The sequence below is a fragment of the Providencia sp. R33 genome, assembly GCF_019343475.1.
Taxonomy (GTDB): Bacteria; Pseudomonadota; Gammaproteobacteria; order Enterobacterales; family Enterobacteriaceae; genus Providencia.
The window spans coordinates 345,015-575,700 of sequence record NZ_CP072453.1 but is presented as its reverse complement, the minus strand read 5'-3'; the positions used below and the strand labels follow the sequence as shown (position 1 = coordinate 575,700).

199 protein-coding genes, 1 pseudogene and 1 riboswitch (2 of these 201 only partly in view) are annotated in these 230,686 nt (G+C 41.8%); of the genes and pseudogenes, 87 read left to right on the top strand and 113 right to left on the bottom strand.

All coding sequences use genetic code 11. The annotated features are described in order from the left end of the window. The 4 genes from J6836_RS02615 to J6836_RS02600 form a co-directional block, all read right to left on the bottom strand. Positions 1–627 carry the 5' portion of an oxidative stress defense protein gene (locus tag J6836_RS02615; protein WP_219246575.1) on the bottom strand. 105 nt of this gene lie to the left of the window's left edge, so only the first 627 of its 732 coding nucleotides appear in the window; its start codon is at positions 625–627; its stop codon lies off the left edge, out of view. Positions 628–782: 155 nt separating this feature from the next. Then, positions 783–1,415 carry an arginine exporter ArgO gene (argO, locus tag J6836_RS02610; RefSeq protein ID WP_219246573.1) on the bottom strand — a complete coding sequence of 211 codons (633 nt, stop codon included), beginning with the start codon at positions 1,413–1,415 and terminating at the stop codon, positions 783–785. A gap of 178 nt (positions 1,416–1,593) precedes the next feature. Further along, positions 1,594–2,460: a small-conductance mechanosensitive channel MscS gene (gene mscS, locus J6836_RS02605; protein WP_219246571.1), complete on the bottom strand. Its 867-nt coding sequence runs from the start codon at positions 2,458–2,460 to the stop codon at positions 1,594–1,596. A 141-nt stretch (positions 2,461–2,601) separates the two neighbouring features. Beyond that, positions 2,602–2,967 carry a YacL family protein gene (locus J6836_RS02600; RefSeq protein ID WP_219246569.1) on the bottom strand — a complete coding sequence of 122 codons (366 nt, stop codon included), beginning with the start codon at positions 2,965–2,967 and terminating at the stop codon, positions 2,602–2,604. Between the two features lie 180 nt (positions 2,968–3,147). Here J6836_RS02600 and J6836_RS02595 point away from each other — a divergent pair, with 180 nt between their 5' ends. Then, complete coding sequence (locus tag J6836_RS02595; RefSeq protein WP_219246566.1) at positions 3,148–3,525, top strand: VOC family protein; 378 nt, start codon at positions 3,148–3,150, stop codon at positions 3,523–3,525. A 216-nt stretch (positions 3,526–3,741) separates the two neighbouring features. On the opposite strand, the gene acnB is transcribed toward J6836_RS02595, so the two are convergent. The 13 genes from acnB to nadC all read right to left on the bottom strand — a co-directional run bounded on the left by acnB (position 3,742) and on the right by nadC (position 20,276). After that, a complete protein-coding gene (gene acnB / locus J6836_RS02590; RefSeq protein ID WP_219246564.1) occupies positions 3,742–6,339 on the bottom strand; it encodes a bifunctional aconitate hydratase 2/2-methylisocitrate dehydratase in 2,598 nt (865 codons plus the stop codon). A gap of 441 nt (positions 6,340–6,780) precedes the next feature. Then, positions 6,781–7,134 carry a VOC family protein gene (locus J6836_RS02585; RefSeq protein ID WP_219246562.1) on the bottom strand — a complete coding sequence of 118 codons (354 nt, stop codon included), beginning with the start codon at positions 7,132–7,134 and terminating at the stop codon, positions 6,781–6,783. A gap of 260 nt (positions 7,135–7,394) precedes the next feature. Beyond that, a protein-coding gene (locus tag J6836_RS02580) for an IS3 family transposase (protein WP_442959470.1) occupies positions 7,395–8,473 on the bottom strand; the annotation gives its coding sequence in 2 pieces (ribosomal slippage) (positions 7,395–8,251 and positions 8,251–8,473; 1,080 coding nt in all). A gap of 379 nt (positions 8,474–8,852) precedes the next feature. Further along, on the bottom strand, positions 8,853–9,050 hold the full coding sequence (locus J6836_RS02575) for a hypothetical protein (RefSeq protein WP_255586310.1): 198 nt from the start codon (positions 9,048–9,050) through the stop codon (positions 8,853–8,855). 35 nt (positions 9,051–9,085) lie between these two features. Beyond that, a complete protein-coding gene (locus tag J6836_RS22680; RefSeq protein WP_255586309.1) occupies positions 9,086–9,517 on the bottom strand; it encodes a hypothetical protein in 432 nt (143 codons plus the stop codon). Positions 9,518–9,812: 295 nt separating this feature from the next. Further along, positions 9,813–10,049, bottom strand: coding sequence for a hypothetical protein (locus J6836_RS02565; protein WP_219246559.1), 237 nt, complete (start codon positions 10,047–10,049; stop codon positions 9,813–9,815). A 5-nt stretch (positions 10,050–10,054) separates the two neighbouring features. Beyond that, complete coding sequence (locus J6836_RS23050; RefSeq protein WP_255586308.1) at positions 10,055–10,240, bottom strand: hypothetical protein; 186 nt, start codon at positions 10,238–10,240, stop codon at positions 10,055–10,057. Then, positions 10,237–11,382 carry an adhesin gene (locus tag J6836_RS22670; protein ID WP_255586307.1) on the bottom strand — a complete coding sequence of 382 codons (1,146 nt, stop codon included), beginning with the start codon at positions 11,380–11,382 and terminating at the stop codon, positions 10,237–10,239. The genes J6836_RS23050 and J6836_RS22670 overlap by 4 nt, the downstream gene beginning before the upstream one ends. 271 nt (positions 11,383–11,653) lie before the next feature. Then, positions 11,654–13,081 (bottom strand): dihydrolipoyl dehydrogenase, encoded by a 1,428-nt coding sequence (gene lpdA / locus J6836_RS02555; RefSeq protein WP_219246557.1) that lies wholly within the window; start codon positions 13,079–13,081, stop codon positions 11,654–11,656. 204 nt (positions 13,082–13,285) lie between these two features. Continuing rightward, positions 13,286–15,151 carry a pyruvate dehydrogenase complex dihydrolipoyllysine-residue acetyltransferase gene (gene aceF / locus J6836_RS02550; RefSeq protein WP_219246554.1) on the bottom strand — a complete coding sequence of 622 codons (1,866 nt, stop codon included), beginning with the start codon at positions 15,149–15,151 and terminating at the stop codon, positions 13,286–13,288. A gap of 13 nt (positions 15,152–15,164) precedes the next feature. After that, positions 15,165–17,831, bottom strand: coding sequence for a pyruvate dehydrogenase (acetyl-transferring), homodimeric type (gene aceE, locus J6836_RS02545; protein ID WP_219246552.1), 2,667 nt, complete (start codon positions 17,829–17,831; stop codon positions 15,165–15,167). Between the two features lie 171 nt (positions 17,832–18,002). Further along, entirely contained in the window at positions 18,003–18,773 is a 771-nt protein-coding gene (gene pdhR / locus J6836_RS02540; RefSeq protein WP_219246550.1) for a pyruvate dehydrogenase complex transcriptional repressor PdhR, read from the bottom strand. 600 nt (positions 18,774–19,373) lie between these two features. Then, a complete protein-coding gene (nadC, locus tag J6836_RS02535) occupies positions 19,374–20,276 on the bottom strand; it encodes a carboxylating nicotinate-nucleotide diphosphorylase (RefSeq protein ID WP_219246549.1) in 903 nt (300 codons plus the stop codon). A gap of 105 nt (positions 20,277–20,381) precedes the next feature. Between nadC and ampD the strand changes: the two genes are divergently transcribed. From ampD to yacG, 7 genes are all read left to right on the top strand, one after another. Next, complete coding sequence (ampD, locus tag J6836_RS02530; protein ID WP_219246548.1) at positions 20,382–20,918, top strand: 1,6-anhydro-N-acetylmuramyl-L-alanine amidase AmpD; 537 nt, start codon at positions 20,382–20,384, stop codon at positions 20,916–20,918. Positions 20,919–21,204: 286 nt separating this feature from the next. Then, positions 21,205–21,630, top strand: a complete 426-nt coding sequence (ppdD, locus tag J6836_RS02525) for a prepilin peptidase-dependent pilin (protein ID WP_219246546.1) — start codon at positions 21,205–21,207, stop codon at positions 21,628–21,630. Positions 21,631–21,642: 12 nt separating this feature from the next. Then, a complete protein-coding gene (locus tag J6836_RS02520) occupies positions 21,643–23,037 on the top strand; it encodes an ATPase, T2SS/T4P/T4SS family (protein ID WP_219246544.1) in 1,395 nt (464 codons plus the stop codon). 1 nt (position 23,038) lies between these two features. Next, a complete protein-coding gene (locus tag J6836_RS02515; RefSeq protein ID WP_219246542.1) occupies positions 23,039–24,226 on the top strand; it encodes a type II secretion system F family protein in 1,188 nt (395 codons plus the stop codon). A gap of 163 nt (positions 24,227–24,389) precedes the next feature. Then, the gene (gene coaE, locus J6836_RS02510) at positions 24,390–24,986 is read left to right on the top strand and encodes a dephospho-CoA kinase (RefSeq protein WP_219246540.1); all 597 of its coding nucleotides are present in this window, start codon (positions 24,390–24,392) and stop codon (positions 24,984–24,986) included. Between the two features lie 16 nt (positions 24,987–25,002). Further along, positions 25,003–25,761: a cell division protein ZapD gene (gene zapD / locus J6836_RS02505; RefSeq protein ID WP_219246538.1), complete on the top strand. Its 759-nt coding sequence runs from the start codon at positions 25,003–25,005 to the stop codon at positions 25,759–25,761. Positions 25,762–25,777: 16 nt separating this feature from the next. Beyond that, positions 25,778–25,975 carry a DNA gyrase inhibitor YacG gene (gene yacG, locus J6836_RS02500; RefSeq protein ID WP_219246536.1) on the top strand — a complete coding sequence of 66 codons (198 nt, stop codon included), beginning with the start codon at positions 25,778–25,780 and terminating at the stop codon, positions 25,973–25,975. Positions 25,976–26,058: 83 nt separating this feature from the next. Here yacG and mutT read toward each other — a convergent pair whose 3' ends face one another. The 3 genes from mutT to secM form a co-directional block, all read right to left on the bottom strand. After that, positions 26,059–26,451, bottom strand: coding sequence for an 8-oxo-dGTP diphosphatase MutT (mutT, locus tag J6836_RS02495; protein ID WP_219246534.1), 393 nt, complete (start codon positions 26,449–26,451; stop codon positions 26,059–26,061). A 63-nt stretch (positions 26,452–26,514) separates the two neighbouring features. Continuing rightward, a complete protein-coding gene (gene secA, locus J6836_RS02490; protein WP_219246532.1) occupies positions 26,515–29,226 on the bottom strand; it encodes a preprotein translocase subunit SecA in 2,712 nt (903 codons plus the stop codon). Between the two features lie 93 nt (positions 29,227–29,319). Further along, positions 29,320–29,847, bottom strand: a complete 528-nt coding sequence (gene secM / locus J6836_RS02485; RefSeq protein WP_219246531.1) for a secA translation cis-regulator SecM — start codon at positions 29,845–29,847, stop codon at positions 29,320–29,322. A gap of 77 nt (positions 29,848–29,924) precedes the next feature. Here secM and J6836_RS02480 point away from each other — a divergent pair, with 77 nt between their 5' ends. After that, on the top strand, positions 29,925–30,446 hold the full coding sequence (locus tag J6836_RS02480) for a DUF721 domain-containing protein (protein ID WP_219246529.1): 522 nt from the start codon (positions 29,925–29,927) through the stop codon (positions 30,444–30,446). Between the two features lie 27 nt (positions 30,447–30,473). Here J6836_RS02480 and lpxC read toward each other — a convergent pair whose 3' ends face one another. The 21 genes from lpxC to leuO form a co-directional block, all read right to left on the bottom strand. Beyond that, positions 30,474–31,391 (bottom strand): UDP-3-O-acyl-N-acetylglucosamine deacetylase, encoded by a 918-nt coding sequence (gene lpxC / locus J6836_RS02475; RefSeq protein ID WP_219246527.1) that lies wholly within the window; start codon positions 31,389–31,391, stop codon positions 30,474–30,476. Between the two features lie 99 nt (positions 31,392–31,490). Next, positions 31,491–32,651, bottom strand: coding sequence for a cell division protein FtsZ (gene ftsZ / locus J6836_RS02470; RefSeq protein WP_206082694.1), 1,161 nt, complete (start codon positions 32,649–32,651; stop codon positions 31,491–31,493). A gap of 60 nt (positions 32,652–32,711) precedes the next feature. After that, complete coding sequence (gene ftsA / locus J6836_RS02465) at positions 32,712–33,968, bottom strand: cell division protein FtsA (RefSeq protein WP_219246525.1); 1,257 nt, start codon at positions 33,966–33,968, stop codon at positions 32,712–32,714. A gap of 35 nt (positions 33,969–34,003) precedes the next feature. Beyond that, positions 34,004–34,810: a cell division protein FtsQ gene (gene ftsQ / locus J6836_RS02460; RefSeq protein ID WP_219246523.1), complete on the bottom strand. Its 807-nt coding sequence runs from the start codon at positions 34,808–34,810 to the stop codon at positions 34,004–34,006. A 1-nt stretch (position 34,811) separates the two neighbouring features. Further along, the gene (locus J6836_RS02455; RefSeq protein ID WP_219246521.1) at positions 34,812–35,732 is read right to left on the bottom strand and encodes a D-alanine--D-alanine ligase; all 921 of its coding nucleotides are present in this window, start codon (positions 35,730–35,732) and stop codon (positions 34,812–34,814) included. A gap of 2 nt (positions 35,733–35,734) precedes the next feature. Beyond that, complete coding sequence (gene murC, locus J6836_RS02450; protein WP_219246520.1) at positions 35,735–37,198, bottom strand: UDP-N-acetylmuramate--L-alanine ligase; 1,464 nt, start codon at positions 37,196–37,198, stop codon at positions 35,735–35,737. A gap of 44 nt (positions 37,199–37,242) precedes the next feature. Next, positions 37,243–38,316 (bottom strand): undecaprenyldiphospho-muramoylpentapeptide beta-N-acetylglucosaminyltransferase, encoded by a 1,074-nt coding sequence (gene murG / locus J6836_RS02445; RefSeq protein ID WP_219246518.1) that lies wholly within the window; start codon positions 38,314–38,316, stop codon positions 37,243–37,245. Then, positions 38,313–39,506, bottom strand: coding sequence for a cell division protein FtsW (gene ftsW / locus J6836_RS02440; RefSeq protein ID WP_219246516.1), 1,194 nt, complete (start codon positions 39,504–39,506; stop codon positions 38,313–38,315). Before ftsW ends, murG begins: the two co-directional genes overlap by 4 nt. Further along, a complete protein-coding gene (murD, locus tag J6836_RS02435) occupies positions 39,506–40,816 on the bottom strand; it encodes a UDP-N-acetylmuramoyl-L-alanine--D-glutamate ligase (RefSeq protein ID WP_219246514.1) in 1,311 nt (436 codons plus the stop codon). The genes ftsW and murD overlap by 1 nt, the downstream gene beginning before the upstream one ends. Position 40,817: 1 nt before the next feature. Beyond that, positions 40,818–41,900, bottom strand: coding sequence for a phospho-N-acetylmuramoyl-pentapeptide-transferase (gene mraY / locus J6836_RS02430; RefSeq protein WP_219246512.1), 1,083 nt, complete (start codon positions 41,898–41,900; stop codon positions 40,818–40,820). Then, complete coding sequence (gene murF / locus J6836_RS02425) at positions 41,894–43,258, bottom strand: UDP-N-acetylmuramoyl-tripeptide--D-alanyl-D-alanine ligase (RefSeq protein WP_219246509.1); 1,365 nt, start codon at positions 43,256–43,258, stop codon at positions 41,894–41,896. Before murF ends, mraY begins: the two co-directional genes overlap by 7 nt. Beyond that, on the bottom strand, positions 43,255–44,742 hold the full coding sequence (gene murE / locus J6836_RS02420; protein ID WP_219246507.1) for a UDP-N-acetylmuramoyl-L-alanyl-D-glutamate--2,6-diaminopimelate ligase: 1,488 nt from the start codon (positions 44,740–44,742) through the stop codon (positions 43,255–43,257). The genes murF and murE overlap by 4 nt, the downstream gene beginning before the upstream one ends. After that, on the bottom strand, positions 44,729–46,495 hold the full coding sequence (ftsI, locus tag J6836_RS02415; RefSeq protein ID WP_219246506.1) for a peptidoglycan glycosyltransferase FtsI: 1,767 nt from the start codon (positions 46,493–46,495) through the stop codon (positions 44,729–44,731). The genes murE and ftsI overlap by 14 nt, the downstream gene beginning before the upstream one ends. An 11-nt stretch (positions 46,496–46,506) precedes the next feature. Further along, positions 46,507–46,827 carry a cell division protein FtsL gene (gene ftsL / locus J6836_RS02410; protein ID WP_219246504.1) on the bottom strand — a complete coding sequence of 107 codons (321 nt, stop codon included), beginning with the start codon at positions 46,825–46,827 and terminating at the stop codon, positions 46,507–46,509. Then, positions 46,827–47,780, bottom strand: coding sequence for a 16S rRNA (cytosine(1402)-N(4))-methyltransferase RsmH (rsmH, locus tag J6836_RS02405; protein ID WP_219246503.1), 954 nt, complete (start codon positions 47,778–47,780; stop codon positions 46,827–46,829). The genes ftsL and rsmH overlap by 1 nt, the downstream gene beginning before the upstream one ends. A gap of 2 nt (positions 47,781–47,782) precedes the next feature. Then, positions 47,783–48,241: a division/cell wall cluster transcriptional repressor MraZ gene (gene mraZ / locus J6836_RS02400; protein ID WP_206082708.1), complete on the bottom strand. Its 459-nt coding sequence runs from the start codon at positions 48,239–48,241 to the stop codon at positions 47,783–47,785. 697 nt (positions 48,242–48,938) lie between these two features. Beyond that, positions 48,939–49,949 (bottom strand): catabolite repressor/activator, encoded by a 1,011-nt coding sequence (gene cra / locus J6836_RS02395; RefSeq protein ID WP_219246501.1) that lies wholly within the window; start codon positions 49,947–49,949, stop codon positions 48,939–48,941. An 84-nt stretch (positions 49,950–50,033) separates the two neighbouring features. Beyond that, positions 50,034–50,525 (bottom strand): acetolactate synthase small subunit, encoded by a 492-nt coding sequence (gene ilvN / locus J6836_RS02390; RefSeq protein WP_206082710.1) that lies wholly within the window; start codon positions 50,523–50,525, stop codon positions 50,034–50,036. A 2-nt stretch (positions 50,526–50,527) separates the two neighbouring features. Further along, on the bottom strand, positions 50,528–52,255 hold the full coding sequence (ilvI, locus tag J6836_RS02385) for an acetolactate synthase 3 large subunit (protein WP_219246499.1): 1,728 nt from the start codon (positions 52,253–52,255) through the stop codon (positions 50,528–50,530). Between the two features lie 361 nt (positions 52,256–52,616). After that, positions 52,617–54,449, bottom strand: coding sequence for an AMP-dependent synthetase/ligase (locus J6836_RS02380; RefSeq protein ID WP_219246498.1), 1,833 nt, complete (start codon positions 54,447–54,449; stop codon positions 52,617–52,619). A gap of 255 nt (positions 54,450–54,704) precedes the next feature. After that, positions 54,705–55,673: a transcriptional regulator LeuO gene (gene leuO, locus J6836_RS02375; RefSeq protein ID WP_219246497.1), complete on the bottom strand. Its 969-nt coding sequence runs from the start codon at positions 55,671–55,673 to the stop codon at positions 54,705–54,707. Positions 55,674–56,583: 910 nt separating this feature from the next. Here leuO and leuA point away from each other — a divergent pair. The 7 genes from leuA (at position 56,584) to J6836_RS02340 (ending at position 65,669) form a co-directional block, all read left to right on the top strand. Continuing rightward, positions 56,584–58,161 carry a 2-isopropylmalate synthase gene (gene leuA / locus J6836_RS02370; protein WP_219246496.1) on the top strand — a complete coding sequence of 526 codons (1,578 nt, stop codon included), beginning with the start codon at positions 56,584–56,586 and terminating at the stop codon, positions 58,159–58,161. Between the two features lie 2 nt (positions 58,162–58,163). Further along, positions 58,164–59,252, top strand: coding sequence for a 3-isopropylmalate dehydrogenase (gene leuB / locus J6836_RS02365; RefSeq protein WP_219246495.1), 1,089 nt, complete (start codon positions 58,164–58,166; stop codon positions 59,250–59,252). Between the two features lie 2 nt (positions 59,253–59,254). Beyond that, positions 59,255–60,658, top strand: coding sequence for a 3-isopropylmalate dehydratase large subunit (gene leuC, locus J6836_RS02360; protein ID WP_219246494.1), 1,404 nt, complete (start codon positions 59,255–59,257; stop codon positions 60,656–60,658). A gap of 11 nt (positions 60,659–60,669) precedes the next feature. Then, positions 60,670–61,272, top strand: coding sequence for a 3-isopropylmalate dehydratase small subunit (gene leuD / locus J6836_RS02355; RefSeq protein WP_219246493.1), 603 nt, complete (start codon positions 60,670–60,672; stop codon positions 61,270–61,272). 667 nt (positions 61,273–61,939) lie between these two features. After that, complete coding sequence (gene sgrR / locus J6836_RS02350; RefSeq protein ID WP_219246491.1) at positions 61,940–63,619, top strand: HTH-type transcriptional regulator SgrR; 1,680 nt, start codon at positions 61,940–61,942, stop codon at positions 63,617–63,619. Between the two features lie 564 nt (positions 63,620–64,183). Then, positions 64,184–64,867 (top strand): DNA mismatch repair endonuclease MutH, encoded by a 684-nt coding sequence (gene mutH, locus J6836_RS02345; protein WP_219246489.1) that lies wholly within the window; start codon positions 64,184–64,186, stop codon positions 64,865–64,867. Between the two features lie 70 nt (positions 64,868–64,937). Beyond that, a complete protein-coding gene (locus J6836_RS02340) occupies positions 64,938–65,669 on the top strand; it encodes a TerC family protein (protein ID WP_219246487.1) in 732 nt (243 codons plus the stop codon). On the opposite strand, the gene J6836_RS02335 is transcribed toward J6836_RS02340, so the two are convergent. Continuing rightward, entirely contained in the window at positions 65,666–65,914 is a 249-nt protein-coding gene (locus J6836_RS02335) for a helix-hairpin-helix domain-containing protein (protein ID WP_219246486.1), read from the bottom strand. The genes J6836_RS02340 and J6836_RS02335 overlap by 4 nt on opposite strands. A gap of 147 nt (positions 65,915–66,061) precedes the next feature. Here J6836_RS02335 and J6836_RS02330 point away from each other — a divergent pair, with 147 nt between their 5' ends. After that, a complete protein-coding gene (locus J6836_RS02330) occupies positions 66,062–66,937 on the top strand; it encodes an alpha/beta fold hydrolase (RefSeq protein WP_219246484.1) in 876 nt (291 codons plus the stop codon). Positions 66,938–67,002: 65 nt separating this feature from the next. Here the strand turns inward: J6836_RS02330 and J6836_RS02325 are convergent, their stop codons facing one another. After that, positions 67,003–67,782 carry an acetoin reductase gene (locus J6836_RS02325; RefSeq protein ID WP_219246482.1) on the bottom strand — a complete coding sequence of 260 codons (780 nt, stop codon included), beginning with the start codon at positions 67,780–67,782 and terminating at the stop codon, positions 67,003–67,005. A gap of 671 nt (positions 67,783–68,453) precedes the next feature. Between J6836_RS02325 and J6836_RS02320 the strand changes: the two are divergent. The 8 genes and pseudogenes from J6836_RS02320 to J6836_RS23040 all read left to right on the top strand — a co-directional run bounded on the left by J6836_RS02320 (position 68,454) and on the right by J6836_RS23040 (position 80,045). Then, positions 68,454–70,966: pseudogene (locus J6836_RS02320) on the top strand (type VI secretion system Vgr family protein). A 13-nt stretch (positions 70,967–70,979) separates the two neighbouring features. Beyond that, a complete protein-coding gene (locus J6836_RS02315) occupies positions 70,980–73,241 on the top strand; it encodes a hypothetical protein (RefSeq protein WP_219246481.1) in 2,262 nt (753 codons plus the stop codon). Between the two features lie 24 nt (positions 73,242–73,265). After that, positions 73,266–73,931, top strand: coding sequence for a formylglycine-generating enzyme family protein (locus tag J6836_RS02310; protein WP_219246480.1), 666 nt, complete (start codon positions 73,266–73,268; stop codon positions 73,929–73,931). Then, complete coding sequence (locus tag J6836_RS23045; RefSeq protein WP_219246479.1) at positions 73,928–74,155, top strand: formylglycine-generating enzyme family protein; 228 nt, start codon at positions 73,928–73,930, stop codon at positions 74,153–74,155. The genes J6836_RS02310 and J6836_RS23045 overlap by 4 nt, the downstream gene beginning before the upstream one ends. 2 nt (positions 74,156–74,157) lie before the next feature. Beyond that, complete coding sequence (locus J6836_RS02300; protein ID WP_219246478.1) at positions 74,158–75,057, top strand: formylglycine-generating enzyme family protein; 900 nt, start codon at positions 74,158–74,160, stop codon at positions 75,055–75,057. A 238-nt stretch (positions 75,058–75,295) separates the two neighbouring features. After that, on the top strand, positions 75,296–75,562 hold the full coding sequence (locus tag J6836_RS02295; protein ID WP_219246477.1) for a PAAR domain-containing protein: 267 nt from the start codon (positions 75,296–75,298) through the stop codon (positions 75,560–75,562). A gap of 3 nt (positions 75,563–75,565) precedes the next feature. Then, complete coding sequence (locus J6836_RS02290) at positions 75,566–76,702, top strand: hypothetical protein (protein WP_219246476.1); 1,137 nt, start codon at positions 75,566–75,568, stop codon at positions 76,700–76,702. Next, entirely contained in the window at positions 76,692–80,045 is a 3,354-nt protein-coding gene (locus J6836_RS23040; RefSeq protein ID WP_219246474.1) for an ImcF-related family protein, read from the top strand. The genes J6836_RS02290 and J6836_RS23040 overlap by 11 nt, the downstream gene beginning before the upstream one ends. Positions 80,046–80,135: 90 nt before the next feature. Here the strand turns inward: J6836_RS23040 and speB are convergent, their stop codons facing one another. Both speB and speA read right to left on the bottom strand, forming a co-directional pair. Continuing rightward, positions 80,136–81,056: an agmatinase gene (gene speB, locus J6836_RS02280; protein ID WP_206082723.1), complete on the bottom strand. Its 921-nt coding sequence runs from the start codon at positions 81,054–81,056 to the stop codon at positions 80,136–80,138. Positions 81,057–81,446: 390 nt separating this feature from the next. Continuing rightward, positions 81,447–83,351, bottom strand: a complete 1,905-nt coding sequence (speA, locus tag J6836_RS02275; RefSeq protein ID WP_219246472.1) for a biosynthetic arginine decarboxylase — start codon at positions 83,349–83,351, stop codon at positions 81,447–81,449. Between the two features lie 895 nt (positions 83,352–84,246). Here speA and metK point away from each other — a divergent pair. After that, positions 84,247–85,398: a methionine adenosyltransferase gene (gene metK / locus J6836_RS02270; protein WP_219246470.1), complete on the top strand. Its 1,152-nt coding sequence runs from the start codon at positions 84,247–84,249 to the stop codon at positions 85,396–85,398. Between the two features lie 82 nt (positions 85,399–85,480). On the opposite strand, the gene J6836_RS02265 is transcribed toward metK, so the two are convergent. Genes J6836_RS02265 through J6836_RS02255 form a run of 3 tightly spaced genes read right to left on the bottom strand, consistent with a single transcriptional unit; the run spans position 85,481 to position 86,661 of the window. Further along, positions 85,481–85,891: a DUF6691 family protein gene (locus tag J6836_RS02265; RefSeq protein WP_219246468.1), complete on the bottom strand. Its 411-nt coding sequence runs from the start codon at positions 85,889–85,891 to the stop codon at positions 85,481–85,483. A 4-nt stretch (positions 85,892–85,895) separates the two neighbouring features. Continuing rightward, entirely contained in the window at positions 85,896–86,333 is a 438-nt protein-coding gene (locus J6836_RS02260) for a YeeE/YedE family protein (protein WP_219246467.1), read from the bottom strand. A 1-nt stretch (position 86,334) separates the two neighbouring features. Continuing rightward, the gene (locus J6836_RS02255; RefSeq protein WP_219246465.1) at positions 86,335–86,661 is read right to left on the bottom strand and encodes an ArsR/SmtB family transcription factor; all 327 of its coding nucleotides are present in this window, start codon (positions 86,659–86,661) and stop codon (positions 86,335–86,337) included. A 109-nt stretch (positions 86,662–86,770) separates the two neighbouring features. On the opposite strand from J6836_RS02255, the gene J6836_RS02250 reads away from it, so the two are divergent. Continuing rightward, positions 86,771–87,304 carry a SprT family zinc-dependent metalloprotease gene (locus J6836_RS02250; protein ID WP_219246462.1) on the top strand — a complete coding sequence of 178 codons (534 nt, stop codon included), beginning with the start codon at positions 86,771–86,773 and terminating at the stop codon, positions 87,302–87,304. Between the two features lie 32 nt (positions 87,305–87,336). Here the strand turns inward: J6836_RS02250 and J6836_RS02245 are convergent, their stop codons facing one another. Further along, positions 87,337–88,407 carry a magnesium transporter gene (locus J6836_RS02245; protein ID WP_219246459.1) on the bottom strand — a complete coding sequence of 357 codons (1,071 nt, stop codon included), beginning with the start codon at positions 88,405–88,407 and terminating at the stop codon, positions 87,337–87,339. 74 nt (positions 88,408–88,481) lie between these two features. Beyond that, positions 88,482–88,654: riboswitch (M-box (ykoK) riboswitch) on the bottom strand. Between the two features lie 586 nt (positions 88,655–89,240). Between J6836_RS02245 and J6836_RS02240 the strand changes: the two genes are divergently transcribed. Then, positions 89,241–89,477, top strand: coding sequence for a HEAT repeat domain-containing protein (locus J6836_RS02240; RefSeq protein WP_219246457.1), 237 nt, complete (start codon positions 89,241–89,243; stop codon positions 89,475–89,477). 101 nt (positions 89,478–89,578) lie between these two features. On the opposite strand, the gene hcr is transcribed toward J6836_RS02240, so the two are convergent. Then, positions 89,579–90,583 carry an NADH oxidoreductase gene (hcr, locus tag J6836_RS02235; protein WP_219246455.1) on the bottom strand — a complete coding sequence of 335 codons (1,005 nt, stop codon included), beginning with the start codon at positions 90,581–90,583 and terminating at the stop codon, positions 89,579–89,581. 76 nt (positions 90,584–90,659) lie between these two features. Continuing rightward, a complete protein-coding gene (gene hcp / locus J6836_RS02230; RefSeq protein ID WP_219246454.1) occupies positions 90,660–92,312 on the bottom strand; it encodes a hydroxylamine reductase in 1,653 nt (550 codons plus the stop codon). 309 nt (positions 92,313–92,621) lie between these two features. Here hcp and clcA point away from each other — a divergent pair, with 309 nt between their 5' ends. Then, a complete protein-coding gene (gene clcA / locus J6836_RS02225; protein ID WP_219246452.1) occupies positions 92,622–94,007 on the top strand; it encodes a H(+)/Cl(-) exchange transporter ClcA in 1,386 nt (461 codons plus the stop codon). 120 nt (positions 94,008–94,127) lie between these two features. Here the strand turns inward: clcA and tehB are convergent, their stop codons facing one another. The 5 genes from tehB to J6836_RS02200 all read right to left on the bottom strand — a co-directional run bounded on the left by tehB (position 94,128) and on the right by J6836_RS02200 (position 98,680). Then, entirely contained in the window at positions 94,128–95,015 is an 888-nt protein-coding gene (tehB, locus tag J6836_RS02220; protein ID WP_219246450.1) for an SAM-dependent methyltransferase TehB, read from the bottom strand. A gap of 124 nt (positions 95,016–95,139) precedes the next feature. After that, positions 95,140–96,219, bottom strand: a complete 1,080-nt coding sequence (locus J6836_RS02215) for a linear amide C-N hydrolase (RefSeq protein ID WP_219246448.1) — start codon at positions 96,217–96,219, stop codon at positions 95,140–95,142. 179 nt (positions 96,220–96,398) lie between these two features. Continuing rightward, positions 96,399–97,172 carry a topoisomerase IV gene (locus J6836_RS02210; protein ID WP_219246446.1) on the bottom strand — a complete coding sequence of 258 codons (774 nt, stop codon included), beginning with the start codon at positions 97,170–97,172 and terminating at the stop codon, positions 96,399–96,401. Between the two features lie 358 nt (positions 97,173–97,530). Next, positions 97,531–98,109 carry a YceI family protein gene (locus tag J6836_RS02205; protein WP_219246444.1) on the bottom strand — a complete coding sequence of 193 codons (579 nt, stop codon included), beginning with the start codon at positions 98,107–98,109 and terminating at the stop codon, positions 97,531–97,533. Positions 98,110–98,122: 13 nt separating this feature from the next. Then, complete coding sequence (locus tag J6836_RS02200; RefSeq protein WP_219246442.1) at positions 98,123–98,680, bottom strand: cytochrome b; 558 nt, start codon at positions 98,678–98,680, stop codon at positions 98,123–98,125. A 366-nt stretch (positions 98,681–99,046) separates the two neighbouring features. Here J6836_RS02200 and J6836_RS02195 point away from each other — a divergent pair, with 366 nt between their 5' ends. After that, on the top strand, positions 99,047–99,676 hold the full coding sequence (locus J6836_RS02195) for a glutathione S-transferase family protein (protein WP_219246440.1): 630 nt from the start codon (positions 99,047–99,049) through the stop codon (positions 99,674–99,676). A 146-nt stretch (positions 99,677–99,822) separates the two neighbouring features. Here J6836_RS02195 and J6836_RS02190 read toward each other — a convergent pair whose 3' ends face one another. Then, entirely contained in the window at positions 99,823–100,443 is a 621-nt protein-coding gene (locus J6836_RS02190; protein ID WP_219246438.1) for a malonate decarboxylase holo-ACP synthase, read from the bottom strand. Between the two features lie 208 nt (positions 100,444–100,651). On the opposite strand from J6836_RS02190, the gene J6836_RS02185 reads away from it, so the two are divergent. Then, entirely contained in the window at positions 100,652–101,647 is a 996-nt protein-coding gene (locus J6836_RS02185; protein ID WP_219246435.1) for an FUSC family protein, read from the top strand. 19 nt (positions 101,648–101,666) lie between these two features. Here J6836_RS02185 and J6836_RS02180 read toward each other — a convergent pair whose 3' ends face one another. Beyond that, the gene (locus tag J6836_RS02180) at positions 101,667–102,359 is read right to left on the bottom strand and encodes a DAPG hydrolase family protein (protein WP_219246433.1); all 693 of its coding nucleotides are present in this window, start codon (positions 102,357–102,359) and stop codon (positions 101,667–101,669) included. A gap of 92 nt (positions 102,360–102,451) precedes the next feature. Here J6836_RS02180 and J6836_RS02175 point away from each other — a divergent pair, with 92 nt between their 5' ends. Next, the gene (locus J6836_RS02175) at positions 102,452–103,093 is read left to right on the top strand and encodes a TetR/AcrR family transcriptional regulator (RefSeq protein WP_219246431.1); all 642 of its coding nucleotides are present in this window, start codon (positions 102,452–102,454) and stop codon (positions 103,091–103,093) included. 129 nt (positions 103,094–103,222) lie between these two features. Beyond that, positions 103,223–103,864, top strand: coding sequence for an NAD(P)-dependent oxidoreductase (locus J6836_RS02170; protein WP_219246429.1), 642 nt, complete (start codon positions 103,223–103,225; stop codon positions 103,862–103,864). Between the two features lie 100 nt (positions 103,865–103,964). Here the strand turns inward: J6836_RS02170 and iolB are convergent, their stop codons facing one another. The 4 genes from iolB to J6836_RS02150 all read right to left on the bottom strand — a co-directional run bounded on the left by iolB (position 103,965) and on the right by J6836_RS02150 (position 108,961). Further along, on the bottom strand, positions 103,965–104,795 hold the full coding sequence (gene iolB / locus J6836_RS02165; protein ID WP_219246428.1) for a 5-deoxy-glucuronate isomerase: 831 nt from the start codon (positions 104,793–104,795) through the stop codon (positions 103,965–103,967). 178 nt (positions 104,796–104,973) lie between these two features. Continuing rightward, positions 104,974–105,867 (bottom strand): myo-inosose-2 dehydratase, encoded by an 894-nt coding sequence (iolE, locus tag J6836_RS02160; RefSeq protein ID WP_219246425.1) that lies wholly within the window; start codon positions 105,865–105,867, stop codon positions 104,974–104,976. A 30-nt stretch (positions 105,868–105,897) separates the two neighbouring features. Beyond that, entirely contained in the window at positions 105,898–107,802 is a 1,905-nt protein-coding gene (locus J6836_RS02155) for a bifunctional 5-dehydro-2-deoxygluconokinase/5-dehydro-2-deoxyphosphogluconate aldolase (protein ID WP_219246423.1), read from the bottom strand. Positions 107,803–107,827: 25 nt separating this feature from the next. Beyond that, a complete protein-coding gene (locus tag J6836_RS02150; RefSeq protein WP_219246421.1) occupies positions 107,828–108,961 on the bottom strand; it encodes a Gfo/Idh/MocA family protein in 1,134 nt (377 codons plus the stop codon). 419 nt (positions 108,962–109,380) lie between these two features. On the opposite strand from J6836_RS02150, the gene J6836_RS02145 reads away from it, so the two are divergent. Continuing rightward, positions 109,381–109,638 (top strand): helix-turn-helix domain-containing protein, encoded by a 258-nt coding sequence (locus J6836_RS02145; RefSeq protein ID WP_255586305.1) that lies wholly within the window; start codon positions 109,381–109,383, stop codon positions 109,636–109,638. 90 nt (positions 109,639–109,728) lie between these two features. Here the strand turns inward: J6836_RS02145 and J6836_RS02140 are convergent, their stop codons facing one another. The 5 genes from J6836_RS02140 to J6836_RS02120 all read right to left on the bottom strand — a co-directional run bounded on the left by J6836_RS02140 (position 109,729) and on the right by J6836_RS02120 (position 116,988). After that, positions 109,729–110,157, bottom strand: coding sequence for a PTS sugar transporter subunit IIA (locus tag J6836_RS02140; RefSeq protein ID WP_206082750.1), 429 nt, complete (start codon positions 110,155–110,157; stop codon positions 109,729–109,731). A 54-nt stretch (positions 110,158–110,211) separates the two neighbouring features. Continuing rightward, complete coding sequence (locus tag J6836_RS02135; RefSeq protein ID WP_219246419.1) at positions 110,212–111,618, bottom strand: sugar porter family MFS transporter; 1,407 nt, start codon at positions 111,616–111,618, stop codon at positions 110,212–110,214. A 413-nt stretch (positions 111,619–112,031) separates the two neighbouring features. Continuing rightward, the gene (iolG, locus tag J6836_RS02130; protein WP_206082752.1) at positions 112,032–113,018 is read right to left on the bottom strand and encodes an inositol 2-dehydrogenase; all 987 of its coding nucleotides are present in this window, start codon (positions 113,016–113,018) and stop codon (positions 112,032–112,034) included. Between the two features lie 508 nt (positions 113,019–113,526). Then, on the bottom strand, positions 113,527–115,464 hold the full coding sequence (gene iolD / locus J6836_RS02125; RefSeq protein WP_219246417.1) for a 3D-(3,5/4)-trihydroxycyclohexane-1,2-dione acylhydrolase (decyclizing): 1,938 nt from the start codon (positions 115,462–115,464) through the stop codon (positions 113,527–113,529). A gap of 12 nt (positions 115,465–115,476) precedes the next feature. Continuing rightward, on the bottom strand, positions 115,477–116,988 hold the full coding sequence (locus tag J6836_RS02120) for a CoA-acylating methylmalonate-semialdehyde dehydrogenase (protein WP_219246415.1): 1,512 nt from the start codon (positions 116,986–116,988) through the stop codon (positions 115,477–115,479). 391 nt (positions 116,989–117,379) lie between these two features. Between J6836_RS02120 and J6836_RS02115 the strand changes: the two genes are divergently transcribed. Both J6836_RS02115 and J6836_RS02110 read left to right on the top strand, forming a co-directional pair. Beyond that, entirely contained in the window at positions 117,380–118,216 is an 837-nt protein-coding gene (locus tag J6836_RS02115) for a MurR/RpiR family transcriptional regulator (protein ID WP_219246413.1), read from the top strand. A 260-nt stretch (positions 118,217–118,476) separates the two neighbouring features. Continuing rightward, on the top strand, positions 118,477–119,472 hold the full coding sequence (locus tag J6836_RS02110) for a hypothetical protein (RefSeq protein WP_219246411.1): 996 nt from the start codon (positions 118,477–118,479) through the stop codon (positions 119,470–119,472). Between the two features lie 87 nt (positions 119,473–119,559). Here the strand turns inward: J6836_RS02110 and J6836_RS02105 are convergent, their stop codons facing one another. Continuing rightward, positions 119,560–119,814: a helix-turn-helix domain-containing protein gene (locus J6836_RS02105; protein ID WP_219246409.1), complete on the bottom strand. Its 255-nt coding sequence runs from the start codon at positions 119,812–119,814 to the stop codon at positions 119,560–119,562. A 914-nt stretch (positions 119,815–120,728) separates the two neighbouring features. Between J6836_RS02105 and J6836_RS02100 the strand changes: the two genes are divergently transcribed. Beyond that, on the top strand, positions 120,729–121,613 hold the full coding sequence (locus J6836_RS02100; RefSeq protein ID WP_219246406.1) for a helix-turn-helix domain-containing protein: 885 nt from the start codon (positions 120,729–120,731) through the stop codon (positions 121,611–121,613). 51 nt (positions 121,614–121,664) lie between these two features. On the opposite strand, the gene J6836_RS02095 is transcribed toward J6836_RS02100, so the two are convergent. The 19 genes from J6836_RS02095 to napF form a co-directional block, all read right to left on the bottom strand. Then, a complete protein-coding gene (locus J6836_RS02095; protein ID WP_219246404.1) occupies positions 121,665–123,701 on the bottom strand; it encodes a TonB-dependent copper receptor in 2,037 nt (678 codons plus the stop codon). Between the two features lie 174 nt (positions 123,702–123,875). Next, complete coding sequence (locus J6836_RS02090; protein WP_219246402.1) at positions 123,876–124,316, bottom strand: DUF2946 domain-containing protein; 441 nt, start codon at positions 124,314–124,316, stop codon at positions 123,876–123,878. A 281-nt stretch (positions 124,317–124,597) separates the two neighbouring features. Beyond that, positions 124,598–125,629 (bottom strand): phosphotriesterase family protein, encoded by a 1,032-nt coding sequence (locus J6836_RS02085; protein ID WP_219246400.1) that lies wholly within the window; start codon positions 125,627–125,629, stop codon positions 124,598–124,600. A 2-nt stretch (positions 125,630–125,631) separates the two neighbouring features. Continuing rightward, positions 125,632–126,597 (bottom strand): DMT family transporter, encoded by a 966-nt coding sequence (locus J6836_RS02080; RefSeq protein WP_219246398.1) that lies wholly within the window; start codon positions 126,595–126,597, stop codon positions 125,632–125,634. Between the two features lie 120 nt (positions 126,598–126,717). Further along, positions 126,718–127,455 (bottom strand): glutamine amidotransferase, encoded by a 738-nt coding sequence (locus J6836_RS02075; protein ID WP_219246396.1) that lies wholly within the window; start codon positions 127,453–127,455, stop codon positions 126,718–126,720. A gap of 26 nt (positions 127,456–127,481) precedes the next feature. Next, complete coding sequence (locus tag J6836_RS02070; protein ID WP_219246394.1) at positions 127,482–128,702, bottom strand: PfkB family carbohydrate kinase; 1,221 nt, start codon at positions 128,700–128,702, stop codon at positions 127,482–127,484. A gap of 613 nt (positions 128,703–129,315) precedes the next feature. Beyond that, entirely contained in the window at positions 129,316–130,386 is a 1,071-nt protein-coding gene (locus J6836_RS02065; RefSeq protein ID WP_219246371.1) for a cytochrome c-type biogenesis protein CcmH, read from the bottom strand. After that, a complete protein-coding gene (locus J6836_RS02060) occupies positions 130,383–130,940 on the bottom strand; it encodes a DsbE family thiol:disulfide interchange protein (RefSeq protein WP_219246344.1) in 558 nt (185 codons plus the stop codon). Before J6836_RS02060 ends, J6836_RS02065 begins: the two co-directional genes overlap by 4 nt. Then, positions 130,937–132,868 carry a heme lyase CcmF/NrfE family subunit gene (locus J6836_RS02055; RefSeq protein ID WP_219246343.1) on the bottom strand — a complete coding sequence of 644 codons (1,932 nt, stop codon included), beginning with the start codon at positions 132,866–132,868 and terminating at the stop codon, positions 130,937–130,939. Before J6836_RS02055 ends, J6836_RS02060 begins: the two co-directional genes overlap by 4 nt. Then, positions 132,865–133,350, bottom strand: a complete 486-nt coding sequence (gene ccmE, locus J6836_RS02050) for a cytochrome c maturation protein CcmE (protein ID WP_219246341.1) — start codon at positions 133,348–133,350, stop codon at positions 132,865–132,867. The genes J6836_RS02055 and ccmE overlap by 4 nt, the downstream gene beginning before the upstream one ends. Beyond that, complete coding sequence (ccmD, locus tag J6836_RS02045) at positions 133,347–133,559, bottom strand: heme exporter protein CcmD (protein WP_219246339.1); 213 nt, start codon at positions 133,557–133,559, stop codon at positions 133,347–133,349. Before ccmD ends, ccmE begins: the two co-directional genes overlap by 4 nt. After that, positions 133,556–134,296, bottom strand: coding sequence for a heme ABC transporter permease (locus tag J6836_RS02040; protein WP_219246337.1), 741 nt, complete (start codon positions 134,294–134,296; stop codon positions 133,556–133,558). The genes ccmD and J6836_RS02040 overlap by 4 nt, the downstream gene beginning before the upstream one ends. A gap of 197 nt (positions 134,297–134,493) precedes the next feature. Next, positions 134,494–135,132: a cytochrome c-type protein NapC gene (gene napC, locus J6836_RS02035; protein WP_219246335.1), complete on the bottom strand. Its 639-nt coding sequence runs from the start codon at positions 135,130–135,132 to the stop codon at positions 134,494–134,496. A gap of 9 nt (positions 135,133–135,141) precedes the next feature. After that, positions 135,142–135,591, bottom strand: a complete 450-nt coding sequence (napB, locus tag J6836_RS02030) for a nitrate reductase cytochrome c-type subunit (RefSeq protein ID WP_219246333.1) — start codon at positions 135,589–135,591, stop codon at positions 135,142–135,144. After that, positions 135,588–136,451 carry a quinol dehydrogenase ferredoxin subunit NapH gene (gene napH, locus J6836_RS02025; RefSeq protein ID WP_219246331.1) on the bottom strand — a complete coding sequence of 288 codons (864 nt, stop codon included), beginning with the start codon at positions 136,449–136,451 and terminating at the stop codon, positions 135,588–135,590. The genes napB and napH overlap by 4 nt, the downstream gene beginning before the upstream one ends. Further along, positions 136,438–137,148 (bottom strand): ferredoxin-type protein NapG, encoded by a 711-nt coding sequence (gene napG / locus J6836_RS02020; RefSeq protein WP_219246330.1) that lies wholly within the window; start codon positions 137,146–137,148, stop codon positions 136,438–136,440. The genes napH and napG overlap by 14 nt, the downstream gene beginning before the upstream one ends. A gap of 6 nt (positions 137,149–137,154) precedes the next feature. Beyond that, the gene (napA, locus tag J6836_RS02015; protein WP_219246328.1) at positions 137,155–139,641 is read right to left on the bottom strand and encodes a nitrate reductase catalytic subunit NapA; all 2,487 of its coding nucleotides are present in this window, start codon (positions 139,639–139,641) and stop codon (positions 137,155–137,157) included. Then, positions 139,622–139,900: a chaperone NapD gene (napD, locus tag J6836_RS02010; protein ID WP_219246326.1), complete on the bottom strand. Its 279-nt coding sequence runs from the start codon at positions 139,898–139,900 to the stop codon at positions 139,622–139,624. Before napD ends, napA begins: the two co-directional genes overlap by 20 nt. Beyond that, the gene (napF, locus tag J6836_RS02005; RefSeq protein WP_219246324.1) at positions 139,890–140,381 is read right to left on the bottom strand and encodes a ferredoxin-type protein NapF; all 492 of its coding nucleotides are present in this window, start codon (positions 140,379–140,381) and stop codon (positions 139,890–139,892) included. Before napF ends, napD begins: the two co-directional genes overlap by 11 nt. 811 nt (positions 140,382–141,192) lie before the next feature. Between napF and nrfA the strand changes: the two genes are divergently transcribed. From nrfA to J6836_RS01970, 7 genes are all read left to right on the top strand, one after another. Continuing rightward, on the top strand, positions 141,193–142,632 hold the full coding sequence (nrfA, locus tag J6836_RS02000; protein ID WP_219246322.1) for an ammonia-forming nitrite reductase cytochrome c552 subunit: 1,440 nt from the start codon (positions 141,193–141,195) through the stop codon (positions 142,630–142,632). Positions 142,633–142,679: 47 nt separating this feature from the next. Continuing rightward, on the top strand, positions 142,680–143,249 hold the full coding sequence (gene nrfB, locus J6836_RS01995) for a cytochrome c nitrite reductase pentaheme subunit (protein WP_219246320.1): 570 nt from the start codon (positions 142,680–142,682) through the stop codon (positions 143,247–143,249). After that, positions 143,246–143,917 carry a cytochrome c nitrite reductase Fe-S protein gene (gene nrfC, locus J6836_RS01990; RefSeq protein ID WP_219246318.1) on the top strand — a complete coding sequence of 224 codons (672 nt, stop codon included), beginning with the start codon at positions 143,246–143,248 and terminating at the stop codon, positions 143,915–143,917. Before nrfB ends, nrfC begins: the two co-directional genes overlap by 4 nt. Continuing rightward, complete coding sequence (gene nrfD / locus J6836_RS01985; protein ID WP_219246316.1) at positions 143,914–144,870, top strand: cytochrome c nitrite reductase subunit NrfD; 957 nt, start codon at positions 143,914–143,916, stop codon at positions 144,868–144,870. Before nrfC ends, nrfD begins: the two co-directional genes overlap by 4 nt. Positions 144,871–144,894: 24 nt before the next feature. Further along, complete coding sequence (locus tag J6836_RS01980) at positions 144,895–146,754, top strand: heme lyase CcmF/NrfE family subunit (RefSeq protein WP_219246314.1); 1,860 nt, start codon at positions 144,895–144,897, stop codon at positions 146,752–146,754. Beyond that, a complete protein-coding gene (gene nrfF, locus J6836_RS01975; protein ID WP_219246312.1) occupies positions 146,747–147,805 on the top strand; it encodes a heme lyase NrfEFG subunit NrfF in 1,059 nt (352 codons plus the stop codon). The genes J6836_RS01980 and nrfF overlap by 8 nt, the downstream gene beginning before the upstream one ends. Before the next feature lie 302 nt (positions 147,806–148,107). Continuing rightward, positions 148,108–148,506 carry a hypothetical protein gene (locus J6836_RS01970; RefSeq protein ID WP_219246310.1) on the top strand — a complete coding sequence of 133 codons (399 nt, stop codon included), beginning with the start codon at positions 148,108–148,110 and terminating at the stop codon, positions 148,504–148,506. 218 nt (positions 148,507–148,724) lie between these two features. On the opposite strand, the gene J6836_RS01965 is transcribed toward J6836_RS01970, so the two are convergent. Continuing rightward, positions 148,725–148,979, bottom strand: a complete 255-nt coding sequence (locus tag J6836_RS01965; protein WP_219246308.1) for a GDCCVxC domain-containing (seleno)protein — start codon at positions 148,977–148,979, stop codon at positions 148,725–148,727. A gap of 182 nt (positions 148,980–149,161) precedes the next feature. Here J6836_RS01965 and yegD point away from each other — a divergent pair, with 182 nt between their 5' ends. After that, the gene (gene yegD, locus J6836_RS01960; protein ID WP_219246306.1) at positions 149,162–150,514 is read left to right on the top strand and encodes a molecular chaperone; all 1,353 of its coding nucleotides are present in this window, start codon (positions 149,162–149,164) and stop codon (positions 150,512–150,514) included. Positions 150,515–150,571: 57 nt separating this feature from the next. Here the strand turns inward: yegD and J6836_RS01955 are convergent, their stop codons facing one another. Both J6836_RS01955 and J6836_RS01950 read right to left on the bottom strand, forming a co-directional pair. Further along, entirely contained in the window at positions 150,572–151,051 is a 480-nt protein-coding gene (locus tag J6836_RS01955) for a DUF4822 domain-containing protein (protein ID WP_206082785.1), read from the bottom strand. Positions 151,052–151,234: 183 nt separating this feature from the next. Then, positions 151,235–152,095, bottom strand: coding sequence for a LysR family transcriptional regulator (locus J6836_RS01950; protein ID WP_219246304.1), 861 nt, complete (start codon positions 152,093–152,095; stop codon positions 151,235–151,237). 110 nt (positions 152,096–152,205) lie between these two features. On the opposite strand from J6836_RS01950, the gene J6836_RS01945 reads away from it, so the two are divergent. The 5 genes from J6836_RS01945 to dmsD all read left to right on the top strand — a co-directional run bounded on the left by J6836_RS01945 (position 152,206) and on the right by dmsD (position 157,948). Continuing rightward, the gene (locus J6836_RS01945) at positions 152,206–152,676 is read left to right on the top strand and encodes a multidrug/biocide efflux PACE transporter (RefSeq protein WP_219246303.1); all 471 of its coding nucleotides are present in this window, start codon (positions 152,206–152,208) and stop codon (positions 152,674–152,676) included. Between the two features lie 543 nt (positions 152,677–153,219). Next, positions 153,220–155,646, top strand: a complete 2,427-nt coding sequence (gene ynfF / locus J6836_RS01940; RefSeq protein WP_219246300.1) for a selenate/tellurate reductase subunit YnfF — start codon at positions 153,220–153,222, stop codon at positions 155,644–155,646. Between the two features lie 10 nt (positions 155,647–155,656). After that, on the top strand, positions 155,657–156,274 hold the full coding sequence (locus J6836_RS01935; RefSeq protein WP_219246298.1) for a DMSO/selenate family reductase complex B subunit: 618 nt from the start codon (positions 155,657–155,659) through the stop codon (positions 156,272–156,274). A gap of 1 nt (position 156,275) precedes the next feature. Then, positions 156,276–157,133, top strand: coding sequence for a DmsC/YnfH family molybdoenzyme membrane anchor subunit (locus tag J6836_RS01930; RefSeq protein WP_219246296.1), 858 nt, complete (start codon positions 156,276–156,278; stop codon positions 157,131–157,133). A gap of 197 nt (positions 157,134–157,330) precedes the next feature. Then, positions 157,331–157,948 (top strand): Tat proofreading chaperone DmsD, encoded by a 618-nt coding sequence (dmsD, locus tag J6836_RS01925; RefSeq protein ID WP_219246294.1) that lies wholly within the window; start codon positions 157,331–157,333, stop codon positions 157,946–157,948. A gap of 64 nt (positions 157,949–158,012) precedes the next feature. Here the strand turns inward: dmsD and J6836_RS01920 are convergent, their stop codons facing one another. Genes J6836_RS01920 through J6836_RS01900 form a run of 5 tightly spaced genes read right to left on the bottom strand, consistent with a single transcriptional unit; the run spans position 158,013 to position 163,185 of the window. Further along, on the bottom strand, positions 158,013–158,357 hold the full coding sequence (locus J6836_RS01920) for a DUF3088 family protein (protein ID WP_219246292.1): 345 nt from the start codon (positions 158,355–158,357) through the stop codon (positions 158,013–158,015). A gap of 43 nt (positions 158,358–158,400) precedes the next feature. Next, positions 158,401–159,540 (bottom strand): trans-sulfuration enzyme family protein, encoded by a 1,140-nt coding sequence (locus J6836_RS01915; protein WP_219246290.1) that lies wholly within the window; start codon positions 159,538–159,540, stop codon positions 158,401–158,403. 26 nt (positions 159,541–159,566) lie between these two features. Then, positions 159,567–160,562, bottom strand: a complete 996-nt coding sequence (locus tag J6836_RS01910) for a D-cysteine desulfhydrase (RefSeq protein ID WP_219246288.1) — start codon at positions 160,560–160,562, stop codon at positions 159,567–159,569. A 16-nt stretch (positions 160,563–160,578) separates the two neighbouring features. Then, positions 160,579–162,003, bottom strand: a complete 1,425-nt coding sequence (locus tag J6836_RS01905) for a Na+/H+ antiporter NhaC family protein (protein ID WP_219246286.1) — start codon at positions 162,001–162,003, stop codon at positions 160,579–160,581. A 36-nt stretch (positions 162,004–162,039) separates the two neighbouring features. Beyond that, positions 162,040–163,185 carry a trans-sulfuration enzyme family protein gene (locus tag J6836_RS01900; RefSeq protein WP_219246284.1) on the bottom strand — a complete coding sequence of 382 codons (1,146 nt, stop codon included), beginning with the start codon at positions 163,183–163,185 and terminating at the stop codon, positions 162,040–162,042. Positions 163,186–164,236: 1,051 nt separating this feature from the next. Here J6836_RS01900 and ltnD point away from each other — a divergent pair. The 15 genes from ltnD (at position 164,237) to J6836_RS01825 (ending at position 180,445) form a co-directional block, all read left to right on the top strand. Next, positions 164,237–165,145: an L-threonate dehydrogenase gene (ltnD, locus tag J6836_RS01895; protein WP_219246282.1), complete on the top strand. Its 909-nt coding sequence runs from the start codon at positions 164,237–164,239 to the stop codon at positions 165,143–165,145. After that, complete coding sequence (gene otnK / locus J6836_RS01890; protein ID WP_219246280.1) at positions 165,142–166,416, top strand: 3-oxo-tetronate kinase; 1,275 nt, start codon at positions 165,142–165,144, stop codon at positions 166,414–166,416. Before ltnD ends, otnK begins: the two co-directional genes overlap by 4 nt. Then, on the top strand, positions 166,413–167,054 hold the full coding sequence (gene otnC / locus J6836_RS01885; protein ID WP_219246279.1) for a 3-oxo-tetronate 4-phosphate decarboxylase: 642 nt from the start codon (positions 166,413–166,415) through the stop codon (positions 167,052–167,054). The genes otnK and otnC overlap by 4 nt, the downstream gene beginning before the upstream one ends. Positions 167,055–167,075: 21 nt before the next feature. Further along, a complete protein-coding gene (otnI, locus tag J6836_RS01880) occupies positions 167,076–167,858 on the top strand; it encodes a 2-oxo-tetronate isomerase (RefSeq protein ID WP_219246277.1) in 783 nt (260 codons plus the stop codon). An 8-nt stretch (positions 167,859–167,866) separates the two neighbouring features. Then, positions 167,867–168,634: a DeoR/GlpR family DNA-binding transcription regulator gene (locus tag J6836_RS01875; protein WP_219246275.1), complete on the top strand. Its 768-nt coding sequence runs from the start codon at positions 167,867–167,869 to the stop codon at positions 168,632–168,634. A gap of 35 nt (positions 168,635–168,669) precedes the next feature. Continuing rightward, positions 168,670–170,037: a GntP family transporter gene (locus J6836_RS01870; protein WP_219246271.1), complete on the top strand. Its 1,368-nt coding sequence runs from the start codon at positions 168,670–168,672 to the stop codon at positions 170,035–170,037. A 163-nt stretch (positions 170,038–170,200) separates the two neighbouring features. Then, positions 170,201–171,574 (top strand): ATP-dependent RNA helicase DbpA, encoded by a 1,374-nt coding sequence (gene dbpA / locus J6836_RS01865; protein WP_219246269.1) that lies wholly within the window; start codon positions 170,201–170,203, stop codon positions 171,572–171,574. Positions 171,575–171,806: 232 nt separating this feature from the next. Next, complete coding sequence (locus tag J6836_RS01860; RefSeq protein WP_219246268.1) at positions 171,807–172,382, top strand: hypothetical protein; 576 nt, start codon at positions 171,807–171,809, stop codon at positions 172,380–172,382. Beyond that, positions 172,379–172,780, top strand: a complete 402-nt coding sequence (locus tag J6836_RS01855; protein ID WP_219246266.1) for a hypothetical protein — start codon at positions 172,379–172,381, stop codon at positions 172,778–172,780. Before J6836_RS01860 ends, J6836_RS01855 begins: the two co-directional genes overlap by 4 nt. 213 nt (positions 172,781–172,993) lie before the next feature. After that, entirely contained in the window at positions 172,994–174,241 is a 1,248-nt protein-coding gene (gene codB, locus J6836_RS01850; RefSeq protein ID WP_219246264.1) for a cytosine permease, read from the top strand. Further along, positions 174,234–175,526, top strand: coding sequence for a cytosine deaminase (locus J6836_RS01845; RefSeq protein ID WP_219246262.1), 1,293 nt, complete (start codon positions 174,234–174,236; stop codon positions 175,524–175,526). Before codB ends, J6836_RS01845 begins: the two co-directional genes overlap by 8 nt. 434 nt (positions 175,527–175,960) lie before the next feature. Then, entirely contained in the window at positions 175,961–176,944 is a 984-nt protein-coding gene (locus J6836_RS01840; protein ID WP_219246260.1) for an autoinducer 2 ABC transporter substrate-binding protein, read from the top strand. An 83-nt stretch (positions 176,945–177,027) separates the two neighbouring features. Continuing rightward, a complete protein-coding gene (locus J6836_RS01835) occupies positions 177,028–178,509 on the top strand; it encodes a sugar ABC transporter ATP-binding protein (RefSeq protein WP_219246258.1) in 1,482 nt (493 codons plus the stop codon). Continuing rightward, a complete protein-coding gene (locus J6836_RS01830) occupies positions 178,502–179,476 on the top strand; it encodes an ABC transporter permease (RefSeq protein WP_219246256.1) in 975 nt (324 codons plus the stop codon). The genes J6836_RS01835 and J6836_RS01830 overlap by 8 nt, the downstream gene beginning before the upstream one ends. 3 nt (positions 179,477–179,479) lie before the next feature. Beyond that, positions 179,480–180,445: an ABC transporter permease gene (locus tag J6836_RS01825; RefSeq protein ID WP_219246255.1), complete on the top strand. Its 966-nt coding sequence runs from the start codon at positions 179,480–179,482 to the stop codon at positions 180,443–180,445. Positions 180,446–180,484: 39 nt separating this feature from the next. Here J6836_RS01825 and araC read toward each other — a convergent pair whose 3' ends face one another. Next, a complete protein-coding gene (araC, locus tag J6836_RS01820; protein ID WP_219246253.1) occupies positions 180,485–181,378 on the bottom strand; it encodes an arabinose operon transcriptional regulator AraC in 894 nt (297 codons plus the stop codon). 280 nt (positions 181,379–181,658) lie between these two features. Here araC and J6836_RS01815 point away from each other — a divergent pair, with 280 nt between their 5' ends. Continuing rightward, the gene (locus J6836_RS01815; RefSeq protein ID WP_219246251.1) at positions 181,659–183,332 is read left to right on the top strand and encodes a ribulokinase; all 1,674 of its coding nucleotides are present in this window, start codon (positions 181,659–181,661) and stop codon (positions 183,330–183,332) included. A gap of 55 nt (positions 183,333–183,387) precedes the next feature. Next, the gene (gene araA / locus J6836_RS01810; protein ID WP_219246250.1) at positions 183,388–184,896 is read left to right on the top strand and encodes an L-arabinose isomerase; all 1,509 of its coding nucleotides are present in this window, start codon (positions 183,388–183,390) and stop codon (positions 184,894–184,896) included. A gap of 50 nt (positions 184,897–184,946) precedes the next feature. On the opposite strand, the gene J6836_RS01805 is transcribed toward araA, so the two are convergent. After that, positions 184,947–185,741: a DeoR family transcriptional regulator gene (locus J6836_RS01805; protein ID WP_219246248.1), complete on the bottom strand. Its 795-nt coding sequence runs from the start codon at positions 185,739–185,741 to the stop codon at positions 184,947–184,949. A gap of 298 nt (positions 185,742–186,039) precedes the next feature. Between J6836_RS01805 and J6836_RS01800 the strand changes: the two genes are divergently transcribed. From J6836_RS01800 to cfa, 8 genes are all read left to right on the top strand, one after another. After that, positions 186,040–187,326, top strand: a complete 1,287-nt coding sequence (locus tag J6836_RS01800; protein WP_219246246.1) for a D-tagatose-bisphosphate aldolase, class II, non-catalytic subunit — start codon at positions 186,040–186,042, stop codon at positions 187,324–187,326. A gap of 11 nt (positions 187,327–187,337) precedes the next feature. Beyond that, on the top strand, positions 187,338–188,486 hold the full coding sequence (locus J6836_RS01795; protein WP_219246244.1) for an SIS domain-containing protein: 1,149 nt from the start codon (positions 187,338–187,340) through the stop codon (positions 188,484–188,486). Positions 188,487–188,498: 12 nt separating this feature from the next. Then, positions 188,499–189,353: a tagatose bisphosphate family class II aldolase gene (locus tag J6836_RS01790; protein ID WP_219246242.1), complete on the top strand. Its 855-nt coding sequence runs from the start codon at positions 188,499–188,501 to the stop codon at positions 189,351–189,353. Between the two features lie 13 nt (positions 189,354–189,366). After that, positions 189,367–190,335 carry an N-acetylglucosamine kinase gene (locus J6836_RS01785; RefSeq protein WP_219246241.1) on the top strand — a complete coding sequence of 323 codons (969 nt, stop codon included), beginning with the start codon at positions 189,367–189,369 and terminating at the stop codon, positions 190,333–190,335. Between the two features lies 1 nt (position 190,336). Continuing rightward, on the top strand, positions 190,337–191,245 hold the full coding sequence (locus J6836_RS01780) for a DMT family transporter (protein WP_219246239.1): 909 nt from the start codon (positions 190,337–190,339) through the stop codon (positions 191,243–191,245). Positions 191,246–191,331: 86 nt separating this feature from the next. Then, positions 191,332–192,600 (top strand): glycoside hydrolase family 27 protein, encoded by a 1,269-nt coding sequence (locus J6836_RS01775; RefSeq protein WP_219246237.1) that lies wholly within the window; start codon positions 191,332–191,334, stop codon positions 192,598–192,600. Positions 192,601–192,678: 78 nt separating this feature from the next. Beyond that, positions 192,679–193,674, top strand: a complete 996-nt coding sequence (locus J6836_RS01770; RefSeq protein ID WP_219246235.1) for an OmpG family monomeric porin — start codon at positions 192,679–192,681, stop codon at positions 193,672–193,674. 408 nt (positions 193,675–194,082) lie between these two features. After that, positions 194,083–195,246, top strand: a complete 1,164-nt coding sequence (gene cfa, locus J6836_RS01765) for a cyclopropane fatty acyl phospholipid synthase (RefSeq protein WP_219246233.1) — start codon at positions 194,083–194,085, stop codon at positions 195,244–195,246. Between the two features lie 28 nt (positions 195,247–195,274). Here cfa and torS read toward each other — a convergent pair whose 3' ends face one another. Continuing rightward, positions 195,275–198,031, bottom strand: a complete 2,757-nt coding sequence (gene torS / locus J6836_RS01760) for a TMAO reductase system sensor histidine kinase/response regulator TorS (protein WP_219246231.1) — start codon at positions 198,029–198,031, stop codon at positions 195,275–195,277. A gap of 84 nt (positions 198,032–198,115) precedes the next feature. Here torS and torT point away from each other — a divergent pair, with 84 nt between their 5' ends. Further along, positions 198,116–199,147 carry a TMAO reductase system periplasmic protein TorT gene (gene torT, locus J6836_RS01755; protein WP_219249334.1) on the top strand — a complete coding sequence of 344 codons (1,032 nt, stop codon included), beginning with the start codon at positions 198,116–198,118 and terminating at the stop codon, positions 199,145–199,147. On the opposite strand, the gene torR is transcribed toward torT, so the two are convergent. Continuing rightward, positions 199,120–199,821 (bottom strand): two-component system response regulator TorR, encoded by a 702-nt coding sequence (torR, locus tag J6836_RS01750; RefSeq protein ID WP_219246230.1) that lies wholly within the window; start codon positions 199,819–199,821, stop codon positions 199,120–199,122. The two genes, torT and torR, sit on opposite strands and share 28 nt — an antisense overlap. A 136-nt stretch (positions 199,822–199,957) precedes the next feature. Between torR and torC the strand changes: the two genes are divergently transcribed. The 4 genes from torC to J6836_RS01730 all read left to right on the top strand — a co-directional run bounded on the left by torC (position 199,958) and on the right by J6836_RS01730 (position 204,990). Further along, on the top strand, positions 199,958–201,127 hold the full coding sequence (gene torC / locus J6836_RS01745; RefSeq protein WP_219246228.1) for a pentaheme c-type cytochrome TorC: 1,170 nt from the start codon (positions 199,958–199,960) through the stop codon (positions 201,125–201,127). Beyond that, positions 201,127–203,673: a trimethylamine-N-oxide reductase TorA gene (gene torA / locus J6836_RS01740; RefSeq protein ID WP_219246225.1), complete on the top strand. Its 2,547-nt coding sequence runs from the start codon at positions 201,127–201,129 to the stop codon at positions 203,671–203,673. Before torC ends, torA begins: the two co-directional genes overlap by 1 nt. After that, the gene (gene torD / locus J6836_RS01735; protein ID WP_219246208.1) at positions 203,670–204,287 is read left to right on the top strand and encodes a molecular chaperone TorD; all 618 of its coding nucleotides are present in this window, start codon (positions 203,670–203,672) and stop codon (positions 204,285–204,287) included. Before torA ends, torD begins: the two co-directional genes overlap by 4 nt. Before the next feature lie 166 nt (positions 204,288–204,453). Next, the gene (locus J6836_RS01730; RefSeq protein WP_219246207.1) at positions 204,454–204,990 is read left to right on the top strand and encodes a GNAT family N-acetyltransferase; all 537 of its coding nucleotides are present in this window, start codon (positions 204,454–204,456) and stop codon (positions 204,988–204,990) included. A 36-nt stretch (positions 204,991–205,026) separates the two neighbouring features. Here J6836_RS01730 and J6836_RS01725 read toward each other — a convergent pair whose 3' ends face one another. The 5 genes from J6836_RS01725 to J6836_RS01705 form a co-directional block, all read right to left on the bottom strand. Continuing rightward, on the bottom strand, positions 205,027–205,653 hold the full coding sequence (locus tag J6836_RS01725) for an NAD(P)H-binding protein (RefSeq protein ID WP_219246206.1): 627 nt from the start codon (positions 205,651–205,653) through the stop codon (positions 205,027–205,029). Between the two features lie 302 nt (positions 205,654–205,955). Next, positions 205,956–207,131 (bottom strand): ROK family protein, encoded by a 1,176-nt coding sequence (locus tag J6836_RS01720; RefSeq protein WP_219246205.1) that lies wholly within the window; start codon positions 207,129–207,131, stop codon positions 205,956–205,958. Positions 207,132–207,444: 313 nt separating this feature from the next. Beyond that, entirely contained in the window at positions 207,445–208,476 is a 1,032-nt protein-coding gene (locus J6836_RS01715; RefSeq protein ID WP_219246204.1) for an N-acetylglucosamine-6-phosphate deacetylase, read from the bottom strand. Between the two features lie 24 nt (positions 208,477–208,500). Continuing rightward, positions 208,501–209,244 carry a glucosamine-6-phosphate deaminase gene (locus J6836_RS01710; protein WP_219246203.1) on the bottom strand — a complete coding sequence of 248 codons (744 nt, stop codon included), beginning with the start codon at positions 209,242–209,244 and terminating at the stop codon, positions 208,501–208,503. Between the two features lie 40 nt (positions 209,245–209,284). After that, positions 209,285–210,622 carry an MFS transporter gene (locus tag J6836_RS01705; RefSeq protein WP_219246202.1) on the bottom strand — a complete coding sequence of 446 codons (1,338 nt, stop codon included), beginning with the start codon at positions 210,620–210,622 and terminating at the stop codon, positions 209,285–209,287. Positions 210,623–211,077: 455 nt separating this feature from the next. On the opposite strand from J6836_RS01705, the gene J6836_RS01700 reads away from it, so the two are divergent. The 5 genes from J6836_RS01700 to J6836_RS01680 all read left to right on the top strand — a co-directional run bounded on the left by J6836_RS01700 (position 211,078) and on the right by J6836_RS01680 (position 217,597). Next, positions 211,078–212,517, top strand: a complete 1,440-nt coding sequence (locus tag J6836_RS01700) for a mannitol dehydrogenase family protein (RefSeq protein WP_255586302.1) — start codon at positions 211,078–211,080, stop codon at positions 212,515–212,517. Between the two features lie 705 nt (positions 212,518–213,222). Further along, positions 213,223–214,011, top strand: coding sequence for a DUF3100 domain-containing protein (locus tag J6836_RS01695; RefSeq protein WP_219246200.1), 789 nt, complete (start codon positions 213,223–213,225; stop codon positions 214,009–214,011). Between the two features lie 12 nt (positions 214,012–214,023). Beyond that, the gene (locus J6836_RS01690) at positions 214,024–214,500 is read left to right on the top strand and encodes a hypothetical protein (protein ID WP_219246199.1); all 477 of its coding nucleotides are present in this window, start codon (positions 214,024–214,026) and stop codon (positions 214,498–214,500) included. A 19-nt stretch (positions 214,501–214,519) separates the two neighbouring features. After that, on the top strand, positions 214,520–215,845 hold the full coding sequence (locus J6836_RS01685) for an amidohydrolase (RefSeq protein WP_219246198.1): 1,326 nt from the start codon (positions 214,520–214,522) through the stop codon (positions 215,843–215,845). Positions 215,846–216,418: 573 nt separating this feature from the next. Beyond that, complete coding sequence (locus J6836_RS01680) at positions 216,419–217,597, top strand: M20 metallopeptidase family protein (RefSeq protein ID WP_219246197.1); 1,179 nt, start codon at positions 216,419–216,421, stop codon at positions 217,595–217,597. A 60-nt stretch (positions 217,598–217,657) separates the two neighbouring features. Here J6836_RS01680 and J6836_RS01675 read toward each other — a convergent pair whose 3' ends face one another. The 8 genes from J6836_RS01675 to J6836_RS01640 all read right to left on the bottom strand — a co-directional run bounded on the left by J6836_RS01675 (position 217,658) and on the right by J6836_RS01640 (position 226,846). Continuing rightward, entirely contained in the window at positions 217,658–218,635 is a 978-nt protein-coding gene (locus J6836_RS01675; RefSeq protein ID WP_219246196.1) for a LysR substrate-binding domain-containing protein, read from the bottom strand. Between the two features lie 318 nt (positions 218,636–218,953). Continuing rightward, a complete protein-coding gene (locus J6836_RS01670) occupies positions 218,954–219,838 on the bottom strand; it encodes a fimbrial protein (RefSeq protein WP_282560658.1) in 885 nt (294 codons plus the stop codon). 69 nt (positions 219,839–219,907) lie between these two features. Next, positions 219,908–220,399: a fimbrial protein gene (locus J6836_RS01665; RefSeq protein WP_255586393.1), complete on the bottom strand. Its 492-nt coding sequence runs from the start codon at positions 220,397–220,399 to the stop codon at positions 219,908–219,910. 33 nt (positions 220,400–220,432) lie between these two features. After that, entirely contained in the window at positions 220,433–220,957 is a 525-nt protein-coding gene (locus J6836_RS01660; protein WP_255586392.1) for a fimbrial protein, read from the bottom strand. Between the two features lie 22 nt (positions 220,958–220,979). Beyond that, on the bottom strand, positions 220,980–223,628 hold the full coding sequence (locus tag J6836_RS01655) for a fimbrial biogenesis usher protein (RefSeq protein ID WP_219246193.1): 2,649 nt from the start codon (positions 223,626–223,628) through the stop codon (positions 220,980–220,982). An 81-nt stretch (positions 223,629–223,709) separates the two neighbouring features. Continuing rightward, positions 223,710–224,408 carry a fimbria/pilus periplasmic chaperone gene (locus J6836_RS01650; RefSeq protein WP_219246192.1) on the bottom strand — a complete coding sequence of 233 codons (699 nt, stop codon included), beginning with the start codon at positions 224,406–224,408 and terminating at the stop codon, positions 223,710–223,712. A 245-nt stretch (positions 224,409–224,653) separates the two neighbouring features. Continuing rightward, entirely contained in the window at positions 224,654–225,205 is a 552-nt protein-coding gene (gene fimA / locus J6836_RS01645) for a type 1 fimbrial major subunit FimA (protein WP_219246191.1), read from the bottom strand. A 1,158-nt stretch (positions 225,206–226,363) separates the two neighbouring features. After that, positions 226,364–226,846: a tetratricopeptide repeat protein gene (locus tag J6836_RS01640; protein ID WP_219246190.1), complete on the bottom strand. Its 483-nt coding sequence runs from the start codon at positions 226,844–226,846 to the stop codon at positions 226,364–226,366. Positions 226,847–228,025: 1,179 nt separating this feature from the next. On the opposite strand from J6836_RS01640, the gene J6836_RS01635 reads away from it, so the two are divergent. Next, entirely contained in the window at positions 228,026–228,562 is a 537-nt protein-coding gene (locus J6836_RS01635) for a MarR family winged helix-turn-helix transcriptional regulator (RefSeq protein WP_219246189.1), read from the top strand. 77 nt (positions 228,563–228,639) lie between these two features. Here the strand turns inward: J6836_RS01635 and J6836_RS01630 are convergent, their stop codons facing one another. Beyond that, a complete protein-coding gene (locus tag J6836_RS01630; RefSeq protein ID WP_219246188.1) occupies positions 228,640–229,572 on the bottom strand; it encodes a DMT family transporter in 933 nt (310 codons plus the stop codon). Between the two features lie 220 nt (positions 229,573–229,792). Here J6836_RS01630 and dcuC point away from each other — a divergent pair, with 220 nt between their 5' ends. Next, positions 229,793–230,686, top strand: partial view of a C4-dicarboxylate transporter DcuC gene (dcuC, locus tag J6836_RS01625; protein ID WP_219246187.1) — the 5' portion only. Its footprint extends 471 nt past the window's final position; only the first 894 of its 1,365 coding nucleotides appear in the window; the start codon lies at positions 229,793–229,795; its stop codon lies beyond the right edge, outside the window.

Below are 230,686 nucleotides of genomic sequence, written 5' to 3'. Positions count from 1 at the left end.
TCCACCATAGGCTCTCGCCGCCATTGGGTAAGGCACTGCCGCAGGCGCATTGTAACTGATGCTATACACTGGGCCTAACTGTGCATTAAACCCTTTTGCAACTTCAGTCGCTTGCTCTGTTGCATTTTTGATGGCTTGTGCACGGGCTGCATCGCGATATTGCTCAGGTTTTAACACACCAAATTGCACTGAGTTAATATCATTTAAACCTGCCGCTAACGCACCGTCTAACAGGGTATTCAGTTGGTCCAGTTTAGTCACTTTCACTTCAACGGAACGGATTGCAGTATAACCTTCAATCGTCGATTTTTGTTTTACACTGCTGTAATCATATTTTGGCTGCGTACGCACATTGGCCGCGTTAATGTCCTGTTTTTCGATTCCATTTTTCTTTAAGAATTCGAAATACTCGGCAACGCGCTTGTCTACAGCAGCTTTTGCCGCAGCGGCGTCTTTTGCAGTCACTTCAACAACAATGTTCAACGTCGCCATATCTGGCGTTGCTTTCACAACGGAATTACCGGATGTGGTAATGTGCGGACCATTCGGTAACGCATCGGCCAAAGACAGGGTAGGAACCGCCATACCTGCCACCATGGCAGCGAGAACTAAAGATTTTAATTTCACAGAACCTCCCAATACAATAATTTGTCGCTAAAAAAAGGATAGTTCACCATAAACTATCCCGAGTACAAATTAACAGTAACACATCATAAAAAAAGTGCAGATCAGAATAATGAGAAATTCACAGTATTTATCATTCCGTTGAGGTTATGTTGCTATTAGGATATTAACCCTAATCCTTTAAGCCCTTGTATTGCCAATTGAAATGCAATAAACCACATCACGCTTCCCACAAAAACGTTGATAATTCGCTGTGAACGCGGCTTATTAAGCACAGGCGAAAACCATGCGGCTAAAATCGCTAAAGCAAAGAACCAAACAAATGATGCCGTCAGCGCCCCCGCCGTAAACCAAGGCCGTAACTGGCTTTCTAATTGCCCTCCCACACTACCAAGCACGACAAAAGTGTCTAAATACACATGCGGGTTTAACCATGTGACGGCAAATAGCGTCACAATCACTTTCCAGCGGGTAATCACTTTATTTTCAGCTTGTAAGACCACATCATCTGGGCTGAGTGCGGTGCGAAATGCGCCATAACCATAACATGCCAAAAAAATAACCCCTGCCCATGTAATTAACTGCATCAATATTTCAGATTGGCTTAATAGCGCGCTTCCACCAAATACCCCACCAATAATTAACACGGTATCACTTAAAGCGCATAGAAATGCACTCATCATATGAAACTGTTTGCGGCTGCCTTGTTGTAAAACAAAGGCGTTTTGTGGCCCTAGCGGTAAAATCATCGCTGCACCAAGAAGCGCCCCCTGAAAATACGTTATAAACATGCAAAAAATCCTAATAATTATTCAATTTGTATACGCAAATAGTAACGAGAAAAAATTATTAGTGGAAATGATTAACTCTAATAGGTCATAAGCTAGACTTATATAACCGCAGGGTAATGCAGAGACAAAAATAGCGCCATAAATAGCGCTATTTTATTAAATCTAATTAAAAATTCGTTTATTGAATTTTATGGGCTTCTGAACCTTGTTTATGTAGATGTACATCCATTTGTGGGAACGGAATACCAATATTGTGCTTGTCTAACGCACGTTTGAAGTTTTCCATAAGATCCCAATACACCGCCCAAGTATCGCCATTGGTTGTCCAGTAACGTACCAAATAGTTTAAAGTCGACGGGCCCATTTCATTAAGGCGGATAGTCACACCTTTATCATGTTGAATGCGCGGGTCAGCAGCAACAATGTCACCTAATACTTTCTTCACAACATCAATGTCAGAATCATAAGCAACACCAACGATAATATCACGACGGCGGTTTGGCTCACGCGAGACGTTAATAATGTTGTCTGCAATGATTTTACCATTTGGGATCACAATAATGCGGTCATCCCCAGTTCTTAGCGTCGTTGAGAAAATTTGCACGTTTTGTACGGTACCTTCAACAGCACCAATTGTCACATATTCCCCTGCTTTAAGTGGTCTAAATACCACCAGCAATACACCTGCGGCAAAGTTACCCAGTGAATTTTGTAATGCTAAACCAACCGCTAAACCTGCCGCACCCATCACCGCAATAACAGAAGCCGTTTGAACACCAATTTTGCCTAAAACGGCAATTAAGGTAAATGCAACAATGGTATAGCGCGCAATCGCCGATAAAAAGTCACTGACGGTTGTGTCAATACCTTTCATGGTCATTACACGGTGTAAACCGCGGCCAACCCATTTCGCAATCATCATACCGACAATCAGGATGACAATGGCAGAAACAATATTCACCACATACTGGACTAACAGATCTTGGTTTGCGACAAACCAATTCGTTGCATCATTCAACGCACCTGTAACATCATCAGTATTCATATGTGTGTTCCTTTCGCTTTTGTTATCAAAAATAAATTTCTGCTAGACCGTTTTAACTAGAACGTTAAATCGCTAGTTTCACACTGAAAATAATAGCGATAATTTGTTAAAACACAAAACTTATCACTAAAAAAAATGTATTTATCGGTTTTCGATAACAAAAACACGATAGTCTTTTAACATTAATAGGAAGTCATCAATACCACAAAAAGCAACACTTTCATTATCATAGTAGCTCATTCCTTCTTCGAGCCCCTCAGTTTCACACGATAATTGGTTAGCTTTAATCATCACTTCTTCATCATCAAGCAGTAGCGTATATTCGTGCCCAATCAGCTCCCACTGATTTTCGCTGCCTTTTAACTTTTCGTAGTTTTCTTCGATAGTATCGAGCAGACTAAGGTCGTTTTTAACCTCTTCATTTAGCCAATATCCAATCGCCTCATGATCCATCGAGAATTTTGCGGAGATAACTCCGGTAATATCTTGGAAAAATTGGTAGTCCATATGCAATACCTCTACTCTTTGCGTCATTATGCTCAGTATAACGCGAGATAATTAGGTTTGTTGAGAGGTATTAACGCCTATTCTGAGATATTTCAATAAAGGCATAAATTTCAACGCATACTCGATAAAACTTGCTTAAAATTAATGCAAATAATGTGAATGTACGAAATAGGAGTCTCGATGATCAATCGCTTAGACCATATTGTCCTCACGACAACACAATTAGACGCCTGCCTAGATTTTTACCAACGCGTTTTAAAAATGCAGGTCATAACCTTTGGCGAGCAGCGTTATGCTCTGCAATTTGGCCAGCAAAAAATCAATATTCATCAGTATGGCAAAGAATTTGAACCTAAAGCACATTTACCTGTACCCGGTGCGTTAGATTTGTGTTTTATCAGCGATATCCCTCTCGCTGAAGTTCAGTCGCATATTCAACAGCAAGGTGTAGAAATTATCGAAGGCCCCGTGAAACGAACAGGAGCAATGGGGCCAATCCTATCTATCTATTTACGTGATGTGGATTTAAACCTGATTGAGATTTCTGAATATCTTTAAAGCATAAAAAAGGCCTCTGTTTGTAGAGGCCTCAGACTACTGGCAAACCGATTAGGTTTGGCTGTAGGTTGGATAGGTTTTGAAAAAGACTAAGGAAAATCAATTCCTTGATTTTCGGCTGATAACACAAAGCAGGAAAAACCACGCTTTTATCCTGCTTTGTTAACAACCTAAGGCCTCTGTTTGTAGAGGCCTCATCATTACCAAAATAATGAATTAGACTGCGGTTTGGAAAATCACACCATCAGCTTTTTCAGTATATTGTGATAACTGGTCAAAGTTCAGATAGCGGTAAGTATCTGCCGCGGTTTCATCCACTTTGTCCATATATTGCAGGTATTCAGCAGGGGTTGGTAAACGACCTAACAGTGATGCAACAGCCGCTAACTCAGCGGATGCAAGGTACACATTCGCTCCAGTCCCTAAACGGTTCGGGAAGTTACGCGTTGAGGTCGAAACGACAGTAGCGCCATCTGCCACACGTGCTTGGTTACCCATACACAGTGAACAGCCTGGGACTTCAATACGTGCCCCGCTCTTACCAAATACGCTGTAATAACCTTCTTCCGTTAATTGTGCTGCGTCCATCTTCGTTGGCGGAGCAACCCATAAACGTGTTGGTAATTGGCCTTTATGCGAGTCTAATAACTTACCTGCGGCACGGAAGTGACCGATGTTAGTCATACAAGAACCGATAAACACTTCATCGATTTTCTCGTTTTGAACATCAGACAGTAAACGTGCATCATCTGGGTCATTTGGCGCACACAGAATTGGCTCTTTGATATCATTTAAATCGATTTCAATTACAGCTGCATATTCCGCATCTGCATCACCTTCAAGCAGTTGCGGGTCCGCTAACCAACTTTCCATGCCTTTAATACGACGTTCGATAGTACGACGGTCGCCGTAGCCTTCTGCGATCATCCATTTTAATAGGACGATGTTAGATTGCAGGTACTCTGTGATTGGCGCTTTATCCAGTTTGATCGTACAACCTGCGGCTGAACGCTCAGCAGAGGCATCCGCTAATTCAAACGCTTGTTCAACTTTCAGTTCTGGCAGACCTTCGATTTCTAAAATACGACCAGAGAAAATGTTTTTCTTCCCTTTTTTCTCAACCGTCAGAAGGCCATCTTTAATCGCATATAATGGGATAGCATGTACAAGATCACGTAACGTGATACCCGGCTGCATTTCACCTTTAAAGCGCACCAATACAGATTCTGGCATATCCAGTGGCATAACCCCTGTTGCCGCAGCAAACGCCACCAGACCAGAACCCGCAGGGAACGAAATACCGATTGGGAAACGAGTATGAGAGTCACCACCCGTACCAACGGTATCAGGTAACAACATACGGTTTAACCACGAGTGGATAATACCATCCCCCGGACGCAGAGAAACACCACCACGGTTCATGATGAAATCAGGTAATGTGTGGTGAGTTGTTACGTCAACAGGTTTTGGATATGCCGCAGTGTGGCAGAATGACTGCATCACTAAATCCGCAGAGAAGCCTAAGCACGCTAAGTCTTTTAACTCATCACGTGTCATTGGGCCCGTCGTATCTTGCGAACCGACAGAGGTCATTTTTGGCTCACAGTATTCACCTGGGCGAATACCTGGGCGTCCACAAGCGCGACCAACCATTTTCTGTGCTAATGAGAAACCACGATTGCTTTGTGCAACAGATTTCGCATGACGGAAGACGTCAGTTGCTTCTAAACCTAATGACTCACGCGCTTTGCTGGTTAAACCACGACCGATGATCAGTGGAATACGACCACCTGCACGCACTTCGTCAATCAGCACGTCAGTTTTTAATTCAAACGTTTCGAGTAATTCATTGGTTTCGTGGTTGCGAACTTCACCTTTAAATGGATAGATATCAATGACATCACCCATGTTCAGTTTAGATACATCCACTTCAATTGGCAGCGCACCCGCATCTTCCATTGTATTAAAGAAGATTGGCGCAATTTTGCCACCTAAAACCACACCACCGCCGCGTTTGTTCGGGACGAATGGGATATCATCGCCCATAAACCACAGTACGGAGTTGGTTGCAGATTTACGTGAAGAACCTGTACCAACAACATCACCGACATACGCCAGTGGGAAGCCTTTTTTGTTCAGTGCTTCGATTTGTTTGATTGGTCCAACGTTACCCGCATCATCTGGCTCAATACCTTCACGGGCATTTTTCAGCATCGCTAACGCATGCAGAGGAATGTCTGGGCGTGACCATGCATCTGGTGCAGGTGATAAGTCATCAGTATTGGTTTCGCCTGTCACTTTAAATACGGTGACGGTCATTTTTTCGGCTAATGCAGGGCGTTGTTTAAACCACTCGGCATCTGCCCATGATTCAATAACTTGTTTCGCGTGTGCATTCCCAGCTTTCGCTTTTTCTTCTACATCGTAGAAGTTATCGAACATTAATAAAGTGTGGGAAAGGGCTTTTGCCGCGATAGGGGCTAATTTAGCATCATCCAGCGCTTCAATCAGTGCATGGATATTATATCCACCCTGCATAGTACCAAGCAGTTCAATCGCTTTTTCAGGGGAGATCAGAGGGGAGGAAGTTTCGCCTTTTGCGATAGCGGCTAAAAATCCAGCTTTTACGTACGCTGCTTCGTCAACACCAGGGGGGACGCGGTTGGTCAGCAGGTCTAACAAGAAATCTTCTTCACCTTTGGGTGGGTTTTTCAGTAACTCTACCAGTGCAGCTACTTGTGACGCATCTAATGGCTTAGGGACAATCCCTTGAGCGGCACGCTCGGCTACGTGCTTACGGTATTCTTCTAGCACGACGTTCTCCTCGCTTCTTTGTTATTTATATACCCGGCTGTCTGCACCTTATTGACAAAATTATCATCCGGTGCCAGGTCAGAGGAATTTGCTCGCATAATCTCAATGGCGGTAAAATTATGTCCAGCTTCGGGCTCTCAGCATAGCAGAATTTAAACGTAATGTTAATTCATTCACAAGAAAGTAACATTTATCTACTAACTTCATGCCTTAACACTTAATTACGGGTTATTTTTTAGCTTAAGAGACTATAAATCATCATAAAAAGCTGAAAAAACCATACTTTTTATAATGCATTTTGCTGAGTAAAGCACCCTCTTTTGTGGCTTTTTCCTTCAGGTATCACAAATTATATTTATTATCGCAATTTTATTTACATTACTAATTGATAAGGTAAATCATTGCGATTGGTTTTAATCAACTTAAAGGATTTAATTGATTTTATTGGCCTTTTATTCCAAGCAGGTTTCCGAAGGGATCAACGAACTGACACATTTGCTTGTTACCATCTATTAACATCGGCCCACGATACAACTTAGCCCCTAACTGAGTAAAGTGCTCAAACGCCAAAGCAAAATTGTCTACCTGCCAATACAGCACAGTTCCTTTTTTACCTTCACTGACTTTTTCATCCGCTTGCACCACTTCTATCGTGAAGTCCCCCACATGCAATAAGGTAAAGTCAAATTCCGGTAAATATTCAGCAATAGCTTGAGGAAATGCCCGTTGATACCAAGCCAGCCCTGCTTGAACATCAGGTACGTGAATTAAAATTGCAGTCGGTTTTAGTTGCATGATGGTTTAGTTATTTAACTAGATGATAAACGATGGCCTGTATCATAAGAAGTTATCAAATCAGATCAAGTACGCTGTTAGCTTGATAAGTGTGAATGATTTAGGTACACCATGAATGTGCTGATTATGGAGTGCCTAAGCAAATAATCAATAATCTGACAAACGAGAAGATAACCCGTTAAATTACAGTTTCAAAGCTAATCTTTAACGACTTTAATTTCTTTCTCAACTATCCGCCCAAAGCTTTTGTCCACTCCCCATTAATTGAGACACACCAACTTAGAGTTTTCTAATTGTTGACGATAGGCCTCCGGTGGGAGGTGATTTAAACTTTCGTGAGTTCGATTTTGGTTATAATCTTGCTGCCAAAACCACGCTAACTCTCGCACTTGGCTTAACGATTCAAATAAATACGCATTTAAAAATTCACGACGGAACGAACCATTAAAGCGCTCGATAAACCCATTTTGTTGCGGTTTTCCCGGTTGAATATGGCACAGTAAAATTTGGTTATCTTCACAATAATTCAATACGTTAACTAAAATGAGTTCAGGACCATTATCGACTCGAAGTTGTTTTGGTAATCCTCTTTCGATTTTTAAACGGTCAAGCACCCTGATGACACGTTTAGCCGATAATGATGTATCAATCTCGATCGCTAAGCATTCACGCGTACCTTCATCAATAATATTGAGGGTTCTGAAGCGTTTGCCGCAATATAAACTGTCGTGCATAAAATCCAATGCCCATTGAATATTCGGGACTTTTTCTATTACTAATGGTCTTCTTTCACGCTTCGGAAGCACCTTTTTAATTCGGCGTTTCAGATTCAATCCTAATCGACAATAAACGAGATAAATTCGTTTATGATTAAAAGGATAACCTTGAAATCTCAGTCGGAAATAACATTTCCAGAATCCCGACTGTGGAGATTTCGTTAAAACGGATTGTATGGCATCGATGACGATTTTATCTTTCTCACACCAGTTTTGAGTCTTTCGATAGAACGAAGCGCGAGGTTGCGATGTGAGTTTACACGCTTTAATGACTGATAAACCCGCGGCCTTTAATAACTGAGCACAGGATTTCTTTTCAGCCACTACCAACCCTTTTTTGCGAAAAGCTCCTTCATTGCGTGATTCTCAAGGCTAACTTCCGCAAAGAGCTTTTTCAGTTTTGCGTTTTTATCTTCAAGCTCTTTTAATCGTTTAACATCATTAGCTTCCATACCACCATACTTTGATTTCCAATTATAATAAGTGGCGTTGCTGATCCCATTTTGGCGGCAAATATCTTCCACTTTCATGCCAGAATCAGCGAGTTTTAAAATATTAACGATTTGAGTTTCAGTAAAACGGGCTTTTTTTCATCATGACCTCTGCAAATTTTAGGGCAGAAAATCTAATTATAGCTGTCTTATTTTAGGGGAAGTGGACACTTTCATGTATTAACCTTTATTATTTCACTAATATTTCTTATTAAGATTCAACGACTTTAATTTTTCTACCAACCAGCCATCCGATATCTTCATTTTGTGAAATGATTGAGGTATTTCCTCAATACTCGCTTGAAGCCGTTGTGCAACTAAACATGTAATAGGCAGAGTCTGTACTCGATGCGCCAAGCTGGACTGTTGATTATCCAGCTGGCTGAGGAGTGAGTAAGACGACTAAGAAGATCCCAGTAAAATGGGATCTTTTACTTGCTAGGCTAGAGACTCACTGTTTCTTCAATGTATCTCTAGCTTCAATTAATATTGCAATTAGATCATCTAAAGGCATTTTAGCTATAAAGTTGCGAGATAGATCTGAACCAAATAGTTCGGCCTCTAAATTATCAACACCTTTATCTTGATTAATTTCTACAACCTTATCCCAATTTAATTGAACCTCTAACGTTAGACTCTCATATTCCATTGGACTTGAAAAAAATAATTCTAATTTATTATCTTTTATTTTTTTACCTTAGTTGGATCTAACACCGTATTAAACGAACCATCCGCATTATATCTGATACCTTTTCCGCTAGGTAAACGATATTCGAATGCACCGCCACTTAAATCTTTTCGGACTACTTTAGGGTCTTTAAGAATTTCTCGAATAAAATTTTCAGCAGCAGCATTTTTTTGCGCTGGATTACCTTTTAATGGTTCAAATACTCCATCAGGTCTAGCGGCATGCTTATCCCATGCACGAGCTGCCGTATTGAGTGGCGTTATGTACGTATTATCAATACATTCAGGGATTTGGTCGCCACCAGTATGGGGCTTAGCATCTATTCGGTCACCCCATGTTTGAGTCCCAAACATCTCCGGAGCTATGCCTTTTCCACTGATAATTTGTTCATCAATATAAGCAATTTGCAGTGGGGATAGCTCTTCCATTGTGACTGTATCACTTTTTCTTACGGCTATTCCTGCATTTATCGCTTCAGCGATTTGGTCTCGCGTTAAACCAAAATTAACACCTAACTTGGCGATTTCGTTCTGGCAGCTGCTACTTTTAACGCATTCGCTAGAACCTTTTTCTAACCCCCTCTAAGACGACCGTTTTGACTGCACTTAATGAATTGCTCTCAACTGAAATTATTTATAGTATTGCTTCTTCAGCTAATACCTATACTGGAATTATATTCCCTCAATAATTCAGCTATTGAGGGATCTTTGATAATTATAGATTTTATGCCAGTAATTCTAATTTTGTTGCGTTAAGTACGTTTATAAATACATCTAATGGAAACTTCATTTCCACCGATTCTTGTAAAACTCTACTATCTGCAAAAAACTCCACTTCAACTAAATCAGGACCTTTATCTACATTAATTTGACATAGTATCTGCCCTCTATAAGATATTTCTGCGGTTAACTCTTCATATTTAGAGTCACTAAAAAAATCCACACTAAAATCATTTTTCATACACACTACCTTTTGGGGTCTAAAAAACCCGAGAATGAGCCATCTGAGTTATAACGGATCCCCTTACCATTAGGTAAGCGGTACTCGACACCACCACGGGAGAGGTCTGTTCTAACAGTTCCTTTATTATTCAAAACTTCATTGACAAAATTACTTGCCGCTTCATTTTTCTGAGCAGTATTCCCTTTCAAAGGTTCAAATACTCCTCCTTGTCTTCCTGCATGCTTTCCCATGCGCGAGCTGCTGCCGATAACCCTTGATTATTTATAGGTTTTTTGGCAGAGGATGCTAACTCATCTTTTTTGAATGTATTATCAAAATTTTGAGATTGGGTATATTGATTACGATCATTTTCTTCATCATCAGGCTCCCAGCCTCCTAGAGTACCAGAACCTGCACCACCTAATTCCACTTTTTCTGAATTAGATAAATCCTTCCCAACATTTGGATTTTTTGCTGCTTTATCTAAATCATTTGAGCAGCTCATGCCAAAAGAGCAATCAAACGTTTCCGTTAGACCATCGCGAATATTGCCTAATGTATTTTCGATACCTTTCGCAAGGTCACTATTTGCTGTTTGTGTTACTTGCGAGTTTGAACCTGCATGATAAGATAATGTAGGAACACTTGGCGTGGGGATAGCCAATACACTACTTCGAGCTATTCTCAGTTTATTTAATTCATTTATATTAGACTGAATTTCATTCAACGTATTTTGATGCCGCGCTTTAAAAGCCAATAAATGATTTCTTGCTTCTATTTCGACGCGCTGATTAACTGCCTTATAAAATGGCTCTACATTAAAAAAATCAACTCGGGGTATACCCGGTATGTTACCTGAAAAATTATTAGATAAAATTCTATCTCTATCTTGCTTCGTATTTAATTTTAATGTTGCAGTGATATTTAACTCTGATGAATAGAACTTCCATTGATAAGTACAAGGGTATTGCTCTGGGTTATTCAAAAACTTCCACTCATAAGATTTTTCAATATTACTCAGTTCCTCCCTTAATATAATAATTTTATCTTCGATAATTTCTTGTGGTGATTTTGATGGTTCATATTTTAAAACGGGTAACTCTGGTGGTGACTGTACCTGATCCTGATAATCATAAAACTCCTTTTGAGGAGGCTCTTTATGGAAGCTATCATAATAATCCGCTTCTTTTAACCTATCATAATAATCAGTAACCCATGTATTTTTATGTATGTCCTCATATTGATCATCAGAAACATGATTCATTTCATTTTGAAAATAATGACTAAAGCTACTGGGTGGGGAGTGACTTCCTATTACTGTCATTGAATCTATATGACTCATATTTTCCATAATCTAATATCCTTATTAGCGATTAAATAACTCAATAAGGAAAATAAGATTTTAATTTTTTATAGTCAACTAAGCGATACTATTCTAATAACACGAAGTTTCAGAATTTAATAATTATATTTAAAATAAGAATTAGTGAATTAAATAAAATATTGTTTTTTTATTTTTAGACAGATACAAAAAAGCCAACGTGTTTCCACATTGGCTTCTTTATATGCGTTAGTGATAAATAGCCGACTAGAGAGACCATTTACCACTGCGAATTAGAAAGTTATTTTTTCTTTTTCGCTTTTGCATTTGGTAAGTCAGTGATGCTACCTTCGTAGATCTCTGCAGCCATACCAATTGATTCGTACAGTGTTGGGTGAGCATGGATAGTTAATGCTAAATCTTCTGCATCACAACCCATTTCGATTGCTAGGCCGATTTCACCCAGTAATTCGCCACCGTTCACACCGACAACCGCACCACCGATAACACGGTTAGATTGCTTGTCGAAAATCAGCTTAGTCATACCTTCTGAGCAGTCAGATGCAATTGCACGACCTGATGCAGCCCATGGGAAAGTTGCCACTTCGTAGCTGATGTTTTGCTCTTTCGCTTCTTTCTCAGTTAAACCAACCCAAGCAACTTCTGGCTCAGTATAAGCGATAGATGGGATAACTTTCGGGTCAAAGTAGTGTTTCAGACCAGAGATAACCTCTGCGGCAACGTGACCTTCATGAACACCTTTGTGAGCCAACATTGGTTGGCCAACGATATCACCGATAGCAAAGATGTGTGGAACGTTAGTGCGCATTTGTTTATCCACGTGGATAAAGCCGCGGTCGTCAACTTCAACGCCAGCTTTGCCTGCATCTAAGTTTTTACCGTTAGGAACACGGCCGATAGCCACTAACACAGCATCATAACGTTGTGGTTCTGCGGAAGCTTTTTTACCTTCCATAGACACATAGATACCGTCTTCTTTCGCTTCAACCGCAGTTACTTTCGTTTCTAACAGCAGGTTGAATTTTTTGCTGATTTGTTTGGTGAATACTTTAACCACATCTTTGTCAGCCGCTGGGATGACTTGGTCAAACATTTCAACCACATCGATTTGAGAACCCAGTGCATGGTACACAGTTCCCATTTCTAAACCGATGATGCCACCACCCATAACCAGAAGACGCTCTGGAACTTCTTTCAGTTCTAACGCATCGGTTGAATCCCAAATACGTGGGTCTTCATGAGGAATGAATGGTAATTGAATTGGGCGTGAACCCGCTGCAATGATTGCGTTATCGAAATTGATAGTCGTGCTACCGTTTTCGCCTTCAACAACCAGTGTATTTGCACTTGTAAATTTACCCAGACCGTTAACGACGGTAACTTTACGGCCTTTTGCCATACCAGCTAAACCACCTGTCAGCTGATTAATGACTTTTTCTTTCCATAAGCGAACTTTAGAGATATCGGTTTTTGGCTCACCAAATACGATACCGTGTTCTGCTAATGCTTTCGCTTCTTCGATCACTTTTGCAACATGCAATAAAGCTTTTGAAGGGATACAACCCACGTTTAAACAAACACCACCAAGGGTTGAATAACGTTCTACTAAAACAGTTTCTAAACCTAAGTCAGCGCAACGGAAAGCCGCAGAATAGCCTGCAGGGCCTGCACCAAGTACAACGACTTGGGCTTTAATTTCAGTACTCATCATGACCTCTTTTTGTTTTGTCCAGCGGTACTGCTGAATAAACGATCTTCCACTGGAAAAGTACACACCGAGAGCAGTTTACAGAATTGTTAACACCCTGAAAAGGCTCATTTCGTGATGTAACTCCCAACCTTTCGTAGCAGCAGCAAAAAATTCTGCCTCAGCCTAAATAAAACAGACCGGCTTATTCGCCGGTCTTATTATTTACATCACTAAACGGCGAATATCGCTCATTAATTGCCCTACTAGGGTGATGAAACGTGCTCCATCAGCCCCATCGATGACACGGTGGTCAAAGGACAGTGACATAGGCAGGATCAGGCGAGGAACAAACTCGCTACCGTTCCAAACAGGTTTCATTGAAGAACGTGACAGCCCCATAATAGCGACTTCTGGTGCATTCACGATTGGTGCAAAACCGGTTGTACCGATACCACCAAGGCTAGAGATGGTGAAACATCCGCCTTGCATATCAGCCGCAGTCAGTTTACCTGCACGCGCTTTCTTAGAAACTTCCATCAGTTCGCGAGATAACTCTAAAATGCCTTTTTTGTTAACGTCTTTAAAGACAGGAACAACTAAGCCATTTGGCGTATCAACCGCGATACCGATATTGATATATTTTTTCAAGAACAGACGTTGTGCATCTTCAGAAATCGAGCTGTTAAAGCGCGGCATTTCTTCCAGAGCGCGAGCAACCGCTTTCATGACAAAAACTAATGGCGTGATTTTCACGTCCAGTTTTTTCTTCTCTGCTTCTTTATTTTGTTGCTTACGGAATTCTTCAACTTCAGTGGTATCCACTTCTTCCATCAGCGTAACGTGCGGGATCATCACCCAGTTACGGCTCAGGTTTGCACCAGAGATTTTTTGGATACGACCCAGTTCGACTTCTTCAACTTCACCAAATTTGCTGTAATCAATTTTCGGCCATGGCAGCATACCTGGTAAACCACCACCTGCCGCAGCTGGAGCTTCAGCACGTTTGACTGCATCTTTCACGTAAGCTTGAACGTCTTCACGCAGGATACGGCCTTTACGACCAGTGCCTTTTACTTTCGCTAAGTTAACACCAAACTCACGCGCTAAGCGGCGAATAACCGGTGTTGCATGAATGTATGCATCGTTCTCAACAAATTCATTTTTGCTATCAGCTGCTTTCGCAGGTGCAGAAGCTGCTGGAGCTGGCGCTGCTGCAGGTGCTGGTGCCGCTGCTGGTGCAACTGGCGCCGCAGCTGGTGCTGCACCGGCGACTTCAAAGGTCATGATCAGCGAGCCAGTTTTCACTTTGTCGCCTGTCGCAATCTTGATTTCTTTAACGGTTCCCGCAAATGGCGCAGGGACTTCCATTGATGCTTTATCACCTTCAACCGTAATGATTGATTGCTCAGCAGTAACGGTGTCACCCACTTTAACCATCACTTCGGTAACTTCAACTTCATCACCGCCGATATCTGGAACGTTAACATCTTTAATTGCAGAGGCTGCTGGAGCCGCTGGTGCTGCAGCTTGTGCAACTGGAGCTGCGGCTGGCGCTGCGCCTGCAACTTCAAAGACCATGATCAGCGAGCCAGTTTTCACTTTGTCGCCTGTCGCAATCTTGATTTCTTTAACGGTACCTGCAAATGGTGCAGGGACTTCCATTGAAGCTTTATCGCCTTCAACGGTAATTAAAGATTGCTCCGCAGTCACGGTATCGCCAACTTTAACCATGATTTCAGTAACTTCAACTTCATCGCCACCGATATCAGGTACAGCAACGTCTTTTGACGCTGCTGCGCTTGGTGCTGCCGCAGGAGCAGCTGGCGCTTGTGCTGGAGCAGGCGCAGCTGCACCCGCTTCTGCTTCAAAGACCATGATCAGCGAGCCAGTTTTGACTTTGTCGCCAGTCGCAATTTTAATTTCTTTTACCACACCCGCTTGTGGCGATGGGACTTCCATAGAGGCTTTATCACCTTCAACGGTAATGAGCGATTGCTCTGCTTCTACTTTGTCGCCAACTTTAACCATCACTTCGGTGACTTCAACTTCATCAGCACCGATATCTGGCACTTGGATTTCAATAGACATTGATATTTACCTCTTATGCCAAACGTGGGTTAACTTTTTCTGGGTTGATGTTGTATTTTTTAATCGCTTCTTCAACGACTTTAACATCAACTTCACCACGTTTAGCTAATTCACCTAACGCTGCTACGATGACATAGCTGGTATCCACTTCGAAGTGGTGACGCAGGTTTTCACGACTGTCAGAACGACCAAAACCATCAGTACCCAGTACACGGTAATCACTTGCAGGCACGTAAGTACGAACTTGTTCAGCAAACAGTTTCATGTAGTCAGTTGATGCAACCGCTGGCGCATCATTCATCACTTGTGCAATGTATGGAACGCGTGGTGTTGCAGATGGGTGCAGCATGTTCCAACGCTCACAATCTTGGCCATCACGCGCCAATTCAGTGAATGAAGTTACGCTGTAAACATCAGAACCGATGCCATACTCAGCAGACAGGATATCCGCCGCTTCACGAACGTGGCGCATCATTGAACCTGAACCTAATAACTGCACTTTACCTTTGCTACCTTCAACAGAAGTCAGTTTGTAGATACCTTTACGGATACCCTCTTCTGCGCCTTCTGGCATTGCAGGCATGTGGTAGTTTTCGTTCAGAGTCGTGATGTAGTAGTACACGTTCTCTTGTTTCTCACCGTACATGCGCTCTAAACCGTTTTGCATAATCACAGCAACTTCATAAGCGAATGCTGGGTCATAAGAAATACAGTTAGGAATAGTCAGTGATTGAATATGGCTGTGACCATCTTCGTGTTGTAAGCCTTCACCGTTCAGCGTTGTACGACCTGAAGTACCACCAATCAGGAAGCCGCGCGCTTGTTGGTCACCCGCTGCCCACATTAAGTCACCAATACGTTGGAAACCAAACATTGAGTAGTAGATATAGAATGGGATCATCGGCAAGTTGTTAGTGCTGTAAGATGTTGCAGCAGCTAACCAAGAAGAACCTGCACCCAGCTCGTTGATACCTTCTTGCAGGATTTGACCTTTCGAGTCTTCTTTATAGTAGGCAACTTGTTCTCTGTCTTGCGGCGTATATTGTTGGCCTTTAGGGCTATAAATACCGATTTGACGGAACAGACCTTCCATACCGAACGTACGCGCTTCGTCAGCGATAATTGGCACTAAACGCTCTTTGATAGAGTTGTTTTTCAACATCACGTTCAATGCACGAACGAAAGCGATCGTGGTCGAAATTTCTTTTGATTGTTCTTCTAATAATTGACTGAAATCTGCCAGAGCAGGAATTTCCAGTTTCTCATCAAAAGTTGAACGGCGAGCAGGTAAATAGCCACCCAGCGCTTGACGGCGCTCGTGCAGGTATTTGTACTCTTCTGAATCTTTTTCGAAAGTAATGTATGGCAGTTTTTCGATTTGCTCATCAGCCACTGGCACATTGAATTGATCACGGAAATGGCGAACGCCGTCCATGTTCATTTTCTTCACTTGGTGCGCAATGTTTTTACCTTCAGCTGTTTCGCCCATACCATAGCCTTTAATGGTTTGCGCTAAAATAACAGTTGGTTTGCCTTTGGTTTCTTTTGCTTTCGCAAATGCGGCATAGACTTTCTTCGGATCGTGACCACCACGGTTCAGTGCCCAAATCTCATCATCAGTCATATCTTTAACTAATGCAGCTGTTTCTGGGTAACGATTGAAGAAGTGCTCACGGACGTATGCGCCATCACGTGATTTAAAGGTTTGGTAGTCGCCGTCTAAGGTTTCGTTCATTAATTGAACAAGTTTGCCGCTCGTGTCTTTACGCAGCAGCTCGTCCCAACGGTCGCCCCACATAACTTTGATAACTTGCCAGCCAGCACCGTTAAAGATACCTTCTAATTCGTTAACAATTTTGCCGTTACCTGTTACTGGGCCATCCAGACGTTGCAGGTTACAGTTGATAACGAAAACTAAGTTATCTAATTTATCGCGTGTTGCGATAGTAATTGCACCTTTAGATTCTGGTTCATCCATCTCACCATCACCTAAGAATGCATATACGCGTTGCGCAGATGTATCTTTCAAGCCACGGTTATCAAGGTATTTCAGGAATTTAGCTTGGTAGATAGCGTTGATTGGGCCCAGACCCATTGATACGGTCGGGAACTGCCAGAAATCAGGCATTAATTTAGGGTGCGGATATGAAGACAGACCATTTCCACCAATTTCTTGACGGAAGTTGTTCATTTGCTCTTCAGTTAAACGGCCTTCTAAGAAAGCACGTGCATAGATTCCTGGAGAGATATGGCCTTGGAAGAATACTAAGTCCCCGCCATCATTGTTATTATGAGCGCGGAAGAAGTGGTTGAAGCAGACTTCATACAAGGTTGCTGATGACTGGAAAGAAGCCATATGGCCGCCCAGTTCTAAGTCTTTTTTAGACGCACGCAGAACAGTCATTACTGCGTTCCAGCGAATTGCAGAGCGAATACGGCGCTCTAAGTCCATGTTACCAGGGTATGCAGGCTCATCTTCAACAGCAATTGTGTTGATGTAATCAGAACGACCAGATGCACCAGCAGCAATACTTACGCCGCCCTTACGCGCTTCGCTTAATACCTGTTCGATAATAAACTGAGCACGATCAACACCTTCTTCACGGATGACCGATTCAATCGCCTGTAGCCAGTCGCGAGTTTCAATCGGATCCACGTCATTTTTTAACATATCTGACATGGTGTATTCCTTATCTGTTATCTATTTTATATGGTTATGTGGAGCCTATCTTCCTGCTATTTTCCCAATGTTGCTAAAACAGCGGGAAGATAGGCCCTGATGTAGTTGCCGCTTTAACTCTCTTTTAGAGCATTCACAATAATATAGACGCAGCAGTCAGGATCTATATTATTAAGTTAAATCAGGGTGTTGCTGTAACCGCCGTAAAGAACGTTCTCTGCGAGTTTGCTCTCGGCTAATATCCAATAGCAAATCTTCAATAAAAGACAAGTGACGGTGAGATGCTTCGCGCGCCTTTTCAGGCTCTCTTGCCATTATTGCAGCAAAAATTTGCGCTCTATGGGAGCTAACTGCGTTATACATCTCTTTACGGGTATACAAAAATTCAAAGTTTTGACGGATATTCTGTTCTAACATCGGGATCATACAACGCAATAGATGCAGCAAAACCACATTGTGAGCCGCTTCTGTCACAATGAGTTGATATTGGAGTACCGCATCAGATTCAGCATCTAATTCGCCACTTTTTTGCGCTATTTCGATAAGTTCATAACTTTGACGAATACGGTCAAGATCTTCTTCAGTGCCGCGAAGTGCAGCATAATAGGCTGCAATACCTTCAAGAGCATGACGAGTTTCAAGAAGATCAAATTGAGATTCAGGATTACCTTCGAGTAACTGAGCTAGAGGATCACTAAAGCTTTGCCACATTTTCTTTTGCACGAAGGTGCCGCCGCCTTGGCGACGAGAGAGAAGCCCTTTGGCTTCTAATGTTTGAATTGCTTCACGCACTGATGGCCTAGATACGTCAAACTGCTTTGCGAGTTCGCGTTCAGGGGGCAGCTTTTCGCCAGGGCGCAATGTCCCTTCGAAAATGAGATGCTCGAGCCGTTGCTCTATTACATCTGATAACTTTGGTTGGCGAATTTTACCGTAAGTCATAATCTGCCATATTCATAAGTGAGTAATTATTGATTACGTATTACCCAGTGTTAATTGGTAATACCAATTTGTTTATGGGCTAATAAAGTAACAAAGTATTCACTATCTGTCCATAAAGACCTTGCGCTAAATCATAAAATCCTGCAAATCTTAACAATTTTTTTTAAAATTTAGCATGTTTTGATAACTAAGTGAGCAACTAGGCAAGAAAATTTTTAACATAAAAAACATCACTTACCGATTAAAAATACAAACTGAATCGTAAAAGCAATTGATTTAATGAATAAAAATTCAAAATAAATAAATTAAAAATCAAATAAAACCCTAACTACTCTATTATACTTAAATGCCTTACTTTTTTTGTTTCAAAAATGTTAATTCCACAACTGACTTTATACTTATCTTAAATTTCAAAAGACTTACTCAACCCAAATTGACCTGTTTGCTTTAGAATAAAATTGATGCTTTTAAAAAAATACCACGCAAATACTTCAATTTTACGAATGCTGTTATAAGTTATACAGGGAGGAATAAAAGAACTGTATAATGAAATTGTGCAATACAGTTCTCTTATCAGACTTTAGATAGCCTGTTGGCGCTCTAAGAATGGCTATCAACAAAACGCATTGATAAGTCCATCGCTTGGATATGCTTAGTCAAAGCACCCACTGAAATAAAATCAATACCCGTTTCTGCAAATTCTTTTATCGTTTTTAATGTCACATTGCCTGAAACTTCAAGCGCAGCCTTCCCTGCAGTTAACACTACCGCCTCTTTCATCATTGTTGGTGTAAAGTTATCTAACATGATGATGTCTGCATCTGCTTTTAGTGCCAGAAGTAACTCGTCTAAGCTTTCCACTTCAATTTCAATAGGTACTTCAGGGTGTGCTTGTCTAGCGAGCTCAACAGCTTTCCCCACAGAACCCGCTGAAATAATATGGTTTTCTTTAATTAAATAGGCATCTGAAAGCCCTAAACGATGGTTAAAACCTCCGCCCATAAGAACAGCATACTTCAACGCAGTTCTTAGACCTGGTATGGTTTTTCGTGTATCAAGTAACTTGGCGCGAGTCCCTGCAATCTCTTTTACATATACTGCTGTTGCTGTCGAAACAGAGGAGAGAGTTTGGATAAAATTTAGTGACGTTCGCTCCCCTGTTAATAAAACTTGAGATGGTCCCTGCATTTCACACAACACTTGGTTTGGTGTCACCGTATCACCATCTTGCACTTTCCAATCAATTTTGACTTGTCCGCCTAATTGAAGAAAGACTTCTTCCAACCATTTTTTACCACAAAAAACGCCGTTTTCCCGTGTAATAATACGGGCGATTGAGATAGTACTCTCATTAAGTAGCTGCCCTGTAATATCTCGTTTATAGTCAACCAACTGCCCAAGATCTTCTTTTAATGCAACTGTTACCATAAAAGGGATATCAACCGCTAATCGTTCTAATAGAATGCTGCGTCTTTGCTGCTCATCATAACGTCGTATAGCCATTTCTTACTCCAAAATATGCTCTCGCCTTATTGTATCTATGCTAATCTTTCTATCCAAAGATAACGAGCCCTGACAAAAAGAAAACAGAATACTATGGATAACGAGATGAAAATACATGATGGTTGGTTAAATAATGTGACTCATATCCCCTCACCACATCATGATCAACGGCCTGATGGGGTTACCCCCTCATTGCTGGTTATCCACAATATTAGCCTTCCCCCTGGCCAATTTGGCGGGCCTTATATCAACCAATTATTTACAGGGACCTTAAACCCTCAAGAACACCCTTTTTTTGATGAGATAAAACATCTTCGCGTTTCTGCCCATTGTTTAATCCGCCGTGATGGCTCTATCATTCAATATGTTCCTTTTCATTTACGTGCTTGGCACGCAGGACAGTCAAGCTACCAAGGAAAAGAAAAATGCAATGATTTTTCAATTGGTATTGAGCTAGAAGGCACTGATTTTGAGCCATTTACTGAATCACAATACCAATCCCTCGCAATTTTAACGCAACAACTTATAACTCAATATCCGTTGATTGCCCATAATATTACAGGCCATAGCAATATAGCGCCCTTGCGTAAAACTGATCCTGGTCCATTTTTTGATTGGCAACAGTATAAAAGTCTACTTTAAAATTCACTTAATATTATTAGCAATTAATAAATAATTAAAAATTAATTGCTAATACATCTATTTAAACCTCTATTTAACCACCCATTTATTTTCATTTAATTAGAATTTAAATACAAATAAAAATTACAGATAAATAATATTTTGCGAAGCAGCTCGAAAAAAAACGCAATTAACCACTAGTTTATTTATTTATCTACAAAGCGCTTCGCAATATCATTTACATTGAATAAAATCGATAGAAAAAACGCTTTATGATAGAACCTCACTTAACAACGGAGGTTTTATTATGCGTCAACAAGGATTTTCGCTTATCGAAATAATGGTTGTCATTGCTATCATATCTATACTTGGTGTGATTGCTATTCCTGGTTATCAAAGTTATATGCAAAAGGCTGCCATGACTGATGTTCTTCAAACTATTTTACCTTACAAAAATAGCATTGAGATATGCCATTTTAATTTCGGTAGCCTGTCTCAATGTGATAGTGGCAACGATAACATTCCAAATAATGTTTCAGGAAAACACATCAAGACTATAGAGGTAAAATCAGGTGTTGTGAAACTTAGTGGAGATAAAACTTTATCAGACCTTAATATAACGCTAACACCTATTGCCCCAGCAAATAACACCCAGTTTAAATGGAATGTGGTTTGCGAAATAAAAAACAATGCCAACTTAAAATCTTTATGTGAAAAAACATTAAATTTTTAATTAGGGGTAATTATGAATACAATAAAAGATAACCAATTTATCTATAAAGAACTAAAAAAACTATGCGATAAACACTATATTATTATCGTAGATTATAATCATAAACGATTATCTATTGCCACGGTTAAAAAACCTGATGATAACCTTATGGCGACTCTAAAGTTTATTGCTAGTGTCCCTGTTTGCTATGACATCTGGCCTAAAGAAAAAATTGACCATTACTTCAATAGTGCAATACACCAAATCAAAGAGGAGGCTGTGCCTTATCAACCTAAAGAGACAGATGCATTAGACGTAACGTCCCCTGCTGTTGATTTTGTTGAAAATTTACTTAAAACCGCGATTCACAAGCGCTCATCAGATATTCACCTTGAGCCATCCAAGCAAGGTTTAAAGATTAGGATACGTGTTGATGGGAAACTTTACTTTCTTCCCTCTGCCCCATATGAAATTCACAATGAAATTATTGCGCGGTTAAAAATACTTTCCAAAATGAATATTGCGGAAAAAAGACGCCCACAAGATGGACAAATGAATTGGTATTTTGATGGGCAGAATTACAGTATACGCCTTTCTAGTATCCCCACCTTGTATGGTGAAAAACTCGTATTAAGAATTCTTAATACTCAATTAAAATATTCATTAGAGCACATAGGGATGTGCTCTTCCCTTCTTGACTCATTAAAAAGATACTTGAAACAACCTCAAGGCCTAATTCTAGTGACAGGCCCTACTGGAAGTGGCAAAACGGTGACTTTATATAGTGCATTAGAATTCTTAAATCAATCATCTCGAAATATTTCAACTATAGAAGACCCTATTGAAATTCCTTTACAAGGGATCAATCAAATTCAGGTTCATGAAAAATCTGAACTTAGTTTTGCTTTTATTCTTAGAGCACTATTACGCCAAGACCCTGATATTATTATGATCGGTGAAATAAGGGATGAAGAAACAGCTCAAATAGCTACTCGCGCAGCGCAAACAGGTCATTTAGTTTTATCTACACTCCACACCAATTGTACTGTAAGCGCCATAGAACGTATGGCGCAGCTTGGTGTAGAAAAAAAGCAGCTATTGTCTTGCTTGAAAATGGTGATAGCTCAAAGATTGGTGCGCAAGTTATGTCCTAAATGCAAAATATCTACGCCATCACAAACCGAGTTAAATAAAGTATTAACGATTAATGAATGGAAGTCTAAAGGATGTGAACACTGCTTTTCTGGCTTTATGGGAAGAACAGCTGTTTATGAATATATTGACCAGCAAATACTTCAAGATTTACAGCGGCAAGATAACAATACCGTAAGCTTTGAACGCCTTTTTCAAGCAGGTATTAAGCTCGTTGAGTCAGGCAATACAACGTTACAAGAAATTTACGCTATTGTTGGCAATGAGGGGGTCTAAAATGTTCATTTATTCCTATGTTGCACTCAATACTCACAACCAGATCATTGAAGATACTTTATTGGCCAAAAGTAAGAAAAGCGCTTTTATTATTATTAGTGAAAATAATCTCATTCCATTAAAAATCAAGATCAAAGCAATTTTTAATTTGAATCGTGCTTGCATTAGCTATCAAATACATTTTTTTCATCAGCTAGGTATTTTAACATCATCAGGAATAACACTAATACAAAGCTTAAAAATACTTTCAGAAAATTGCCATCTTCCGTTTTGGAATAACTTTATTAGAAATTTAATTCAGCACATCGAAAAAGGAGAGCTTTTCTCTGATTTTTTAAAAGATTATCAGCAGATTTTTAGCAGTACAGTTATTAGCCTTGTCATTGTTGCAGAGAAAACAGGTACATATGACAAAAATTTCAATACTATTAGTTTTATGTTAGAGCATAATGAAAAAATATCTGTATTATTCAAAAAAGCAATACGTTACCCGCTCACTCTCTGTCTATTTTCAGGTATGTTACTGTGCATAATGTTTTTGTATGTTATTCCTCAATTTAAAGATATTTATGATAGTTTTCAACAAGAGCTACCTCTACTAACACAAATTATGCTTTACTTGTCTGACTTTATAAAAAATCAATTTACCTATTTTTTATTATTTGTTTCTTTTATTTCCATATTAACTCTAAGAATGAAGAAAAATCATCGTTCCCTCTTACTGAGAGTTTTAATACAATTCCCCATATTTAAGCATTTGATCTCCTATCATTACCTAAGCCTTTATTTTTTAACAGTATCATCAACATATAAAATCGGTCTTCCACTCATTGAATGTTTAGACTGTACAATAAAAACAATCAATAATGAACAATACAAAAAGGATTGTGAAAACATTCTCTCTTCTGTACTTAAAGGCGAGTCACTATCAAATGCAATGAAAGAAACTATTCTATTTCCGAGTTTAGCTATTCAATTAATAGCAATTGCGGAGGAATCAGGTAAGCTTCATTATTTTACAAGCTATCTATTTAAGTACTATTCAGAACAATACATGTTCTACATAGAGAAAAAAATAAAAACCTTAGAACCTGTACTGCTTGTGTTTATTTCACTATTAGTTGGTATGATTATGCTTTCCATGTATCTTCCAATATTTAATTTAGGGAATGTTGTCACTGGATTATAATTTTGCAGCCAATATTTATCTCTTATTATTAACATACTCTAACCATATAGAATCATGTTATATAAGTATTTTTAACTATTTCCATTCATGTTAACTTGAATGGAGACAAATGGATAATTTCAGTGTAATCTATTTTTATTTTCTATAAGTGAACGAAAAATTTATGCCTTATATAGTTGCTTTAACAGGCGGAATTGGAAGTGGCAAGACGACCATTGCAAACGAGTTTGCCAAATTTGGTGTCCCCATCGTTGATGCTGATATAATAGCTCGTCAAGTTGTAGAACCTAACACCCCTGCTATTGATGCTATCAAGTCACATTTTGGCAAAAAAATTATCACTTTAGATGGCAAGCTCAATAGAGGCCTTTTGCGAGAAATTATTTTTTCAGACCCTAATGAAAAAAGATGGCTAAATGCACTCCTTCACCCCTTAATTCAACAAGAGACACAAAAACAGCTCCACCAAAGCAATTATCCTTATGTGTTATGGGTTGTTCCTTTATTAATTGAAAACAACATTTCTCACTTAGCAAATAGAGTATTAGTCGTTGATGTTACTCCTGAAGAGCAAATTCAACGTACAATAAAAAGAGACAATATAAGTCTCGAACAAGTCAACAATATATTAAAAGCACAGGTTAGCCGTGAAAAACGATTATCTTATGCTGATGATGTTATTACAAACCATACTAAAGACAGCAGTATTCAAGACAAGGTAGCCAATCTTCACAACAAATATTTGTCATTAGCAAAATAAAAACATAGGAATTAAAATGGGCGAACTAGCAGCTACAAATTTTATCACTTATGAATATCCAATGAATGAAAAGATCCGTTCTTGGTTGCGCCTTGAAACCCTTTTATCTCAAATTTATGAGCTCAGTAATATTACCTCCTACTCTTCTGGTATCGCATTTTTTCGTTCAGTCTCAGAACTTATTGAAATCCTTGATAGAGGTGAAGTTCGCTCAGACCTTATCAAAGAACTTGAAAAACAACGTACTCGCTTATCAAATTGGGCTAATGACCCTAATGCAGACAAACAGCTAATTAATTCATTACTCACTAATTTAACAGACAAAATATCTCATTTAATGTCAGCCCCGCGGTTTGGCCACCATTTAAGAACAGACAAAATTATTAGTATGGTTCGCCAACGACTCAGTATTCCAGGTGGTTGCTGTAGTTTCGATTTACCTACATTACAATTATGGTTAAATATTCCACAAAATGTGCGAGATAAAGCTATCAGTGGTTGGCTACAAAGTCTCGACCCACTTAATGATGCTTTAAAAACAGTTCTGTCATTAATTCGTCAAGCAGGAACGTTTGAAGTCAAAGAATCATATAATGGCTTTTACCAAGATAGCGTCGAAGGTAAAGAATTACTGCGCATAAAATTACCCGCTGAAAACTTTATTTACCCACAAATTTCAGGTCACAAAACACGCTTTGCTTTACGTTTCCTGCATATCGATAGCGAGAATGGTATACTCCCTGATATGATCCGTTTTGAATTATCTTGCTGCTAGAGTAGAGAAAAGTTTTATGAGTGAAATAATTGAGGTTAACTGCCCAACCTGTCAAAAAGTTGTAATTTGGAATGAGAATAGCCCTTTTAGGCCTTTTTGCAGCAAGCGCTGTCAACTCATTGATCTTGGGGAATGGGCCAGTGAAGAGAAACGCATTGCAAGCCAGAGCGACATTTCTGAAAGTGATGATTGGAGTGAGCAACCCGATAACTAACTTAACGTTTTTATAAAGTGGAAAGTATAAACTCTGTTTAAATTTGGATCTTTTCCACTTTATTTTCAACGCATTAAAAATTCTTACTGTGTAAGCATCTCAACAATAATACGGTTTGCAGGTGGAAATTCATCCGCAACTAGTGCTTCTTGCTCGACCCAACGAAAATCCTGCCCTTCTTTCCCGTAAGGCTCGTTATCCCACGCAGACACAATAAAGAAATAAAGCGTAATAATTCTATCGTCAAACTCATGATCTACGCGGTGAAATGGCTCATACTCAGTGACAATAATCCCAACTTCTTCCTCAAGTTCACGAATTAATGCAGCTTCAGGTAATTCCCCTTGCTCTAATTTCCCGCCGGGAAACTCCCAAAACCCTGCCATGTGAGTCCCTTCAGGGCGTTTAGTAATAAAAATGTGTTGCTGTGAATTACGAATAACCCCAGCAGCAATATGCAGATGTTTTTTTTCCATAATCTTTTCGTCAAAAAGGCGGGTTACCCCGCCTATTATTTAGTTATATAAATTAAAGATCGATTAGTTTAAGCGACCATGGCATTGTTTATATTTCTTGCCTGAACCACAAGGGCATGGATCATTACGACCAATTTTATGGCCTTCTGTTGCCATTTTCGCTTCAGTTTCTGTCATTAAAGACTCAGCGCCCGTTTCATGGCTCAGTTGTTGTCTTTTTGCTAAACGTTCTGCTTCTTCACGACGTTGCTGCTCTAACGCTTCAACTTCTTCAGGTAAACGAACTTGAACTTTAGATAACGTACTGATCACTTCATATTTCAAGGCTTCAAGCATATTGGCAAACATGCTGAAAGATTCACGTTTATATTCTTGCTTAGGATCTTTTTGTGCATAGCCACGTAAATGAATACCTTGGCGTAAGTAATCCATTGAAGCCAAGTGCTCTTTCCATAAGGTATCTAATGTTTGTAGCATGACACCTTTTTCAAAGTTACGCATCGCTTCTGCGCCAACAATTTCCTCTTTACGCGCATAGATTTCAACCGCTTTTTGCATGATACGTTCACGTAGAGTTTCTTCATGCAGCTCAGGTTCTTTATCCAGCCACTCTTTCATTGGCAGATCTAGGTCAAAATCATTAACTAAACGTTGATGTAAACCTTCTATATCCCACATTTCCTCTAATGATTGAGGTGGAATATAAGCATCCATCGTGGTGGTAAATACGTCTTCACGAATGCTATCAACCGTTTCTTTAATATCCCCACCGTCAAGCAATTCATTACGCTGAGTATAAATAGCACGGCGTTGGTCACTCGCAACATCATCATATTCAAGTAATTGTTTACGAATATCAAAGTTACGGCTTTCAACTTTACGTTGTGCGTTAGCAATCGCTTTAGTGACCCATGGGTGCTCAATCGCTTCTCCCGGTTTCATACCGAGTTTTTTCATCATGCCTGTAACACGGTCAGAGGCGAAGATACGCATCAGAGCATCTTCCATCGATAAGTAGAAACGTGAAGAACCGGCATCCCCTTGACGACCCGCACGACCACGTAACTGGTTATCGATACGGCGTGATTCATGGCGCTCAGTACCGATGATATGTAGACCACCCGCAGCTAAAACCGCATCATGGCGCACTTTCCAATTAGCTTTGATTTCATCAATTTGCTCTTGCGTTGGCTCTTCTAACGCTGCAACTTCAGTCTGCCAGCTTCCTCCTAACATGATATCCGTACCACGGCCTGCCATGTTAGTTGCGATAGTAACTGCACCTGCCTGACCCGCATTTGCGATGATATCGGCTTCCATTGCGTGGAATTTCGCATTCAATACGTTATGGTTAATCTTAGCTTTTTTCAGTGCATTCGAAATCAGCTCTGATTTCTCGATAGAAATGGTACCAACCAGTACTGGCTGACCATTTGATGTTCTTTCACGTATATCTTCAATAATTGCCGTAAATTTATCTGCTTCGTTCATGTAAACGAGGTCAGGTAAATCTTTACGCACCATTGGGCGGTTCGTTGGGATAACAATGGTGTCTAACTTATAAATCGAGCTAAATTCAAATGCTTCAGTATCCGCTGTACCCGTCATACCCGCCAGTTTTTCATATAGACGGAAATAATTCTGGAATGTAATCGATGCTAAAGTTTGGTTTTCATTTTGAATTTCAACACCTTCTTTGGCTTCAACCGCTTGGTGTAAGCCGTCTGACCAGCGACGACCTTCCATTGTACGGCCTGTATGTTCGTCAACAATAACGATTTGGCCATCTTTAACAATGTAGTCAACATCTAAAGTGAACAGCGCATGTGCACGTAAACCCGCCATTACGTGGTGCATAAGCATAATATTTGCTGGCGAATATAACGATTCACCTTCATCCATTAAGCCTTCTTTCGCCAGAAGCTCTTCAATTAACACCAGACCACGTTCGGTGATGGTGACTTGGCGTGATTTTTCATCAACTGAGAAATGGCCTTCACCTTGGAACGTATCTGAGTCTTCTTTTTCTTGGCGCTGCAGATGTGGAATGAGTTTATCCACTTTTTGGTAAAGTTCTGAGCTGTCTTCCGCAGGACCTGAAATGATCAGCGGAGTACGCGCTTCATCGATAAGGATTGAGTCGACCTCATCCACTAATGCATAGTGAAGTTTACGCTGCACACGTTCTTCAGGGCTAAATGCCATGTTGTCACGCAAGTAGTCGAAACCAAACTCGTTGTTAGTACCATAAGTAATATCTGCGGCGTAAGCTTCACGCTTCGCAGGCGGTGCCATACCCGGTAAGTTGATACCAACAGTTAAACCTAAAAATTCAAATAATGGGCGGTTATTTTCCGCATCACGTTTTGCTAAGTAGTCATTCACCGTTACGACGTGGACGCCTTTGCCCGTTAATGCGTTGATATACGCTGGTAATGTCGCGGTTAATGTTTTACCTTCACCTGTACGCATTTCTGCGATACAACGTTCATTCAGTACCATCCCACCGATTAACTGTACATCAAAGTGACGCATACCAAAAACGCGACGGCTGGCTTCGCGCACGGTCGCAAATGCTTCTGGAATAATGCTTTCGAGGCTCTCACCTTTCGCTAAACGCTCGCGGAATTCAACTGTTTTAGCTTTTAACTCATCGTCTGATAACTTTTCAAAATCAGGCTCTAAACGGTTAATTTTTTCCACTTCTTTGCGCAATCTACGCAGAGTACGATCATTACGGCTACCAAATACTTTGGTCAAAATTTTAGTTAACATACTTTTAATCTCATTAAATCAATAAGTTATTTATTATTTCATAAATTTAAGGCGCAGATTTTCTCAACATTGAGTTGATAAATCTATGAGAGATCAAGCAGTTAATGGACCAGCACGAATGCCATGTACTCGTGCAACCCAAATCGCAGGTTGGTAGGTAATAAAGTGAGGGTAAATATAATGGCTGACTAGCACCGTGCTTTCGTGCGTTTGAAGCGAACGCTCTGCCAACATGGCATAGAGCGTGTCTAGCATCAATTGCGGTGCAATAAGTTGTTCAGATTCTTCTTTTGCAGTCGCGACGTCATCATCTTCATTGGCAGAAAAAGCAAAGGTGAGTTGGCGAATAACATTGCGCACTGCATGTTGCTGCCAATAATTAACCGAGTATGATGAAGAGGAAGACGAACGCTGGGAATTTTGCTGCGCAAATAAGTTATCGAAGGCATTAACCGCTTGGTTTTGGCGGTTCGCAGGAGATGAATTAACTTGCGTAAGCTGAGATTCAGAAAGGGCATTTAAAATTGTAGGCAAGCCGACACCCGTGGCAACCACACCTAATAACAGGTGGGACCAAAAGTATTTTCTACCGAGTTGTCGCCAAAAATTTAAAATGCCCATTAAACTCTTATATAATGAATACGTGACAATATTATTATCTGTACATTAGTTTTCATCATTGTTAGCCGGAGCCACAAATGAGAGATAGTCATCCACAAGCACTTTTCGATGTTCTTGAGGGATCATTGGCAAATTCATCAAATACTTTACAAACTATTCAGCGAAATGCAAAAGCCATTATCAAGCTGAACCGCGCTGTAAAGGGCTTATTGCCGGCTGAAATTAAGCCAATGTGCCGTGTTGCAAACTACCGTAATAATATTATGGTCATTGAAGTAGCAAATGCCAGTTGGATGACCCGTCTTAATTACGAAAAATTAAATCTACTTTCCGCATTAAGAACATCTATTCTACCATCATTATCGTCTATCGACATCAGAATCAATCCCGATTTAATGCGAAAACCTAAACAAAATAGTTCACTAACTAACCGAACGGTCACACCAACACAAAAAATGAACGAAAGGCAGATAAGCACACAGACAGCACAAGCACTATTGAAATTGGCAGAAAATAGCCCGAAAGGATTAAAAGAAAGGTTTGAGCGGCTGGCTGCACTAGCCGGAGAGAGTACTAGTGCAACCAACAGAAAGCGCTAACCCAGATTTGGGCTAGCCGCATAATAATTATGCGTATACAGCTGAAGGCGCTTTGAATGCCACAGGCAGTTCAGCTTCATCTTCAAAGGTGACCAGATCCCAAGCTGATTCTTTCGCAAGAACCGCTTGCAGAAGTTTGTTATTCAATGCGTGGCCAGATTTGAACGCAGTGAATGCGCCAATAATGTTGTGCCCACACATAAATAAGTCACCAATTGCATCCAACATTTTGTGACGAACGAATTCATCTTCAAAACGTAAGCCATCTTCATTGAGGACTCTATAGTCATCAACAACGATAGCGCAGTCGAAACTGCCGCCTAAGCATAAGCCTTGGGATTGCAGATATTCGATATCACGCATAAAACCAAACGTACGTGCGCGGCTGATTTGGCTCACAAATGATTCTGCAGAGAAATCAAGTGAATAGCGCTGAGTGCTGCTATCAATCGCCGGGTGTTGGAAATCGATAGTGAAATCCAGACTGAAACCATTGTAAGGTCTCATTTCTGCCCACTTATCGCCATCTTCAACACGAACTGTTTCTTTAATGCGTAAAAATTTCTTCGCACAATTTAATTCTTCAATACCGCCATCAAGCAGTAAGAAAACAAACGGTGCAGCACTGCCATCCATAATCGGGATTTCAGGCGCATTGACTTCAATAACAATGTTATCGATACCTAACCCTGCTAATGCAGCATTCAAATGCTCAACAGTCGAAATACGTACGTTATCTTCATTGACTAAGCAAGTACATAACATGGTATCACGAACTGATTTTGCATCTGCCGGAAAATCAACCGGTGGATTAAGGTCAGTACGACGGTAGATGACCCCGGTATTTGCCGGCGCTGGACGTAAAGTCAGCGTAACTTTTTTGCCGGTATGTAAACCAACACCAGTCGCTGTGATAATACGTTTTAATGTCCGTTGTTTGATCATCGTCTATTTCTCGCAATGTTATAAGTCCTACTGATCATCATACAAGATAATCAGTAGGAAATTTTAGCACAAAAAGCGGAGAATCCAATATAAATAAAATTAATCGGCCTGTTTACGCAAGAACGCAGGAATATCGAGATAATCTGGTTCTTTATTTGTTTGCGTATTTTGGTCATTGACCGCTTTAGCCGCTGCTGGTTTCTCTTCGGTTAATGAAGACATGCTATTTTGCATTTGCTGATAGCGTTGCTCCATTGACGCTTGCTGTGACATTTTGTTGCTCACTAAGGTAATTTCAGGACGTTTGTCCATACCAATACCTGTTGCAACAACAGTAACACGCAGCTCTTCATGCATTTCTGGGTCGAGAGAAGTACCAATTACCACAGTCGCATTATCAGATGCGAATGCACGGATAGTGTTACCTACCGTTTCAAACTCATCCAAACGCAGGTCGAAGCCAGCGGTGATGTTGACTAACACACCACGAGCGCCTGACAGGTCGATGTCTTCCAGTAATGGGCTAGAAATTGCCATTTCAGCAGCTTCTTCGGCTCTATCTTCACCGCGTGCCACACCAGAACCCATCATCGCGTAGCCCATTTCTGACATAACAGTACGTACGTCAGCAAAGTCCACGTTCATTAAACCTGGGCGAGTAATCAGTTCTGCGATACCCTGTACTGCGCCTTTAAGTACGTCGTTTGCCGCACCAAAAGCATCCAGTAATGAGATACCACGACCAAGAACTTTTAATAATTTGTCATTTGGGATAGTGATCAGTGAGTCAACGTGTTTTGATAACTCAGTGATACCCGCTTCTGCAAATGCCATACGTTTTTTGCCTTCAAAATTGAAAGGCTTAGTCACGACTGCAACTGTCAGAATACCCAATTCTTTAGCCACTTCGGCAACGACCGGAGCCGCACCAGTGCCTGTACCACCGCCCATACCCGCAGCGATGAAGACCATGTCCGCGCCATCTAATGCATTACGTAGCGCTTCGCGATCTTCTTCTGCGGCATTGCGGCCGACTTCAGGGTTTGCACCTGCACCCAGACCTTTTGTAATACCGGTACCGATCTGGATAGTTTGTCCAACTGCGGTTTTACGCAGTGCCTGTGCGTCCGTGTTGACGGCGAAGAACTCAACGCCTTCAATACGCTCACGCACCATGTGTTCAACGGCATTACCGCCGCCGCCACCAACGCCGATGACTTTAATCACCGCATCGTTAGTTAGCTCCATTGGTTCAAACATAATGTCTCTCCGTTTTGTGCTTACTACTTTCGAAGCTAATAATAAGCTTCTTTATTAAAATTAGAATTCTTTTCTCAACCAACTGGTGATTTTACTGAACCAACCTGTGACTGAGGCACGCTTTTCTGTTTCGGTATCATCCCCAAGATGACTTTCTTTACCGTAATGCAGAAGCCCTACTGCGGTGGAGTAATATGGCTCCTGCGCGTAATCTGTTAACCCAGTAATATTTAGCGGAGTGCCGATTCTTACTTGGGTGTGGAACACTTTTTGTGCACATTCAACTAAACCGTCAATCTGCGCTGCACCGCCTGTTAAGACGATACCTGCCGCCAAATGGTGTTTGACACCTTGTAGACGTAACTGTTCCTGTAAATTTAAAATTTCTTCATTTACTAAGTTTAACAGCTCAGTATACCGCGGCTCGATGACTTCTGCTAAGGTTTGACGCTGTAAACTTCTTGGTGGTCGACCACCGACGCTCGGCACTTCCACCGTTTCGTCTTTACTCACAATCGAACCAACGGCACAACCATGACGTACTTTGATGGCTTCAGCATCACTTGGTGGTGTACCGAAAGCATACGCGATGTCGCTAGTCACCACATTCCCCGCATAAGGGATCACTTTCGTGTGGCGTAACGCACCGCCAGTATAAACAGCCATATCCATGGTACCACCACCGATATCAACCACACACACACCTAATTCACGTTCATCTTCGGTTAATACACTATAGCTTGCTGCGAGACCAGCAAAAATCAGTTGGTCAACTTTCAACCCACAACGTTCAACAGCTTTCACAATATTTTTCGCCATATCATTATGGCAAGTAATCAAATGAACTTTTGCTTGCATGCGCACACCAGACAAACCAACTGGGTTTTTAATCCCTTCTTGGTAGTCGATAGCAAACTCTTGCGGGATCACGTGCAAAATCCGATGCTCATCACGAACACGCACTGATTTCGCTGTATGCACAACGCTATCTACATCTTCTTGTGTCACTTCTTCTTCAGAAACTGGCACCATACCAATTTCATTTTGGCAGCTCACGTGTTTACCTGAAAGTGCCAGATAGACAGAGGAAATTTGGCAATCAGCCATCAGCTCTGCTTGGTCGATAGCTCTTTGAACACATTTTACGACAGACTCTAAGTCGTTTACGCCGCCTTTATCCATTCCACGAGATGGACAGCTTCCCACCCCGATAATATTAACCATACCATCGGGCAGAATTTCGCCAACAAGGGCCGATACCTTTGAAGTTCCAATTTCAAGGCCTACCACTAATTTTCTGTCCGTTGCTTTAATCATTTCTTCTGCCTAATTTGAGTTATTAGCAATATTTTTTATTGTAACCCCGGTGGTGCATCGACCAAAACTGGTGCCCAGCCCACCGCAGCACCACTGGTATAACGTAAGTCAACATAGTCGACTCGTTTGTCCGTTGTTTGCTGCAAGAGCGGATATAGTTCAAGGAACCGATTTAACCGCTCTAAAACATCCTTTTTACCCAGTTCGATTCGGGTGTCGTTATCCAAAATAATCTGCCACGCATGACGGGCTGTCATTGATAACGATTTAAGTTTTAATTTGTTTGTCGCTAACGTATTTTTAAAGTTGGCTAACTCTTTTAGGACCTCTTTTTGGCTACCTTGTGGGCCATAAAGTAAAACATAATCCCCTTTGCCACTTTCGCTTGCGGGCAAGTTAAATACCCTGCCTTCCACATCCACCATGTTTTGATCGTTCCATCTGGCGAATGGTTGATACTCAACAATATGAATCTTTAATTCATCTGGCCATTGTTTACGCACTGTGACTTGGCGTATCCATGGCATCATGCTTATTTGGTTTTGGATAGCGTTGACATCAACAGTCATAAACGTACCCGGTTGCCCTAATGATAAAATCGCCTTTCTGACATCGTCGTTCTTGGTATAGTGCCGCTCACCTGTTAGGACGAGCTTTGACATCGGTAACCTGTCAGCATCTTTCATCCACGTCATCACCATCCAACCGCTCCAAACGATGGTACCAACAACGATGAGAAAGAAGAACAACCCACCTAAAAATGACCCATTACTTGGACCAGAACGTGGGTCATCATCGTTGTGATGATTATGATGCCTGACGTTTAACGCTGCTTGTGACATATCAACGAGCCAATTCTAAAATTCGCACAACTAACTGCGAAAAATCTAAACCTGCCTGACGCGCAGCCATTGGCACTAAGCTGTGACTTGTCATACCCGGTGAAGTGTTCACTTCTAACAAGTAAAACTGACCATCGCTATCTTGCATCACATCAACGCGCCCCCAGCCATCACAACCAACAGCTAAATAGGCGTTCATGGCTAATTCGGCAAGCTCAGACTCACGCTGTGCATCTAAACCACTTGGACAAAAATATTGAGTCTCATCAGACAAATATTTTGCTTCATAGTCATAAAATATTCCCGGTGGTTGGATACGAATCGACGGTAGGGTTTTATCACCTAAAACCGCGATGGTGTATTCAGGGCCACTTAGCCATTTTTCAACTAATACGGTTTCGTCGAAACGAAACGCTAATTCAAGTGCCGCTGGTAGTGCATCTAAGCTGTCTACCTTACTCATGCCAACACTCGAACCCTCTAAACTTGGTTTTATAATTAATGGCAAACCCAGCGTGTTAACTTTTGCAGTGATTTGTTCACAACTCATCTGCAAATGTTGCTGTTTAGTTAAGTATATATAAGGAGATACACTTAGTCCCGCACCTTGCCATAATTGTTTTGTTCTGAGTTTATCCATGCTCAGTGCCGATGCCATTACGCCACTTCCCGTGTAAGGCAAACCAAGGTATTCGAGCATTCCTTGGATCGTACCATCTTCACCACCACGACCATGTAGTGCGATGAAAACTTTATCAAAACCTGCTTCTTTTAGTGTAACGACAGGGAAATCTTTGGTATCAATAGGATGAGCATCAACCCCGCCTTGGCGAAGCCCTGCCAGCACGGCATTTCCTGACTGAAGTGAAACTTCACGTTCAGCTGATGTCCCACCAAATAGCACCGCAATTTTCTCTGCCATGTTTATTCCTCAACCATCGGCGGCTGTAATTTCGTTTCCGCGAGCGTTTTGGCTATTTTACCAATATTTCCTGCGCCTTGAACTAAAATTAAATCATTTTCATCAAGAGTTTGAGCTAAAAGATGGGAAATGTGTTCCGGTTCTGAAACATAAATCGGATCAATCTGACCACGACCACGAATTGTGCGGCATAATGAGCGGCTATCAGCCCCTGCAACATGCTTTTCACCCGCTGAATACACATCCAGCATCAACAATACATCCACTTGCCCCAATACGTTGACAAAGTCGTCGTATAAATCACGGGTACGAGTATAACGATGTGGTTGGAAAATCATCACAATACGTTTATCCGGCCAACCTGCTCGTGCCGCTTTAATCGTCGCATCCACTTCTGTTGGATGGTGACCATAGTCATCCACTAACATGACTTCACCATCTTTGCCGTTAACATTGCGTAATGCAAAATTACCCAAGAAATCAAAACGGCGGCCAGTACCTTGAAACTCCACCAATGCAGACAAAATGTGTAAGTCATCAATGCCTTCTTCCGTCGCAACCGCAACCGCGGCAGTGGCGTTTAACGCATTATGGCGACCCGGCGCGTTCAACACGACCGTTAATTCCGGCATATTTTCACGTGCAATGGTGAAAAAGCCTTGGTTGCCTTTTTGTTCATATTTGGTGATACGCACGTCGGCGTCTTCACTGAAACCATAAGTAGTGATGTAACGGCCAATCCTAGGTAGTAATGAACGGATAACGGGATCATCAATGCACATCACTGCACGGCCATAAAATGGCAAGTTATGCAGGAAATTAATGAACGTGTCCGTTAAATTATCAAAGTTACCTTGGTAGGTGTCCATGTGGTCAGCTTCGATATTGGTCACAACTGCCACCAATGGTTGCAAATGCAAGAATGATGCATCGCTTTCATCCGCTTCTGCAATCAGGTAACGGCTGCTACCTAAGCGTGCGTGCGTGCCCGCTGACTTCACTAACCCACCGTTAACAAACGTTGGGTCTAAACCTGCTTGAGCGTAAATACTTGAAATCATTGCGGTCGTAGTGGTTTTACCGTGTGTTCCCGCAACAGCGATACCATGACGGTAACGCATGAGTTCAGCCAACATTTCTGCACGGCGAATAACCGGAATACGGAGTTCTTTCGCCGCTTGAATTTCAGGGTTTTCACTTGAAATCGCCGTTGAAACGACAACCACGCTAGCATTCTCAACATTTTCCGGACGGTGATTAAAATAAATCGTTGCACCTAATTCGGTTAATTGTTGAGTCACAGCATTGGGCGCCAAGTCTGAACCACTAATTTCATAGCCTTCATTTGCCAACACTTCAGCGATACCCCCCATGCCAGCACCACCGATGCCGACAAAATGGATGTGCCTGACTCTTCTCATTTCTGGCACTGATGTTCTTAATTTCGCTAATTGTTGTGTATTCACTCTGTTTTCGCTTCTTTATAAATTCGTATCAAATGTGACTAAAACTATTTAGCCACTTCGCAAATCACGGCGGCAACTCGCTCGGTTGCATCACTAATTGCACAATCATGGGCTTTTTCAGCCATCGACAACAATTCTGCTCTATCCCACTGCTCCAGCAAGCTCGCTACCGCTTCTGCGGTAAATTGTGGCTGCTCTAAAATCTTCGCGGCACCCGCTTTTTCCAGTGGTAACGCATTCCAATATTGTTGGCGGTCTTTGTGCTGAAAAGGAACAAAAATAGCAGGCAAACCTGCGGCTGCAACTTCACTGACGGTCAATGCGCCAGAACGGCATACAACAATATCTGCCCAAGCATAAGCTTGCGCCATATCGTCAATAAATTCAGTAACTTTATACTCAGAATTGCCTGAAACTTGTAGCTGTTCATTATACAACGCTTCAGTGGATTCCTTACTGCCTTTTCCCGCTTGATGCCAGATATTTAACTGTTTGCCTACTTTTGCAGCAACTTGAGGCATCACTTGGTTTAAAATCCGTGCGCCTTGGCTGCCACCAACAACTAATACGCGTATTGCACCCTCTCGCCCTGCTAAGCGAGTCGCAGGCGCAGGAAGTGCCAACACATCTTCACGAACAGGGTTGCCGACTACTGGCGCATCAGGGAAAGCCCCCGGAAACGCTTGTAAAACCCGTTTTGCGATGCGCGATAACCATTTGTTTGTCAAACCCGCGATGCCATTTTGCTCATGCAGAATAACCGGAACACCACACTGCCACGCAGCAATACCGCCAGGGCCTGAAACATACCCGCCCATGCCTAATACGGCATCGGGCTGATAACGTTTGATGATTGTTTTCGCTTGTCGTATCGCTTTATAAATACGCCATGGTGCACCTAACTGTGCGGCAATACCTTTGCCTCTTAAACCTGAAATTTGAATAAATTCAATATCTATGCCATGTTTTGGCACTAAGGTCGCTTCCATTCTATCAGCGGTACCTAACCAGCGAATTTCCCAACCCTGAGCCTGCAAATAATGCGCCACAGCGAGCCCCGGGAAGACATGCCCCCCTGTTCCACCTGCCATGACGAGTAATTTTTTGGGCTGACTCATTTGGTACTCCTTACAAACGCCTGCGCTTTTTCTAGACGTGTTTCAAAATCAATTCGCAGTAATACCGCTATTGCTGCGGCCATCACTAATAAGCTGGAACCACCATAACTAATTAGGGGTAACGTTAACCCTTTCGTTGGTAGCATACCGGATGCTGCACCGACGTTAACCAAGGCTTGGAATGTAAACCAAATGCCGATAGAACAGGCCATATAGCCGCCAAATAATTGGTTAGACATCAGTGCGCGGCGACCAATCATCATCGCCCTAAATGCCAACATAAACACCATCAATAGGACTAATACAACTCCGACATAACCCAGTTCTTCCGCTAATACGGAGAAAATAAAGTCAGTGTGCGCTTCAGGGAGATATTCCAATTTTTGAACGGAATTCCCTAACCCTTGGCCTAACATTTCACCACGACCAAATGCCATTAACGATTGTGTTAACTGGTAACCACTACCAAATGGGTCATCCCAAGGGTTCAAGAACGAGGTTACACGGCGCAGACGGTAAGGCTCAAACCAGATTAGCGCTAATACTCCCACCGCACAGGTGGCGATACCGATAATAAACGGTGCTAACCTTGCGCCCGCTAAAAATAATAAACCTAATGTGGTGACGACTAATACAATGACCGTACCCAAGTCAGGCTGTAAAAGCAGTAATGACGCCATCACAATCAAAATACACATCGGTTTGATAAACCCAAGGAAGCGAGTGCGAACTTCTTCCGATTTGCGTACTAAGTAGCTTGAAACATAGCAAAACAGGGTGAATTTCGAAATTTCAGCGGGCTGAATTTTAACCAAGCCCAAATCTATCCAACGTGATGCACCATTGACGGAACTCCCTGCAACGAGCACCACCACTAACATACCCAATGAACCCATCAAAAACAGGAAATTATACTTTTCCCAAAAGGCCATCGGTATACGCATAACCGCTAATGATAAGGCGAAAGCAATAACCAGATAGACCATGTCGCGTTTTGCAAAGTAAAACGGGTCTTCTGTCAAACGCTGCCCTACAGGCATTGAGGCAGAGGTCACCATGATGAAGCCAATAGCCGCTAAACCGAATGCCAACCATACCAATGTACGGTCGTACAGCGTTGAGCCTGAAATCACGCCATTTTTTTCACCAATGACCCAATTTTTTAAACGCATCGCACCCGGTATGGTCATTACCCAAGCTCCTTCGCTAATTGCGCAAACACAGCGCCACGTTGCTCAAAGTTTTTAAACTGATCTAAACTGGCGCAAGCTGGGGAGAGCAATACCATATCCCCGTTTTTTAGTTGCGGTGCAATTTGGCGTAAACTTTGTTCCATCGTATCAGTTAACACTGACTTTTCAGGAGCTAAAGCCGCTAATGCTTTACCATCGCGCCCAAAGCAATATAAATGGTAGTTATCCGCAGCAATATATTGTTTTAATGATGAAAAATCTGCTGATTTACCATCGCCACCTAACAATAAATAAACTGAGCCATCAACATGCAGCCCATTCAGTGCCGCTTCGGTGCTACCCACATTGGTGGCTTTGGAGTCATTAATCCAACGTACACCATTATTAAATAACACTAATTCAAAACGATGTGCTAACCCAGCGTAGGTTTTCAACACATCAATACAAGCAGGTCTTGGGATCTTCACTGCATCTGCAAGGGCTAATGCAGCAAGGGCGTTCAAATAGTTATGTTGCCCTGTCAGGTGCATCTCTTTGACGTCTAACAGTGTTTCACCGTTGACCACCAACACTCGATTTTTCGTGTCAAAGCAATACTCGCCACTGTTTACCCCAAAACCAATACATTCATCAGCAGATTGGTTTTCAGGCAGTGTTAACGCATCTTGCCTATTCACGATGCAATTTTGTGCACCTTGATAAATTTTTAATTTTGCGCTGCGGTATTGCGCTAAGCCCAGCGGATATCTATCCATATGGTCTTCGCTAATATTCAACACCGTTGCTGCCGCCGCTTTTAGGCTTGATGTGGTTTCGAGTTGAAAACTGGATAGCTCTAAAACGTACAATGCATGGCCTGAATTGAGTAAAGACAGCGCTGGTGTGCCAATATTGCCACCTACACCGACAGAAATCCCTGCCGCGCTCGCCATCTCCCCCACTAACGAGGTGACTGTGCTTTTCCCGTTTGACCCTGTAATCGCCACAATTGGCGCATCCGCTTCACGGCAAAACAGCTCAATATCACCGACGATTTCAATACCGTTTTGTGCAGCTTCCTGCAATTGTGGAGTCGCTAACGCAACCCCTGGGCTTGCAACAATCAAATCCGCTTCTTGAAGCCATGCGTTGTTCAAACTTCCGCTATGGCACTGCACATTTTCAGGCAGTTTATCCACACCCGGAGGTGTTGCACGGGTATCCATCACGCGTGGCACAACACCCCGCTCAATGAAAAATTGAACGCAAGATAGGCCAGTGACTCCCAGACCTATAATGACAACGTTCTTACCCTGATAATCGACCATATTAACGCACCTTCAACGTTGCCAGCCCAATCAGCACTAGCATCAAGGAAATAATCCAGAAACGCACGATAACACGAGGTTCTGGCCAGCCTTTCAATTCATAATGGTGGTGAATTGGTGCCATGCGGAAGATCCGTTGACCACGTAATTTAAACGAACCAACCTGCAAAATAACGGACAAGGTTTCAACTACAAATACCCCGCCCATAATCACTAATAAGAACTCTTGGCGCAGTAAAACAGCGATAGTCCCCAATGCACCACCAAGCGCCAGTGACCCCACATCACCCATGAAAACTTGAGCTGGGTAAGTGTTAAACCACAGAAAACCTAAACCTGCCCCGACAATGGCGGTACAGACAATCACTAATTCACCTGCGTGCGGTAAGAATGGAATATGCAAGTAGCTCGCAAAATTCACGTTACCAGTCGCCCACGCCACTAACGCAAAACCTGCCGCAACAAATACGGTTGGCATGATAGCTAAACCATCAAGACCATCGGTTAAGTTGACAGCATTACTGGTACCGACAATGACAAAATAGGTCAGTAAAATGTATAACATGCCCAGTTGAGGCATCACATCTTTGAAAAATGGCACTACCAGTTGGGTCGCTGGCGTGTCTTTCCCAATCGTATACATGGAAAATGCCACCACTAACGCGATAACGGACTGCCAGAAATATTTCCAGCGAGCGATTAAGCCACGCGTGTCTTTTCTCACCACTTTGCGGTAATCGTCCACAAAGCCCACGATACCATAGCCGATTAACACCAGCAGTACGCACCAAACGTAAGGGTTATCTAAGCGCGCCCACAGTAAGACAGACACGGTGATTGAAAACAGAATTAATAAGCCGCCCATGGTTGGCGTGCCACGCTTACTAAAGTGTGACTCAGGGCCTTCGCTACGGACGACTTGACCAATCTGCATTTTTTGCAGGTAAGCAATCAGGTGCGGTCCCATCCATAAGGCAATCGCAAGTGCAGTCAGCAAACCGACAATGGCCCTGAACGTCAGGTATGAAAAGACGTTCAAGACGGAAAACTTATGGACCAACATTTCGGCAAGCCAGACTAACATTCGAAGCACTCCTTCAATGCATTCACGACATCTTCCATCTCGGAGCTGCGTGAACCTTTAACTAAAATGGAAACAACATCATTCTGCTGTGCTAGCGGAATTAGTCGGGTTAATAAATCGCTTTTCACCGTAAAGTGCTCGCCACACTCACTAAATTCGCTGATCAACTCGCTCAGTTGGCCAACGCTGAATACTTTATCTAAGCCCGCCTGCTTAGCTGCAAGGCCAACACGTTGATGGCACTCTTCAGCGTAGTCGCCCAGCTCGCCCATATCACCGACAACTAAAACGCGGTAACCCGGCATTTTTTCCAGTACGTGAATGGCGGCAATCATGGAGCCATCATTGGCATTGTAAGTGTCGTCTAATACCACTTTGTGTTCTGCTAAGCGAACAGGGAACAAACGTCCCGGCACGGCTTTGGTATTTGCCAAGCCATTCTTGATATCTTCGAGGCTTGCGCCGACCGAAATGGCTAATGCACTCGCCGCTAATACGTTGGCAATATTATGCACACCGGGCAGTGGTAACGTGATATCAACGCGCCCAACGGGGGTATGCAACACAAAATCCGTCGTTAATTGGTTGATTTGAATATCGGTCGGGTAGAAATCGGCTTTAGGCTGTTGCGTTAAAGAGTAATACCACACGGTTTGGCGCGGTTGGAATTGCCATTTTTCACTGTAGCTATCCAAGTTGACAATCGCCGTCCCTTCTTCTGGGATACCTTGGTAAATCTCGCCTTTGGCTTTCGCGACGCCTTCAGGTGAACCAAACCCCGCTAAGTGTGCGCCAAATAAATTGTTCACTAATGCAGTTTCAGGCTTCACAATATTGGTGGTATAGGCGATTTCATTTGGGTGATTAGCACCCATTTCAATCACAGCAAAATCATGCTCTGGCGTTAAGCGAAACAGTGTTAACGGCACGCCGATATCGTTGTTTAAGTTGCCTGCGGTATACAAAGTCTTACCACGCTCTGCCAAAATAGAGGCGGTCATTTCTTTTACAGAGGTTTTACCCGATGAGCCGGTTAAACCGACAATGCGAGCACTCACTTGCTGGCGAACCCACGCTGCCAGTTGCCCCATCGCAATACGGGTGTCGTCTACAACCACTTGCGGACAATTTACGGTCAGTTTACGGTCAACTAATAATGCTTTTGCGCCGTCGGCCACCACTTGCTCAGCAAAATCATGAGCATCAAAACGTTCGCCTTTAAGGGCGATAAACAGGCATTTCTCGCCAATTTTACGGCTATCTGTGCTCACGTTTTCAAGCACTAATTCGCTGTTAGGTGCAGACTCAATCTGCCCTGAGGTGATTTTTGCGAGCTGCGCGAGGGTTAATGAGATCATGCGATCACCCCCAATAAGCGCGCCACCGTTAAGCGGTCTGAGTAATCTAATTTGCGATTACCAATAATTTGATAGTCTTCGTGCCCTTTACCTGCAAGGACAATGACATCATCGGGGGAGGCTTGCAAAATCGTATTGGTGACCGCTTCTGGGCGACCCGGAATGGCTAATGCGCGGCTTGAATCTAATAAACCCGCCATGATGTCGTTGATAATATCAATCGGGTCTTCGCTGCGTGGGTTATCGTCAGTGATCACGATTTTGTCTGCCCACTCTTCCGCAGCGGCACCCATAAGTGGGCGCTTACCTTTGTCGCGGTCGCCACCACAGCCAAATACGCACCAAAGTTGCCCTTTACAATGTAAACGAGCCGCCGCAAGGGCTTTTTCTAATGCGTCAGGTGTATGTGCATAGTCGACAACAACAGTTGGTTTGTTCGGTGCGCTGAAGACTTCCATTCGACCACAAACTGGGGAAAGGGAAGAGGTTGACGATAATAATTGCTCGAGTGGGTAATCCATCATTAACAATGTCGCCATCGCAACTAATAAATTACTGACGTTGAACGCCCCCATCAATGGGCTTTCAAATGCGCCTTTACCCCACGAAGAGTCAAAATGAATGGTTGCGCCCTTGTCGTGGTATTCCACTTCAGAGGCCTTTAACCATGGGCCTTGCCAGTTGGCGGGGATACGGTTTTCCATCGTCACAGCGCACGCTTGTGGTAAGCGCTGTAACCATTTCAGCCCAACGTCATCATCTGCATTAATAATTTGATTTTTGGTTTGATGTGTCGAGAACAATAGCCATTTAGCCGCTTCGTAATTTTCCATATCACCATGGTAATCAAGGTGATCACGGCTTAGATTGGTGAACACAGCGGCTTCGAATTGCAATGCTGCCACGCGCCCTTGCACTAAACCGTGGGAAGACACTTCCATCGCGGTCAACGTGGCTTTTTTATTTAACAGTTGCGTGAGTTCAAGCTGGATGTCTACCGCCGAGCCCGTGGTGTTTTCTGTCGGTGAAACTTGCCCTAACAGGCCATTTCCAACCGTACCCATCACAGCGCTTGTCTCGCCAAGGCCTTGCGCCCACTGCGCAATCAGTTGAGTTGTTGTCGTTTTACCGTTTGTTCCCGTCACGCCCACTAATTTCATTTTGGCTGAAGGCTGGTCATAAAACTCACCTGCCAGTGCCGATAAACGGTTGTTTAAGTCATTGAGATAAATCACTGGCACGCCATGAACAAAGCGAGTTTCACCTTCTTCCGCTTCACCTTGTGCTTCAGCGATCACCGCACCAACCCCTTGAGCAATCGCTTGAGGAATATAGTGCCGACCATCCGACTGATGGCCTTTTATAGCAATAAACAGATCACCCGCGGCAGCCTTTCGGCTGTCTAGCGTCATCTCACGCAGTGAGATAGGAGTTGTGCTTACACCAAATGGCGCAAGGAGATCACAAAGATTACGATCTGCCACTTTTAACCTCTTTTTGACTGTTCACAATTTCATTTTTATCGTTAGGCTGTAATGCATCTGGCTCAATATTCATCAGTCGTAAGACACCGCCCATAATTGAGCCAAACACGGGAGCAGAAACTGCCCCTCCGTAGTATTTACCACCGCTCGGCTCGTTAATCAGGACAACAAGCGCATAACGTGGGTTACTGGCTGGCGCAACACCCGCTGCATAAGCAAGGTATTTATCAACATAGCGCCCTTCAGGACCGACTTTTTTCGCAGTCCCGGTTTTAATTGCAATTCGGTAACCTTTAATTGCTGCACGTGCACCACCACCACCGGGCAGTGCCACGCTTTCCATCATATGCACCACCGTACGCATAATTGGCTCTGGGAAAACACGCGTTCCCGGCACTGGTGGGTCAACTTTTGTGATAGACAGCGGTCTGTAGATACCAAAACTACCGATTGTCGCGTAGGCTCGCGCTAATTGTAACGGTGTTACCATTTGCCCGTAGCCAAAAGAAAAGGTGGCCCTATCTAAATCAGACCACCGTGTTTTTTTACTTGGAAAGATGCCACTACTTTCCCCGACTAACCCCAGATTAGTCGGCTTGCCAAACCCAAAGCGGCTATACACATCCACCAACTCTGTGGCAGGCATCGCTAACGCCAGTTTAGAAACACCTACGTTACTCGACTTCTGTAAAATCCCAGTAATAGTTAGCTCCGCGTAACGTGCAACGTCTTTAATTTCATGGCCGCTGATACGATATGGATAGGTATTAATCACTGAGTTTTCTTTGATAATTTTGTTGTGCAACGCGCTCATGACCACCATCGGTTTCACCGTTGAGCCCGGTTCAAAAATATCGGTAATTGCACGGTTACGCATAGCGTCCATTGCGGTGCCAGCAAGGTTATTTGGGTTATACGATGGGCTATTTGCCATCGCCAAAATTTCCCCTGTGTGCACATCCACTAAAATCGCCACGCCTGATTCTGCTTTGTTTTCTTGCACACCACGCGTTAGTTCACGATACACAATCGATTGAATACGCTCATCGATGCTCAACGTTAAGTTATGCGCCGCTTGGCTATCGACAGACGAAATGGTTTCGATCACTCGGCCATTGCGGTCTTTACGAACAGTACGCTCTCCTGGTGAACCTTTTAACCAACGGTCAAAACTCTTTTCAACGCCTTCAATGCCTTCGCCATCAATGTTTGTCACACCTAATAAATGCGCGGTTACAGGGCCTGAAGGGTAATAACGGCGGGATTCTTTACGTAGATAAATCCCCGGGATTTTTAATTTTTTAACGTAGTCACCGATAGACGGGTTAACTTGACGCGCTAAATACACAAAACGGCCACGTGGATTGGCCGATATTTTGTTGGTAATTTGTTCGAGTGGAATTTCGAGTGCGTCTGCAAGGGCTTTCCAGTGCTCATCATTGCTAATCCCGCCTTTCTCAAACACTTCTTTCGGATCCGCCCAAATCGCGTTGACGGGGACACTAACCGCAAGCTGCCGACCTTCACGGTCGCTAATCATACCGCGTGCCGTTGCAACTTCTTGAACACGCAAAGAACGCAAATCGCCCTCTTTAACTAGTTTTTCAGGGGCGATAATTTGTAAGTAGGCGACGCGGGTTAATAACCCTGCTAGCGCGATGACAATACACCCGCACAGCAAAATAAAGCGCCAGCGGACAAAGCTGGTACTTTCTTCTTGTTTCTTATTTTTTGCTGTTTTTGGTGCTTTCATTGGGAACCTTTTTATTGCTGAGAAACAATAATTTTTTCTTGTGATGGCTCAACTTGAACCATCTGTAATTTATCAACGGATAAACGCTCAATACGGCTATGGCTTGCTAAGGCATTTTCCTCGAGGATCAGATTGCGCCATTCAATATCCAGCGAATCTTTCTCTTCGTACAATTTGTCTTTGGCTGCGGTTAATAAGCGCGTTTCGTGCGCCGTTGTCACCACAAACACTGCGCTAATGATAATTGCAGCAAATAAAATCAAAGGAACGATGCCGTAGCGAAATAAATCACGTCCAATCACGCGGGCTAGGCTGTGCCTTTCAGGAACCATTATTGCGTCGCCTTTTCTGCAAAACGCAGCACCGAACTGCGTGCGCGTGGGTTTTCGTCAATTTCGTTATCCGATGGCTTCATTTTGCCTAAATCACGTAACTGCGCTGCACCTAATGCTTTAATTTGCGTTTCCGTCAGTGGGATCCCAGCAGGTACACTTGGCCCTTTACTGTTTTTACGGATAAATTGTTTAACTAATCTATCCTCCAAAGAGTGGAAACTGATCACGGATAAACGCCCTTCTGGTGCCAAAACACCCATCGCACCGTTTAACGCTTGCTCAATCTCTTCCAGCTCGCTATTGATGTAGATGCGAATAGCCTGAAAGCTGCGAGTTGCTGGATGTTTATGTCGGTCTTTCATCGGGCTAACTTTAGAAATCAACTCAGCCAGATGGCGCGTACGAGTTAATGGCTCTTCTTCTGGGTTATGATTGCGCTCCACAATCGCCCTTGCAATACGCTTCGAAAAACGCTCTTCACCAAAGGTTTTAAGTACCCATGCAATGTCATCAGCCTCTGCATTCATCAACCATTGCTGCGCTGATTGCCCTTTCGTTGGGTCCATACGCATATCTAATGGCCCGTCACGCATAAATGAAAACCCTCTTTCTGGGTCATCTAGCTGCGGTGAAGACACGCCTAAATCCAATAAAACACCGTCAATTTGCCCCACCAGCCCTTCTTCTTCCACGTATTGTGCAATCTCTGAGAATGGGCCGTGCTTAATCATAAAACGCGGGTCATCAATCGCTTCGGCGGCTTTAATCGCTTCTGGGTCACGGTCGATAGCGATTAAACGCCCATGTTCACCCAATTGGCTTAAAATTAAGCGAGAATGCCCACCACGACCAAAAGTACCGTCGATGTAAATACCATTTGGTTTAATATTCAAGCCATTAACGGCTTCATCCAATAATACGGTTACGTGCTTAAATTGCTGTTGCGTCATTGTTATAGTGACAAATCCTGTAAGCGGGCTGAGAGTGGTTCAGTGGTGAGGCGCTCCGCAGCGATATCATTTTCCACTTGTTTGTACCAAGTTTGCTCATCCCAAAGTTCAAATTTATTAATCTGGCCAACCAGCATGACCTCTTTGGTTAGCCCTGCGTGTTGGCGCAATGTATTGGCTAACAAAAGACGTCCTGCATTATCCATTTGGCATTCACTAGCATGACCCAGTAAAAGCCGTTGTACACGTCGTTCTGCTTCGTTCATGGTGGATAAGCGAGACAGTTTTTCCTCAATGATTTCCCATTCAGGCAGGGTATAAAGCAGCAGGCACGGCTGGTGAAGGTCAATGGTACAAACCATTTGCCCTTTCGCTTCCTCGGTCAGCATTCCTCGATAACGAGTAGGCACGGTTAGCCGCCCTTTGCTGTCGAGATTAACCAGTGTTGCCCCACGAAACATACCCGATTAAACCCCTTTTATTTCCTAGTCACCCACTTTACCCCACAATTCTCCACATATAAAGTTTACGAATGGTATGAAAACCTTGTCAAGCCAGTCGCACCCAGCTTTAGGTTTATTTACAGAACAATTCAGAAAATAGAAGGATGGGTAAAATCTTACTTGGAAAGAAAACAAGAAATAACGAATTGATATAATTAGCTTATTTTATAAATTTCACACAAAATAGCAAAGTGGCTGTTTATTGCTGCAAAATCACACAAATAACGCTAAATCCAATCCCAATCTCATTTTTAATCAGTGTATTTCGTACCAATTCTTTACTTTTAATCTGATCTTAAAACAGTGTTAATATGCCTAAAAGATAAAAACACCTCTCTAGCAAAATAAAATCGTTATATTTCAGCAAACTAAACAACTGTTTTAATAAACAGTATTAAAATAACAAAAAAAGTGGCCAAGCCAATAAAACCACCTGCAAAAACCTTTTTTATTTTTATTTTTATCGCATTTAGCTTTTGTTACAAAATAAATAAATAATCAGCTAGGATAATTCCTAAAGTTAAATATTTACTTATTTTTAACCGATAAAAAAAAGACCCCTACATTGTAGGGGCCCTTATATTACTCATAATCGTGATCAACATCACTCATTATTGAGAAGCTTTACACTGATCGCCCAAAGTTAAGGCAATTTTTATTGCTTACGACCTAAGCTTCCGCGACGACATAAATCACGACGAATACGAGTGATACCTGTATCGGGTTTTTGCTTCTCATCAAGGCTCGCTAATACCAGCTCAAGAATGCGCTCTGCGATATCACGGTGACGCTGTGCCAGTGACAACACAGGGCAACCGAGGAAATCCAATAATTCGTTATCCCCAAAGGTCGCTATCACCATATGCTCTGGCAAACGACCACTGCGTTTGAGAGCCACATCCAGTACGCCTTGAAGTAAGGAGAAGGAGGTTGTAAATAACGCATCTGGCATCTCATTACCACTATCAAGCCAATTCGCAAATACGTCTGCGGCAGAATCACGCTCGTAGCTATTTGCGTACAAATAGTCAACTTCACGTGTGTCACCGTTCCACGCTTTACGAAACCCCTGCTCACGTAAATAGCTGACCGACAGTTCAGGTAATGCCCCTAAGTACAAGACCGATTCAGCTTTGAACTTGCGTAACTCTGCTGAAATCATGAAAGCATCTTCTTGGTCATCCCCTACAACACTAATAAAGTGCTCTTTTTCAAGGGCTCTATCCAGTGCAATAATAGGGAGTGAACGGTTTGCCCAACGCTGATAAAAAGGATGCTCCGGTGGGAGTGCAGTCGACACAATAATGGCATCAACTTGGCGCTGCAAAAGGTGTTCAACGCAACGAATTTCGTTGTCTGGTTGGTCCTCAGAGCACGCGATTAACAATTGGTAGCCGCGTTGACGTGCCTGTCTTTCTAAATAATTAGCTATACGTGTATAGCTGGTATTTTCCAGATCAGGGATCACCAACCCAATGGAACGGGTGCGCCCAGCACGTAAGCCCGCAGCAACTGCATTTGGATGGTAATTGTGCTCTCTGACGACTGCCATCACTTTTTCAACAGTTTTATCGCTGACTCGATACTGCTTGGCCTTGCCGTTGATCACATAACTAGCCGTTGTGCGGGAAACACCCGCTAGACGGGCTATTTCATCCAGTTTCACGTTAACCTCTTTTTAATTTCGGGAACAGCCTCGAGTCATTCGAGGCCTTATATCCGAGTATTCTACCTTTGGAAGATAAATTTTTCATCGCATAATTTTGTCACCACGCGAAACACCGACGATACCTGAGCGCACAACTTCAACAATTTCAGCAACACCACGTACTGATTCGATGAAAGCATCCAGTTTATCGCTTGTTCCTGCGAGCTGAACGGTATAAAGCGTTGGAGTGACATCAACGATTTGCCCACGGAAAATATCCGCACAGCGTTTCACTTCGTCACGCCCATAACCTGAAGCTTGCAGCTTCACTAACATGATCTCACGTTCAATATGTGCTGAAGCCGTCAGCTCACTCACACGCAGAACATCCACCAACTTGTGCAGTTGTTTCTCAATTTGCTCAAGAACTTTTGCATCACCCTTGGTTTGGATAGTCATACGTGACAATGTTGGGTCATCAGTGGGCGCAACCGTCAAACTTTCAATATTATAACCGCGCTGAGAGAACAGACCTATGACACGGGACAAAGCACCTGATTCATTTTCTAATAAAACGGATAAAATACGACGCATGATCAGGTCCTCTCTGTTTTGCTCAACCACATTTCGTCCATTGCTCCACCACGGATTTGCATTGGGTAAACGTGTTCGGTTTCATCAATATTGATATCAACAAATACTAGGCGTTGGTTTTCATTCACCTCAACAAGCGCTTGCTTGAGTTTTTCTTCAAGTTCATCAGGAGAAGCAATCGAAATCCCAACATGGCCATATGCCTGCGCTAATTTAATAAAATCAGGGAGTGACTGCATATAGGATTGAGAATGGCGGCCTTGATAAATCATATCTTGCCACTGTTTCACCATGCCTAAGAAGCCATTATTGAGATTCAGAACTAAGACAGGCAAGCCGTATTGCAATGCAGTTGATAGCTCTTGGATATTCATTTGAATACTGCCATCACCCGTTACGCAAACCACCGTTGAGTTTGGATGGGCTAATTTCACCCCTAATGCGGCTGGCAAACCAAAACCCATCGTGCCAAGGCCACCTGAATTTATCCAATGTCTTGGTTTATCAAACGGATAATACAATGCAGCAAACATTTGATGCTGACCGACATCGGAAGTCACATATGCCTCACCATTTGTTAAACGATAAATCATTTCAATGGCTTGCTGAGGTTTGACTTTAGTTTGATTGGTTTCATAACGTAGGCACTGTTTTGTGCGCCACTCTTCAATATCTTTCCACCAATCTTTTAATGCATTTTCATCTTGTTTCGATGAAACTTGGTCTAGCTGCCCTAACATTTGTTTTAACGTCGATTTTGCATCACCAACGATTGGAATATCTGCATTTACCGTTTTTGAAATTGAAGTTGGGTCAACGTCAATTTGGATCACTGTCGCATTCGGGCAATATTTTTCTAAATTGTTGGTTGTGCGGTCGTCAAAACGGACACCCACTGCAAAAATCACATCTGAATTATGCATGACTTTATTTGCTTCATAAGTCCCATGCATACCTAACATGCCGACGGATTGCTTATGAGTTTCAGGAAAAGCCCCTAAACCCATCAAAGTGGATACCACTGGCAGTTTTAATGCTTCTGCTAATTCAATGATTTCCGCTGAGCAATTAGCGTTAATCGCACCGCCACCAATATAAAAAACGGGTTTTTTCGCCGCAACTAATTTAGAAAGTGCTTTTTTGATCTGCCCTTTGTGCCCTTGAAGTGTCGGGTTGTACGAACGTAAAGAAACGGACTCGGGGTAATGATACGGAAATTTAAGTGCAGGATTCACCGTATCTTTTGGAAAATCGATCACAACGGGGCCTGGACGACCACTCGCTGCAATATAGAAGGCTTTTTTAATGGTTTCTGGGATTTCTTCGGCGCTTTTAATTAAAAAACTGTGCTTCACTATCGGGCGTGATATTCCCACCATGTCACATTCTTGGAACGCATCATTACCAATTAAAGAGCTAGCAACCTGCCCTGATAGCACCACCATCGGCACAGAGTCCATATAAGCGGTTGCAATGCCGGTAATTGCATTGGTTGCTCCAGGGCCTGAAGTGACGAGAACGACGCCAACATCCCCTGTTGAGCGTGCATAGCCATCGGCCATATGCACTGCGGCTTGTTCATGACGCACCAAAATATGTTCCACACCACCAACAGTATGAAGCGCATCATAAATATCTAATACTGCACCGCCTGGATACCCAAACACGTGCTTTACTCCTTGGTCAATCAATGACTTGACGACCATTTCAGCTCCCGACAACTTCTCCATGAGTTTGCCCCCAGACATTATTTGCAAGTTAAGAGGTATCAATTACCCCTTTATTTTTATCATTTAAACAGGTTAATGCGTGCTATTAACATATCTCTCTGGCTGAAACGAAGCAAACATCATTTCAGCACAAAAATAGCGGTATTTTCAGATTATCTTGAACATTTGTCGTTCACAGAGGGAATAACTGCATATAGAAAAAATGGAAGAAATATTGACTATTTTCCAGTCAACTGGCGACTTGAAATATTTTGCATTGCCAGTCAGTAATGAAGAAGAAAAAAGAAAGAATATGGGTGAAATGAATATAGTTATCAGGCTCACCTATCAAAATAGATAAGCCTGATAATAAAACGTTTAATTACTCTTTATACATAGATTCAATTTCTAATTGATAGCGCTCAGAAATAATTTTACGACGTAGTTTCAAGGTTGGGGTTAATTCCCCTTTTTCCATTGAAAAAGTTGTTGGTAACAAGGTAAAACGTTTAACTTGATGAAAATTCTCTATGTTTTTTTGCAGTTCTTTTAAACGAGCTTCAAAAAGCGCCACAATATTAGAGTCTTTCAGTAACTCAAGGCGATCACGATATTTTAAGTTAATCGAATGTGCATATTCTTCTAGGCTGTCATAACACGGCACTATCAGTGCAGAAACAAACTTACGTGTATCGGCAATGACGGCAATATGCTCAATAAATTTATCTTGGCCTAGCACCCCTTCAATCATTTGAGGTGCGATATACTTACCGTTAGACGTTTTCATTAAATCTTTCAGTCTATCCGTAATATATAAATTGCCTTGCGCATCAATTTTCCCTGCATCACCCGTTTTTAACCAGCCATCAGAGGTAAACGTATCTAAGGTTTCATTTGGGCGATTGTAGTAACCTTTCATCACAACAGGGCCCTTTACTTGGATTTCATCATCTTTACCAATACGCACTTCAACCGAAGATAATGGTGTACCAATCGAACCTAGAGGATATTTGCCCTCTTCCCAACATGAAACCGTCGCGCACGTTTCTGACATACCATAGCCGTATTTAATATCCACACCTGCGGATAAGAAAAAGGCAATAACATCATCGTCTAAACGCGCCCCAGCAGCAGGCATAAATCGAATACGGCCACCTAACCCCTCACGAATTTTACTTAAAACCAGTTTATCCGCTAATGGGAAGATAGCGCGATTGATTAATGATGGTGCGCCGCCTTTTGAAAGCGCTTTAATACGACGCTTACCAAGGGAAATCGCTATTTTAAACAGCATTCTGCGTGCCCACGGTGCTTTCGATACTTTACTTTGCACCGCGCTATAGACTTTTTCATAGAAACGCGGCACTGCACACATCACGGTTGGTTTCACATCCGCCAGTGCTTCTCGCACTAAATTCGTATCTGTCAAATAGACATTGAGTGCCCCTACGTGCATGACATAGAAACTCCAAGCACGTTCAAAGACATGGGAAAGCGGTAAGAAACTTAACGAAATATCCTCTTCCGTTAGTTGTAATCGCTCATCATGCAGGTACAACTGAGCGGCCATGTTGTAATAATCCAACATTACGCCTTTTGGCTCACCCGTGGTACCTGATGTATAGATAATCGTAAATAAATCACTGAGATTATGGGCTGCAATGCGTGCATCCAGCTCCATTTGGTATTCAGGTTGTGCTTGTGCCATAAAAGTGGATAAATACAGAGTTGGCACTGAGTTATCAATCAGTTCAACGCCTTCATCTATAACAACAATCATTTTTAATTGAGGGCAAAGCGCAGGTAATTGGCATGCAACGTCATATTGCATTTGTTCACCGACAAACAACACTTTAATGTTGGCATCGTTAATAATATAAGCGGCTTGTTCAACACTACTAGTTGCATAAAGTGGAACCGTCACCGCTCTGATCTGTAATGATGCTAAGTCAATCAGTGACCAATTCATGCTGTTGTGGGCAAATAACCCGATATTTTCTTGTGTTGAAACTTCTAATGCTAAAAGGTGACGAGAAATCGCAGACGTGCGTTCCCCCACCTCATTCCATGTTAATGAGCTTTGTTGCCCATTGTTCCATTGACTGAAAGCTATCCGACTCGCTGATTCGTTCGCATTGATTCTGCTACGTAAGCGATTTACTAAATGGTATGGATATAGATTTTCAGTAATCAAAGTTAATTCCCTATAGGTCATTATTGATATAAGTCACTCGGTATCTTCACAAGAACTTAACCATTCTACTATTTCAGCTTACAACTGTTAGCTGAATATCGGCAGTGTATCGACTAATAACGTAGGAGGAAAGTTTTTATATGTAAATTTTCTGCAAATGTTATGTTCGCTGCAAAACTCACCATAGCGCTCACTACAATGAGTTAATTAACTTGTCTTGGAGCCATGAATCTTGTAGTTCAGGCTCCATTTTGCGAATTTATCTTTAAAACGTGATTAAGCCGCGACAGCTTGGTCCAAGAGTTCCGTAATCATTTGGCTAAATTGCGATTTCATCCATTGATGGCCTTTATCCCTTGCTGTCGATTCATGCCATGTTAGGTAACAAGGGCGAGATTGGCTTTCCAAAGGCAACGATAAAGTCCGTAATTTCAGTTGTCCTTTATAATGTTCAACGAGCCATTTAGGGGCAATTGCCACTAAATCAGTTTGTGCAACGATATTTAATACACTACTGAGATCAGTTCCTTGATAGCTAATTGTATGAGACAGTTCCGTATTATAATAGTAAGGCTTACTGAATGAACCTATATTATCCATTGACATAATCGCATGACGTTCATTCATTAAATCATGTTCAGAAATAGAATTAACAATGCGTGGATGATTATTCGCTGTAACCAAAACCAAATCATCATTAAATAAAACCTGATGTTGATACTCAGGTTTTTCGAATTGGTTATACCCGATAAAGAAGTCTATTTCCTGATATTTTAATTGATGTGCAATGTTATTATCCAAAAATGAATGAATAAATACATTAATATTAGGTGAAGCCATTTTAAACTTCGCAACGATCATTGCAGCTAGACGAATATCTAAAGGAGAACAGATTGATAAATTAAATACGCGATCGCTATCTTGTGGGTCAAAACCAGCCCCTGGTAACTCATTATGCACTAATTGCAACGCCTGTCTTACTGGCCCAAATAGCTGTTTCGCCCGAGAAGTAGGCTGGATCCCACGACCGTAACGCACAAATAATTCGTCATTAAACATTGATTTCAGACGTGAAACCGCATTACTCACTGCGGGTTGAGACATTCCCAACACTTGCGCGGCTTTAGTGACATTTTGCATCTGCATAACCACATCAAAAACAGTTAATAAGTTTAAATCAACATTACGTAGGTGAATATCGCTGCTTTCTTTTTTACCTGTTGAAATCGTATCAAAATCAGTCATTTTTTACTCCACTAAATATATTTATCATTTTTCATTAACGAAAAGACGTATTCACCGTTAAAATTCCGACGAATATATAAAATCGTTAAATATTATTTCTGAAACAACTTATAGATAGTAAGCTATTTCGCTTTCCCTGCATTTATTAAAACGACGTTTCTATTACTTTACTCATTAATTATGATTCACAGAATAGATATCATTATAAAACGCAAATATTCACCAAAGTAATGAGTGATATTTTTATATTAAGATCACAATTACTCTCAGTAAAAATAATAAAGCAATTTCCCGAAGAAATCATAATAAATCGCATTTGGATTCTGTAAATATTCTCATTATCAGATTAATTTTTACTTATTCATTTATTAGATAACTAAGTTAATCAGTAGCCATTGATTTTAGTGATTAATTTTACTTGTTTTATCTTTTCTGAAAATCATGGAGCAAAAAAAAACAAAAAGGTAGCTATAAAACAATAAGTTACATAAATAAAAGCAACAGTGAAATTCACCAAAAGAATTTTACCCTGAATTTCCAATTCAAATATAGGCAAAAACATCACTGAAATTAGTAAAAACAGTCACATTCCCTAACTCAACTCCGTAATTCACAATTGGTAAAAAACAGTCAGAAATCCATGATTGACATTAACTTTAAGATCACGTATCTATAAATACAGTTGATTTAGAAACCTATGAGAGACAGTTTAAATGACATTTTCTATCCGCCTACTAAGCCTACTACTACTCGCATTAAATTTGCGCGGTATGCTTATGGACGAAAAATAGAAAGACACTGTCCACAAACATTAAGAACCCGCGCAACCCGCGGGTTTTTTTATGCCTGCGGCTTTGGAAGAACATAAAACTCAATTTATTAAAACAAAATTCGATATGAGGAACACAATATGAGCAACCAAGTCATTATTTTCGATACCACATTACGTGATGGCGAGCAGGCATTGCAGGCCAGTTTATCAGTCAAAGAAAAATTACAAATCGCTTTTGCGTTAGAACGTTTAGGTGTTGATATCATTGAGGCAGGTTTCCCTGTTTCCTCCCCTGGCGACTTTGAATCTGTACAAACTATCGCACGTGAAATTAAAAATAGCCGCATCTGCGCATTAGCTCGTTGCGTCGAAAATGATATCGACGTTGCAGCAGAATCATTAAAAATCGCTGAAGCTTTCCGTATTCATATCTTTTTAGCCACCTCCAATTTGCATATGGAGAAAAAATTAAATAAATCGTTTGATGGTGTAATGGATATGGCTATCAATTCAATCAAACGTGCCCGCCGCTACACCGATGACGTTGAGTTTTCTTGTGAAGATGCAGGCCGTACTGACCCAGATAATTTATGTCGTATCGTTGAAACTGCGATTAATGCAGGGGCAACAACCATTAATATTCCAGATACTGTTGGTTATACCACTCCTTACCAGTTTGGTGGAATTATTACGGATTTATATAACCGCGTCCCAAATATTGATAAAGCAATTATTTCTGTCCATTGCCACGATGACTTAGGCATGTCAGTTGCTAACTCCATCAGTGCTGTACAAGCGGGTGCACGCCAAGTGGAAGGAACTATCAACGGCTTAGGTGAACGAGCAGGAAATACCGCCTTAGAAGAAGTCATCATGGCGATTAAATTGCGCGAACAAATGTTAAATGTCCATACCAATATTAATCACAAAGAAATTTACCGTACCAGCCAATTAGTTAGCCAATTATGTAACACCCCAATTCCAGCCAATAAAGCCGTGGTGGGTAGCAATGCATTCTCCCACTCTTCCGGTATTCACCAAGACGGCGTGTTAAAAAACCGCGAAACTTACGAAATCATGACCCCTGAGTCGATTGGTTTAAAAGCAGAGAAATTAAATTTAACCTCGCGTTCTGGTCGCGCTGCCGTGAAGCACCGTATGGAAGAAATGGGCTATCACGAAGGCAAAGATTTCAAATTGGACGAGTTGTATACCGCATTTTTGAATTTAGCGGATAAAAAAGGTCAAGTGTTTGATTATGATTTAGAAGCCTTGGCTTTCTTTACTAAGCAACAAGATGAAACCGACCACTTTGTGATGGATTATTTCAGCACACAATCTGGTTCAAGCATTGTGGCAACCGCGACAGTCAAAATGCAGTGCGGAGATGAAGTGAAATCTGAAGCTGCAACGGGTAATGGCCCTGTTGATGCTATCTACCAAGCCTTTAGCAACATTACCAACTACCCAATGAAATTAGTTTCTTACCAGTTATCTGCCAAAGGCCATGGCGAAAATGCATTAGGCCAAGTGGATATCGTGGTGGAATGCCATAACCGTAAGTTCCACGGTATGGGCTTAGCGACAGATATCGTTGAATCTTCAGCAAAAGCGATGGTTCACGTGTTAAACAGCATTTGGCGTTCAGAACAAGTCGAAATCGAAAAACAAAAAATAAACCAAGAATCACAATCAAACACAAAGGAAGCAGTGTAACCATGTCTAGTTATCAAATTGCCGTATTACCGGGAGATGGCATCGGCCCAGAAGTGATGGCACAAGCACACAAAGTCTTGGATGCAGTAAGCAAACGCTTTGCCATTACGATTAACACTAAAGAATACGATGTTGGCGGTGCGGCCATCGATAATCACGGCGAGCCACTGCCGCAAGCAACGGTAAAAGGTTGTGAAGAAGCCGACGCGGTGTTGTTCGGCTCAGTTGGTGGCCCAAAATGGGAACATTTACCACCAGATAGCCAACCCGAGCGTGGTGCCTTATTACCATTACGTAAGCATTTTAAATTATTCAGTAATTTACGCCCTGCACGTTTATACCAAGCATTAGAGGCATTTTGCCCATTACGTGCAGACATTGCTGCGCAAGGTTTTGATATTTTGTGTGTTCGTGAGTTAACTGGCGGTATTTATTTCGGCCAACCGAAAGGGCGCAAAGGCGAAGGCAGTGAAGAATACGCCTTTGATACGGATGTGTATCACCGTTACGAAATCGAGCGCATTGCACGCATCGCCTTTGAGTCTGCCCGTAAACGTACCCATAAAGTGACTTCAATCGATAAAGCGAATGTCTTGCAAAGCTCTGTATTATGGCGCGAAGTTGTGAATCAAATCGCCAAAGAATACCCAGATGTTGAAGTTAATCATATGTATATCGATAACGCTGCGATGCAAATGATCAAAGCGCCTTCTCAGTTTGATGTGGTTTTATGCTCTAACTTATTCGGTGACATTATTTCCGATGAGTGCGCGATGATCACCGGTTCAATGGGCATGTTGCCTTCGGCGAGCTTAAATGCAGATGGTTTTGGCTTATATGAACCTGCGGGCGGCTCTGCCCCCGATATCGCGGGTAAAAATATTGCGAACCCAATCGCACAAATTTTATCAGCGTCAATGTTATTACGCTTTAGCTTGAACCAAACCGATGCCGCGGATGCGATTGAACGCGCGGTAAATAAAGCGTTAGAAGATGGCCACAGAACATCCGATTTAGCGGGTGCGGGCAAATCAATCAGTACCAGTGAAATGGGCGATATTATTGCTCGTTATATTGCACAAGGGGTTTAATCATGGCTAAGACTTTATATCAAAAATTATATGATGCTCACGTAGTGCGTGAAGTCGAAAATGAAATCCCTTTGATTTATATCGACCGCCATTTGGTGCACGAAGTGACTTCACCACAAGCGTTTGATGGATTAAGAACTAAAAACCGTCCATTACACCAACCAAGCAAAACCTTTGCAACGATGGACCACAACGTATCCACGCAAACCAAAGATATCAATGCTTGCGGCGATATGGCACGTATTCAAATGCAAGAGTTGATGAAAAACTGCAAAGAGTTTGGTGTCACTCTGTACGACTTGAACCACCCATACCAAGGGATTGTTCACGTTATGGGTCCAGAGCAAGGGATCACCTTACCAGGTATGACAATTGTGTGCGGGGATTCACATACCGCGACCCACGGTGCTTTCGGTGCGTTGGCTTTTGGTATCGGGACATCCGAAGTTGAGCATGTCATGGCGACGCAAACGCTGAAGCAAGCTCGCGCAAAAACGATGAAAATTGAAGTGGTTGGTACAGCACCTGCTGGGATCACAGCAAAAGATATTGTTTTGGCTATCATTGGTACCACTGGCAGTGCAGGCGGTACAGGCTATATCGTCGAATTCTGCGGTGAAGCTATCGAAAACCTGAGTATGGAAGGCCGTATGACCGTGTGTAACATGGCCATCGAGTTGGGCGCAAAAGCCGGGATTATCGCCCCAGATGAGACCACCTTTAATTACATGAAAGGCCGCCAATTTGCACCAAAAGGCCAACAATGGGATGACGCCGTTGCTTATTGGAAAACCTTAAAAACCGATGACGATGCCAAATTCGATAAAATCATCACCATTCAAGCAAGCAGTATTGCGCCACAAGTGACTTGGGGAACTAACCCGGGGCAAGTGATTGCAATCAACCAACCTATCCCTGCACCAGAATCTTTTGCAGATCCCGTTGAGCGCGCTTCTGCTGAAAAAGCGTTAGCTTATATGGGATTAGAGTCAGGCATTAAGTTATCTGATGTTAAAATCGACAAAGTGTTTATCGGTTCATGCACGAACTCACGTATTGAAGATTTACGTGCCGCCGCAGCAATTGCCAAAGGTAAAAAAGTGGCAAATGGCGTACAAGCTATCGTGGTTCCGGGTTCAGGCCCTGTCAAAGCACAAGCAGAGCAGGAAGGCTTGGATAAAATATTTATCGATGCGGGCTTTGAATGGCGTTTACCGGGTTGCTCTATGTGCTTAGCGATGAACAATGACCGTTTAAACCCAGGTGAGCGCTGCGCTTCCACCAGTAACCGTAACTTCGAAGGTCGCCAAGGCCGCGCAGGTCGCACCCACTTAGTCAGCCCAGCCATGGCAGCCGCAGCAGCAATTAATGGCCATTTTGCTGACGTTCGCGATATTCAGATTTAAAGGAGATAAAAATGGAAAAGTTAATCACCCATGTGGGCATTGTTGCTCCTTTAGACGCCGCGAATGTGGACACTGACGCGATTATTCCAAAGCAATTTTTGCAGAAAGTGACTCGCACAGGTTTTGGCCAGCATTTATTCAATGATTGGCGTTTTTTAGATGAAAATGGCCAGCAACCTAACCCTGATTTCGTGCTGAACAAACCTGTTTTCAAAGGCGCGAGTATTTTATTAGCTCGTGAAAACTTTGGCTGTGGCTCATCCCGTGAGCATGCTCCATGGGCATTGACAGATTTTGGCATTCAAGTGGTTATCGCCCCAAGTTTCGCTGATATTTTTTACGGTAACTCATTCAATAACCAGCTGTTACCCATCAAATTAAGCGAGCAGGAAGTGGATGAGATGTTTAACTACGTTAACAGCCACGAGGGTTGCCAATTCACTGTTGATTTAGAAGCTCAAACCGTGACCGCTGGTGATAAAACCTATCATTTTGAGATTGATAGCTTCCGTCGCCATTGCATGATGAATGGGTTAGATAGCATTGGCCTGACGTTACAACACGTCGACCAAATCAAGGGTTATGAGCAGCAGATCCCGACCTTTATGAACTAAGATACTCGTCATATTTCACATGGCGTGGGTGTTAGCATCGCTCGGCTACTCGGGTCACATACTTATGTATGCTCCCCGAGATATCCTTACTTGCTGCCTACACGCCATATGAACTATATAGAGTATCTCCGTTTTCAAATTTTCACGCTCTCAAATGCGGAACTCTTCATTTTTTACACTTTCCCCCTCAAAGATCACTTCCCCATTAGTTTCTTCCTGTATAATTATTTAAACGAAATGCCACGATTAACAATGAATGATTAACGATTTTTTCTAAATAGTTCGCGTTGTGGCAAGGCGGCAAAATGAAGATATCTCTAGGAGCATACTCCAGTGTGTGACGAAGGTGGCTGAGCGAAGCCAGCAACGCAATAACGATTAACGATTTTTTCTAAATAGTTCGCACTGTAGCTAGGCGGTGAGGGAAGGTATCTTGGGGAGCATACATCAGTATGTGACCCAAGTAACTGAACGAAACCAACAACGCTACAGTGTGAAATATGACGAAAAAAAAGCCGGTAAAAAACCGGCTTGGTGACAGACACCACTACTCTAAATGGGGGAGTCGGCCTGCAATTGCACGCCAAACGAGCTACTTACTGCCACCTATTATCCGCGGATATTAGGAAATTAAAATTGATGCAATTTTTGCCGGAGTTCCTCTTTTATGTCTAATACACGCTTACAAACACAGTTCGTTCGCCTCTGGCAACATTTTCAAGGGCAAGATAGCGAAACCACCTTGCAGGATATTGCCGACACCTTATTTTGTTCTCGCCGCCATGTGCGAACATTATTAAATAATATGCAGGGCCATGGTTGGCTCAGTTGGCAAGCGGAAGCGGGGCGTGGCAAGCGTTCTACACTTATTTTCCACGTGAATGGGTTAGAACTCCAACAAGCCCAAGCTGAGCAATTACTCAAAGAAGAGAGCATCGAAAAACTTGTCGCGTTAGTGGGAGACAAAGAAACCATCCGACAAATGGTGCTTTCTGAGCTAGAGCGCAGTTATCGGCAAGGGAAAAATCTATTACGCATCATTTATTACCGTGATTTTCCCAATTTATTACCCGGCGCGCCCATGCGCCGCTCTGAAATTCATTTGATGAGCCAAATTTTTAATGGCTTAACTCATATAAATGAGGAAAAAGGGGAAGTCGAAGATGGACTGGCTCACCACTGGCAAGCTATCAGTGACACACATTGGCGCTTTTATTTGCGCCCTGCTATCTATTTCCACCACGGACGGGAAATGCTTGCAGAAGATATTATTCACTCATTATTACGTTTAAAGCAGTGTTGGCCGTTATTTTCCCATATTCAGTCCGTCAGCACCCCACAACCTTATGTCGTTGATATTCAATTAAATCAACCCGATAAACAGCTACCTTGGTTATTAGGCAGCCACCATGCGGCTATTTTGCCTAAAGAGTGGGAGAGCTTAGACAACTTTAGCCGTTGCCCTATTGGTACAGGCCCTTACCAAGTTGACAAAAATTTGCCACAAAAGCTCACCATTGCCGCCTTTGACCGCTACTTTGGTTATCGCGCTCTGTTGGATGAAGTGACTATTTGGGTGGTACCTGAGCTTTCGGAACAAATGGTGTGCACCACTTTAAAAATGGATGGCGACAAACACCATAATGATTCGTTAGAAAGCCGCATGGAGGAAGGTTGCTATTTTTTACTGATGGATCAACGCTCTGAGCTATCCCAGCGGGAAGATGTACGTAAATGGCTATGCAGTTTTCTCACACCCGTGAATTTACTTGCCCATTGTGAACCATTCTATCAACGCCACTGGGCCCCAGCTTACGGCTTATTACTGCACTGGCACCACAGTAAAATGCTCACGTTATTTCCTAAACCAGAAGACCTTACTGAACTCACCGTGACGTTTTACCATAATCACCACGAATTCTACGCAATCAGCCAAATTATGAAGCGCGTTTTGCATCAGCAAGGGGTTGAGTTGAAAATTAATATTATTGGCTATGATGATTGGTTTAATGGTAATTCGCAAAGTGATATTTGGTTAGCTACGGCCAACTTCTTTAAGCCTCTTGAGTTTTCAATTTTCGCCACACTGTACGAAATGCCCCTCTTACGCCAATGTCTTGGAAACAACCTTGAGTTGCAATTAAACCAATGGCGAAATAACGCTTTCGACGTAGAAGCGTGGTGTGAAAGTTTAATTGACTCGCAAATTTTCCATCCGATATTTCATCATTGGTTAGAGTTACAAGGCCAGCGCACTATGCGTGGTGTCCGAATGAATACCTTTGGTTGGTTTGATTTTAAATCCGCATGGTTTAAGCCATCTGAGGATAACCTGCCTAATTTATGATAGTTATAAACAGCCAAAGTGAATAATAAGGATGTTATTCACTTTTTCTGTGGATATCTATGTGAACAACCCTATAGCAATCAGGGTATATCCCCAGAACCGTTTTTTATCAAAAATAATTAAAATCTAATAAACTTTGATAAATCAAAGAAATAAAGCCAGAAAAAACACGTTATCCACTGGTCAATTTTTTCGCTAAAAAGCTTAGGACTTCAACTGAGCAAATATCAAACAACGTCGTATTTATCCACAACCAATGTGTTTAACTTACGCATTTTTTGTGATGAATGTCATAAAACCTCATTCGTCAAGGCTGTAAATACACACAGTAATCACTGTTTTACACAGTTATCCAGAAAACCTGTGGATAACCTAGTGCATGATCCTGTGATTATCTTGGGATGAACGTGAATAACCCTAAAATCAACATTGAAGAACAGGGAATAAAAAACATTAAACAGTTAAATATCAAACAGTTAAAAATCCTCATAAAAAAGTGTTATACTCTTTTCGTTATGTGAATTATTTTTGATTGTTTTTTATACACTTAATTTTCAGAGCATTATGTCATTTACACCACCACAACCGCCAGATAACGAAGCCACCTTAATGAGTCGAGCTCACGCGCTTGCCGGCTATACTTTAGGTGATCTCGCCCAAATTGCAGGCATCCCTATCCCCCCTGATCTAAAACGTGATAAAGGCTGGGTGGGCATGTTACTTGAGTATTATTTAGGGGCGAGTGCAGGCAGTAAGGCGGAACAAGATTTTGCCCACATCGGTATCGAGCTAAAAACTATCCCTATTGACCGCCATGGCGTGCCGCTGGAAACCACCTTTGTCTCCGTCGCGCCCCTTACGGGAAATAGCGGTTTAACGTGGGAAAATAGCCATGTGCGCCGTAAGTTATCGCGGATTTTGTGGTTTCCAATTGAAGGTGAACGTCAAATTCCCTTAGCGGAACGTCGGGTCGCTAACCCATTAATTTGGAGCCCTTCCCCCCTTGAGGAACAATTGCTGCGGCAAGATTGGGAAGAGTTGATGGATTTGATTGTGCTCGGCAAAGTGGAAACCATTACAGCGCGCCACGGCCAAGTTTTGCAAATTCGCCCAAAAGCGGCAAACAATAAAGCCCTAACAGAAGCTATTGGCGAGTTTGGCCAACCCATTATGACGCTGCCTCGCGGCTTTTACCTTAAAAAAGATTTTACCGCCCCTTTGCTAGCACGGCATTTTAATCTCGCTTAATCAACAAGGTGTCGCCTGTACCAAGCAGACGATAAACATTTATCACTGTTTTATTGTAGAAGGTACACAGATGTTTGAGTGGATACTCGACCCCAATGCTTGGATGGCTCTCGCCACCCTAACTATTTTAGAAATCGTTTTAGGTATCGATAACATTATTTTCTTAAGTATCGTGGTAAGCAAACTCCCTGCCCACCAACAAAATAGTGCCAGACGCACAGGGCTCATTGCGGCGATGGTCATGCGCCTTGCCCTACTCGCCTCAATCGCATGGTTATCACGCCTGACAACCCCGTTGTTTACCATTGCGGACCATGTTGTTTCCGCTCGCGATATCATCTTGTGTGCAGGGGGAATTTTCTTGATATGGAAAGCCAGCCAAGAAATTTTTGAAACCATTGAAGGGGAAGATGAAAGCGGCCTTGCACAGCGGCAGGTGCATTCGTTTTGGGGCGCCATAGTGCAAATTGCCCTGTTGGATATTATTTTTAGCCTCGATTCCGTTATCACCGCCGTTGGGCTTTCTGACCACCTGTTTATTATGATGGCCGCAGTCATTATTGCAGTGCTTATTATGATGTTAGCCGCAAAAAGTATCGGGGATTTTGTTGAGCGCTATCCCTCTGTCAAAATACTTGCACTCTCTTTCTTAATTTTAGTGGGCTTTACACTGATACTCGAAAGCGTGCAAGTTCATGTTGCCAAAGGGTATATCTACTTTGCCATGTTCTTTTCCATGGCCGTTCAAATGCTCAATATCCTGCGCAGTAAAAAATGGAAGATGAAACACAAAGTGAATTAATTACCTGATTCAAGTGCTTGCTTTGCGGCTGAGATAGCCCCTTCAACGGCTTTCTTAGCTTGCGGGCTATTTTTCCAGCAACTTGAACCTGTAAGTGCAGCACCTGAAATTAAAATTTCATCATAAGAAGCTTCACTTAATTGCGCCAATGATGAAAACCCCATCTGTTCTAAGCGGCTGATCACCATCGGGCCAACCCCTTTAACTGCTAATAAAACCTGTTTTTCAGACTCTGAAAATGCCATTTATGCACCTTTTTATTAATTATTAAGCTAATATTTTGCAATTTACCTCTTTAATACTTTAAAATTGCAACTATAACAATGCCAGTTTGAATAATAATTAACTGACCTATCTTATCACCCAGTCTGTGCCTGTTTTAGGAATTCACCATGTACAATGCGCCGTTAATTAACCCTCGCCAACACATCATGACGCTACCTGATGGCCGTCAACTTTGCTGGTTTGAATCAGGGCCAAAGACGGGCTTTCCTGTAATTTTCTGTACCGGTGCAGGCATGAGTGGCAACCTCGGCTTTGGCTTAGATTTGCTGGAAAAATACAATATCCGCTTAATTGTGCCAGAACGTGCGGGTCTCGGCGATTCCACTTTTCACGCCCACAAATCATTAAAAAGCGTTGCGTTAGATATCCAAGCACTACTCGATAATCAAGGAATTAAACAGTTTTCTGTCTTGGGTTTTTCCCAAGGTGGTGTTTTCGCGATGGCGGTTGCCCATTATTGCCAGCCAGTTTCTCTTTCTATTGTGTCTGGGCAAGACCAGTTCGAACACCCTGCCACCCGCGCCAAATTAACGGCTGACGTGGTGAGTTTGCAGGAACAAGCACTGAATACACCTGAAAACCTCTCTGATTGGTTACAGAAAAATGTCACTGGTGAATGGTTATTGGCGTTTATCCTCAATTGCAGTGCAGAAATCGACCAACAGCTCTACAATGAAGAGCATTTTTTAGAAGCTTACACCGATTGTATGTGCCGTGCATTTTCTCAAGGTAATCAAGGTTATGTGCAAGATTTATTACTTTCCTTGCAAAACTGGGAGTTCAACCCTGAAGACATCACCTGCCCAACCGCTTTATGGTATGGCGAGTTAGATATGAGCACCGTGCACTCCCCTGATTTTGGGGATGTTTTGGCAGATCGTTTTTTCAACTGCAACCATCATTTATACACGCAAGAAGGCGGTTCTTTGCTTTGGACACAAGCCGACGCTATTTTAACTGACCTGCAAAACCACGCCGCATAAGATAAAAAGCCGCTGCAAATAATTCATAGCGGCTATTGCTTTCATTCTGGCATCACCAATCTATATTAACGGTAAACGATCCCACCATCGGTCAGAATAGATTGACCAGTAATATAGTCAGAGTCATCACTTGCTAAGAACGCCACTAAACCTGCAACATCATCAGGGGTTTGAGCACGGCCTAATGCGATACCTTCAACGTATTTTTTGTAAGTCTCACCTTTCGGTGCACCCGTAATTTCAGCAAAGCGCTCATCAATTTCCACCCACATATCTGTCCCAACAATACCTGGGCAATATGAATTTACGGTGATACCTGAGCTTGCATACTCTTTTGCCGCTGCTTGTGTTAACGCACGTACCGCAAATTTAGTTGCTGAATAAACACCTAACATAGCGAAACCATCATGGCCTGCAATGGAAGAGGCATTAATGATTTTCCCTTTGTGTTTACGCTCTTGGAATTTCTCGCTAGCAGCTTGAATGCCCCACATGGTGCCATCTACGTTAATTTTGAAGATTAAATCCATATCTTCTTGGCGAACATCAGCGATTGGCTTAACTTGCGCAATCCCTGCGTTGTTGATCATCACATCAAAACCACCTAGCTCAGCTTCTGCATGAGCAACCGCAGCAAACACTTGGTCACGTTGGCTGATATCCGCAGCAAATGTTGTCACTTTACGGCCTAATGCTTCAATTTCTTTTGCCACATCTTGCAGTTTGTCTTTTTTCAAATCGACCAGTGCAATATCTGCGCCTTCTTTTGCTAAACGCAGTGCAATACCGCGACCAATTCCCTGTGCCGCTCCGGTTACTAAAATAACTTTGTTATTTAAAGCCATACTGTTCTCCTACTTATTTATAGCCAAAATGACTAGTCCACCAAGACCCATAAGTTAACAATAATAACAATAAGTTACAAAGAAATGATTTTAATCTACCGTTTGGAACTTATAAAAAATATTTCACTATCGGATGGCGCTATTTATTTTCTTCACCAACGAAAAGTACACGAATTCGTAAATTAGCAGGTATTTGTTAATAAAAATCATTCTCAAATGAGTAGACAAAAAATGCGAAAGTGGCACGCTATTAGCAAAAAGTGAATACGAACAAGCACTCACATCCCTCCTCCATTTAAATTGCGTTTATTTCGCTGATTAATTAACCACTCCGCTCACACCTTTATTAACAGTAAATTTATTTATCTATTCACCTAAAAAAATGCACTGAAACGTTATGTTACACTTTATATTGCTTATCCAAAAATAGCCTTTAATACTTCAAAGCCACCATTTAACACATTGATATTTATTTAAATATTAATGGATCAACCTTACCTAAAACAAATGGCCGTATATTATTCGCATATCATGACTGATTAAATAAACTGATCTATATTCTCCCCAATCGATATACGTAGAAGCCGCAGAAAAGCAAATGCTAATGCACCTAAGCAAGTGGTGATGGGCGGTAGCGTACTTAACGACAACTGAATAAATGGAGCCAAAACATGCGAGCACCCGAAATCGCCGAAGCCCTGTTACCCGGGCAAAACCGCTACCAGCTTGACGTGCAAGGCTACCAAGGCTTGTTGGATGTGGAGCACTTCACGGGGGATGAAGCCGTTAGCGACACCTATCGCTACGAAATCACCTTTACCAGTACCGATAAAGACCTGCAACCCGAGCAACTGCTGCGACGCTATGCTACGTTGACCTTTAACGCCCCTGCCACCACCATGTTGGGAGTGCCAACGCGCACCGTCACCAAGCGGGTACACGGTACAGTGACGGATTTCCAGCGCTTATCGGGCTCTGCGGACGAAGCACGCTACCAACTGGTTATCGAGCCATTTTTTGCCCTGCTGCGCCACCAATTTCGCACCCACCGCTTTTTTATCAACCAATCAATCCCCCAAGTGGTAGAGCAAGTGCTGCGCGACCACAACTTTAAAGGCTGGCAGTTTGAATTTACCCTGAAACAAAAATACCCCAAGCGCCTGCAAATCAACCAAATCAACGAAAATGACAAGCAGTTTATTGAGCGTTTGCTCAGCGAAGTGGGGATTTTTTATCACTTTACCTTGCAACCCGACACCCAAACCGAGGTGATTAACTTTACCGACAGCCAGCGCGGCTATATTTACGGCAAATCCCTGCCATTAAACAGCCCATCGGGGCTCAGTGATAACCACGCCGACAGCGTTTGGGGCTTAGCATTGCGCCACCAAGTGGTTGAAAACAGTGTTTTTACCAAAGATTACAATCCCCTGATTGCCGACGACCCACTGGTTTCCAGAGTGGTGGATAGAAGCCACGGGGAAAATGAGACGCCGAGATACGGTGACGTCTACCACTACAAAGCGCGCCACCTCACTCGCGGGGACAAATTTCAGCCCGAGCCTGAAACCGCGAACTTTTGGGCACGCTTAGACCTCGAGCGCTTTCTGGCGTGCCAAACTTTACTAAACGGGAAAACCACCGCCCCGATGTGGTGCCGTTGATGGTGCTGGAAATCACTGATAACTCACCGATTTCCACCCTGCCGATGGTATTTCAATCCCCCGTGTTATTAACCCGCCTGCACTTTGCTGCCAGCCGCGCCAATGCGTTAATCGTGACATTTGATGGCGTGCCGTACACCGAAGCCATCTGCTGGCGCCCTGAGCTAAAACCCCGCCCAGTGATTTCAGGCACCTTAACCGCCCGTGTCACCAGCCCGATTGAGAGCGACATCTACGCCCGCCAAAACGAAAACGGCCATTATTGGGTTAAGTTTGACGCCGACCGTGACGACAAACCCGCAGGGTTTGAGAGCATGCCCGTGCGCCTTGCCAAGCCTTACGCGGGCAGAACTTACGGGATGCATTTTCCGTTAATTCAAGGCACCGAAGTGGCGATTGCCTTCCACGAGGGTGACCCCGACAGGCCGTATATCGCCCACGCCCTGCACGATTCCGTCCACCCCGACCACATCACGGAGCTCAACCGCACCCGTAACGTTATTCGCACCCCCGCCAATAACAAACTGCGCATGGAAGACCGCCGCGACGAAGAGCACATTAAAGTCAGCACCGAATACGGCGGTAAAACCCAGCTCAATTTGGGGCATTTGGTTGATAGCGAAGGGAAAAAACGTGGCGATGGCTTTGAGCTGCGCACTGACAGCTGGGGCGCCATTCGGGCGGGTAAAGGGTTGTTTATCTCCACTGATAAGCAAGAGAAAGCCGGCGGAGATGTGCTGGCGATGGAAGAGGCCATTGCCCAACTGGAGCAAGCGCTGGCAATTGCACGAAGTTTGTCGAAGTCCGCCGAAACCAGCGGCGCAGAGGCCTGCGATTTGGCGTCACAAGATAACCTTAAGCAGCAAGTCAAAGGCCTGACTGACCCCGCCATACTGGTTCATGCCCCTGCGGGCATTGGGGTCTTTTCGCCCAAGGCATTACATTTTGGCTCAGGGGAAGAGAGTATTGCGTTAACGGCAAATCAACATATTAACTTAAGCGCTAATCAGCACCTCACCTTCAATGCAAGGCATTCCGCTAACTTATTTGCCCAAGCAAAAGGCATTAATGTGATGGCAAAAAACGGGGATATCAACGTTGAAGCACAAAACGATGGCATGTCCCTGTTGGCGAAAAAACATATCGCCGTTGAATCGTTAGAAGATGCCATTCATATCAGCGCCAAAAAGGAAATTATCTTAAGTTGTGGCGGAGCCTATATCAAAATTGCCAATGGGAATATCGAAGTCGGCACACCAAATAATGTCATTTTAAAAACCACGAGTGTCCAAAAAATGGGGCCAGCTAATTTGCAATTACCCTCACAGGTCATTCCAACCGGTTTTCGTGAACAATTTACGCTAAAAGATGAAATCACCCATGAAATCCTTGTCGAGACGCTTTACACCCTGACAACGGAAGATGGTGACGTTTATGAAGGGAAATCAGATGAACATGGAAAAACGGTAGAAATTTATACGCCAACCCCACAAAAAATCTCGATAAAAATTCACCGTTAAACAAGGCCGAGTTATGTCAAATACCAAAAACCAAACCACATCAAAAACCAATTGCGGAACCGGCAGCACCGATGCCTTTTCAACCTGTGGGCCTGTCTTGTATTACCACCCAAATACCCATGAACTGATTGAAGTGCCCAATGATGAACTCGAAAGGGAAAGCCAATACCTTTGCGACCTCGTCATCAAAAAGCGCGTGCTACAGTTTAAAATTGATGAACTCAATGATAAATATCCCCTAAGGCTGAGGGAAAGAAACCCTCAGAATTATCAGCACGAGCTCTTAGCGCTCTACCAAGACTATGATGTGGCCTCTGAAGAACTGAATACCATCATTAAAGAACTTAATGCAATCCCAGAAGACGCCCAAGGTGAAGAAATTCTAACCACCTCTTTGGATTCAAATTCAACCGGTTTCGACAACAGTATTTTGGAATTAATCCGGTTAAAAAAAGGCGGCGAATTCAAATACAGCTATATTCGCTCAAACAAACTCGGCGAGCGCCATATTGTCCATAAGTTAGGCACAGAGGATATTAAAAGCGAAACCAGCACATTGGTTAAAACCGAAACGGTTAAAAACAATGAAACGAATGAAGAAATCACCGTTAAAAAAATTGATACGCAAGAGCTGAAAAAACAACTGTCTGAAATTGCCCCCACGTTAAAATACCAACTCTTTGAAATTGAAAATAAAAATTACAGTATTTTTGAAAATTATAAAAATGATGATAACTGGGTCAGTGGCTTATATCACTGGGCTGAAAACATCAATGAGAGCTTAAATGAAACCCCGCCTTATCGCGGCAAATATGCTTCTTTTGATAAAAACGCCCAATTAATGCGTTTTAGTTTTGGTGGCAGTGGCGACCTCGAATTAACCAAAGGCAATCTTGGGGATGCCTCCAACCCCAAAGCCAGTGCCAAAGTGGCGCTGTATGCTAACTTAGCCTTAGCGGAAGCCCAAACACAAGGGAAAGTGCATTTGCCTTGCCGCCAAGGTATTCAAATTCGCTACCCGAAACAAGGCGCCAATGAGCTCGCCCTAATGGGGGCGTTACGCTTTGACCTTGTTCTATCCCTTAGCGGCCATATAGGCGCCAGTGTTGGGCTGCAAGGCAGTGCCAATTTTTCACAAAATGGCATTATGGGTATACCGTCAAAAACCGCGGTTGATGAACCGAAAGACCTTAATGAAATCAAAGGGATTGATATCACAAAACAAGCCAATGACCTTGGCGTTGTGGCTCAAGGGGAAGTGTTCGCGGGGATCAAAGTGGGGGCAAAAATGTCTGGCGAACTGCTGTGGCGTAACCCGGAAAAACCCGCCACAGAAAACGACGGCTTTGCCACCTTAGGTGAGCTAAGTGCGGGCATTGAGGGGCTACTCGGCGCGGGGGCATCGGGGACATTCGCCTTTACTTACTTTAACGGCAAAATCCTCGTCACCGTTCAAGGGGGGCTTTGCTGGGGGGCGGGAGCCAAAGGCAGTACCTCTTTTGAAATCAATACAGATAGAATTATGCAGGATTTTATGCCCTGTTTTGGTTATATGCTAAAAAATATGGATTATCAAAAACTTGTTGCCATGATGAAGCCGGCAGACTTTTATGCCATTTGCTCGTTGCCTTTATTAATTGGTATGGAAGTAACTAATATTATTATAAGAGAAGCGGAACAAGTCGTTAACGAATTATTTGATTCTTGGGAAAGTAAAAATAACCGTGTGGCACTGATGGAAACCGTGATAAAAACCCAAGGTGAGTTTTTAAAATATTGCCCCCCAGAAACCAAAGGCGCCGCCATTGCCTCCTTACTCGAACATAATTTTTGGGATGACTATATGAGCCCTGCCAGCCACGCACAAGCCAGTGGTGAGGCCATGGCCGTGTTTAGCCAACGCAAACGCGCCATACTGCATATATTACGCTGGGCACAGTCAAGGCGGGATTTTGACAATATTTTGCAACACGCCAGTTTAATTCCCTCCGAAACCAAAGAGAGCATTGCGGAAAATAAATTACGTATTGCAACATTTATGAAAATGGGAGAACAGGAGAAACCTATACCTAATCATGCGTTAGGGAAAAAGTATGGGGGGGTATTGATCCCGACACCAATGATTAACCCCAGCCATTACGCCGATATTTTTAGCAAAATAGAGCAGCGCTTACCCGATGACACACTAGCCCATATTTATACCAATGAGCCCTATCAAGAATTTGTTACTGCCGGGATGATTGAAAGCCAATCAACAATTTTCTTTACCAAATAACCCACCAATAACCGCGAGGTTTGCATGAATTATAACGCTATCTATCTTTTATTAAGCGCCATTTTACTCACAACAGGCTGCGATCAACAACTCACACCTGAGCAAGAAAACCAGAAGCAGCAGCTAATTGATGATTCGCTAAACAATATGGTGTTTATCGAGGGGGGTACCTTTTTAATGGGGGACTTTGGCAGTGGTCATGATGGTAAATCCACCCTGCCATATTCGTTAGGCAAAGATAATAAATTTGTTCACGATGTCACCTTAGACAGCTTTAGTTTATCCAAATACCGCGTAACGTGGGGGCAATTTAATTTATGGCGAGCATTAACAGGGCTTCCGTTAACCGATAGATATAACGATTTAAAATCTCGCGATATTATGAAAAGCTGGCAAGCCTCCACCCAAGATAATTACCCAGCATCTGTGGATTGGCAAGACGCTAAAGATTATTGCCTTTGGTTAGGCCAACAAACAGGGCTGTCATTCGATTTGCCCACTGAAGCCCAGTGGGAATATGCGGCCCGTAATCGGGGCCAATTTATTGTATTTGCCTCAAAAGATGGCACTTATAATGATGGCAGTGAAGGGGGAGAGTCGTTATTTGCTACCGATTTTTCCCCTGTTGGGGTTTACCCACCCACGCCTTTAGGCCTTTACGATATGATGGGGGGGGGGTTGACTGGATGAATGATTGGTATGCCGCCGATTATTATGAGCATTCCCCAAATAAAAACCCCCAAGGACCTGAACTGGGAAAAGAAAAAGTCGTTCGAGGGGCTAGTGGATCTTTTTATCTAAAAACCTTGACCATCAATCGGCTCTCTTTTCCTTTAACAAATAAAAACATTCCAACCCTAAATTTCCGTTGTGCTGTGCAATCCCCAACCCCAGTCCAACCAGTGGCAAAATAACCATGCGATTATTGAATAAAATACACTGCGCTATTTGGCTTACGGGGCTTGGGCTATTAACGGGTTGTGATCAACAACTCACAGCAGAGCAAGAAACTCAAAAACAGCAGCTAATTAATCAGTCACTAAACAATATGGTATTTATCGAAGGGGGCTCTTTTATGATGGGGGACTTCGGCGGTCATGATGGGCGATCTACTCGCTCCTACACCTTTGAAAAAGACAATAAAGCCTTTCATAAAGTCACCTTAGATAGCTTCAGTATGGCCAAATACCCGGTGACATGGAGAGAGTTTAATCTGTGGATTGCTTTAACAGGCCAACCCCCCTCCAAGCATTATCTACGGCTAAAAAAAAACGCAGATTCCATTACATTCGTAAAAGCCATTGTCCAAGAGCAATTTATGGCACGAACCGATTGGCAAAGCGCCAAGGATTACTGCCAATGGTTAGGTCAACAAACCAATCTACCCATTGATTTACCCACCGAAGCCCAATGGGAATACGCCGCTCGTAACCGAGGTCAGTTTGTTGGTTTTGCCTCTGCGGATGGTACTTTTACTCTCTATGAGCAGTATGAAACCGAGCCTGAGGTGTTCGGATATACTGCGGTTGGTACAACGCCCCCTAACCCATTAGGCCTATATGATATGGCGCGTAATGGCTTAAATTGGATTAATGATTGGTATGCAGAGGATTATTATTCCGTTTCCCCTGAATTAAATCCCCAAGGCCCTAGCAGTGGCGAGGAAAAAGTGGCGAGGGGTTCTGTTGGTACTATGGATCATGAAAATACAACAATAGACCGATACCACCGCTTTCCTAATGCCGAAGGTAGCGTTGGCCTTGGCTTCCGCTGCGCCGTGCAGTCCCCAACCCCAGTCCAACCTGTAGCAAAATAACCATGCGATTATTAAATAAAATACACTGCACTATTTTACTCGCGGGGCTCGGGCTATTAACAGGCTGTGATCAACAACTCACCGCCTAAAACTGCATTAATTTAAATACATTATCGATGCTATTTTATAACCCCAATACACTTTATAAAACAAACAGCAATATAAACACCATGGCTAATTTATTAGCCCGTGTTTTTATATATTCAATATCAACTTTATTTTTGGAATTAAAATTATTATGACTCAATCCATTGTTATATTAGGTGATAAAACCAATCATGGCGGCACGGTTATTAGTGCCACCTCGGAGTTTATTATTAATGGTATAAAAGCCGCTAAAGTGGGCGATTTAGTTAATTGCCCGAAAAAAGGCCATGGTGTGAATAAAATTATTGATGGTGACCCCAGTATAACCTGTAATGGCATCCCCCTTGCCGTAACGGGTAGTCATACAGAATGTGGCTGCACCTTAATTGCCAGTACATCCGACTTTATTACGGGGTAATTTATGGCTTGGTCTAAAAATACGCTTTTACTCGTTGATAAACCACCGATACCTTCATTGATTAAGTGGCTAGCCATTTTAATTTTATCAATTATTGTCCCTATTTATTTTCTCTATATTACCGACAACCTGAATAATAAAAATATAGACGTGATTAAAATCATTCCAGCAGTGCTTCCTTTTATTATTGTCACGCTCGCCATGACCATTAATTTTTTTATCTATATTCGTGATTATCGTTTCTATCATTACCTTAAAAAAGAAAAGGAATATCACGATTGGCAATGGGCTGAATGGGGGAAACGTTCAGTGAGTATCCTCGACAGTGCATTATTGTTACCTGAGAAAATCTCCTTAAACTACATCCTGCAACACAGTAAACACCATGATTCTTGTTTTAACCTGACTCAAGATATCGATTACTTCCCTAAGGATAACCCACCCTTTTATTATTTACTGCGAAGTGTCAAGGAAACCATCCGTTTATTGCCCGGCAGACTGCCTATTAACTTAATTTATTTATCTGATAACGCCCCCAAAGACAGTGATATTTTACCCATTTTGCATACTCTCTTTGAATCTAAAAAAATAAAACATTACCAACCTGAAAAAACACTCTCATTCGATAAAATTGAAAGCCTCATTAAGCAAAATAAAGAGTGTGTCGATATTTTGATTGTTGAGCAAAAAGAAGAAAAAAATATTCAATCCGAATTGATGGCGATTTTTATTATCACCCCTGATGATATTGCAAAAAAATATCAATTAAAGAAAAAGAGTAACTTAGAAAGGCCGATGCCATTAGACGCGAATACAGATATTAAGGCCAGCGTTCGATTATTTAATGAAATTCAAACCGATACACAACAAGCCGTGCAATTAATCTCCTCTGGCAATATTCGCTCAGAAATTACGTCTGCAATTTACCAAAGTGAGTCGAACTTTCCGTTTATTCACCCAGAACAAACCATTGACCTTGAATTCTATTCAGGGCCCACAGGCAAATATGCCCCTTGGTTTGTTGCAGCACTTTCGTCTTTGTATGCCGCCCAACAGAATAAGCCCGTTCTGATGGTATCCACCGAAGGTAATCGAACATTTTTCAGCACAATCACCCCGGTATTACATAATGAAATTTAATCACATAAAATCACCGCTAAGCTCTACCGTATTTATTTTACTGTGTGTGTTACTTGGTATTCTTATTTGGGAATATGGGGATAAAATTAACCTACAGACTAAAGAGCACAAACTATTCGCGATTGTTGCAGCAATTGCTCTGGCGCACTGTGCCCGTCAATTTATCGATTACATTACATCGTCCAAAGAACGTCGTCATAATCGAAACCCCAATAATACCCGTAATGACCCTGAGCAAGAGAAGCGCGTTACTGAGTTAACGCATACAGGGCAAGCCAATACCATAAAAAACTACCTCCACTTCCAGTACGGCCTTTTTTGGCGTAGAAAAGTCTCCATTCAACTGCTTATCGGCTCCCCCGCCGCCGTTGATAAACTGGCGCCGCGGTTGTCCCACGAAATTTGGCAGGAAAGCAATGGCACGGTGTTGATTTATGGCGGGGAGGTCGCGGCCACCGTCAATGACGAAAATGTGTTGATGCTCAAACAATTACGCCGCCGTCGGCCAGTAGATGCGCTGATTTGGGTCACTGAATACACCGTAATAGACCAGTTGATGCACAGCACCCTCAACGTTCACCACCTCAATACCGCGACGTCCGATATGGCGAGCCGCTTTATCTATGGCCTGTTTAAAGCCCTTAAGTGGCAAGCCCCTGTGTGGGTGTGGAATGTCAGCGATAACCCCGAGCTTTGCAGTGCCGATGCGCCCGCGGTGTTGTGTTTAACCGAGCCTTATGGACAACCCGAGCAGCTCACCCCCGCGCTGCGTGAGCTGGTTCCGCTGTTGTCGGTGCATGGCGCCCAAGCCCTGTCTGTCAACCTAACGCACACTTATTGGCTGATTTTGGCGCAGTTTTTACGGGGGAGCGGTAGCGAAGAGTTAGCCGTTCGTTTAGCCCCATTGACCTCAGGTATTCGTCGCCTGCCCTTTGCAGGGTTAGCATTTAGCACCGCCGTCACCCAACCGAGTGAGGCCCTTCACCCCCATACGTGGCAAGAAGATAACCGCTGGAAAAGCCTGCTTGCCGTGCAAGGCGATATCGCCCCGTCATTGCAACCGTCACACTTAGGCATCAACCCGCAGCGCGTGATGCAATACGCGGTCGCTACCGGCATGGCGGTTTGGGGCGTGGGGTTGGCGGTGTCGTATTTTGCCAACCGCCAATTGATGAATGACAGCCAGCAGCTGGCGTTTGCTGCCGTGGATAACCAGCGCAGCGCCGCCGAGCGCCTAAATGCCCAGTTTGATTTCCAACAAATGTTGGGGAAACTCGACCACCGTGCCACCCACTTTACCCCCGTGTGGCAGCGCTTTGGCTTAAACCACAATGACGCCCTGCTCGACCAGTTATGGCCCACCTACACCCAAACCATTTTGCCGCTATTGCGCGACAATACTCGCCAGCAATTGGAAGCCAAATTACAGCAGTATGCCGAGCTCCCCCCTGATAGCCCCGCTCGCGCCGACGCCACGCCTGCCACTTACGCCTTGTTAAAAGCTTATTTAATGATGAGCTCCCCCGAGCGCATGGAGCCCGAATTTTTCACCCAAACCGTGCTGGAGAGCCTCTCGCCCATTGAGGGAGTGAATAATGGGGAATGGCAGACATTAGGCCGTGAATTGTTGGCGTTTTATGCCGACCAACTGCCGCAACATGCGGATTGGGCTATTAATAAAAACCGCGCACTGATTAGCAGCAGCCGTAATTTATTGGTGCGCCAAATCGGCCAACGCAATGGTGAGTCTGCTTTGTATCAAAAAATCCTTCTGCAAGCCAAAAACAGCTATGCGGAGATGACGCTGGATGACATGACGGAGGGCACTGACGTCAGTTTCTTGTTCACCACCGATGAGTTTATCCCTGGCGTATTTACCCGCCGTGCGTGGGAAACCACCATCGAGCCCGCCATTAACCGTGCCGTGGAAGCGCGCCGCGACGAGATTGACTGGGTGTTGAGCGACAACCAACAGCCCGTCGACAGTGATATCTCCCCAGAGCAACTGAAGCAGCGCCTCACCGAGCGCTATTTCGCCGATTTTGCGGGCAGCTGGCTGAACTTGATGAACAGCTTGCAATGGCGCCACACGGAAAACTTGTCCGATACCATCGACCAGTTAACCCTGATGGGGGATGTGCGCCAATCCCCTGTGATTGCTCTGATGAATACCTTGTCGTACCAAGGCAAAACGGGGCGCCAGCAAGAAAAACTGACGGACTCGTTTATCAACTCCACCAAGGAGTTGCTCAACAAAGACAAAAAGCCCGTTATCAGCCAAAAAGCCGAATTTAGCGGCCCACTGGAAGCCACCTTTGGCCCCGTGTTGAACTTGACCGACTCGCAGGCTAGCAGCAACAACAGCGACAACCTCAGTTTGCAGGCTTACCTCACCCGCGTCACCCGCGTGCGGTTAAAGCTGCAACAAATCGCCAATGCCCCTGACCCGCAAGCCATGTCCCAAGCCCTTGCCCAGAGTATTTTTGAGGGCAAAACCGTCGATTTATCCGAAACTCGTGACTATGGCAGCCTCATCGCTGCCAGCCTTGGGCAAGAGTGGAGCGGCTTTGGCGAATCCCTGTTAGTGCAACCGATGAACCAAGCGTGGGAGCAACTGCTTACCCCGACCGCCGAGGGCATCAATGCCGAATGGCAAAATGCCATCGTCAACGAATGGAACACCGCGTTTGGCGGGCGCTACCCGCTAAAAAATACCCAGAGCGAGATATCATTGCCGTTGATGGCGCAATATTTACGCCCCGATAATGGCCGCATTCAGCGCTTTTTAGAAACCCGCCTTAAAGGGGTGCTACGCAAAGAGGGTAATCGCTGGGTACCCAACAACACCACCGCCCAAGGGCTGCGCTTTAACCCGGAGTTCCTCAAGGCGTTAGATACCTTAAGCCATTTGGGGGATGTGGCGTTCGCCAACGGGGAAGCGCGCCTGTACTTTGAAATCCGCCCCTCCACCAGCCGAGATGTGATGCAAACCATTTTGGTGATTGATAAACAGACGCTGACCTACGACAACCAATTCCCCGAGTGGCAACGCTTTGTGTGGCCGGGGGATACCATCGCCTCCGGTGCCTCACTGCGCTGGATGAGCACCACGTCAGGCACCCGTTTATTGGCAGACCACCGCGGCGTGTGGGGGGTTATCCGTTTATTGGAAAGCGCCCAAGTCGCTCCCTATGCAGGCACCACCAGCAGTTATACCGTGTCGTGGCAGACTAAGAACGGCAATACCCTGCCCTTTATGCTGCGCACCGAAATGGGGGACGGCCCCCTTGCGCTGCTAACCCTGCGTAATTTTGTGCTGCCTAGAAAAATCTTTTTGGATTGATTGAGAAAGGAAATTGTAGCTACGGTTTTTCTGCTTACAAAAAAACAGAACCTGCTTAACGCAGATTCTGTTGCTTTAATCAGGCCTAATTTATTTTTTAGACGCTTGAATATACAGCATTTCTAAAGCAATTGATGCCGCGGCTAATGCTGTGATTTCAGATTGGTCATAAGCGGGAGCCACTTCCACTAAATCCATCCCAACGATATTCAATGGCTGTAAACCACGCAGTAGTTTTAGTGCGCGATCTGACGTTAAACCACCAACAACGGGTGTCCCTGTACCCGGAGCAAACGCAGGGTCAAGGCAGTCAATATCGAAAGTTAGATATACTGGCATATCACCCACGATCTCTTTAATTTGCGCAACCATCTCATCCACACCGCGGTCATTCACTTGCCCTGCATCGAGTACAGTGAAACCGTTGTCGCTATCGTGCTCAGTACGGATACCAATTTGCACTGAACGAGTTGGGTCAATCAAACCTTCTTTTGGTGCATGATAGAACATGGTGCCGTGGTCATACTGGCTGCCGTTACCGTAAGTGTCAGTGTGGGCATCAAAATGCACTAACGCCATTTTGCCGAAGTGTTTTGCATGCGCACGCAGCAGTGGCAGTGTGACAAAGTGGTCCCCCCCAAAGGTTAAGCAGCGTTTGCCTGACTCTAACAGTTTTTCCGTGTGTGCTTGGAGTTTGTCGCACATATCTTGCGCGTCACCGAACGCAAACACCACATCACCGCAGTCCACCACATTTAAACGTTCAGTCAGTTTGAAGTTCCACGGCCAACGGTGGCTTTCCCATGCAAGGTTCGTGGATACTTGGCGAATTGCCGCAGGCCCATGACGGCTGCCAGCGCGGCCTGAGGTTGCCATATCAAATGGCACACCTGTAATAACCCACTCAGCATCTGAGCTATATGGTTGAAAATTCAGTGGAAAACGCAAAAAACCAAATGCGTTAGAAACCAGTGAATTATCAACTTGATTACCTAATGTACTATTAATCATTTTTATTCCTCAAAATAGACCCGCCCATTAGCAAGCCCTTTTAATATTTGGTGTAAGCGGCGCCTTGTTGCATAGCAGTATTATCAGCAATGATTTATGCGGCCAACAACGCCACACCACGAAATACAACAATCACAATGCGCTAAATAGTTCGTGCTGTCGCTAGGCGGCAAAATGAGCCAAGCCCTAGGAGCATACAAAAGTATGTGATTAGGGTTGGCGAATGCAGCCAACACCGCGACAGTGCGAAATACAACAATCACAATGCGCTAAATAGTTCGTGCTGTCGCTAGGCGGCAAAGTGAGCCAAGCCCTAGGAGCATACAAAAGTATGTGACTAGGGTTGGCGAACGCAGCCAACACCGCGACAGTGCGAAATATGACGCGCATTTATTCGTCTTCGAGATAGGTATAACCATACAACCCATTTTCGAATTCTGCCACAAAGTCTTTTTGCAGTTGCTCGCTTAAACCTGTACCTTTCACTTGCTCCGTAAAGCTTTCAAGGAGGACTTCTGGTACCAGTTTAACGTATTGCAGCATGTCGGCCACTGAGTCGCCTTCTTCACTTTGCAGGTAGCGAATGTTGCCTTGGCTATCGACCCACACATCAATTGCGGCGGTATCACCGAACAGGTTGTGCATGTTGCCTAAGATTTCCTGATACGCCCCTATCATAAAAAAGCCAATCATTGGCGGGTTTTCTGGGTCATAGGCTGGCATTGGCATGGTGGTTTCTACGCCATCGCCGTCAACGTAATGATCGATTATGCCATCTGAGTCACAGGTAATGTCTAATAGTACCGCGCGGCGATCTAACGGTTTATCTAAGCCTTCAATTGGTAACACAGGGAAGACTTGGTCAATCCCCCATGAATCTGGCAGAGATTGGAATAACGAGAAGTTTACATAAAACTTATCTGCCATGCGCTCTTGCAGCTCGTCGATGATTGGGCGGTGAGCACGGTTGCTTGGGTCTAAATCTTGCTGAATGCGACGGCAGATATTGAGATATAACTCTTCTGCCCATGCACGTTGGGTTAAATCAAGTACCCCGTGAGCATATTGGGTATGGGCTTCTTGCAAGTCGAACTGGCTGTCATGTAGCCATTCACGCAAGGAGCGACTATTGCCTTGATGCTGCATGGATTCCCACGTTTCCCAAAGTGATACCAGCGAACGCGGTGCGTCTTCATCCGGTGGTGACGTTTTGGTAAATTCGTTACGCTCAACCCCGATAACATTGGAGACCAATACGGTATGATGCGCAGTCAATGCTCGCCCTGATTCCGTGATAACGGTTGGGTGTGGAAGGTCAAACTCTTCACACGCATCGCCAATTGCCCAAATCACGTTATTTGCGTACTCGTTCAAGCCATAGTTAACTGAACAATCGGATTGCGAACGCGTTCCTTCATAGTCAACGCCTAAACCTCCACCCACGTCAAAGCATTGAATATTGACGCCTAAGCGGTGCAATTCCACATAAAAGCGTGCTGATTCACGAACGCCTGTAGCAATATCGCGAATATTGGCCATTTGTGAGCCTAAATGGAAATGCAGTAATTGCAGGCTATCTAAGCGATTTGCATTACGTAAGATTTCCACTAATTGCAGAACTTGCGTGGCCGCCAAACCAAATTTTGATTTTTCGCCACCACTGGCTTGCCATTTGCCTGAACCTTGAGATGCTAAACGTGCGCGCACACCTAAACGTGGTGTCACATTCAAGCTTTCTGCTTCTTTTAACACCATCTCAATTTCAGACATTTTCTCAATCACAAGGTAAACCTTATGACCCAGTTTTTCCCCGATCAATGCTAAGCGGATATATTCACGGTCTTTATAACCATTACACACGATAACAGTTTGTGTCTTACCCGCATTCGCTAATACTGCCATTAACTCTGCTTTCGAACCTGCTTCAAGCCCTAATGGCTCTCCTGAGTTGACTAATGACTCAATAACACGGCGCTGTTGGTTAACTTTAATTGGGTATACCAAAAAGTAGTCACCTTTATAGCCATAAGATTCACGAGCACGTCTAAACGCCGCATTAATAGAACGCAGGCGGTGCTGTAAAATTTGAGGGAAACAGAACAACGCGGGCAAACGCAGGTGCTCTTGCTCTTCTTTTACTTGGTTAACTAATTCAGCGAGATCAACAAAGGTGTCTGGGTTTTCAGGGTTCGGGCAAACACAGACATTTCCACGCTCATTCACCTGATAGTAACCACCGCCCCAATACGCAATGTTATAGGTCTGGCGCATTTTGCGTGCGATATTATCATTCATAATAAACTCCTGTATGGAGGGGTGAGTGGCGCGCTCTCATTCCTGATATATGTCAGTAAAGACATAGCACTGACAAGCAGTTATATCGGGGGAAACGGCAATACTCAGATTTTAATAAAAAGTGCTTAGAATTCTAAACAGTGACAATATACGACCTTAAGCTGACAAATTAATGACTCAGCCTCGAAGGTGTATTAAAGGTGTGACGGTAACTTCGTGATGAAGTAAAGAAAGACAGGAAAGTAAACGCCAAAGTCACGCGGCGATCCGCATATGACGGTTGGATACTGTTATTCAGTAGATTATGGATCATTACCCATTAACCCCCAATATAACTGTTTAACCCTTGCAAATTTCAATGTTGTAGCGCTATTTTGGCAGGTTGACCTGTTGATTTAAGCTATATCACCTTGTGTTTTTATTGAAATTCAAAAGTTTATAAACATTCCTGATAGATAGCAGGTGCATTATTTTGACCTACTGGTATATAACGGGAAAAAACAACCATCCGTTACGGTCGCAGTTTATACATCTATTGGGTTCAAAAAGCAAAAGCAAAATGCCGAAATTGCGATAAAATTTTGGCCGCTATTCATGAAGGCGGCTCAACACGCAAAAAATAGCCCATCTATGTACTTTTATTCATACTGAATAATTTTTAAGTGAAGAACAATCAAATAAAATAAACTGCCTTCTCTTCGGTGATTCAAAGCGATTTCGCTTAGTTTATGGTGTGTTACTAGGGGTTTTGCCTAATTGGCGATGGTGAATTTGTGCCTCTATTCATTTTTTGTATAAATACAGGTAGAATTTTTTACTGCATGGGACTAAAATAGCCGTCTAGATGTTAAAACATCCAACTATAAATTCTGCGAATTCTTAAGGTATTAATCTCATGGCTACACATCTCTTTACTTCTGAGTCTGTATCAGAAGGGCATCCAGACAAAATTGCGGATCAAATCTCCGATGCAGTACTTGATGCTATTCTTGAACAAGACCCAAAAGCTCGCGTTGCCTGCGAAACCTACGTCAAAACAGGTATGGTAATGGTCGGGGGAGAAATCACCACCAGTGCTTGGGTTGATATTGAAGAAATCACACGCAAAACCGTTCGTGAAATTGGTTACACCAGTTCAGACATGGGCTTTGATGCCAATTCATGTGCTGTTTTAAGCGCGATTGGTAAGCAATCTCCTGACATCAATCAAGGTGTTGACCGTACAGATCCATCAGAACAAGGTGCGGGCGACCAAGGTCTGATGTTTGGCTATGCAACTAACGAAACTGACGTGCTGATGCCAGCGCCAATTACTTATTCACACCTTTTAGTTCAACGCCAAGCTGAAGTACGTAAAAATGGTACGCTGCCATGGTTGCGTCCAGACGCGAAAAGCCAAGTTACATTCAAATACGATAACAACAAAATTGTGGGTATCGACGCCGTTGTTTTATCGACTCAGCATTCTGAAGATATCCAGCAAAAAGACCTGCATGAAGCGGTGATGGAAGAAATCATCAAGCCAGTTCTGCCAGCGGAATGGTTATCAAAAGAAACGAAATACTTTATTAACCCAACAGGCCGTTTTGTGATCGGTGGACCAATGGGTGACTGCGGCTTAACAGGCCGTAAAATTATCGTTGATACTTACGGCGGCATGGCTCGTCATGGTGGTGGTGCGTTCTCTGGTAAAGATCCATCAAAAGTTGACCGTTCTGCGGCCTATGCAGCGCGTTATGTAGCAAAAAATATTGTTGCAGCGGGCCTTGCTGATCGTTGTGAAATCCAAGTGTCTTACGCGATTGGTGTTGCTGAGCCAACCTCCATTATGGTGGAAACCTTTGGCACCGCGAAAGTTGACGAATCTCTGCTGATCCAACTCGTGCGTGAGTTCTTTGACTTACGTCCTTATGGTTTAATCAACATGCTTGACTTGCTACACCCTATTTATCAGCAAACAGCGTCTTACGGCCACTTTGGTCGCCCACAATTCCCGTGGGAAAAAACAGACAAAGCAGATGCTTTACGCGAAGCTGCTGGCCTGTAATCACACTAAAAAATATGACACAAAAAAACCCATCATGATGATGGGTTTTTTATTGCTTGAAACCTAAATCCAATTAAATGACTTAGGATTTTTGGCTAAATTGGTAAACGGACATCCCTGCGATCATTGCCAGCGCAAAAATAATGCCTTGGGTGATCCCCAAACCTGTCAATAACAATGCAGGCCCTGGGCAAATCCCCGCTAATCCCCAGCCAAGACCAAATAGTACGCTCCCTGTCACCAATTTTTTGTCTATTTTTTGATTGGTTGGAATTTGTAATGGGCAATTTAACACGCTCACACGGCGCTTTTTCACCCATGCATAAGAAATTCCGCTGATAACCATTGCAACAGCCATTGTCACCAGTAATGAAGGATCCCAATTCCCTGTGATATCGAGGAAAGCTAAAATTTTGGCAGGGTTCCCCATCCCCGCAAGCACCAGCCCTAGGCCAAATAAGACACCTGAAATTAACGCAATAAGAATTGGCATCGGTTTATCCCCCTAACCCAAAGTGGTTAGAAATTGCGACCGTCACAAAAGCGACAACCATAAAAATCAACACAGCGACAATTGAGCGACGGGAAAAACGTGCCATGCCACAAATACCGTGCCCACTTGTACACCCGCTTCCTAAACGTGTCCCAAACCCGACTAACAAACCTGCAATTATCAAAACAGGTGTACTTGCAGCAATGTTCACTTCGGGGGTATAAGCAACCCACATAAATAAAAGTGGTGAAATGATAATGCCTAAAATAAAGGCGACCTTCCATGCCGTATCCCCTTTCACAGGTTTTAAAATCCCCCCTAAAATACCACTAATTCCAGCAATTCGGCCGTTAAAAACCAGTAAAATCGCCACAGCGACACCAATCAATACCCCACCGATTGCAGCCGAAACAGGTGTAAAATTGACCCAATCAATACTCATCTTATTTCTCCTGCACTGGGCAATAAAGCTGATATAACGTATTGAGCAACGTAAATAATTTTTCATCAGCAATCGCATAATAAATACGTTTGCCCTCACGACGAGTTTTAACCAGCCCATCATTACGCAGTACAGTAAGTTGCTGAGATAATGTAGGTTGTTGGATACCAAGCTGTTGTTCCAAATCACTGACGCAAGCCTCCCCTTGTGTCAATTGGCACAATAAAATCAACCTATCAGGGTTACCCAGTGTTTTTAATAATGAAGCCGTTTGTGATGCAGCCTGTTTCATGGCTGAAAGCTGTTGTTCCGATGCGGTATTATTCATATAGTCACTTATATTTAACAATATTATATACAAACACAATATATTGTTTAATATAATAACTGTCAATTTTTACTTGTTTGTGAACATCTGTATCGCGTATTCTTAACGAATGAAAACCATTCGAGTCCCCATTTTCCTACAGCAGCACGTTATGCGTGTTCTACGCGAAAAGCTTGCCCTTGCAGAGCAAAAGCTGGAACAAACGTTTCCAGAACCTGCTATTAACTATAAACAGCGTGGTACCACAGCGGGTAGCGCTTACTTGAAAGAGTGGGAAATTCGTATTAACGCAACACTACTGATTGAAAATACAGACAGCTTTGTCGATGAAGTTATCCCTCATGAACTTGCACATTTGCTGGTTTATCATGTCTTTGGCCGTAAAGGCGTTGCCCCTCACGGAAAAGAATGGAAATGGATGATGCAGCATGTATTGGAGGTTGATGCAAAACGTACGCACAACTTTGCCGTTGCAACAGTTAAAAGTAAAACATTTGCCTACCACTGTGCTTGCCAAACCGTACATCAGTTAACCATTCGTCGCCACAATAAAGTGGTACGAGGGGAAAACCAATATTTGTGTCGTCAATGTGGGGAGATTTTAAAACAAGGGGAAAGGATTGGCGCTGCGGCAGAAAACTGATTTCCTGCCGCATCAAAGTTTGAGGCGTGCGCTTAAGCAAACTCCGTCATCACTAATTTAGCGATTTCAAAGTAAATAATTAAGCCAGTACCATCGATAAAGGTCGCGATGAACGGTGCAGAGACCACCGCTGGGTCAACTTTCAGTTTCTTCAATACCATAGGGATAATTGAAGAAACAACCGCGCTCCACATAGTGATAGCAACGATGGTTAAGCTCACCACGATAGTCACTTCATGGCCAACACCTAAAACCCAAGCACGGATTAAAGCTGCGCCGCCAATGGTAATTGCAACTAAAAACGAGGTTGAAACCTCTTTTTTCAGAACAGTACCGAGATTACGCAAACTCACCTCACCCAATGCCATTGCACGGACTAATGTCGAGGTGATCTGTGTTCCGCTGTTGCCCCCTGTTCCAATTAATAATGGAATAAAGAAAGCCAGTGAAATTGCGGCTTCAAGCTGTTCTTCAAATGCTTTTAAAACTGTTCCAGTGTACGCTTCCGCCACAAACAACATTAATAACCAAACCACACGCTTACGCCATAATGTGACTGGGCTTGTCGTTAAGTAAGGTTCATCAAGTGGTGTGGTTGCGCCTTGTAACTGCGCATCAAGTGTATTCTCATCTTCAATCAGTTCTGCGATATCTTGCGGACGCAAAACACCCATTAACTTGCCAAATTGCACCACAGGGATCATATCTAATCCGCTATGGTTAATCAGGTCATAGACATCGTGACGAGATTGTTCTGGCGCAACTGAAAAATAATTGTGACGCATAATATCCGACACAAATAAATCTTCAGGTGATGCTAATAATGATTTAACTGAAAGAATGCCATTTAAATAATTGTCGCTATCGACAACAAATAAATAGGTGGGGATTTGCTCGCCTTCAAGATGTTCAATAAGGTTTTTCTTTACACAAGCAATTGAATCTGCGACAGAAACTGGCAGATATGATTGGCTCATATATGCGCTGACTGTAGCGTCATCGATTTTTGGTTGTTGTGTATTGTTGCCTTTGAGGCGTGCGTCTTTCATCGCGGATTGAGCAATTGCAACTGCTCCCGCTTTGTTCTGGGTAGTGAATGTCATTTTTTTAGTCCCTAGTTACTGTTGGTTACTCAAACAGTACTCACATAGGGGCGAAACCAGATGAGAGAATGCGAAAGCTATCTCTTCGTCTCGGTTTTAGCACTATACAACGTATCCTGCTTTTAACAGGAAGTTACATGGGGATATACCTTCGGTCGATATATCCTGTCCTAATCTTGGGCGTCTCTCGACGTCGTCAGATCAGTAACCTATGTTTGTATAGGAGCCTCGCCTAACGAGATACTGCACTTTGGATGCGGCGCGAATTATACCCATTGAGAAATTAATTGCCACCCTTATTCTAAGGTTTTTTACGCATGGGAAACTTACCGTTTAAGTTTTGTTTAAGTTAATGTTTAATATAAATTCATAAAGTAACAAAATGTAATCTTAAATAAGTTTTGTTACTTTCTTATTCATGACTGAGGTAAAAACATTAATTAAAAAATAATCACGTAAGAAACTAAAAGTGCATTTAATATAATCGTTAAAAATTTTTATATTACATAAAGAGAATACTTACCAAATTTCAGCCCCATAGCCTATTTAAGCTTTCCAAGTTGGATTTCCCCCAATTTAATATAACGCACACTCATGCAAGGAGTAGGATAAATCACTCATACTATTATAAAGCGTAATTTATTCTTTTATTAAAACCTAAAAATTAAAAATTTAGATATGAAAATTTACTTAGCGCGCTATTTAATTCCATAAAATAACATACGGTCATTTTTTTTAATTTATATAAATGTTTTTTTATTTTAATTCAGAGTTAAATATTAACAGATTTATCTTAGAATAAATCAGAATTTATTAACCGTGAAAATTTTATTATGGATAAAGTAATTGTAGGTATGTTAACGAGCTTAACATTTCGCGTAAATGATGAAATAAAAATCGCGGCTATTTCCGCTTTAGGTGATTTTAAGGCAACGATTGAATATAATGATGCTATTATAAGGATCATAGACTTATGCCAAGATCCTAATAAAGAAGTTGCTGTTTCAGCGATCAATACATTAAGTAAGTTATCAATATATTTTTTGCAAAATCCGCAATTAGAACATTAAAAATTACTCTTATTTTATGTATTGTAAATTTTGACTCATTTTCATATGAAACACTGTCCCATTAAATAACTCATGAGACAGTATATTATATTTAAATAAATTTACGCGATTTCAGTGTCACCTTGTAATTGACAGCTACATGCTAAAACGTACCCTTCGGCAACTTCAGCAGCAGTCAATGTCATTGTGCTTGTTGTTGTATAATTACCTGATAATACTTTTGTTTTGCAACTCCCACAAACACCTGCACGGCACGCAGCAATAACAGGCTGTTTATTTTGTTCTAATGCGGATAATAACGAAATTCCTACTGGTACTTTAAAATCGGTTAAACGTTGGCGGATTTTCAACGTCAGAATATCTTCGCTATCAACTACTTCTGGCTCAGTTGAAAAACGCTCCATAAAGAAATGTTCAGCAGGCACGCCCAAATTAGCCGCAAATTGCTGGGCATTTTTCATGTAAGGAACTGGCCCACAAGTCATCACCACCCGAGAGGCAATATCGGGAACTAATGCATGTAATTTTTCTTCATTTAAACGGCCTTGAGCTAACTCACCATTATCTGGCGTTTCAGCCATAATGCACAACTGTAAACGGTCTGGATAAGCGCGGGTAAGTTGTTGCCACTCCTGCGCAAAAATCACTTGCTTGTCATCTCGCACATTGAATAATACTTTCACATGCGTTTCAGGGCGATTAGCCATCAACCAGCGTGTCATTGACATAATTGGCGTCACGCCACAACCTGCAGCAAGCATCAAATACTGCTGGCTTTTGACATTCGCACAAGTAAATTCCCCTTGCGCTTCAGACAACCAGAGATAATCCCCCGGTTTTACTGCACGAGTTAACCAGTTAGAACCCGCACCATCCTCTAAACGCCTAACGGTAATTGAAATATAACGGCTTTGACCCGGCGATGATGAGAGTGTGTAAGCCCGCATGACATCATCACTATTTTTGATACTAACCAATGCATATTGCCCTGGTGAATACATATAAAAATCGTGATTAATTAAGTTGATCGTCCAAACATCCGATGTTTCTTGGACAATCGAATGAATTTGCATTCTGTTTGGACATAAACTGCTTGGCATTGTCATCGCACGACTCCTTTAAAGGGGCTTACGCCCCCTCTTCTCATATCAGTATTTAAGGCTTGTTATATTGTCTGGCTAATTATGCAGGTAAGATTTCAGCCAAATCTTGCTCAACCGTCGTAATGCTGCGCATTCCAAACTTCTCATTTAACACATTGAGTAAGTTTTCAGTTAAGAAACCCGGTGCACTTGGGCCGGTGTAAATATTTTTCACCCCGAGCGCCAGAAGTGTGAGTAAAATCACGATGGCTTTTTGCTCAAACCACGACAAAATTAAGCTCAGTGGTAAATCATTGATACCGCAACCCAGTTTTTCAGATAAATTCACAGCAAGCATAATCGCTGAGTAAGCATCGTTGCACTGACCCACATCAAGTAAGCGTGGTAAGCCTTCCAGCGTACCAAAATCTAATTTATTGAAGCGGTATTTACCGCAAGCCAGCGTTAAAATCAGGCAATCTTCTGGTACTGCACGTGCAAAATCGGTGTAATAACTTCTTTCGTCACGGCTACCGTCACACCCTCCAACAAGGAATACATGGCGTAATTTTTTCTGTGAGACTAAATCGATTACTGCATCTGCTGCACTTAACAGTGTTTGACGTCCAAAACCAACAGTGATTTTGTGTTCGATTTCGGTATATGGGAAGCCCGCTAATGATTGCGCTTGTGCGATCATTTCAGCGAAATCATCACCCTCAAGGTGTTTTGCACCCGGCCAACCAACAATGCTGCGTGTCCAAATACGGTCTTTATAATCACCAACATCTGGGTCAATAATACAGTTTGACGTCATCAACACAGGGCCTGGGAATTTAGCAAATTCCACTTGCTGATTTTGCCAGCCGCTACCGTAGTTACCGACTAAATGTGCGTATTTTTTCAGTTCTGGGTAACCGTGAGCAGGTAACATTTCACCGTGGGTATAAATGTTAATCCCTGTTCCTTCAGTTTGTTCTAACAGCATTTTTAAATCTTTCAGGTCGTGACCTGAAATTAAGATACATTTTCCTGCGACAGGGCGAACGTTAACTTCCGTTGGCGTTGGGTGGCCAAATTCCCCTGTTTCTCCTGCATCTAAAATTTCCATGATTTTGAAGTTCATCAAACCAATTGCCATGGAATTATCGAGCAGTTCATTCATATCTGCGGGTAATGTACCAAGCCAAGCCATAATTTCATGATATTGGCCATAAACATCATTATCATATTGGCCTAATACATGTGCGTGCTCCATATAAGCTGCCGCACCTTTTAAACCATATAGGCAAAGCATACGCAGGCCGTGGATATCTTCACCCACTTGGGCTTTATCGATATCTAATGCAAATTTTGCGGCTTGTGCTTGCAATGCTGGGATATCTGTCCCCTCTAATTGCAAATTAATCAGTGGGTGATTGAATGCGACTGCGCTATTCACTGATTGGCAGTGTTTGATGAGTTTATCACGTAAATAAATCGCTTCACGCGCATAACCGATAATACGATCTGAATCGAAGTTCACGTTAGTTAGCGTGGAGAAAAATGCGCGGGGAGCAAAGCTATCAATGTCATGATCGATAACACCTAAAGTGCGTGCCGTAGCCGCACTCGCCGATAAACTTTGCAATACAGCAACTAATAAATCTTGTAGGTCAGACGTTTCAGCTGTTTTACCGCACATACCCTGCGCGTATGCACAGCCATTTCCAGCTGGAGTTCTAATTGTTTGTTCACATTGCACACAGTACATGTTGTTCGCCTCTTAAAGTTGCATTTTAAATACAACATTAAGATTACGCTCTTTATTAGAATAAAAAAGAGGCATTTTCAGGTTATCTAACCATTTATTGATCTACATTAATATTCAATGTTAATGAGAACTATTCACATCAATAAAAGTATGCTAAATAAACAAATTCGCCGTTTTCCTGTAGTATTTCGCCCCCCTTACGCTGACATCTATGAAAAAAAATCATTTCCCATGATGGTTTTATGGCAACCCTTGATATACTGAATGCAAGTGATTGTTATTTGGTCGTAATTAGAGAGTCCAATAAAGATGGTACAGGCAAATTCATCCCAAAAATCTACTCCCTCTTCAGCTAAGGGGTTATTCTCACGAATAAAAAGCTCGGATAAAACGCCATTAAAGATCCTCTTACTATCTGCCATTATTGGCGCATTTGTGGGGTTAATCGGCTCTTTATTTGAAATGGGGACGACGTGGATCAGCAATTCACGCGTTCAATCGGTAGGTGAACTCGTCGACAATAAGTGGTTAGTGGTTGTTGCCATGTTTTTTGTGTCTGCCATTTTAGCGATGATTGGCTATTACCTTGTAAAACGCTTTTCCCCAGAATCTGGGGGATCAGGTATCCCTGAAATTGAAGGTGCTTTACAAGATTTACGCCCCGTCCGATGGTGGCGAGTGCTCCCTGTAAAATTTATTGGTGGACTTGGTACATTGGGCTCAGGAATGGTTTTAGGTCGCGAAGGCCCAACAGTACAATTGGGTGCAAATATCAGCCAAATGTTCTATGACATTTTTCGTTTAAAGGATAATGAATCCCGCCATACATTATTAGCATCGGGGGCAGCGGCAGGTTTAGCGACCGCATTTAATGCACCACTTGCGGGGATATTATTTATTATTGAAGAAATGCGCCCACAATTTAAATACAGTTTAATCTCCATTAAAGCAGTATTTATTGGCGTGGTTACCGCGACAATAGTCTACCGTTTAATCAATGGTGAAGCTGCGGTGCTCAACATTGGGCAATTTTCCGCTGCACCGATGAATACCCTATGGCTGTACCTTATTTTAGGTATGCTGTTTGGCGTTATCGGGATTTGCTTTAACCATTTTTTGTTATTCTTACAAAGCCAGTTTCAACGTTTTTACCAAAACAAACTTTCACGTTTTGTCCTTATGGGCGGGTTAATTGGCGGCCTTTGTGGTGCAATTGGCGTTTACATGCCTGAAATTGTGGGCGGTGGTTATGCCGTAATCCACCAAATGGTCGCAGGTAGTTTCACTGTCACTCTCTTATTACTGTTTTTTGCGCTGCGTTTTCTAACTTCAACCATTAGCTTTAGCTCAGGGGCACCCGGCGGGATCTTTTCTCCCTTATTGGCTCTAGGTACTTTATTTGGAGGGATTTTTGGTTACGGTGCATTAGCCATCTTCCCTGAATACCAAATTGAGGTAGGGACATTTGCTATCGCAGGAATGGGCGCGTTATTTGCGGCTACCGTCAGAGCACCTCTCACGGGGATCGTCTTAGTATTGGAAATGACCAATAATTACCAGTTAATCTTACCGATGATTATTACCTGTATTGGTGCCACCATGATGGCGCAATTCTTAGGCGGTCGACCGTTATATGCAGTTTTGTTAGAAAGAACCTTAGCGCGTAGCGATAAAGAAAAAGCTGCTGAAGCTTAATTTTTTGCATAAAAAAGGGGCTTTGATTAGCCCCTTGAGGTTGTTGACAAAGCAGGATAAAAACGTGATTTTTCCTGCTTTGTGTTAGTAACCGAAAATCAATAAATTGATCTTCCAAGTTTATTTCTTTTTAGCAATTAATGTCGCAAAATTCAATTTGATGCGGTTACCTTGCGCATCAGTGCGGTGCAAATGGCCTGGGTTTTCGTTGTATTTTAAGATTTCCCAATCTTGGTAATACCCTTCTAACTCACCAGGGCGCAAGAAACAATTGAATGGCACTAAATCCATTGGTGCATCTGGCGTTTCTACCGCGCAGACAATCACGTTTATCCCACCAGATAATGTATGTTCCTGCATATTTTTTACCACATCGGTAATTTTTTCCCGCTGTAAGAACATTAATACCACGGTAGAAATGATTAAATCGTAATCACCTTGAATTTGATGACTATTGATGTCATAAACCGCGGTATTGATATTCTCGATACCGGCTTGTTTTTTTACAAAATCAATCGCCTGAATATGTTGTGGATTGATATCAACTGAAGTGACATCATACCCTTGTAATGCAAGGTAGAAGCTATTACGGCCACGCCCTGAACCAAGATCCAGCGTTTTACATGGCTTAGACAGGTTATTTTCACACAGGTAACGCACTTCAGAATGGGGGGTAGTCAAACCATATTCTTTAAAAAATTTAAGCTCAGGTTTGCACATAAATGACAGCTGGCATTGCAGATCATCACTACAATCAGAAATTCGATGCCAAACTTGCGGTTCAATTATTGGCGGCTGGTTGTTTATATCAAACGTAAAATGTTGCTCGCTACCATCATCATTAAAAATAATGAAATCCAAAGAGCCTTGCAGCACCTTTAATTGCGCATAAGAATCTTCTTTTGTGTTATGGCGTTCTTGAAACATTACCGGAAGAGACGCTTTATCCCAGACAGGCATGGTCTTGTAACACACTAGCTCGTTCATATCATCACCAATAAGTTGCATTTTAAATACATCTTATACTGTTCGTTTATTATCTGCAAAGTATTCATCAATAAATTGCTGAGGCATTGATACATATCAACCTACCACAATTGCCGCAGGTTGATACCTCAAAATTAGATACAAACTAATAGCCTAATTGTTTTGCACTAAGCCCTAAGAATTCAAATGGTTTTGTCACCACATAGTTATTGGTGGCATCCCCTGAATAGATATGACTTTGTTCTTCACCCAGATCTAACTTTTTCACTTTTCCAGTCTCAGCCGAAAAATCAATTTTCGCTAAATCCGTCCAAAAGATATTTGGCGTGAGTGCAGACTCGAAAAAGTATAATTGACGCTTATGGTCCACCAATGTGCGCCAGCGAGTTGAGGAGATCTCAGGGGAAGATTCAGAGCTTAAACCATAAGGCACAGAGGCATTACGGATCACACCAAACACACTCGCAACTGCTTTATTTGCCGTGGTATTTTGTGGAATGGCATTAATATAAAACTGCGCACGAGCAAACCTATCAGCTGAACGGTTCGTACCAGGCAACATAACGGTGCCGCCAATACCTTGCCAATATTCCTGCATTGCCAATTGTTTTTCATAGGTTGGCGAGTTGGTCATTACTTGGTATTTACGGCTATGATGGATGACCTGCTTGCCATCGATATATTCGATGATTGCACTGTCACCGCTGGCATCTGAAATGGATAAATGTAAGGTAGCCAAACGGTCTTGACCCGGTACATTATCAGTGACCACCAGCAATGGATTTTTTTCAAGGTCTTCAACGGCTTCAGCGACAGTCGCATAGTTATCTAAAACATATTGCGCCCATAGTGAAATTGATAATGCAGGTTGTTTATCATTCACTTGCGGATATTTTGACTCTGCTAGCCAAAGTAAATTGGCAACCAACCCTTCTTCGTTAACCCCATCAGTGGTCGAAATATCGTACCCTGACGCAATCACGCTGCCATATTTCGAGTTCCATTTCACTGAATTCGGCCCTGCAACACCATCCCGCGCCATACCGCGTGGGAAAATCCAAAGGTTAGTGCCGATATCATATTTCCAGTCCATGGTTCGTCCTGTCATGATTTGCTCATTTTCCCCTAAATACACAACACGGGTACAAGCTTGGCTAACCACGGCTGGCAACGAAATTGCCGCTAAGGTAATGAGCGTCACAATACTTTTTTGAACGAACTTCATACCACCTCCAAAAGAGATAAAACTAACAGATTGATATAGTAAGCATACTACATAAGTGCAGATGATGAGTTTTGCACAGATAAAGTATAAAAAATGGCAGGAGATGTGAATAAAATAAATGTAATAATTAACAATAAGTAATAGCACCCCATGATGAGATGCTATTACTTCACATAAAACTAATTATTTACTGATGAAAATAAAGAGCGTAACAATGCGGCTTTTTTTCCATTATCAGGAATAGCGAGAATTTCATCATAAAAACTAATAGAGATTTGGCAAGCCAATGCAGGGGATTTTTTCCCCGCGTTTAAATTCCCAAGAATTGCAGCATCTGCACCATATTTAGCACTAAGGCCCGTTGCTAATTGAGCGAGTGTTTCCGTATATTCAGTGGGTGACATCAGCGCCTGTGTTTTACCAGCTTCACTGGAAATCAATAATTCATTCGTTGCTTGAATTTGCTTTAATAACACGGCTTGGCTTTTTTTCGGTGGAATGATTTCAGCTGTTTCTCTCAAATGTGGAAATAATGAATAAAAACAGGTTTGCCCTGTTGGGTCTTCTTCCAGCAAAACTTTAAGGTAATCATTGACCTTACTGGTAAAATTAATCACCGCATCATCCGATGCATATTCCATTCGTTCTACAACCAGTTTCATCACGCTGCCAACCACTTGGTCGAATAATTGACGACGAATATCTTCATTTTCAGGGTCGTATTGCGTGATCAAGTGTTCAAAGCTTTGGTAGGTTTCAGGGCTGATTTTTTTCACTGTCGCAATAATCGGCAGCTCTTTTTCAGCTTGCACCAATGCTTCAGAGTGAATAGCGGTATTATTGTCCGTAGATAACACATTATTATCTTTACTTAACCAGTAAAAACCGACTGCAAATGCAATAAAGATAATGCTAACAATCAATGCGGTTTTACGTGAACTATTTGTATTCAAAGTCGCCCTGCCTTTTCTTAATAAAACGAATAACTATGCTTGCTTTCACGTTATGACGTTACCTTTTCATCACTTTCATTACCCGATGACATTAAGTCACTCAGATAATTATAGTGTGTATTACGATAACATTCTGAATTAACCTGAAAAAAGTGATATTGACTATTTTAGCCTGTATCAATGCGGGCTAGCTATAGGAATAAGGGAAATTGCGAGGGAATGGTGAGGGAATTTGCCACAAAAAATCAAATCATTATTTTATAATAAAAAACACCCTCGAGGTTTATCTCCCCGAGGGTGTCAGACTGCTGACAAACCGATTAGGTTTGACTGCAGGTTGGATTGGTTTTGACAAAAACTATTTAGCCTGAACGCCTTCAACTGAAATTAACAGTTGAGCTTCTTGGGATTTAGGGCCCAAATCAGACTTAATATTAAACTCTTTCAGCTTGATGTTACCTTGAGCTTCGAAACCTGCACGGTACCCACCCCATGGATCTTTACCTTCACCCATAAGTTTTGCATCTAATGTGATTGGTTTCGTTACACCATTTAAGGTGAAGTCACCGGTAATTTTGTAGGTTTCACCGTCTTTTTTCACTTCCGTTGAAACAAATTTCGCTTCTGGGAATTTAGAGGCATTTAAAAAGTCTGCGCTACGTAAGTGCTTATCACGCTCTGCATGGTTAGTATCGATGCTGCCTGTTTTAATCGTCACTTCAACTTTGTCTTTTGCTGGGTCTTTTGCATCATAAGTAAAGTTACCATCAAAATCTTTAAAGCTACCGTATACCCAGCTATAACCTAAGTGCTGAATACGGAATTCGATGAAAGCGTGTTGGCCTTGCTTATCAAATTGGTAAGTTTCAGCAAGTGCAGAACCTGCCGTTAAAAATAGTGCACCAGAAGCCAGACCAAGAACCGTTTTCTTCAACATAATTATCTCCACGTTACTTATCGGGGTTAAAACCCAACATTCTTTTTAATGTAATATCACGATCAAAAATGTGATGTTTAAATGCGGCAAACGCATGTAAAACTGACAATAAAACTACCGCCCAAGCAAGGTACAAGTGAATTTCACCTGCGGTATCTGCTTGTGTTGCAGCGCCAGTAAATAAAGCGGGAACCTCAAACCAACCAAATACACTGATTGGTTGTCCATCAGCGGTCGAAATTAAATAACCGCTAATCAAAATACTGAATAAAATAATATAAATCAGAATTTGAACAGTAATAGAACTGACTTTCGTTAATTTACTGTAGCTTGATAATGGCTTTGGTGGTGGTGAAATAAATCGCCAAATCACACGAAATGCCATAACAATAAATAATAATATTCCTATACTTTTATGAATTTCTGGTGCTTGGTGGTACCAGCTATCATAATAGCCCAGAGTCACCATCCATAAACCTAAGGCGAACATTCCATATACGACAATCGCGACTAACCAGTGAATGAGCAGCGAAATGTGCCCATAACGGGTTGTATTATTTTTCCATTGCATGATAAAAAACCAGTTAGAGATTAAGGTGATATTTAATTAACTAAGCCGTAATAATCATAAGGTGAAATTAATTTTATTCCTATCCCAAAGTTAAACAAATATTTTGTTGAAGATATTCAAATACGATCACCATTATAAAAAATAGTTTATTATTCCTTTTTGTCTATATTAAATAATAAAATTTGAATAAAGTTTTTTCCAGTTTTGTAAATCACTGTGGCAATTTCTTTTTTGATAGTATTATTAATTCTATCTTATTCTTATTCGTTATATTCTTTTTTACGATAAAAAACATTTGTAGACCCACTCTATTCCTTTTACATTGGTATTCTCTGTGTTCCTCTTTTCTTATTAGCAGGTTGACCTATGTACACACTTTGGATTGCGAACAAAAATTACTCTTCTTGGTCATTACGTCCTTGGGTTTTATTAAAAACGCTGCAAATCCCTTTTGAGGAAAATATCTGCTTTTTTGAAAGTGGTAAAAGTAGCCATGATAAATTTAGCCGTTTTTCTCCGACGGGGTTAGTCCCTTGTTTAGTGGATGGAAAACAGACCGTTTGGGACTCTTTAGCGATTTGTGAGTATGTGTCGGAAGATTACCCGCAAGTGTGGCCAACAGACCGTACAGCAAGGGCTTGGGCACGTAGCGCCAGCGCTGAAATGCACTCAGGTTTCACTGTATTACGCCAACAATGCCCAATGGATGTGTCTCGCAATGCGCCATTAACCGATATCTCTCGCGAATTACAGGCGGACATCGATCGAATTTCACAGTTGTGGCAAGAAGGGCTGGATAAATTTGGCGGCCCTTGGCTGGCAGGGAATAAATTTACTGCGGTAGATGCGTTTTATGCCCCTGTCGCATTTCGTATCCACAGTTACCAGCTCCCCGTCAATGCCGCGGCGCAACAATGGATAGCTCGTATGCTAAGCTTGCCTGCGATGCAAGAATGGCGACAAGCTGGCATTCAAGAGCCCCATATCAAACATTAAAAAATAGCGCAGAGCCTTTTCCCTCTGCGCTATTTTCAAGCGATTATTGTTCGGTAAAAAATCACCTGCACGAACATCAAAATTAATTATTAAACAATATGTTCAATAAACAAACGAGCGGCGTGCATTTTTACGACAACCGCAATTTAAAGCGTTTCATCCCACGGATCTGCTGTCATCACATCACCTTGTGGTGTATGCAATGTAACTTGGTCATTTTTAAACCACTCAGCTAATGAAAAACCGCCTTTCGGCGTTTCCACATGGATGTCGATAGGACAATAAGGCGTATTGGCTTTGATGGCAAATTCGGCAAAATCTTCTTTTTTATGGCGTGTTGGGCAGCGTAGCACCACATCGAGGTCACAATCGGACAGCATGCTTTGAATATCCGTTGCCAATGTATAAGCGCAGCTCCCCGCTACACCCCATTTCCACGGCCATTTAGTTTGTGAAATCAACCATAAAACCTGTACTGGCGGCAATGCAATAAACATCGATCGCTGCAATTCAACGGAATCAGCCACCAATGATTCCACATTCATGATGTGGGTGATTGCTGATTTTTTAATTTGTGTCGTAACACGTTGATGCGGCTTGATACCCCGTATTGCAACCGTCACGCTACCGTCTTCTGCTTTGTCACGGTACACCGTCAGTGGCAGTTTGCTATTCCACTGTGCGCCAACCCATTCGGGAAGTGATTCTATCTCGACGTCTTCATTACTGCCGACCCAAACAAAATCATGAGGATTGATTATTTGCATTTTTTTACCTTTATGATTGTTACGACTGCTCTTTGCCTATTATGCCTTTTTTGCTATATAAAAACAGAAGTTACCTCGACTTTGCTTGGGCAATAACATTTATTTCCAATCTGACAAAATGCGTATTTCCCCTTGTAATCCTATGAGGCTTATTATTTAATTACTTTAATAATTAATAAGTTAAATGTCGATTTGTGAGCGTCGTATTATGAGAACGTTTCCAGCTATTCACGATGGGATTATCTTTACCAGTTGCATGTTTTTCAGTGCGGCAACAGCTTTTGCGATTTTAGACGCACAAGCTGCCATGTGGGCAGCCTTCTCAACCTTATATTCCTTTAATTTATTCAATGCGGCGAAAGAGTATAAAAATTATGCTTATACCGCGTTTTGTTTACTGATGATCTTAGTGGCGATTTTCATCGGTGATACCCTACGCCTTGGTATTCCTTTTTATATTTACCTTGCCATCTTCTCGTTCATTTATTACCAATTGTACGGCACCGACCCCGCCATGGATTTAACCATGAAATTTATGATTATCATGTCAACAATTGGGACGATTTTGCCAGATATATCCAAAAGCTTAGCGCTAGGCTTTATTATTGGCAGTGCTGTGACACTGATTACCTATTATGTTCTTAGCCATAAAATGACACGCCACAGTGTGATCACCAGCGCCTTAGTGGAACGTAATTTATTTACCTTGCGTAAAAATATTATCCCTCGGTCAATGACCTATGCACTGGGATTACTGCTCGCGCTTGCGATCCCTCGTTTTATCGACCTTGGGCACTTTTATTGGACACTGCTGACCTTTGTATTTGTTTTACATCCCAAATCACAAAGCATTATTAAGATTACCTTGCAGAGAGTCTTAGGCAGTCTGATTTCTGTTTTATTACTCTATTTTTTATTTAATACCCCACTCATGCCGTATATCGGGTTAATTGCGATGGTGGTTTTTGCATTTTTAATGCCAATGAGTTTTCACCACGGATATACGTTTATGACTTTTGTTGTGACAAGTTTAATACTCTCCGTGCTTGAACAAGTGGTGTATTGGCGGCACCCAACTTATGAATTACTGTTCGACCGCGTATTGGAAACGGCATTAGGCGGTGTAATTGCCATTGTGACGAGTATTATTTTGAAGTTATTCCGCGAGGGAAACACACCTGAGCAAACCGTGGAAAAAAGCTAATTTCCCACGGCAGCTTCGTTTACCAAGGTAGAGGGGCTTTCTCATCGTTCCCGTGTTCCCCGTAATATAATGACGGTAAGAAACGCGATAAATAAGTAAATTCGTTATAGCAATGGCGCATTAATTCAAGGCCGATATTGTCGGGTAATTCACTCACAGGGTCTGCCAATGAAGCACCAAGTAAAAAACGGCTACGCAAAACGCAACCAAACTCAGTGTCTCGCGTAATGTGCATCATTCTGCCGTCAACAGGGTAGCCCTGGGCATCCATCAACACATTGTCCCCAAAGCCAATTGAAGCGCAGACGGCTCCTGAGATTGATTGGTTTTCAATCGCTTGTTTCAGTGCGTTCGAATCAAAAAAGTCACTGGCTTCGCGAAATTTCAATTTAGCCGCAACAGGCGGAATTTCGCCTAATGATTCAACCGCATGAATTGATGCACCAATATAGCTCTCCCCTTTTTTCCATTTGTCATCCCAGCCATGGTGGGCGACATGGTCATGGGGGTGCCACCAGCGGATGTGCTGCGTCGTTTCAAAAAAAGTAAACCACCACTCTAACATTCGGCCTTTACAACTATGTAAGTCCGTTCGGACTGCAACGGTGAGTAACCCATTTTCATCCCTTTCAATCCCCATCTCTAACCGTAATGGTGCGGGTAACAGTAAGTCATTCACATTTTCAACGGCCCAAGCTGTATTCGTTTTCATTTTTCACCTCAATTAGGAAACTTTATTTGTTTCCTAATTATATTTGAGCTAAAATACGCCTAAGTCAAGTACAAAAAAATAGAGCGCCATTTATGCAAAAAAATGAATCAAGCAAATCGACACGCGGTAGACCCAGTGTTCCTGAGGCTGAATTAAAAGAAAAAATTATTCAGGCCACTGCACAATCGCTCCTTGAGGAAGGTTACTTGTCCACCACCATTGATACAGTGGCAAAACGAGCAGGGGTGGCGAAAAAGACTATTTACCGCTTTGTTGATAACCGCGAAACGTTAATTGAGATGGTGATTTTGAGCTGGACAGACAGCTTTGTTCCCCTGTTTGAGCAAGAAGCACAATCAACTGATAACTTTTTTGCCTTACTCACTCAAAACATCAATGCAATTGCACAAAAAGTATTGTCTTATGAAGCCGTTGGGCTCTTTCGTTTATTGCAAACCGATTTCAAACAAAAACACATTTTGCTCGATAAATACCAAAAAAGTGGCATAGAACGTAGCCGCCAACTGTTGACGCAGTGGTTGGTTCGCCATAAAGAAAAGCAGCTTATTAAACAAGCAGATTTTGTGGTACTCAGCGATTTAATCTTATCCATGGCCATCGCCGAACCGTTAAGGCAAATTTCCTTAGGGCTCTCCCCTGCGGGGTTAACACCCACAATCGAAGCAAGAACAGAGCAAGTCGTTGCCCTTTGCAAACAGGTATTACACCCATAAAAACTGGCGAATGATGTCAAGAAAACGCACCAAGTACATTCCGCGGAGAATAAATCTGCCCTATACTTTAATAAGATGATATTTACAAAATCAATCAAACAACAGTGTGTCACACACTAGGGGTTCCGTATGAAAATATCGATCATTGGTGCGACCGGTTTTGTGGGAAAAGCATTAGTTGCAGAAGCGCTGCGCCGCCATCACCAAGTGACTGCAATTTCTCGCCATAGCAACACCCTGCCACAACATGCTCATTTGATAACTGAATCTGGGGATATTACCGATGTGGCTTGGCTAACGTCTCGTCTGAAAGGCCAAGATGTGGTGATTAGTGCATTCAACGGTGGCTGGCAAAATCCGAACTTGTACCAAGATACAGTCAAAGGGAATAACGCTATTTTGCAAGCGGTACAAAAAGCCTCGGTAAAACGCTTTATTGTGGTCGGTGGCGCGGGTAGTTTAAAAATCGCCCCTAATTTGGATTTAATCGACTCCCCTGATTTTCCAGCCGAAATTAAACCTGGCGCACAAGCCATGCGTGAGTTTAAAAACCAGTTGCAAACTATCGATACCCTTGACTGGACTTATGTGTCCCCTGCTGCCATGTTAGAACCGGGTGAACGCACAGAAACCTTCCGTTTAGGTGGCACTGAATTATTGATGAATGGCAATGTGCCTGCGAAAATTTCTGTGGAAGATTTTGCCGTTGCTATCCTTGATGAAGTGAATAATGCCCAATTTATTCGCCAACAATTTACAGCGGCTTATTAATTACATATAAAAAAGCCGGTAAATAATTTACCGGCAAAATAGATAACAGATTTGGTGCTTTTAACTTTATTCACGACTACAGGTGACTACAGGTAACAACTTACTGCGCTTTGTGCTTGGCGGCATACACGTCACTATTGACCCAATTATGGTCTTTTTCCCATGTAAATAACCACTTACGTGTTGGCCCTGCCATCACATTCAAATAGTAGTTATCGTAGCCTGCCATAGTTGCCATTGGGTGATACCCTTTTGGCACCATAACCACATCTTTATTATACACCGCCATACATTCGTCTAATTCACGGTCGTCAGTGTAAACACGCTGCATACAGAAACCTTGGGATGGGTTCAAACGGTGATAATAGGTTTCTTCTAAATAGGTTTCATTCGGTTCATTATCGGTATCATGTTTATGGCTTGGGTATGAACTGGTGCATCCCTCATCCGTAAATACTTCCACCACTAATAAACTGTCTGCCGCTTTATCGTCGGGCAAAATATTGTGGACATAACGTTTGTTATAACCATGACCGCGTTGTTCTGCGCCAATATCATCAGGGCCAATTAAACGGGTTGGATAAGTGCCTTTTCCTTTCGCACTGCAAACGGCGAGCTCCAGAGCCGTTTCGGCTTTAACTTCAGCAAATTCTTGCGCCGTCACATACACCGCATATGGTTTTTTACGCTCAAATGGATCCATGCGATCGCCAATATTTTCAAACGTTTGATCTGGCGTTTTGATCGTCGCCTTACCTGCCACTAAGACCAAACACATTTCGTTTTCAGATGCAGGTAAAGAAATGGATTCACCTTGTTTCAGTTCATACACATCAAAGTGTACATATCCCCAGTTGGCAATCTGTGGCGTGATATGCTGAGTACGCTTATGTGCATCTGGAGCATGGTATTTCGACAGTAATTTTGACATAACTTTCCTCTAGCTTTTTTCGGGTTATGACCGTTGCTCACAACCTATTTTATTAACTTTTTAGCGCTATCTAATATGCGTTTGTGATCAAAAGTACCAATCCCTAGAAACGCACAAATCAATATCTAGGGATGGTAAACGAGACCCACAACATCACAGACTTAAATGTGACGAAGGTTTAGATGAGGCCTGCGTCTTTCGCTAACTTGTGTAAATTGTTATAGCCTAAAGTCGCATACGTCAGTGGATGCGCAATTGCCGGGTCTTGCTCCGCTTCTACCACTAACCAACCATTTTCATATTGGCTATTTTTCAATACTTTGAAAACTTCTGGGTAGTTAACACAGCCATCACCCGGTACGGTAAAGACCCCTGCCAGTACCGCATCTAAGAAACTCGTTTTGCGGTTTTTCACATCATTGAGCACATCAGCACGCACGTCTTTGCAGTGCACGTGGTTGATGCGTTTTGCCCAACGTTTCGCGACTTCTACTGGGTCTGCCCCTGCAAATGTTAAGTGACCTGTATCAAGCAATAAACCGACTTCATCACCCGTATATTTCATTAGGTTATCGACATCTTCAGCCGATTCGATCACCGTACCCATATGGTGATGGTAAGCAATTTTAACGCCTTGAGATAACGTATATTTCGCAAATTCCGTCAGTTTTTTACCATATTCTTCCCATTTATCCGCAGGGAACAGTGGGCGCATATGCACGGGTTTGTTTTGATCACCATGAATACAATGGGTAACCTCGGCAAACACCATCACTTTGGCACCGAGATCACGCAATAACGCTAAGTGACCTTGCACAGCTTCAATTTCTTCTTCTACGCTGCGAGTTAATAACTCACCCGAATACCAGCCAGAAACTAATTGTAAGTCGTGCTGTTTTAAAATTGGCCCTAAAACATCGGCTTTACGTGGGAATTTATTCCCCAATTCAAAGCCAGCAAACCCTGCCTGACGGCCTTCGGTCAAACAAGTTTCTAGTGACGTTTCCGCCCCCAGAGTGGGTAAATCATCATTGGTCCATGTCAAAGGGTTAATACCAAGTTGGATTGCCATGATGAAGCTCCTGTGTAGGTAAGAGGGATATTATTTACGCTGACGCCATAGGGCTATCAGGTTTAAATAGTTTGTTTTAATTTTCTGCACTAGCTCGTCATCATTCAGCTCACCTTTCATCCATTCTAAAGAAGGTTTACCGAATAACGTACGACCCACTGCGAATCCTTTAACGATTGATTTGCCTGCGGCGGCATTAAAGCCTGCTTGCAGCTCATCTTGCGGCGCATCTAGCCCTAATAACACTACGCCGCGGCAATACGGGTCTCGCTCTTGAATTAAGACATCCACCGCATCCCAATTTTCGGCTTGCAACGGTGGCAGCTTCCACCAATCGGGTTTAATGCCTAAGTTATAGAAGCGTTTGATAGCACGTAAATACAGCTCGTCAGTGCGTTCCATATCCGCAGGTAAAATCACTTCAAGCAATAATTCATGGCCCGATTGGCAACATGCGCTGTACACCTCTTGCACGGTTTTTTCTTGCTCTAAGCGCAGCGGGTGATTGTCTTCTGGGTGGAAGAACACCAAACATTTCACGATATGCTCTTTCGGCCAGCTAATCAGCTGTGAACCGATATTGCCATGTTCTAAGCACAATGGTCTTGATGCAGGTAACTCGATTGGACGGCCAATCCACCAGCCACGCCCTGTTACGTCGTTGAGCACATCTTGCCCAAAAGTACTGTCACACAGTAAACCCGCTTTGCCTTGTAAATTCGCTTCTTGCGACACTTCAAGACTGGCGCGGAAAATCAGTTTTTTCAGATGCGGGATACAGGAAATATCTGCTCCAGCAGTACGCGCCATATCCACAAATTGAATGCGGTGGTCAAATGCCATCACACAAAGTTCGTTCCATTGTGTGCCGCGTGTCGTCACACGGTGTAAGTGGTTTAATACTGGGTCGAGGTCAGGACGTGGCACAGCCGCGGCGCGCTCAAGGTAGTTATCCAACTCAACCTTCGTTGGCATTGCTGGCGCACAGCCGTGGCGTGAAACCACTAGAGCGCCACACGCATTGGCGTAAGCACAGGCTTTTTCCCAACCATCACCATTCAGATAGCCCCTCAATAGGCCAGACATAAACGCATCACCTGCACCTAACACGTTAAGGACGTCGACTCTAACACCGTGCACTGTAATGCCTTCGTCTAATGTCTCTGGGATAGTCCCACTAAATACTGAACAGCCTAATGAGCCGCGTTTACACACTAATTCAGCATCCGTTAATTTGCGGATATTTTTTAGTGCTTGGATGGTGTCCGTCGTTCCCCCTGCAATGTGAAACTCCTCTTCAGTTCCCACAATCAGGTCAAACATCGATAATACTTCTTGCAGTTGCTGCGTCACACTGTCTGAGGCAATAAAGCGCGTTTCGCCATCACCCAAAGAGGTTAACCCCCATAACACCGGTCGGTAATCGATATCAATCGCGGTTTTCACATTATTGCGTTTCGCATATTCCAGCGCTTTTAACACCGCAGCACGGGTTTTTGGGTTCGATAAATGCGTACCTGTGATCGCTAAGCAACGGGAAGAGGCAATATAGTCTTCCGTGAAATCATCTGGTGTTATGGCCATGTCGGCACAATTATCACGGTAGAAAATCAGCGGAAAAGTATCTTGGTCTTTGATCCCTAAGATCACTAATGCGGTTAATCTGTCTTTGTCCGTAATCAGATGGCTGGTATCGCATCCTACGCGTTGTAATTCTTCACGTAAAAAGCGCCCCATATGTTCATCCCCTACACGGGCTAGCATTGATGATTTCAAACCTTGTATTGCTGTACCGAATGCAACGTTACCTGATGAGCCACCTAAATATTTGGCAAACGTGCTCATATCTTCTAAACGAGAACCTATCTGTTGTCCGTATAGGTCAACGGCAATACGGCCCATACAGATAACATCTAACTTCTTCTGCTTATCCATTAATCACCCCTTAACTACAACAGAATTAATTGATTTCTTTTACTTTGACCCAACGCTGCTCTTCATAAGAGCGCGCGATGGCATCTAAAATACGCGACACTTTCCAGCCTTCTTCAAAGTCTGGCCACATGCCTTTACCTGTCGCGATACCATCAATTAAATCGCGTACTTCGACTGTTTTTTGATCGTTAAACCCAATTCCGTGACCTGCTCCACCGCAAAATGGTGCATAATCTGGGTGCTCAGGCCCAACTAAAATTGTTTTAAACCCTTGGCGGTTTGATGGTTCGTCGTGGCGATACAGTTTCAACTCAGCCATTCGCTCTTGGGTAAATGACAAGGTGCCTTTGGTGCCCGTGACCACATAGGTCAGCCCCATTTTGCGGCCAGATGCGATGCGGGAAGTTTCGATAACCCCCATGGCACCGCCAGCAAAACGCACCATGGCATGAGCTTGGTCTTCATTTTCTACTGCAACCATCACTGACGATCCCGCTTTCTCTGGACGTTCTTTGATGACAATTTCCATATCGCCACACACCGTTTCAATATCGCCCACTAAATATTGCGCCATATTGATGATGTGAGCAGATAGATCCCCCAACGCACCCAACCCTGCCTTTTCTTTAAAACAGTGCCAATGAATAGGCGCCGTTGGATCCGCCATATAATCTTCGTTATGGGTGCCGTAGAAATGGATCACATCGCCAATTTCGCCATTTTCGATGATCTCTTTCGCCAGTTGCGCTGTTGGGTTTTTCATATAGTTAAACCCAACCAACGTTTTCACTCCCGCCTTTTCAGCCGCGGCAACCATCTCTTTTGCATCGTGGGAATTGAGGGCTAGTGGCTTTTCGCAATAAACATGTTTGCCATGTTTAATCGCTTCCATCGCCATCTCTTTATGTAAAAAGTTAGGAGAACAAATATCCACCACATCAATATTTGGATCCGCCACAAGTTTTCGCCAATCATCTGTTGAACGATTAAACCCCATCTCCTGTGCACGGGTTTGCGCAAGCTCAGGTGTCACTTCCGCAATCATTTCACGAACTAGCTTTCCTTTTAGTGGGAAAACCGTTGATGCTTGTGCATAAGCAATCGCATGAGCGCGCCCAATGTAGCCTGTTCCAATCATACCAATACGGATTTCTTTCATTTGTTCTCTCCCTCGCACATTCTGTATGGCGCAATGGCTGTCCCAATGCTTTATGGAATACTTTTGATTTGATAATACTGTTATACGGAATATTTATTTCATTTTCAATAAAATTGGAAATATTAATTTCATTATGTGATCTGGCATAGATTTTTCTGTAATTTGCTAATTTATAAAGAATTAAAATTTAAGAATCTCTATTTAACCAAATAAATAGAGAGGGGAAGTCAAATAAAAAGACACTAAATGAAATGAAAAATGAAATAAAAGGAGATGTGTTTGGTATTGCATGAGATCTAATTACACTTATAGCTTAATTAAACCTATAGCTTCATTTAATTCTTGAGTATCATTATTTTCTCTTTTACTGTCAGCTATTTTAACTTCAGCTGCAAAGCGACTAGAGGAGATGCTAAACGATGAGTAAAAAATCAATTGCTTGGGAAGATGCTCTCAACGATATTTTATCTGATCCAGAAGTCAACGCCATTTATGAAGCTGAATTACGAGCTGAACGAGTCAGAGAACAATTACTTGCATGGCGCTGCTCTGCGGGGCTAACGAGTTCTCAAGTTGCAGCACGATTAAGCATTTCCCCTTCAGCCGTATCGAGAACCGAAAGGCATGCGGAAAAAGCAACAATCGAAATGCTCGCTATGCCGCCGCATGCGGTATAAAAAAACCTAAAATTATGCTATAAAATCAGAATATTAAGCCCACCATGCAAATCAGTACCACCATGGTGAGCTCATTTATGAACTAAAACATTAACGATGAAGAATACTCAGAAATTCCTCTTTACTTGAGGTGAGTGACAGCGCATTCGCAATAAATTCATCACTAAAAATCAACGCAATTTCTCTGAGCACATCAATATGCTCCCTTGATTTTGCGATAACGCCAATGGCGATGAACATCACATTTGTTCGGTCCCAAATTACCCCATCAGGAAATTGAAAAATCTCCACACCACTGTGCAAAATAATGTCATTCGCCGATTTTGGTAAGTGTGGCAAGGTAATGCCATTGCCTAAAAAGGTCGAAATTTGCTGCTCTCGCTCTGTTAAAAAGTGGACGCAATCCCTATCGACATAGCCTTTTCGTTTAAATTCAGCGCCAACCATTTGCAATACTTCGGCTTTGTTTCTCGCTTGGCAACCTAAATGCAGGCTTTGTGTGGTCAGTTGTTCAATCATATTCCACCCTCTTGTAAATTTATTATGTGCATTCACAAGGTGAATGCACTGTAATTACATTGATGATAATTCTTCTTCCAGCTGTTCAAGAGATTTGTTTGATGTTTCAGGCAATAATTTCACCACAAACACAATAGCGAGGTAGTTTATCACCGCGAAAATCAAGAATACTGGGCCTAATCCAAGTTCTGCCTGCAATACGGGGAACAAATAGCTGACAATCGCGTTCATGATCCACATAAAGAAAACGGAGATCCCCATAGATAACCCGCGAATTTTCAGTGGGAATAGCTCTGCCAATACAACCCAGGTCAGGAAGCCCATAGTCCCTTGCATGACCCCAACAAACACTGCACCTAATAACCAAATTAATGTGGCTTTCACATCCCCAGTTAAGAAGTAATCCGTTGCAGCAATTAATAAGTGCAATGAGGCCATCAAAGCGAAACCGCCCACAATCAGGGTCTTACGTTTAAAACGGTCAACTAAGAAAAGTACCCCAATAACCATACCACCGACAGAGAATACCCCGTTAAGTACGTTGAAAACTAACGATGTTTGCTCAGAGAAACCGGCTGTTTTTAGGATTTCGGTTCCGTAGTACATGATCACGTTCACACCCGTGGTTTGCTGCAATGCAGCCCACACCATACCAATAAGAACTAACTTTAAAATCCACGGTGTATTGAGAATGAGCGCTAAATTTCGCTTGTTAGCATCTGGGTTTTTCTTCGCTTCTGCCGCTTCAACATCTAATAATGTAACGATGTCTTCGTACTCTTGTATTGCACGTTTTTCAGGGCGAATTTGCTTTAAAATCTTCAGTGCTTCTTCTCGGCGGTTTTTACTCATTAACCAACGCGGGCTTTCGGGAGCTTTCCACATACCAAATAATAAACACAGCGCAGGAACAGCTTGAACGAGCAACATATAGCGCCAAACGTCAGGTAAATGTCCCCAAATAGAGCCGATGATGGCATTAATTGCAAACGCCGCTAATTGACCAATAACAATGGCAACCTCATTTAACCCAGTGAGTTTCCCTCGCATCTCTGTCGGAGCAACTTCAGAGATAAAAGTCGGTGCTGTAACAGAAGCCCCGCCAACAGCGAAACCAAGGATAAACCTTGCCACTAATAAGACTTCGATATTCGGCGCTGCCGCTGATAAAAATGCCCCAAATAAGAATAAAAAGGAGAGATAAAGTAAGTACGTTCGTCGACCTACATAGTCAGCGACACGCCCACCACAAACACTACCAAGGGCCGCGCCCACTAACAGAACGCTCATCACTAAACCTTCAGTGGTTGGCGTGAGCCCCATATTTTCTTTCAGTGATGAAAATGCGCCGTTGATAACACCAGTGTCATACCCGAAAAGTAATCCACCAAAAGTGGCAACCAGTGTAATTTGGTGCAACCTTTTTCGCTGTTGTTCGTTGAGATTCATTATTAATGACATATTATTACCTTATTATTTGTATCATTATGTCAGTCAAAAAATGCCTTTTCAGTATTTAAGCAAATGCCTTATGTAAGGAATTAAATAATGAAAATATTTTTTGACTCGCTGAATTGAATCACTATTGAATTAACTTTTAATATGCTTTTAAATTAACCCACGAGAGGAAAATAAAACTAAAACCAATAAATACAACAAGTTAATTAAATAGAGCAAAAATAAGATTGTAAAAGGCCCTCAATCTATATCGGAATATAAAAAGTCTGTAGAGTTTTTTATTAAGTACAAAACTTATTTTTTATATTTAATTGATGTGTGAATATCATTAAATACTTTTAGGTTTTGTCTGCGGACGAAATTATTTTTCGCCCGCAAATTTGTAATCGAATTTAAAACACGTTCAAAGAAACAAACTACAACTTAACTTCTTTACCTGATTTCAATGACTCAAGTGCTTTATCCGCTAAATACAGCGCTAACTCACCATCTGTTCCTGTCGTTTCTGATTGTGCACGACCCGCGAGAATATCCACAAAATGTTCCCATTCTGCCTTATAAGCTTCATGGTAACGTTGCAAGAAGAAATACTCTGGTTTTGCAGATAATGCCCCTGCTTCACTTAACAATGAAACGCTGTTTTCTTTAATGTTTCCAGCGGTTAACAAGCCTTTTTCACCATGTAATTCAATGCGCTGGTCATAACCGTAGCCAGAACGGCGGCTATTGGAAATGGTAGCCATCGCACCCGATGGGAATTTCAAAATAATAAACGCGGTATCGATATCGCCAGCTTGGCCAATGGCAGGGTCAACCACATTACTGCCTTGTGCGAAGACTGAGCATGGCTCTTCGCCTATCATAAAGCGTGCCATATCAAAGTCATGGATAGTCATGTCTCTGAACATACCGCCCGATACTTTGACATATTCTGCTGGTGGAGGTGACGGGTCACGAGAAGTAATAATTAAGGATTCCGCTTTACCAATTGCGCCTTGTTGGAATAAATTTTTCAGATGGCGAAACTGTGGGTCGTAACGGCGGTTAAAACCGATAAATAATGGTACATTATGTTCTTTAACGCTTTTGATACACTGTTTAACACGTTCTAGGTCAAGGTGAACTGGCTTTTCACAGAAAATCACTTTTTTATGTTTAGCAGCAAGTTCGATTAAATCAGCGTGGGTATCTGTCGCAGAAGCAATCAAAACACCGTGAACATTCGGGTCTTGCATCGCTTCTTCTGTCGTTTGCACTTTTGCTTGGTATTTTTCAGCCAAGGCAACCGCGTTGGGTTGATAAGGGTCGATAACAGAATAAAGTGCGGTTTCTTTATGGCCGGCAATATTAACAGCATGAACCTGTCCGATACGTCCTGCGCCGAATAGTGCTATATTGAACATTCAAATGCTCCTTGATACTTTAAATCCACTATTTGGATAATATGAAATATACCAAACAAAACGTTCATTTCAATTTATAATTTTTTGGAAATTATGTTTTTGGGCTCTAGGTAACAAATGTTACATTAAAGTGGTTTTTTAGTGTTATTTAGATCACAAAATAATAATGCAACCTATCAGTATTTGACAATAAAGTCTGCACTCCATATCTCTTTTTTCATTCATCATCACTTTCATTGGCTCAACAAAGTGATATATCGAAACATACATTTCAATTATTTTATTTTTAAATTATTAAAACCATAAAAAAGCCCAGCAAAAGCTGGGCATAAATAGATAAAGCTAACTCAAATGTTAACCACGTAGAATATAAAATGAAACGCAATCCTTGCTAAATTTCCAATAACGACCCTACCTGACGATGTAGACCCTATAGGCATAAACCCCAAGAGTGTTCCTCGGCGATGAACAACCGCCGATTACCATTCTATAAGATGCAAACCGTTCACTAATAGAGGCGAACGTTGTTATCAACCATCTGTTTAATACTTTCTGCCGCAGCAACAATTTCTGGTTTCTTAGATACTTGAGCCGTACCCGTACGCCACCAAGCCTCATAGCCATTTGTCATTGTCTTTGGCAATACTTTGATATCAATTAATACACAACCCGAATGCCCTTTAGCGCTCTCAAGTGCTTCCAAGAGCTGTGATTCGTCGTATACTCGATAACTTTTACAGCCATAACTTTCTGCATTTTTCGCAAAATCTACTTTCACTAATGGCCCATCCATTAAGCCAGTTTGTGGATTTCGATGGCGGTTTTCCGTGCCAAAACTACCCATACCCTGGCTCATCTGTAAGTTATTGATACAACCAAACCCTGCGTTATCAAACAATAAAATCGTGATTTTAATGTTCTCTTGGATAGCCGTTTGTAACTCGCTATGTAGCATCAGGTAAGAACCATCGCCAACCATCGCATACACTGGTTGCTCAGGCGCTGCTATCTTGGCACCAACTGCTGCGGCAATTTCATACCCCATGCAGGAATAGCCGTATTCTAAATGGTAAGTGTCCCGCTGTTTTGGTAGCCAAATACGCTGCAAGTCACCAGGTAATGAACCCGCTGCCCCCACAATGATGGCGTTATCTTCCATGTGTTGCTGCATCAGCCCCAGCACACGGGTTTGCGTCAGCTCAGTTCCTAGCACCTTACGGTACTCCTCGAGCTTGTCATCAAGATGCCCTGCAATTTCAGGAATAAAATCTAATGGCTGGTATTGAATGCTAAATAAACGGCCGAGTTCCTCTTTCCACTGCGCTTTCGCTTGTTTTATTTCATTACCCCACTGCCCTTGATAACCAGTACCTTTTAATTTGTCGTCAAGTGCTTGCAGCCCTTCTTTTGCATCGGCCACCACTTTTAATGCATCCAACTTACTTGCATCAAATTCGGCGACATTGATATTGAGGAATTTAACCTGAGGATGACTAAACAGGGACTTCGACGCTGTTGTAAAATCGGTAAAACGGGTGCCAACACCAATAACAAGGTCAGCCTCTTTAGCCAGTAAATTTGCGGCTAATCCCCCTGTTGTACCTATTCCACCAACATTAAGTGGATGGCTCGCAACAATGGCGCTTTTCCCTGCTTGAGTTTCCCCAAATGGAATGTGGTAATCTTCAGCGAACTGTACAAATGCATCATGTGCTTCGGAGTAACGCACCCCACCACCACAGACTAACAGTGGTTTTTTCTTACTTTGAATCAGGGCAACCGCCTCTTCGATACTCACGGTTGTTGCAGGGCGACGTTCGATGCGGTGAACACGTTTTTCAAAGAAATAATCAGGGTAATCCCACGCTTCACCTTGCACATCTTGCGGTAAACAAATGGTCACTGCGCCTGTATCCGCAGGGTCAGTTAATACCCGCATGGCATTAACCATTGCAGCCATCAATTGCTCAGGACGTGAAATTCGATCCCAATAACGGGAAACAGGACGGAAGCAATCGTTGGTGCTGATAGTACCATCACCATATTGCTCGACTTGCTGTAAAACAGGATCTGGTTGACGGGTAGCAAATGTATCACCCGGCAATAATAACAATGGGATACGGTTCGCCGTGGCAGTCGCGGCAGCGGTGATCATATTCGCCGCACCGGGACCCACTGAAGAAGTAACGGCAAAAATTTGCTTACGTTTCTTTTGCTTAGCAAAGCCCGTCGCAATATGCGCCATACCTTGCTCGTTACATCCTTGATAAACACGCAGGTGACCAGGCGCTTCTTCAAGCGCCTGCCCTAAACCTACAACGTTACCATGGCCAAAAATCGTAAATACTCCCTGAATAAACGGATACTGCTCACCATCGACATCAACATATTGTTGGTTAAGAAACTTTACCAATGCTTGAGCTGTTGTCATTTTCTGCTTATTCATATGGGTCTCCATTTATTCCATGGTTGGCATTGTGAAACTACTTTCGTGATGCTCTAAGCGTACACTCGCGGGCCAACGGCTTGTCACGGTTTTCATGCGAGTATAGAAGCGAACACCATCATTTCCATGCACATTTAATGGTCCAAAAATAGAACGTTTCCATCCACCAAAGCTGTGGAATGCCATCGGAACAGGAATTGGGATATTAATACCTACCATTCCCGCTTGAACATTCTCTTGGAATTCACGCGCTGTTTCACCATCACGGGTAAATATCGCGGTTCCATTACCGTATTCGTGTTGGTTAATCAGTTTCAAACCAGTTTCAAAATCTGGAACACGGACTATAGCAAGCACCGGTCCAAAAATTTCTTCTTTATAAATGTCCATTTCAGGCGTGACATTATCAAATAATGTTGGCCCAACAAAATAGCCATTTTCAAAACCTGCTACTTTAAAATCACGACCATCAACAAGCAGAGTCGCACCTTGCTTTTCACCGCTAGTAATATAGTCACAAATTTTGGCTTTATGCTGCGCGGAGATAACTGGCCCCATATCATTTTCTTTACCTTCAGTGATACCTGGACCAACCGTCATTTTAGCGATTTGCTCTTTCAGGTTAGCAATCAACGCATCTGCGGTTTCATCACCGACGGCTAACACCACTGATAGAGCCATACAGCGTTCGCCCGCGGCACCAAAACCTGCCCCCATAATGGCATTTGCAGCCTGCCCCATGTCGGCATCAGGCATTAAGATACAATGGTTTTTCGCACCGCCTAACGCTTGGCAACGCTTGCCATGGGCAGATGCTGTGGCATAAATATACTCTGCAATTGGTGTTGAACCGACAAAACTGACCGCTTGGACTTCAGGTGCGGTTAATAAGACATCAACAGACTCTTTATCACCTTGAACAACATTAAAAACGCCATCAGGTAAACCCGCTTCTTTAAGCAGTTTTGCCAATGCCAATGCTAAAGAAGGATCTTTTTCAGACGGTTTTAAAACAAAAGTATTCCCCGTTGCAATCGCCACAGGGAACATCCACATTGGTACCATTGCAGGGAAGTTAAACGGCGTAATCCCTGCACACACCCCTAAAGGTTGCATTAATGAATGGCTGTCTACGCCCGTTGCCACATTGGCTGAGTGTTCGCCTTTTTGTAGGTGCGGAATACCGCAAGCAAACTCAACGACTTCCAAGCCACGAGTCAATTCACCCACTGCATCAGAAAAAACTTTACCGTGTTCTTTTGAAATTAAACGCGCTAAATCATCCATATTGTCTTCAAGCAATGCTTTAAATTTAAACAGGATGCGTGAACGTTTTAACGGTGATAACTTTGCCCATTTTGGGAATGCTTTGTGCGCAACTTCTATGGCTTTTTTCGTTTCATCGGCGCTGCTAAGTCCCACTTGTGCAATTTGCTCCCCTGTTGCAGGGTTAAATACTGGCGCAAATCGCCCACTTTGACTGGATACGATTTCACCACCAATGAAATTATGAATTTGTTCCATGCTGCCTCTCTTTAGCTGATAGAGTTACCTTGTGTTATTTAATGTATATGAAATATTCATTTCATTTTCAATTAAATTTGAAATAACATTCAATATATGTGATCCAGTCAAAGTTTTTATGAAATTTTTTATCCACTTTAAAGACGTTCGTTTCAAAAACCGCTTTAATCATTAATTCCCCAAGAACAATCAAACTTATTGGGTTAAATGCGGCTGTCCTCGTGTATTCAACAAATTGAATGCATGAGATAACCCATTCAATTTGTTGAGTGAAATCCCCATCAATTACAATAAACGATGAGAAAGACAGGATCGTATGAACTGATTGTTTCAAAAAGATTCGACTAACGGCGTAAAACAACTACAATTAGAGCCAAATCATGGAGGTTATATGTCAAGTGCAGCAAATTTAAATGAGTTTCAAGAGCAAGTTCGTGCTCGGTACGATGAGTTAAGTAAACGTCTACAACAAGTCGCAAGATACGTACTCGATAATACCAATAGTGTCGCCTTTGATACGGTTGCGGTTATCGCTAAAGAGGCCAATGTGCCTCCATCAACCTTGATCCGCTTCGCCAATGCATTCGATTTCAGTGGCTTCAATGAAATGAAACAACTGTTTCGCATGAACTTGGTTGAGGAAACTGCAAGCTATACAGATAGAGCAAGGCTCTTTCGTGAGATGGATAGCGATCAGGAATTAAGTGATGACCCAGCACAAATTTTAAAAGAGTTTGCGCATTCAAACGCGCAAGCATTGCAGCAAATGGCCGCGAGAACACCTGCTGAAGATATGGAAAAAGCGGTTTCATTATTAGCAGGTGCACAAAACGTCTATATTATTGGCTTGCGCCGTTCCTTTAGTGTGGCCACTTACTTAAGTTATGCACTTAGTCATTTAGAGTGCCGCCCAGTATTAATTGATGGACTAGGTGGGATGTTTAAGGAGCAGATCAGCCGAATTAGTGAAAACGATGTCGTTATATCGATCAGTTTCACACCTTATGCCTCTGAAACCGTGATGGTAAGCGAAAAAGCAGCCCAAACTGGGGCAAAGCAAATTGTTATCACTGATAGTCAAATCAGCCCGTTAGCTAGCTTTAGTGATGTCTGTTTTGTGATTAAAGAAGCCCAAGTTGATGCGTTTCGTTCACAGTCAGCCACGTTATGTTTAGCACAGTCACTCACTGTTGCCTTAGCCTACCGCCAAGGCAGCAAGCTCATTTAACTAATAATGGCTCTTAACTCACACCTCCATGGGTTAAGAGCTTTCTATTTACCTACTGTGTATCAACCCTTCTTAGTCTACTCACGCCTTTTTGTTCAACTCGACAACTCAAATGTGATTTTTCGACATTATTTTCTGTAAATTGTGAGTTACATCAGAAAATACAAATTCCAACTAAACATTCAAATGAAATTATTATTTCACCCTGTTATGTTGAGATTATGTGAATTTCTGATATAAATCGTGAATAGGGATAAAACATGGTAAACACACACTTTTTGTATTTACTGGGCCATCTTCGTTTACTTGAAGAGCAACATTCAGTCATGTCCCTAGACCGCACTGGCGTTGGTTTAATCGGAACACACAACCAAAATTTACCTTATATTCAAGCAGTCAAATTAAGCGCACATCATTGTGAGCTCAAAGCAGTTTGCGATATCGAGCCGCCATTGCCGTCAATGAGCTATTACATGTGTCAGAAGCGGAGAATCGAGGAACTGATGAATAATGATGAGGTGAATTCCATCATCATGACATCAGTATGCAGCGATGAATTACTCAAATTCACGATAGAACGCGCTATTGATGCAGGAAAAGATCTCTTACTGAACAATATCCCCAACTATGAAGAACCTGAGCTAAACAAATTGCTTAAACGAGCAAAGCGCAATGGTGTCAGTATTAATTACAACCCTGTAGTTTCTTTTGAAGAGACATTTACTCAACTCAAAACATCTTTAGCAGTCAAAAATAAATCCGAAACGGGGTTATTGCGACTGTCTTCCCATCGAATGATCGAGCCTGAAAATAGGCTTCCTTTCAATACATTACGCAGCACATTAACACAAAAAGTTGAATTACTTTTATCGTTATTACCTGACTTCGTCCTAAGCGAGGCTTCTGTTCAATACTCACACCCGTTTGCAAAAATGGAAAATGGTGATGTTCTCATCATTAACCTTCGCCAGAAAGGCGGGTTGCTTATTTCATTTGAGCTATTTTTTAATACTGGAAATATTACTGATAAAATTTCGCTTAAACAGTGTAATTACCGTTATGAAGTTGAAAGTATGCTCACCATTAATCAAGAAAATCAAAATATTAACGAGGAAAACTCCATCGTTAAACAACTTGACCAATTTATTCTAAAACTACGTAATGAAGAAAAATTGTTTCAAACAAATCATTGGTTACAAGTAAACAAACTTACTGACGAAATAATAAACCAGTTAACTAGTAATGGTTTTATTTAGTGTAAGTCCATTTTTCAAGCCTAACAACTTAAGTTACAAGTAAACCTAATTAATTATCTATCTAATAGCGATTTATAAGATAATTAACTAATGCAATGTACTTCGCGCACCACTATTCGTGTTAACGACACCATATAAAAAAGTCGTTGGTTCTAAATTAAATAAATATGCAAACTGAAATAATGAATCAACATCAATACAACTATCACCCGTTTCAAAGCGATTCATTTCATCTTCAGAAACACCAATTAATGTTGCAGTTTGCTTAATTGTCATATTATGACTCTCGCGTTGCATGCGAATTTTTATGCCTAACATCTTAGCGATATTATCTTTACTCATAACTCCCCCTAATAGATATAAAACCAGTACAATTAATGGAAGCGTAAATTATCACTCCCTTTAACCGTATGAATTGACTTATGATAATAAAATACCAGTTAAACACATCAAAAAACGACTATAAAATGGTAAAGAAAGAAAAAAAATAAAATAACACATTGAAAATAAACAATTTGTTTTGTTTCATGATTACATTAAAATATTGATCAAAATCACAAATAACATTAAGAATTCGTTAGATTACTTTTCATTTTAAGAATAATCCAATAAAGACAATCCATTAAAAATATTTTTATCACGCTAATACTTTAGCTTATTTTATCCATATTATAAAACAGATACATGCTATTTATTGTTATTATCCTCATAATAGCGTGACGATTTGTTGTCAATTGTATCAACTAGTTTCCACAACCTATAACTATTGAAAGCTAACTACCTTTTTCTTAACTTTCAATTTATTATTATAAATTACAGATTCGAAATCTATAAATAAACGTCTAAATCTTTTAACTAAATAAAAAGTAGACATTTTATTCAAAATAGTAATGAATTTCTCTTTCATCATTAAATGCCATTTAACAACAGAAACCAATTAGTTATCAATTAAAGACATTCTTTATTTGATAATATTTAAACTACATTATTTTACCTCTCCCTCTATCAATAATAAAAAATTATTTTTCGCCTGTATTTTTTTGAGCAAAAAATAACACTGACTAGGTGTATATCATTATGTTTATCTTAAGGCATTTACTGTAAAACTTACTTAACTTCACATCTTTTTAATTAAATTGTCAGTAAGCGTGTTATCCTATTTAGAGCACTTATGAGCACTCGCATAACATCGCCCCATGCTATTGATAGTTTTGCATTCTGTTGGTATTACGTAAAAACGAATTGAAAGGATTATCATGCTACAAGAAAGCGTTATCAGAGAAATCATTCTTTGGATTGAACAAAATTTGGAATCTCGCCTATCCCTTGATACGGTGGCTGATAGGTCAGGCTACACGAAATGGCACTTTCAACGTCTGTTTAAAAACCAAACAGGATTAGCGTTGGGTTCTTATATTCGTGCAAGGCGCTTATCCTGTTCAGCAGTAGCACTACGCTTAACTAATGACAGCATCATGGATATCTCTCTTCGTTATCGCTTTGATTCTCAACAAACATTTTGTCGAGCCTTTAAAAAGCAATTTAATCTTACCCCATCAGAATATCGCAAACGTGAAGGTTGGAAAGTGGATGGCTTTTGCCTCCCGCTTCGGGACAGTAAAGAATTACAAGTACAGGTTAAATTAACCCAATTGCCTGCTACCAATTTATTGGGCGTTCAACACCGTTACACCCAAGACATCAATGAATGGAACCTCAAAACAGAAGAACTTAGACGCCATTACTGGCAGTCATTTCTTGATAAAAACCAATATGTTACCCAACATTTATATGCTATTCATGGCGTTGACCCGAATGCTAGCGAAGAAGGTCGTTTTTTATATACCACGGCTTTAGATGAAAAAGATGTTGATATCGTTCCTGCACAAGCAAAAAGCCTACAAGTCCCCGCTGGAGATTATTTAGAAATCAAATTTAGTGGCAGCCTTCAAGGCACTGATTACAACGATATTATTTATACTGCTTATGGTAAGGTTTTGGCTGAAATGGATATTGTTCGAGGGGATGGCTCAGATGTTGAGCTCTATGTCCTGAAGTCTAAACCCACTTATGATGACTTTATCAATAACCCATATAGCTACATTCAAGAACTCAATTACTATATACCCGTTATAATTTAAAATATTCTTAATAACCCGCTAATAAATAGCGGGTTATTTGTAGGCTAGAAATTAAAACGTTACGTTCAGTTTAGCCCAGAACGTTCTGCCCGGTTCATTCACCGGTACGTTAGATGAATAACCAAACCCGCTATTACCCGCTAAATTCAAATGCTCACTGTACGTTTTATCAAATAGATTATCGACCCCAGCACTTAACTTCATATTTTCATTCACTTTGTATGCTGTATTAAGTGAGAAAATGGTAAAACCTGCGCTTTTGCTAAAATCTTTCCCCACTACATTGCCGTCGTTAATGGCGACACGACTTTGGCGACTGACAACACGAGCTAACCCTGTCGTTGTCCAATCCCCTTTTTCCCATGACAAACCAAAACGGCTTTCAAGTGGTGGCATTTGTGGAAGCGCTTTACCGTCTGTTCTGTTTTCTCCCCACGCATAAGCAAGGCTGGCATCGGCTTTCCACTCCTCACTCAGTTTTTGTGCCACACCGAGCTCTCCGCCCATGATCATCGCATTCACATTTTCAACTTGGCTCATCCGCGGATTACTGGCGCTATAGCGGAAAAGAATGAAATCATCAACGCGGCCCACATACGCGGAAACCCACGCATTAGTATTTTCATGGCTATATTTAGCGCCAATATCCAACTGGGTGGTTTTTTCTGTTTTTAGATTATCAAAAACATTACTTGTGCCATCTGGCCCCATTTTGGGCGAAAATAATTCCCAATAATCAGGAAAACGCTCGGTATAGCCGACACCTGCATACAACATTACTGGGGTATTTTCGAGGGAATGCTCATAGCGAGCAAAACCTGCTGGCATGATGGTGTTACGCCCTGAAGAGCCGACTTCCTTGTTATTTTCAACAAGGACACGATCCAAACGTGCTCCGCTAACAACTTTTCCTTGTGCCGTGGCTTGCCATGTTAATTCACTAAATACGCCGTAATCTTGGAACTGCGCATCTTTCATCCAGCCAGTCGTATTCTTACTACGGTGCTTGTTGGTTTGCATATCCGCCCCCGCTCGCAGCTCATAGTCCGTCCACAACCATGTTCCCATCACGCGACCGCCCATAGTTTCACGGTCGACACGCATTTTCATTGGCATATTCATCATACCGTGGCCGCCATGCCCCATCCCCATATGGCCTCCCATTCCGCCACCTGATGGTGAGCGCAGAGAATAGTTATCCATAATATGGTCAGCATAGTTGTAATAAGCATTGGCTTCTATTTTATCGAGAACATCACCGATGTTGCTCTTTTCAAAACGCAACCCATAACTTTCGCGTTTAAATTGGGAACCATCCATACCACGCCCCGCATAGCGGGCCTCTCCATCGCCTTTACCTGCTGTAAGCTCTAATAACGTGTACTCATCAGGCGTCCAACCCAGTGCAATGTCCGCATTCCATTTATCCCATTTCGACGGGACTTTATCGCCATTACCGTCTTTATAGTCATCAGAACGTGATTTATTACCAATAACACGTAAGTAACCTGTTTCATTGCCCAAGCTAACATCCGCATTTGCATCCCAACGGTTATTTGACGCCGTTAGCGCGCTTGCATTCCCTTTAATTCCACCTTCCGTGAATAACGGTTTTTCACGTTCAAAACGAATTGTTCCTGCTGAGTTACCTGGCCCCCAAAGCACCGTTTGTGGGCCTTTAATCATATTGAGAACGTCAAAGTTCTCAGGGGATATATAGGATGTAGGTGCATCCATCCGTGATGGGCATGCGCCTAGCATTTCGCTGTCATTGGTTAAAATACGCAAACGTGAACCAAACATACCACGAAATACCGGGTCGCCATTGGTTCCACCATTACGAATTTGGGAAAAACCGGGGATAGTTTTGAGGTAATCAGAACCATCACTGGCAGGAACAGGCTGCCTCGGTGTTTTTGGCGACGTCGTAATCGTTAATGGGGAATCAACAGGGGCAGTCACGATCATGACTGAGCTTTCAGAGATTGGGCTTTGGTTAATATCATTTTTTGCCATCACTGAGGTGGAACAAATCGCGCTGATAACCAATATCGCCGCAGGTGCAAATCTAAATTGTCGTGTGTTCATTTATAACCTGTTTTTTATATCAATAGAAATACCGCCATCGTTGTCTTAGCCACAAAATCGACACGCCCAATAGGGATACCTCTTGAAAAATAATCAAATTCAAGATGTACAAAATCGACTTTGCTGAATAAGGCAAAAATAGAATTATGTTATGAATATATTAATGATAAAAAATCAGATAAATGGTGGAGCACGGGCTAAACGCAAAGTCCAAGGCCTAAACAACCAAAGCTGGACACAACGTTCAAATGGCAGGAACAGTGTTAGTGTTGCAAGCTGTCGAATAACAGCGGCAATAAATAAGATAAGAAACGGAAAGTGAACCAATAATTGACAGTAACCGCAGGCAATATCTTCCATAGGCGATTGCCCAATTCCCGTCATTAACATGTGATTCATTGCACCGCTATGTTCACAATTTTCAGGCATCAGCATACCTTGATGCGAATGCATCGAATGCTCTGCCATTGCAGTATTTTCTGTAACGTTATTCGTCGCTATACAATCATTCATCTGTTCCATCGATTTAGAGATCAATGGTGCAATGAACAACATAGCAACCGCTAATAACGCCAGATAGGCAGCAAATTGTCTAATTGAGGAGCGCAGGTGCAACGTTTTTCCGTCATCTGGGTACGAATTTATAACGCGCGATTGTATCTTATTTAGATTGTCATTGTTATTGATATTTGTGCAAAATGTTAATTCAACATGCGTTTTGTTAGTGTTTTTTAATGATATACCCGGAATGTTCTTCAAGAATAAAATCAATCAATTGTCTGATTAATAGATGATCTCTACATCATTGAAACGCCTTGCCAAACTAAAAAAACAAAAAATGCGGCACTCATAATGAGATGCCGCAAATGTTTTCTTTTCAAATAGAACTAAATTATTTATGCCAATAAATTTGCAGGGTTATCAATACAAAGACGGTTGAGCATTGATTTATCAACGCCTTTTTTCGCGAGTAAAGATAAGAAAACATTAGGAACAAACCCCCAGCCATTTCCCCCATTTTTAGCCCACATTTGCTTAAGGAATACATCATGGCTTAACACGATTTGCGAGCCATATCCCATCTCAATCAGTTTACACACTGCATCCGCAGTTTCGGTCACTGTTGGAGCGACCCCTTCTTTAGGAAATGAAATATCTAGTCCTATCATGTCGAACTCAAGCCATACACCTCTATCTAACATCCGACGTTGATAATCAAAGTCTTTCCCTGATGGGTCAGAGTGCGCCAAGGAAATTTTAGCTGGGTTAACACCCATCTCCTTAATTAAGATATCAAGAACTTCATCACCGCGGCGCTGCCAACCTGGCATATGAATATTCATTGAAACATGGTCATTTGCCAACTGAGCAACGGAAGCTGCGCGTAGACTGTTTTTTTCGCCTTCGGTAAAAAATGGAGAAACACCAATTTCACCAATCATGCCCGCACAAATATCAGTCCCATCAATCCCAATATTCAGCTCATCATCAATCATTTTAGCCATGGCATCGATGTCATTAACGAGGCGATCACCTTCAAACTTTTCGATATATAAACCTGAAGAAGCGACTACGTTAATCCCCGTTTTAATCGCTACTTCACGTAATTGGTGCACATCACGGCCAATCGCTTTTGAACCTGTTGCATCGACTAATGTTCTGCCACCTAATTCTTTGAAGTTATTCACTTCATAAATGACATCTTCAATGGGTTTTTTATCCATGTTATCGCAGCAGCAATACGGGTCATGTTTAAGTCCCCATTGGATATCTGCGCTTACTTTTTTATCAACTAGAACATGCGAAAAGTCATAAAATGGCTCATCGACAACCGTTGATAAATCGTTAAACAGATGCTCATGTGGCAATGTCAGTCCCATTTCTTCTTTTTTAACAGGACCCGTCACTGTTTGGATATACCCTTTCATCTTTATACTCCTGCGGCTTTTGTCGCTTTTGCTTCTCTAAACTCAGGAATGGTGGTGATAATCGCCCCCACTAAGGCAAATACGGTACCGATGATAGTGACTAAATAGACGGTATTACCGAGGGATGGTAACAGAAGGTCAATTAATACGGAGCCAAGTAACTGCCCTGCCGTTGAAGCTACACCTAACATCAATAAACCTAAACCGCGAACTAAAATAGCCATTAATGCAATCGACATCAGGCCTAATGGACCACCTAAATACATCCACCAAACACCCGGTAATTCAAGGGTTAGATGCCCTAATGCCATGCGAATTACTAACGCAATCGTTAAAACAGTAAAGCCAACGATAAAGTTCCACGTGATAGAAACCATCATTGAGCCTGTCGCTTCCGCAACTTTGGAGTTACCTGCTGGCTGCCAGCCAGCCAATAGACCTGCTAAGAAAGGCAAGATAGCTAAATAAATTGCTGAACTAGAATGCCACTGTGGTGACACCACAAATAAAGTGGCAACAACAGCAAATACAGCACCTAATACACGAAACATGGTAAACGGTTTTTTCTCATCGATACCAATACCAAAACGGTCGCATAATAGCCCAGAAAGTAATAATGCTGAGATCAATGCTGTTTGGAAGGTTGCAATGCCTAATGCACTGGCTGATGCCCCTTCAGAAAACACAACCATTGCGCCACATAACCCTGCAAACCAGTTCCACAGTGGAATTTTCTTGTTTTTAATTAAACTCGGAATTGCTGCAAATTGTTGACGGGTTTGTTTTTTCGCAATAATGATAAAAAACATCACAACCAAACCGCTGGCAAATGAAATAACTGCGCTCGCATTACCATCTTTTAAAACATCACCGAGCTGCCCATTCACTGCGGATTGCATTGGCGATAACATACCGGCTAATACCGTCGCTATCATTAAAAACGGAGTAGAATAACTTTTAGCACTCATAAAATATTCCTTTTGGATTTTGACTATGAGTCATTATTTTTGTAATCGGCTTACAAAGTGCTGAATAGAATCCAGCACTTATTTTCTTTATTTTTTGGTTTTTTGCTTTTAAAGAATTAATTAACGTGCGACTTGTTTTAGGATATTTACCCACATATCTGAATAATGTTCCCAAGCCATAAATTCGCGGCTTCCCCAGTGCGGCGAACAGTCACTCATAAAACAACCTGTTTTTCCGCTTTCGTATTGGCCAAAGACTAATAATGGATCTTCACCAATATTTAAAACAACGTCTGTATTTTCTTTTGGCTTAACTTTGTTATAGCCTAAGAACATCGGCCAATTACCAAAACCTTTAATTGAGTCATGTTGTGTATTTTCTGGTGTTGCGAAAATACCTTCAGGTGTTTCCACACGGTCATCACCATCTAGCATTTCAACCGGTAATACTTCTGCTAATAACGTATTTTTATAATTCGCTTTCGCTTCAATACCCATAAAGGATAAATAACCGCCAATCATTAATAAGCCGCCACCTTGGCTAACATATTGCTTAATAAGTCCTAATGCATTTGGTAATACTTTCATATTATAGAAAGTATCATTTTGCAGTAAGAATGTATTAGCACCGATATCGCTGATTACAACGACATCATATTTCTCTAATTCTTCGACAGTTTTCGGAAATGCCATTTGTACTGTATGGGCAGGCATATAATCAATTTCTACACCTTTATTCTTTAAACACTCTAATAAAAATGTAGCGCCTTCTTCATATTTGCTTGATGTGAAGCTGTCATAACCTTTTGTGTGGATCATATGGATATGCCATGATTCACCAATAAATAAAATTTTCATTTTTTTCCTCGTTTCAGAATATTAATTTATTCAGGGGATTGAGTCACAACCTGTGAGTAGGTTGTTTGATTAATACGATGCATAACATTAATATCTTCAGGCATTTCTGAAGCGTTGCTTGTTTCAACAGCAAGGGATGAAAATGCTGATGCATAACGTAAGGCATAAGAAAATTGTTTCCCTTTCGCTAATGAAGCTGCAAGAGCACCATTAAATGCATCACCTGCACCCGCCGTATTTTTAACAACGGCAGTGTAAGCCGGAGAATAAATGAACTTATTACCATCAAATGCAATAGAGCCTTTACTTCCGAGTGTAATGACAACCTTTTTTACGCCTTTGTTATAGATAATTTCAGCTGCTTTTTTGGCAGTTTCAATGTCCACAACATTGATGTCAGAGAGCAAGCTTGCTTCTGTTTCATTCGGTGTCAAAATATCGATCTTTCCAATTAGCTCATTTACGATATTATTGTAAGGCGCAGGATTTAAGATAATCGGAATATTATATTCATTGCCAATTTCTATTATCTCACTTAATGCTTCAATATTCGTTTCTAATTGAAGGAGTATAATGTTTGAGTTTATAATTTTGTCTTTCTGGATTTTAACTTCATCCGCAGTAATATCCATATTTGAACCTGGATATATAGAAATAATATTTTCCCCACTGTTTTCAGAGACAAATATCGATGCCGTTCCTGTTTGGTATTTTTCGGTTTGGTATATTGTTGATGTTTTTATTTTTGACGAAGAAATAAAATTTATTGCATATTCACTAAATTGGTCCGTCCCTATTTTAGTAATAAAATGCACAGGTGAATCAGAATAACTTGCTGCTAATGCTTGGTTACAACCTTTTCCACCTGGTGAAAAAATAAATTTATTCGACAATAATGATTCACCCGCTTCAGGAAGACGAGGTAAATAACTAATCATATCAACGTTAAATGAACCTAATACACATACTTTACCTAACACGGCATCATCCTTATCTGTTCTTTCATTAAAACTTTCATTGCACTCAAGAAATTGAATAATTTCCTTTTTAGCAACTTTGTCTAGGGTTTCAAATTCGATATATGCGCCACCATGGCAACGGCTAATAATTCCTTTTTTTGCTAAAGAATTTAAATCCGCCCTAATGGTTTCTTTTGTGACATTAAGTTCTTTCGATAAAACAGAAACTTTTGCTGAGCCTATATTTTTTAAAATATTAATTATTTTCTTATGTCGTTCTGCTTTCATGCCATTTTACCTCATGGCATTTACTCTAATTTATACCTTGTTACGTTAATGTGACTATACTCATACCTTCCCATTCAAAAGCAAAAAAAAGCAAAAAGCATAAAAATAAAAACAAAAAAAACCAAAAAAGAACAACCAAAGCCAAATGTGATATTATTATCAATATAATATTAGAATTGATTAATTAATTTAATTGAATTTTAACTTCCCACAATAAATATAAGAAAACATTAACTCTCATTTCTTTAATTATTTAATTTAAAAATAAACAGTTTATTGTTTATTTTAAAGCCAAATTATCAACCTATTACCCTGCATTGTTTAAATTTAATTATAATAAATATGCTTATTCATCGTCGCAGTCTATCGACAAAAAAGAAGTGTCTCTTTGTGATGATATTCACAGTTCAATAAATTCACAAAAATAAAAAGCAAGAACTGATTGAAGTTGAGGGCCATGGCAGAGGTGGGTTAAGTGGGATTGTGATGTTTTACGCCCTTGAAGCAAAGAATTATTCTCTAAAGGCGCTAACGTGACTTGAATGGACTTAAAACTATAAAAACAAAAACGGGGACTTACGCCCCCGTTTAAATCATATTGACCAAACTGATGTTACTTATCCGCAGGCATGCCTTTCTTTTCATGCACCATCATCAGTGCTTGCTCTACACTGCGCTCGATAATCGCTCGGCGCTGATCATTTTCAGGTAACAGTTTTAACATCATTTGCCATGCTGAAATCGCCTCTGCGTAACGCTCTTGCTCAAATGCATTGAAAGCAAAAATGCTTAATGCTTTTACATTCGTGCGATCTTCTGCAATCAGCTTTTTCAGTAACTCTGCACCTTGGCGGTTATCTTCTGGGTCTGAAGAACGCGTTAAAACTTCCGCATAACCAATCACCACATTTTCATCTTTTGGTGAAAGGCGATACGCACGGCCATACGCATCGGTTGCCATAGTTGCATTACCCAGCACCATACCAATGCGCCCTAACATCACCCATGCTTCTATATTTTGCGGATCTTCTTGTAAGCGAGTACGCAAGCCTAATGCTAAATGCTCCATTTCAGCATTATTCAGTGGTGGCTCTGACGGGTCTAAGGCTCTATCCAGCAAGGCTGGTGCTTGTTGATAAGCATTATTCCAATCCGCAACTTTTTCATAGCTGCCTACTTGATAATACGCCCCCGCAGCAACACCCAGTGCAATCAATGCGCCTGGTAGATACACCCAATAACTCGCACGTGAAGCTTCCGGAATTTCATCTTCTTCCCCGTTTTCCACTTGCTTGATACGCACGCGTTTTTTTGAACGGGCAAAAATAATCCAACCACCAATGATAATCGCAGCAAATGGCAGCCCCCATAACATCATCGTCAATGGCGTTAATGGTGGGTTATAAGTAACAAAGTAACCATAACGCGCCACCATATAATCGACGATTTCATCACGGTTTTTGCCTTCTTTCATCAACTCATACACTTTTTGACGCAAATCCAATGCAATCATAGAGTTAGAGTCAGCAATGCTGTTATTTTGGCACTTAGGGCAGCGCAACTCTTCCGTTAACTTACGAAATTGCTGCTCTTGCTGTTCGTTATCAAACGTAAACACTTCCGTAGAGGCATACGTGATTGTTGCACTGAGAGCCAACATCAATAAACCGAGTAAATACCTCATTGGTTCGCCTCCTGGTTATAGCGCTCCCAAAGGGGCTTGAATTCTTTTTCCCAGACACGCTCATCCATGGCTCCTGCGTGGCGGTAACGGATAATACCATTGCCATCAATCAGGAAGGTTTCTGGCGCACCATAAACCCCGAGATCAAGCGCTAACATGCCTTCACCATCAAATAAACTCAATGCGTAAGGGTTGCCCAACTGGCGCAACCACACAACCGCTTTGTCGCGTTTGTCTTTGTAATTTAAGCCAACCACACGCACACCTTGCGCGGATAACGTGTTGAGATACTGGTGCTCCGCACGGCAAGTGACGCACCATGTTGCCCAAACATTCAATAAGATAGGCTGGCCTTGCGTTAACACCTCCGACTCATAATGCTTTCCGGGGTTTTCTAACGATTCCAAGCGAAAAACAGGCACAGGCTTACCAATTAATGCTGATTCCAATAAACGCGGGTCATCCCCTTCTGCATTACGCATCAACTGCCACAGCAATACCGCAGCTATCCCTGCGAAGATAATAAAAGGGATTAAAAAGACTTTGCGGTTCATGCTGTTTCCCCTTGCAATTTGCGACGACGATAACGTGGGTCAAACAAGCAGAACAACGCGCCGATTGCCATTAACACACCACCTGACCAGATCCAGCGAACAAATGGTTTATAATACAAACGCATAGTCCACGTATTTTTATCAACTTCCTCACCGAGGGCTGCGTATAAATCGCGGGTAATACCGCCATCAATCGCCGCTTCAGTCATAACGGCACGACTGACGCTGTAAAAACGTTTTTCTGGCATTAAGATGCTAACCACTTTGTCGTTTTTGGTGACGGAAATACTGCCGATAACCCCTTGGTAGTTCGGGCCATCTGCTTCACGCACACCATTAAACGTAAAGGTATAACCGTGAATAGCAATGTTATCTCCCGGTTTCATTTTCACATCGCGCTCAATACTGTAATTTTGGCTAAAGGCGATCCCAACAATGGTGACCGCTAAGCCTAAGTGAGCACATACCATGCCCCAGTAACTTGAGGTCAGTTTGATTTTTTTGCTGATGCGCACTTTCATTTCAGCGAACGCTAAAATGGCAATCCATATCGCCATCATCAAACCGACAACGGTTAATGCTTCAACGCGGTCTTCCATCAGCATAGGTAATGCAAATGACAGAATCAGCGTCATCACCGTTGCAATAATCAGCATTTTTTTAATCGCCGCAGGACGGTCACGCCCCCAACGAACCAATGGCCCAATCCCTAATAACAAGGCAAATGGCACCATCAATGCAATAAACATGGTGTTAAAGAACGGCTCACCGATAGAAATGGTACCTAACCCAATTTGTTTATGAACTAACGGCAGTAATGTACCGAGCAGCACCACCAGCATTGCCGCAGTTAAAATCACGTTATTGCCCAGTAACATCGATTCACGTGACCACAGCGCATTGTTAACCCGTGAACGCACTTTATGACCTCGTAATGCAAACACGAGCAACGAGCCACCGATCACCAACACCATAAATGCTAAGATAAATAGCCCGCGGGATGGGTCTGAGGCGAACGCATGCACGGAAACTAACACGCCTGATCGCACTAAGAATGTGCCGAGTAAACATAATGAGAAGGCAAATATCGACAAGAGCAATGACCATGCTTTGAATGTCGCCCGTTGCTCCGTCACTGATAAGGAGTGGATCAACGCCGTTCCCACCAACCATGGCATAAAAGAGGCATTCTCTACTGGGTCCCAGAACCACCAGCCGCCCCAACCAAGCTCATAATATGCCCATGCGGAGCCTAACATGATCCCGAGGGTTAAGAAGAACCATGCCGCCATCGTCCAAGGACGTGCAAAGCGGGTAAAGGAGCTGTCTAATCGCCCACTGAGCAAGGCCGCAATCGCAAAGGCAAATGCCACCGAGAAGCCCACGTACCCCATATACAATAAAGGTGGGTGGAAGATAAGGCCTGGGTCTTGTAACAATGGGTTCAGGTCGCGCCCTTCAATTGGGAACGACGGTAATGTGCGTGAAAATGGGTTTGAGGTAAAAATGATAAACAGCAAGAAACCGACGCTCACCATCCCCATCACGGCAAGTACACGAGCAACGATATCCAGCGGCATGCGATAGCTAAACAGCGCGACTGCGAATGTCCAGCCACTCATCAACAAGACCCATAACAACAGGGAACCTTCGTGAGCACCCCACGTTGCGGCAACACGGTACCAAATCGGTAGTTGAGTATTGGAGTTGTTCGCTACATAGGTGACAGAGAAATCATTTACGACAAACGCATTGACGAGAACAAGAAATGCCCCCGTCACACAAAGAAACAGTAACCACGCCAATGGGCGCGATGAAGCCATCAAGCGTGTATCGTTACGCGCCACTCCCCATAATGGGTAGATGGACAGCAAAACGGCAAGGCCTAGCGCTAAGCACAGTAAAATGCTACCAATTTCTGGGATCATGACGCATTTTCCTTATAGGCTGCGGCAGGTCTCCGGTGGTTTTCTTGCATCGCTTTTTCCACTTCTGGTGGCGTATAGTTTTCATCATGTTTTGCTAACACTTCTTTCGCTAAAACATGGTTATTTTCTTGTAATTCGCCTTGTACAACGACGCCTTGCCCCTCTTTAAATAAGTCTGGCAAGATGCCTTCATAACTGACATCAATTTCCGCTTCTGCATCATAAACGGTGAAGGTGATTTTTAATGATTTTGGATCAGCATCGCGCACAACACTGCCCGGCATTACCATGCCACCTACACGTAAACGCTGCCCAACCTCAGGCATTTGCTGAGTTTCACGTTTACCATAAATGATTTCACCTGGTGTATAAAAGAGGTCAATACTTGAGCGCAGTGCGTAGAGGATCAGCGCTAGCGTTAAGCCAACACCAATAATGATGGAACAAATTAACCAAAGTCGGTTACGACGACGAATATTCACATCCCCTCCCTACGCGCTCTTGCGGCTTTTTGTCTTTGTTCGCGAGCTTGCTGTTGAATAATGGCATTAATAATTATTTTTCGTTGGATAACGGTATGCACACAGAGTAGCAAAATAGGAATTAAGGTCAGCGCCACCGCCAACCAGACATAAAACCCATAGCCTCCCATTGCAAAAAAATCGCTCCAAGATGCAAATGCGCTGGTCATTGAGGGCGCCCTCCTTTTTTCACAATATCGAGCACCCAAGGGCGGTTACGTTCGAGGATCAATAACTGATTACGTAAGCGGATGAGTGTTAAAGAGATAAATAAGAATAGATACCCAAGAATAGCTAAGCGTAAAGGTGTACGCATTGCTGGGTTAATACTTTCTTGCATGCGTGTCGACGGCTGATGCAGCGTTTGCCACCATTCCACAGAGTAATGAATGATAGGTAAGTTAATCACGCCAATTAATACTAAAATCGCCGCGGCTTTACCCGCAGTACGGCGGTCATCAAAAGCATGCCATAACGCAATAACGCCCACATACAGAAAAAATAGAATCAATTCAGAGGTTAAACGTGCATCCCACACCCACCAAGCGCCCCACATCGGCTTACCCCATGTCGCGCCAGTGACTAATGCAATGAAAGTAAAGACCGCGCCAACTGGTGCCATCGCGGCAATCGCCAGTTCAGACACTTTCATCTGCCACACCAGCCCAATAAAGGCCGTGATAGCCATCGTGGCATAAATCCCCATTGACCACATCGCAGCAGGCACGTGGATATACATGATGCGGTAGCTCTCACTTTGCACTTTATCGGTCGGTGCAAAACCAAAGCCCCAGACCCAACCTACCGCTAAACAAATCACACTTAATATAATAAACCACGGTACTAGACGCCCACATAACCGGTAAAGGTTAACGGGGATGGCAAGTTGATGAAGCTTTTTCCACATAGTTTAATTACCCTGATTTATTATATTGTTAGTAAATGCTGAGTGACAGCATCATACAATACACATTAAAAAAGCAAAGATATTGATTTAACACAAATATAACTTAGGCTGATTATACTCTTACGCATAATCAGCCTATTTCGTGATCATCACTTATAATTCATTAAGATAACTCATCATAAAACGATAACTCCCGATTAAAAGCCCGGCTCAACTTCACGCATATCAGGCAGCTTATGTGCAATCCCTTTATGGCAGTCTATACAGGTTTTACCATCCGTAACGGCTTGATCATGCATTTTGGCTGCTACCCCTTTTTGGGCAGTGAAATCCATATACTCAAAATTGTGACAGTTACGGCACTCCTGCGAGTCATTGTTTTTCATACGCCGCCACTCACTTTGCGCCATGGCTAAACGGTGGTCTTCAAATTTTTGCGGTGTATCGATAATGCCAAAAATTTTCCCATATAACTCTTTACTGGCTTGAATTTTACGCACCATTTTCGGGCCAAATTCGTGAGGAACGTGGCAATCTGGGCAAGTTGCACGAACACCACTACGGTTAGTATAGTGAATTGTATCCATATATTCTTCATAGACATTTTCACGCATTTCGTGACAGCTAATACAAAACTCTTCTGTATTTGCCATCTCCATACCCGTATTGAAACCGCCCCAGAAAATCACGCCACTGACAAAGCCAATTAGCAATAATGTGCCTAATGCTAAGCGGCTTGGTCTACGCCACCACTGCCATACACGTCTAATTAACCCAAACACGCCTTTTTTCTTCGGCTTGTCGCCCGTTGTTGGTTTTTCGTTATTATTTGCCATAATTCCCCCTTATTTCCCAAAGCCTTTGGATGGGGTAAATGTGTTATCAATGATAGCCGGCGTATCGGATTGCGGTACATGGCACTGTAAACAGAAATAACGGTTTGGTGCAACTTCACCCAATACTTTCCCCGTAGCATCCATAAAGTGTGTAGGGCTCACACGCGGCGCACCTGTAGTACGATAATTTTCAACACCGTGGCACTGTAAACAACGGTTTGTGTTAGTGGTAATTTGGTAGCCATCCACGCTATGTGGGATCATCGGCGGCTGGTTCACATAGTTTAGTGCCATTCTTTCTTGCTCTTTAGGAATATGAATACTTCCCTCAGTCGTACCAGACACTTCAGGTGACTGACTCAAATCGACACCGTTAGCAGCCCAAACTAGACCGCTGACAACAAAGACCATACCTGCGATTGCGCGGCTTAGCGTCTTTTTCAGGACTGAATTTTTCATGATTTAGCTCCCGAGCTCCATCGTAGTGTTATTTTAAAAACATCCTCAGAACAGACGTCGATACAGCGACCGCAAGTGATGCAGTCCTTATCGGAAATCAGAGCTGGGGCCTGTTTATCTAGGACCGGTGCGCGCAACACTTGCGGCTCCGGACAAACGTGGAAACAATCCATACAGCGGCTACAGTCTTTTTTATTGACCGCTGTGACGACTAGTGCGCCCTTACAACCCGCGACACCATACAGTGCGCCTAATGGGCAAAGGTGACCGCACCATCCATGTTCCACTACCAATAAATCGAATAAAAACAGCGCAACTAAAACCAATGCGCCACTTCCAAAACCGAAAATTAAACTGCGCCCCATTAATGAAACTGGGTTTAGCCATTCCCACAGTAACGTGCCTGTCACCGCTGAACCCACTAAAATCACCACCAGCAACACATAACGAATGTAGCGTGGAATGGTGGCAGATTGGTTCAGGTCGAACTTACGACGCAGCCATGCCGCGGCGTCAGTTATCGGATTAACAGGGCAAATCCAACTGCAAAAAATGCGTTTACCTAATAGCGCATACACACCGAACACGATGGCGGCACCGATCAGCGCAGAGATCCCTGGTAAGTAACCACTTGCTAAGCTCTCTAACGTAATCAGTGGGTCAGTCAATGGCACTGTGTCTAACAATAAGCTGCTGCTATAGTTCCCGTGTAATATCCACACACCAAACCATGGACCACTCAAAAACATCGCTAGCACCAATAATTGGCTGACACGCCTTAATACCAACCATTTGTGGCTCTGCCACCACCCTTTTTTTGCCTGAGCTTCACGTCCGGCGTCGCGTTTACGATTTGCCATTGTTTCCCTCCAGCCAACCAAAACGGTAATGATGGCCTAATTCACCTTTCGCCAAATCTCTTGGCAACACTTTGATAGCCGCTTCTTCCAACACGCAAGCTTGCTCGCATTTACCGCACCCCGTGCAGTAATTGCTGTTTACCGTTGGTAAGAAACGCGCGTGTTTACCTGTTCGATGGTTTTGCTCAAGTTCCAATGTGATAGCTTCGTCAATAAGCGGACAAACGCGGTAACACACATCGCAACGCAACCCTTGGAAATTCAGACAGTTTTCTTGGTCAAGTAACACAGCCAAGCCCATACGCGCATCATTGATAGACTCAATGTCTTTATCCAACGCGCCACTTGGGCACACTTTCGCGCAGGGAATGTCTTCACACATTTCACACGGGTTTTCGCGGGCGATAAAATACGGTGTTCCCGCTGCCAGACCTGATGCCAATGTGGCTAATTTCAACATGTCATAAGGGCAGGCTTGAACGCATTGACCACAGCGCACACAGGCACTGGCAAATGCCGTTTCATTCAGCGCACCCGGCGGGCGAAGTCTCACACCGCTCGCTCGGGAGGTTTGTTGCTGAAGCCCCAGTACCACGCCAACAGCCACTAACCCACCTGCTGCGCGACCTACATCACGCAAAAAGCGACGGCGACTGTTCTGGGACTTAACCTTGTTAGGATTAGTTTTCTGGGGCATGAGCAATTACACCTTTTCCAGTTTAACGGCACATTTTTTGTAGTCCGTTTCTTTCGAAAGTGGGTCAGTCGCATCCAGTGTTAAGTTATTCACTAATTGCGCTGCGTCGAAGAACGCCATGTACACCAAGCCTTTTGGTGGTCTATTACGGCCGCGAGTTTCAACGATAGTTGTCACATCACCACGGCGAGAAACCACTTTGACTTTGTCACCACGACGCAATCCACGGTCTTTCGCATCGAGTGGGTGCATAAACACTAACGATTCAGGGAAAGCACGGTGCAATTCAGGCACACGGCGAGTCATACTGCCGGTATGCCAATGTTCAAGGACACGCCCTGTCGATAACCACAGGTCATATTCTTTATCTGGTGATTCTGCAGCAGGCTCAAATGGCAGAGCAAAGATTACCGCCTTGCCGTCGGGTTTACCGTAGAACTGGTAACCTTCACCCGCTTTAACGTAAGGGTCATTCCCTTCGCTATAACGCCATTGAGTTTCTTTGCCATCCACCACTGGCCAACGGATACCGCGAGCTTTGTGGTAAGCATCAAAGTCCGCTAAGTCATGGCCATGACCACGGCCAAACCCTGCGTATTCTTCAAATAAGCCTTTTTGTAAGTAGAAGCCCAATTCACGTGACTCATCGTTTAATTGGTCTTCGGCTAACTCTGTCACTGGGAATTTGGTCACCGCGCCGTTAGCAAACAACACGTCGTACAATGTTTTACCGCGCAGTTCTGGTTTTTTCGCTAGTAACTCTTCTGGCCACACTTCATCAGTTTTAAAGCGTTTGGAGAATAACACCATCTGCATTAAGTCAGACTTAGCTTCACCCGGCGCTTGAACTTGTTGACGCCAGAATTGAGTACGACGCTCTGCGTTACCGTAAGCCCCTTCTTTCTCTACCCACATTGCGGTAGGTAAGATTAAGTCGGCAGCCAATGCGCTAACCGTTGGGTATGGGTCAGATACCACAATAAAGTTACGTGGATCGCGCCACCCAGGCATACGTTCTTGATTGATATTTGGGCCCGCTTGCATGTTGTTGTTACACATAACCCAATAGAAATTCAGCTTCCCGTCTTTTAAAGCACGGTCTTGTGCAACGGCGTGTAAACCCACTTTTTCTGGGATGGTGCCCGCAGGTAATCCCCAAACGCCTTCCACTTTTTCACGGTGTTTTTCGTTAGTCACCACCATGTCAGCAGGTAAACGGTGTGAGAATGTCCCCACTTCACGTGCTGTACCACAGGCTGATGGCTGACCCGTTAAGGAGAACGGACCGCAGCCCGGTTGAGAGATTTTACCAGTTAATAAGTGCAGGTTGTACGCAAGGTTATTTGCCCAAACACCACGAGTGTGCTGGTTAAAGCCCATTGTCCAATAAGAAACCACTTTGGTTTTCGGATTCGCATACAGCTCGGCTAACTCGACTAACTGGTCTTTTGGCACACCAGTCATTTCTGCGGTTTTGTCTAAGGTATATTCCGAAACAAAGGCTTTATATTCTTCCCATGTCATTGGTTCTGAGGCATCAGAGCCTGCATTTTTAGCGCTTTTTTCTAATGGATGAGTCGGACGTAAACCATAACCGATGTCTGTTGCACCACGGCGTAAGTTAACGTGTTTATCCAAGAAATCCTGATTAACTGCATTATTCTGAATAATATAGTTCGCAATATAGTTCAGGATCACCAAGTCAGACTGCGGCGTAAATACAATGCCGTTATCCGCAAGTTCAAAGCTACGGTGTTTGAACGTAGACAGCACCGCAACACGTACGTCTGGGTTAGATAAACGGCGGTTAGTAATGCGCGACCATAAAATAGGGTGCATTTCGGCCATATTTGAGCCCCACAGAACGAAAGCATCTGCGTGCTCAATATCGTCATAACATCCCATCGGTTCATCCATACCAAAGGTACGCATAAAACCAACGACTGCTGACGCCATACAGTGGCGCGCATTCGGGTCTAAGTTATTTGAACGAAAACCGCCTTTAAATAGTTTAGAGGCGGCGTAGCCTTCCCAAACTGTCCATTGGCCTGAACCGAACATACCGATCCCTTCTGGGCCTTTTTCTTTTAAGGTGGTTTTAACTTTTTCTTCCATGACATCAAATGCTTGTTCCCACGTGATCGGTGTGAACTCGCCATTTTTATCATATTCACCGTCTTTCATGCGCAACATTGGCTGCGTTAAACGGTCTTTTCCGTACATGATTTTCGGTAAGAAATAGCCTTTGATACAGTTTAGGCCACGGTTTACAGGGGCTTCAGGGTCACCTTGGCTCGCAACAATACGGCCATTTTGTGTACCAACAAGAACACCACAACCTGTGCCGCAGAAACGGCACGGGGCTTTGTCCCATTTAATGCTTTCTTGTTGACCGACGACCGCTTTCGCAATACTGGGTGTGCCAATACCTGCCGCCGCAGCAGCGGCCGCTATCGCATTGGCTTTCATAAAGCTACGACGACTGAGTTTCATAATCTTCCTCACCTTGCTCATCCTGCTGGTGATACACCAGCGAAACATCTAGCACGCCTTCAAAATCGCGTACTAAATCAATAGTATCTAACAACGTTTTACTGCCTTGCCCTTCAACAACGACAATCAGTTTTCCGTTTTCAGGGGCGCTAATCGCCACTTCACAGTTCGGAAGCTGATTTATTTTTTCGGTCACAGCAGATATTCGTTCGCTTTTTATTTGTACAATCAAACTGCACACTTGGTATTTACTGTGCATGTTCATGCTCCACGGTAATGGCTGATACAGGACAACCTGCAACACAGGCACCACAGCCTGTACAGCCTTGTGTTTCTATTTTTGGCTGGTAAATACCTGCCAGTGACGGACGAAAAGAGATAACTTCAGGTTCACAACTGTCTTGGCAACGGCGGCATTCGATAGATTTAAATGCAAGGCAGTTCTGACCGATAGAAACGGTGATATCCCAAGGTTGGGTTTGTTGTGGCAGGAAAATAGGTTCAGGGCAGGCGGTCGCACACGCGTAGCAAAAGGTACATTCGCCACGTTTAAAGTCAATAATAGGGTATCCGCCTGCGCCAGCTTGCAAAATTGTCGTTTCACAACTTTCCACACAAGCGTTGCAACGGGTACACTTTTCAATAAAGTGCGCTTCACTACCACTCCATGGCGGTCGAACCACTGGAGCGGCATTACGCCACGCACCAGTTAATACTCCCCGACGGGTGAGATCAACCATGTTTATTTCCTTTACATTGCCAACAAAATCGTAAAAAAGTACTGATAAACCGCAGTTTTTATATGTGTATTATTTATGAGAAATATTAACGATAGAGGTTAGAAAAATACATACTACCTAGTAGGTAAAAGGGGTAATGACACCACTTACAACTGAAAATCACTGCATCCAAATTCTTGATAACTTTTGAACATCAAAATGACTAAAAACAGGGAATATAGACAATTTTTTAATTATTCATTAACAATCAATCAATATAGATATTTAATTTAGACGCGAGTTTTAATGTTCTAAGTTTAAATTAACACCAAAACATACCACTAAAGTGGTAGATTCAATGTCATTTTAGAAAAAAATAATTGCAATTTTTTTGATATTACGCACGATTTATTTCTTATTTTACTTTGCGAAATAAAAAACTGATTACACCAAATAATATTATTCATAAAAATCAAATAACTAAATAAAACGAACTTCGTTTTTAAAAATAAGAATCATTACTAAGTCATTACCCAAAATGATCAGTTTAAAACTAGTCAATAATAACTATAGCAATTTCTTTAATACTCCATATTTATTATTTATCTGCATTCTATTTCTTTAATCCAAATTATCTTTTGATCAAAAACAATATTTTTTGTGTGGTTTTTTGTTACACATATAAGTTGGCAATGTCTTGATAGCATCCATCTGCTTGCTATCAAACCTATATAACAAAAAATACCCAAAATCGTTCGAGCAGGATTACCCCCTAAAATAATTGCTCGAAAAATGAAGGGATGGTTGGCTCACATTACTCGAGGCCCTTTTTATGGCAAACATAAGAAATAATGTACTGTGCATACTGAGTCTAGTTGCAGGAATATTTCTCTTTACCTCTGTTCATGCACAAACCCCTACTCCGACTAAGGATGGCACCTCCACAATAAATACACGAAATGAAACTTTCGAAGCCGCTCACCCAGACCAATATCATTCTTGGCGAGCAACCTCTGAACAAGCTAACCGCGAAGATGCCCTAGCAGAAGACCCGCGTTTAGTGATTCTTTGGGCAGGATACCCATTCTCCCGTGACTATAACAAACCGCGGGGTCATGCGTATGCCATCATTGATGTACGTGAAACATTGCGTACAGGTGCACCAAAAGATGCACAAGATGGCCCTTTACCGATGGCTTGCTGGAGCTGTAAAAGCCCCGATGTCGCAAGACTTATTCAAGAGCATGGTGAAGATGGCTATTTTGAAGGCAAATGGGCAAAAGGTGGCCCAGAAGTCGTTAACGCTCTCGGTTGCGGTGACTGCCACAAAACTGACTCCCCTGATTTTGCGAAAGGGAAACCTGAGCTGACCCTAACACGCCCTTATGCAGAGCGTGCGATGGAAACCATTGGCAAACCATTCGACCAAGCCAGTCGTTTCGACCAACAATCCATGGTGTGTGGTCAATGCCACGTTGAGTACTATTTCTCTGGCGACAAAAAAGCCGTTAAATTCCCGTGGGATAACGGAACCAAAGTCGAAGAGATGGAAGTGTACTACGACAATATCGGTTTCTCCGACTGGACAAATACACTATCTAAAGCACCTCTGTTAAAAGCACAACACCCTGAATATGAAACATGGAGCGCGGGTATTCATGGCAAAAATAATGTGACTTGTATTGATTGCCACATGCCGAAACTGCAAAACGAAAAAGGCGAACTGTATACCAGCCATAAAATTGGTAACCCGTTCGACAATTTCGAGCAAACCTGTAGCAACTGCCACACTCAAAGCAAACAACAGCTACAAGATGTCGTTGCAGAGCGTAAGCACGCTATCCAAGAAATGAAAATCAAAGTGGAAGATCAATTAGTTCGAGCTCACTTTGAGGCGAAAGCCGCTTGGGATGCAGGTGCAACTGAAGACGAAATGAAACCAATCCTAACCGATATTCGCCATGCACAATGGCGCTGGGACTTAGCGATTGCGTCTCATGGTATCCACATGCATGCCCCTGATGAAGGTTTACGCATGTTAGGTGGTGCAATGGATAAAGCCGCTGATGCACGAACTAAACTTGCTCGTCTGCTCGGTTCGAAAGGCATCACTCATGAAATTGCCATCCCAGATATTTCCACCAAAGAAAAAGCACAACAAGCCATTGGTTTAGATATGCAAAAAATCAATGCTGAGAAACAAGAGTTCTTAAAAACTGTTGTGCCACAGTGGGATGAACAAGCTCGTAAAAATGACCTATTAGCCAAATAACCGCATTTGCCCCGATGATAAGGGGCAAAACAACCAATGGAGTAATTATGAGCGTACTACGTTCGTTATTCACTGCTGGGGTGCTGGCAACAGGCTTATTATGGGCAGCAGCCGCCTCCGCTACACCTCAAATTGCTGAAGAAAATGCTGATGGCCGTTGGGTTGTCACACAGCAACGCAGCGCTGATGGTGCATGTTTAGATTGTCATAAACCTGACAAAGAAGGTATGCACGGCACGCACTCAGAAGTGGTCAACCCAAACAATAACTTACCCGTGACTTGTACCAACTGCCACGGTAACCCAGGGCCTGATCACCGCGAAGGCGTAAAAGATGTTATGCGCTTCAACAACCCGATGTATACAGTGGAACAGCAAAACAGTGTCTGTTTATCTTGTCACTTACCGGAACAACTGCAAAAAGCGTTCTGGCCCCATGATGTCCACGTGACAAAAGTGGCCTGTGCCAGTTGCCATGACCTCCATCCAAAACAAGATACGATGAAGGTACTGACCGATAAAGGCAAAGTGAAGATCTGTGTTGATTGCCACTCTGAGCAGCGCGACAACCCTGCTTTCAACCCAGCAGCGGTGAAATTGCGTAAGGAGCAGCCATGAGTTGTTCTCGTCGTCAATTCATTATTTATTCAGGAGCACTGGCGGCGGTAGGAGGGATAGCTGGCCACACTCTAGCTAACACCATGAAAATAGACGGCGTTCGCTACGGTATGATCCACGATGAAAATTTGTGTATCGGCTGTACGGCATGCATGGATGCGTGCCGCGAGGTAAACCAAGTCCCAGAGGGTGTTTCACGGTTAACCATTATTCGTAGTGAACCCATCGGCCAGTTTCCAGATGTCAAATATCGTTTCTTTCGCCATTCATGCCAACACTGCGAAAGTGCACCTTGTGTTGATGTCTGCCCAACAGGCGCTTCTTTTATCGATAAAACCACGGGTATTGTGGATGTAAACCCTGACTTGTGTGTGGGCTGCCAATACTGTATCGCGGCATGCCCTTACCGTGTGCGGTTTATTCATCCAGTCAATAAAACAGCGGATAAATGCGATTTTTGTCGAAAAACCAATCTGAAAAATGGTAAGCAACCCGCTTGTGTTGAATCTTGCCCAACCAAAGCACTCACATTTGGTAATTTGGACGATCCGAAGAGTGATATTTCTTTGATGTTGAAAGAGAAGCCCACTTATCGATTCAAAATCGCACTTGGTACTCACCCCAAAATGTACCGAGTTCCATTCAAATATGGGGAGGTTAGCCAATGACAACCGCTTCTGCTTTCCATTTTGAATCACTGGTTTGGGACTGGCCCATCGCGGTTTACCTATTTTTAATCGGTATTTCTGCGGGCTTGGTTGTATTAGCTGTGTTATTGCGCCAGTACTACCCTAACGCCGCTGGTAGCGACAGCACCTTAATGCGCACAACCCTGATTTTAGCGCCAACCACCATTGTGCTGGGCTTATTGATTTTGATTCTCCATTTAACACGTCCATGGACGTTTTGGAAATTGATGTTTCATTACAGCCCAACCTCCGTCATGTCGATGGGGGTCATGCTATTCCAAGTGTATATGGCCGTCTTAGTGGTTTGGCTGGCTAAAATCTATGAAACCGAACTGATTGGTTTGCAACAAAAATGGCTGCCAAAACTTAGCATCATTCCTCGTGTCTTAGCGATGCTCACCCGAGTAATGCGCTTTCTCGATATAATTATGCTAGTTTTAGCGGTATTACTGGGGGCCTATACGGGTTTCTTGCTATCAGCCTTAAAGTCTTATCCGTTCTTAAACAATCCATTATTACCTGCTTTATTCCTATTCTCTGGAATATCGTCAGGAATTGCCGTGTCATTAATTGCATTAGCGTTACGCTATCGCAAAAATATTCATAACCCAGAATCTGCCTTTTTGCATCGCGTAGAAGGTTTTGTGATTTGGTTAGAGATATTCCTATTGGCGGCCTTTTTTGTCGGCTTAGCCTTAGGTGATGACGGTAAAATTCGTTCATTAGTTGCTGCACTAGGTGGCGGATTCTGGACGTGGTGGTTCTGGATTGGTGTGGTTGGCTTCGGCTTTATTATCCCATTAGCTTTAAAAAAATGGGTGGATAAAAGCCACGGCGCAGTAAGAATTTTACTCGTCAGTAGTGCAAGTTTATTCGGCGTATTTTGCCTGCGTTTCTTTGTGTTATATGCAGGGCAATTGACGGTTGCATAATTTATTCAAGAATAAAGGTGATAATTGGAACTAATACTCCCAGAAGTGGGTTTCATCTGCCTTGTGCTGGCGCTGGGTCTCACCAGTTTCCAAGCACTATTTGGGTTTATTGGTCACTTCAGACACGTTCCGAGGCAAATGTCTCAGAACGTGCTTTGGACATCTTTGCAGTTTATCCTATTACTCAGTGCATATATTTGTTTAACCGTCAGTTTTATTAACAGTGATTTTTCGGTGGTTTATGTTGCTCAACATAGCCACCGACTCTCTCCGTTATCTATTAAAATTGCCGCCGTTTGGGGTGGACACGAAGGGTCATTATTCCTCTGGTTACTGTTTATCTCAGCTTGGAGTACCTTATTTGCGTGGCGCTACCGCCAGCAAAAGCACCCATTATTTTCATTAACGCTGACCTTACTCGCCATTGTTAATGCGGCTTTATTGCTGTTTATCGTGTTGTACTCCGACCCTTTCGCTCGTATTTTTCCTCCTGCAATTGAAGGGCGTGACCTCAACCCAATGCTGCAACATTGGGGCTTAATCTTACACCCCCCACTTCTTTATTTAGGTTATAGCGGGTTAATTCTAGTTTGTGCTTTAGTCATTGGCTCGCTCTTATCTAATGCCTTTAATACAACAACCGCTTGGGTTTGCTGGCGCTTTCTTGTACCAAGTTGGTGTATACTCACTCTCGGTATCATCCTTGGCTCATGGTGGGCTTATAGCGAATTGGGCTGGGGTGGATGGTGGTTTTGGGATCCTGTCGAAAATGCATCATTACTTCCGTGGCTCAGTGCTACTGCACTCCTTCATAGCTTAGCCGCATCACGAAAAAATGGGCTTTATCGCCATTGGTCAATATTACTCGCTATCGCAACATTTATTCTTTCATTATTAGGAACGCTAATTGTCCGTTCCGGTATTTTAATGTCTGTACATGCTTTCGCATTAGATAATGTAAGAGCCGTTCCTCTCTTTATATTATTCAGTTTTTTAAGCCTCACCAGCTTACTTATCTATGGGTGGAAGGCCAAAGTTGCTGACAGTACGCATCAAGGAAAAACACAGCGCGAAGTTTATTTATTACTTACATTAATCCTATTCGTCACGGTGTTATTTATTGTACTTACGGGCACCTTGTACCCGATGATTTATACGTTATTTGGCTGGGGTAAAATTTCAGTTGGCGCACCTTACTTCAACCAGACATTATTACCATTTGGCATTCTAATGTTGCTGGTAATCACATTAAATGCATTTAATCCCAATCAGAAAAAACGACGTATTTTTTATATTGCACTTTTCTGCTTACTGCTTGGCCTAGTTTTAGCGCCACAAGGTATTATTATCGCTACCGCGTGTAGTTTATTAACGGCTGTTTTATTGGTCTTATGGTTAAAACCCTTCCAAATGATCCGCCAACAGCTTCCGGCTTTATTAGCGCATACTGGCGTGGTTATTTTTGCTGCAGGTATTGCCTTATCAGTCGGTAGTCGTCAAGAAACCAGCATTAATCTGGCGGTTGGGCAAACCATCACATTGGCAGGCTATCAATTTAAATTTGCCGATTTACAACTCGCGGCACAATCGAATTACACCACTGAAAAAGCCATTATCCATATTACTCAAGAGAACCAATTTCAACATGATTTAATGACAGAGCGCCGTTTTTATCTGGCTCGTCAGCAATTAATGATAGAGCCTGGCATCAACTGGGGATGGCTACGTAACTGGTATGTTGTGCTCGGTGAAAAGACCAGTGACCAACATTATGCAATGCGCTTTTATGTGCAAGATGGTATTCAATGGATATGGGCCGGTGGCATATTAATGTGCCTAGGACTGCTATTTGGTTGGATTCGAGGGCGAAAAAAACATGATTAACCTCTTACGCGCCCTATTTTTATTATTGATTTCAGCAGTCGCAAATGCGCAAATTGTCGATACTTGGCAATTTAATTCTGCTGAAGAACAAGAATATTCTTTGCAGATTGCCTCACAACTGCGCTGCCCTCAATGCCAAAATCAAAATCTATTAGAGTCTAACGCCCCTACCGCTGTCAGTATGCGCCATCAAGTGTATAAAATGGTGTCTGAAGGAAAAAGCCAAACCCAAATAGTACAATATATGACTGACCGCTACGGCGATTTTGTCCTGTACAATCCGCCTATTAATTTCACCACCGCCATTCTTTGGATATTACCTTTTTTTGCATTTTGTCTGATTTCTTACTACCTAATACGCGCCATTCGTACCCAACGAAAACAAGGGTCGCCACAATCATCAGTAAGCCAATCAGAGCAATTATTGGAAATACCTGAAATAAACCCAAACCGTACCACATGGAATCGCAAGCTCAATGCTTTACTCATCGTATTATTCGCAGGTATTACGGCAAGCTATTTTTTATTGCCCCGCTTTCAATTAACTTATGATGAATACCAACGTATTACCGATCCCATAAACGCCTTTACGCCATTAGAACAAGAACAAAATGACCTATTACGCCTACAAAATGATATTCGCCAATCCCCTAAAAATGGTGAACTTTGGGCAATTCTTGGGGAGTATTATTTATACCAAAATAGCTTTGATAATGCGCTAATTGCCTACCAGAGAGCCTTAAAATATACAGGTGAAAATGCACAACTATATTCGGCTATTGCTACTGTTTTATACTATCAAGCTGGCCAGCACCTGACAGATGATACCTTAGCCGTTATTAATAAAGCACTCAGTCTTGATAATAATGAAGTGACCGCACTCATGTTGCTTGCATCTGATGCATTTATGAATGCAGACTATGATAAGGCCATTCGAATCTGGCAAACTCTACTCGATAGCAATAGCCCACGGATTAATCGGGCACAACTTATTGAAGCCATTCAAATGGCAAAAATCATGAATAATAATAACATTACTTCTAAACCTTAATAATACTAACGTTAGGTATTAATACATGTTAATCTATCACTAAGTGATATTTCCTTTCTCAAAAGAATGACAATTTATTTAAATGTGTAATTTTTCGTTTCTTATTGATTGTCATTATTTCCTTCCTATATTACTTAAAAAAAATTTATGCTAGATTTAATACAATCAGCATTCCTTATATATGCGCACGTAAAAAATGCAAGTAATTTAGCCATAGAACTTATATATATTACTTATTATGTATTTCTTTATTTACGTGTTCATTAGGAAAATTAAAATAACTACATATAGAAATAAACACTATGAGAAATAAAATATTTTCATTTTTAGTCGTGGGGCTTATTGCTGGCGCATCCTTCATTGGCGGCGTTGTGAGTAACTATACTCCGGATTTAGACATTGTTTCTAAATCACAAAAAGCAGTGGAAGACTTCTTAGCTTTTCCGAAGACTGCAGAATATAAAAATGTTAAATATCATGAGATAAGAGAAACTCTAGACCATGGTATGTTAGGTTATGTTTGTGGAGAAGTCCTTATTTTTACTGCACAAAACACTTATAGCTTTAAGCGATTTGTTGTTAAAACATACCTGCATCAAGATGGGCGTAATGTGGTTTCCATTCCATTAATCGACAGTGATGAGAAAGAGTTTCCAAATGATGACTTTAATATTCTTTGGAAGAAATATTGCAACAATTAACAAAACGTAAATATTTTACTCTTCTTATTTATAATTTAACTTAAATAAAAAATAAGAAACACATATATCAAATATAAACTTTATACTTAATAGCTTTAGTGATACTTAGACTTACTTTTTTTTCAAAAAAAACAACAAAGCCCATGTAACGTTAATGTGACTACTAATAGTTGGCGAACCAATTACTAAAGATCACCTACTGCCATGGGACTTTATTTTTATTTGCAACTATCTGAATTTTGGCAACAGCAAGAGGGAGAACCCATAATTGCAGCTTCTTGGATTGGTGGGCACTTAACTGAACCATAAGAGCAAAAAACGCAGCAATCCCCTTTTAGTGGTTTCAATAAAACGCCGCAATGTTTACATTCATAAAACCATTGGCATGCATCCGTTGGCATTTCTTCCGTTTCAGATTTCCCACATTCAGGGCAGGTAATTGTCGACATTAATTCTATTTGTTGGTTGCTCATTTATTCTCCGTAACATCCCAGTCTCATTATTGCTTATTTTATGAGAATAGCGTGAATTTCCCCTGATTTCCTTGAGCTAAATGCAGAACAGGATAAAAATTATTATTCTGATAGTAATTCGAAGCCGCTTGATATAAAGTCTTTCCCCTTTTTTCGTTGGTCACTTAGTTTTTGGAGGCGAGATGTTTATTGGCTTTGATTATGGAACATCCAACTGTGCTGTCGCAATAATGGAAAATGGCGTACCTAAATTATTACCTTTAGAGGGTGAGCATGCTTACATTCCATCGACGCTTTGCGCGCCAACGAGGGAATCCGTCTCTGAACATTTATTTCGCCATTGCAAAATTTCACCTTCCAATGATATAGGGCAACAAATTTTAAGAAGGTCGATAGCGTTTAACCAAGAAGAAGGCATTGATTTAGCCCCTGAAGACATTGTGTTTGGTCAAGCTGCATTGGATTTATATTTACAAGACCCTCGCGATGTCTATTACGTCAAATCGCCAAAGTCATTTTTAGGCGCATCAGGTTTACATGAAACACAAATAAGCTTTTTTGAAGATTTGGTTTGCGCCATGATGTGTAATATAAAAAATACTGCTGAAATCAGTACACAAAATCAGATTACAGATACCGTTATTGGACGACCAATTAACTTTCATGGCCGTGGGGGCGAAACGGCCAACCAGCAAGCAGAAGCTATTTTATATCGCGCAGCAAAACGGGCTGGCTTTCATAATATTGCCTTTCAATTTGAACCCGTTGCAGCGGGTTTAGAATATGAGTCAACGCTAAATAATGACCAGATAATCCTAGTCGTTGATATTGGCGGTGGAACAACCGATTGCTCATTAATTCAAATGGGGCCTAGCTACCGCGGTACTAAAGATAGAACGCAATCGTTATTAGCCCATAGTGGTCAACGTGTAGGCGGAAATGATCTTGATATTTATCTTGCCTTAAAACAGTTAATGCAATCTTTTGGCATGGAGAGCCAATCACTCTCAGGACTAAAGATGCCATTTTTGCAATTTTGGAACCCAATTGCCATTAACAATGTGGAAGCTCAAAAGGAATTTTATTCAAGGCCAAATTTATTAGCACTCACCCGCTTAAAACAAGATGCCAAAGAACCAGAAAAGATTGCTCGTTTGCTGGAAGTTTATAACCAAACATTAGGTTATAGCCTTGTTCGTAAAGCGGAAGAAGCCAAAATTGCCTTATCAAATAGCACTGAATATTTAGCGAAAATTAATCTAATGAACGAAATATTAGAAGTGAATATTCATTATGACCAAATGGTTGAGTCTATTGAATCACCCAAAAGTAAAATGATTGAACTGGTGAAAGAAGCGGTTATTCAAGGTGGTGTACAACCTGATGCCGTTTTTGTCACGGGAGGAAGTGCTCGCTCGCCGATATTACACCAAGCTATTACTCAAGAGCTTCCTAATATCCCGATTGTAAAAGGCGACGATTTTGGCTCCGTCACTGCTGGATTAGCACGTTGGGCAGAAACCTGTTTTAAATAAAAAATATTGCAATATTACGCCAAAATTAATGCCGCACTCGGCGGCATTAATTAAAAGCTATTTTTTAACTTTATGAACAATGTCAAAGTACTTATCTTTGCTATCTTGTTCAGGGTAAATACGGTAAGTATATTCTTCTGGTGTCACTGTGACGTTTTCAACAACCCGGGTAAATAATACTTCACCCTTATCATTTTTCGCCGTTAATGAACGCGTTTTTCCATTTTCATCAAACGACCAATCCCCTTTCATTTTCGGTTTACCATCGAAAGTGGTCATATTAAATGTACCATCAGGGTAATACTCAGCTAAGCCAAAGAAGTTAGCCACTTGCTTATCATCAGCGCTTACAGCTTTTTTATCTTGGTCCAACGCTTCCGTCGTTGTCCAAACTTTACCAACCATAATTTCTTCATAAGCATTTAATTTATGCTCTGCGCTCTGAGCTTGACTGACAGCTTGAGTTGTAGCGGCATGAATACCAAATGACATAGTAGATACAACAGCAAATAATGTAGGTACTAATAATTTTTTCATTTTCTTCCTCTCAATTAACGCTAACAACAGAACTTGTTTTATTTAGGTTAGCCACATGAGTCTTATTATCAAAATAGTATTACGTTTATTTACAAGATAACATTTTGTTACATGAAGTATTTAGATTTTTAATCTAAATATGATGTTCTTAATACACATTATTAATACTAAATAACACCTATATTAAACCTCTCCAGCCAATAATTTATTGATTAACCAATAGCCTGCTTTACCAGGAGGACTATTTTTAGACCAAACTAAGTCAACATCAATCTTTCGTGGCCATAAATCATAATTAAGACTGACTAACACATTATGACCAAATTGTTTAACTAACCATGTGGGTAAAATAGCCCAACCAATGCCTTGCTCTGCCATTTCCAATAGCAATAAATAATTTGGTGCTAGCCAATTTTTTTCGCTGTTAATAATCATTTGGCTGCTGCTACTCAAACGTAATTGACGAGTCATGGTTAAATGCTGGTAAGTCACCTCCTTTTCTAATGCTAAAGGATGCGTTTTTAATACATATAATCCAAGCTCACCTTGAATAGGCAGACGTGAAAAAGAAATATCGGCAGGATATTCAGTCCTCGACTCCATCATTCCAACATGAGCCTGCTGGTTTTGAATCATCTCAATAACCGCATTATTTTCTGCAATTAGAAATTCAAATTCAATATGAGGGAATTGTCTATTTAGTGTTGTTAAAATATGCTCAGCATGAGGTGGCTGATAAATATCTGAAAAAGCGCAGCTTAATTGTGGTTCTATATCAGGCGATAATTCCACTCTTAATGCTTGCAAACGCTCATCCGCTGATAATATATCTTCAACCAAGCTCAACACTTTTTTCCCTGCCAGTGTTAACGTAGATTCACGCCCTTGTCTGTCAAATAACACAAAACCCATATCATCCTCAAAACCACTTATCGTGCTACTGATCGTGGACTGACTTTTATTGAGCTTCCTTGCTGCCGCAGAGAATGATTTTAGCGATGCCGCCTCTACAAAGGTACGCAATGTTTCAATGGAATAGTTCATAAGGTATCGGTTTTATCGATGGCTGCCATTTTGTATATATAGTAAAAATCGCCAATAATTGCACCTGTTTTTTTACTAATACACTATTTTGCTATAAGTTTGAGGTTGTTATGAGCAAGTATACAAAAACATTAACTGAACGAATTTTTCACGCAGTTTCATTCGAAGTCATTGCGATTGCAATAACTGCACCGGTCAGTGCATGGGTTTTAGGACGCTCAATTTTCCAAATGGGAACAGTGGCGATCGTACTTTCCACACTCGCGATGTTATTAAACCTATTTTATAACATGCTATTTGACCGTTTTTGGCCTTTATCAAAAGGCCCAAGATCTGCAAAAGTACGTATTGCCCATGCTGTTGGCTTCGAATTAAGTTTCGTTGTTTTAGGTGTCCCAATGTTGGCTTTATTATTAAAGATGACGCTCTGGGATGCGTTTATTTTAGAAGTTGGTTTTTTTGCCTTTTTCTTATTTTATACTTATGCATTTAATCTGGTATACGATGTTTTACGTGTACGCTGGTTTGAACGTCAGGAAATGCAATCGAAAACCATTAAGCCAATAACAAAGCGCACCTAATTCCCTCAGTAACACCGAATATCAACATATTCGGTGTTATCTTTATTCTTTCTTCTATTTACCCAAACCATTCACTCTATTATTGCAAAAAACTTCTTCTAATTGATTAATAAAAAAACGAGCTTACTGTTAATACGTTTTATTGAAAATTCATATTAAAACAATAAAAAACACCTATAATAAGCCGAGTGAAATCCCTTATAAGCGGAGTCACATCACATAAATAAAGATAATTATTTATTTAGCCTATAGATAAAATATTTCTCTATTTTGCATTCAATCATTAAAAATAGAGAAATATTTTCCAATCACAACTTACCATTAACAATAAACGATTAAAGCCACAAATCACCTTAAATTAAATTCCTTTATTATCAACACATTAAAAACTTAATTTTTTTTAATGAAAATTTTTTATTACCCGTAAGTTACCACGCCATAAAATATTAATTAATTGATATTACGCAAAAAATCATCTTACTATTAGACTAAGATGATCCATTGAAAGCCATACACTTAGTATGGTCATTAAGGGTCATCTCAATGAATATAAAAAATAAACTATTAAATAGCCCTATTTCAAGGCGCAATGTCGTGAAATCTGGCGCTGCAGGTGGGTTATTTGCAGCTGTTGGTAACTTGTCTCTCCCTTTTAATGCAAAAGCAATGAATAACGCTTCTTCATCAACTTCCACTGAAGACAAAGTTGTTTGGAGTTCATGTACAGTAAACTGCGGAAGTCGTTGCTTACTTCGACTCCATGTTAAAGATGATGAAGTGTTTTGGGTCGAGTCTGATAACACAGGTAACGATGAATATGGCAACCACCAAGTTCGTGCATGTTTGCGTGGTCGTTCAATTCGTCGTCGAATGAATCACCCTGATAGATTGAAATACCCAATGAAACGCGTGGGTAAAAGAGGTGAAGGTAAATTTACCCGAATTTCATGGGAAGAAGCCCTCGATATCGTTGGCGATAGCTTGCGTGATACATTAAAAAACTATGGCAATGAGGCTGTCCACGTTTTGTATGGTACTGGTGTTGATGGCGGTAATATCACCAACTCTAACGTCCCTTATCGTTTAATGAATTCATGCGGCGGGTTTTTAAGCCGCTATGGTAGTTATAGTACCGCCCAAATTCGAGCAGGTATGAACTATCTTTATGGTTCACAGGAAGCCAACAGCCCTGATGATATTGCTAATACCAAACTTGTTGTGATGTTTGGTAATAATCCCGCTGAAACTCGAATGAGTGGTGGTGGAGTCACTTATTATGTCGAGCAAGCCCGTGAACGTTCAAATGCACGGATGATAGTGATTGACCCACGTTATAACGATACAGCTGCGGGCCGTGAAGATGAATGGCTGCCAATACGCCCAGGTACTGACGCAGCCTTAGCCGCTGCATTAGCCTACGTCATTATTACCGAAGATATGGTTGACCAAGCTTTTGTTGATAAGTATTGCGTGGGATACGATGAAAAAACACTTCCCCCTTCAGCCCCTCGTAATGGACATTATAAAGCCTATATTTTAGGTACTGGAGCTGATGGTGTGGCTAAAACACCACAGTGGGCCTCAACCATTACAGGGATCCCCGCAGATAAAATTATTAAACTCGGGCGTGAAATTGGGCAAGCTAAACCAGCTTATATCGTGCAAGGTTGGGGGCCACAGCGTCACTCAAATGGTGAACAAACCGTACGAGCCATCGCAATGCTAGCCATTATTACAGGCAATGTAGGAATTAGCGGAGGAAATTCAGGTTGTCGTGAAGGCACTTATGACTCAGGCGTTGAATGGTTCCCTATGCTCGATAACCCCGTAAAAACCCAAATTTCCGTATTTACATGGACTGATGCTATTGAGCGCGGAACAGAAATGACCGCGACTCGTGATGGCATCAAAGGAAAAGATAAGCTGGATGTGCCAATTAAATTTTTATGGTGCTATGCCAGCAATACGTTAATTAACCAACATAGCGAAATTGCACGTACTCATGAAATCTTACAAGATGACAGTAAATGCGAAATGATTGTTGGCATTGACCATTTTATGACTGCATCAGCAAAATATTGCGATATTTTACTGCCCGATTTAATGCCAACTGAGCAAGAAGATTTAATCCCTAGCGAATCCGCAGGGAACATGTCTTATATGATATTAGGGCAACCCGCCACTAGCGCGAAATTTGAACGTAAACCGATTTATGAAATTTTATCTGAAATTGCAAAACGTTTAGGTCCAGATGTTGAAAAAACCTTTACCGAAGGCCGTACTCAGCATGAATGGATTAAATACCTCTGCGAAAAAAGCCGCGAGCGTTTCCCTGACATGCCAACATATGAGGAAATGAAAACGGTTGGTATTTTCAAACATAAATGCCCGGATGAACATGTAATTGGTTTTAAAGAATTTCGTGATAACCCACAAGCTAACCCACTGAAAACGCCATCAGGAAAAATTGAAGTTTATTCGGAAGCACTCGCGGAAATTTCAAAGAATTGGGAGCTGTCCCCAGATGATGTTATCGATCCACTACCAATCTATGCAAAAGGATTTGAGGGACATCAAGACAAATTAAGCGAGAAGTACCCACTCCAAATGACAGGTTTTCACTATAAAGCCAGAACACACTCTAGCTACGGCAACATCGATATTTTAAAACAAGCTTGTCGCCAAGAAATTTGGATCAACCCTATTGATGCTAAAGCCCGTGGGATTGAACAAGGTGATATTGTGAAAGTATATAACGACAGAGGAGAAGTACATATTCCGGCCAAAGTCACACCTCGAATTATGCCTGGCGTAACAGCAATGGGCCAAGGTGCTTGGCTAGATGCGGATATGTTTGGTGCGAAAGTAGACCAAGGTGGATGTATCAACGTACTGACAACGCAGCGCCCATCACCGCTTGCGAAAGGAAATCCGCAACACACTAATTTAGTCGAAATTGCGAAACTGTAAGGAGCCCGCTATGTCACAACAATATGGTTTTTATATAGATACACAACGTTGTACGGGCTGTAAAACCTGCGAACTTGCCTGTAAAGACTTCAAAAATTTATCGACTGATGTGCATTTTCGCCGCATTTATGAATATGCAGGTGGTGACTGGACAGAGCAAAATGGTGCTTGGCAACAAAATGTTTTTTCCTATTATTTATCCATTTCTTGTAATCATTGCGACGACCCTGCCTGTGCAAAAGTCTGCCCAAGCGGTGCAATGCATAAACGTAAAGATGGATTTGTGGTCGTTGACGAAAGTGTTTGCATTGGTTGCCGTTATTGTCATATGGCTTGCCCATACGGCGCTCCACAATTCGACGCTGAAAAAGGTCATATGACTAAATGCGATGGCTGTTTTGAACGCGTCACTGAAGGTAAAAAACCGATTTGTGTTGAATCTTGCCCACTACGTGCGTTGGATTTTGGTCCCATTGATGAGCTACGTGAAAAATATGGCAATATTAATGAAATTGCCCCTCTTCCGCCCGCACATTACACCCAACCTAACATTGTTTTAAATCTTAATGCTAATTGCCGTCCTGTTGGTGATACCACGGGCTATCTCGCAAATCCGGAGGAGGTATAAAATGGGTGCTGGCTTACATGAATATCCGTTAATTCTCTTTACTGTTATTGGGCAAACAGTTGCGGGTGCTTTTATTTTAATGGCACTTGTTTTACAACTTAAACCTTCTACGCAGCAACACCACCAAATCGTGATGAGCATGTTTGGGCTATGGTTGTTAATGGGTATTGGCTTTTTATTATCCATGTTACATATGGGTTCACCATTACGCGCTTTTAATTCTATGATACGTGTAGGACATTCTGCATTAAGTAATGAAATTGTCAGCGGCGCCACCTTTTTTGCTTTAGGTGGATTATATTGGCTTATTTCATTTCTCAAAAAAATGCCTCAAGCACTTGGTCAAATTTGGTTGATTGTCACCATGTTTGCTGCGGCATTATTTATTTATGCAATTTCCCGCGTTTATCAAATTGAAACGGTACCAACATGGTTTAATCAATATGGTAGTTTGCAATTTATTCTAACGAGTTTAATTGCAGGCCCTGCCTTAGCCATTTTTCTATTACGCGTCGCTAGCTATGATATTAACAGGGTTCGTTCTTTTGCCCTCATTAGCATTGTCGGTATTATTGCAAGCTGTATTTTAGTCACCGCTCAAGGGTATGAACTCGGTTCGATTCAAAGCTCCGTACAAAAAGCCAGTCAGTTAGTTCCTGACTATGCTTCACTGATGGGATGGCGAACCGTCTGCTTATTTCTTGGTTTGGCTTTTTGGTTATACCCTCACGTTAAAATGAGAAATCCATCAGTTATCAGCTTATTGGTTGCTGTTTTGCTTGTCATATTTGGTGAGCTCATTGGCCGGGGGATTTTCTACGGTTTACATATGACCGTTGGCATGGCTGTGGCGGGTTAACGACTCTTTATGAGGGGGATACTTTCCCCCTCTTCTCGTTGCCAATATTTAGTTTCTCGTTATGGAGGTAAAAAAATCAAAAAATCAATATGTTGTTATCAATACAAACGAGTATAATCTAAAGTCTACCCTTCAATTTTATTAAAATTCAAATAGTTCAGCCATTTTAGTGAAATTAAAAAACGAAGCGAATCAGTATGGAACAAAAACAATTAGATGACATGTCTCTGTGCACCCAAACGTTAGGCGCACTATTTTCATATGACCCTTCAGACCCTCGTGTTAACAGGCTCATTACGTTATTTAGCACAAGCGAGTGGCTAACCGAATGGCCTCTCACTGCACATTATGATTGCCAACGGATTGATCGGTTATTTCAAGGCCAAGCTAAGCAGTCTGAATCACTAAAAGAAGCCTATGAGCGGTTATTTATTGGCCCTAATGCGCTCCCTGCTCCGCCTTGGGGCTCAGTCTATCTTGATAAAGAAAATGTTTTATTTGGTATTTCAACTCTTGAACTAAGAGCGTGGTTACGTAACAACCAAATTAATATTGAATTAAATTCCAGTGAGCCAGAAGACCATGTGGGGTTATTGTTTTTATTAACGGCATGGGTCATCCAAAATAAACCTGAACTACTGAATGATTTATTGGAAATTCATTTTTTACCATGGGTATATCGTTACTTGGAGAAAATGCAATTAGAAAGTGGCTGTGATTTTTATGAAGGCGCTGCGTTATTGGCAACAGAAACCTTAAAATACTTGCAAAAAGAAGCCCAATTAACACCAGCAAATAAAGAACTTCATCTGTAATCTCTTGGTATTATTATTTATTCAATGGAAAGCGCCCTATAAAACATTAGGGCGCTAGTCTTAATTATGGATGTTTCTTAGCGATATGATAAGTATCCACTAAGAAATCAATGATTTGGTTTAAATCAGAAATATAAGCCGTATTTTTATAACAGCCTGTTTGGTAAGAAGAAGTTATACCTTCAGGCAATATTAAAGCAGGTAGAGATTGATTTGCTTCACCACAAAGGCTCACTAACTCTTCTCGCGGTTTCTCGAAAGGAATATAGCTTACCTCAATAAAATTGGCTAAATTCGGATTCTTGGCCAGTATTCCCTCTAGCATTGTACAATCTGGGCAAAAAAAGGTTTCGCCTTGGTAATTTTTGTCCGAAAAGCCCATATCTAAAAGATACAATTTACATTTCATTGTCTTACCTATTTTAGTGAGGAATAAAAATTAAGCCTTCTGGCTATAACGTCGATAACGCGTTATCTAAATCCGCCAATAAATCACTAATATCTTCACAACCAACCGAAAAACGTAGCAACCCATCTGTTACACCTTGTGCAATTCGTTCCTCTTCAGGGATACAAGCATGGGACATAATCTTAGGATAAGAAATAATTGACTCAATTCCCCCTAAGCTAACGGCGACCAATGGAATACGAATCGCATCTAAAAATAATTTCACATTCTTTTCATTACCTAAATCAAAGGATACAACCATTCCGCCATTTTTAGATTGCTGCATATGAATGTGGTGATTTGGATGTGAAACTAAACCTGGATAAAATACTGTTTTTACCTTCGAATGCTGGTTCAGATATTCTGCAAGCTTTTGCGCATTTTCACTAGAACGCTCAACTCGCATTGCCATTGATTTTAAACCGCGCATTGTCAGCCAACTATCGAATGGTGCTGCAATACTGCCAATAGCCACCGCGGATTTGTGTAGCCATTTTGCATATTCGGCGTTATTTGTCGCAACCGTCCCTAAAATAACGTCACTGTGCCCATTAATAAATTTGGTGGCGCTGTTAATAGAAAAATCGATACCCAGTGAAATCACATCTGACAACAACGGCGTCATAAACGTATTATCACATACGGTGATTAAATTATTCTTTTTTGCCAAGCCAATAACTGCATTTAAATCTGTGACTTGCAGTGTCGGGTTAGATGGTGTTTCAATGTAGAATGCCTTGGTATTTTCTTGTATTGCTTCTGCATAGTTTTTAGGGTCTGTCGCATCAACAAATGTCACTGAAATACCATAGCGAGGTAAAAATTCAGTCATTAACTGAAAAGTGCCGCCATAAATATTTTTGCAGGCAATTATATGATCTCCCTGACTAAACCCTAATAGGACCGCACTAATTGCAGCCATACCCGATGAAAAAACCTCAGAAAATTGCGCATTCTCAATTGAGCAAATAGCTTCGCTTAGTGCATCACGAGTTGGATTTGAAAAACGCGAATAAATATACGCATAATTTTCTTCAATATTACTTTGCGAATAAGTTGACGATTGGTACAAAGGAATAGATGAACTTCCCGTATATTTATCCGTCATTGGGTAACCGTGTATAACTTTAGTATTAATCTTCATAGGTACATCACATTCTTAATATAGGTTTAAATACTTGCTACATTGATTTCAGAATAAGCAAATAAAGCAGGTGAACCGCCAGTATGAATAAAGAGAAGCGGCTGATTGCCCTCAATGGTTTCTTTTAAAATATTATCGATTAACCCTGCCATCGCTTTCCCCGTATATACAGGGTCGAGTAAAATACCTTCTTTTTGCGCTAATAACTCAATGGCTTGCTGCCCTTTATTATTTGGAGCTCCATAAGCAGGTGAAAAGTATTGATCCCATAATTGTACACTCGGAAAATCAACGAGGTTTAATAACTCACCAATTTCATGTTGTAGCTTTTCAATTTTAGGCTGCTGTTGTTCAACCGTGCGTGAAACGGTCACACCAATAATGGGCGTTTGCGGTAACACGGCCTGTAACCCCATCGCCAATCCTGCATGAGTCCCCGCACTACCTGAGGCAACAATCACCGCAGCAAAATCAATCTCTTTTGGCTTTTGCTGTGCAATTTCCAAAGCACAACTCACATAACCCAGTGAGCCTAAAGCATTCGAGCCACCGACGGGCACAACATATGCATTTTCTAGCCCCAATGATTCAATTAATTCTTTCATCTGCATATTAGGGTCAGTTAATTCTTCACAAAAATAACAGCGAGTATTAAACAAATCCGTCAGGAGTTTATTGCCATTATTTAAAAATAAGGAATTCCCGCTTTGCAGCGGGTTTTCCAATAATGCGACACATTCTAAACCGTACATTGCAGCAATCGCTGCCGTTTGACGAACATGGTTAGATTGTATCGCTCCAGCCGTGACTAATACCTTGGCTTTTTTCTGAAGGGCATCGGCAATAATAAACTCTAACTTACGCAATTTGTTGCCCCCCATGGCAAGGGGGGTCATATCATCACGTTTAATATAAATTTCACGACCAAGATATTCAGATATATTATTCAGTTTCATCAATGGCGTTGCCGTATGTAATAAGTCAATTTTTGCTATTGCTGAAAGCCTTTCTTGTATACTCATTTGAATATAATCCCGATTAATATGTGAAACCTAAATAGAGGTAAACCATCAGCGCAAATGCGGCGGTAACCGTGGCATAAGGCATTTGTGTCCGAATATGTTCAATATGGTCACAATCCGTTGCCATGGAGGCCACAATTGCATCACTGGAAATTGGAGAGGTCATATCACCATAAATAGACCCCGCAATAGCAGCACCAATCATATATTCCACTGGCATTCCCACAGAAATACCGAGTTGCACACCGATTGGGATCATAATGGCAAATGTCCCCCACGATGTCCCTGTTGCTAATGACATCAAAGCACTAATTAAGAAAATAAAGCCAATTGAGAAGCCCGGGGAAATAACACCTGAAGTCACTGTAGCAATATAAGCCCCTGTATTTAAATCGGATGAAACAGTTCCCATCAAGAAAGCTAAAATCATCACCGAGCTAATTTTCACCATACTCGCGTAGCCGATGTATAACTCTTTAAAAAATGTTTCGATATTTAAAACACGGCGAGCTAAGAACCACACAAATGAAACTAAGGTTCCAAACATGACGCCCCAATAAACGGATGTTGAGCCGCTGCCTTTACTAAAGTCCCCATTACCCGTGATATATAAAGCAACTGGCACCATTAATACTGTGGATAAAATAGGAATAAAGAAATTTAAAGATGTATGGCAATTTGGATGTTCAATAATATCTTCATCATCTTGCTCCGAGTGTTCCTCAGATAAGATAGTTAACGATTCTTCATGAGCACGTAGTTCAGCTTTTTTCATTGGTCCCCAGGAAAAATTGGAGAAAATGTAAAATAAAACAGATGCTAAAGAAAACCATGCCATAATATTAAACACCATCGAACCCGCTAAAATCTCAAATGGCTCACCGGTAATAAAACCTTTTGAAATTTGGACACCGATCACCCCCATCATCGCTGCACCCCAGCCGTTTATCATCGCTGACGAGCACACTGATACACAGGATGTTTGCACGATATAAGACATTTTCTCTGGCGAAACACCGTAATTCTTCGCGAGTGTTTTTGTTGACGCACCCGCAATTAATTGGTTAATTGAACTTTCGATGAAAATTAATGATGTAATAATCATCGCCATTAATTGAACGGCTTTTCTATTCTTTATTAATTTGGTTTTATTAGTCAATAATCTAACGAGTGACCTAACACCACCGGTGACTACGACAAGTCGCATAATGCCACCTATCATAACCATAAATAGGATTGTTTTTGTATTTCCTGGTGATGCAAATGTATTAATTATTCCATCAAGTGTTCCGTTAACTCCTAATAATATATTATGATCATTAATAACGGTAAACCCGACTAATATTCCCAATAATAAAGATAAAATAACCTGGCGTGTAAAAATGGCTAAAAGTATCGTGACCATTGGAGTGACAATGGTCCAAATTCCATAATCATTCATGGGATGCTCTCTTATTATAGTTTATTTTGATTTTAATTAAGATAATGCTTTTTCTAAATCATTTAATAAATCATTAATATCTTCAATGCCTACCGATAAACGCAATGTCGTATCGTAAACATGAATACTTTCTCTTTCTTCTTTCGTCATTGAGCCATGGGACATGGTCGCTGAGTGGTTTACCATACTTTCCACACCACCGAGAGATTCTGCTAGCACAAAATAAGTGACTTTAGATAAGAAATTTTTGGTGTCTTCAATATCGCCTTTTAATTTAATTGTCACCACCGCCCCGCCAGTTCGCATTTGCGTTTTGCATAGCTGATATTGTGGGTGTGATTGTAAACCTGGGTAATAAACGTGTTCAATTTTCGGGTGCGTAGCTAAATATTCTGCAACTTGCTGTGCATTGCTGCATTGTGCTGACATGCGTAATGCCAATGTTTTTAAGCCACGTAATGCGAGGTATGAATCAAAAGGAGAAGCAATTGCACCGAGCGTAGTTTTTAGAAAATCAAGGCGACTTGCAAGATCTTCACGTTGGGTAATAACAGCACCACCAATTAAATCTGAGTGACCCCCAATATATTTGCTTGCCGATAACATCACTATATCAGCACCCAATTCTAATGGCTTTTGGTTCCATGCTGTTGCAAATGTATTATCCACACACGTCAAAATATTATGCGTTTTTGCTAATGCGCAAACTGCTGTAATATCCACTAACTCAAGTAGCGGATTAGTTGGGCTTTCAATCCATATTAAGCGAGTGTTACCTTTTATTTTAGCTGCAACCTCATCAAGGTTATTTAAGTCAACATAATCTATTTCGTGACCACAATTTTCAGTTGCAACACGCTCAAATAAACGAAAGGTTCCACCATAAACGCCTTTCATGGCAATAATATGGGAGTCTTTTGGTAATAAGTTTAATACTAAGCTTGAAGCGGCAACCCCTGAAGCGGTTGCTGTTGCATAGGTTCCCCCTTCAATTTCAGCTAATAACGTTTCATAAGCGTAGCGTGTCGGGTTGCTGCAACGGGAATAACAGTATTCACCATGCTCCGTTAAGCTCTGTTGAACAAAGGTACTTGCGGTTGTGATTGCAGGGAAAATAGCATGATTAACGGTATCTTGCTGTTTCCCACCATGGATTAAAATTGTAGCAATATTCTTAGTCATTATTAAAAACCCAATCATAGAAAGATAACGAAGTGTTTATTTATATTTGTTGCTAAAAGGAATATGCCATAGGGAAATAGAAAATTTTTTCTAAAAATCGATGACTTTATACAAATTTAGAGAAAATTTTTCTAAAAATAAATTAATAACCTTAAAATACAATGGGTTGATTAATTAAAGTGAAATGAGCGGGCCGTCACAATATCATTATTTAGTTTATCAATATCATCTAAACCTATAGAAACCTATCGTTAACCTATTAAAATTAAAGAACAATTGTAGCTTAAAGGTTAATTATATTATCGAGTAATGTAACTAGTTATTATGGAAATCATAATAAGCATAATACTTTTATCTGCAATTTTACCTATCATCTCCACTGAATTACTCTTTAATACTGATATAGTAGAAACTTATTCTCTTCCATCACTTTGACTATTTTTTCTTACAGACCAATCCATCATATACATCCAGTAATGGGCAATTAAAAATCTAAAAACAAAAAAGACACTATTCACATGGATTGTCATTTCTATTGTGACTCTGGTTTATACCGTCATGGCAAACTTAAGGCCGATTTAATTCCTAAAATGATCCCCCTTTGAGTTGGTGTTATTTTTCGGCATAGCAAGAAAAAACTCATGATTACCATTAATGTGTGATGCGATAATATTACAAAACCCTCCATCATTCCTTAACCTTCCAGAACACTGTTCTCAAAAACACTATTTTAATTTTCTTTTAATTATCATCTAATTAGGAAAAATTTTTATTGATCAATAAATAAACAAATCAATAAAGAAAGCAGTTTAATTAAAGTAACGCCTGTGCCATTTTGTGAATAAAGTGATAAACATCACAAATTTTTTCACATTTAAATGTGAAGTAAAAAAGCAATCAGAAAATAAATAAACCAAATAAAAACAATTAATTAATAGAATAATCTTTATCGATAAAAATAAAATTTATGTGATTACCATCATTCGAATGTGAATTTTATCGTGTAATCATGTATCACAATAACAAAGATTCACAACATCAGGAGAGTACGATGAAATCGATTAATCATGTTGCCGTTATTGGACTCGGTTCAATGGGGATGGGTATTGCAAAATCCCTGATTAGAAATAACGTACCAACCTACGGTTTTGACATTAACACCGCCGCATGCGACGAATTAAAAGCCTATGGTGCAAAACAAGTCGGTAAAAACGCGGCAGAATATGCCAATGAACTAGACGCTGTTTTACTCGTGGTTGTTAATGGAAAACAAGTTGAGCAAATTTTATTTAATGGGGAAACTCCATTAGCAGCAGCGCTGCGTCCGGGAACGATTGTGGTTTTACACAGCACACTCGCCGCCGAACAAGCCAAGCAAATTGAGAAAAAACTCGAACAATATCAAATTCAAATGCTGGATGCGCCAATCTCTGGCGGTGCAATTAAAGCCAACGACGGCAAGCTTACCGTGATGGCATCTGGAAAATCTGAGTTATTTACTGCCCTCAAACCTGTTTTTGACGCGACGACTGAACGCTTATACCAAGTTGGTGAAGACATCGGCATGGGCTCAACGGTGAAAACCATCCACCAACTATTAGCTGGTGTTCACATTGCTGTTGCCGCTGAAAGTATGGCACTTGCTGCAAAAGCGGGTATTGATTTAAACCTCATGTACGACGTTGTCACCCACGCAGCAGGCAATTCATGGATGTTTGAAAACCGCATGCAGCACGTACTAGACGGTGATTACTCACCAAAATCTTCCGTGAACATTTTCGTCAAAGACCTTGGTCTTGTGATGGAAACAGCAAAAGCGTTGAATTTCCCACTTCCGTTGGCATCAACTGCACTGCAAATGTTTACGGCAGCAAGCAACGAAGGCTTTGGTGGTGAAGATGATAGCGCGGTGATCAAAACCTTTAAAGGCATTCAATTACCTGGGAAGGGGGATAAATGAGTATTCAACTCGGTGTAATTGCAGATGACTTTACAGGTGCAACAGACATCGCGGGGTTTATGGTGCAAAGCGGTTGGAAAGTGGTGCAACTACTGAATGAACCTGATGAAAATACCGTGATCCCGCAAGATGTTGACGCCATTGTCGTCAGCCTTAAAAGCCGTTCATGCCCTGTAGATGAAGCGATTAGCGCTTCATTAAACACCTGCCAATGGCTAAAAAAGCAAGCGAGTTGCCGTCAAATCTTTTTTAAATATTGCTCAACCTTTGATTCCACAGAAAAAGGCAATATTGGCCCTGTGACCGATGCCCTTATGCAGGCATTAAAAGCGGATATCACGGTAGTCACCCCTGCTCTGCCTGTAAATGGCCGTACAGTCGTGCACGGTCACCTGTTTGTGAATGGCAAATTGCTTAACGAAAGTGGAATGCAAGACCACCCTGTCACACCAATGACTGATGCCAATCTATTACGCGTGATGGAAAAGCAATCTCAAGGGCAAGCAGGGTTAGTCGATTTAGTCACTGTTTTGCAAGGGGCTGATGCCATTAAAACGCAGTTAACCGCATTGCAAAATCAAGGTGTACGCTATGCCATCACTGATGCCATCACCATGGAAAATCTATTACCGATTGCCCAAGCCGCAAAAGATTTACCGTTATTAACTGGGGGATCTGGCTTAGGTGCCGCTATCGCAACCGTGAAAACAGGCATCGCTTGGCAGCGTGATACTGCATTAGGGGAAAAACCAGCAACAACGCAGCGCAAGGCCGTTATTTTATCAGGTAGCTGTTCGCAAATGACCAATGCGCAAGTCAATACTTACGCCGCCATTGCCCCAAGCCGTCAAGTAGATGTAGGCGAGTGTTTATCAAATCCAGATTACGCCAAAACGTTATCTGCATGGGTGGTTGAACATCAATCTAACCCGCTAGCACCTATGCTGTATGCCACATTACCAGCGGACAAGTTGAAGCAAGTTCAGCAGCAGTACGGTATGCAACAATCCAGTGAAAGTGTGGAAAAACTCTTTGGTGAAGTTGTTTCGCTGTTAAAGCAACGAGGCTTTAATACCTTCATTATTGCAGGGGGTGAAACCTCTGGAAAAGTCGTACAAAGCCTTGGTACACAACAACTTAGTATTGGTGCCCCGATTGTTCCTGGTGTGCCATGGGTAAAAGACCGCTTAAGTGGTGATTGGTTAGCACTGAAATCAGGTAATTTTGGCCAAGAAAACTTCTTCCAAGAAGCGCAGGAGATGTATTTATGAGTGCAGAACAAGCACTGCGTGTTGAATTATGCGAATGGGCAAAATCGATGTTCATGCGGGGCTACAGCAGCGGCGGCGCAGGCAACATCAGCGCCAAACTGCCAGACGGCACAATCATTGTGACACCGACTAATTCGAGTTTCGGTGACCTTGTCCCTGAGCGTTTAAGCAAATTAGATGCAAAAGGCAATTGGATTGATGGCGACAAACCGACCAAAGAAGTCTCCATGCACATGGCAATGTACGAGCAGCGCCCTGATTGCCAAGCGGTCGTCCATTTACATTCACCGTGGTTAACGGCGTTATCTTGCTTAGAAAATGTAGATAAAACCAATTGCTTACCCCCCATCACACCGTATTACGTGATGCGAGTTGGCCAGTTACCTTTAGTGGAATATTTGCCGCCAGGTGACCCGAAAATTGGGGAAGAAATTGCAAAATTAGCCACAACACATTCTGCAGTTTTGTTATCAAACCACGGCCCTGTTGTGGGCGGGAAGACCCTAAGACAAGCATTTTTTAATGCCGAAGAACTCGAAGATACGGCGCGTTTATATCTCACCCTATTACCGCTTGGGTTTAAAACGCTGACCGATGCCGATGTACAAGAACTCAAAGACCGTTATCCACAAAAATAACGTTATAACGAGGAACATAGAATGGCAAAGTTTGCAGCAAATCTCAGTATGATGTTTAACGAAGTTCCGTTTATTGAACGTTTTGAACGTGCAGCCAACGCGGGATTTCAAGGCGTCGAGTATTTATTTCCTTATGAAGAACAACCCGCAGCGCTTGTTGAGCAGCTCACTAAACATAACTTAACGCAAGTGCTGTTTAACATGCCAGCCGGTAATTGGGCTGAAGGCGAACGCGGTATGGCGTCAATACCAGGGCGCGAAAATGAGTTTCAACAAGGTGTCCACAAAGCGTTGGAATATGCCCTCGCGCTGAACTGCAAACAAGTTCATGCGATGGCAGGGAAAACCAATAGCCAATTCACCCCTGAGCAACAAAAAGCGTGCTTTGTTCAGAATATTCAGTACGCGGCGGATGTGATGGCAGAACATGGCATTAAAGTATTGATTGAACCTATCAATACTCGCGATATGCCGGGCTACTTTCTGACAACACAAAAACAAGCCGAAGCACTGCTCCCAGAAATAAATCGTGATAATGTATTCATTCAGTTAGATCTCTATCACTGCCAAATCATGGAAGGTGATTTACTGAAAACGATTGAGCGGCTATGGGGTAAATTCAACCACATTCAAATTGCTTCTGTGCCATTTCGCCATGAACCCGATACTGGGGAAGTCAATTATCCATGGATTTTCGATAAATTAGACGAAATGGGCTATCCGGGCTGGTTAGGGTGCGAATACATCCCCGCAGGAAAAACAGAAGATGGGCTGGCTTGGTTTAAGAAAATACAGGTTAAATAGGAATTAAGATGATCCCATCAGAGCGCAGAGACTTTATTTATCGTTATCTTCATGAATATCAAACTGTTTCCATTAGCAGTTTGGTGGAGCTAATGAACGTCTCACATATGACGGTTCGCCGTGATATCAGCGCTCTGGAGGAAGAAGGAAAAGTCGTCAGTATTAGTGGTGGCGTGAGGTTAAACAATGCCTTACACCAAGAATTACCGTGGAATGAAAAAGCGCGTCTTCATTACCAAAGTAAACGTGAAATTGGCCGTTTTGCTGCGTCTCTCGTGGAAGATGGCCAAGTTGTTTACCTTGATGCAGGCACGACAACATTCGAAATTGCCCGCGTGCTTGGGGAACGGTTTAATTTAACCATCGTGACCAATGATTTTTCTATCGTCCAGTATTTGATTAATAAGCCTCAATTGAATTTATTCCACACTGGAGGAAAAGTTGATAAGCGCAACCACTCCAGCGCCGGCAATATCGCCGTTATGATGCTAAAAAGTCTCAATATTGATGTGGCGTTTATCAGTACCAGTTCATGGGATTTCGAGCACGGTGTCTCTACTCCTCATGAAGAAAAAGTTCTGTTAAAACAAACATTATTAGAGATATCTCGCCGGAGTGTTTTAGTTTCAGACAGCAGTAAATTTGGTAAATATGGCATGTTTCGCGTATGTGCTTTGGAACAATTGGATGACATTATTTGTGACAACCATTTGCCAGAAAACATCATTAAAAAATTAGAAGAAACAAATATAAATTTCTATCCGATTGACGTGTAGAAAAAATAAAATAGACCCTAGATAGAGAACACAATATGACAACTTTTTCTTTATTAATGATAGCATTGATAGGGATTCTTATACTCCTATTAATGATAATTAAATTTAAAATCCACCCTTTTGTTGCTTTATTAATTGTCAGTTTATTTGTTGCCATTGCGACCGGTATTCCATTAGATAGCGTTGTTAAAGTCGTTACTGATGGTCTCGGTGGTGTCCTTGGTTCTGTCGCTATTATTATTGGTCTGGGAGCAATGCTTGGGCAATTAATTGAACGCTCTGGCGGCGCAGAAAACTTAGCGATTAAAACGGGTAAATCCCTTGGGGCGAAAAAAACCATTGCCGCCTTAACGATTGCAGGTTTTATTTTAGGTATTCCCGTTTTCTTTGATGTTGGCTTTATTATTTTAGCACCAATTATTTATGGCTTTGCTAAAGTCGCTAAAATATCACCATTAAAATACGGTTTGCCTATTGCAGGTGTAATGTTAACCGTGCACGTGGCACTACCGCCTCACCCAGGTCCTGTTGCAGCAGCCGGTATTTTACACGCCGACGTGGGTTTATTAACGTTAATTGGTTTTGTTATTTGTATTCCTGTCGCAATTATTGGTTATTACATTGCAAAATATATTAATAGAAAAAACTACCATTTATCTGTTGAAGTATTAGAGCAATTACAATTAGCTAAAGATGAACCAAGTAAAGGGGATATTGTTTATACCGATAGAGCCAACCCGCCTAAACCGGGAACGGTTATTGCGATGATTGTCATCCCAATTCTAATTATTATGTTGGGAACTGTTTCATCGACATTATTAGAAAAAGGTGACCCAGTAAGAACATTCTTTACCTTTATTGGTTCCCCAATTATTGCCTTATTAATTGCATTAATTCTGGCTGTGTATTTCTTAGCATTACGACGTAATTGGACCTTACAACACACCAACAATATTATTGGTGATGCCATTCCTGCGGCAGCTGTCGTTATTATGATCACCGGTGCAGGGGGCGTATTTGGTAAAGTCTTGGTAGAGTCAGGTGTAGGAAAAGCCCTCTCCGATGCTTTAGCCATGATTGATATGCCAATTATTGTCGCTGCATTTATTATTTCACTCGTTTTACGTGCTTCGCAAGGCTCAGCAACCGTTGCCATTCTAACCACTGGTGGGTTATTAAGTGAAGCCGTTATGGGGTTAAGTGGCACACAGCTGGTATTAGTCACCCTCGCCTCTTGTTTTGGTGGCTTAGGTTTATCCCACGTGAATGACTCTGGCTTCTGGATTGTCACCCGCTACTTAGGGTTATCTGTTAGCGATGGTTTAAAAACATGGACCGTATTAACCACCCTGCTAGGGTTACTCGGGTTCTTGTTTACAGGGTTAATTTGGATGATGGTGTAATCATCCAAACTCAAAGCTTCCTTTATCATAAAGGAGGCTTTTTCTTGTTAGCCTTCTTAGCACTCTAAATCTCATCCCTTTCAAAAAATTAAAAACAGACAGCGCCATGCAGGGATAGTATCATTGGCGCCATTAGCTCCTTTTTATTACTTGAGATTTTATTGTGACTTCATTTGCTGACCTTAACGCGCTGAGCGCTGAACAACTGTCTAACCTGCAAGAGTTAGGTTACCTCAGTATGACCCCGATCCAAGCAGCCGCCCTTCCTGCTATCCTTGCTGGGAAAGATGTTCGTGCGCAGGCTAAAACAGGTAGCGGCAAAACAGCTGCATTCGGTTTGGGTTTATTACAACGCATTGATGCCAAATTATTTAAAACCCAATCACTGGTTTTATGCCCGACTCGCGAACTCGCAGAGCAAGTCGCCAATGAATTGCGCCGCTTAGCCCGAGCAATTCCGAATCTTAAAATTCTCACCTTATGTGGTGGTGTGCCTTTTAGCGTGCAACGCGATTCCCTTGCTCACGCCGCCCATATTATTGTCGCAACGCCGGGCCGCTTACTTGATCATTTAAACCGCGAAACCGTTCAACTGGATGAGTTGCAAACGTTAGTGCTGGATGAAGCGGATAGAATGTTAGACATGGGCTTTATGCCTGACATTGAAACTGTAATGGATTATGCGCCGATGAGCCGACAAACTTTGTTGTTTTCCGCGACTTGGCCAGAAGAAATCGCCCGTATTAGCCAGCAAATCCAGAACGAACCGCAAACAATTGAAATCAATAGTGTTGATGAATTACCTGCGGTTGAGCAGCAATTTTATGAAGTTTCACGCCACGGTAAAATCGAATTATTACAAAAATTATTAAGCCGTGAACAACCAGCGTCTTGCGTGGTTTTCTGTAATACCAAAAAAGATTGCCAAGCCGTGTACGACGCACTGAATGACAGCAAACAAAGCGTTTTAGTGCTGCATGGTGACTTAGAACAACGTGACCGTGACCAAACCTTGGTGCGTTTTGCAAATGGCAGCAGTCGCGTATTGGTTGCTACCGATGTCGCTTCACGTGGGTTAGATATTAAAGCCCTCGAAATGGTCATTAACTATGAATTATCATGGGATCCTGAAGTTCACGTACACCGCATCGGCCGTACAGCTCGCGCAGGTGAAAGTGGCTTAGCTATTAGCTTATGTGCACCTGAAGAAGCCCAACGCGCAAATGCCCTTGAAGAAATGTTGAACATGAAACTAAACTGGCAACCTGAGCCCGCAGGCCTTCGTATTACACCACTTGAAGCCACAATGGTGACGTTATGCCTGGATGGCGGCAAAAAAGCCAAAATGCGCCCAGGTGATATTTTAGGGGCTCTTACAGGGGATGTCGGCCTTGATGGGGCAGACATTGGTAAAATTGCTATTCACCCAACTCACGCTTATGTGGCAGTAAAACGTTCCGTCGCTCAACAAGCATGGAAACACCTACAACAAGGTAAAATCAAAGGTAAATCCGTTAAAGCGCGATTACTGAAATAAAAATTTTGTTTTATTCCCTTTATTGTTTCGATAAAGGGAATCTTTCCTAAAATTCAATTCCCCGCCCTTTTAGCGTATGCTTTATATATATGAGTAATATTGAAAATTAAGCTTATTAAAAATAAAACAGAGTATTATCACAATTTAATAGATTTCATAAAATTCCTCTTTTTAATTAGAAAAATTAAAATTAACATAATGCAACTTAAGTAAAATAAAACTGAGAGGCAATATGGAAATCAAGTTTAATACCAAAATAGAAAACCCTAACGAGCTCGCTAACATTATCGGATGTAATATATCTGAATTGGAGGGCGAGCTAGAAAAAATATGCACTGCCAGCTTTAATGAATATATTGATATGTTTCAAGGAACTAAAGCATTCAAGCGTGGTAGTGATATTTTAGAATATCGATTATTTCTGTTAATTAAATATTATTTTGATGGTCAAATCCCTGATGAGCAGTCTATTAGCCGTTTATTTCAATCAACGGCATCAGAAAGCCGAGGATACCTAAGATCTATTATTTCAAAATATCAATATCAATTAAAATCAGCAATAAATGACACCATCAAGAATATTCTTTCAGAAGCCAAAATTACGCAAAATACAGGCCCTTATACAATCACATTAAATAATACCAATATCATCGAAGAGCTAAACAGGAAATTAGTGGATATCGACGGTACTTTAACATCTGTCGCTAAAAAGCGTGGTAGTGTTTCTACATACGAAATAACGAAGTCTTCCTATTTAAAACTCTGCGAAGATTTAAACGTTAACCCCGTGGAATATGTAAAAAAATGAGTGATGAAATTGCAATCGCGAGTTTATTGATGGCTATATTAGCTATCATATATGGCACTTGGTACCCAGAAATTATGAAAGCAATAAATTTAAATGTTCCTGACCATGACAAAATGGAAAATTATAATATCGCAAAACAAACATTTCGGGGAAAATGTTTGCCCTTAACGGTAATATCCATTTTAGTCGTCATCATCTTCCTACCCACTATCATTCCCATCATTTCGCATTCTATAAGTGTATTCATGCGCGATGGGATAAGCGCCTATAAAGGCTACAACACTGTAAAAATGGGAATTATATTTGTCATAATAGTCAGTGTAATGATTTCTATTCAAATGCTACAACTCAGTTACGCCTTACGGAAGAAATGTAAAGCGCTAGAAGCTGAAGAATAAATATTTTTCATCTATCGACTATTTTTATCTTCACGTTAGAAGCTCTCTTTATCTAGGAGGGCTTCTTTATCTGTCATAAAGTATCTACCCGACTTGCTTTACATCAGATAAATTAAAAATACTTAACAATACACGAAAACGTTTGCTTTTTATTTTACTGGCTATAAAATGCGTCGGATTTTTTTGGCCTGAGAAAAATAACTGGAGACAATCGTGCCTGAAGATAAAAATTATAGCCATGGCCCCGTGCCCATATCCGCGCGAAAAGGCGGACTAGCATTAACCTTTGTGATGCTAGGTTTAACGTTCTTTTCAGCCAGTATGTGGACCGGAGGCGCTCTCGGTACCGGTCTCAATTTTCATGATTTCTTCCTCGCAGTTCTTATTGGTAATCTTCTTCTTGGTATCTACACCGCATTTCTTGGTTTTATCGGTTCAAAAACTGGCTTAACAACTCACCTCCTCGCGCGTTACTCCTTCGGTATTAAAGGTTCATGGCTCCCTTCATTTTTACTTGGCGGCACACAAGTCGGCTGGTTTGGTGTGGGTGTTGCGATGTTCGCTATTCCTGTTGGTAAAGCCACAGGCTGGGACATTAACTGGTTGATAGGTATTTCAGGCATTTTAATGACCGTCACTGTATTTTTCGGTATTTCCGCATTAACCGTCCTTTCTATTGTTGCTGTTCCTGCAATCGCCATATTAGGGAGTTACTCTGTCTACCTCGCAATTACTGACATGGGGGGTATGAGCGCGCTGCAAGCTGTTGTCCCAGCAAAACCGATTGATTTTAATTTGGCGCTTGCCATGGTGGTCGGCTCATTCGTCAGTGCGGGTACCTTAACCGCGGATTTTGTTCGCTTTGGTCGTAAACCGAAAGTCGCCGTTTTAGTCGCACTAGTAGCTTTCTTCCTTGGTAACTCATTGATGTTTATCTTTGGTGCCGCAGGCGCTGCCTCACTGGGAATGGCCGATATTTCAGATGTCATGATTGCTCAAGGTTTGTTGTTACCTGCAATTATCGTTTTAGGCTTAAACATTTGGACGACTAATGACAATGCCCTTTACGCTTCTGGTTTAGGTTTTGCTAACATCACTGGGTTATCCAGCAAAACCTTATCCATTGTAAACGGGTTAGTTGGTACTCTGTGTGCATTATGGCTATACAACAACTTTGTCGGCTGGCTAACCTTCTTATCTGCCGCCATTCCGCCGATAGGTGGGATCATCATTGCTGACTATTTGATGTATCGCCATCGTTATGAAACATTCGATCGCAGCAAAATGCGTGATGTGAATGTCAGTGCGTTAATCGCTGTTGCAGCTGGCGTGATTGCGGGTAATTGGTTACCCGGAATTGTCCCTGTTAATGCCGTCCTTGGTGGTGCTTTGTGTTACGCTGTACTTAACCCTTTATTAAACCGCCGCCGTGCCACAGATTCGGAGCTAACTCGTGCATAATCAAACCATTAAACATATCCATAATGTCCGCTTACCTGAGCGTGATGGCTTATGGCGCATCGATATCGACAACCAAAAAATCACCGTAATTACCCCGCAAGTGGATGGCGAAATCTTGCCAGAAAGCTTAAACGGTGAAGGAGGGTTAGTTTCAGCGCCTTTTGTTGAGCCGCACATTCATTTAGATACCACCCAAACTGCAGGGCAACCAAGCTGGAATCAGTCAGGCACCTTATTTGAAGGGATTGAGCGTTGGGCTGAGCGCAAAGCCATGCTCACGCACGATGATGTGAAAAACCGCGCATGGCAAACCTTGAAATGGCAAATTGCTAATGGAATTCAACACGTTCGTACCCATGTTGATGTGTCTGACCCCACGTTAACGGCATTGAAAGCGATGCTTGAAGTTAAACAAGAAGTGGCACCATGGGTTGATTTGCAAATTGTCGCCTTTCCTCAAGAAGGCATTATGTCTTACCCAAATGGTGAAGAACTTCTTGAAGAAGCACTGCGCCTTGGTGCTGACGTCGTTGGTGCAATCCCTCACTTTGAATTTACCCGTGAATATGGGGTCGAATCACTCCATAAAACCTTCGCTTTAGCCGAAAAATATGACCGTTTAATTGATGTTCACTGCGATGAAATTGATGACGAGCAATCGCGCTTTGTGGAAACCGTCGCTGCGTTAGCACACGCGAAAGGCATGGGCTCCCGTGTGACCGCGAGCCACACTACGGCGATGCACTCTTATAACGGCGCGTATACATCCCGTTTGTTCCGTTTACTAAAAATGTCGAAAATTAACTTTGTCGCCAACCCGTTAGTGAACATTCACTTACAAGGCCGCTTCGACACCTATCCAAAGCGCCGTGGGATCACGCGTGTGAAAGAGATGCTGGCCGCAGATATTAATGTGTGCTTTGGGCACGATGACGTTTTCGACCCTTGGTATCCACTTGGTACAGCCAATATGCTGCAAGTCCTGCATATGGGGTTACATGTTTGCCAATTAATGGGTTATCAGCAAATCAACGATGGGCTGAAACTAATTAGTGAATACAGCGCACGTACCTTGAACTTACAAGACTATGGTGTCAGCGAAGGCAAACGCGCAAGTCTGTTAATTTTACCCGCTGAAAATGGTTTCGATGCAGTACGCCGTCAAGTTCCAGTGCGTTACTCTATTCGTGATGGCCGAGTGATTGCCAATACTCAACCTGCGGTAACCCAAATTCACCTCGAAGAAACTGAAACTGTTCGTTACGGATATTCCCCGCTAGTTTAATTATCGATAATTAAACTGATTAAAAGCGCTCAATAAGTAACTGAGCGCTTTTTTAATTTTAAATCATATCATTAGCTAATTTTTGACCAAATCCCCCATAAATCTGATGTGATCTTTATCCCAAATTAGAAGGTGGGCGTAAAAATCCATATAAACAACCAATAAATACATAACTATTTAGGCCTTAAAGCTCTACATTCCTAAATGTGTAAAAAACAATATTAACGAAGTGTTAAATCTGTCATACCCCTACACGCCAACACCAACTAAGGCAGATTTCCTTCAATAAGAAAGATAATTTAATCCAACACCGACCTATTTGTGTCTAAAACACACTTTTTACCGATGACGTTATTGTCTGAATCTACTCGTTTTCAATATCGGGTAGTTTAGAAAATGAATACCCTTAAATGACGACCTGTACGAGGTATGAGATGAATAAAAGTAATTTAGGAAAATTGTTATCCGCCAGTTTACTCGGGTTAATGATGTGCTCAACCGCAGCAATCGCACAAGAAGTTGAAGTGGTCAATATCTCAAAAATTGGCGGTATGCCTTGGTTTAACCGCATGGGAGAAGGTGTTACCAATGCAGGTAAAGACCTTGGAATTAATGCATACCAAGTGGGGCCTTCAAGCACTGATGCACCTCAACAAGTTAAAATTATTGAAGACTTAATTGCCAAAAAAGTCTCCGCTATCTCCATCGTTCCCAACGATGCAAACGTGCTTGAACCTGTGTTTAAGAAAGCACGTGAAGCTGGCATTGTCGTTTTAACGAACGAATCACCGGGGCAACCAAGTGCCAACTGGGACGTTGAAATCATTGATAATGAAAAGTTTGCCGCAGATAACGTAGAAGAAATGGCAAAAGCAATGGGCGGAAAAGGCGGGTATGTCATTTATGTCGGAGGCCTAACTGTTCCTCAACATAATTTATGGGCAGATTTATTCGTTAAGTACCAAAAAGAACACTATCCAGATATGTACGAAGTTGCTAGCCGAATGCCTGTTGCAGAAAATATTGATGATGCACGCCGCACAACATTAGACCTAATGAAAGCGCACCCTGATATGAAAGGTGTCGTTGCTTTTGGTTCTCAAGGCCCTATCGGTGCAGGTCGTGCCGTTAAAGAAAAACGCGCACGTGGCAAAGTGTTTGTTTATGGCATGATGATCCCATCACAAGCCGCTTCACTGATCAAAAGTGGTGATATTGCCATGGGTGTTACCTATGACCCAGCCTCCGCGGGTTATGCATTGACTGCTGTCGCTGACAAAATCTTAAAAGGTGAAGAAATCACACCTGACTTAGAGATACCAAGCTTGGGCAAAGCAGATGTAGATATGGATAAACGTATTATCAAATTCCATAAAGTACTGCGTGTAACCAAAGATAACGTCGACAGCTTGTACTAAAAATTTGCATTAACCGATTCTTGCCGCCAATAGGTGGCAAGAATTGTTGTGTCAGTAAGTTGCCAATGTAGACAGAGGTAAAAATGGAACCCTTTATTTCGCTGGGTAATATCAACAAAACCTTCTATGGTGTGAAGGCGCTTGATAACATGGCCTTGACACTACTTCCAGGGGAAGTCCACTGCCTAGCTGGACAAAATGGTTGTGGAAAATCCACGCTTATTAAAATTATATCTGGTGTTTATCACCCTGATTCTGGGGCTGAAATTACCGTGAATGGGGAAAAATATTCCCAGTTATCACCTATTGATTCGGTAAAAGCAGGCATTCAAGTCATTTATCAAGATTTATCGTTATTTCCGAATTTAACCGTTGCCGAAAATATCGGCATCAACCAGTATCATCATAAATTTATTGTAAACAAACACAGCATTCGCCAAATAGCAGAAAAAGCCATAAAAAGTATTAATGCACAGCTCGATTTAGATACAACAGTTGAGTCATTACCCATTGCCCAGCGGCAAATTGTGGCTATTTGCCGCGCACTATCCCAAGAAGCCAAACTTATTATTATGGATGAGCCAACAGCCTCATTGACCATGCAAGAGGTTAAAGGGCTGCTGCAAGTAGTGCACGACTTAAAGAAAAAAGGTATTTGCGTGGTGTTTGTTAGCCATCGACTTGATGAAGTGATGGAAATTTCCGATAGGATCACAGTGCTAAAAGATGGAAAGCTAGTTGGAACGTACCCTGCTGCCGAAATTGATAATAAAAAATTGGCATTTTTAATGACGGGAAAAGCCTTTTCCTACGCAGTACTTCCTCCTATTGAACAGCACAGTGCCGTTGCATTAGAAACCAAAAGCCTAAACCGAGATAATGAATACAAAAATATTTCATTTAAAATTCACCAAGGTGAGATTGTTGCAATTACAGGGTTATTAGGTGCGGGCCGTACCGAGCTTTGTCTAAGCTTATTTGGTGTCACCAAACCAAAGAGTGGCGAAATATTTCTTGAAGGAAACCCCGTTAAATTCTCCAGCAATCGTGATGCAATAAAAGCGGGAATAGGCTATGTGTCTGAAGACAGAATGAATACTGGGCTAGTTATGGAGCAATCCATCAATGACAATATCATTTCAACCATTTTAAATAAGCTCAAAACCCCTTGGCAGCTTCTCAATAGAACCAAAGCAAATAGCGTTGTTATTGATTTAGTTGAACAATTAACCATCAAAATTGGCAGTGTAAATTTACCCGTGAACACCTTATCAGGGGGAAATGCGCAGCGTGTTTCCATTGCTAAATGGCTAGCTATCGCTCCCAAAGTGCTCATTCTTGATGCACCTACTGTTGGTGTTGATATTGCCAATAAAGCCGGAATTTACCAGATTATTTGTGCATTAGCCCAAAAAGGGATCGCGGTATTGATGGTCACGGATGAAATTGATGAAGCCTTTTTTAATAGCCACCGCATATTAGTGATGCGCAAAGGTGAAATTATTTCGACCTATTTACCAGGAGAAACAACAGAAGCCATTCTATCTGAGGTGGTCAATGGTTAATAAACTTGGAATTAAAGGCCACGAGTTATTCTTAGCTATTATTATTATAATCATCGGTGGCTATTTATCTTTTGCGAGTGATGATTTTATGACACTCAGCAATATTTATGACTTAGTTAACAACTACGCCATGCTAACCATCTTAGCGTGCGGCCTGTTTATTGTACTCATCTCTGGCGGTATCGATATTTCATTTCCTGCTATGACCATTATTTCCCAATACATTATGGTCACCCTAATTCAGGGCACTACAGGGAATTTTGCCCTTGCCTTCGCATTATCTGGTGGTGTGGGTTTATTACTTGGTTTAGTTAATGCTATTTTGGTCAATCGCCTGAAAGTTCCCTCAATTATTATTACCATTTCAACATTAAATATCTTCTACGGTTTATTGCTCTATTTAACCAAAGGTATCTGGTTATATAGCTACCCTGAATGGTTCGAACAAGGCATTTTGTTATTCAAGTTCACTGCGGCAGATAGTTATGATTATGGATTGAGCCTGCAAATCCTAACGGTGCTTGCCGTCATCATCTTAACCGCCTTTGTGATGAATAAAACTAGCATTGGTCGCATGATTTACGCGATGGGCGGTAATAAAGAGGCTGCATCAAGGATGGGGTTTGGTATCTTCAAACTGCAACTATTTGTTTATGGCTATATGGGACTAATGTCAGGCGTAGCTGGCGTCGTGCAGTCTGCAACGGTGCTCACCGTAGCCCCTGATTCGTTATTGGGGTATGAATTAACTGTTTTGGCAGCAGTCGTGTTAGGGGGTACCAGTATCATTGGAGGACGAGGCACCTTACTCGGAACCTTACTGGGAGTGACCCTGCTGGCCGTCTTACAAAATGGCCTAAACCTCTTAGGCATTTCTTCCTATTGGCATACCGTCGTCACGGGTCTAGTTATCGTCGTGAGTATCAGTATGACGGCATGGAGCCAACACAAAAGTCGAGAGGTTTAAAACATGAGCTCAAGAAAAGTAAAAGATAATGTCGAGGTTTACCTGAGCTTACTTATCGGCTTGGTTGTAGTGGCATTTAGTATTTTGATCCCCAATGTTTTCTGGTCATCGGCCAATTTTCAATCCATTGCAACACAAGTTCCTGTATTAGGTGTTCTTGCGCTTGCTATGGCGGTGACGATGTTAACAGGAGGAATAAATTTATCGATTATTGCAACAATGAACGCCTGTAGCCTTGTTATGGCTTGGATTGCAACTCAATATCCTCCCACCTTAGGCAGTTTCTTTCTTGTCATCATTGCAGGTTTAATCACCGCGGTTATTATTGGCTCAATCAATGGATTTCTCATTGCTGTCGTGCGTGTATCTCCAATCCTTGCGACGCTAGGGATTATGACTTTACTCAATGGGATCAATATTTTGATCTCTAAAGGCTCTGCGATTTCGAATTTCCCTGACTATATCCTCACAATAAATAGCTCAGATATCCTTGGCATTCCTGTCCCACTAATTATCTTTTTAGCTGTTTCATTTGTACTATGGATGATTTTAGAGAAAACCACTTTCGGTCGTACGATTTACCTTATTGGTTCGAATGAACGCGCCAGCTATTATTCCGGGATCCACACCAAGAAAAATCTCATTTGGGTCTATATTTTATCGTCTATTTTCTGTGTCGTTGCGGCTTTATTAATGATGTCAAAACTGAACTCAGCAAAAGCCTCTTATGGGGACTCATATTTACTAGTATCTATTTTGGCTGTGGTATTAGGCGGCGTGAACCCTGATGGAGGGTTTGGTAAAGTCTTTGGTATTTTTATGGCTTTGATTTTATTGCAAATGCTAGAAAGCGGCTTAAATATTCTAGGGGTTAGCAGTTACATCACCATGACACTCTGGGGAAGCTTGTTATTGGCCTTTATCTTCTTAAAAGGGATAAATCTTTCACAACTTATCAATAAACACTAACCCATTCCAAGGAGTAATGCGCCGCTTATCAGCACTGCATTACTCCTCTTCCAATTCAGATTGAATTAATAACTCTAAATATCGACGGCGAAAATCACTGGGGCTAACGCCAACCCGCTTACGAAAAACACGTGAGAAATAGAGCTGATCATCATAACCGACAGTACGACCAATCCTTGCAATAGGGTCTTGGGTCGTTTGCAAAAGCAACTTAGCTCGAATAACTCGCTGATCTTCACGCCAACGCAAGATATTAATCCCCATTTCATCCCGAAAAAGGTGTGCTAATCGCGAAGGGGATAAACACACATGGCTAGCAATATCCTCTATACGAATATCATCAGCCAAATTATTCGTCATAAATTGGCACGCTTCAATAATGCGTGTATCAACCCGCTTATGAGAAGCTTGTGGCTCTTCTTCAATACAACGTAATAATAAACGTTCAAGCAAATTCATGGCAAATTCCTCAGAAAGGTGCTTGCCTGACTGGTGAATTTGTTCAATAGAAATAAATAGTTGCTCAAATTCTTCCTGCAATTCTTGTGTCTCTAGTGTCAAGCGCCCCACTTTCTGAGTCTGCGTTTTCCATTCGAGCCAATCAGCCCAATATGCCCTAGGACGGAAGTAAATCCAGCGGTGATACCAGCAATCACTATCTTGCGACCTGCCATAAAAGTGCGGTTCTTTTGGTTGGAACAACAGTAAGTCGCCTTGATCACAAAAAAAACGTTTTTCACCATCAAATACCTGCCCTTGTCCCTTGATAGTCATATTTAAAATATAACCTTTCATCCCTAAAGCTCGGTCAATAAAAAAGTCTAATGGACCACCAATAACGATCGGCGTTAATCCTGCCACAAGATAGGCATTGAACGGATACCCTGGCAATAATGGGTTAGGTTGTGAATCTAAATTAGTTCGTTGATACACTGTTTTTCCTCAATAATGACAAAATAAATATGCTAGCTTCCTGCTTATTGTCATATATCATCACTATCTCTTTTATATCTAAATATACAGCGGCAACCTATTAACCTCAACTCTACCCATTTTTGATGACTCACTCCTCTGATAAGATATTGATGAAGTTCACATTCTGAATGAAGAAAGCAGGATTGTGCATATTTGTAGCTAACCCCTCCTCACACTTTCAGCCAATATTTTTTATGGTACGGATCTTAATTATGATCCTTGTGAACTTGAGGTTTTTATGTCAACAAACGCGATTGCTATTGGACTCGATTTTGGTAGTGATTCTGTACGTGCCCTCGCTGTCGATTGCATAGAAGGCTCTGAAATCGCCACAGAAGTTATTTATTATCCACGCTGGAAAAAAGGCTTATTTTGCAACCCAGCAAATAACCAATTTCGTCACCATCCATTGGATTACATTGAATCAATGGAGCAAGCTATTAAAGCCGTTGTTGCGATGTTATCTTTTGAACAACGTCAACGTATTATTGGCATAGGTGTAGACAGTACAGGTTCGACCCCCGCACCCATTGATCGTGAAGGCCAAATATTGGCTTTACGACCTGAATTTATGGACAACCCCAATGCCATGTTTGTGTTGTGGAAAGACCATACTTCAATTGAAGAAGCCGAAGAAATTACTCAGCTTTGCCATAGCGGGCGATTCAATGATTATAGTAGTTACATTGGTGGCATTTATTCCTCAGAATGGTTTTGGGCAAAAATCCTGCATATTTCTCGTATTGATGAAGCCGTTCGAAAAACAGCAGTTTCTTGGATTGAGTTGTGTGATTGGGTTCCTGCTCTTCTTAGCGGTACTCAGGCACCAAAAGATATCAAGCGCGGACGCTGTGCCGCAGGCCATAAATCATTATGGCACCCAAGTTGGGGGGGTGTTCCTGCACGTGACTTTTTACATGCACTTGACCCTATTTTAGTCAATGACCTCGATTACCCTTTATTTACCGATACTTATACGGCTGAAAATTCCGTTGGTACCATTACCGCTGAATGGGCCAAACGCTTAGGCATTCCTGCAACAGTACAAATTGCAGGTGGCGCATTTGATTGCCATATGGGCGCTGTCGGTGCTGGCGCTCAACCTTATACATTAGTGAAAGTGATTGGCACATCAACATGCGATATTTTGATCACGGAATATGATTTAGTTGGCGATCGGGCAATTGCAGGGATCTGTGGGCAAGTTGATGGCAGCGTCATTCCAGGTTTTGTCGGAATGGAAGCGGGCCAGTCTGCTTTTGGCGATATGTATGCGTGGTTTGGGAATTTACTTGGTTGGTCATTAAATTACGCAAGCCAGAGCCATCCTGAGTTAGCAAATACATTAAAACAGGTTGAATCTACATTACTTCCTGCGCTGACCAACGCATGGGCGGAGCAAACATCCTTAGAGAAACTCCCTATTGTGCTAGATTGGTTTAATGGCCGTCGCACACCATTTGCGAACCAACGTTTAAAAGGTGTTATCACCGATTTAAATCTGGGAACCGATGCACCAACCCTCTTTGGTGGCTTTATTGCCTCTACCGCGTTCGGTGCTCGTGCCATTATGGAATGCTTTGTGAACCAAAATATCCCGGTTGACAACGTGTTAGCATTAGGAGGAATCGCACGTAAGTCCCCGATCATCATGCAAGTCTGCTCTGATGTGATGAACCGACCACTTCAGATTGTTGCCTCTGACCAGTGTTGTGCCTTAGGCGCTGCAATTTTTGCCGCTGTAGCCGCAGGCGTTCACCCAACCATTTCGCAAGCACAAAAACATATGGCGAGCCCAATTGAGCGTACGATGATGCCAGATCCTGCGAGGGCTCTACAATACGAAGCGCTTTATCAACGTTATCAAAAATGGCACCTCGCTGCCGAGCCTTGCTATGCCGCAAATGAGTAGTGTAGAGTGGCCTTAACCCCTACACAATAAGCGACCCTAAAGAATGAAAGTAGATATGAACACCTTTGATAATTTAGAAGTTTGGTTTGTGATTGGCTCTCAGCATCTGTACGGCACGCAAACACTACAACAAGTTGCCCAACAGGCTGAAACGGTCGTTAATGGACTTAATAAGCAAGCAGGGCTGCCTATAAAGTTAGTAATTAAGCCGCTAGCAACGACCCCAGATGAGATCAGCGAAATATGCAGAGATGCCAATTACAATAAAAATTGTCTTGGCATCATCGCTTGGTTACATACTTTTTCGCCAGCCAAAATGTGGATTAATGGCCTCAATTTCTTAGAGAAACCACTTCTTCAATTACATACACAATTTAGTGATTCTATTCCATGGGATTCGATTGATATGGATTTCATGAATTTAAATCAAACTGCTCATGGTGGCCGCGAGTTTGGCTTTATTGGTGCCCAAATGCGCAAACAACATACTGTTATCGTCGGTTCTTGGCATGACAAAAATGTCCATCAGCAGCTTGACCGGTGGGTACGTGTTGCCCTTGGTATCCATGAAAGTAAAAATCTAAAAGTAGTACGTTTTGGCGATAACATGCGTGAGGTTGCTGTCACTGAAGGGAATAAAGTTTCCGCACAAATTAAATTTGGCTACTCAGTAAATGGTTATGGCTTAGGCGATTTAGTTTCAGTTATCGATAATATTCACCAAGGTGATATTAATGCATTAATTGATGAATACGAGGGCACCTATCAGCTCAGTGAAACAGTCAAAGTAAATGGCGATAAACGGCAAAATTTATTTAACGCCGCACGAATTGAACTGGGCCTGAAAAAATTCCTTGAACAAGGAAAATTTCATGCCTTTACCACGACATTTGAAAATTTATATGGGCTAAAACAACTCCCTGGTTTAGCCGTACAACGCTTAATGCAACAAGGTTATGGCTTTGGTGCAGAAGGAGATTGGAAGACGGCTGCGTTACTTCGGATAAGCAAAGTCATGGCTGAAGGCCTAAAAGGTGGGACTTCATTTATGGAAGACTACACTTACCAATTTGACTCGCAAACAGGTAATGGTTTGGTATTGGGCTCCCATATGCTCGAAATTTGCCCATCTATTAGCTCTAGTGAAAAACCCATATTAGATGTGCAACATTTAGGTATTGGGGGTAAGGAAGCCCCTGCCCGTTTAATTTTCACGGCGACACCCGGGCCAGCAATAAACATCAGCTTAATTGATATTGGCGACCGTTTTCGCTTATTAGTCAATAGTGTAGATACCATTACCCCCCCACATTCGCTCCCTAACTTACCTGTTGCACATGCTGTTTGGCAGCCGCACCCGACACTGAATATCGCGGCCCAAGCTTGGATGTTGGCTGGTGGTGCTCACCATACAGTATTCTCACAAGCGTTAGATATTGAGCACATGAGATTGTACGCTGAAATGTGCGGCGTAGAGCTCATGGTTATTGACCCTCATACGCAACTTCCTGCTTTTAAAAATGAATTACGCTGGAATGAACTGTATTATAAGTTTGTCTCATAATTGAAAAACCGCTTTAATTAAAGTGAATAGTTAAAGCGGTTTACTAACCATCAACTTGAAACATCCGCAATCATTACCTCGATGCCCAGTTTTTCTAGTCCAGTTCGCATTACATCCGTAATTTGACTATCCGTAATCAGTACATCCACCTTTTCTGTGTCGATAATACGGTGCAAGCTAACTTGGTTAAATTTGCTAGAATCAGCAACGGCAATGATTTTCTTCGAAACTTCACACATTCGGCGGTTCATACGCGCTTCATTTTCATGATGCGTCGTAATTCCTTGGGTTAAACTAAAACCATCTACACCAAGAAAGACCATATCAAAATGGTAGTTTTCCAGTGAAAGCTCAGCCTGAGAACCGTAAAATGACAATGAGCTACGACGTAAATGCCCCCCTGTCACAAGTAACTCAATTTGATTAGCATCCACTAATGCATTCGCCACATTCATCCCATTAGTCATGATAGTAATATCTTTCATTTCTTTGAGTTGTAAGGCAATTTCATACGTTGTGGTGCCTGAATCCAAAATGATCGTATTACCTGGTTTTATTAATGTGACAGCGAGTTGCGCTATTTTTTGCTTAACCGCTAAATGCTCCGTTTGCTTCGTTTCAATGGTTCTTTCCGTTGTCATACTGGGAAAATCACTCAGCAATGCCCCACCGTATGTTCGAGTTGCAATACCCATTTTCTCGATAAATGTTAGATCACCTCGAATCGTTACTGTTGATACATTGAATAATTCAGCAAGATCAGTGACCTGAACAGCGCCTTGTTGTTTAAGCAACGAGATCGTTTTTTCTCGCCTTTCACTTGTACTACGAACACTTTTTTTCATTAACGTATCCACATAACCAACAATCAACGAGAAACACAAAAATCACATTGCGACTTTCACTTGAGTTCCAACTAATTTTTGCCTTTCATTTCCTTTATTCTAACAGTTTACTTTCGTTTCGATTTTTATTCACCTATCAATTTGCTTATTTTTAGCAAAAAACAGATCCATTGTCACAAAATAAACTCTAAAAACCTTTCGTTTTCTTTATTTCATTGATCTTACCTTTTCTTTCGATTAACGTAAAAAGGCGTTAAATAAACAAACAAAGAAACAAAACGAAATTAAAGAGGTTACAATGAACGGTATATCAAAGCTTATTGAAAGACATAAGCAAGGTGAGCAAGTTGGGATTACGTCGGTTTGTTCCGCTCATCCTTTGGTATTGGAAGCCGCCATCAAACATGCCAAAGATAATGGAAGTTTGCTATTGGTCGAAGCAACCTCAAATCAGGTTGATCATGAAGGGGGTTATACAGGAATGACCCCGCAAGATTTTCGTGAATACGTTGATAACCTTGCGAATAATTTAGGTTTAAGCTTAGATAAATTAATTTTAGGGGGCGATCACTTAGGACCAAATCGTTGGCAACATTTGCCTGCTGAATATGCAATGCAACAAGCAGAAGCGGTTGTAATGCATTATGTTGCGGCAGGTTTTAGCAAAATTCACCTTGATTGCAGCATGTCTTGTGCTGATGACCCTGCGGTACTGTCCGATGAAGTGATCGCCAAACGAGCTGCAAGATTGGCCAAAATTTGTGAAGAAACACGTCAAAAACATCATCCTGAACACGAAATTGTCTACATCATAGGAACGGAAGTCCCTGTGCCTGGCGGAGCAAATGAGTCCCTTGATGAGCTTGAAGTCACATCTGAAAACGCAGCACAGAAGACTATTACTGCCCATAAAGACGCCTTTACCGCCCAAGGTTTAACACCTATTTGGCCATCCGTTGTTGGGTTAGTGGTGCAACCTGGCGTCGAATTTTCTCATGATAGTGTGGTCGACTACCAAGCTGAAAAAGCCATTTCATTAAGCAAATTTATTGAAAACTACCCAAACATGGTTTTTGAAGCACATTCTACCGACTACCAACCTGCAACAGCCTACCATGAGCTTGTTCGAGATCACTTCGCTATTTTAAAAGTCGGTCCTGCTTTGACCTTTGCTTTACGTGAGGCGCTATACGCTTTGGAATTAATTGAAAAAGAGTTAGTTCCCGCGGAAAAACTGAGTCAATTACGCCAAGTCTTAGAGGAGCAAATGTTAGCACACCCTGAAAATTGGCAGCGTTATTACCATGGTGATACTCAGCAACAGCGCCTTGCTCGTCACTTTAGTTACTCCGACAGATTACGCTATTACTGGCCAAATCAACAAGTTCAGCAAGCTGTTAAGCAATTATTTGCCAACTTAGCACAAGTGACTATCCCACTTACATTAGTTAGTCAGTACTTACCTGCTCAGTACGATTTCGCACGCAATAGTGTACACAAAGCTTCTGCCCATGACTTCGCCATTGAGCACATTATTGATGTTTTACGTACCTACAATGCGGCTTGCCAGCCTGCGTCACTATAAGGAAATAGATTATGACTACGACACAAGCAATGACCGAATGTTGGACCGAAAAAGAAATTCGCCAACAGCCTGATATGTGGCGGCAAACCCAAGCGTCAGTAAGCGCTTACCAAGCGAAAACAGCGGCATTTCTGCAACCGTTGCTTGCAATGTCAGACTTACGTATTTTACTCACAGGCGCAGGTTCTTCGGCCTTTATTGGTGACACAATTGCCCCCATACTAGCGAAAAAACTGCAAGTTCCCGTTATCTCTGTCTCAACGACAGACATGGTCAGCGACCCAACTGGCTACCTACCGGAACACTGCCCGTTGTTGATTGTTTCTTTTGCTCGTTCGGGTTCAAGCCCTGAAAGTTTGGCCGCACTTACCATTGCTGAACAACGTAACCCACGTTGTTTCCATTTAATCGTGACTTGCAATCCTCAAGGCGCACTATACCAACGCTATCATAACGAGAAAAACGCGCTAATTTTACCCATTCCAGCACAAACTTGTGACCGTGGATTCGCCATGACAAGCAGTATGAGTAGCATGATGCTTGGCTGTATGGCGGCTTTTGAATGTGAAGGAACCGACCGTATTTCTGTCGATGTTCTCGCTAACAGCGTTTCGTTACTCCTTGAACAGCAAAAAAACATGCAATCGTCACCTCTGCAAGTTGCAGGTGTTAAACGCATTATTTGGCTTGGAAGTGGCTGCTTGCAAGGTATTGCTCATGAAAGTGCCTTAAAGATTTTGGAATTAACAGCAGGGAAAACAGCCACATTTTATGAATCACCAGTTGGTTTCCGTCATGGCCCTAAATCGTTGATTGATAATGAAACCCAAGTGATTATTTTGGTATCCAATCACCCTTACACCCGTTCTTATGACCTTGATTTATTAGCTGAATTACGTAATGACGCAATTGCTCGTAATGTCACTGCAATATCAGGACAACAAGATGCCGCTATTGAGCAAGGCGATTATTTTTACTTGCCTAATGCTCAGCACTTTTCAGACAGCCAGCTCGTTCTCGGCTTTTTAGTTTTTGCCCAAATTTATGCGGTTGCCCAGTCGATTCATTTCTCTTTTGAACCCGATAATCCTTCACCACAGGGTTTTGTTAACCGCGTCGTTAAAGGCGTCAATATTTATCCTTGGCATACTGAACAATAGAGGTAAAAAAATATGTCAATTATCTCAACAAAATACTTATTACAACGCGCACGCCAACAAGGCTGGGCAGTACCTGCGTTTAATATCCACAACGCAGAAACTATTCAGGCGGTACTAGAGGTGTGTGCTGAGCGCCAATCACCTGCAATTTTAGCAGGTACACCAGGAACCTATAAACATATTGCATGTGAAGAAATGCTGGCACTGTGCCGTGCCTATTCCAAAAGCTACAACATGCCAACGATTTTGCACCTTGACCATCACGAGCAATTTGATGACATCGTTCATAAAGTCAATGCGGGTGTACGCAGTGCCATGATCGATGCGAGCCACTTTCCATTCGAACAAAATGTTGATTTAGTGAGGCAAGTCGTCAATTTTTGCCATCGTGCGGATTGTAGTGTGGAGGCGGAATTAGGACAATTAGGCGGTCAAGAAGATGATAAAAATGTGGATGCTCAAAGTGCATTTTTAACAGACCCTCAGCAAGCCGTTGAGTTTGTACACCGTACAGGAATTGACAGTCTTGCCGTCGCAATTGGTACGGCTCACGGCATGTATACACAGCCACCCAAAATTGATTTTGACCGTCTATCTGTCATTGGAAAATTGGTGGACATCCCCCTGGTGTTACATGGGGGAAGTGGTGTACCCAACGATGATGTGACCCATGCCATTCGTTTAGGTGTCGCTAAGGTCAATGTAGGAACAGAATTAAAAATTGCCTTTGCAAATGCCGTAAAAGCGTATTTTGCAGAAAATCCAAATGCCAATGACCCACGCTTTTACATGCGAACTGGTATGGATGCAATGAAACAAGTGGTCCATGAGAAGATCACACTGTGTGGCTCTGAAGGCCGCCTATAACGAGGAGAATCAGATGATTTTTTTGGGAGTCGATGGGGGCGGAACCAAAACAGCCTTTGTTCTAATAACAGACACTGGAGAAGTACTGGCACGTCATGAGTCAGCCACCAGCTACTATTTAAGTGTTGGGATGGATTCTGCCCGCAATGTTGTCATTAACGGCATCAATGAAATCTGTCGCCGCGCAGGCGTTCAACCTCATGAGATTGATTATACCTTCTTAGGGTTGCCCGCTTATGGTGAAATTTCAGCGGATATTGCCCAGCTCAATGCCCTTCCTTCTTCATTACTCAGCAGCGATAAATATCGCTGCGATAACGATATGGTTTGTGCATGGGCTGCAAGCTTAGGCTGCCAAGATGGTATCAATATCGTTTCGGGCACAGGCTCAATCGCTTATGGCGAACACAATGGCGTAACGGCTCGCTGTGGCGGATGGGGTGAACTATTTAGCGATGAAGGAAGTGCCTATTGGATAGGTAACCAATCTCTAAATTTGTTCTCTCGTATGGCTGATGGCCGTTTACAAAAAGACATTTTTTACGACCTACTACGAGAAACCTATCCTGTTGCCAACGACTTAGATATTTGTGACTTGGTTTTTAACCAATGGAAAGGCGACCGGGGAAAAATTGCGTCAATTGCCCCTATTGCGTGTGAAGCCGCCATTGCAGGTGATAAACAAAGTCGAGCAATTTTCTTTCAAGCAGCAAAAGAACTGTCTTTAATGGTTGATTCTTTACGTGGACTTTTAAATTATCAATCAGATGAACGTGTTCGAGTATCTTATTCTGGGGGGGTATTTAAGTGTGGCGATATTATCCTTGAAGCATTTGCCTATGAATTGGCAAAGCTCAATGGTAATTACCATATTTCATTACCTGAATACCACCCTAGCCTTGGTGCTGCCATTTATGCTGCAAAACTTAATAGTACACCACTCAACGAACAAGCATTAAAAAAACTGACACTTGGAGGCTAAGATGAAAAATAATTCTTGGATTATTTATACTTTTTTAGTAGTCATTACATGGGGCGTTTGGGGAGCATTTAGTGCTTGGCCAACGCAAGAATATGGCTATCCCGACCAATGGATTTATATTATTTGGTCACTCACGATGTTAATTCCCTGCTATTTTTCATTACGCGGGAAAAAATTTGATACCTCTGGTAAAGCCATTTTTTATGGTTGCTTAGTGGGCTTTACAGGTGCAGGTGGTCAATTACTGTTATTTAAAACTCTCGCTATGGGGGCGCCCGCTTATTTAGTTTTCCCAATTATTTCTATTTCCCCCGCTATTACCGTTATTATGTCTCTGGGAATATTAAAAGAAAGAATTACTAAATTAGGTTTTGTTGGTGTTGCTCTCGCTTTATTATCTATCGTCATGTTTAGTATAAGCAGTAATAATGGTGAACAAAGTGATGGCATAACGTGGTTAGTTTATTCTGTAATCATCTGTGCTGCATGGGGAATTCAAGCCTTCTTTATGAAAAGGGCATCAAATGAAGGTGTGCAAGATAGTTCAATTTTCGGTTATATGACAATTACGGGAATTATTCTTGCCCCAATAGCTTGGTTAATGTTACCTGATACATCAATAAGTTATCCATGGGCTGCCATTGTATCAACGGCATTTATCCAAGTTCTTAATGCCATCGGTGCCCTTTGCTTAGTCATGGCTTTAGCCAGAGGTAAAGCAACTATTATCGCGCCTTGTACCAATGCACTGGCACCTGTATTAACTGCTGTCATTTCACTTATTATATACCAAGCGGTTCCAGGAACATGGTCATTAATTGGTATCGTACTTGCAGTAACAGGTTCAACAATTATGGTTTATTCAGAGGAAAAAAAGCAAACATTAAATATTACACAAAGTGAAATATAATAATTAAATATAGAATTAAAAATAACCTTACTTTCAAATAAAATTCAAAATAAAAAACAACTGTATATAATACGGAGAATACACTCATGAATAAATATCATGTTGTTATTTTTGCCGCCCTATTTAGTTTCATTGCTAAAGCCGATATAAATAAAGAAACAATTAAATCACCCGAAAATAAGATATCATTCAGTGCTAATCTTGCCAATACTCCACCAATGGGATGGTCCAGTTGGAATAATTATGGCGATAGAATTAATGAAAAAATAATCATGGATACTATCGATAAAATGGTTTCAAGTGGATTAAGGGATGCGGGTTATATTTATGTCAATATTGATGATGGTTGGCAAAAACATAAAGGTTCTCGTGCTGAACATCCATTAACATTTGATGAGAAAAAATTTCCCAGAGGAATTAAATACATTGCAGATTACGCACATAAAAATGGCATGAAACTTGGTATTTATAGCGGCCCAGGTAATGAAACGTGTGCAGGGTATACTGGCTCTGAAGGGCACGAGCAAGAGGATGCAAAACTCTTTGCATCTTGGGGAATTGACCACTTGAAATATGATTCCTGCTGTAGCCATCAGCAAGCATCAAAGGAAGCCCTCGTGACAGCTTTTGGTGAGATGTCTAAACAACTCGATAGCGCGGGTCGCCCGATGGTATACCATGCTTGCCATTGTGGCTGGCAAAATATTTGGGAATGGGCTGCTGACTTAGGTGCCAATCAATGGCGCATTGGCCAAGATATCAGTGATGATTTCAACTACCCTGGTAACCGCGAAGGTTATTATTTTGATGTCCTCGATATGATAGACAGAGGGGTTGGGCTTGAACAATATAGTGGTAAAGGCCACTGGAACGATTACGACATGCTAATCATTGGCTTACATGGAAAGTCACAAGAACTTGTTGGAACAGGTGCATCGAATACGGAATATCGTACACACTTTGCCATGTGGTCTATGCTCAGTTCACCACTCTTGATAGGCGCCGATTTAGATAATTTAACTGCTGATGATTTAGCCACATTAAAGAATAAAGAAATTATTGCATTGAACCAAGACTCTTTGGGGATCCAAGCTAAACGTTATGTCAATAATGGTGACTTGCAAATTTTTGCAAAACCCTTAGCCGATGGATCATGGGCAGTCGCCCTTTTGAACCGCTCAGGGCAAACTGCAAATATGACGCTGAATATTCATCAAGATTTAGACCTTCCGTGGAAGCAAACAAAAGTCCGTGATTTATGGGAACATAAAGATTTAGGAACTTTTGAAGAAAGTTATACCACTGAAGTCCAATCTCATGAGGCAAAAATACTACTCATTCGTAGCGGTTGGTAATTAGCGACCTCCTTGTGGCTACGGTTTATATTTCGTAGCCACAATATTTAATAATAATTATAAATAAAGGCTATTAGAATGAAAAATAAAAAAATATTATTTTTTTGTACATTTATATTATTGACCTCAAATAAAACATGGGCTGACGATCTGATTTTTGATAATAATCCTGAGAATATTTTAATCAAAAACCCTTCTCAAATTAATAATGATGAATATAATTTCAAAGTAGGCATGTTATTTGAGAATGAAAACACACAATCCAACAGTGATAAAAAAGGAGTATTTGAACAAACCTATTATTTAGAATATGAAAAAGATAACTGGCATTTTTATGGAGGGTTCTACCAAGAGAATCATAATGTCTCCAGCTATTATAAAACAAAAGGTAGAGACAGTTGGTTTGACCGATACGAAACTAACCTTCGTTATCAAAGCCGTATCACTGATAATATTGAACTGGGTTTATTAGGTGGATTTCGATATTACCGTTGGCACCACCGTGGTCCAGAAAACCAAGAACATGTTTACAACACGCTACGCTATGACATTCAACCCGATTGGAAAGTCACGCTAACAGACAACCTTAATTTTGCAGGTTGGCTTGGACTGTTTAACTACTATAATCACATTGAAAAAAACGAGTTAACAGACAAAGAAATTGAAGGCGAAACAGGATTTAACTATGCATTCAATGAAACATTCAGTGCTAGCCTTAATTATTATATTAACCAAGGTTGGAACAAGGGAAGTCGCTCATCAGCAGAATTTGCTCAACAAGAAATTCGCCTATATTTCCCAATAAACCTCTCTTTATTTGCGGACCAGCCAACTACCTTAACCCCCTATTACCGTCATACTTTAGATACTTATCACTTTGATGATGAACGCAATAAGAAAAAACATGAAAGGGACCGCCGATATGGCTTGTTACTTGAACAAAATATTACCGACCGACTGTTTATCTCTTTGGAATATGCCTTAGAAACACAAAAACAAAGCTACGCAAATGAAGGTGAAAAGCGACATTACTATTTTCACTATTCAGGTTTGAACCTCAGTTATCGCTTCTGAGATTAACTGCAAACAATACACCATTGGCTGCTTCATAACTTCAAGCAGCCATCAACACACCTGTAACTCCCTAAACTTTCTTATAAAAATATCTTTCATCATTTTGTCACTCACCTATGCCATACTAAAATCTAATGATATAAAGGCAATATTCCCTTATTTCACCTTAATTTTTGGTGATAAGTGCCTTTTATGTTGTTTAATTATGATTTTGATTGAAATTCACGCTGAAGGTTTTATATTTTTTAGAGAGTTATCTGAAACTGGATTTGAGCTTTATTTATAGCAACAATAACGCTAATACACTGTCTGCCATGCAGTGGTGGTCAATATTCCTGTTTTGCTGTACCGCGAATACGTCACAAATAAAGTTCTCTGAATCCCTCTTTGCTAAAAATTGGAGATCAGATGAGTACTGAACATGCTGTTAATCAAAAAACCTCTGTCGACTCTTGGAAGCGCATTGTTAGCGAGCTATTAAGCGAGGCTGGCATTGAAATTAATGGCTCCCAGCCTTTCGATATTCACGTACGCAATGACCAATTTTACAAACGAGTCTTGCAACAAGGCTCCATTGGGCTAGGCGAGAGTTATATGGACGGTTGGTGGGATTGCGAGCGTTTAGATATCTTTTTCCACCACGCACTCCGTCATGGGCTCGATAAAAAACTGCCACATAATTTCAGCGATACACTGAAAATTGCCATTGCACGCATTCGTAATTTACAAACACCAAAACGTGCGCGCATGGTTGGTGAAGAACATTACGACCTTGGTAACGACTTATTTTCACGCATGCTTGACCCTTATATGCAATATTCCTGTGGTTATTGGAAAGGGTTAGAAAATACTCCCGAAAACTTACCTTTGGCGCAAGAACAAAAATTAAAACTGATTTGCGAAAAACTGCAATTAAAACCGGGAATGCGCTTACTTGATATCGGTTGCGGTTGGGGAGGCCTTGCGGCTTTTGCTGCAAAACATTATTCAGTGTCGGTAACGGGTGTAACGATTTCTGCTGAGCAGCAAAAGTACGCACAAGCACGATGTGCTGAACTGGACGTGCAAATTCGATTAGACGATTACCGTAATCTTAATGACCAATTTGATCGCATTGTTTCCGTTGGCATGTTTGAGCATGTCGGCCCAAAAAACTATGCAACCTATTTTGATGTAGTGAAACGCAATTTAAAACCCAATGGGTTATTTTTATTGCACACTATTGGTTCCAATCGAAATAAGGTCAATGTCGATGCATGGATCAATAAATATATATTTCCAAATGGTTGCCTACCTTCACTGCAAAATATTGGTGAAAGTAGTGAAAATAAATTAGTGATGAAAGATTGGCATAACTTTGGCGCTGACTACGATAAAACGCTGATGGCGTGGTATTCACGTTTTCAAGCCGCTTGGCCTGAACTAGAAGCAAACTATACACCGCGTTTTAAACGAATGTTTTCTTATTACTTAAATGCCTGCGCGGGTGCTTTTCGAGCCCGAGACATCCAGTTATGGCAAATTTTATGGAGCCCGCAAGGTGTCGAAGGTGGCCTGCGAGTTGCAAGGTAAATCTTGGTGCAGCGAAGTGACGATGAGATCAAGCCGATTGATTTTCCAACCATCGCTCAATTACCTGCACCCCCTTTTCGATTTCTTTTCGTAACTCTGTGGGTTGTAAAGGGTCTTTCTCTAAAATAGCACACGTCGTCACTGCTGCTTGCATCCCTAAGCTGGCACAGCTACTTTTTAACTGGTGCGCCAGCCGTTTAATACGCTCGGCATCATGTTGTTGATAAGCAACTTCAATATCAGCCAATAATGGGAAAGAATGCAGCTTAAAGATGGTTATCCATTCTTGTATTTTAGGGTACCCCATCAGTTGTGCATCATCGCTCAGTTGCGATAAATTGACCTGTTGTGGACTCTCTGAAGTGGCAGGAGCAAGGTATTCACCACCTGAAATATATTTAGTAATTAATTGGTTAAGTGTATCTCGTGGAACGGGTTTTTGAATGATCCCACGAAAAATTTTATTGGTACGTTGCCGCAACGTTTCATCAATCACATGGGCACTAAAACCTATTAGGATCAGCAGCGGATATTGCTCTGAAAACTGTTTTGCCAGTGTAATGCCATCAATATCGGGCAAACCAAAATCCACCAGCGCAGCGGTAAAAGAAGGTTGTTGTGAGAGTATCGCTAACGCTTCTGCGGCTGAGCCCGCTATTGTCACCTGCGCCCCGCTTGAAATTAGCATTTCACTGCTAATTTTTTGTGTCAGCGGGTTATCTTCTATCAGCAATAAATTCACGCCGTTCATGTTAACTGGTAATCCAGTGGGCTTATCGATTGGCTTAGAAGCAAGGCAAAGGGGCAAAGTTAAGCGAAAACAGCTTCCCACCCCCAACTCGCTATTGACCGTAAGTTCCCCGCCCATGGCTTCAGCCAAGCTCGCACTGATCGTTAGCCCAAGGCCGGTTCCGCCACGCTGACTATTCACTTGCACAAACGGTTTAAAAATATCCGCCAAACGCGAGCTTTCTATGCCACACCCGGTATCTTCAACTTCAATAAACCAATATTTACCAAAGCGGCAACTGCGCAGGGTAATTTGCCCTGACTGTGTGAAGCGCAGCGCATTGCTCAATAAGTTAGTAATAATTTGCCGAATGCGTAATGGGTCGCCCTGTAGTGCTGCAGGTAAGTCATTTGCAATGTCTGCCACCATCTTGATAGCACGGTTTTTATTGCTCGCATTCATTAAATATAATGTGCTTTCTAATAACGGTTTAGGCTCAAAGGGCTCATCACTGATAGAAACATTCTGCCCCCCCGCTTCGATGGCGGAGTAATCTAAAATATCATTTAAAATAGCCAGTAAAGACTCACCTGAATCTGTGATTGCATGTAAATCTTCACGATATTGCTTGAGTGGTGGCTTTTCTAATAACAACTGAGCTGTACCTAAAATGCCATATAATGGCGTACGAATTTCATGGCTCATGGCTGCCAAAAAAGCGGATTTGGCTTGGTTGGCTTTCTCCGCTTCCGCGCGTGCTTTTCGGTGTTCTACCACCAATACTCGTAATTCTGCCGTTCGTGCTTTGACTTGGTCGGCGAGCTGTTCACGCTGACTATTCAGTGCATGAACACTTGAGCGAAATGCATCCATTAAACGCCCAATGGTGTCTAACTCTTTCACTCCCGCGGTTTCAGGAAATGCAGAGTCAATATCCCCCTCCAATAACCGTTGAAGAGCTTGTGTTTGCTGTTCTAATGGCTTGGTCACTAATCGATAAACCACGCGCCATAAAATCAAAATAAATGAAAAAAGTGACACGATGCTGAGTAACAATAACCAATTTTGCCCTCGCTCACTGGCTTGCTTGAGCTGTGCAAGTGCGGCTTGGTTACGTTGTTCAATGGTATCAACCAGTTGGGTAACTTCACTGCTAAAACGGGCGAATTGGTCAATGTTATTTTGCGATAAAATCTGTAAACGCGTGGTGATATCGTTTTCTTGGCGATATAACGCAATCAATTCCACATAACGGCTAACAACCTCCAACGCACTCCCAACTTGATTACGCACAGCGGGATCTTCAATATATTTTTGCCGACGTTTGAGGATTTTCACTGCCTGATTGAGTTGGTTATCTAATTCCGCTGCATTGGGGTTGAATGGCAAAGTGCTTAAATTTAATACCATCTGCTGAACACGCATCGCACTAAGGCGTAACTCATTCATTTGGCTAACATACTCAAGGTCGATATCAATCAAGCGATCAAGTGCGGTCTGTGCTTGTGAAGTCCGTTTCTCTTCAATCAAATCATATAAACTAACTTGCGTTGCCCCCGCAGAGGTCGCGGCATTGTTTGCCTGCCCGTGGGCTAGCTGCGCTATTTCCCCTGCCGCTGAAATGATACGCTGCTGCAGTTGTCGCTGTGTATTACGCAACGTAAGCCGTTGCCCAACTAACTCCCCCTGTTGGCTTAACGATTGGGCGATTTCTTTTTCTTGTTGCTCGATAGCCGAGGTGTCAAAGCCTTGTTGGCGAAGGGTTTTCAATAAGTTAGTAATTTTTAAGCTTTGCGCGGTTAACATTCGGCCTTGCGCAAGCCAACTGTTTTCATTATCGGCATTGGTCAGGTTTTGCGCAGAAAAAAGCTCCCATGCGCTGGCTTCACTTAATTGACGTGCCATATTCATTGTTGGGATCAAGGCTTGGGTATTATCTTGCTCAACCTGACTCACAAAACGGAGGTTATACCAACCCACAAGGGTACTTATGAACGTCAATGCGGCCATTAAGGCAAAACCCATCCATAATCGTCGAGTCAGTGATAAGTTCACGGTTTACGTACCTAGCGGTTAATAAAGGTTGAGTTCGTCTTACGAAAGCATTTAGGATAAAGGTTTATGACCAGTGAGGCTATCATGCGCGCATTTATTTTACTGTTCGTCACATTTTACGCAGTATTGGGATATGCTGCGGATAAAAATGAGGCGCTATTGCGCTGGCAAGATAACTTATCTTTCACCCATCAAAAACACCAAGTGCCTCAGGCCACTAAGGTCTGGAAGTTATGCGCCCTTTACCCAAGCTTAAAAGATTCCTATTGGTTATCCATCAATTACGGTATGCAAAAAGCAGCTCAAACTTACGGCGTCGATTTAAAAGTTTTAGAAGCTGGCGGCTATAATCAACTCGCCACTCAGCAAAAACAAATTGCCCAATGCCAACAATGGGGAGCTGACGCATTGTTGCTCGGGAGCAGCACCACATCATTTCCTAACTTAAGCCAACAAGTGGGTGATTTACCTGTAATTGAAGTGGTCAATGCCACACACGATAACATCATTAAAACTCGTGTTGGCGTGCCGTGGTTCCAAATGGGTTATCAACCCGGTCGTTACCTTGTTCAATGGAGCAAAGGCAACCCACTGAAAGTTTTGTTAATGCCCGGCCCACGTGATGCAGGCGGCAGCCAAGAAATGGAAGATGGTTTTCAACAAGCCATAACTGGTAGTAATGTGACTATTGTTGATATTGCCCATGGTGATAACGACCTTGAAATTCAACGTAATTTATTACATGAAATGTTAGAACGCCACCCAGATACCGATGTGGTTGTCGGTACTGCCATTGCGGCAGAGGCTGCAATGGGAGAAAAACGTAACCTTGCAAAACCGCTCAATATTGTGTCTTTTTATTTATCTCACCAAGTCTACCGTGGCTTAAAACGTGGCCGAATTATCATGGCAGCCAGTGACCAAATGGTTTGGCAAGGGGAACTTGTTATTGAACAAGCGATTAATGTACTCAAAGGCCGTGGCGTACCGGATAACATCAGCCCTCCGATTTTAATTCTCACACAGCAAAATGCGGATAGCGAGCACTTACGTTGTTCACTTTCTCCGGGAGGATTTCGCCCTGTTTATCAATATACATCTGCCGCTAAAAAGTAACCTTCCCCATGCTGAGTGACCAGTAAATCCGCCTTTAATTTGTGGCGCAAACGGCGGATTAGCACATCGACGGTACGCAGATCGGGGTTATCGACACGGCGGGCTGACAACATGCGTAATAACCGCTCACGGCTTAAAATTTCCCTAGGGTTCGTCACAAAGGCGACTAACATTTCATATTCAGCGCGCGTTAGTTTTATAGTTTCTTGGTCAAATTCTAACGTGTGCATGGAAACATTGAGGCAATAACCAGCAAATTGGTAGCAATTGTCTTGGGAAATGGGTTGTAAGTGTGCTTGATTCGCTAAGTCGATGCGCCATAACAGATTTTTCACACGCACAACTAGCTCCCGCAACTCCAACGGCTTCGTCACATAATCATCCGCGCCCATCTCTAAACCAACAATACGGTCAATTTGGTCGCTCCGCCCTGTCACTAAAATAATCCCGACAGTAAAGCGCTCTCGCAGTGCCCTTGTGAGCATTAAACCGTTTTCATCAGGTAAGTTAATATCCAATAAAATCAGGTCAACAGGCTGAAGTTCCATAATTTCGCGCAGTCCAGCACCACTGCCTGTGACTGAAACACGATACCCCTCTTGTTCAAAATAGGCCTGCAACCGTGCTTGAGTTACAGGTTCGTCTTCAACAACCACAATGTGATGTGATGCCATCGATTTCATCTCTTCTGTTCATATCTGTTCATATTTGTTCATATCTTGCCGCAAGCTGTTCATCCTGACCAGTACCGCTATTCATATTTACTGAATAAGATCCTCTGTATTAAACCATATTATTTTAGGGGATATTATGCGGAAACTCTGGAGAGCATTGTTAAGACCAAGTGCACGGTGGTCAATGCTCACACTACTTATCGTCGGTATTGTTGTCGGCGTTGCACTCATCGTTGTTCCTCATGTGGGGATGAAAGTCACCAGCACAACGGAATTCTGTGTTAGTTGTCACAGCATGGAAACCGTTTACGAGGAATATAAACAATCTGTTCATTTCCAAAACGCTTCCGGTGTTCGTGCAGAGTGCCACGACTGCCACATTCCTAACGACCTCCCCGGCATGATTAAACGTAAACTCGAAGCGAGCAATGATATTTATCAAACATTTATCGCGCACTCGATCGACACCCCAGAAAAATTTGAAGCGAAACGCGCTGAACTTGCAGAACGCGAGTGGGCTCGCATGAAAGAAAATAACTCCGCGACATGCCGCTCCTGCCATGATTACGATTCGATGGATCATGCGAAGCAAAACCCAGAAGCCGCGCGCCAAATGCAAATCGCGGCGAAAGACAACCAATCCTGCATTGATTGCCACAAAGGTATTGCCCATCAATTACCGGATATGAGCAGTGGTTTTCGTAAGCAATTTGACGAATTACGTGCCAAAGCAAATGACGATGGCGATACGTTATATTCCCTTGATATCAAACCGCTTTACGCTCAAAAAGGTGATAAAGACCCAGCGGGTTCATTGCTGCCAGCGTCTGAAGTCAAAGTGTTAAAGCGCGATGGGGATTGGCTACAAGTGGAAATCACAGGTTGGACAGAAACAGATGGCCGCCGCCGTGTACTTTCTGAATTACCGGGTAAGCGTATTTTCGTTGCCTCTATTCGGGGTGATGTTCAAGAAAACGTAAAAACCCTCGAAAGTACAACTGTTGAAGCGACGGATACCTCATGGAGCAAATTACAAGCCACTGCGTGGATGCAACAAGGGGATATGGTCAACGATATCAAACCAATTTGGGCTTATGCTGACTCTTTGTATAACGGTTCATGCAACCAGTGCCACGGGGCACCTGATATCGCTCACTTCGACGCTAACGGCTGGATAGGCACATTAAATGGCATGATTGGCTTTACCAGTTTAGATAAACGCGAAGAACGTACTTTATTGAAATACCTGCAAATGAATGCATCTGATACTGGTGGTGCTGCACACGGTGACAACGGAGAAAAATAATGAAAAATAATCCGACATTTCAAGCTTCCCGTCGACGCTTTCTCGCCCAACTAGGCGGGCTAACAGTGGCGGGGATGCTAGGCCCCTCATTACTAACCCCACGAAAAGCCAGTGCAGCAACGGCAGCGGAGCAAACCGCTGTGGTACAAGAAGGCATTTTAACGGGGTCACATTGGGGCGCTATTCGTGCCACCGTCGTCGATGGTCGGTTTATCGAAGCCAAAGCCTTTGAGCGTGATAAATTTCCATCCAAAATGATCGCGGGTTTACCAGACCACGTTCATGGCACTGCGCGCATTCGCTACCCAATGGTACGGGTTGATTGGCTGCGTAAACGCCATTTAAGTGATACCACCCAACGGGGAGATAACCGTTTTGTACGTGTTTCGTGGGATGAAGCCTTAGATTTATTCTATCAAGAGCTCGAACGCATTCAGACAACTTATGGCCCAAGTGGGTTATTAACGGCAAGCGGTTGGCAATCAACAGGCATGTTCCATAATGCTTCTGGGATGCTTGCCCGTGCCATCGCCCTACATGGCAATAGTGTCAGCACGGGGGGCGACTACTCCACAGGGGCTGCACAGGTTATTTTACCCCGCGTAGTGGGTTCGATGGAGGTCTACGAACAGCAAACTTCATGGCCACTGGTATTAGAAAACAGTAAAACCATCGTGTTATGGGGCTCTGACCTGATTAAAAATCAACAAGCTAACTGGTGGTGTCCAGACCACGACGTATACGCCTATTATGAGCAGCTCAAAGAAAAAGCAGCGAGCGGTGAGATAAACGTCATCAGTATTGACCCCATCATCACCTCCACTCATGATTACCTTGGACGTGGTAATGTTCAGCATATTGCCATTAATCCGCAAGCTGACGTGCCGTTGCAACTTGCGTTAGCCCATACGCTGTATACGGAAGGCTTACACGATAAAAACTTCCTCAAAGATTACTGTGTTGGCTTTGACCAGTTTGTACCCTATTTACTGGGGGAAAAAGATGGGCAACCCAAAGACGCACAATGGGCAGCGAAAATTTGTGGTATCGATGCCGAAACCATCCGTACACTTGCACGCCAAATGGCCGCCAACCGTACGCAAATTATTGCGGGCTGGTGTGTACAACGTATGCAGCATGGTGAGCAATGGTCGTGGATGATTGTCGTCTTAGCGGCAATGTTAGGGCAAATTGGTTTACCGGGAGGCGGGTTTGGGTTCGGCTGGCACTACAACGGTGCAGGCACACCAAGCCGCCAAGGAATTATTTTAAGTGGTTTTTCTGGTTCAACCAAAGTCCCGCCAATTCACGACAGCAATGATTACAAGGGCTATAGCAGTACCATTCCAATCGCACGTTTTATCGATGCGGTTCTAGAGCCGGGTAAAACCATTAATTGGAACGGTAAATCCGTCAAACTACCGCCATTAAAAATGTGCGTGTTTGCAGGGACTAACCCGTTCCATCGCCACCAGCAAATTAACCGTATTATTGAGGGGTGGCGTAAGCTTGAAACTGTGGTTTCGATTGATAACCAATGGACATCTACCTGCCGTTTTGCCGATATTGTCTTGCCTGCCACAACGCAATTTGAGCGTAATGACCTCGACCAATACGGTAACCACTCTAATCGAGGCATTATTGCGATGAAACAGTTGGTTGAGCCGCAGTTTGAATCGCGCAACGATTTTGATATTTTCCGTGATTTATGCCGTCGTTTTGGACGTGAAGACGCATTCACCGAAGGCTTAGACCAAATGGGCTGGCTCAAACGGATTTGGCAAGAAGGCAGCCAGCAAGGAAAAGGCCGCGGGATCCATTTACCTGCTTTTGATGCATTCTGGGAAAAAGACGGTTATGTGGAATTTGAACATCCGCAAATGTTTGTTCGCCACCAAGCCTTTAGGGAAGATCCTGATTTAGAACCGCTGGGTACGCCAAGCGGCTTGATTGAGATTTACTCAAAAACTATCGCAGATATGCAGTACGATGACTGCCAAGGTCACCCGATGTGGTTTGAAAAAATTGAACGCTCCCACGGTGGTCCAGGGTCAAAGCAATGGCCTCTGCATTTGCAATCTGCCCACCCAGATTTTCGCTTGCACTCGCAATTATGTGAATCGCCAGCGTTACGCCAATATTATTCCGTGAGTGGTAAAGAACCGGTATTCATCAGCCCTCAAGATGCTAAAGCTCGTGGAATTCATAATGGTGATGTCGTGCGGGTCTTTAATGACCGAGGGCAAGTCTTAGCGGGTGCCGTGGTTTCGGACTTGTATACCCAAGGTGTTGCCCGTATTCACGAAGGTGCTTGGTATGACCCCACCAAAGGCGGTGAAATCAATGCATTGTGTAAATATGGCAACCCTAACGTATTAACGTTAGATATTGGTACATCACAATTAGCCCAAGCCACCAGCGCGCATACGACCTTAGTGGAAATCGAGAAATTCACTGGGCAAATCGATAGCGTCAGTGCATTTGATGGGCCAATTGAAATGGTGGCACAATGTGAATATGTGCCTGCATCACAGGTGAACAAATGACCAATCACAGTGTATTAACCGCGGAACAGATAGCCTGTATTTATGCATGGCTAGCACAGCTATTCTCACGTGAATTGGATAGCAGCCAATTGGCACAACTACAGTCCACCGATATGGTGGGCTGGTTTGCCATTCTTGAGCTAGAACCGTCATTGAGTGCGACAACCTATGAATTAAAGGCAAAAATAGATGCCCTTGCACATCGACCTGATGCCCAATTAGAACTGGCTGCGGATTTTTGCAGCCTGTTTTTAATGTCAGACAAACAATCAGCCCTACCTTATGCCTCGGTTTACCCAAGTGACGCACAAAATAACACACAAATTACGCGTTTGTTATTCGAAGCAGGAATGGAAACCAGTGGTGTATTTAATGAACCGCCAGACCATCTTTCCATCTTTTTGGAACTACTCAGCCACCTGCATTTTTCATTAAATGAACCCGCTATTGACCATGAAAAAGTCAGGCAATTACGCCAGCAAACCTTATCGATTTTATTGCCGTGGCTACCTACATTTAGCCACAATTGCCAACGTTATGATGAATTCGGTTTTTATAGTGCATTAAGCCAACTGTTGCTTGCATTAGTTCAGTTGGATGAGCAAGACAGCTAAACTCAACCAAAAGGTCGTTTTATTTATCTTTCTAAATAAACGGCCTTTTGGTTACTACTACCTGCATTTCCCTCAAATGCCCGCTTAATCGCATTCAAAACTTTATTCGAAACGGCTAACCCTCCTATACTACCTATTCTGTTTTCCGCTTCCCCAAAGGTATTTTATGACTATTCAATACAGGCAATGCCACACTTCACAGCTCACTGATGACGAAAAAGACGCTTTATTCGATATGTTATTTGTCGGGTTTGAAGGGGATTTCACGCGGGATGATTTTGAGCACACCTTGGGGGGTATGCACGTGTTTGCCTATGACCAACATCGTATCGTGGGTCACGTAGCGATTATTCAGCGCCATATGGCGATTAATGATAAGCCGATTTCGGTGGGGTATGTTGAAGCAATGGCGGTACTGGAAAGTTATCGCCGTCAAGGTATTGGCCGTGAATTGATGTCTATGACCAATACCATCATCGGCAATTGCTATCAACTTGGCTTACTGTCAGCCTCTGACGAAGGGTTTCACCTGTATCAATCCCTCGGTTGGAAAGTGTGGAAAGGTACCTTGTTTGAATTACGCCAAGGCGCTTATGTTCACTCTGAAGGTGAAGAAGGCGGCGTGATGGGCTGGTCTAAAGATAATTCGGTTGAATTTACTGAATCCCTGTACTGCGACTTTCGCGGTGGCGATCAGTGGTAATGGCCTGAATATCAGGCCAATCACTATAACCAAGCCTTATTTACTGATAGTCAGGTCTGGCTGAATAAGGCTATAAATGCGCTTTTTCAATTCAGGTTGTCTCGCAAGTTGATAAACCTGCGCAGCAACATCAGCACGCATCACTAACCCATGCACTTCAGTATTTTGCTGCAAAATAGACTTTCCTGTTGCCTCTCCATGAAGTAACCCGCCAGGTCGTACAATGGCAAAATCAAGGGAGCTGGTTTGTAACCATGATTCCGCCAGTGATTTTTCCCTTACGGCTTGGCCGAAAGCAGCTTTTGACCGTAAAGAGAGATACTGCCATGAATCTCCACACCCCAAAGAGGTTACGAATATCATACGGGAGATCCCCGCTTGCTCTACACAATCAATAACGGTACGGTTTGCCAAATAATCTTGCGAGCCCCCCATGGTGGAAATCACGGTTGCGCCAGCACCTGCAGCTTCGCACGCCGCAGCCACAATAGCTTTATCGCAAGCATCCCCCACAAATACTCTCACCCCTTGCAATGACAACTTTTCAGCGGCTTCGGCATTACGTACCACGGCCACCACTTGCTGCTGATTTGCAATCGCAAGCTGGGCTATCATGTTCCCAACCCCTTTTCCACCTGCACCAAAAAGTAGCCACTGAGCCATACATTCACCTTAGTTATTCACGGAAATTACGCATCACGCTACCAGACTAATTGAAATATAAAAACCATTCATTTAGAAAATACCACCAGCCAAGCTTACGCTTATCCCTTTTTCCTATCCAATAATGGTCTAAAGATCGCGACAATAATCGCAATGCTTTTATCAATATTGAGGGAAAAAGCGATGTCGTTTGTGATAATACTGGCGCAGGGAGGAAATGTTGACTGATAACTCAACGGCCTACTTTAATGACCCAGCCCTTGGTATTCACAGGGCTGATACTTGATGGTTTATCGTTACGCTTATTGCGCAAGTAACTCTAACAGAGTTTGCTCCAATACAGGTAATGCAGCGCCGTAAATACGTGAATTGCGGTTAATCTGACTCATTGAAAGTTCGGGAAGTGTTTGCCCAAAAAATTTGTTTTGCTGTTGAAAGTTTTCACAAAACGTTGCCCAAACTTGCGGGTTTTTCACAAATGGACCTGAAACAATTAAACGTGATGGGAAAAAAACTCGGCAAATATTGGATGCTGCATTAGCCATATGAATAATCGCTTGTTGCATTACGGTATTATCGGTTAAATCGCAACCTGCTAATATTTCAGCGATATTCTCCTCATCATCATGAGCCTTAAATTGGCTACCAAGTACATCAGGCCCAATGGACCATAATGCTGTCACTGTTTCTAAACACCCCACTTGCCCACATTGGCAAGGTTTTATTTGCTGGGGGATATGCCAATGGCCTATCTCTCCAAAACCATGTCCGCCAACATTAATGTGGTTATCTGCAGTACTAAATGCGACACCAACACCGTATCCCCAATGAAGTAATAAGGTGCTTTTATTACGCTCAAGAACATGAAGCATCAGCTCATCGTCCAGTGTACGCGACAAAACAACCCGATATTTTTCTGGAAATAATTTTTTGATATTCAGATTATTCATTTGGGGCCAACGGGAGGCGTGTATCCAATGGTAAGTCTGGCTGTCAAAAATTCCCCCTAAAGAAAACACACACCCAGCGACTTCCGCTGATTTAGGGATCTTTGCCATAATCTTTTCATGAAGTTGGCTAAATTTATCGGCTAACGCCTGATTATCACAATCAGGGGATGCCTCTAGCTGTTCATGGGCAATAACATTTGACACTAAATTAATAGCAAAAACATGCAACGACAAGCTGATCACTTGAAAAACTAATGTAATTAATCTGTTAGGGTTAACAACCAAAACCATTGATGGCCTTCCTCTACCTGAGTTTTGGCTAATTGTTTCAGTTAATAATCGGCTATCAAGGAGTTGAGCAACGTATTCAGACACCGTTGTCGAGCGAATATTCAACAATTTTACAGCTTCGCGGCGAGTTGCTATTTGCCCATTTAAAATAGCAAAGAATATACGCTCTTTGTCATGGGTAATGGGTTGCGTTATTGGTAACTGTGATAAAAAACTGGTCGTTTGTTTAAGTATCATAATAATGAGATATGAAGCTGTTTAGTCAATGCACTATTCTAAATAATCGCCTTACACGATAGGATAGAAATAAGTCATTTTTAGACAGCCTAGCCCTTATATGTGCGGAAAATTGTGAATCGCTATCAACAAAGTATGCCTTAAGGAATAGCAGTCAATCAATCCCTATTCACAAAAGAAAATACAAACAAATCATTAGAAAGCACAATAGACAAGAAGGGCTTTAGACTCTAGACACGCCAACTACGGATAAGTAGCAGGGAAATCCGTCTCTCTGCTACTTGGTTATTAACGTATTCTATCGTCTATCATTTTAAAATACGTATTCACGCACAATATATTCACCTAATACACAACTGATGACATTCATGTTTTCATCCCATTTCACTGCGGATATTTGAGGGGTGATCCCATGGAAGTCAAATGCGGGTTGCAAATAACGTAATGGGTTCATCCTCACCATCATGATAGCCTCATCAAATTTAGCAATTTTATGTGTAACAACATTACGAATAGCCTGATCTAACGTTAAACTAGACCCCGCTAAGTTTACCTCTCCTGGTACACGCACAGTGCCATCAGCCGCTCGCTCAATCGACATCGTAGCAAATTGGTAATACCCTGCCTGATTACACCCTGCTGCACTAACTGCATCTGTCACCAATATTGACCTTGCTAATGTTTTAGTTCGCAATAAATTTTTTAATGCAGGAAATGGAATATGAATCCCATCCGCAATAAAACTTGCGCCAATAGCATCACAACTTAATTGTGCTTGCAGCGTATTGTCCAATTTCGGTAAGTGTTGTGGGATCCCATTACCTAAATGGGTGCTCATGCAAACCCCTGCACTTGCTGCTTCCTCCATTTGGTTAAAATTGATATTCGAATGCCCCACTGCGATGCATTTCCCCGCAGCCACTAACTGCCTTGTAAATTGAAAGTCTGTATCAAATTCAGGTGCGTAAGTGATTAATAAAATTGGCTTAGTCACTTCCTGCTCAAGCCGACTGATTAACCGCGCATCTGGCTTAATAATTTCGTTAGCTGGATGGCACCCTGCATAACCTACTTCTGAATTAATAAAAGGGCCTTCTAAATGATAACCAGGAACCATCCATGGCCCTAAGCGACTTGTTGATACAGCCTTATCAAGAGCACGGAATCGTTCTATCAATGATGATTCTGATGCTGTAATTAATGTAGGCAAACAGAGTGTAACGCCTGTTTTTAACATCGCTTCTAACGCATGATCCAATGCCTCTGCGGTGATTTTTTCGTCATTAAAATCAACACCCGCAAAACCATTGACTTGAATATCAAATAAGCCACCCGTCATCTTCATAATTTGTTCCTTCAATGCTTTTCCTTAATCAATTTTTGATAACAATGACGCAGAATCTTTATCTAAAAATATTTGGCATTGGGGATGATTTTGTACAATAGATGCTGGCACACGGTTGGTGATTTCACCCTCAAGTGTGTTTTTCACTGCCGCCGCTTTTCGTAAATCAGGAATACTCAATATTAATGATTTTGAACGCATAATTTGTGGAATACTCATAGAAATAGCCTGCTTAGGTACTTCATCTAAACTCGCAAACCATTTTTCGCCCAACTGTTGCCGTCTACAATCTTCATCAAGGTTAACAACAAGATATGCAGAGGTAGAATGAAAATCAGCGGGTGGATCATTAAATGCTAAGTGAGCATTCTCACCAATACCTGCGAAACAGACATCAATGTCATACTGAGCGATAATTTCGTTAAGTCTTTGAATTTCCTTTTCAATATCAGAAGCGGAACCATTCACACCAACAAATTGGTGTAACGTGGGTAATTTATCCACTAAGCGTTCTTGTAAATAACGGCGAAAACTCGCTGGGTGATTCTCATCCAGACCAATATATTCATCTAAATGAAAAATAGTAATCCTTGACCAATCAATATCCTCTTTGATTAAGCAATCCAACATCTCAAACTGACTTGCACCCGTGGCGACAATAATGGCAATTTCGGCTTTTTTGCTCATTGCTTGTTTAATTGCCTCTGTACCTGCCCTGCTGGCTTTTTCACCTAAGACATGTTTAGTGTCAGAAATAATAATATTCATACTAACCTCATGTTAAATATTGATACGACCACACATGGCCTTATTGATGTTGTTTTAAATTTTTCGCCATTTGCACCGCGGTTAACGTCAGTACACAACAGAAAATTAAGTAATAGACAACATAGGTGGGTTTACCATCACCGACTGTCACAAGGGCGGTAGCAATAACAGGTGTCGAACCTGCAAAAATCACACTGTTCAATTCACGTGAAAGAGCGATGCCGGAATAGCGGTATTGTGTTGGAAATAAGTTAGCTAAGAATGCGCCCTGAGCACCTGAGGTTGCACCGTGCCCAATACCATAAGCAATACACATACCAAGCGTTGCTAATACTAAGCTGCCACTACCCAAGAACCAGAATAAAGGAAAAGCAAAAGCCCCGAGAAAAATAGCGCCAAAAGAAAAAATTGTAGTGGTACCGTATTTATCTGTTAAGCGCCCCATGACGGGTGTCATTATGGTATTCACCAGCACAGCAACCATTAGCGCCATCAATCCATCAGATTTTTCCATTCCTAATGTATTAGTCAGATAACTAATACTGAACACACTTAGAACGTAACCATTTGCTTGATGGCCGGCCAAACTGAAGAAACCGCACAATAAATTTTTTCTGCTGTGTATAAAAAGTTCTTTAATAGGGATCTTTTGTTCTTTTTTCTCTTTTTCCGCTTTTTCGACGGATTTAACGTATTCAGGTGTTTCATCTAGTTGTTTACGGATATAAATCGCAACAATAAATAAAACGATGGACAACAAGAAAGGTACCCGCCATCCCCAACTCATAAAGGCTTCATCGGGCAATTGTGTCACTGCAAAAAATGCTGCCGTGGAGAGCAGTATCGCAATACCTGTAGAGGCGTTAATTAATGATGTATAAAAACCTCGCTGCTTCATAGGTACATACTCTGCCACAAAGGTTTGAGCCCCTGCTAATTCAGCGCCAGAGCCAAACCCCTGCATTAACCTAATGACAACCAGAGCTATCGTTGCCCAAATGCCAATATGGTAATACGTGGGTAGCAATCCCAGTGCTAATGTCGCTATCCCCATCAAAACGATCGCAAAAATAAGTGCGGGTTTTCGACCATAACGGTCACCAATATGGGCAATGATGACGCCGCCTAGTGGTCGTGAAATAAAACCAACAGCAAAAGTCAAAAATGCAGCCAATGTTGCAATTGTTGGCGATAAGTTTGGAAAATACAGTTTGTTAATCACCAACCCTGCTGCAGCACCATAGAGAGAATAGTCATACCATTCAATCACAGTGCCTGACACGCTTGCCATCATCACTTTTCTAATCGTTTTTTTATCTGCCGCGGGTTTATCAACCGCGGCATCTGTAGCTAATTGTTCTGAAATAGTGTCACTCATACTGCCCCCTACATTTTAGGAATACATTATTTGAGGTATGTTTTGTTCAAACAAAACGGACAAAAAGCGCGCACTATTGAAACTAACACTGAGACAATTATTTTAGAACACAATTGTTCTTAATTTAATTAAAAATGAGATCGGAATCAAATTTAATCGATAAAGCAGCAATGGAATTTGAATAAACCAATTTTATATTCTACCTGAATTATCACTGAATCGTGTTTTTTACACAGGAGAAATATGGAGACAATAAAATTTTTACGTATAAAAACAACATGTTGAATGATGTCATTTGATTATTACTTTAATAAAAAAATTTAACCTGTACACTTTCATTATTCATAGTTTAGATTTTTAGCACTCCCTTTAAATTTAAAACAAAAATGTTTTTAATTTTAAATTAAATGTTGAAATAATCTTGTTAAGTAATCTTTTTATGATAGGACGTGATGATGGATAACAACAAAAATCAGTTAACGCCTCGAATAATACACATTGGCTTTGGGGCATTTCATCGTGCTCATCAAGCACTTTATACTCATCTATTAATTGAGCAATACCAGTCTGATTGGGGGTATTGTGAAATCAATTTAATGTCAGAGCGTGGCGCTGAGCTCATCCGTCAATTAAAGAAACGCCACTGCACTTACGTACTATTAGAAAAAGATGAAGAAAAAGCGACACTAACAACGATTAATTCGATAAAAGAAGCAATGCACCCGCGTATTGATGGTGTGCGTGCTGTTATTGAAAAAATGGCAGCACCTGACACCGCGATTATCTCTCTAACAATAACGGAGAAAGGCTATTGCACTGATCCTTCAACAAATAAACTCAATTTATCGCATCCAGCAATACTGCATGATATCGCCTTTCCTGAAACGCCAGAATCTGTTTTAGGCTATATCCTCGCAGCTCTCAAAATACGTTTTCAGCAAGACCTTCCCCCTGTGACCATACTTTCTTGCGACAATATTAGAAATAATGGCGAGGTTGCACGGAACGCTATTTTAAGTTTGGCTAAACAACAAGATAGTAAGTTAGCTTTGTGGATTGAGCGGAATATTACATTTCCAAGCACAATGGTCGATAGAATAGTCCCAGCGATGACTGAAGGATCTTTTTATGAAATCAAGCAATTAACAGGTGACGATGATCCGTGCTCAATCATCAGTGAACCATTTCGGCAATGGGTTATTGAAGATAACTTTGCAAACGGTCGACCAGATTGGCAATATGTTGGCGCGCAATTTGTTAAGGATGTGGCGCCTTATGAAATGATGAAACTAAGAATGTTAAATGGCAGCCATTCGTTTCTTGCTTATTTAGGCTATCTGGGAGGATATGAGTTTATATCTGATGCCATGCAAAATCAGGATTATTATCACATCGTACAACGAATAATGCTAAATGAGCAAAAACCCACACTCAGCCTACCTGATGGTATTGACCTTAACCAATATGCCCAACAGTTATTAGCACGCTTTGCCAATCGGGCCATCAAGCATAAAACAGCACAGATAGCCGTTGATGGCAGCCAAAAATTACCCCAGCGCTTGCTCGACTCTATACTTTGGCACCAACAAAATGGTTCGGACTACCCTTTACTTGCCTTAGGGGTGGCCGCTTGGATGAAATATGTCAGCGGCATAAATGAAAATGGAGAGCCTATTGCTATCAAAGATCCACTTAGTCACGAATTTTCGAAAATTTATCAACGCTATGGTACATCCTTAGAAGCCGTTGATGCCCTCTTAAAAATTGATGTGATATTTGGGCCGGAATTTTCACAACATAATGATATTGCGAATGAAATTAAAATAGCATACCAAAAATTATTAACACTTGGAGCACAGAAAACCGTCAGTTATTACTTAACAAAAACCAATTAATAATATTGAAATTCAACTCGGGTTAAATAGCTAACATTAGCCCGAGCCATTTCTTGCTTATAACACTGACCGACCTTCAAATTGCTACCCTATTCTTGCTTTCCAATTAACAAATGTTCAATTTTGGGATCTTGATCAAAAACCCTTATCAATATAGGTATATTTTAATTTATAAAATTTATTTGATGAAAATAAGCAAGATCAGCGATAGTTAATTACCCTAAAAATAGAACAACTTCTAGATTAAAATAAAAAATAAAGTGCCAAATGTTTATTACTATCACTATTTAAAATTCAATTATCACCATTACATAAATAAATTAAAAGTCATTATTTCTTCAGAGTGAATAGAAAAATAAGAACAAAATCACATTATTCCGCGAGTTCACGGTTTTTTACTGAAATTAACCAAGCAATCAAAAATATTTATGAAACAACATGTTAAAAAATTAAAATAATTTTGTACCTCAATGAAAAATAGACAAATATTGCAAAATAATTAATTGATAATGATTCTCTTTATTTTGATTTATTAATAAATATTAATTTATTGGTTTTAACCATGCCTTTTAGGCATGGCTGAGACTTTTTCGGAATATTGTCAGGAAAATAGTTTCATGGATAGTATGAATACGCAAATAATGCTTTTTTATTATAAATATATGCGAATTACTCTTAAAAACATTTTCAATGAAAGGTAACACTATGGGTATATTAAAAGATAGTAAGTTGCTTTTAGTTGGCTTGCTCGTCATTATGCTTGCGGAAGCGATAGGCCAAATTAAAATCAGCTTAGTCATGGTTTTTCCAATGCTATATTCCATGCTAATGGGGGGGATTATCAGCTTCCCAAAATTCAAAATTCTTAATGAACAAAATATGGCGCGTGCTAGCTCAATTATGAGTGTCGCGTTAGTTATCTTAATTGCAAAATTAAGCACCTCTGTTGGTGCATCTTGGGAAAAAATTATTCAAGCTGGTGGCGCGCTGATCCTTCAAGAAGTTGGCCACTTTATCGGAACTATTTTACTCGGTTTACCACTCGCCATCATGTTAGGTATGGGACGTGAGGCGGTTGGGGCAACTTACTCTATTGGTCGTGAACCTAACATCGCCATCATCGAAGCTAAATACGGTTTAAGCTCACCAGAAGGCCGTGGCGTCATGGCTATGTACATCTGCGGTACGTTATATGGTGCTGTTTGGATGGGGATTATTGCCAGCGTTATTGCAGGACTCGATATTATGAGCCCACTTGCGTTAGCGATGGGTGCTGGTGTGGGTAGTGGTTCGATGTTAGCCGCGTCTGTTGCGCCATTATTAGAACTTTATCCTCAACATGCAGCGGATATCCAAGCGTTCTCATCATCCGCAAACTTGATGTCTTCCGTTTTAGGTCTGTACATCTACATTTTCTTCTCCTTACCTTTTGCCTCTTTCTTGTACAACAAACTGAAAAGAAAACGTGCAACGGCATCAGCGGATACAGAATAAGGATACGAAATCATGAAAAAGATGGCAGAAATTGCAATAATCATCGTATTAGTTATCATCTTCACTTCACTGGGTGATGCACTAGGCGGTTCAATCTATGGTCGTGGTAGCTTTGGCGCAGTCTTTAGTGACTCGCTGATTGCGATGGCACTGTTAGGCGGTATGTCATTTGTGGCGTACTTAATCGCACAAATTCCACCATTAGGTAAATTACCCGTTATTTTCTGGGTATCCCTAATTGCTGCGGGTCTGTGTTCACCACTATTCCCTTACGATAAAGAAATGATCGCAATGACAGGCAAAATTTCACTTGCCGTCATCAGTACTACAGTACTGGCATTCGCAGGTCTTTCACTCGGTAAAGATATCGAAAAATTTAAAGCCATCTCTTGGCGGATTATTCCAGTTTCACTGGCGGTATTCACGGGAACATTCTTATTCGCTGCACTTATTGGTCAAGTGACTCTTTCATGGAGTGGCGTTATCTAAATAAAGGAAAAAATTAACCATGACAATGACCAAAGACCAATTGAAAGCCAAAGTTTGTGAAGCTATCGCGTCAAACAAAGACGTTATCAAAAAGCTGGCAGATGATATTTGGGCAGAGCCTGAACTGGGTTATAAAGAAACCAAAACGGCAAAAAAAGTGGAAGCTGCGTTTTCAGCGTTAGGCGTCAACTACCGTAATCAGCTCGCTTTGACCGGTGTCAAAGCACGATTGAAAGGCGGTAAAGGAAGCAAGCACAGTATTGCCGTGATTGGTGAGTTAGATGCCATCATTTGTGCAGAACATCCAGATGCCGATGACTTGACAGGTGCGGCTCACTGCTGCGGTCATAATGCGCAAATTGCCAATATGATGGCAGTGACAATTGGTCTGGTTAAGTCAGGTGCGATGGAATACCTCGCAGGGGACGTGGTTCCCTTCGCGGTTCCCGCTGAGGAATATGTCGAGCTTGCTTACCGTAATAAATTGATTGAACAAGGAAAAATCAATTATATCGGTGGCAAGCCCGAGTTAATTTCTCTCGGTGAGTTTGATGATGTGGATATGGCAATGCAAATCCACTTAACCAGTGTTAAGCCTGAGCGCGATGCTGGTTTTATCGAGATGTCGACAACCACCAATGGGTTTATTGGCAAACTGATTAACTACAAGGGTAAATCTTCCCATGCCGCAGCTGCGCCACATTTAGGTGTGAACGCTCTCAATGCTGCCATGATGGGGATTATGGGGGTGAATGCAATTCGCGAAACCTTCCAAGAAAAAGATTATATCCGTTTCCACCCAATCATTACCCAAGGCGGCGATTTAGTAAATGTCACCCCAAGTGATGTGCGTATGGAAAGTTATGTCAGAGCCTCAAATGTCCCCGCGATGATTGATGCTAATGAACGAATTACTCGTGCGCTGGTTGCAGGGGCAATGTCTGTTGGCGCAGAAGTGGAAGTAAAAGATTTACCAGGTTATTTGCCACTTTATAACAACGACACACTCAATGACTTACTGCAACATAATGCGCATGACTTAATTGGTGAAGACAACGTTTGGGTTGCTGAACATATGACAGGCAGCACAGATACTGGCGATCTTTCTCATATCATGCCAGTAAGCCACCCATGGATTGGCGCAATACGTGGTGGACTACACGGTAAAGATTACGTGGTATTTGATGATGATATGGCGTATATCCGCCCAGCTCAAATGATGGCAATGACAATTATTGACCTATTGTTTGATGATGCCGCTGGCGCTGATGCCCTTATGGATAATTACAAACCACTAATGAGCAAAGAGGAATACCTCGCGTTTATTAGCTCCTTTAAGAATTAATATCCCCCCTAAATATGATGCTAAAAACAGCGTATTTAGGGGTATTTCTTATCCCCTCCCTCTAGCCTCTTTTTTATTTTCATTTATCATCACTTATTTCTTAATAATACTTAATTTTATTAAATACGCTTTATTTACTAAATCAATTAATTTATTTTAAATAACGTATTTAAATCATAAACCCTTAACGCAAATAACCTTAATAAGCATAAAAAATATTAATACTCGCCCTTAAGATTATAATATAACATTATGATTTTTAATAATTTTATACAAATTAAACTTTTCTATCTTTATTTTAACCTCTCACCATCCCTATTCTTCATGAGCCATGAAATACTGATATGATATAAATACGATCCCCGTCACGCATACTTTATGAATATTAACGTTAAAATCTAGCTAACCAATAATAATCAACAATAACCGCCACGGATATTTTTCTGATAGTCGGCTTATTTTGAAAATAAAATGCAGTTATGTTACGTCAGTGCGATATCGAATCGAACGCGCTTACATCAGGGACCCTTTTAACAGCATGAAAATTGCTTTCTGTATACGGGAAATAATGTAATGACCAATAAGTACAATATTAGCGAAAAGCTCTTTGCGCTTGAAACATTCAGCAAAAAAACGCGCCAAGATTTACATAAAATCCCTGAATTATCAGGTCAAGAATTCAAAACATCGCAATACTGCCGCGAGCTAATGCAGAGTTTTGGCTACAATATTCGCCTATTTGAAGGTTATACCGGTTTTACCGCAGATCTCATTGTTGACCCTAATAAGCGTTTAATTGCCTACCGTACCGATATCGATGGCCTTGAAATGCCTGATTTAACCTGCAACGAGCACAGTTCTGTTCATGAGGGTTGTGCCCATAACTGTGGTCACGATACCCACATGACAATTGCGCTAACCGCGGCAAAATACCTCAGTGAAAACCGTGATGAGCTGACCCATAACGTGCGTTTTATCTTCCAAATGGCGGAAGAAGACATGCGTGTACCGGGTGCCAATAAAATGGTTGAAATGGGCTGCATGGACGGTGTTGATGAGGTTTATGGCCTACACAATGATGCAGCATTTGAAACGGGCAATATCAAATTTAACGCTGGTGTAATGTCCTCTTATGGCTCTGCTTGGACACTGGATGTACACGGTGTTTCTGCGCACGGTTCAACACCGCATAAAGGGCTGGATGCCATTCGCGAAGCCACTCGTATTATCGATTATATGGATTACATCGTTGCGAAAAAAACCGATCCTTTCAGCCCTGCGGTCTTTGGCTGCGGCATGATCAACGGTGGAACCATTCCAAACGCATTAGCGGATCACGTCCAAGCACGAGGAACCATTCGTTCAATGGATGAGGAAACCGACAAAATCTTAAAAGCGAGCTTTAAAGAAATTGTTGAGCGCAGTGAAGCGGGCGGTTTTAAAACGACACTTGAGTGCAGTGGTTACCCTGCGGTTGTTAACCACCCTCAAGCGGCTAAAGTCATTTATGATGCGGCAGCGGCATTCTTACCCGTTGAAAATATTGAGCCTAATGGCAAACCGATGACAGGAAGTGAAGACTTCAGTTTTATGGTCAATGCCACAAAAGATAAGCTTGGCGCGATGTACTTTTTAGGCAGCGGTAGCCAAGCGAAAGGAATTAATAACTACTTGCATGCCAACCCTTATTTTGTTGACGATGACTGCCTATTAATTGGCGCTCAGATTTTTATTAATATCGCGACACGCTAAAACTAAAATAATACACACAGCAATCTAAAGCCGAATAACCTAAATTATTCGGCTTTTTTCTTAGAGTTCAGGTAGTGAACGATAAAGCTCGTCTCGCTCGTTTTTATCTGTTGGAACCCACTGTGCGGATTGGTGAATATAATTTAAATCAAGGTGGGGAGCATAGTTGGAAATAAAGTCATACATGTAGTCTTTCAAGTGCATATGTCGACTGATACATACATGAGTATAGCTCGGCTTCACTAAATTACTTATATCAATGCAGCGTAGTGTCTCGCTGTCTTCTTCAGGGTCAAAAGCGACTGTCGAAATAATACCTACCCCAGCCCCACGCTTCACATAATATTTAATGATTTCTGTATCAACGGCCGTTAATACAACATTTGGCGTTAATTTATTTTGATAGAAAACTTGGTCGAGCTTTGACTGGCCTGTAAAACCAAATACATAGGTAATAAGCGGGTACTGAGCCAGCTCCTCAATGGTTAATTTTTCACACTGGGCAAGCGGGTGGTCATGCGGAACGATAACGCTGCGCGACCACTGGTAGCAAGGCAATGCGAGTAGGTCATCATAAAGGTGCATCGATTCCGTCGCGATAGCAAAATCCACATCACCATTATTAACCATTTCCGCTAACTGTGCTGGTGCACCTTGATGAAAATGCAGGGAAATATTGGGATAACGTGCATTAAAACGTTCAATAACTTTGGGTAATTTATAGCGGATTTGTGTATGTGTTGTGGCTATATGCAGGTTTTGTTTAATCGTCGTATCTTCGTGGGACACGATATTTTTGATTTTCTCAAACTGCGCCAAAATATCACACGCCACTTGATGAACTTGTTCTCCAATCGGGCTTAATGAAAGTAAGTTATTATTTTTCCGATTAAATAAAGAAACATTCAGCTCATCTTCCAATAGTTTAAGCTGCTTACTCACTGTAGGTTGCGAGGTATACATTTTTTCAGCGGCATTGGTGATATTAAAATCACTCCTCACCACCTCAACAAAACTTTTTAGCTGACTAATGTTCATTACTGATTATCCAGTTTAAATGGATCAAAATAAGAATTAAGAAAATCAATTTTTATACGACATACACTGTACTGTGCGCAGTAATTGTATCATATAAGGTCAATTGACTAAATTAATGATGACGAGAAATTCAGTCATCAATGACCCAATGACCATAATTACCTTATTGAAGGTTAAAATTTTTGATTGCTGAATCAAGGAAGGATGACAAAAAAAAATGGAAAACCATTCATGACAATATTGCACAATGTGGTTTTCCAAAACAGAAATATAACAACTAAAATTATTTCATTAAATTGAATCAGATCGCTTTTTTACTTAATCATAAGTAAATGTAACACCAATGACAGACTGCACTTTACCCGCGGTTACTTGCCCCGTCGTTCGTCCATATCTTGCGCTAAGCCCTAAATTAACCGCTGAAGAACCCACAGTACCAAGTGAAACTTTTTGTTGTATCGGGATAGCCGCGCCATTACGAACCAGCTCTATTCCAATTCCCTTAGCGGCATCTCCCCCAGGAAAAACATTTGAAAATATCGTTGGGCTCGAATCTGTCTGCCCTGAAATATAGAAAGAGAGGTTTTGATTAGAAGCGCAATGAACAGAAAGCGGAACAGGCGCAGTACTTGGGTATTCAGGTAAATTCACAAAAACATTTCGCGCTGAGACATCACACCCTCCAATAGGGATAACAACCTCATTATTTGTATATAAATGCCACGTAAAAATTTCTGTTCGTAAGTTCCCGCTCCCATCAAGGTTCGAACCAAATTGCTGCATCACAAGTGTTGCAAAGTGGGTGCCTTTTTTAATCACAATGCCACCCGCCGCATTAATAGGCGTTAGGTATAACTGTGTATTCCATGCGACATATTCCCCTGATGGGAAATTCTGGCGATGTGTTGGTGCTACGAGAGGAAAGGAATTATTGACGCCATAATAAGATAACGACCCTCTAAAGTTGGCTAATGCACCGCCGAAGATTGACCCTTTAACCATGGTAACTTCATCTTTTCGTATTAATGGGTCATCATTTCTGCAAAATATGGATTTAGATAGGTCAACAACTAAGTTTTGTCCAGGAAGAACATTCGGTTGCAGGTTAACATAAGCATTCCCCGTATTATTCCCCGTTCCACTGACTAATGTATTCCCTGTAGAGTCATAACATCTATAGGCAAAGCTTGAGCACGTCCCCATTACATAAACAATTAATGGAACGATTACTATTTTTATAAGTTTCTGAATTTTCGTATTCATGTTATTAACTCACTGATAAGTATAGGTAACATCAATAATAGATTGGATACTTCCTTGCGATGCTTGACCTTTTACTGAAAGCGCTCGAACCTGTAGAGGGAAGTGTACAGATAAACTTGAATCGTCAACGGCTAATGCTGTTTGTGCGCCATTGTTTAAATTGTTTCCGTTGAGATCTTGCAATTGCAATTGGATATTGCTGGCATTTCCTTGGTTTTTATAATATCCCGTCGTATCCGTTACCCCGCTAAATTTGGCCGTGACAACGGATGTTCCAACTGGACAATTGATTAAATCCAAAGATATTGAGTGCCATTCTGACGAAGAACCTGGCGAGATAAGATCGAACGTGTGTAAGTCACCTAAATCCACATTGGCTATTTTAGTTGAAATTGTGCATGGCTTTGCGACCACACTGCCATTCACTTCAATGGTAACATCATCCGCATAAGCTAATGATATTTGTGAAGAGAGTACAACCAGACAGAGAGGGACTATCATCTTCCCGCAAATATTCATCATGTCATCCTCGGCTTACTGGAATTCAAGCGTAAAAGTGGCGGTGGCTCTGACATGTCCCGCCGTGACAGGCACATTAGATGCCATTAACCGAGCATAAAATTGGATTGTGTTGCTCTTTTGTGCAACTAAAGGAAGCCAATTCAAGCTATTACTTGTTTCATTGAGTACCAGTGGGCTTTTTTGGCTATCTAAGATTTGTATGCCTACACCAGACGCATTGAGGTTACCGGGCTCTATAGCTAACAAGGTTGTGTTTTGAATATCAGCTATCCCCACAAAACCAATTTTTACCGCTGTGACTGAACTGCCACAAGGTGCTAACTCAATACTAAATGGAATGGAAGAAGTCACATCACCATTCGCACGTAGGAGCTTTGTTGGGCTGGCCAGTAAATCAACCACTTGATTTTTTGAACCAGGCGCAACAGCGCAAGTATTATCCCGTACATAACCTTTAATGTTAATCGTGCTATCTGCTGCGTAAGCAGGTGGTAACAAAGGCAAAAATGTCAGCATCGAAAGTGAAAAAACGATCATTTTTTTAGACATTATTTGTTCCTTATTGACATTCTGCACGGTATTTACTCAGTGCTTCGTTTTGACTTTCCTTAGGCAAGGAATATGTGATTTGACACTGTGCGTCAGGGGTGTCCCCCCAACGTGCCATCAAATGCCCAGAAAGAGGTAACCCGGTTAAATAAACCTGCCCTTCATCTGCCACAATACTTCCGCCACTGTTTTCAGTTGAAGAAACAATCGCACCAAATGGTACTGGTTTTCCATTTTTAACTATTGTCATCAATACCTTAACACCTATTTGCGGATGGAAATCTGCACGCACAACGGCACCGTGGGTCGGTATAACCGTCGTAACAGGGTCTTCTAAATCGACATTATTGGCGAGTGTCGCCGTATCGAGTCCGATACGATTCTCACGATAATCCGTCGCATACGGTAATACCGCGTAGCCACGCCAGTCCGTTCTAACCCCTGTATGATTTTCAACTTTTACATTGTTTGCACCCGGTGCTCTAACAAGTACGATCGTGTCATTGAATGGCTGGCTGAGCGTTATACCATTCTCATGAGCAACAACGCCCCCACTTACACCGTAGTACATTTGGCGGACATTATCGGTATAGCTATACCCAATATTGGAATTACCATAAGTGCCTCGATAATTCAGCGCAGTAAATCCTGTTGTAGAACGATCGCGATTACCACCACTTGCATACCCGGCTTGTACGCTATAACTCAAATTATTATCGTCAAGCAATGTTCCATATAAACCTGCTGTATTCGTCATGCGGCCTTTCAGATCATGGGAAGCATTGAAGTTTGCACTGGCATTACGCCATATTGATTTATCATCAGAACGCAACCAATAGCTAAATGGAATACTGAGATTTACCGCTAACATTTGGTCGTTGCTATCCTGCCAAGCATTTTTAGAAAGGCTATAACTCACCCCCAAATTCATGCCATTGAGCAAGGTATTAAGCCCCACCTGTAGTTGCTTATCTGATTTATCTGTATTCCAATACGTGTCTTGGCTTCCCGTTATATATAACGTTAATTGATCACCGAATTGCTGCGTGACACTAATTTGAAATCTTTCACGTTTATTGAATGCTAAATTAAAGTAATCCGTGAATTTTGGTTCAGTTTCAACGATGCCATTAGGGGCTGTTGTGTGATAGCCCTGCATTTGTTTGTACGTCGTATCTGCAAAAGTATAGTAACCTTTCGTTGAGTAACGATACCCCGCTAACTGAATCGTGGTTCCAGTATCACTCATCGATTTATTATAGAGAAAACGTATAGACTGCCCTTGATGATCACTGTCATCCGGCAATGTCGAATTGGCTTGTGTAATATCGACAGATAAAGCACCAAACAAGCCAATGTTTTTACCCACCCCGATATTAAATGCTTTGTATTTCTCAGAGAGCTGAGTACCACCATACACTGTCCAACCGTATGATAATCCTCTCATTATTGTGCCCTGTGCAAAGCTGGGTGTTTCTTGGTATCCATTACCTGAACGGTAGTCTGCTAGCGTAATAGAATATTTTGTATGACCTTCCCGCTGTAATAATGGCACCGATGAATAAGGCACTGTAAACACTTGCTCTGAACCATCTGACTCCTTGATTGTGACTTTTAAGTCCCCACTGTTACCAACAGAATACAAGTCATCAATCACAAAAGGTCCTGGCGGGAAAGTATTGCGATAAATTTCATACCCATTTTGTTTTATCGAGATGTCAGCTGCACCACGCGCAATACCACGAATAACGGGAGCAAATCCTTTTTGGCTTTCAGGTAACATATTTTCATCCGATGACAGTTGCACACCTCTAAAATTAAAACTGTCGAAAATTTCACCTGGGGTAAAGTTATCACCGATGACCAAACGTGAACGCATCTGATTGATCCCACGTTCTAAATAGGTATTAATATGCTCCCAGCGCGTTTCGCTCTCACTCCCACCACTTCGGTGGCTCCACGTTGAGTTATCACGCAAACGCCATGCCCCGACATTAATGCCACTCTGTAAATTTAAATAACTGTAGCTGCTATGTTTGCCATCATCGTTAGTGGCCTCATTACCAGTCAGGTTATAATTTAAAATACCGGCAGTGATCCCAGAATCCCAATATTCAGGGGCAATATAATCGCGAGCATTATTAGACATAAACACTTGGGGGATCGTTATGTAAATACGCTGTAAGCCTACATCAAAGCGTGAAGTCACCCCTTCAACAAGCTCAGTTACTGGCTGGCAAGTCTCTTTCGCTTGCGTAGTGATTTTGGGGTTAGCTTGTAGGATAGCTTGTGTATTTACCCCCATTTTTGTTAGTTCACTAAGTGTGAAACAAGGGACAAGTGTAGACCCCTCTTTTTGCGTTACAAAACTCACATCTTTAGTGCTGAGAAAACCATCATTTAGGTAAATATCAACTCGATAAGTCCCCGCGGGCACTTCTTGGCCTTTTTCAAAAGCAGATAAATCGGCCACTGCAGCAGGGTCATCAGCTAAAAAACGAGGATTAAAATAAAGCTCTGCCTCTGCCCAAGCTGGATATAAACAGGCACTGATCAATAAAGCTAAAGGAATTAAGGGAAAACGCTGTTCAGAAATGCATCCAAAAAATGTTCTATCCCCTGAATTGTAATGCCCTTTTTTAGATGTCAACTGTGACATGATCCCTCCTTCACCTATCCTGAACAGTTTTATTACCCGCTATTCTTCGTAATCAATCTATTGCCATTTAAAATGGCTACCCTATTGAGCACGCCCGATCATTTGTGGTGTTAATGCACCGTAGTCATTAATTGTTTGATATTTAATTTGGCCATTTGCATTTGCGGGCATCGCGACGGTGCTTTCCCCAAATGGTGGCACAAGGGTGTTATTCAGTTTGACTGAACCTACGCTCAATCCTGTTACGGTCGCGTAGTAAGGCGTTGGGTTCTTAATCAGGATCGCACCTGCTTGTTGTTTAAAACGTAATGCATCTGCAACGGTATCGGGGGCGATAGAGAGATTCTCAGGTCGATAATAAAGCTTAATACGGCTAATGATGGCTAATTGAAGTGTATTATCGTTCGCTTTAGATTTATCCATTGCGGGTATCGCTTTAACATTCAGCCAAAAAAGACTTTCCCTATCTTTAGGTAATTGATTATTAGTTCCATCAATAATACGTAATGTATTTTCTTTTTTTCCTTGCATCGTAAATAACGGAGGCGTGATAGCAAATTGGTTATATTTTTGACCATTGTCATTCTCTATCCATGATTGAATGAGAAATGCACTGTTATCATCATTATTAGTGACAGCAAGTTGAACTTGTTTTTGACCTGCAGGGTAAATAACACGAGTCGCGCCAAGTGCGACACCTGCATATGCTTGTATTGATATTCCCGATAACAGTAATATCAATAAAGCTGTTATTGCGTGACGAATCGTAGTTGTTTTCATTTTTATCTCTGTTATTTTTAAATAGAAATTAAAGAATTATTATCATTATTTTCTTAACGCTTTTATTACACGATGACAGATAAAACATGTAGACGCTTTTGGCATACTTTTAGCAATGAATAATATTTAGAGATGATGCTTATTGAATAATGGTCACTTTATTAATACATTTTTATCTCTTTAATATTATTGATATCAGCCATCCTTGGCTGAACTCATTCACTGTCCTTAGGAAAACTTAATGGTTACTCGTATTGAACAGCAAATGTTGCATCTGCGTTTGCAGTACCTGCTGTTGTTGCATCAAGTGCAAAGTAACGTGCTTGGAAAGGCAGAATGTTAGTCCCATTTTTTAACGTAATTGGACTACTAAACTGAGTTCCATCAAGCTCTTGTGGAATACTTTTTGAGTCTAAAATTTGAATACCAACGTTAGTTGCTGAGCCCGCAGCAGAAGAAGCAATAGACAGAACTGTTGGGTTAGTTGCACTCGCAGCAACACCAGTAAATGCGACTTTAGCTGAAGTAGCGACTTTGACGTCACAATCGTTTAATTGAATATTGAAGCCGACTGCATTACTCACATCACCTGTTGCTGCGAGTTTTGCGGTACGCACTTGACCAAGCTGTACAGTTTGGTCTATTGAACCTGCATCAACAGCACAAGCGGCATTGACGAGTTCTCCTTTAAAATGAACAGCGCCACCATTAACGGTTGTCGGCGTAGCAGCAGATGCCATCATTGAAGAGAAAGATAATGCAGCAGCAATTGATAAAGTAATGATTTTGAATTTCATGGAATATACCTTTTAATATGACTAATTGACATTTTCACGACATATTTAATAAAAAGAGTTACTATCTAAAAATAATAACCGACCGAACCTCAATGAAGAAAATTCATGGGCTAACTTTTCCGATAATAGACTTATCCTTTGTTTCACATTTAAAACCGATGCTAGTACTTATTTTGTTTTTCAATCCTATTAAATAAAAGTCAATTTAAAAAACATTAATACTTCAGTTTAAAAAATTAGAACTTCAGCCTGACAATAAAAATCAGTAATTTTAATTTTTCCTATAAAGAGACGAACATTTAAATCTATTTTTCAATCTCACTCTGTAGTGAAAGTACTCATAATATACGTAATATTTGGTTTCATTTTCTAATTGTTTTTTACACATGAAAAAGTCGTTTGATATAGGTTACACCTATCAATAGTAGAAAAAAGTCAAGTGATTTACCTATAACTGCAGAGTAAAAATCTATATATGGAGCAAGATCAGGTTTAATAATCTATTAATTTATAAAGTCCAATTTGCTTTGAATTAATAATGAAGACATCCTTACACATGACACTTAAGTAAGATTTACCATTATTTTTATATCAATTTAATATTATATGGTTTTTTATCAGACAAGTCTGAGCAACTTAATGCTAAAACCCTATCATCAATACTCACTTAAAATTAACCAATTAATTACATTTAACACTTGTTATTTATTTTTTATAAAATCATTTAAAAGTCACATACTTTAGTTAATATGTTTTTTTTCATTTAGCAGCATTAATTTATTTACCTTTACTTAAAGCTTGATTGGAAATCACATTTGTTTTATTGAATTCGTGCATCATCGATAAGATAATTCTCAATCCCACATTATTTTTTAGCTCTATTTAAATGTCTGTTAACGACAATACTGTGGGAGACTTTCTAGCAACACGTTACTTTTTGGTTTTAAATTGTAGGATTATAGAACGTCAAGCAAATGACAACGTCTATCTCGTCAGGAAAGGGGTCTTAGGCATGTTGAGACTAGCAAATGGCGGGAAATTCGTTTTCAAGCAATCAAGAGAGAGGATATACATTTTGTATTTTTATGTTGGGGAAAATTGGCGTTTCAGAGTAAACCTCATTCCCCATTAATAGGTTAATAGTGGTAATAGCTTAGTTTAATTGTTCATCTTGCTATATTCCTCACAACCCTGTTTACTTTTTTTATCACAAGCTTGCCCAAAATATTCCTTGGCTAAACCTAATAATTTTGCCTCTCGGTATATTTCACCAAGATCATTACAACTACTTACACCTGGATCAAAACCGTCTCTAGTCGGTGTGGAACGAAGGCATGCATCCATATGAATATCGATGGCCTGATTTCTATTCTTAGGAACCCCTTTTCCGTTAAGATATAAATTGGCTAACTGGCTACATGACTTGAGTTCACTATTATTACAACCAATTTCATACAGCTCTTTCGCTTTTTTATAGTCTTGTCTAACGCCAGTTCCATATTCATAATCATGACCAGCCGAATAACAATTCGAGTCCTGATTTTCCCTACAATCTGATACTTTTTGTTGTAGTGTTTTACCATAAGCAAATGAAGTGCTGGCCATAACACCAAGAGTAACAAAGAAAAACAGTTTTTTCATGGTAATACTCTTTAAATAGAATAAAAAAATGAGTGCCAACTCATTGCAAGTTATTAGTCTGGCACAACCTGCCACAGCTAACACATATATTTGAGTGATATAAAACACCGATACAGCGTAATTGTTCTAAATAATCAGTAATATTATTTCTATCGCCAAAAATAATATTTTTTCTCACTGTTTATTCATGAGTATCGCTCTTCCCCACTCTAAAATTTAGGTTAAGAACAGAATGAACTATAGCATTAATATCCCTATTTCTTAAACTAAATGGGTCAAATTGAATTTATATTAACTTAATATCTTGCGGTATATCACGTATCGATTTAGAACATTGACTATCTCCACTAGCAATTACTACCTTGTTAGCTTAACCAATGGCCAAATAGCAAATCAGTTGAATGTGTAAATTGTCCAGTGGCAGGGGGAGTTACCTTGAGTGATGAGCATTTTTTATTTCAGGCATAAAAAAAGACATCGGTTGATGTCCATTGACTTCGAAATGGTCCCTACAGGATTCGAACACGAGTCAATTAACATTGTTTTATAATGAAAATATCGTGTTCGATAAATTTTATACCAACAAATATACCAACAATTATTTTTCTACAAAATAATTAAGGTTTTCAATTTAATATCCCTATAGGTAGCGCGATCAATCACGCATTTATCTTTTACAGACAGCTTAATAATCTACCTTTGAGCAAGTGTTCTTATAGACAGTGGTACACTAGGCCGATGCTGTAAAATTTGTTTTCGTATAACTATTTGGAATACTTCACCAAAGTAGTAGATTAAGGCTGTTTCAGCGAAAAATAGCTGAGCTAATAGAAGTAATAATATAATATTTAATAAATTTAAAACCAAAAATCACTGTAATGATTATTCGACTAACCTGCGCGATAATGCCTAATGTAATAAAAAGCCAATTACAGGTATGTATCATCGATTCAAACATGACAACACTGAGTTACCAATGCTAGATTACAAAAAGAAAATACAATCAAATATTAAGTCAAATGTAAAAATGGTGTATCTACTTACCTCTTATTAGGTCTATATCTTGAATGGGGTAAGTGTGTGAAAAGGTTCTTTTTCATGATAAACTTACATCGATAATATAAAGAATTAGGTTTATTCAGACTTAATACAAAACAAGCTCAAAACTGGATTTTAGTCATGAAAGAAATCAAAAAAATGTCAGATAAAGACTTTGTTGATACATTAATACAAGAATGGCTGGAAACCGTCCCTACATTGGATTTAAGTGGTTTACCAATTATCGCCCGTATCGTACGTATGAGTCATTATATCTCTCAATTTATTGATGCCAATTTGGCCCGCTACAATCTTAATGTAGGTGAGTTTGAAGTACTCGCAGCACTTGCTAGAAATCCTGATCGTCAGCTTTCGCCCAAAGAACTGCAAAAGAAAATCCTTATTTCCTCTGGCGGGTTATCGAACCGAATTAACCGATTAGAAGAAAAGAAATTTATTGTTAGAATTCCAGATCCTGCGGATAGACGTGGAGTCATTGTAAAAATAACCCCTGAAGGGCGGAAGTTAACCCTTGAAGCAGTGGAAACCCATGTAGCGATTGAAAAATCCTTAGTTCAAGGATTAGATACCGAAAATAAAGATCAACTCGCCATGCTACTGAAGAAACTTATACAATCACAAAAATCTGAACTCAACGAAAAAAATGGGGCTAAATAAAAAACACCCCAAAGTTGGAGTAAACCTCAGGGTGCAGCTCACATTGAGCTGTCTTCATTTTGACTTAATCACTTAAGTTAAGCTGTTTGCTGGCCTTCAGACTTTAAAACTAACCATAAACCCGCCAAAATCAAACATAATCCTATGACAGCTAACATATTAACGTTTTCATGAGCAACAACGATCGCAAGGAAAAACGCCACAATCGGTTCAATTAAGCCCAATGCCACACCTGTAGGTGCACTAATATGTTTCAAAGCTTGAGTATATAAAAGGTAAGCCACTCCAGTCGTTAATAATCCAAGATAAAATATAACTGCAATGCTTATCCAACTGACGGTTGGTGTTCCAGCTAGTACCCAAGCTATTGGAACAGCAATAAATATAGCAATACTAAATGTATGCTTAGTAATGGTTAATGGAGAATCAATACTGACCAGTTTTTTACTCATCAACGTATAAAGTGCATAGCAAAAACCCGCACTCAAACAAATAAGTAAACCACCCGTATTAATTTGCCAACTACTACTTTGAGAAAGAACCATCCATGTCCCCCCTGCCGTTGCACAAACAGTGCCGAGCCACCAAAGCAAAGACGGCGATTTCTTTAAAAGGAACGCCTGCATTAAGCCCGCCCAGATAGGCGCACTACCAATCGTTGTAGCCGTTCCAATTGCGATCCCAGTCGCCTTAATACCTGCAAAAAAAGTTAAGTTATATAACCCCATACAGATACCTGCGATAATGATATATCGCCAATATGCCATTGACCTCTTGGCAGAATTATCTGTTTGTTGTTGCTCATTCACTTTTAGCGCTTGGCGGTTTGTCATTCGATAAAAAAATAACAAATGAAAGAATAAACACGCAACAAGCAACCTAAATGCACCAATCCAGTAAGGTGCTGTTGCTCCTTGCACAAAACTTTGCGCTGTCCCCGCCGTTCCCCATAGAAAAGCCGCACAAAGCGCCAACAAGCTCCCAACTAAAGATACTTTTTTCATCGTCATTGAATTTTTACCACCATTTCAATAAAAATATACCTTCACATTAAGATACTCACCATGAAGATACAATACGATAGAAATAAAAGAAGACAAAATAGTAAGTATTTATGACAAATGTCAATAATTGTACGTTTTGTGATTGATATTAAAACACCGGTTATTAATATTGATATATCTTCTCGTGAAGATACTTCCAATAAAGAAATAATAATGAGAGGCAGCTATGACTGTTATAATTATCAGTGTAATAGTGTTGATACTAGCGGGTTATGCAATTGCGAAGAACTTCGAAGCAAAAATTGTATTATTCACCGCAGGTATTGCGCTGATGCTCAGCGCAGCGATGTTAGGAATGCCTATTTTAGATATAAAACAAAGTACAGGGAATATTTGGCTTGATCCACTAAAACAGATACAGCTAGGGTTTATCAAACAGTTTGGTGGCGCAGGGATCATAATCATGGTTCTATTCGGTTTTTCTTCTTATATGTCACGCATTGGTGCAAACGATGCCGCTGTTCATTTAGTTGCAAAACCTATTTCAAAAATTCGATCTCCTTATATCTTAGTTCCAATCGTTTTTTGGCTAGGAAACTTACTGTCGTTAGTGATCCCCAGCGCTGCTTCATTAGCCGTTATTTTAATGGCAACCTTGTACCCTATATTAAGGGCTGCCAAAATGTCCTCAATGACAGCCGCTGGTATTATTGCGACCACAGCAACAATTATGCCAACGCCATTAGGGGGAGATAATGTTGTTGCAGCTCGCTTACTCGGTTTTGAGCATGTTGTCGACTACGTCACTTTACACCATGCCGTTATCTCTCTCCCTGTTTTATTATTAATGGGTTTTGCCCATTATTTTTGGCAAAAATATATAGATAAGCGCCAAGGCGCATCGGCATTTACTGAAGTTGATGAAAGTAAACTCGAAGGGAGCAAAGAACTGCCTCCTGCCTATTACGCCTTATTTCCACTTGTTCCGCTTATTTTGATTATCGTTTTAGGGTTATGCTTTCGAGAAATCAAAGTGGGACTTGTTGAAATCACGTTATTCTCATTTGTTCTCGCATTTGTCACCGAACTTATTCGTAAAGGCAATCCAAAAGAACAAATG

Excerpts from the sequence above, each read along its gene's own strand:
- J6836_RS02205 (WP_219246444.1), bottom strand. The coding sequence starts at position 98,109 with ATGTTGAAGAAAACGGTTCTTGGTCTGGCTTCTGGTGCACTATTTTTA.
- J6836_RS01795 (WP_219246244.1), top strand. The coding sequence starts at position 187,338 with ATGACTACGACACAAGCAATGACCGAATGTTGGACCGAAAAAGAAATT.
- hcp (WP_219246454.1), bottom strand. The coding sequence starts at position 92,312 with ATGTACTGTGTGCAATGTGAACAAACAATTAGAACTCCAGCTGGAAAT.
- J6836_RS22680 (WP_255586309.1), bottom strand. The coding sequence starts at position 9,517 with ATGGAAGAGCTATCCCCACTGCAAATTGCTTATATTGATGAACAAATT.
- J6836_RS02575 (WP_255586310.1), bottom strand. The coding sequence starts at position 9,050 with ATGGAATATGAGAGTCTAACGTTAGAGGTTCAATTAAATTGGGATAAG.
- yegD (WP_219246306.1), top strand. The coding sequence starts at position 149,162 with ATGTTTATTGGCTTTGATTATGGAACATCCAACTGTGCTGTCGCAATA.
- mraZ (WP_206082708.1), bottom strand. The coding sequence starts at position 48,241 with ATGTTTCGTGGGGCAACACTGGTTAATCTCGACAGCAAAGGGCGGCTA.
- iolB (WP_219246428.1), bottom strand. The coding sequence starts at position 104,795 with ATGTCAAAATTACTGTCGAAATACCATGCTCCAGATGCACATAAGCGT.
- J6836_RS01970 (WP_219246310.1), top strand. The coding sequence starts at position 148,108 with ATGAGAAATAAAATATTTTCATTTTTAGTCGTGGGGCTTATTGCTGGC.
- J6836_RS02140 (WP_206082750.1), bottom strand. The coding sequence starts at position 110,157 with ATGATTGAACAACTGACCACACAAAGCCTGCATTTAGGTTGCCAAGCG.
- J6836_RS02600 (WP_219246569.1), bottom strand. The coding sequence starts at position 2,967 with ATGGACTACCAATTTTTCCAAGATATTACCGGAGTTATCTCCGCAAAA.
- J6836_RS02295 (WP_219246477.1), top strand. The coding sequence starts at position 75,296 with ATGACTCAATCCATTGTTATATTAGGTGATAAAACCAATCATGGCGGC.
- torR (WP_219246230.1), bottom strand. The coding sequence starts at position 199,821 with ATGGCATCACATCACATTGTGGTTGTTGAAGACGAACCTGTAACTCAA.
- iolG (WP_206082752.1), bottom strand. The coding sequence starts at position 113,018 with ATGTTCAATATAGCACTATTCGGCGCAGGACGTATCGGACAGGTTCAT.
- napD (WP_219246326.1), bottom strand. The coding sequence starts at position 139,900 with ATGCACAGTAAATACCAAGTGTGCAGTTTGATTGTACAAATAAAAAGC.
- J6836_RS02110 (WP_219246411.1), top strand. The coding sequence starts at position 118,477 with ATGGTAAACACACACTTTTTGTATTTACTGGGCCATCTTCGTTTACTT.
- napF (WP_219246324.1), bottom strand. The coding sequence starts at position 140,381 with ATGGTTGATCTCACCCGTCGGGGAGTATTAACTGGTGCGTGGCGTAAT.
- J6836_RS02155 (WP_219246423.1), bottom strand. The coding sequence starts at position 107,802 with ATGGATAAGCAGAAGAAGTTAGATGTTATCTGTATGGGCCGTATTGCC.
- J6836_RS01725 (WP_219246206.1), bottom strand. The coding sequence starts at position 205,653 with ATGGCTCAGTGGCTACTTTTTGGTGCAGGTGGAAAAGGGGTTGGGAAC.
- J6836_RS01680 (WP_219246197.1), top strand. The coding sequence starts at position 216,419 with ATGACCAATAAGTACAATATTAGCGAAAAGCTCTTTGCGCTTGAAACA.
- J6836_RS01920 (WP_219246292.1), bottom strand. The coding sequence starts at position 158,357 with ATGAAATGTAAATTGTATCTTTTAGATATGGGCTTTTCGGACAAAAAT.
- tehB (WP_219246450.1), bottom strand. The coding sequence starts at position 95,015 with ATGCAACTTATTGGTGATGATATGAACGAGCTAGTGTGTTACAAGACC.
- J6836_RS01700 (WP_255586302.1), top strand. The coding sequence starts at position 211,078 with ATGGATAACAACAAAAATCAGTTAACGCCTCGAATAATACACATTGGC.
- J6836_RS01785 (WP_219246241.1), top strand. The coding sequence starts at position 189,367 with ATGATTTTTTTGGGAGTCGATGGGGGCGGAACCAAAACAGCCTTTGTT.
- J6836_RS01905 (WP_219246286.1), bottom strand. The coding sequence starts at position 162,003 with ATGAATGATTATGGAATTTGGACCATTGTCACTCCAATGGTCACGATA.
- sgrR (WP_219246491.1), top strand. The coding sequence starts at position 61,940 with ATGTCTAATACACGCTTACAAACACAGTTCGTTCGCCTCTGGCAACAT.
- J6836_RS02335 (WP_219246486.1), bottom strand. The coding sequence starts at position 65,914 with ATGGCATTTTCAGAGTCTGAAAAACAGGTTTTATTAGCAGTTAAAGGG.
- torC (WP_219246228.1), top strand. The coding sequence starts at position 199,958 with ATGCGGAAACTCTGGAGAGCATTGTTAAGACCAAGTGCACGGTGGTCA.
- speB (WP_206082723.1), bottom strand. The coding sequence starts at position 81,056 with ATGATTAATAGTACATTAGGTAATCAAGTTGATAATTCACTGGTTTCT.
- J6836_RS01870 (WP_219246271.1), top strand. The coding sequence starts at position 168,670 with ATGACAACTTTTTCTTTATTAATGATAGCATTGATAGGGATTCTTATA.
- J6836_RS01950 (WP_219246304.1), bottom strand. The coding sequence starts at position 152,095 with ATGAACTATTCCATTGAAACATTGCGTACCTTTGTAGAGGCGGCATCG.
- leuA (WP_219246496.1), top strand. The coding sequence starts at position 56,584 with ATGAGCAACCAAGTCATTATTTTCGATACCACATTACGTGATGGCGAG.
- nrfA (WP_219246322.1), top strand. The coding sequence starts at position 141,193 with ATGGCAAACATAAGAAATAATGTACTGTGCATACTGAGTCTAGTTGCA.
- J6836_RS01715 (WP_219246204.1), bottom strand. The coding sequence starts at position 208,476 with ATGAAGATGACGGGTGGCTTATTTGATATTCAAGTCAATGGTTTTGCG.
- J6836_RS02175 (WP_219246431.1), top strand. The coding sequence starts at position 102,452 with ATGCAAAAAAATGAATCAAGCAAATCGACACGCGGTAGACCCAGTGTT.
- J6836_RS01720 (WP_219246205.1), bottom strand. The coding sequence starts at position 207,131 with ATGATACTTAAACAAACGACCAGTTTTTTATCACAGTTACCAATAACG.
- J6836_RS01635 (WP_219246189.1), top strand. The coding sequence starts at position 228,026 with ATGAAAGAAATCAAAAAAATGTCAGATAAAGACTTTGTTGATACATTA.
- nrfD (WP_219246316.1), top strand. The coding sequence starts at position 143,914 with ATGACAACCGCTTCTGCTTTCCATTTTGAATCACTGGTTTGGGACTGG.
- J6836_RS02055 (WP_219246343.1), bottom strand. The coding sequence starts at position 132,868 with ATGATCCCAGAAATTGGTAGCATTTTACTGTGCTTAGCGCTAGGCCTT.
- otnK (WP_219246280.1), top strand. The coding sequence starts at position 165,142 with ATGAGTATTCAACTCGGTGTAATTGCAGATGACTTTACAGGTGCAACA.
- mutH (WP_219246489.1), top strand. The coding sequence starts at position 64,184 with ATGTCATTTACACCACCACAACCGCCAGATAACGAAGCCACCTTAATG.
- J6836_RS22670 (WP_255586307.1), bottom strand. The coding sequence starts at position 11,382 with ATGGAAAATATGAGTCATATAGATTCAATGACAGTAATAGGAAGTCAC.
- J6836_RS02260 (WP_219246467.1), bottom strand. The coding sequence starts at position 86,333 with ATGAGTATTGATTGGGTCAATTTTACACCTGTTTCGGCTGCAATCGGT.
- napC (WP_219246335.1), bottom strand. The coding sequence starts at position 135,132 with ATGGCAAATAATAACGAAAAACCAACAACGGGCGACAAGCCGAAGAAA.
- leuB (WP_219246495.1), top strand. The coding sequence starts at position 58,164 with ATGTCTAGTTATCAAATTGCCGTATTACCGGGAGATGGCATCGGCCCA.
- J6836_RS02195 (WP_219246440.1), top strand. The coding sequence starts at position 99,047 with ATGTACACACTTTGGATTGCGAACAAAAATTACTCTTCTTGGTCATTA.
- leuD (WP_219246493.1), top strand. The coding sequence starts at position 60,670 with ATGGAAAAGTTAATCACCCATGTGGGCATTGTTGCTCCTTTAGACGCC.
- J6836_RS02065 (WP_219246371.1), bottom strand. The coding sequence starts at position 130,386 with ATGAGGTATTTACTCGGTTTATTGATGTTGGCTCTCAGTGCAACAATC.
- J6836_RS01640 (WP_219246190.1), bottom strand. The coding sequence starts at position 226,846 with ATGAAAAAACTGTTTTTCTTTGTTACTCTTGGTGTTATGGCCAGCACT.
- J6836_RS02085 (WP_219246400.1), bottom strand. The coding sequence starts at position 125,629 with ATGAAAGGGTATATCCAAACAGTGACGGGTCCTGTTAAAAAAGAAGAA.
- J6836_RS02340 (WP_219246487.1), top strand. The coding sequence starts at position 64,938 with ATGTTTGAGTGGATACTCGACCCCAATGCTTGGATGGCTCTCGCCACC.
- torT (WP_219249334.1), top strand. The coding sequence starts at position 198,116 with ATGCGCGCATTTATTTTACTGTTCGTCACATTTTACGCAGTATTGGGA.
- J6836_RS02215 (WP_219246448.1), bottom strand. The coding sequence starts at position 96,219 with ATGAAGTTCGTTCAAAAAAGTATTGTGACGCTCATTACCTTAGCGGCA.
- J6836_RS02380 (WP_219246498.1), bottom strand. The coding sequence starts at position 54,449 with ATGACCTATAGGGAATTAACTTTGATTACTGAAAATCTATATCCATAC.
- J6836_RS02290 (WP_219246476.1), top strand. The coding sequence starts at position 75,566 with ATGGCTTGGTCTAAAAATACGCTTTTACTCGTTGATAAACCACCGATA.
- J6836_RS02595 (WP_219246566.1), top strand. The coding sequence starts at position 3,148 with ATGATCAATCGCTTAGACCATATTGTCCTCACGACAACACAATTAGAC.
- J6836_RS01815 (WP_219246251.1), top strand. The coding sequence starts at position 181,659 with ATGTCAACAAACGCGATTGCTATTGGACTCGATTTTGGTAGTGATTCT.
- J6836_RS02455 (WP_219246521.1), bottom strand. The coding sequence starts at position 35,732 with ATGGCAGAGAAAATTGCGGTGCTATTTGGTGGGACATCAGCTGAACGT.
- J6836_RS01730 (WP_219246207.1), top strand. The coding sequence starts at position 204,454 with ATGACTATTCAATACAGGCAATGCCACACTTCACAGCTCACTGATGAC.
- J6836_RS01675 (WP_219246196.1), bottom strand. The coding sequence starts at position 218,635 with ATGAACATTAGTCAGCTAAAAAGTTTTGTTGAGGTGGTGAGGAGTGAT.
- J6836_RS01805 (WP_219246248.1), bottom strand. The coding sequence starts at position 185,741 with ATGAAAAAAAGTGTTCGTAGTACAAGTGAAAGGCGAGAAAAAACGATC.
- clcA (WP_219246452.1), top strand. The coding sequence starts at position 92,622 with ATGGTACAGGCAAATTCATCCCAAAAATCTACTCCCTCTTCAGCTAAG.
- ltnD (WP_219246282.1), top strand. The coding sequence starts at position 164,237 with ATGAAATCGATTAATCATGTTGCCGTTATTGGACTCGGTTCAATGGGG.
- J6836_RS02240 (WP_219246457.1), top strand. The coding sequence starts at position 89,241 with ATGGATAAAGTAATTGTAGGTATGTTAACGAGCTTAACATTTCGCGTA.
- J6836_RS02170 (WP_219246429.1), top strand. The coding sequence starts at position 103,223 with ATGAAAATATCGATCATTGGTGCGACCGGTTTTGTGGGAAAAGCATTA.
- mraY (WP_219246512.1), bottom strand. The coding sequence starts at position 41,900 with ATGTTAGTCTGGCTTGCCGAAATGTTGGTCCATAAGTTTTCCGTCTTG.
- ppdD (WP_219246546.1), top strand. The coding sequence starts at position 21,205 with ATGCGTCAACAAGGATTTTCGCTTATCGAAATAATGGTTGTCATTGCT.
- J6836_RS02075 (WP_219246396.1), bottom strand. The coding sequence starts at position 127,455 with ATGAAAATTTTATTTATTGGTGAATCATGGCATATCCATATGATCCAC.
- murD (WP_219246514.1), bottom strand. The coding sequence starts at position 40,816 with ATGGTCGATTATCAGGGTAAGAACGTTGTCATTATAGGTCTGGGAGTC.
- J6836_RS01685 (WP_219246198.1), top strand. The coding sequence starts at position 214,520 with ATGACAATGACCAAAGACCAATTGAAAGCCAAAGTTTGTGAAGCTATC.
- ilvN (WP_206082710.1), bottom strand. The coding sequence starts at position 50,525 with ATGCGTCGTATTTTATCCGTTTTATTAGAAAATGAATCAGGTGCTTTG.
- J6836_RS01775 (WP_219246237.1), top strand. The coding sequence starts at position 191,332 with ATGAATAAATATCATGTTGTTATTTTTGCCGCCCTATTTAGTTTCATT.
- J6836_RS01655 (WP_219246193.1), bottom strand. The coding sequence starts at position 223,628 with ATGTCACAGTTGACATCTAAAAAAGGGCATTACAATTCAGGGGATAGA.
- J6836_RS01660 (WP_255586392.1), bottom strand. The coding sequence starts at position 220,957 with ATGATCGTTTTTTCACTTTCGATGCTGACATTTTTGCCTTTGTTACCA.
- J6836_RS02190 (WP_219246438.1), bottom strand. The coding sequence starts at position 100,443 with ATGCAAATAATCAATCCTCATGATTTTGTTTGGGTCGGCAGTAATGAA.
- coaE (WP_219246540.1), top strand. The coding sequence starts at position 24,390 with ATGCCTTATATAGTTGCTTTAACAGGCGGAATTGGAAGTGGCAAGACG.
- J6836_RS02515 (WP_219246542.1), top strand. The coding sequence starts at position 23,039 with ATGTTCATTTATTCCTATGTTGCACTCAATACTCACAACCAGATCATT.
- J6836_RS02115 (WP_219246413.1), top strand. The coding sequence starts at position 117,380 with ATGTCAAGTGCAGCAAATTTAAATGAGTTTCAAGAGCAAGTTCGTGCT.
- J6836_RS01710 (WP_219246203.1), bottom strand. The coding sequence starts at position 209,244 with ATGAATATTATTATTTCTGACACTAAACATGTCTTAGGTGAAAAAGCC.
- J6836_RS01825 (WP_219246255.1), top strand. The coding sequence starts at position 179,480 with ATGAGCTCAAGAAAAGTAAAAGATAATGTCGAGGTTTACCTGAGCTTA.
- mutT (WP_219246534.1), bottom strand. The coding sequence starts at position 26,451 with ATGGAAAAAAAACATCTGCATATTGCTGCTGGGGTTATTCGTAATTCA.
- J6836_RS01695 (WP_219246200.1), top strand. The coding sequence starts at position 213,223 with ATGGGTATATTAAAAGATAGTAAGTTGCTTTTAGTTGGCTTGCTCGTC.
- J6836_RS02255 (WP_219246465.1), bottom strand. The coding sequence starts at position 86,661 with ATGAATAATACCGCATCGGAACAACAGCTTTCAGCCATGAAACAGGCT.
- iolE (WP_219246425.1), bottom strand. The coding sequence starts at position 105,867 with ATGGCAATCCAACTTGGTATTAACCCTTTGACATGGACCAATGATGAT.
- ampD (WP_219246548.1), top strand. The coding sequence starts at position 20,382 with ATGAAAATACATGATGGTTGGTTAAATAATGTGACTCATATCCCCTCA.
- J6836_RS01690 (WP_219246199.1), top strand. The coding sequence starts at position 214,024 with ATGAAAAAGATGGCAGAAATTGCAATAATCATCGTATTAGTTATCATC.
- J6836_RS01910 (WP_219246288.1), bottom strand. The coding sequence starts at position 160,562 with ATGAGTATACAAGAAAGGCTTTCAGCAATAGCAAAAATTGACTTATTA.
- fimA (WP_219246191.1), bottom strand. The coding sequence starts at position 225,205 with ATGAAATTCAAAATCATTACTTTATCAATTGCTGCTGCATTATCTTTC.
- J6836_RS23045 (WP_219246479.1), top strand. The coding sequence starts at position 73,928 with ATGAATGATTGGTATGCCGCCGATTATTATGAGCATTCCCCAAATAAA.
- J6836_RS02145 (WP_255586305.1), top strand. The coding sequence starts at position 109,381 with ATGAGTAAAAAATCAATTGCTTGGGAAGATGCTCTCAACGATATTTTA.
- J6836_RS02185 (WP_219246435.1), top strand. The coding sequence starts at position 100,652 with ATGAGAACGTTTCCAGCTATTCACGATGGGATTATCTTTACCAGTTGC.
- torD (WP_219246208.1), top strand. The coding sequence starts at position 203,670 with ATGACCAATCACAGTGTATTAACCGCGGAACAGATAGCCTGTATTTAT.
- J6836_RS01770 (WP_219246235.1), top strand. The coding sequence starts at position 192,679 with ATGAAAAATAAAAAAATATTATTTTTTTGTACATTTATATTATTGACC.
- nrfC (WP_219246318.1), top strand. The coding sequence starts at position 143,246 with ATGAGTTGTTCTCGTCGTCAATTCATTATTTATTCAGGAGCACTGGCG.
- J6836_RS01705 (WP_219246202.1), bottom strand. The coding sequence starts at position 210,622 with ATGAGTGACACTATTTCAGAACAATTAGCTACAGATGCCGCGGTTGAT.
- J6836_RS02200 (WP_219246442.1), bottom strand. The coding sequence starts at position 98,680 with ATGCAATGGAAAAATAATACAACCCGTTATGGGCACATTTCGCTGCTC.
- metK (WP_219246470.1), top strand. The coding sequence starts at position 84,247 with ATGGCTACACATCTCTTTACTTCTGAGTCTGTATCAGAAGGGCATCCA.
- ynfF (WP_219246300.1), top strand. The coding sequence starts at position 153,220 with ATGAATATAAAAAATAAACTATTAAATAGCCCTATTTCAAGGCGCAAT.
- J6836_RS02040 (WP_219246337.1), bottom strand. The coding sequence starts at position 134,296 with ATGTGGAAAAAGCTTCATCAACTTGCCATCCCCGTTAACCTTTACCGG.
- yacG (WP_219246536.1), top strand. The coding sequence starts at position 25,778 with ATGAGTGAAATAATTGAGGTTAACTGCCCAACCTGTCAAAAAGTTGTA.
- araA (WP_219246250.1), top strand. The coding sequence starts at position 183,388 with ATGAACACCTTTGATAATTTAGAAGTTTGGTTTGTGATTGGCTCTCAG.
- J6836_RS02330 (WP_219246484.1), top strand. The coding sequence starts at position 66,062 with ATGTACAATGCGCCGTTAATTAACCCTCGCCAACACATCATGACGCTA.
- J6836_RS01830 (WP_219246256.1), top strand. The coding sequence starts at position 178,502 with ATGGTTAATAAACTTGGAATTAAAGGCCACGAGTTATTCTTAGCTATT.
- leuO (WP_219246497.1), bottom strand. The coding sequence starts at position 55,673 with ATGACTGATTTTGATACGATTTCAACAGGTAAAAAAGAAAGCAGCGAT.
- J6836_RS01835 (WP_219246258.1), top strand. The coding sequence starts at position 177,028 with ATGGAACCCTTTATTTCGCTGGGTAATATCAACAAAACCTTCTATGGT.
- J6836_RS01780 (WP_219246239.1), top strand. The coding sequence starts at position 190,337 with ATGAAAAATAATTCTTGGATTATTTATACTTTTTTAGTAGTCATTACA.
- napA (WP_219246328.1), bottom strand. The coding sequence starts at position 139,641 with ATGAAACTCAGTCGTCGTAGCTTTATGAAAGCCAATGCGATAGCGGCC.
- otnC (WP_219246279.1), top strand. The coding sequence starts at position 166,413 with ATGAGTGCAGAACAAGCACTGCGTGTTGAATTATGCGAATGGGCAAAA.
- J6836_RS01665 (WP_255586393.1), bottom strand. The coding sequence starts at position 220,399 with ATGATAGTCCCTCTCTGTCTGGTTGTACTCTCTTCACAAATATCATTA.
- J6836_RS01965 (WP_219246308.1), bottom strand. The coding sequence starts at position 148,979 with ATGAGCAACCAACAAATAGAATTAATGTCGACAATTACCTGCCCTGAA.
- J6836_RS01650 (WP_219246192.1), bottom strand. The coding sequence starts at position 224,408 with ATGAAAACAACTACGATTCGTCACGCAATAACAGCTTTATTGATATTA.
- J6836_RS01855 (WP_219246266.1), top strand. The coding sequence starts at position 172,379 with ATGAGTGATGAAATTGCAATCGCGAGTTTATTGATGGCTATATTAGCT.
- J6836_RS02250 (WP_219246462.1), top strand. The coding sequence starts at position 86,771 with ATGAAAACCATTCGAGTCCCCATTTTCCTACAGCAGCACGTTATGCGT.
- ilvI (WP_219246499.1), bottom strand. The coding sequence starts at position 52,255 with ATGGAGAAGTTGTCGGGAGCTGAAATGGTCGTCAAGTCATTGATTGAC.
- J6836_RS02105 (WP_219246409.1), bottom strand. The coding sequence starts at position 119,814 with ATGAGTAAAGATAATATCGCTAAGATGTTAGGCATAAAAATTCGCATG.
- J6836_RS02300 (WP_219246478.1), top strand. The coding sequence starts at position 74,158 with ATGCGATTATTGAATAAAATACACTGCGCTATTTGGCTTACGGGGCTT.
- J6836_RS01900 (WP_219246284.1), bottom strand. The coding sequence starts at position 163,185 with ATGACTAAGAATATTGCTACAATTTTAATCCATGGTGGGAAACAGCAA.
- J6836_RS02060 (WP_219246344.1), bottom strand. The coding sequence starts at position 130,940 with ATGAACCGCAAAGTCTTTTTAATCCCTTTTATTATCTTCGCAGGGATA.
- zapD (WP_219246538.1), top strand. The coding sequence starts at position 25,003 with ATGGGCGAACTAGCAGCTACAAATTTTATCACTTATGAATATCCAATG.
- J6836_RS02325 (WP_219246482.1), bottom strand. The coding sequence starts at position 67,782 with ATGGCTTTAAATAACAAAGTTATTTTAGTAACCGGAGCGGCACAGGGA.
- leuC (WP_219246494.1), top strand. The coding sequence starts at position 59,255 with ATGGCTAAGACTTTATATCAAAAATTATATGATGCTCACGTAGTGCGT.
- torA (WP_219246225.1), top strand. The coding sequence starts at position 201,127 with ATGAAAAATAATCCGACATTTCAAGCTTCCCGTCGACGCTTTCTCGCC.
- J6836_RS02150 (WP_219246421.1), bottom strand. The coding sequence starts at position 108,961 with ATGAAAGAAATCCGTATTGGTATGATTGGAACAGGCTACATTGGGCGC.
- J6836_RS01860 (WP_219246268.1), top strand. The coding sequence starts at position 171,807 with ATGGAAATCAAGTTTAATACCAAAATAGAAAACCCTAACGAGCTCGCT.
- J6836_RS01915 (WP_219246290.1), bottom strand. The coding sequence starts at position 159,540 with ATGAAGATTAATACTAAAGTTATACACGGTTACCCAATGACGGATAAA.
- ftsL (WP_219246504.1), bottom strand. The coding sequence starts at position 46,827 with ATGGTTCCTGAAAGGCACAGCCTAGCCCGCGTGATTGGACGTGATTTA.
- lpxC (WP_219246527.1), bottom strand. The coding sequence starts at position 31,391 with ATGATCAAACAACGGACATTAAAACGTATTATCACAGCGACTGGTGTT.
- ftsA (WP_219246525.1), bottom strand. The coding sequence starts at position 33,968 with ATGATTAAAGCAACGGACAGAAAATTAGTGGTAGGCCTTGAAATTGGA.
- otnI (WP_219246277.1), top strand. The coding sequence starts at position 167,076 with ATGGCAAAGTTTGCAGCAAATCTCAGTATGATGTTTAACGAAGTTCCG.
- J6836_RS02265 (WP_219246468.1), bottom strand. The coding sequence starts at position 85,891 with ATGCCAATTCTTATTGCGTTAATTTCAGGTGTCTTATTTGGCCTAGGG.
- J6836_RS02100 (WP_219246406.1), top strand. The coding sequence starts at position 120,729 with ATGCTACAAGAAAGCGTTATCAGAGAAATCATTCTTTGGATTGAACAA.
- pdhR (WP_219246550.1), bottom strand. The coding sequence starts at position 18,773 with ATGACTTACGGTAAAATTCGCCAACCAAAGTTATCAGATGTAATAGAG.
- J6836_RS02520 (WP_219246544.1), top strand. The coding sequence starts at position 21,643 with ATGAATACAATAAAAGATAACCAATTTATCTATAAAGAACTAAAAAAA.
- J6836_RS02315 (WP_219246481.1), top strand. The coding sequence starts at position 70,980 with ATGTCAAATACCAAAAACCAAACCACATCAAAAACCAATTGCGGAACC.
- J6836_RS01630 (WP_219246188.1), bottom strand. The coding sequence starts at position 229,572 with ATGACGATGAAAAAAGTATCTTTAGTTGGGAGCTTGTTGGCGCTTTGT.
- J6836_RS01875 (WP_219246275.1), top strand. The coding sequence starts at position 167,867 with ATGATCCCATCAGAGCGCAGAGACTTTATTTATCGTTATCTTCATGAA.
- J6836_RS01800 (WP_219246246.1), top strand. The coding sequence starts at position 186,040 with ATGAACGGTATATCAAAGCTTATTGAAAGACATAAGCAAGGTGAGCAA.
- J6836_RS01930 (WP_219246296.1), top strand. The coding sequence starts at position 156,276 with ATGGGTGCTGGCTTACATGAATATCCGTTAATTCTCTTTACTGTTATT.
- J6836_RS02070 (WP_219246394.1), bottom strand. The coding sequence starts at position 128,702 with ATGAAAGCAGAACGACATAAGAAAATAATTAATATTTTAAAAAATATA.
- mscS (WP_219246571.1), bottom strand. The coding sequence starts at position 2,460 with ATGAATACTGATGATGTTACAGGTGCGTTGAATGATGCAACGAATTGG.
- J6836_RS02180 (WP_219246433.1), bottom strand. The coding sequence starts at position 102,359 with ATGAAAACGAATACAGCTTGGGCCGTTGAAAATGTGAATGACTTACTG.
- murF (WP_219246509.1), bottom strand. The coding sequence starts at position 43,258 with ATGATCTCATTAACCCTCGCGCAGCTCGCAAAAATCACCTCAGGGCAG.
- nrfB (WP_219246320.1), top strand. The coding sequence starts at position 142,680 with ATGAGCGTACTACGTTCGTTATTCACTGCTGGGGTGCTGGCAACAGGC.
- iolD (WP_219246417.1), bottom strand. The coding sequence starts at position 115,464 with ATGAATAAGCAGAAAATGACAACAGCTCAAGCATTGGTAAAGTTTCTT.
- aceF (WP_219246554.1), bottom strand. The coding sequence starts at position 15,151 with ATGTCTATTGAAATCCAAGTGCCAGATATCGGTGCTGATGAAGTTGAA.
- napH (WP_219246331.1), bottom strand. The coding sequence starts at position 136,451 with ATGGCAAATCGTAAACGCGACGCCGGACGTGAAGCTCAGGCAAAAAAA.
- J6836_RS02095 (WP_219246404.1), bottom strand. The coding sequence starts at position 123,701 with ATGAACACACGACAATTTAGATTTGCACCTGCGGCGATATTGGTTATC.
- secM (WP_219246531.1), bottom strand. The coding sequence starts at position 29,847 with ATGGGCATTTTAAATTTTTGGCGACAACTCGGTAGAAAATACTTTTGG.
- napG (WP_219246330.1), bottom strand. The coding sequence starts at position 137,148 with ATGCCCCAGAAAACTAATCCTAACAAGGTTAAGTCCCAGAACAGTCGC.
- J6836_RS02480 (WP_219246529.1), top strand. The coding sequence starts at position 29,925 with ATGAGAGATAGTCATCCACAAGCACTTTTCGATGTTCTTGAGGGATCA.
- ccmD (WP_219246339.1), bottom strand. The coding sequence starts at position 133,559 with ATGACCAGCGCATTTGCATCTTGGAGCGATTTTTTTGCAATGGGAGGC.
- murG (WP_219246518.1), bottom strand. The coding sequence starts at position 38,316 with ATGAGTCAGCCCAAAAAATTACTCGTCATGGCAGGTGGAACAGGGGGG.
- nadC (WP_219246549.1), bottom strand. The coding sequence starts at position 20,276 with ATGGCTATACGACGTTATGATGAGCAGCAAAGACGCAGCATTCTATTA.
- J6836_RS02080 (WP_219246398.1), bottom strand. The coding sequence starts at position 126,597 with ATGAGTGCTAAAAGTTATTCTACTCCGTTTTTAATGATAGCGACGGTA.
- argO (WP_219246573.1), bottom strand. The coding sequence starts at position 1,415 with ATGTTTATAACGTATTTTCAGGGGGCGCTTCTTGGTGCAGCGATGATT.
- ftsI (WP_219246506.1), bottom strand. The coding sequence starts at position 46,495 with ATGAAAGCACCAAAAACAGCAAAAAATAAGAAACAAGAAGAAAGTACC.
- J6836_RS01670 (WP_282560658.1), bottom strand. The coding sequence starts at position 219,838 with ATGGGGACGTGCTCAAGCTTTGCCTATAGATGTTATGACTCTACAGGG.
- ftsQ (WP_219246523.1), bottom strand. The coding sequence starts at position 34,810 with ATGTCACAAGCAGCGTTAAACGTCAGGCATCATAATCATCACAACGAT.
- J6836_RS02135 (WP_219246419.1), bottom strand. The coding sequence starts at position 111,618 with ATGTCATTAATAATGAATCTCAACGAACAACAGCGAAAAAGGTTGCAC.
- hcr (WP_219246455.1), bottom strand. The coding sequence starts at position 90,583 with ATGACAATGCCAAGCAGTTTATGTCCAAACAGAATGCAAATTCATTCG.
- J6836_RS23040 (WP_219246474.1), top strand. The coding sequence starts at position 76,692 with ATGAAATTTAATCACATAAAATCACCGCTAAGCTCTACCGTATTTATT.
- ftsW (WP_219246516.1), bottom strand. The coding sequence starts at position 39,506 with ATGACCATACCGGGTGCGATGCGTTTAAAAAATTGGGTCATTGGTGAA.
- J6836_RS01945 (WP_219246303.1), top strand. The coding sequence starts at position 152,206 with ATGAGCAAGTATACAAAAACATTAACTGAACGAATTTTTCACGCAGTT.
- ftsZ (WP_206082694.1), bottom strand. The coding sequence starts at position 32,651 with ATGTTTGAACCAATGGAGCTAACTAACGATGCGGTGATTAAAGTCATC.
- dmsD (WP_219246294.1), top strand. The coding sequence starts at position 157,331 with ATGGAACAAAAACAATTAGATGACATGTCTCTGTGCACCCAAACGTTA.
- napB (WP_219246333.1), bottom strand. The coding sequence starts at position 135,591 with ATGAAAAATTCAGTCCTGAAAAAGACGCTAAGCCGCGCAATCGCAGGT.
- cfa (WP_219246233.1), top strand. The coding sequence starts at position 194,083 with ATGAGTACTGAACATGCTGTTAATCAAAAAACCTCTGTCGACTCTTGG.
- nrfF (WP_219246312.1), top strand. The coding sequence starts at position 146,747 with ATGATTAACCTCTTACGCGCCCTATTTTTATTATTGATTTCAGCAGTC.
- J6836_RS01955 (WP_206082785.1), bottom strand. The coding sequence starts at position 151,051 with ATGAAAAAATTATTAGTACCTACATTATTTGCTGTTGTATCTACTATG.
- J6836_RS02565 (WP_219246559.1), bottom strand. The coding sequence starts at position 10,049 with ATGAAAAATGATTTTAGTGTGGATTTTTTTAGTGACTCTAAATATGAA.
- lpdA (WP_219246557.1), bottom strand. The coding sequence starts at position 13,081 with ATGAGTACTGAAATTAAAGCCCAAGTCGTTGTACTTGGTGCAGGCCCT.
- aceE (WP_219246552.1), bottom strand. The coding sequence starts at position 17,831 with ATGTCAGATATGTTAAAAAATGACGTGGATCCGATTGAAACTCGCGAC.
- rsmH (WP_219246503.1), bottom strand. The coding sequence starts at position 47,780 with ATGACGCAACAGCAATTTAAGCACGTAACCGTATTATTGGATGAAGCC.
- speA (WP_219246472.1), bottom strand. The coding sequence starts at position 83,351 with ATGAATGATAATATCGCACGCAAAATGCGCCAGACCTATAACATTGCG.
- J6836_RS01935 (WP_219246298.1), top strand. The coding sequence starts at position 155,657 with ATGTCACAACAATATGGTTTTTATATAGATACACAACGTTGTACGGGC.
- J6836_RS02310 (WP_219246480.1), top strand. The coding sequence starts at position 73,266 with ATGAATTATAACGCTATCTATCTTTTATTAAGCGCCATTTTACTCACA.
- J6836_RS02245 (WP_219246459.1), bottom strand. The coding sequence starts at position 88,407 with ATGACATTCACTACCCAGAACAAAGCGGGAGCAGTTGCAATTGCTCAA.
- secA (WP_219246532.1), bottom strand. The coding sequence starts at position 29,226 with ATGTTAACTAAAATTTTGACCAAAGTATTTGGTAGCCGTAATGATCGT.
- J6836_RS01790 (WP_219246242.1), top strand. The coding sequence starts at position 188,499 with ATGTCAATTATCTCAACAAAATACTTATTACAACGCGCACGCCAACAA.
- J6836_RS02120 (WP_219246415.1), bottom strand. The coding sequence starts at position 116,988 with ATGGAACAAATTCATAATTTCATTGGTGGTGAAATCGTATCCAGTCAA.
- J6836_RS02585 (WP_219246562.1), bottom strand. The coding sequence starts at position 7,134 with ATGCAACTAAAACCGACTGCAATTTTAATTCACGTACCTGATGTTCAA.
- J6836_RS01840 (WP_219246260.1), top strand. The coding sequence starts at position 175,961 with ATGAATAAAAGTAATTTAGGAAAATTGTTATCCGCCAGTTTACTCGGG.